This window comes from Natronospira bacteriovora, from assembly GCF_030848495.1.
Taxonomy (GTDB): Bacteria; Pseudomonadota; Gammaproteobacteria; order Natronospirales; family Natronospiraceae; genus Natronospira; species Natronospira bacteriovora.
Map to the genome: position 1 here is coordinate 171,523 of NZ_JAVDDT010000001.1, position 227,192 is coordinate 398,714.

Below are 227,192 nucleotides of genomic sequence, written 5' to 3' on the forward strand. Positions count from 1 at the left end.
GCGTAGCCGGTCGGAAGCTGGGGACTCTCATCGAAATGCTGCAGCGCCTGATAGGGGGTAATGGAGTGGGCGTGATGATGGGAGTGGCGCTGCAGATTGAAAAGAATGAAATTCGTCAGGCGCTCACTGGCATTCCAGGAGTGATGAATGCGAACCTTTTCATACCGCCCCGTCCCGGTGCGGCGACGCTCCAGACCATAGTGCTCGATGTAATTAACCACTTCCAGCAAGGTGAAGGCAATGACCGCTTGCACGGCAAAGGTCGCGGCGCCGACAGAGCCGGCCAGGCCGTAGGCCGCCATCAGGAGAAACAAAGGGCCGGCAATCGCCCAGATCATCTGGTTGCGCAGGCTCCAGAATCCACAGCCTTCCTTCTGCATGCGTTCCACCTCCAGATCCCAGGCACTGCGCCAGCTTCCCAGCAGCGTGCGCGGAAGGAAACGATAGAAGGATTCGCCGAATCGAGCCGTGGCCGGATCGTCCGGTGTCGCCACCCGGCTATGATGGCCCCGGTTGTGTTCAACCAGGAAATGCAGATAGGCAACGCTGATCAACAACAGCCGGGCAAGGGTCTTCTCGAACAGTCCGCGCCGGTGACCCAACTCATGGGCCACGGTAATCCCGATGCCACCGGTGATGACGCCGGTGGAGACCATCAAGCCCGCCAGGGCAATACCATCCATTGCCTGCCCCGCACGCCACACCGCCCAGACCAGAACAGCAAACTGAACCGGCACCCAAAGGTAGAGAATCAGGCTGTAGAAACGGCTGTCCAGCACCTTTTGCAGAACCCGCTCATCCACATTGGCCCGGTCACGCCCGACAAGGAGGTCGGCCAGGGGAATCAGGCCGAAGACGACCACTACCGGCAGAAAGGCCCAGAATCCACCCCAGGTCACTCCCAACCATAGAAGCAAGGGCAGAATGAACGGCAGCAGAAAGCCAGGCCGAATGATTCGAGCATGAAACAGGGGGTCTTTCGTTGCCATTTTGCACCTCCGCCGGTCTTCCCGGCTCCCGGACAGTTTCAGGCCGGGATTCGAATTTGACAAGCCACTCCGCGGGCCGATTGCCGGCCCGATTCAGTCCGGCGGCGGCAGGAAATCAAAGGCGGTACGATCAACATTGCCGCCGGTGAGCACGGCCACGACCCGCTCCCCGGCTTCCACACGCCCTTGCATGAGCGCGGCAACGGCCACCACACCCGATGGTTCCAACACCATTCCACTGTGCCGCAACAACAGCTTCATGGCTCCGATGATGGCATCATCGCTGACACTCACCACCGCATGGACATGCTTGCGGATGATGGCGAGATTGCTCGTCCCGACCGTCGCCCTGAGACCGTCCGCAATGGTGGATGGCTGCACGGGCACGATCCGCCCGGCCGCGAGGGAACGAATGGTGTCATCCGCCCCTTCCGGCTCCACCCCGACAATGCGCGCGCCCGGGCAGGCCTCGGCCAGGTAAGCCGACATGCCCGAGATGAGACCACCTCCGCCCACCGGCGCAACCAGTGTGTCGCCGGGCCCCAGATCCCCCAGCTGCGCCAGAATTTCCATTGCCACGGTGCCCTGGCCGGCCATTACCCGGCCATCCTCGTACGGGTGTATGACGGTGGCGCCGGTATCGGCCACAACGGCCTCCAGTGTCGCCACCCGACTGGCCATGGTGGGCTGGCATTCGATGATCCGGGCACCCCAGCGGCGGGCCGCTTCCTGCTTGGGACGGGCTGCACCCTCGGGCATGACGACGTGGGCCGGAATGCCGCGAAGGTGGGCCGCTCTTGCCAGCGCAGCGGCATGGTTGCCAGAGGAGTGGGTCGCCACACCCCGCCTTGCAGCCGCCGGGGACAGCGAAAAAACGGCATTGCAGGCACCACGGGCCTTGAAAGCACCACCCGCCTGAAGGTTTTCACATTTCAGAAATACCCGCTGCCCCACACTCGCATCAAGGGCGGAGAAATGCCTGAGCGGCGTGCTCTCTACATGGTCTCGGATACGATCGGCGGCGGATTCCACCGATTTTCGGTCCGGCCAGGCCGTGATGTCCGTTTTTGCCATTGTTCTGCTCATCCTGGCGCCTCATTTCAAAATCGTCGAAACACGATCAGGCGATTGTTGGCCGGCATTTCGCGCACCTCGAGCAATGCGAGATCGCAGGAGCGGGCCAGGGCCTGCAGCTCATCCAGGTCACGCAGCCCCATTCCCGGGTCCTGTTGCTGAAGCTGACGGTGAAAGGCGAGGTTGCTGTCGCTGTTATGTCGCCCATGGCGGGAAAAAGGGCCGTAGAGAAGGAACAGCCCGCCGGCGGAAAGCTGTCGGCCGACTCCGGCAAACATCCTCTCCACGGCATCCCAGTGCATGATATGGGCCGTATTGGCGGAAAACACGGCATCGATCGGGATGTCGGGCCACGGATCCTGCATCAAGTCCAGACGATGCGGGCCCTTGAGGTTCGGAAGTGCTGCCTGGCTCACCCAGGCCCGGATTCCTTCCAGGTTTTCTGCCCGGTCGGATGCATGCCAGACGAGATCCGCCAGCATGGAACAGAAATGCACCCCGTGTTGACCACTGCCGCTGCCGATTTCAAGCACGGTGGCCGGCATGGGAAGCAGGGCCTGCAATTCCCGGAGAATGGGCGCCTTGTTGCGCTCACAGGCCGCCGAAAATGGACGTTCGCGCATCAAGGCTCCAAATGAGGCACATCCAGGCGCAGGAAATGTTCCCGATAATGCTTCAGTTCCTCAATGGAATCCCGGATGTCATCAAGGGCCAGGTGGCTGGATTCCTTCTGAATGCCCGCCGCCACCTGGGGAGCCCAGCGTCGGGCCAGCTCCTTCAGGGTGCTCACATCCAGATTGCGATAGTGGAACCAGGCCTCCAGTCGGGGCATTTCCCGCGCCAGAAAACGCCTGTCCTGGCATATGCTGTTGCCACACATGGGTGAAGCCTTTTCGGGCACCCACCGTTCCAGAAAGGCCAGCGTCTGCCGCTCCGCCTCGGCGACCGTGACATCGCTGCTGCGCACCCGCTCCACCAGCCCGGACTCTCCATGCTGACGGGTATTCCATTCATCCATCGCGTTCAGCACCGTTTCCGCCTGGTGAATGGCCAGAACCGGCCCTTCCGCCAGAGTGTTAAGATGCTTGTCAGTAACAATGGTGGCGATCTCGATGATATGGTCCTGCTGCGTATCCAGGCCGGTCATTTCGAGATCGATCCAGATCAGGTTATCGCGATCCGCTGCCATGACGATCCTCATATTTGATTGAGCTCAGCATTCATTCTATCAGTGAAGCACCAGTGGCTGTCCTGATCCAGCTCCGGGAGCGAAAACCAGACCATGTCGGCAAGCGAGCAATGCATTCACGGCCAGGTTCTGGCCAGCTATGGCAGCCATGCCCTGGTGGACTGCGAGGACGGCGAAAACCGGGAGTGCAGCATCAAGGGCAAGCGCCTGAGGCCGGTGGCTGGTGACCGTGTGAGCATTACTCTGGCCGACAATGGTGGCGCCGTGATCGCCCACATCCATGAGCGGGAAAGTGAACTGGCCCGTCAGAGCGGGGGTGGCCGTCATGCCCAGGTTCTGGCCGCCAACCTGGATACCCTGGTCGTCGTTATCGCCCCGGAACCCTGGCCGGAACCAGGGATTGTGGATCGCTATCTGGCCGCTGCGGAACACCTGGGCTTGCAGGCCCTGATCGTCCTTAACAAGATCGATCTCACGGCGGACGAGGAACCCGACTGGCTGTCGGAATTCGAGACGCTGGGTTATGGCGTCTTTCGTACCTCGGCCGAGCGCGGAACCGGCCTGGATGCCCTGCGCGCCCGCCTCGCGCGCCACACGGCCAGTCTGGTGGGGCAATCGGGCGTGGGCAAATCGAGTCTGCTCAACAGGCTCATGGGGGAAGCCATTGCGCGTACCGGCGAGATATCGGATCGCAGCGGCGAGGGGCGGCACACTACCACCACCGCCTTCCTTCACCGACTGCCCGGGCAGCCCGGGGGGCTGATCGACTCACCCGGCGTGCGCGATTACCACCTCCCGCCGGTGCCCCCGGAACGGGTTCCCTTCCTGTTTCGGGAAATCCGCGAAGCCGGCAGCGGCTGCCGTTTCAACAATTGCCGCCACCGCAACGAGCCAGGTTGCGCTGTCATGGATGCAGTGGATGCCGGCGCCATCGCCCAGCGCCGATATCGCAGTTTCCTGCGGCTGCTGGAACAGATGGAAACCATCGGGGAAAGAAATCCGGGCCTGTTTCCGCGCTGATCAATCCGCACAACTCAGGTGAAACCAGTGCCAGGGTTCCGGAATGATGCCCTTGCTGTTTCCACGCGGATAGGATTCACGGAAGCCGAAGTCCGCGGCATGGCGATGGAGCCATTCATATGCCCTGGTATGGCGAAAGGCCGCACCCAGCTGTGGTTGCTCCTCGCTGGCAAGGTCGACGGCACAGCCGCTGTGATGCTCGCTGTAGCCCGGCAATGCGATGGAGGCGAAAACCCGTTCCGGCGCGCGCCCTTCCTCAAGACGCCGTCGAATCAGATGTGCCTGGTACTCCGCAGATCGATAACTCGAAACCACCAGAAAGCGAACACCATCCTCTCGCGCCGCCTGATCCATGGCATGCCAGGCCTCCGCCGCTGCCGGGGCCAGGAAATGCTGTCTGCCGTAGGCATCCCTCCCAATGGACTGGAGCACATTCGCCTCGTAATGAAATCGCAGGCGTGACCGCGCCGCCGCATCCGGATGGATGCCCAGCCATTGATGCAGGGCAGAAACATGCTTGTAAAAGGCGAGACCACTTGTCCCTAGCTGTCTGTCAGGACTTACGGCCAGCAGCTCTGCAGGCAGGCAGAACAGCGCGGCCAGCACCAGCATCAACCGGGCGGCCACTTCAGACTCCGCCCCCCGAGCACATGCAGGTGGATATGAAAGACGCTCTGCCCCGCCCCTTCACCACAGTTCATTACGACTCGATAGCCCGAGGACTCAAGCCCCTCGATTCGCGCCACTTCCTTGGCGGCCAGGAACATCTCTCCAATGAGCATCCGGTCATCGGCCTCGATGTCATTGATGGTGGCAATGGGCTTGCGGGGAATGACCAGCACATGGGTCGGTGCCTGAGGGTTGATATCCCGAAAGGCGACAACCCGCGAATTCTCGTAAACGATATCCGCATCCATCTCGCCACGGGCAATCTTTCCGAATATGGTATCGTCACTCATGCTGGAACCATCCTCGATAGGCACTGGGAAGGATCAGCATAACCTTTTGAAAAGCCGCAGAAAAGCACCTGATTGGCCGATATGCCCGCAAAACTGTCAAGATCGGCTTTTTACGCTGGCGGGAAAGGACAAACCATGAGAAGCCGTCGACACATCGCCACCACCTGGATCCTGGCTTCCACCCTGGGTGCCCTGGTGACGGCCTGTGCCGGTGTCAAACCGGCACAAGAAGTGGTGTCCACCGCGCCTGCAGAGGAGGTGACCCTGCGCCCTGTCTTCAACTCGGCGCTTTTCGAACCTCTGCCTGCCGTGCCCTCGGCAGGGGAACTCACCAACCCCAGCGACCGCCAGTCCCGGGAGTTTCTTTCCTTCTACCACGCAGAGGAACGACGGAACGTAGACGGACATCGGCGTTTGCGTGATTACCTCGAACGGCGACTATCGGGATTCGACTACCGGCATGACACACTTGCCGTCAGCGAGGCACTAGAACTGGGACAGGGAAACTGCATGTCCCTGGCCGCAGTGACCTATGGCCTTACCGAGCTCGTCGGACTGGATATCGAATTCCAGCTGGTCAATACGCCCCCTGTCTTCGACCGGGACGAGCGAACGGTCGTCAGCAGCAACCATGTGCGAAGCCGGGTCTTTCAACCGGATTACGAACCAGCCAAGGGACACTTTCCGCTGCAACGCCCACACATTGTGATTGACTACTTTCCGAGCCGCCGCGGTATCGGAGGGCGTCGAATCAATCAGGATGAATTCCTGGCCATGTTTTACAGGAACCTGTCGGCCGAGGCACTGCTGAACGACGACCCATCCGCTGCCTTCGCCTTTGCCCTCGAAGCGCTGGCACACAAGGAAGCCTACCCCGATGCACTGAACCTGCTGGCCATCCTGCACCGGCGAGCGGGCGATATCCGCACCGCCGAAGCCATATACAACTACGCCGTCAATCAATCCGGCGATCGGGTTGATCTGCTCAACAACCACATCAACCTTCTGCGTGCAGAACAACGCCACCAGGAGGCGGACATCCTTGAGCGCAGGCTGGCTCAATTACCGGACGACAACCCCTTTCGGTGGATTGAACTGGGTGAGCAGGCTCGCCAGCAGGGGGCCTACGCACAGGCCCTGAAGTGGTTTTCCCTTGCAATCGAGCGGGCACCGTATCTTCACGAAGGCTATTGGCGGAAGGCGGTGGTTCTTGCGCAGATGGGGCAGTACCAGAGAAGTGCCGCGGCCCTGTCGAAGGCAAGCGAACTCGCTCATCGCCCGAATGATCAGCGCAAATACATGAGCAAAATGCAGACATTGACCGAGGCCGGAATACAGGATCGGAATCCCTCGCCCTAGGCGGAACGCCCCCGGCCTACAGTTGAATCCGTCCCTGAAAAGCGTGGGAGAGCGTGCCGCCATCCACGTACTCGAGCTCTCCCCCAATCGGAACGCCATGGGCAATGCGGCTCGTCCGAACGCCGTGCGCCCTTGCAATGTCCGTGAGATAGCTGGCGGTCGCCTCCCCCTCCACGGTGGGGTTGGTGGCCAGAATGAGCTCCTCCACCGTGCCATCTCCCAGGCGGGATTCCAGCAGATCGAGGCCCAGTTCCTCCGGGCCGATACCGTCCAGTGGCGATAGATGCCCCAGGAGCACGAAGTACAGGCCCTGATAGGCCGTCGCCTGCTCGATGGCCATGACATCGGCCGGACTTTCCACCACGCACACCAGCCCCTGCTCCCGCCGGGGATTGCGACAGATCCCGCAAATGTCGTCATCGCTGAGCATGCGGCAACGCCCGCACTGGCCGACCTTCTCCAGGGCAGCGGACAGTGACCTGACCAGCTGCTCACCGCCGCTTCGATCCCGCTCGAGAATATGGAAGGCCATGCGCTGGGCCGAACGTGGCCCCACGCCGGGCAGGGCCTTGAGCGCTTCGATCAGCGATTCCACATGGCGTGAGAACATCCGGTCGGATCCTTCAGAATGGCAGTTTCATGCCCGGTGGCATCATGCCGCCCATGCCGCCGGCCATCCCTGACATTTTCTCCTGGGTGGTTTCCTCCACCTTGCGCACGGCATCGTTGAAGGCCGCCGCCACCAGGTCCTCGAGCATCTCCCGATCATCGCCCACCAGGCTGTCATCGATACGAATGGCCCGAACCTCATGGCGCCCGGTCAGCACCACTTCCACCATGCCGCCACCGGCACTGCCGGTCACTTCTAGCTGCGCCAGCTCTTCCTGCGCTTTTTTCATCTGCTCCTGAATCTGCTGGGCCTGCTTCATCAGGCCTCCCAGTCCACCTTTCATGGTCTACCTCCACATGTCAGAAAATGGGTCTGCCAAGGGCCGGCGGCAAGGCGTCACTGGCTGTTCTCACCCGCCTGCTGGCCATTGTCGTCCTGGCGATATCGAATGGCTTTGGGCTCCGCCCCGGGGCCGAAGGCTTCCTGCAGCGCCTTCACATTCGGATCCCGCTCGATCGCCTCGCGGGCTTCCTCTTCCCGTTGTTCAGTGCGTGCAGCCTGGCGTCGCGCGGGCGTATCCTCCACCGCACGCTCGACGCGGATCTTGAGTTTGACCGGCTTGCCGCAGAAACGGCTCAGGCCCTTCTCGAGCCGCTCAAGGGCACCGGCCGTTCGCAGCTGCTCGGCGGCCTTGTCCAGGCTCAGGAGGGCCGTGTCGCCGTCCCAGCCCTCCAGACGCGTGTTATCCGCGAGCTGGCGGGCCAGACCCCGGAGACCAAGCGCATCCACCACCGCATTCCACCGCTCCGGGGCCGGCAATGGTCGGCCAGCGCCGGGTTCGGCATCGGAGGAACCGCCCGGAGCGGGCTTCGCGACCGCCGGTTTCGAATCCCCGGCCGGGCTGCCACCCGGTTCGGAGGCATCCGGAACCGGCTTCCTGCTCGCTTCCAGCGGCTTCGTTCGGGCAGGGCTCGCCCCTGCCCCACCCGTGGCCGCTGCGGCCCGGCTCCGTTGGGGCTGGCCACCCTCATGGTCACTGCCAGCCGTGGCCGGACGGAAAGCCAGCATGCGAAGCAATGTCATCTCCAGGCCGGCCCGGGTATCTGGCGCCAATGGCAGATCCCGTCGACCCTGTATGGCAATCTGGTAATACAATTGGACATCTTCCGGCGATATCCGCTCCGCCAGGGCCTGCAGACGCTCCCGTCCATCCCATTCATGGCCGGCCTCGGGCACCATCTGCAGCACGGCCATTCGCTGCAGGGCAGTGGCCAGTTCATCCAGCACGCTGAGATAGTCCGGTGCCCGGGTATCGAGCTCCTCCACTGCCCCCAGCAGGGCAGCGCCGTCCTGATCCGCCAGCGACTCAAGCAGGCGAAAAACATCGTCTCTTGCCACGGTGCCGAGCATGGCGCGGACATCCACCTCGTTCAGCGCGCCGCCGCCGAAGGCAATGGCCTGATCCAGCAGGCTCAGACCGTCCCGCATCGAACCATCCGCAGCCCGGGCCACCAGGTCCACGGCGCTTTCCTCGGCCGTCAGACCTTCCGCGGATATGACACGCAGCATCTGCTCGCGAATCACGCTCACCGGCAGACGCTTGAGATTGAACTGCAGACAGCGTGACAGGACCGTCACGGGCAGTTTCTGCGGATCCGTGGTCGCCAGCAGGAATTTCACGTGCGGCGGCGGCTCTTCCAGGGTCTTCAACAGGGCGTTGAAGGAGTGGCTGGAAAGCATGTGGACTTCGTCAATGAGATAGACCTTGTAGCGCCCGCGGGTGGGCGCGTACTGGACATTGTCCAACAGCTCACGGGTGTCGTCCACGCGGGTGCGGGAAGCCGCATCCACCTCGATCAGGTCCACGAACCGCCCTTCGCTGATCTCCCGGCAGGCACTGCACTGTCCGCAGGGCGTCGAGGAAATGCCTTCCTCGCAGTTCAGCGATTTGGCCAGAATTCGGGCGATGGTGGTCTTTCCGACGCCGCGGGTTCCCGTGAACAGAAAGGCGTGGTGCAGGCGATCATTGTCCAGTGCATTGATCAGCGCCCGCAGGACATGTTCCTGCCCCGCCAGCTCGGAAAACGTTGCGGGGCGATACTTTCTGGCCAGTACCTGATAGCTCATGGGATGGAATGCTTCCGCCTGAAACCGGGCCGATTACTCTACCACAGGGATGATGGTGCGAAGCGCCCGAAAACACCCCGGGGAAGGGCTGAATCCGATCTGGGGGTTCATGCCTCAAGAAGGGCGGCGGCCCGCACCGGCTGATCTCCGGCACCCGGCGTCACCGCTACCGCTGCTCCCTTCCGGGCCTGACGGGGTTTGCGGCTGGCCGTCGCGAAGGAGCCGATACGGACCACCATTGAACTGTATCGCGGCGGGGACGGCGAAAAAGGCCGCCAGCGCGATTGAGGGCAGCGATTCTAACATCCGGCGGGCGGATTGTCCTGCTCGGAGGGTTGCGGGGCGAGATTTTGCGGGTTTTGGGGTGGCGATTACGATTACGATTACGATTACGATTACGATTACGAACTGGGATTCAGGCTGGGGTGGATGGTTCCAGGCGAGCCATTGCCGGACCTCCCTCTCCGCCACACATAAAAAAGGTTCTTCGCGGAAAAGCGGGGAGGGCCGAGCGGTTTTGCGGGCGGCGGGTTGGCGGGGGCGTGTTCTGGGCAGGGCCACCAAGACCCGCCCCGGCAACCACACCCGAATTTCCTCCCCGCTTTTCCGCGAAGAGCCAAAAAAAAGCCACCCGATTGGGTGGCTTTTTTTTATGTGTGGCGGAGAGGGAGGGATTCGAACCCTCGGTACGCTTGAGACGTACACACACTTTCCAGGCGTGCTCCTTCGACCGCTCGGACACCTCTCCATTGAAGCGCGCTAGGATACCTGAAACAGGTAGCCCGGCTCAAGCCATTGGCTCAGGGTTCGAAGCGAGCGCTGAGGCCGATCCAGATGCGGGTGCTGTTCCCCGCATAGTCATCACCGAAATAGAACTCCGGATCTCCACCGTCATAGTGACTGAGCTTGAGATCCAGACGCAGCTCACCAAACACCTCACGACCGGCTCTTAGGCCGAACTCCTGACCGTAGCGACTGCTGCCGGCATCCAGCTTGAAGTCGTGATATCGCGCCTCGAAATCCCATTCGCCCCGCTGGGTCTCGACACCGATGTAATTGTCGATCAGGCCAAAATCGGGCGTAACCAGGAAACGGTCACTCCAGCCATTGTGGGTGTGAAGGCTGGCCAGGGGGGTCTGGAAGGCATCCTGCCGATCACCCGAGAGGTGCTCTCTACCCACAAACCAGCGCCAGTCCTCCCGGTTCTGACTGAGCCGGAAGTGGGTGTAACTCTGATCCCGTTCCGGCCCCTCCCCGCGCAATGCTTCCTGATGGGCGTACTCCGCTCGGAAATCGAGTGTCTCGGACCAGGGTAGGCGGCCATGGAAACGTAGGCCGAGGTTGCGGTGAGATTCCCGCTCATCCGTAAACCGCATGTTGTGGAAGTACAGCCCCATGGTCCGGTCACCAAAAACCTGATTGTATTCCAGGATGGTGGCTTCGGTATCGGCCTTGGCCGCAAAGCGATCCGGGTGATTGGGGCCGAGGACCCGGTTTGCACGGCTGATGAACGCGGCATCAAAGCGTACCGGTTCACCCTGCCCGATCCGCATGGTGCTGGCATTGAATGTCTGCTCCAGCTGCCGGAAGGAATCACTGCCCACAAACCGTTCGTTGTCCAAATTGATGGACTGTCGGCCAATTTTCGCCTCGAACACCCCTTCACGACTGATGTATCGGGCCCAGCCTTCGGAGACCCCTGTGTCGAGAGGATCCCGCACAACCGGAAAATCACCGATGCGGCCCGTGGTGTCCTCGAAACGGGGTTCACCAATCAGCTGCGTGGTCTGAAATGCCACCCCGGCATCAAAACCACGGACACGAGGGGTGGTACCGCCCAATCGCAGACGAATCGTGGAGGCTTCCGCCCGCTCGCGGAAATCGTCGTCCTCTACGATCTCAAGGCGATATCGAAGATCTGCAAAGGCCGTCCCCTCCTCCATTTCCCGATCCACCGGTGTGGGCGGGGGAATGATTCTCGGCGCCTGAGCCAGGCAGGGATTGGCCCGCGAGCGATCGGCGCGCTCTTCGCTGGGAATCCGAAAGCGCTCACTGCGGGATTCGCGCGGCGCCAGACCTTCCATATCCAGCGGCTCGCCCGTAAGGGGGTCCATGTAGGGCTCCTCCCGATCCTCATCACAACGCACGGGGCTGGCACAGCCCGTGACCACAAGCGTCAGGGCGAGAAACATCAGACTGAGTCGAATAGGCATGGATAAAGGCTGCTTTCCGAATGTTTGGAAAATTTCAGTCGAGGACACCGGCAGTTCTCAGAGCCTGGCGTACACGGTCGTGATACTGTGCTGACAACGGTACCAGCGGCAGACGGATTCCGGGCTCTATCAGCCCCATTTCCGCCAGCGCCCACTTCACCGGCACCGGATTGGATTCAATGAAGAGATCCTCATGCAGCGGCATCAGCTTCGCATTGATGGCCGCCGCCTTTTCGCGATCTCCCGCCCTGGCCGCCTCACACAGCGCTTGCATGGCGGCGGGCGCCACATTGGCGGTCACCGAGACATCACCGATGCCTCCCCGGAGCATGAACTCCATGGCCGTGGCATCGTCGCCGGTGTAGAGCTCGAGCCGGTCACCGCACCGGGCCTTGAGATCTTCCAGACGCTGCATGTCGCCCGTGGCCTCTTTGATGCCCACCACCGTCTCGAGTTCAGCCAGGCGCGCCACCGTCTCGGGCAACAGGTCACAGCTGGTGCGGCCGGGCACGTTATAGAGAATCACCGGCTTGTCCACCTGCTCCGCCACGGTACGGAAATGCTGATAAAGACCTTCCTGGCTTGGCTTGTTGTAATAAGGAACCACCAGCAGGAAGCCATCCACTCCCATTTTCTCCACCTTGCGAGTGAGGTGAAGGGTCTGGTCCGTGGAATTGGATCCCGTACCCGCGATTACCGGGATTTTTCCACCCGCAAGACGAACGGCCTCGCCGATCAGCTCGGCATGCTCATCCGTCTTCAGCGTGGGGGACTCGCCGGTGGTGCCAGCCACGATGAGCGCCTGGGTTCCCTGCTCCACATGAAAGGCGATCAAACGCTCGAGGGCGCCGAAATCCACTTCTCCCGATACTTTCATTGGCGTGACAAGCGCCACCATGCTTCCGCCGAACATGACACTCTCCCGGGAAATCTGTCCTGAACGGGTGTAGACCCGATCGCCGGAGGCCTCCGGCCAGGTACAAGCGGGGGCCAGTTTACTGCTCCCCGCCGCTTCTGAAAAGCCGCCAGTGCCGCTGCACGAGTTTTCAGGGACACGGGCAAACGGTAGACTGACTGCAAACGACTCAGTACCGGCGCTTGCAGGCCGGCCAACCGGCTCCGGACGACCATCCACAATGACGCAATCACTGATCATCTGCGCGCTCGGCAGAAACCGCCCCGGACTGCTGGAGGCGCTCGCCCGCCATATCAGCCAGAGTGGCTGCTCGGTCAGTCACAGCCGGGGCTCCCTGGTGGACGGAGAGCTCCTCTTCATGGCTCGCCTGACCGGCAGCTGGGACACCCTGGCACGGGTGGAAGCCTCCGCCGAACGCCTGGAACGGGATCTGGCCGTGCAGATTCAGCTGCGACGGGTGGAGAATCATTCACCGGCCGGGGAACAGCTGCCCTACACCGTGGACATCGTGGCCCGGGATCGTGCGGGCACGCTGGCCGAACTGCTCGCCTTCTTCGGTCGCCATCAGATCCAGGTGGCCGAAGTGGTCACCCAGAGTTACGTTTCCGATCACACGGACACACCCATGGCCACGATCCAGATGACGGTGCATGTTCCGGATCAGCAGCCTCTGAGCATCATCCGGGACAATTTCATGGAAATGTGTGATCGACTCAACCTTGACGGCTTGATGGAGCCCATCAAGCACTGATTCAGCAGACAGGTGCAGGAGGAGCGCTCGATGAGCAAGGTCAGCATTGGCAAGAAGGTGGATGATTTCAGGCTGCCGGCCACCGGCAACCAGGAAATTGCCCTTTCCGATCTGCGCGGGAAGAATGTGGTGATTTATTTCTACCCCAAGGACAGCACCCCCGGCTGCACCCAGGAAGGCAAGGACTTTCGCGACCACTACGATGCCTTCCAGAAAGCCAACACCGAAATCCTGGGTGTATCCCGGGACGGGCTCAAGGCACACGAGAACTTTCGAAGCAAACAGGGATTTCCCTTCCATCTGCTATCCGACGGGGAGGAAGCGCTTTGTCGCCAGTTTGATGTCATCAGGGAGAAAACCATGTTCGGCAAGAAGAGCCTGGGCATCGAGCGCAGTACGTTTCTGATTGACAGCGAAGGTGTCTTGCGTCAGGAATGGCGCAAGGTGAAGGTGAAAGGCCACGTGGAGGAAGTACTGCAAGCCGCTCGGGCCCTTTGAGAGCCCCACATCCATGACGATCTGACAATGAGGCGAGCATGAACAAGGGGAATCGCAAGCTCTTCGTGCTGGACACCAATGTACTGATGCACGACCCCACCGCCATATTCCGATTCGAGGAACACGACATCTTCCTTCCCATGGTGGTGCTGGAGGAGCTGGATGCCCACAAGAAAGGGATGTCCGAATCCGCCCGCAACGTTCGTCAGATCAGTCGCTTTCTGGATGATCTCATGCTGGAAGGCAAGGGTGAGCCCGTGGCCTCCGGCCTGCCCCTTCCCAGCAGCGGCCGCTCGGTTGGAGCCACGGCCAGCCCCACCGGCCGCCTGTATTTCCAGACCGAGCCCCTGCCGGCCGAACTGCCCGATTCCCTGCCGGGCAACAAGCCCGACAACACCATTCTGGCCACCACCCTCGGTCTTCAGCACCGGCACCAGGACCAGCAGGTCATTCTGGTCACCAAGGACATCAATCTGCGCATCAAGGCCGCCGTGGTCGGGGTCAAGGCCGAGGATTACTACAACGACAAGGTGCTGGAGGATGTGGATCTGCTCTTCTCCGGCTTCGAAAGCCTGCCGGTGGATTTCTGGGAAAAACACGGTCAGGCCATGGACTCCTGGACCGAGGGTGGCCGAAGCTTCTACCGTTTGACTGGCCCGAGGGCAAGCGAATGGCAGCCCAATCAGTTCGTCACGGCCGGTGAGGATTTTCAGGCGGTGGTTCGATCCGTGGAGGGCGATACCGCCGTCCTGGAGACGATTCGGGACTATCGGGGCGGCAGAAATGCCGTCTGGGGCATCAACGCCCGCAACACCGAACAGAACTTCGCACTCAATCTGCTCATGGATCCGGAAGTGGATTTCGTCACCCTGCTGGGTGCGGCCGGCACGGGCAAGACGCTGCTGACCCTGGCGGCTGCCCTGACCCAGACGCTGGAAGAGAACACCTACTCGGAGATCATCATGACCCGGGTGACCGTTCCCCTGGGCGAAGACATCGGTTTCCTGCCGGGTACCGAGGAAGAGAAGATGACGCCCTGGATGGGGGCCCTGATGGACAACCTGGAAGTGCTCACCCGCTCGGAGGAAGGCGGCGAGTGGGGGCGTGCCGCCACCAACGATCTGCTCCAGAGCCGAATCAAGATCCGCTCATTGAACTTCATGCGCGGGCGTACCTTTCTGAACCGCTTCATCATCCTCGACGAAGCCCAGAACCTCACCCCCAAGCAGATGAAGACCCTGATCACCCGGGCCGGCCCGGGCAGCAAGATCGTGTGCCTGGGCAACGTCGCCCAGATCGACACTCCCTATCTGACCGAAACCACCTCGGGCCTTACCTTCGTGGTGGATCGCTTCAAGGCCTGGGCCCACTCCGGCCATATCACGCTGATGCGGGGTGAACGTTCGCGGCTGGCCGACTACGCCTCTGACGTACTCTGATCCGCTCGACCCAGGCTGCCCTCACTGCCCCGCCTTTCACGCTGAGAGCCTGCCTCACTCGCCGGCTGCCTCGGGCTCCTCATCGGCGGTTTCCTGCTGCCGAGGCCAGGCCTTGAGTACGGCCTGGGCCAGGATGGCCAGCGGAATGGCGAAGAAAACGCCCCAGAAGCCCCAGATGCCACCAAAAAACAGCACAGCGACAATGATGGCGATGGGGTGCAGATTGATCACCTCAGAGAACAGAATCGGCACCAGGACGTTGCCGTCCAGCATCTGGATGATGCCGTAGGCCACCAGAATCCAGGCGAGCTCGGCACTCCAGCCAAACTGGAAATACGCCACCAGAGCGACCGGAAAGGTCATCACGGCCGCACCAATGTAGGGAATAAGCACGGAGATCCCCACCAGGAAACCAAGCAGCATGGCAAAGTTCAGGCCCATGAAGAGGAAGGTGATATAGGTCACCACCCAGACGATCAGGATTTCCCAGAACTTGCCGCGCACAAAATTGCCAAGCTGGGCATCCACTTCCTGCCAGACGCGGGTTGCAAGACCACGCTGACGCGGCAGGTGGCCACGGGCCCAGTTCAGGATCGCATCCTTGTCCTTGAGAAAGAAAAAGACCAGCAGGGGCATCAGGACGATGTAGACGATCAGCGTAATGACACCGACGACCGAGGACAGTGTCTGGCGCAGCATGGTATCTGTATAGCGGCCCGCCTCGCGCCGGATCTGATCCAGAAACTCCTCGATCTGGGTCTCGCTGAACAGGGCCGGGTAGCGCTCAGGCAGGGTGAGCACCAGGCGCTGCCCTTCAGTCAGCATGGCCGGCACTTCCTGCAGCAGCTGGGTTGCCTGGCGGGTCAACATCGGGAACAGCCCGAAGAGGATGGCGAGCAGCACGATGAAGAAGATGATGAAAACCAGCCCCACCGCCAGAATGCGGGGGACGCCGATCCGCTGCAGGGGCTGGATGATGCCTTCCAGCAGGTAGGCGATGATCAGGCTGGCCAGCACCGGCGCAAGGTATTGCCCGGCAAAGATGATCCCGATGAAGCCGGCCAGCAGGAGCCCGGCCAGAATGACGACCTGGGGATCCGAGAAATGGCGTTGAAACCACTCTCTGACTACTTCCATGCTGCACGCCCCTTTGTGGAGATTTCCGGGAATCTTCCCTGTTTCCGACCCTGCTTGTAAAGGAAACCGTGATCGACCGAGCCGTCCGAGCGGGTCCGACGAGCCCCAGGCAAACGACCGTTTGTTTTATTTTCCGTGGGCCTGTGCTTAAATCAGGCGCGAGGAGTTTTCCACTTCGACCGTCGAGGGAAGGAACAATGATCCACAAGAATGCCAAACGCCGCTCTGCGGCAGTCCTGCTGGGTGCGGCCATGGCCGTGCCAATGACGGCCTCGGGCGCCGGTTTTTCCCTTATTGAACAAGGGGTTCGGGGCCTGGGCAATGCCTACGCCGGCGGCGCTGCCGTAGCCGACGACGCCAGCACCATCTATTTCAACCCGGCCGGCATGACCCGGCTGGATCGCCGCGAATGGACCGGTGGCGTCAGCGTCATCGACCTGCGGGGCGATTTCACCAAGGAAAGCGCCACCGATGCCATCGGCCAGCCGCTCAGCGGCGGCGAAGGCGGCAACATCGGCCATGGCGCCTCTCCAGTGCCGAATCTGTACTACCACACCAAGATCAACGACACGACGCATTTCGGCCTGGGCATCGGCGCACCCTTCGGCCTGGCCACCGATTACGAGGAAGATTCCATCTTCCGCTATCAGGCACGGCTGTCGGAGGTCGCCATTGTCAATATCAACCCGTCCATGGCCTGGAAGGTGCATGACAACTGGTCCGTGGGTGTTGGTCTGAATATTCAGTACATGCAGGTGGAGCTGAGCAACGCCGTTGATTTCGGCGCCGTCTGTTTCAGCCAGGTGGATCCCACCACCTGCTCGGCCCTCGGTCTGACGCCGCAGAACGCCGATGGCAGCGCCGTCATCGAAGGCAGCGGCATGGGTTATGGCTTCAACATCGGTGTTCTCGGCGAACACGAAAACACCCGTGTGGGAATCCACTTCCGCAGCCAGGTCAAGCACGATCTGACCGGTGATGCCCGCTTCGAGGGGCGTCCGGCCATCTTCGCGGATCCGACCGCCGAGCATAACCCCTTCGACAACAGCCGAGTGGACGCCAGCTTCCGCGCGCCCTACTCCCTGTCCATGAGTTTTGCCCATGACATGACGGATCGTTTCACCCTTCTGGGTGATGCCACCTACATGGGCTGGAGCAGCTTCGACGAGCTGCGGGTGGAATACCGCAATCCGGCCCAGCCGGATACCGTGGAAGCCCAGAACTACAAGAATGACATGCGCTACGGCCTGGGCTTCAACTTCACGCACAGTGACCGCTGGATCCTGCGTGGTGGCATTGCCTACGACGAAAGCCCGGTTCGTACCGAGCACCGCACGGCCCGCCTCCCCGATGATGATCGCACCTGGTTCTCCCTGGGTGCGACCTATCGCCATTCGGCCAACAGCGAGTTCGACTTTGCCTTTACCCATCTGATGCTGGATGACGAGATCCCGCTGGATCACACCGGGAGCCAGGGTGACCGGATCGTCGGCACCTACGAGGTGTCTGCCAACATCGTGGGCATTCAGTGGCGCTACCTGTTCGACTGAGGGAGCACCACGTGCCGGCATGTTTCCGGTAAAACGATCAAAGCCCGGTCAGACAACTGACCGGGCTTTTTTGATTCTTTGTCCCCGACATCGGGGATTGCTAGACTCGCTGAACCGGCGACCCTAAGGACTGTCCTAGAAGACAGCTGCCGGTATTCCGGCCATTTCTCGGGGACACCATGGTAATGCGCCTGATCTACCGCCTGACCGCCATTCTGTTCGCCATGAGCCTGGGCTGGCTGGCCCTGGCAGGGCCGACTGTGGCCCAGGGTTTTGATACCAACCGCCTGCCGGATCTGGGCGATGCCAGCAGCACGGTATTCAGCCCCAGCGAGCAGGCCAGCATTGGCCGGGACATCGTTCGGCAGATCCGCGCCAGCGGGGCCATCCTGGAAGACCCGGATCTGGAGGAGTACATTCAGGGCCTCGGGCAGCACCTGGCTGCGCACAGCTCGCGCCCCGGCGATCACTTTGACTTCTTCATCATCCGCAGTCCGGCCATCAATGCCTTCGCCCTTCCGGGCGGCTACATCGGCATCAATGCCGGCCTCATTCTCGCTGCCGACAATGAATCGGAGCTGGCAGGTGTCGTGGCTCATGAAATTGCCCACGTCACACAGCGCCACATCGCCCGCCAGATCGACGCCATGCGAGGTACCGGGCTGGCAGCTCTGGGAGCCATGCTGGGTGCCATCCTCATTGCGGCGAACACCGGCCATGCGGATGCCGCAATGGCCACGGCAATTTCCGCCCAGGCCCTGACATTGCAACGGCAGATCAACTTCACCCGAGCCCATGAGTACGAAGCGGATCGAATCGGTATCAAGATGATGGCGGAAGCCGGGTTCGACCCGGAGGGCATGGCCACGTTCTTCGAGAAGCTTCAGCGAAGAACCCAGTATTCCGCGGGCCAGGGTGTGCCCGAGTATCTGAGAACCCACCCACTGACCACCGCCCGAATCACCGAGGCCAGAAACCGGGCCCGTGATCTCCGTAGCGAGGACCATGAATCCAGCCGTCGTTTCTATCTCATGCGGGAACGACTCAATGCAATGATTTCCGCCAGCGGCGGTCGGGAAGTCATCGCCCTGAACCCGGCACGATCGCCGATGGATATCGGGTTCACCGCCGACCTGGATGTCTATCGCCAGGCGGTGACCGCGCAGGTACGGGGACGCCATGAGGAAGCCGCACGGCTGTTTGGGAGCCTGCGCCGAAAATCACCAGACATCATCAGTTATTACATCGGTGAGGCCGAAAGCCTTCTGGCGAGCGGTAGAGAGACAGAAGCCCTGGAACTGTACCAGTCGGCCAGCGCCCTGTTCCCACGCAACCCAAGTCTGAGTGAGAGTCACGCACTGTCTCTGCTCGGGGCCGGGGAAGCCCAGCAAGCCCATGACAAGCTGTCGGCCATGGTCCGTCGCCAGGATGTTCCTGCCCGGTACCATCGACATCTGGCTCAGGCAGCCAGCGACCTGGGAAATGAGGCCGAGTCCCATTTCCACATGGCGGGCTTCCATCTGGTGCAGGGGGATGTCTACAGCGCGATGATTCAGATGCGTCTTGCGCTCGGATATCCGATCGCGGATTCCCGGCAACTGGCCCAGTTCAATGAACGGATGACGCGCATCAACATGAAATGGGAACGGCTGCCCCGTGACGTTCAACAGGCACAGCGACCCGGGCAATGACACCATGACGGGGGCACTTTGTTCTTGACGACGCGATTCCCGCACCGCCCCATGATTCCGGACTGCACAGCTGGCGAACGGGTCAGCACCCAGTAAAAAGCCCCGCCGGTGGCGGGGCTTTTTTCTTGCTGCAAAACGGGCTCACTGACGGCTGGTGTGGTTGATCGCGCCGCTGAAATAAAGACTGTTCAGCAGCAGACGATTGGTTCCGAACCAGAAGGCCCTGAAGCTGGTGTTGTCCACGAACAGAATCACGGCTCCCTGCCCTACTCGATCCGCCATCAGTGACAGGCTGCCGCCCATCATGGCCAGATTCTCGTCGGAAACATAACCACTCATGAGCGGTTCATCAACGTAGCGGGCCACCTGCACATAGGGATTGTCTCCCGGCTCAAGGTACCGGGTACTGTTGCGAAAGACGGGCAGGCGTTCCCGGCTGTAGCCGAAGGCAAGGGGATGCGTAAGATCCAGCTCCGTCTCGAAGATGGCGCCTCCGATCACCTGGGCGGCACGATCCGCTGCGAAGTCGTCATAAGGCAAGCGTTCGGATTCACCGCGCTCCCGCTGGCGGAACTCCAGATCATAAAGACCAGAATCGGCGACCCACTCCAGAGCATTCTTCTGAGCCACCAGTGTGCCACCCTGCCGTACCCAGTCATGAACGGCCTGTTTCTGCCCGTCGCTGAGCCGACGCCAGGGGCCATTGACCATGTAAAGGTGGGTGTAGCGGCTGAGATCGGCCGAATCCAGCTCCCCCCAGTTCAACAAGGTCACGGGAACCTCGTAACGGAAGTCCAGCAGGTGCCAGATTTCCCCGGCTTCCTGCATGTGCACACCGTCATCCACCAGAATTGCCGGGCGCACCGGCTCCACGGGGCGGAAATTGCGGCTGCCCAGGTCAACACCACTGCGAGAAAGCCCACCCTCAATGGCGGACACCGTGACCCCGTCTTCGCGGGCGTAGCGGCGGAGAATGCCCTCAATTCTCGAGGCCACGCCTTCTTCCTGGATTCCCACCGGGATCATGATGGTCCCGCGGGGGAATGAGCGGGTCTCACCACCGGCAACAGGTGACTCGAAGGGCTGTTTGGCCACACGCACGCGGGCGCCGGCTTCCAGCAGGCGCTGGGTCATGCGTGGCGCGTAGTACGGTGCCCAGTCAAAGGCCCAGGCGACCAGGCGATCACTGTCGATATCGGCACGGCCGCCGAATGATGGCACCTCACTCAGGCGCTCGCCCATGGAGGCACGGCGTAGTTCCCGGGCTGAGAGGCTCGCCATCGGCATGTTGAAGGCCAGGGGCAGCGTCCAGGTGGACACATCGTAGAACCAGGTATCGGGGAACTCGAGCTGGCGCTCCATCATGGCCAGGATGAAGCGGTACTGGGGCTGCTCAAGCGGAATCAGCCAGGCCTCACCGGGACGGAAGGTATGGCCATCCGCCTCGATCTCCGCACCCAGTTCGCGAACATCCACGTCCTGGCGGATCAGGATCTCCACCAGCTCGGCCGTCCGGGCACGATCCGTCGGGTCACCAATGACCAGGGCCTTGCGCCGATCCCGCGCGGCCTCCTCCATGGCTTCCTCATAAAAGCGCTGCTGGAAGCCCAACAGCTCATTCCTCAGATCATGGCTGGCCTGCAGGGTGGAGAAGGAAGTGAGAACCTGGTTCCGGATCGCCTCCGTGAAGCTGCGGTCGCCATGAATGGTCTCCCGCAGATGACCCCGGGCACTGGCCTGCTCGTACAGGATACCCACACTGGCATTGATGTCGGGGAAGGTGGAACCCTTGCCGAAATAGTAATCGTCAAAGACTTCCTTGGTGAAATAGGGGACACCGTACTGATCCAGCAGATCGGCGTGGTATTCGGCGATCTTTGCCGTAAGCTCGTAGTTGCGTTCCGGGGTTCTCGGATTGTTGCGATCCGGGTCACCTGGCTGGAAGAAATAGGTGCTGTTCCGGCCCATTTCATGCCAGTCACCCACTACATTCGGCTTCCATGCGTGAAACCCGGCGACACGGGCGCGCGATTCGGGGTGCTGAACGGGCAACCAGTCCCGGTTGAGATCGAACCAGTAGTGGTTGGTGCGTCCCCGCGGCCACACCTGGCGATGCTCGCGATTCTGCGGATCCCCCACCAGGGTCTGGCCACGGTGCATGTTGACCCAGCTGGCAAATCGCTGGACGCCATCCGGGTTCATGGCCGGTTCGATCAGAACAATGGTGTCTTCAAGCATTGCCAGGGTACGTTCGTCACGCGCGGCGGCCAGATGCCAGGCCACCACCATGGAGGCATTGGCGCCGCTGGCCTCGTCACCATGGATGCTGTAGCCGAACCAGTTCACGACCGGATGATCACGCAGATCCTCATCCGACCCCGGCTGCATGGCCGCCAGCCTTGCGGTACGAATCGCCTCCAGGTTCTCCTGATTTCCCGGCGAGGTGATGCGGGCGACCAGCATCGGGCGCTGCTCATAGGTGCGCTCCTTCTCCACCAGGCTGACCCGATCCGAGGCATCCGCAAGGCGTTCGAAATAGCGAATCAGCTGATCGTGACTCACATGCCACTCACCCACCTGGTAACCAAGCACTTCCTCCGGTGTCGGAATGCTCTGGTCATACTCCGCTGCCCAGGGCAGGAACCAGTCAAGCTCCATGGTATCGGCTGCCAGGGGCAGGCTGAAGAAAAAGAGAAACAGGCCTGTCAGGCCATATCGGAATTTCATCATGGCTCCTCGCTTTGCTGTCTGAGATTATGTGGATTTCCGGATGTCAACGATGCCGGCCCCTGATAACATGCTGGGCCAGACTGCTGCCAACACCGTCATACTGCGGACTGAGAGCCGAAACCGTGAGCCAGCCATTGCAGAGATACTTCAGAGGTATCGCCTCCATCCTGGTGGTCCTGTTCATTGCCACCGCCTGTACCACTACCCCCGATCCCGATCACAGGGATCCGCGGGACCCCTTCGAGGGCTTCAATCGAAGCGTCTACGCCTTCAACGACACCATCGACAGGGCAGCCGTTCGGCCTGTTGCCGTGGCCTACAGGGACAATATTCCCCAGCCGGTTCGCACCGGGGTTGGCAATTTTGTCAGCAATCTGTCCTATCCCATCGTCATTGTGAACAGTGCGCTGCAGGGAAAGTTCACTGATGCCTTTTCCGATACCGGGCGCTTTCTCATCAATACCACCATTGGCATTGCCGGCATCTTCGACCCGGCCACGCTTGTGGGCCTTGAGGCCAATAATGAGGATTTTGGTCAGACTCTGGGGGTCTGGGGCTTCGGCCCGGGCCCCTATCTGATGCTGCCCGCCCTGGGCCCGTCAACCGTGCGAGATGCATCCGGCATGGCGGTGGCTACCTATGTGGATCCAACCTATTCCGCCATCCCGACGCCGGAGCGATACGGCCTGTATCTGATCCGGGCAGTGGATCTGCGGGCCGGCCTGCTGGAAGCCGACCGTTTTCTGGAAGATGAATTCGATCCCTATGTCGCGCTCAGGGAAGCATACCTGCAGAGGCGGCGGCACCTCATCTACGACGGGGACCCGCCTCCCGAGGAGATCGACTACGACGACTGGGACGATGAGGACGATGACTGGGAATGGTGAGCGGAACGCCAACTGCTCATGCCGCCCCCAGTATGGCCTCGAGATCACTGATTCGGATGAGGCGTTGCAACTGAGCAGGCGGTGATTCCAGCACAAGGCGGTCGCCAGCCTGCTGACAGTGGCGCCAGTATTCCAGCAGTACCGCAAGGCCGGCACTGTCAATCTGTCGCAACTCCGACAGATCCATGTGGACCTTCGCCCCGTTTCCCACCAGACGATTCACCAGCGTCAGGGCGTGCGAGGCATTGCTGAAGCCCAGGCGCCCACTCAGTCGGTAGCGGCCCCCACCCAGCCCCTCAAGGTTGATGTCCGTCTCCGGCGCTGATTCATTCACCATCTTCAGACTGACCTTCCAGGGACTCTTCCAGCTCATCCGCCTTGCGACTCGCCCTCTCCTCCAGGCGCTCAATGACGGCATCCAGACCGCGCTGACGAATTTCACTGTCGAAGGAATTGCGATAATTGGTGACGTAGGAAACACCTTCAATGGTGACATCGAAGACCCGCCACTCACCGTCCCGGTACCGGAGGGTGTAATCCACCGGGATATTGCTGCCACCCGGACGAACGATCTGGGTGCGAACCCGTGTCCGATCCGGATTGAGTTCGCCACGCACCGGCTGAACCCTTATCTCGAGGTCATTGGGCGTATATTCGACCATGCCGTCGGCATAACTTCTTACCAGAAAGCGGTAGAAGGCCTCACCGAAAGCCCGGCGTTGTTCCGGACTGGCATCCCGACCATGCCGACCAAGAACCAGCCGGGTGCTGTAGGGAACATCAAAGACCGGCAGAAGAAGATCCTCCACGAATGCGTAGAGGGCCTCGGGATCATCCTTCATGGACTCACGACGTTCCTGCAGTGCCGCAATGATCTCATTGGCCGTTTCCTCCACCATCTGCGCGGGATCCGGCATCTGCTCCTCGGCCAAGGCCTGCAAGGGCAGCAGCAGAGTCAGTACCAGCCCGGCCACAAGAGACGTCAACGATTTGGAATTGCGATACCACATGGCTCAGTCTCCCTGGGAGTAGAGGAACTGTCCGATCAGGTTCTCGAGAACCAGTGCGGACTGGGTATGGATGATCTCACTGCCATCGGCCAGCGACTCCACGTCACCACCCGGGTCGAGGGCTATGAACTGCTCCCCGAGCAGTCCCGATGTGCGAATCGACGCAATGGTGTCCGCGGGAAGATTATCGTACCGCGAGCTGATGGTGATCGTCACCACCGCGTCCAGGCGGTCGTTATCGAAGCTGATGTCGCTCACACGTCCGAGCCGGACCCCGGCCATGGTGACGGGAGCGCGTACCCGCAGGCCGCCGATATCGTCAAATCGGGCGGTCACATCGTAGCCAGGTTCCGCACCGATTCCGCGCATGCCGGTGGTCTGGGTAACCAGGAAAAAAATGGCCAGAATACCGAGCAGCACGAACAGGCCCGTGCCGAAATCCATCGCCTTGTTATGACGCATTGCTCAAACCCTCGCAGACGCGTTTAGTCGCCAACAATCATGGCAGTGATGAGGAAGTTGATGGCCAGAACGGCCACCGCCGTAATCACGATGGCCCGGGTTGTCGCCCGACTGACGCCTTCCGCCGTGGGCGGGGCGTTATAGCCCTCGTAGACGGCGATCAGGCTGGCGGCAATGCCGAAGGCCACACTCTTCCAGATGCCGCTCATGACATCGGTGCCCACCTGAACCGCGTTATTCATCTGGGACCAGAAGGGGCCGGCATCCACACCCAGCAGCCCCACACCGACCACATAGCCACCGAAGATGCCCAGTGCACTGAAGATGGCCGCCAAAAACGGCATGGCAATCACACCGGCCAGAAAACGCGGCATCACCACCCGTTTGACCGGATCCACGGCCATCATTTCCATGCCCGACAGCTGATCGGTGGCCCGCATGAGACCGATTTCCGATGCCAGGGAGGTACCGGACCGCCCGGCAAACAGGATGGCCGTCAGAACCGGGCCGAGCTCACGCACCAAAGTCATCGCCACCATGACACCGAGCGATTCCGTGGCACCGAACTGATTGAGTATATGGTAGCCCTGGAGCGCCAGAACCATGCCGACGAACACGGCGGAAATGCCGATGATCAGGAGGGAGTGCGCCCCCAGCCGATAGAGTTGCTGCCAGACCAGACCGAAGCGCAACAGGGCGGCAGGGGTCTCGGCCAGCAGGCGCAGAAAGAAACGGGTAACAGCACCCAGTGTTTCCACGAACTCGCGGGAGGCCTGGCGCAGGTCCTGCCACATACTGATCACGGTTCAATCTCCATCAGGTCCTCGGCATAATCCCGAGCCGGGTAGTGGAAGGGAACCGGCCCGTCGGACATGCGATGCATGAACTGCCGGACCCAGGGGGACTCGTCCTGCTTCAGCTCATCCGGTGTGCCGCCGGACACGATTCGGCCGTCGGCAATGATCCAGGCCCAGTCCGCCACCTGGGAAACTTCCTCGATATCATGGGAAACGATGACACTGGTGAGACCAAGCGCCTGATTGATCTCGCGTATGAGGCGCACGATCACCCCCATGGAAATGGGATCCAGGCCGGCAAATGGTTCGTCGTAGAGCACCAGTTCGGGATCCATGACCACGGCACGGGCCAGCCCGACACGCCGGGCCATGCCGCCTGATAGTTCGGCGGGCATCAACCGTGCCGCCCCGCGCAGCCCCACCGAGTGCAGGCGCGTCATGACCAGATGATGGATCAGGGCTTCGGGCAAGCGGGTATGCTCGCGAAGGGGGAAGGCAACGTTCTCATAGACATCCAGGTCGGTCAGGAGTGCGCCGGCCTGAAAGAGATAACCCACCCGTTTGCGCAATTGGTAAAGGGCCGTTCGGGAAAGCCCGGAGACTTCATGGCCATCAAGCTCCACAGTGCCCCGGTCGGCGATGAGCTGCCCGGTAATCAGGCGCAGGAGCGTCGTCTTCCCGGTGCCGCTGGGGCCCATGATGGCCGTGACCTTGCCACGGGGAATGGTCAGACTGACATCCCTGAAGATGAGACGATCGCCACGACTGAAGCTGACGCCATCAAGGCGAATATGCGGATCGGGTGATTGGCCCTGCCCCATGCTCATCTCCATCACTGTTCCGGGACACAAAAAACCCCGGAGCGACGGCCCCGGGGTTTCTATTTCGATCAGGCTGCCTGGTCTTTTTCCATGGCCTCGGACCAGTCGCCGGAACGGGCGGCGCTGTTGCAGCGAGCCCGATGGTAGAAGGCCTTCTGGGCCGCTTCGGCTTGTTCTTCCTTGCCGGCCCAGGCCTTGAGGGCCGGTGCCTGAAGGGCGCGGCCATAGGAGAAGCTCAGCTCCCAGGGGTGGGGGCCCAGGCGGTTCATCAGGTTCAGGTGCTCGGTGGCCAGCTCATCACTCTGGCCACCGGAAAGGAAGACGATGCCCGGAACAGCCGCCGGCACATGCCGTTTGAGACAGCGCACGGTGGCTTCCGCCACTTCCTGGGCGGCGGCCTGGCGGTCTGCCTTCTTGCCGGCAATGACCATGTTCGGCTTGAGCAGGATACCCTCGAGCAGCACACCGTGCTCGTAGAGGGCATTGAATACCTTGTTCAGAGCCCGGGCAGTGACGGCCTCACAGACTTCGATGCTGTTGTCACCGTCCATCAGCACTTCCGGTTCCACGATGGGCACCAGACCGGCTTCCTGGCACAGGGCCGCGTAGCGGGCCAGGGCATGGGCGTTGGCGTCCAGACAGAACTCGCTCGGCATGCCGTTGGCGGTATCAATGGTGATCACCGCACGCCACTTGGCAAACTGGGCACCCAGATCCACGTATTCGCTGAGACGATCCCGCAGGCCATCAAGACCCTCGGTCACCTTCTCGCCGGGATGGCCGGCCAGTTCCTTCGCACCCGCGTCCACCTTGATGCCCGGAATCACACCCAGAGACTTGAGATGCTCCGGAAACGGCGTGCCGGAACGGGTGGACTGGCGCAGGGTCTCGTCAAACAGGATCACGCCACTGATGAATTCCTCGGCACCCGGGGTGGTGAAGAGAATCTCGCGGTAACGGCGCCGGTTCTCTTCCGTGGATTCCACACCCACGGAGTCCAGGCGCTTGGCAATGGTGCCAGTGCTTTCATCGGCCGCCAGAATCCCCTTGCCGGGCGCGACCAGCTCGCGAGCCACCTGCCGGAGCTGAGCTGCCTTGCTGTCAAACTGCGCGTTCATGCTTTCCTCCCGAAACGATAGGCCGTGCCGCGTCCGCCACGGCCGACCTTGAGTCCGGGCGAGACGCCGTTGATGGTTGATCCGGGTAGTTTATCAGAACCCTGGCCGTCGTCGGAACTGAAAAAGGCCGTGCCCGCTCAGGCCGACCGGGCACGGCCATTGGCCGCGAACTGCATCATGCGGGCAGGGATCTGCTCCAGCGAGAGTATTTCGTCCGCCGCCCCGAGACTGACTGCCGCCCCCGGCATCCCCCACACGGTGGAACTGGCCTCGTCCTGGACAATGGTCGCCGCACCGGATGCCTTCATTCTGGCCAGACCCTCGGCCCCGTCCCGGCCCATGCCGGTGAGCAACACACCTACCGCTTCGCTGCCCGCGGATTCGGCCACGGAGTCGAACATCACGTCCACACTCGGGCGATGCCGGTTCACGGTTTCAGACTGGTCGATCCGGCAGATCAGCCGGGCACCGTCCCGCTGCACCCGCAAATGCCAGTCGCCCGGCGCCACGTAGGCATGGCCCGGCATGATCGGAGCACGGTCCGTGGCCTCCTTCACCGTGAGACTCGTCACACTGTTCAGGCGCTCGGCGAAGGGGCCACTGAAACTCGCGGGAATGTGCTGACTGATGACGATGGGCGGGGAATCGGGCGGCAGGCATTCCAGCACACGCCGGATGGCCTCCGTACCACCGGTGGAGGCCCCGATGGCTACCAGCCTCTGGCGGGTACCCGCGCTACGGGCCTCGTAGGCTCCGGCCTCGCGCAGCGACTCTTTCACCCGCTCCCGAAAGGCTTCCCGCTCCGTTCCACTGAAATTGGTCAGGGGCCTGATGGTTGCCCGGGCCGCCGCCTTGACCTTGGCGACCACTTCGGCCGCATAGTCTTCCAGCTTCACGGACAGCTCCCGGGCGGGCTTGGTGACGAAATCCACGGCCCCCAGCTCCAGCGCCTGAAGCGTGACCTTGGCCCCGTCATGGGTAAGGGAGGAGACCATGACCACTGGCATGGGTCGCAGACGCATGAGGTTTTCCAGAAAGGTAATACCATCCATGCGCGGCATTTCCACATCCAGCGTGATCACATCGGGATCGAGCCGCTTGATCTGATCACGGGCCGCATAGGGGTCGGGAGCCGCACCGACCACCTCGATCCCCGGATCGGACTCCAGCATCCGGGTGAGCAGCTTGCGCACCAGGGCCGAATCATCCACGACGATGACGCGAATCTTGCCATTCGTACTCAAACCACCCTCCTCCGCACCCCGCCGGGTGTTGCTGAATCGCTGATCAGGCGGCCCGGAACCACTTTCTGGCGGGACCCCCCACGCTGAACACGAACCTGTCCGCTGGCAGTCAGGAAACGAATGACCCGATGTTCACTGCCACCGACATCGCTCGCCTGAATCGGGATACCGAGCGCCTGCAGGCACCGTTCGGCAAATTCGATGTTGTGCCTGCCCACCGGCCGCAACTGGGTCAGCATCTCCGAGCCCCCGAACAATTTGGCCACAATACGCCCCGGGCGGGCACCCATGAGCGCCATTCCGTCCACCAGGGCATGAATGGCCGGGGCCCCGTAACGGCAATCGGCCACCGATTCATCCAGTCGGACGGGGCCTTCACCGGGCAACAGGAAGTGATTCATGCCGGCGATGCCAGCCTCACTGTCCCGCAGACACACCGTGATGCAGGAGCCGAGCAAGGTACTGATGATGGTGTCGCCGTCAACGATGCAATAACCGCCTGCATGGATCCGGGTGATTTCCCGATCCAGCAGCGGATCGTGGCTGACAAAGCCATCCGATGTACCGCCAAACACTCGTCGCACCGATCGTTACCTCCTGCGCCCGGCCCCCAATCTGCTGTCCCTCATGCGAAAACCGGCATGCCCGCTGTCACCGCAGGCGATAGATGGTCTGCCCGATCAGTCGATATCGGTTGGTCAGACCGTGCAAGGACTCCGAGTGCCCCAGAAACAGGTGTCCGACCGGACGCAGGTGTTCGGAGAAACCTTCGACGACCTGGCCCTTGTGACTGCGGTCGAAATAGATGATGACATTGCGGCAGAAAATCGCATCAAAACGATTACGGACCGGCCATTTCTCGATCAGGTTCACCCGCTCGAACTGCACCAGATCCCTGAGCGTCTTGCCGACTCTCGCCTTGCCTTCATTGGGGCCACTGCCCTTGAGAAAGAAACGACGCAGACGGTCTCTCGAGACCTGTTTGAGGCGATCGATGGAGTAAACACCCTCCTCGGCCTGACGCAGAATGGCGCCGTCCACATCGGTTGCCCAGACCTCGCCTTTCCATCCCGGGTGACGATCGAGGAACTCGGCGAGCACAATGGCAATGGAATAGGGCTCCTCACCACTGGAGCAGCCGGCAGACCAGATACGGATAACCTTGTCCCTGCTGCCTTCACCGATCACCTCGGGCAGCATTCGGCTCATCAGGTATTCGAAATGGTGCGCTTCACGAAAGAACTGGGTCACGTTCGTGGTCATGGCATTGACCAGCTCGGCCAGTTCCTCTTCATCGCCCCTGCGGAGCAATGCCAGGTATTCGGCAAAGGAAGAAAGACCTCGGGCTCTCAGGCGTCGGGAAACCCGGCTATAGACCAGATCCCGTTTGCCATCTGACAATGCGATGCCGACACGGTCGCCGATGATACGGCGCAACTCATCGTATTCCTCGCCTGAGAAGCTGTATTCCTTGATCAACGGCCTGTTCATGTCCCCGAATATGCTCCTCGACCTTGGAAAAGGGCACATTGCGCCAGGCAGGTACCCGAAAACCGCCCCGAGCAGCCAGACAGACCATCCACCCTCAATGGTTGCCCTCCCCCAAACCTAGCTCACGGACCGAATAAAGCAAAAGGCAGCGGCCCCTCGAATGGAGAAACCGCTGCCTTCATCATAAGCGACATGCTGCGCAGTGCGCGCCGAACAAAGCCGGCCAAACCAACTGACCGGTATCAGAATTCCTCCCAATGGTCGTCACTGCTGCCGCGCGAAGCCGGACGCGGTTGCTCGCTTGCCGAGCGCTGGCTGTGCGGTGTCGATTCGCGGCCTGGTGTTGCCCGGCTGGCCGGCGCACCATCCGCCCTGCCCGCTTCACCACGGGACGCGGGGGCGTGTGTCTGCGCACCCTGCTGCTGCACCAACGTCCCGGTGTCACTGCCTCCATCCATGACACGATCATCATCACCCAGCTGGAAGAACGCCATGCGTTTGAGGAGTATCGCTGCCTGCTCCTGCATGGAGCGACTGGCGGCCGCGGTCTCTTCCACCAATGAGGCATTCTGCTGGGTCACTTCGTCCATCTGCATGACGGCCCGATTGACCTGGTCAATGCCAGAGGCCTGCTCATTGCTGGCCGCGGCGATCTCTGCCACGATTTCAGTCACCCGGCGGACATTCTCAACAATCCCTTCCAGGGTCTTGCCGGATTCTTCCACCAGCTCGGAACCGTTCTTGATCTTGCCCACGCTGTCGTTGATCAGGTCCTTGATCTCCTTGGCCGCCTTGGCACTGCGCTGGGCCAGATTGCGCACCTCCGTGGCCACCACGGCAAAACCCCGTCCCTGCTCACCGGCGCGTGCGGCCTCCACCGCGGCGTTGAGGGCCAGCAGATTGGTCTGGAAGGCAATCTCGTCGATCACCGAAATGATCTCGACGATCTTGCCACTGCTTTCATCAATATCCCGCATGGCGGTCACGGCACGCTTGACCACCTCACCGCCACGCTCGGCCTCCTGCCGGGTACCGGAGGCCAGCTGATTGGCCTCCTGGGCATTGTCGGCGTTGTTCTTCACCGTGGAGGTCATTTCCTCCATGCTGGACGCCGTTTCTTCGATGGACGATGCCTGTTCCTGGGTTCGCTGGGCGAGATCGTCTGTGCCCGCGGCAATCTCCTGGGCGGCACTGTCCACCGAATTGGCGGCATCACGCACCTGTTGAACGATGCTACTGAGTTTCTGGTCCATTTCGGCCAGATCCTCGATCATCAGCCCGATCTCGTCGCGGATCTCGACCTTGGTACGGTTACTGAGGTGCCCGTCGGAGATACGCTCCACCAGCTTGCTGGCCTTGTCCAGTGCCGCACGCACATTGGCCAGTGTGGTCCAGCCAATGATGACGGTAATCAGCAGACCGGCCACGATGACGAAAATGGCAATTCGGTTGAGACGCTGCATGCGAGCAGTAATGCGTTCGGTCACACGGTCGGCCCGTTCCACCTGGAACTGGACCAGATTCTCGGCCCCGCTTTCCACCATGGCGGCCGCGGGCGCCAGCTGGTTCTGTTCAAGGCGAATGGCCAGTCCCGTGTTTTCATCCCAGAGGGCATCAAAGACTGACTGAATGGCGCGTTCCTGCTGTCCGCGAGCAGCTTGCCACTCCTCGGCGAAGGCGGCCTCTTCACCGACGAGCTCGCGATCATCCAAATAGGCCTGCCAGAGCCGATCCAATTCATCGCTGCGTTCCTCGATGGCCTGCTCGGCGCGCTCGATTCCCCGCGGTGACGGGTCGATCAGCGCTTCGTAGACATCCAGGCGCTGGTCCTGTTCCAGGTTCGCGATCTGGTTGACAATGATCAGTCTTGCGGCGACTTCGTCACGGAACTCTTCCGCAGCCACGAGCCCGGCCCGGTTGCCCTGAAGACCGACGAAGCCGATGACCAGTACCATGATGGCGGCTACGGCAATCAGTATGATCAGTCTTGCCTTGATGGACAGCTTCATCTTCATTTCAAACCCCTGAGTCTGGTCATTCAGCTCGCCATTGAACTTCCGGCTCTGTCGTCATTGCTCACCCAGTGAACGCAACTCTTCCAGCTCCCAGCCGCGAAACAGTCTGGGCGCATCCAGCAGCATCAACATGCCGTCGCCCTGCGGGGCAATCCCTTCCAGGTATTCGGTATCCACGTTGCCACCCATCCGGGGGGCGTTGCGAATACCATCCTCCGGGACGCCCACCACATCGGCCACTTCGTCGACCACGATCCCCACATCCTGGGCATTCTCATCCAGCCCGAGATTGAGGATGATGATCACATTGCGATCCGTGCCTTCAGTGACGTCCAGACCAAAACGCAGTCGCATGTCGACGATGGGAATCACCGCACCGCGCAGCTTGAGCATGCCCAGAATCCAGGCCGGCGCCCCGGGAATCTTGCGCACCTCGGACCAGCCACGGATTTCCTGGATTCGGGCAATGTCGATGCCGTAATCCTCGCCACCCAGACGGAAACTCAGAAACTGCCGCCCGTCTTCTTCGAAACCGGCCAGCATGGAGTGATCCGTCTGATCCCAGCTGTCTTGCTCAGCCATCCTCTCGGCTCCTGATCCGGGGCATTCCGCGGTCGCTTCGCGAGATTCGGTGATTCTCTCGTCCCGTATCAATGCTTGACGGCAATAAACGGAAATCCTTGAGCTTTTGGCCGCCAAAAACCCGTCGATCGGGGGTGCCGCCGCCGTTTGAGAAAGAATCAGCAGGATTCATGCCAAATCACGCGGGAATGCCGGTGTCATGATGGTGTCGAATCCATTGTATCCCTTCATCGGCAGGGGGAACCATGCGCATCGGGATGAGGGGGGTAATTGTCCCGGCGAGCGGGCTGCTATGCTTCCGGGGAATCGGCGGGAACAGAAAGGTATGAGTGACATTCGCATTTCCGACCTGCTTGCGGGTCGGGCCGGGGCAGATAAACCGCATCGCGGCGTGGCAGGCCTGCGGGCTGGCCAGGTGGTTGCTGCGAGGCTGGTTCAGCAAGGAGAGCAGATCCTGCTGCAGATCGGTCGGGACCGTCTTCCCATCCAGGCGATGACCGACAGCAGTCAGGCCATCGTCCGGGCCACGGCGCCGACAGGCGGACAGATCCCCGGGGCTGCACCACTCCATCCACCGGCGGGAACGCGGCTGGTCCTGGAGGTGCTCAACACCGGGCAGACACTGGACATGCGGGTGCTTGAGGCCCGCCCGCCACTTTCTCCTGGCGCCGCCTCTCCTGCACATGAAACTTCCCCATCAAGCACCCGTGACATTGACGCACGCCTGCGACGGCTGCCGTTACTGCTGAACCAGCAATCGGACAGCCGTGCCCTGCTGAACAGTCTGCGCGCGCTGATGCGCGCACCGGCCACACCGGATCAGCGCCTGACTGCCCTGCGCGAAGCGCTGGCCCCGATGATGCAGGCGCTCAGAACACCCACCGAGCTCTCCACCCCGGCGGGCGTTTCAAGCGCTGTTGCAGACAGCGGCCTGAACACGGAAAAACGCCTGATGGCCGCCATTGCCCAGTCACGTGGTGCCCAGGGTCCGGCCTCCGACCCATTGACGAGGGACTGGAAGGCCGCGCTGGGCCGCAGCCTCATGAACCTGCACACCGCGGAAAGAGAGGGGCGCCTGCCACCACCACGGGTGAATGCCACCCGGCCTGGCAGCGAACGTCCCCAGACATCGCCACCGGGTCGGGACTGGTTCCAGGGCAATCCGTCAGCCACCACACCCCGTGGTTCGACCACATCGGCGGCGGCACAGGCCACAACGGCCGGCATGCAGGGCGCCCTGCTTCGAGACCTGCCCGAGGCCTTGCGCATCATCGTCCGCCAGATTGAAGGGGCCATGGCGCGCAGTGAACTGCACCAGCTGGCCTCCAGCAACCCGGAAAGCGAGAGCGGGCGCAGTCAACTCTGGTTCGAAATCCCGGTATCCCGTCAGAACAGTGATGACATCTGGCAGTTTCTGCTGGAAGAAAGGCGGCGCAAGGACAGCGATGAAATGGAGAGCTGGACGGTAACCGTTGGTGTGACGATCCCCGAGCTGGGCCCCTTCCATGCACGCCTGCGACTCAGGGGCGAACGCATTTCCATCCACCTCTACGCCCATCGGACCGAAACGCTGGAAACCATGCGCCAGTCACTGGATCACTTTCGCGAAAGGCTGAGAGACGCCGGCCTGACCCTGGAACGCCTTCAGCTCAGTGCCGGCAGCCCCTCCCTGCCGGACGCCCCCTTTCCCCACAGCAGCTTCAGGGGTCGCGCATGAGTCATCGCGGCAAGGACAAGAGCGCACCGGTGGCCGTGGCCCTGCATTACGATGGCAGCGAGGCACCGGAGGTGACCGCCAGCGGACAGCGCCTGCTGGCCGAGGAGATTCTCGCCATTGCCGAAAGCCACGGTGTTCCCATCCACAAGGATCCGGACCTTGTCCGATTCCTGGCAAGACTGGAGGTGGGGGAAAGAATTCCGAGAGAACTCTACGTGGCCGTGGCCGAGGTGATCGCCTTCGCCTACTGGCTATCGGGGAGAATGCCACCAGCAAGCGATGAGCCGGAGAATCAGGGACGCTCGCCGTGAATGGCAACAACCAGTTTCGCCTCGCTCTGCCCCAGACCACACTGGCGTGACAGTTCCTCCGGTGTGGCTCCCGCCTTGGCCATGCGAATGGCACTGTCGTAATCGGGCCCTGAGCGGGCCTGGGATTCCACCTGTGCCTGTCGGTCGCTCAGGTGACTCATGCGACGTTCGATGGCCCCGAGACGCTCTCCCAGTTGCAAGGCATAGGGTTGCAGCTCCGAGGTTTCGCGACGCAGCGTCTCCATGTCAGCCCGCAGTTCACGGCTCAGGGCCTCGGCAAGCCGAACCCGCCGGATTCCCACCCAGGCAAGCCCCAGCCCCAGCGCCAGGACGGCGATTACCGCGCCCCACAGCAAAACAGTAAGGTCAAAACTCATGCCAGCTTCCTTCAGGGCGCCGCTCAGACATATTCATCGATATGCGGCCCATCATCGTCCTGATCCGGCCGATCCCGAGAGCCATCGGTATCGTCCGGTTCGGGCTCCGAAGGCTCTCGCTCCGCCTTCTCGCGGCGCTGCCGTCGCTCTTCCGCGCGACGACGACGTTCTTCATCACTCAATCCGGGATGAGTGGGATGTGTCGGCGTCACCGGCCCGGTCGGGGTCACATTATCAGCAGCCATATCCAAGAAACCTCCGATAAAGCGTTCGCGCCCGCCGTTGGCACCGAAACGTCGGATACAGGGCCCATTGTGCCGCACAGTAGCCTCTGGGCCATGGTCAGGCAATGCACAAACGCGTCTGGAACGCACTTGAACTGACAGCGGCACGCGCCAGGCCCGAAAGGTAGAGGATACGGGCGGCCCGAGTGACACCGGAGCAGTCGCCCTCAGAGCGCGCCTCGCGAGAAAACTCCGGCTGGCTGCGACCACGGATGAATGAACCAGAGAGGTTCTAAACCGCCTGCTTCCTGTCCTTTTCTTCATTGGGCATGAGGCGACGTACGTCCACCAGAACCGTCAGACCGTCTTCCCGTCGCACCACACCCAGAATATGCCTCGACACCTGGTTGTTCTCGAACTGCGGCGCCGGCTCGATCTCGCTGGGCCGGATATCGATGACCTCATCCACATCATCCACCATCAGCCCCAGAACCTGATCCTCGGTTTCCAGCACGATTACCTGATGGATGCATTCCTGATCCGGCTCATCCAGCGCAAAGCGCAAACGGGTATCGATGACGGTCACGATATTGCCACGCAGATTGATCACACCCAGCACGAAATGCTCCGCGCCGGGTACAGGCGTGATGTTTCCAGCCTTGAGGATCTCCTGCACATGGGTGGCCTGAATGGCGTAGCGCTCACGCCCGAGGCGAAAGCTGACCCACTGTTCCCGGGGTTCCTGTTTGCGCTCGGCCCGCCGAGCGCTTTTCTTGCGGGCGGGAGCAGGCCTGGCTTCGGAGGCCCGGTGCTCCTGTCTGTCTTCTTCAGACATGCTCAATCTCCTTGCTGACTCTCAATCGCCGCCAGCAGGCCAGGGATATCAAGCACCACCATGCTGCGATTCATGATCGTGCCGGCCAGCCAGGGGCGGCTTCCAGGCTCCTGGCGCCAGCGTACCTCATCGGCCTCCAGACTGACGGGCAAGGGCTCGGATCCCGCAATCAGAGTGAGATCACCGTCCGCCAGGTGCACAAGCCCACTGGCCCGCTCGGAGAGCGGCGGCAAAGAGCGGCGATGCGCCTCTGGCAGAATCAGACAGGCGGGATCCACGATCACCCGCGACTCTCCCTGCAGCCGGTGACGCCCCTGAAGCAGGCGATCACTGAGCCAATCCATGCCGACGGGTATCTCGTCCGTCACGGAGCGTACCTGTTCGCCGGGCAGCACCAGAATCAGATGGGCGACACCAAAGCCCCACCAATCCACCTGCGAAGGACGATCCACCCTGGTGGACTCCGGGGCCACCGGCACCGGCGCTTCCATCATCTCCACGGTCTCGTTCACCGCGCCCTCGTCATCGGCAAGCATGTCCGCAAGATAACGGGCCAGTGGATCCTCTGGGTGGTGATCATTCACGAAGCCACCTCCCGCAATTGCTTGTCACTGCTCATCAAGTCCCGACAGAGGGCGTCGTAGGCCCTGGCGCCCCGGGCCTCCGGTGACAGCGTGGTCAGCGGCCGCCCCAGCCGGCTGGCTTCGCGGAAACGGGTATCCACCGGAATGACCTGTTCCCAGACGTGGGGCGCAAATTCATCACGCAGGGTATACAGACTCTGAAGGGAAGCGCGTGTACGGCGATCGAACTGGGTGGGAACGATGAGGTAATCGGGAACCACGCCGCGTGATCGGCCGATCATTTCCAGGGTGCGCAACATGCGCCGTAGACCATTGAGGGCGAGAAACTCCGTCTGCACGGGAATGACCAGCTGGTCACAGGCGGCCAGGGCATTGACCATGAGAATGCCCAGCATGGGCGGGCAGTCCAGGATGACATGATCCCATTCACCCTTCAGCCCCCCGAGACCCCGCTGCAAGACCACCCCCATTCCCGTTCGGGTGCCATACTTGCGATCCAGCACAGCCAGGGCCGGGCTGGCCGGCAGGATATCAATATCATCCGCGCCGGTGTGGCGAACCCGTGGCCCCCCGTTGACGGGCGCCTCCCCCACCGCCTTCAGAAACAGCGAATAGACACCGTCATCCGTCTGTTCCGGATCCAGGCCGAGATAGCTACTCAGGGACGCATGGGGATCCAGGTCCACCACCAGTACGCGCTCGCCACGCTGCCTCAGAGCCCCGGCCAGGCTGATGACGGTGGTGGTCTTGCCCACGCCACCCTTCTGATTGGCGACCGCCCAGATCGTCACTGCTCGCCTCCTTCATCCGGCTGGCCGGCTTCGATATCCTCGGGCAGGATGGACTCTTCCTCCTCGCCTTCCTCGAACAACTCGGTCATTTCCTGCAGACCATCCGCACCGTCGACACCACTGCCTTCGACGAACCAGCGCTCCTGGATGCGCGGATCAGCCAGCACCGTGAGCACCACCCGACGATTGCGGTTTCGGCCTTCCGGCGTTTCGTTCGTGGCCACCGGACGATGCTCACCCAGGCCAACCACGGCAAGACGCATGGGCTCAATGCCCGCATCCCGGAAGATGTGCACCACACTGGCTGCCCTGGCCGAAGACAACTCCCAGTTGGACGGAAAGCGCTCCGTGGAAATGGGCACATTATCCGTGTGCCCTTCCACCTGGACCGGATTGGGGAATGGCAGCAACACCTCCGCGATCCGCTGGAGAATGGGTACCGCCCCGTCCGAGAGCCGGGCAACGCCACTGGGAAAGAGGATGTCGGCCTTGATCTCCACTTCGATATAGAATTCCGAGCCGCGTATCTCGATCAGATCGTCGTCAATGAGCATGGCCATGGCCTCGCGCATTTCCTGAGCGATCTGTTCGAGGCTGGCCTGCATGGCCGAGGCCTCGTTGTAGAAATCCTGTGGCAGACCATCCGGCGGCGCCATTCCCTCCGACGCCCAGTCAATGGCACTGGTGGGCTCCTGGATCAGATCCACTTCGAAGCGAGTCTCGGATTCCGCTCGCTGATGCTCCCCGAATTGAACGGGCTGGATGGTCATGGGCTCACCCCGGAAGGCAGCCGCCAGGGACGAAGAGAGCACCCGATACTTGCCTTCATTCACCGAGGAGATGGAATACATCACCACGAAAAAGGCCAGCAGCAACACCAGCATGTCCGCATAGGGAATCGCCCAGGCTTCGTGGTTGATATGGTCTTCATGCTTTTTCTTTCGGCGAGCCATCGGCGACCTGCCTCCTGCCCCAAAAGGGCTTGATTCAATTCAGGTAGCCCTGAAGCTTGGTCTCGATATTGCGCGGGTTCTCCCCTTCGGCAATGGAAATCAGACCGTCAATGAACATCTCCCGCGTCTGAGTCTGGTCCTTGATGGCCCGATCCAGCTTGCCGGCCATGGGGAGGAACAGCAGGTTGGCAGACGCAATGCCGTAAATCGTGGCGACGAAGGCCGCGGCGATACCCGGCCCCAGCTTGTCCGGTTCCGCAAGGTTCTGCATCACGGCCATCAGGCCCATGACGGCCCCCACGATGCCCAGCGTCGGGGCATAGATCCCCAGGTTCTCGTAGACCTTGACCGCCTGCTTGTCGAACTCCTCGGTGGCATCCAGATCCACTTCGAGAATGCCCCGGATCACATCCGGTTCCCCGCCATCCACCAGCAGCTGCAGCCCCTTTCTGGTGAAGGGATCCTTTTCCTCCTCGACCACGGCTTCAAGGCCGAGCAGCCCTTCCTTTCGGGCCACCTGGCTCCAGTCGACGATCTTCTGGATCAGTTTCCGACGGTCTTCCTGGGGCGGACTGAACAGCCAGATGAAGACCTTCCCGGCACGCAGGAGTGCACGCAGGGGTGTCTGAACCATCATCGCACCGAATGTACCGATGATCACGATGACGAACGCGGCACCGTTCCAGAGATTGCCAATCTCGGCACCCTTGGCGATAACACCGCCAAATACGGCGAACAGCCCGAATAGAATGCCAAGTATGGTGAGGATATCCATCTGCTACGCCTCGGCCTCAGGATGCCTTCCGGCTTTCCATGCTCTGTGATTTGACCAGGATCGGCACGTCCAGAATCAGTGCGATGCGCCCGTCACCCGTGATGGTTGCGCCCGCGTACCCGGCCATGCCTCTCAAGTAGGCGCCCAGGGGCTTGATCACCACTTCTTCCCTCCCGAGCACATCATCCACCACCAGACCCAATTGCTGACCGCCCACTTCGACAATGACCACCTGGCGGTCGTCCTCGCGATCCGGGGCATTGCTTCCGGACAGCCACTGTCTCAGGTAGACAAGCGGAAGGGTGCGGTTTCTCACTCGAATCACCTGCCGTCCGTCCACCCGATGAGCGGTCTTCTCGTCCAGGTAGATGACCTCCCGGATATTCGACAGGGGCAGCGCGAAGATCGAGCCATCGAGCGTGACCATCAGGGTGGGCAGAATGGCCAGCGTCAGAGGCACCCGGATCTGGATTTCGGAACCCCGCCCCGGCCTTGAATCGATCTCGATGGTGCCATTGAGCTGGGCAATTCTGGTCTTGACCACATCCATGCCCACACCGCGACCGGATACGTCCGAAATCTGCTCCTTGGTGCTGAAACCCGGCCGGAAGATCAGATTGAAGGCCTCCCGATCATCCAGGCGTTCGGCCTCGTCCATTTCCATCAGGCCCTTGTCCACGGCCTTGCGGCGCAGGGCATCGGGGTTCATGCCCGCCCCGTCATCACGAATCGTCAGCAGAACCTGATCGCCTTCCTGTTCGGCCGACAGCACGACCGTTCCCGTCTCATTCTTTCCGGCCTGACGCCGGATGTCCGGTGACTCGATGCCATGATCGACGGCATTGCGAACCAGATGAACCAGGGGATCCGCCAGCGCCTCCACCAGGTTCTTGTCCAGGTCGGTGTCCTCTCCGTGCAGCTCCAGCTTCACCTGTTTCTCGAGATTGCGGGCCAGATCCCTCGCCACGCGCGGGAAACGGGAAAAGACCTTCTTCACCGGCTGCATGCGGGTATGCATCACCGCGCCCTGCAGGTCGGATGTCACCAGATCCAGCTCGCTCACCGCATTCGCGGTTGCTTCATCCTGAGCCTGGTCACCACCCAGCGTGACCAAGCGGTTGCGGATCAGCACCAGCTCGCCCACCAGATTCATGATGGAATCCAGCCGGCTGGTATCCACACGCACCGTGGTCTCCGCGGACATGGCGGCCGCTGCCGGGCTGGCCGGCTTGGCCGGCTGCCGGCTGTCCGGCTTGCTTACATCCTTCTGGCTGGCTGGCTTGTCGCTCACCGGGGAGGCCGTCGCCTCAGGGGCAGACTGAACCGCCCCCGCATCCTTCTCTTGCGGGGACTCGGGCCGGGCAGCCGCCGAAGGACCGCGGCCCTTGCCGTGAAGGTCATCCATCAGGGCCTCGAATTCATCGTCACTGATGAACGCCTCGCCCTGATTTCCCGCCGTGTCGCCTGCAGCCGCCGAAGAGGGCTTGCCGGGCGCGGCCTTGCTGCCATGCAATTCATCCAGCAGGGATTCAAACTCGTCTTCCGTGATTTCATCGCCGGACGCAGCCGCCACGCCCGGCCCGCTTCCCTGACCGTGCAGTTCGTCAAGCAGGCCCTCGAACTCCTCTTCGCTGATCTCGTCACCCCCGGCGGGAGTATCCGGCATTGACGGCGAACCGCTGTCATTTCCCGCCGACAACATGGCCTCGAATTCGTCGTCCGTCGCGTCTCTGGCAGCCTCTACCGGGGCGGGCACTGAGTCCGGCTCGATGGTTTCAGCGGCTGCGGCGACGGGCCCATCCCCGGATTCGCCATTCTGGCCGTCGATGCGGCTGCGCAGGGAGTCAATCAGTGACTGGGGAGCTTGGGACAGGGGCTTCGATTCACGCACCTCGGCAAACATGGTGTGCAGCCAATCCAGAGTGGACAGGGCATCGTCCATCAAACCCTGGGTGACGGAGATGTCACCGGCGCGCAGCACGTCAAACACGTCTTCGGCGCTGTGGCAGAGATCCACCATTTCCTTCAGGCTCAGGAAGCTGGCACCCCCCTTGATGGTGTGAAAACCACGGAAGATGGTGTTGAGCAGGTCCGTGTCATCCGGCCGCTGTTCCAGCTCGACCAGCTGTTCACCAAGCTCTTCGAGGATTTCTCCGGCTTCCACCAGGAAATCGGCCAACAGCTCCTGATCCACTTCGAAGCTCATGCTCCCCTCCATTCAAACCCGTTTCACGATGGTGAAACAGGGCGCCCGCACCGGGGGCCGCTCAGAAACCCAGGCTGGACAAAAGATCATCAACCTCATCCTGGCCCTGGGCCACATCCCCTGCCTGATCGGAGGGAGTTGCCGGGCCATGCCCGCGAGAATCGGACTTCTCCGGCTTCTTCTCTTCCTTATCGGCCACTTGCGGCTCAGACTTGAGCTGTTTTCCACCGGCGACCCGGAGCAGATCCACCATGCCCTCTTCCAGTTCCTGCACCATGCTGATCACTCGGCTGATGATCTGCCCGGTCAGGTCCTGATACTCCTGGGCCATCAGAATCTCGGTGAGCCCGCCTCGAATGCTTTCCACATCACTGTCGGCGGCCCCCAGAAAGGTCTGCAATCGGCGCGCCACCTGGCGGAACTCGTCCGCGGCCATGTTGCGAGCGAGAAAACGTTCCCAGTCGGCGGCCAGTGTCCTGGCCTCGCTGCCCATGGATTCCGCCCGTGGCAACAGGGATTCCACCGTTTCCAGGGTGGTGTGGGCGGCCTTCTCGGTCATTTCCACCACGTAGTTGAGACGATCACGCGCATCCGGCATTTCCTTCTCGGCCAGCTCCGCCAGCCGAAAATCCATGCGGAAACTCTTGAGCGCGTCGTGCAGCTCCCGGGTCAGCTTGCCGACCTCCACGAACAGCTCCTTCTCGCGGATATGGGTCAGCTCATCCAGCTCCTCGTTGAAGATGCGCTCGTCGCCGCTTTCCAGGGCCTGCGCCATGCGCTGCACCCGCTCGCGGTAGTCATCAGCCCGCTTTTGATCATCAAATGCCATGGTCATTCTGTCTCCCGTCGCGGCACGTGAAGGCGTCAGCCCTCCAGGCGTTCAAAGATCTTCTCGATCTTCTCCTTCAGCGTGGCTGCCGTGAAGGGCTTGATGATGTAGCCGTTGACGCCGGCCTGGGCCGCCTCGACGATCTGATCCCGCTTGGCTTCAGCGGTGACCATGAGTACCGGCATGGAACTCAGCTTCTCGTCGGCGCGAATCTCCTTGAGCAGATCCAGACCGGTCATGCCCGGCATGTTCCAGTCGGTGACGACGAAATCGAAATCACCGTTCTTGAGCAGTGGCAGGGCCGTCTTGCCGTCATCAGCCTCCTGGGTATTGTTGAACCCAAGATCCCGCAAGAGATTCTTGATGATTCGTCGCATGGTGGAGAAATCATCCACCACCAGAATCTTCATGTTCTTGTCCAAGCCAACCTCCCGATTCCTAGTTGCTGATCAAGTGTCATGGAACCTCTCTAAGGTTCCCAGCGCAATCACTCCAGCCAGTCCGACAACCGCGCCCGGGTTCGGGTCATGGCCTGCCCGTGGATCTGGCAAACCCGGGACTCACTGACCCCCAGAACCTCTCCGATTTCCCGGAGGTTCAGCTCCTGTTCATAGTAAAGGGACATGACCAGTTTCTCCCGCTCAGGGAGCCCTTCAATCACCGTGGCCAGTGAACGACGAAAATCCTCGGATTCCACCGCGGAATCCGGGTGTTCGGTCTCAGACTCCATGCCGGGCAAACCATCCTCCTGCCCGGGTGCGAGCTCGTCGAGACTGAAAAGACGGCAGCGCACCGCATCCTGCATCACGCGGTGATAGTCCTGCATGCTCAGTCCGACGGCTTCGGCCACATCGCGATCCCGCGCATCCCGCCCCGTCTCGTTTTCAATGCGGCGTATCGCCTCGCTGACTTCCCGGTAAGCACGGTGAACCGAACGGGGCGTCCAGTCCGACTTTCGGATCTCATCCAGCATGGCACCACGGATCCGGATTCCGGCGTAGGTTTCGAAGCTGGCACCGCGATCATCGCTGTACTGGCTGCCGGCCTCCAGAAGACCAACCATGCCGGCCTGAATCAGATCCTCCACATCCACCGTGGCGGGAAGACGCGCCGCCAGATGATAGGCAATGCGCTTGACCAGACCCGCGTGCCGGAGCACCAGGTCATCACCACCCGAATCACGAACCTGCTCGTAACGGGAGGTGGCATCCATCACGCGATGCCCCCTCCATCGGAGGCAGCGGCATTACCGCCGATCAGGCGCTCCACGAAAAACTCGAGATTGCCGCGCGGCCCATCCGGAACCGGCCAGCGCCCCACCTCTTCGGCCAGATTTCTAAAGGCCAGTGCGGCGCGGCTGCGGGGGAAGGCCTCCACCACCGCATTCTGTTTCTGCACGGCCTTGCGAAGCTGTTCATCGAAGGGAATGGCACCGATGTATTCCAGATTCACATCCAGAAAGCGCTCGGCAACGCTGGAGATCTTGCCGAACAGGGTGCGTCCGTGATGGCTGGTCTGAGTCATGTTCGCCAGTACCCGGAAATGGCGAATACCGTGCTCCCGTGACAGCACCTTGATCATGGCATAGGCATCCGTGATGGAGGCGGGCTCATCGCAGACCACGAGGATCGCGTGCTGGGCCGCCTGGGTGAAACTCACCACACCATCGGCAATCCCGGCGGCCGTATCCACGACGAGCACGTCCAGATCGTCGCCCAGATCACTGAAGGCACGAATGAGGCCGGCATTCTCGGACGGGGTCAGCTCCGCCATGCGCTTGGTGCCGGAAGAGGCCGGCACCACCTTCATTCCGGCCGGGCCATCCAGCAGAATCTCCTCCAGGCCACACTCGCCGTCAATCACATGAGAAAGATTCCTGCGCGGCTGCAGGCCCAGCACCACATCCACATTGGCCAGACCGAGATCGGCATCGAACAGCATGACTTTCTTGCCGGCCACGCCCATGGCGGCCGCCAGATTGACGGAGATATTGGTCTTGCCCACCCCGCCCTTGCCGGAGGTCACGGCAATCACCTGAACCGGCTTTGGCTTGTTCATCCGTCGCAGTCCTGCGGCCTGATCCATCAACACCACTCCCTCATGCAATGCTGTCTGCGGCCACCCCGCCAAAGCGTGCGGCCAGCTCCGATTCATCCACCCGTCGCGGACGCTGCCGCTGCAGCTGTACCGCCCGGCTTACCAGACGGTGACTGCGGGCCGGCTGAATATCCTCGGGCACCCGCTGCCCGTCGGCGATGTAGCCAATGGGCAGATTATGTCGCACAGCCACCGAGATCGCCCCGCCCAGACCGGTGGCCTCGTCCAGCTTGGTCAGGATGCAGCCATCCAGATCCTCGGGCCCGTAGGCCCGGACGATCTCTTCCAGGGTCGGCGCCGGGCTGTCAGCGGACAGCACCAGATTGATCCTGAGGGCCTCACCCTGAACTTCCCGAAGCATTCCAAGCTGGGCCGGAATGCGATTGTCACGTTGACTCATGCCGGCACAATCCACCAGCACGAGCCGCTTGTTCTCCAATTCCTGCAAGGTCTCGCGCAATTCCTGCGGACTGTCCACCGAGTAGACAGGCACCCCCAGTATACGACCGTAACTGTGAAGCTGCTCCTGTCCGCCAACCCGGTAATGATCAGTCGTGACCAGGGCCACATGGCGCTTGCCGTGACGCAGGGCGAAGCGGGCGGCCAGTTTGGCAATGGTGGTGGTCTTTCCCACTCCGGTGGGCCCCACCAGGGCAATCCGCCCCCCCTTCTCCAGAATCTCGTCACTACCCACCGGAATACGCTGGGCCAGCATGCCCAGAGGCAGACGCCAGGCCTGCTGGGGATCGCCCAGCACCGGCATGGCCTTGAGAATATCCCGCGCCAGGTCAGGCTCTATGCCCATGGCGCTCAATTCCCTCAGCACACCCGCCTTGACCGGCCGCTCGCGGGAAAGCCGATCCCAGGCCAGGCTGGAAAACTGGTTCTCCAGCATGCTGCGAACACTGCTCAGTTCCCGCCGCACCTCCATGAGGTTGGGCTCCTGGGACCAGACGATTCGGGCGTTTCCATCCAGGCCGGCATTCGGCGAAAGCGCATCGCCGACATCCCGCTCCGGGTTCCGACTCAGGCGACTTGGCCGCCGGGGCTGGTATCCCGGAAGGTCATCGTCACTCGGTCCTTCATCTTCATCAAGGGCCTCGGCCGCCGCGGCCAGACGAGCGGCGAATTCATCCTCCTCCGCGGTATCGCTATCGTCGTCGACACCTTCCAGCCAGCTGCGCTCATCTTCCATTGCTTCCGGCGATGACCCGGCATCCGCGTCCCGATAGGCGGCCAGCGGGGATTCGTCAGAATTCCGTCGCCTCGACGTTTCCTCGCGACCACGATGAACGGAATCCCGGCTCCGCCCCAGGGCCTGATTGACCAGGGCCTCGTCGTAATCCACCGCCGCGATGATCTCGATGCCACCGTTGATGGAACGATTGGAAAGGATGACCGCATCCGGTCCCTGATCCTCCCGTACCTGGCGGATCGCCGTACGCATGTCGGGTGCAACGAATCGCTTGATTTTCATCTCTTTTCCTCCCGGTCGGCCCCGGTCCGAACCGGACCCTGCCGCCGTGAAACCCGCCGTTCACCGGGGTTTTCACCCCGATCACGGCCTCACTCGCCGCTGATTGATGCCACCAGTCGAACCTTCCGACTGTCCGGTACCTCGTTGTAGGAGAGTACGCTCAGCCCCGGCACCGCCTGCCTCAGGAACCGTGCCAGCCAGCCCCGGATCGCCGGGGAGACCAGCAGGATGGCCGGCTCGCCCAGACTCTCCTGCTTGCGGGTGGCTTCCGCCAGGCCCTGCTGCAAACGCTCCGCGAGACCCGGTTCCACACTGCCGGCGCCACCCTGGCGAATGGCATCCTGCAATATCTGTTCCAACTGTGGGTCCAGGGTGATCACGGGCACTTCCTCCCGGCTGCCGGCCACTTCCTGGATGATGGTTCTGGCCAGTGCCTCGCGCACATGACCGAGCAATTCTTCCGGATCCTGGGTCTGGGTGCCGTGTTCGGCCAGGCTCTCGGCGATGCTGCGCAGATTGCGGATGGGTACCCGCTCTTCCAGCAGGCGCTGCAGCACTTTCACCACCCGGCTGAGCGGCATCACATCCGGAACCAGGCTCTCCACCAGCTTCTTGTCGGTCTGCTTGAGCATGTCCAGCAGCTTCTGGACTTCCTCGTGACCCAGCAACTCATGACCATGGCTCTGGATCACATGGCTCAGGTGGGTGGCCACCACGGTACTGGGATCCACCACCGTGTATCCCAGTGTCTGGGCGTTGTCCCTCTGCTCGGGATCAATCCAGACCGCCTCCAGGCCGAAGGCGGGATCACGGGTCTCGATGCCCTTGATCCGCCCGTGCACCTGTCCGGGGTTGATGGCCATCTCCCGATCCGGGTGAATTTCTGCCTCACCCACCGGATCCCCCATCAGGGTGATGCGGTAATGATTGGGCGGAAGTTCCAGGTTGTCCCGGATATGCACGGACTGGACGAGAAACCCCAACTCCCGCGACAGTTTCTTCCTCACCCCGCGTATCCGGGTCATGAGTTCACCGCCCTGCTTGCGATCCACCAGGGGAATCAGGCGATAACCGACTTCAAGGCCCAGCAGATCACTCTGGGTCACGTCCTCCCAGCGCAGTTCACCCAGCTCTTCGCCGCCGCCCGGTTCCACGGTTCGACCCGGCCGCGCTTCGGCCTCGCCGGCCTTGCCGGGACGACCACCAGCCGCCACCGCGGCCCCTTCTTCCTCGTCTCCGGTGAGTACCTCGCCCTCCCGGCTCACCTTCCAGGCCATGTAACCGGTGATGGCGGCCAGAGTGAGGAAGGCCATGTTCGGCATGCCCGGAATCACGCCCAGAGTGAGCAGCACGCCGGAGGCAACACCCAGCACCCGGCCATTGCCGACCAGCTGACGGATGATCTGCTCGCCCATGTCCTGGCTGCGGGACATGCGCGTCACGATAATGGCAACCGAGGTGGACAAAAGGAGGGCCGGGATCTGAGCCACCAGACCGTCACCAATGGTCAGCAGGGTGTAGTTGCGGCCGGCCTCGGCCAGGCTCAGGCTGTGCTGCACGGTGCCGATGATCAGACCGCCAACGATGTTGATGAGCATGATCAGGATGCCAGCAATGGCATCACCGCGCACGAACTTGGACGCACCATCCATGGAGCCGTAGAAATCCGCTTCTTCACGAATCTCCTGGCGCCGATCCCTTGCCTGATCATCAGTAATGAGGCCGGCATTGAGGTCGGCATCAATGGCCATCTGCTTGCCGGGCATGGCATCCAGGGTAAAGCGGGCGGTCACTTCCGACACCCGCGTGGCGCCTTTCGTGATCACGACGAAATTGATGATCACCAGAATGGTGAACACGATCAGGCCGACGGCATAATTGCCCCCGACAACGAATTCACCGAAGGCCTCGATGACACGCCCGGCCGCCGCTGTCCCGGTATGCCCTTCCAGCAGGATGACGCGGGTGGAAGCGATGTTGAGTGCCAGTCGCAGTACGGTGGCGGCCAGCAGAACGGTGGGGAAAACGCCCAGATCCAGGGGCCGCGCGATGTAGATCACCGCGAGCACCACCACCAGCGCCAACGCGATGTTGAAAGTAAAGAACATGTCCAGGGCGATCGGCGGCAGCGGCACGATTACCATGGCCAGCACCGCGATCAGCAATACCGGCACACCAAGCCCTGAGCGCATGGCGCTCCGAAAGCCGTCCAACAGCATTGCCTGTCCCGTTGCCATTGCCTAGTTCACCCTCATGAACGCCTGCGTCTGCCATCCGGGCCGGGATCCATATCCGGATCCACGTCCGGGCTCGGTGCCTTCGGGCGCGGCCCACCCCGGCTTCGCTGGCGGCGCAGCTGGAAGACCCAGCCCAGGACTTCCGCCACCGCCCGGTACAACTGCGCCGGAATCTCGTCACCCAGCTCAGTGCTTGCATGCAAGGCGCGGGCCAACGGCGGAGCCTCGAGGATGGGCACCTCGTTCTCCGTGGCAATTTCGCGGATTCTCAGAGCCACGCGATCGGTACCCTTGGCCACCACCACCGGCGCATCAGAGCGCGTGGGTTCATAGCGCAGGGCCACGGCAAAATGGCTGGGGTTGGTAACCACCACATCCGCCTTGGGCACCGCTTCCATCATCCGCTGCCGCGACATTTCCTGCTGGGTCTCGCGGATCTTGCGCTTGACCTCGGGCTTGCCCTCCGTCTCCTTCATCTCATCCTTGACTTCCTGCTTGGTCATCTTGAGTTTTTTGGTGTTGTCCCAGATCTGGTAGGGCACATCGATGGCCGCCACCACGATCAGGGCGGTGGTAAACACCAGAAAGCAGATCGCCACCAGCTGCCCGGCCTCGAACAGACCACGCGGCAGGGGCACACTGCCCAGGGCCAGAAAGCGATCCCTGAAGAGCCAGAACATGACGGCCGCGACCACGGCCACCATGCCGAACTTGCCGATGGCCTTGAGCAGTTCAATCAATGCCTTGGTGCCGAAAATCCGTTTGAAGCCGCTGACCGGGTTGAGCTTGCTGGGTTTGGGTTGAAGCGCCTGCAGACTGAAGGACCAGCCCCCGATCAATGTGGGTGCGGCCAGTGCGGCGATGAACAACACCCCCATGATGGGCAGCACCACCTTGATACCCTCCATGACCGCAAGACGGAAATACAGGGGCAGATGCTGGCTGGTCATGACTGCCTCACGGTCGTAGCTGAGCCCTTGCCGCAGGATATCCGCCACATTGCCGGCCATGATCGGACCAAAACCAATCAGAAAGATCGCCCCGGTCATCATGACCAGCATCGCGCTCAGCTCCCGGGACCGGGGAACCTGCCCCTTCTTCTTGGCGTCCTGGAGCCGTTTGGGTGTGGGCTGTTCTGTTTTTTCCTGGCTGCTGTCCTGATTCTCGGCCATGTGCTGCTACCTCTCGATCAGGCACCCGCCGCAATATTGCGAACGGTGGAAAAGGCGGACTGCAACAGGCTGGTAATGGCCGGCCGCATATAGGGCAGGGTCACCATCAGAATCAGAAAGCCAAGCGTCATGGCGGCCGGGAAGCCCACGGCGAAGAGATTCATGGTGGGCGCCGCCCGGCTCATGACCCCGAAGGCGATCAGTACGGTCTGCAGGGCGACCACGGCCGGCAATGCGATCTGGATGGCACCGCGGAACATGTCGCTGCCGAACATCACCAGACTCCAGAAATCATCCCTGACCAGACCAGCCTGCCCCACGGGCATGCTGTGAAAACTGTCCACCAGCACCTGAATCAGCATCAGATGCCCATCCATGGCCAGGTACAGCAATGTGGCCATGATGAGGAGAAACTGCCCCACGATGGGCACGGAGACACCCCGCTGGGCGTCCACCATGAAGGCGAAACCCAGGCCCATGCTCATGGCAATGGTCTGCCCGGCAATGACCACGGCATCGAAGACCATCTGAACCAGAAACCCGATCAGCACACCGATCAGGATCTGCTGAACGGTGATAAGCAGTCCCTGAAAACTGAGAATTTCCACCGCCGGAGGTGACGCCAGCATGGGCGCCACGGCAACCGTCAGTGCCACCGCCATCAGAATTCGGGCCTGAACCGGAATGAATGACGCACCGAATACGGGTGCCACCATGATCATCCCGGCGATCCGGCAGAAGGGCCAGAAATAATGGCCAATCAGGCCTCCGATCTCGGCGGCGGTGAAAGTGAGCATCGGCCCGCTCCGCCGGTCAACCGCCGCCCAGCAGCAAGGGAATACTGCGGATCAGGCTGGTGGTGAACTCCATGATGGTAGACAGCATCCAGCTGCTGAAAAAACCCAGGGACACCACCAGCACCAGCAGTTTGGGAATGAAGCTCAGGGTCATTTCGTTGATCTGGGTGGCGGCCTGGAACATGCCCACCAGTAGACCCATGGCCAGGGCGGAGACCAGCATGGGGGCGGCGATCAGTGCCGTCACCTTGAGTGCCTCCTGGCCGATTGTCACTGCCATTTCAGGACTCATCGCGACCTCCTAGACGAAAAAACTGGATGCCAGTGTCCCGATGACCAGGGACCAGCCATCCACCAGCACGAACAACATGATCTTGAACGGGAGTGACACCAGCATGGGTGAAAGCATGAGCATCCCCATGGACATCAGCGTACTGGCCACCACCAGATCAATGATCACGAAGGGGATATACAGCAGGAAACCGATGATGAACGCCGTCTTCAGCTCGCTGGTAATGAAGGCCGGAACCAGCACGGCCATGGGTACTTCTTCCGGACCGTTGAAACTTTCATAGCCACCCATGCGGGCAAACACCGCAATATCGTTCTCCCGAACCTGATTCATCATGAAGGCGCGCACTGGCTGGATAACGTTATCAATGGCATCTTCAGCCACCATTTCGCCATCCAGATAGGGGCGAACACCATCGTCATAGGCCTGATCCAGCACCGGGGCCATGACGAAGAAGGTCAAAAACAGGGCAAGACCGATCAGCACCTGATTGGGTGGTGTCTGGGGAGTGCCCATGGCCTGGCGAAGTATGGCCAGAACGATGACAATGCGCGTGAACGAGGTCATCATCAGAAGCAGCGCCGGCAGCACGGTCAGTGCCGTCATCAACACCAGAATCTGAAGAGTGACCGAATAGGTCTGGGCACCGTCGTCGCCCATCTCCACGGTCACGGCCGGCAGGCCCGGCTGGGCAAGGGAAAGGCCGGGCAAAAGCAAGAGAATCAGCAGTGACATCCACCGCCACATCACTGCTGTACCCCGCCCCGTTTCAGGCTTTCCATCAGGCGTTCACGGAAGCTTTCCCCCGTGGCGGATGATTCGGACTCCAGCGGTTCGTCCAGCACATGCAGGGTTCGGATTCCGCCCGGGCTGACACCCAGCAGCAACTGCTGCCTTCCCACTTCCACCAGCATCAGGCGCTCGCGTGTGGATAGTGGCAACTGGGCGATGACTTTCATGCCATTGCCGCGACCGCCACCGTAGCCCTGCATGCGCCGCATGGCCCAGGCCAGACCGAAGACCACCGCCAGCACGATGATCAGCGACAGCATGACATTCAGCAGCCCGGATACGCCCTGGAAATCCTCGGGGGAGGCCGTTTCCGCCAGCGCGGGCAGTACCGGCAGTGACAGTATCAGGGAAAGTGCGATCCGACGCATCGACATCATCTCAGCTTCTTGATGCGTTCGGAGGGGCTGACCACGTCGGTGAGGCGGATACCGAACTTCTCGTTCACCACCACCACTTCGCCGTGGGCTACCAATGTGCCGTTGACCAGCACATCCAGGGGCTCACCGGCAAATCGGTCCAGCTCCACCACCGACCCCTGGCTGAGCTGCAGCAGGTTGCGGATACTGATCTTGGTACGTCCCACTTCCATGGCCAGGTTCACGTTCAGATCGAGAATCATGTCGAGATTCACATCCTCGGAACCACTGCCGCCGCCCTTGCCGCCGAGATCATCGAAGCTGGCCCTTTCCACGGACTCGCCAGCCGTATCCGATTCACCCTCCTGCTGGGCCGCCTCCATTGCCTCGATCTGACGGCGCTCGTCCTCGCTCAGACCATCCTGTTTCTTGTCGTCATCACTCATGACTGCTTCCTCGCGCTCGCCTTACGCTCTTGATTACCTGACTGTTTCACGCCAGCGTTTGCTGTCGAATTCCTTTCCTGCTTGACCCAGCTCTTGAGCTGAACGGCATTGTGGCCTTCGGAAACACCGAATCGCCCGCGAAACAGGGGCAGATCCCCTTCCGCGACCACCAGCACATCCTCCGGAATATCAATCGGAATGATGTCGCCGGCCTTCAGCTTGAGCAGGCTTCGAATGTCCATTTCCGCCTCGGCCAGCGTGGCCGAAAGCTCCACCCGGGCATCCTTCACTTCATCCCGCAGGGCCTGGGTCCAGCGCTCATCCTTTTCCACCCGGTCACTCTGCACACCGGTATCCAGCAGTTCCTTGATGGGCTCGATCATGGAATAGGGCATGGTGATGTGGAACTCGCCGCTGCCCCCTTCCAGCTCCACCGTGAAGGTGCTTACCACGACCACTTCACTGGGGCTGACGATGTTGGCGAACTGTGGATTGACCTCGGACTCGAGAAAGGTGAAATCCAGGTCCATCACCGGTGACCAGGCTTCCTTGAGATCCTCGAAGGCATCGTGCAGGAGTTTCTGGATGATGCGGTTCTCGGCCGGCGTGAATTCCCGGCCCTCGATCTTGGTATAGAAGCGACCGTCACCACCGAAGAAGTTGTCCACCACCACGAAGACCAGTTTGGGATCGATGATGAACAGAGCCATCCCCCGCAATGGATCCGCCCGAACCAGGTTCAGGCTCGTGGGGACGTACAGGGAGTGGACATATTCGGAGAACTTGAGCATGTCCACCCCACCCACCGAAATCTCGGCGGAGCGGCGCAGCATGTTGAAAAGACTGATTCTCAGGTAACGGGCAAAACGCTCGTTGATCATCTCCAGAGTCGGCAGGCGACCCCGGACGATGCGATCCTCCCGGGTGAAGTCATAGGGCCGGGTTTCACCGGGATCCCTGGCCTCCTCCTCGGTATCCACATCGCCGCCCTGCACACCATGCATGAGGGCATCGATTTCTTCCTGTGAGAGTACGTCGCTCACGGCTGTCCCCGGTCACTGCATCACGAAGTTGGTGAAGAAGAGCGCTTCAATGTCGGATGGCTCCTCTTCCTCTTCAAGCAGCTCCACGATCTGGCGCAGGGCCTCGTCCTGAAGCGCTTCCCGTCCCGCGGCACTGCGGGCCTTTTCGAACTCCACGTCGCTGAACAGCATCAGCAGGCGGTTCCGAACCCTCGGCATGTGGCGCTCCACCGCATCCAGGCTGGCCTGATCCCGGGACATGAGCTCCACCTTGACCTGCAGGTAACGCACGCGGCGCTCTGCTTCCACATTCACGACGAATGCCGGCTCGATGGCGTAATAGATCGGCGGCTGACGCATTTCTTCCACCGCCGCCGGTACCGCGTTCTCGGCACCGCCATTGCCATTGCCGTCCAGGGCGCCGGCCAGGAACAGGCCGGTGCCGAGGCCGATCAACAGAACCAGCACGATGCCAATACCTCCAAGAATCCATGCCTTCATCCGCTTGTCTCCTCATGTCTGAACGGGCGGACGATCTTCTGCCAGAACCAAGGCAAGTGCCGTGCCACCCTTGAGAACAATGAAATATTTCTTTACCAACAGCATGTTACAGGATGCCGATCAATGCCGGATGCCAGTTCGCCCGGCCAGACAGACCGACTGTCGGGATTTTGGCACTCCAGGGGGGCGGCGCTGCAGGCGAATATCGCCGAAGGATAGGGCAAGGATCGGCCGGGACTAGGGCCCGGCCGGGGAAGGCACAAAGAGGGGATGCGTCAGCCTGGCGGAATCGAGGCCGACACTCAGGCGTATTCGTCCAGCAGGCCGATGCGAAGCTCCAGCACCGCTTCCCCGTCCGGGACCGTAGCCGCGTCACCGTTCAGACTTCGCTGGTTCTGGTTCAGCATGGCCTGGCGGCTCGCCTCCCCGTTCCGCTCGCGGCCATCGCTGACATCCGCCTGGGCCAGATCCAGGCCCTTTTCCTGCAGCATTTCACGCAGACGCGGAAGAGCCTGCTCCAGAGCATCCCGTGTCTGGGCATGATGGCTGCTCAGGGTCAGGGTGGCCTGATCCTGGGTCACGGTCATGCGAATTTCCAGGGGCCCAAGGTGGGGCGGGTGCAATTTGATCTCGGCACGATCCATGCCCTGACCGGCCATCATGACGACGCGCTGACCCAGGGCATGGTTCCAGTTCTGGCCACCCACGGGCATCTGCATCGGCGGCAGCCGGTTCATGCTGGAGGATTCGCCACTCTGGCTGGCAGTGGAGAACAGTGCCGCCAGCTGCTGCGGTGACGCCGGCTGAACCAGCTGGCCGCGTCCATCGGCCTGACGGAGGACGCCGTCCAGACTGGGCTGGCGTTCGCCCCCCTCCTCCGCACGCCCGACAGCCAATGCCTGATGCAGGAGATTGAGGCGCTCTGGCAGTACGATACGCTGGCTGTCGGGCGCCTCGCGGCCGCTCAGGGACAACAGCGTCTCCTGAATCGTGGCAGGCGGCGCCGACGCATTGGGGGTCAATCGGATATCACGGTTTTCCAGCGAGGCCGCACCATCGCCCCCGGGCCGCGCCAGTGCTTCGCGCATGGCCTGCAGCAGCCGCTGCCCGGCCTGACCTGTCGCCAGGCTCTGTCCGGCGGAACCATCGTTCTCGGTACCTGCCATTCCCAAGGCCGACTGCAGAACCGCCTCGACATTCTCTTCGACAAGGGGCGAACCCGCATCACCCTCGTCGGCTGCCAGCAGGCGCAACGGCTGCGATGCCTTGCCGTCCAGCGGCAAATCCTTGCCGCTTCTCAGCGCGACCAGATCCTCGGGATGGATGCGCAACCCCTGCTCGGCAAAGGCACTGTCCAGCAGATCGGCGAAATCCGACAAGGCCTTCTGCCCGTCTCCCTGGGTCAGAAAATCCGCGAGGCCGCCATTTCGGCGGTCTGAGGCCTCGGGCAAGGCGTCGAGCAGGGAAAGGATGTTCTGAATCACGGTGCAATCTCCGCGTCATCGGTGGCGAGCCGCCTGGCCCTGCCACCACTCCAGCCGGAGCCACTCTCCGGTGTTCGAAGGAAGATTTGCAGAAAGCGTGCCAGCCCCGGCGAAGCAGACCACCGGGCAAGCGGTTTCAGTCCCGGCGGCCGCGGTGCTGGCTGAGATCGTCCTGCTCCTTCTGTTCCCGTCGATCCTGGTCGCGGGATTCCACTCGCCGATAGCGATCGGCCGCCCGATCCAGGGCATTGACGCGACTGCGAGCCTCGATCCAGCCCTCCCGCTGCTGCTCATAGGCCTGCATGTTCGCCTCCACCACGGATTCCTGCTGGCGAATCACTTCGTCAAGCTTGGCGAGAAAAGCACGCTCGTCCCGCAGACGACGCGGGTCAACGGAGCGCTGTCCATCACCGTCGAACATGGCACGGTATTCCGCACGATACTGACGCAACTGCTCCAGGCGGGCTTCCTGCTCGGACAGAGCCTGCTGACTCCTGCCAAGCTCCACGGAGGCATCCTTTTCGCCGCGGTCGGCCAGCTTCTGCACCGGCTTGAGTCGCTCCGAACGCTTCTTGGCTGCCATCAACGTCCAACTCCCTGTGTTCCGATCTTCAATTATGGATTATTTTCCGGCGCAGGCCGCAACAAACACCACGTTGCCCTACTGGCCACCGGCGCCGGTATAGGCCCGTTTGGCCTGTTGTCCACTGGCCGCCGGGGCCGGCTCGGCATCACGCCGGATTCCACTCTGCCGGGTGGCGCCTTCAGCCGGCTGGCGCAACAGCCCCTGCAGCTCGCTCAGACTGCCCTCGAAGGAGACCCGTTCATTCATGCCCTGGCGCAGGAACTGCTGGATGCGGGGCCAGTAGGCAACCGCCTCGTCCAGTCGTGGGTCACTGCCGCGACGATAGGCACCGACGCTGATCAGGTCCTGGTTCTGACGGTAGAGCGAGTACAGTTGCCGGAAGCGTTTCACCAGATCCTGCTGCTCCTCATCCGTGATGCCGGTCATGGCCCTGGAGACGGATGCCTCCACGTCAATCGCCGGGAACAATCCGGACTCGGCGATCTGGCGAGACAAAACCACATGCCCGTCAAGAATGGCCCTGGCGGAGTCGGCCACCGGATCGTTCTGGTCATCGCCCTCCACCAGAACGGTGTAGAAGGCGGTAATGGAACCCTGCCCCTGATCGCCATTGCCGGCCCGCTCCACCAGCTGCGGCAGCTTGGCAAAGACCGAGGGCGGATACCCCTTGGTGGCCGGTGGCTCACCGATGGAAAGGGCCACTTCCCGCTGTGCCTGGGCGAAGCGGGTCAATGAGTCCATCAGCAGCAGCACCTTGCGGCCCTGATCTCGAAAATGCTCGGCAATGCGCGTGGACAGCCAGGCACCCTGCAGGCGCATGAGCGGCGGATTGTCCGCCGGGGTGGCAACCACCACGGCCCGGCGCATACCCTCTGCGCCCAGTGTTTCCTGGACGAACTCGTTCACCTCACGGCCACGTTCGCCGATCAGCCCCACCACGATCACATCCGCCTCGGTGAAGCGGGTCATCATGCCCAGCAGCACACTCTTGCCCACCCCGCTACCCGCGAACAGGCCCATGCGCTGGCCACGCCCCACCGTCAACAGGGAATTAATGGTCCGGATGCCCACATCCAGCGGCTCATCAATCGGCTGGCGCGCCAGCGGATTGATCAGACGACCGGTCATCGATACCTCTTCCCCGGTCTGCAGGGGGCCGGCCCCGTCCAGGGGCCGCCCGGTACCATCCAGCACACGTCCCAGCAACCCATCACCAACTGGTACGCGGGAGGTCTTGCCAGTGGGGATCACGCGCGCATTGGGTACCAGGCCAGCCAGCTCGCCAGTCGGCATGAGATAGATGGAGTCACCGGAAAATCCCACGACTTCGGCATCAATGAAGCCGCCATCGGCGGTTTCAACCCGGCAATGGGAGCCCACCGGTGCACGGCAGCCCACGGCCTCGATGGTCAGGCCGACCACGCGCCGCAACACACCCTCCACCAGCGGCTGGGATTCATGCCGATCAAGGCGCTGGCGATAACGCCCGAGACGCTCCTGCAGGCGCTCCCTACGATGTTGCTTGATGGTCTCAGGCGAGAGGCTCATCATCCTGCTCCCCAGGGGCGTCACCCCTGGTGTCGGAAGGCCCGCCATCACCGGATTCACTCCCGGTTCCGGGCGACTCCTGCTCGTTCGCGTTGCCGGCACGGGATGTCACCGCCGGGTCGTCCTGCTCCGGGCCGTGCGGTTCGCCGGCCTCCACATCCTCCGTCTCCATTTCCCCGGGAACCTCGCGCCCGTCACCGAGCATGCTGGACAGGACACGACCAATGCGATGCTCAAGACGTGCGTCCACGGTGGAATTGCGGTCGGAAACGATGCAGCCGCCCCGGCTCAGGCTGGGATCCTCGACCAGCTCCCAACGGGCATCCTGACCACCGGCGCCGGTCAGCTCGCGGATCAGCCGGGCGTCTTCCGGGTGCAACTGCACGTGGATACGGCGATCACTGCTGGGCAGCGCGTTGACGGCCTCGCGCACCACGGCAACGATCTGATCCGGGGCGGTGCGAAGCTCCCGGCGAATGAGTTTTCGGGCGATGATGCAGACCAGATCCACCATTTCCCTTTCAAGGGCGTCATCCATGGCTTGCAGGGGCTCGGCCATGGCGTCCAGCAACGCGGCCACGGCGTCGGCCTGATGGCGCGCCGCCTCGCGGCCGGCTTCAAGCCCCTCTTCGTGACCTTTCTGCCAGGCTTCCTCATAGGCCGCTTCCTGGATGGATTCAATCTCCGCCGCAGTCACCGGCGGATCATGAGGGCGGCGACTTTGCGGGCTCGCGCTCTTGCCCCTGGGTCGGGCCGTCTTGCCCCCCCTGGCGGAGGCACTGCCATCACGGCTCTTGCCCACGGTGGGCGCCTCCCAGCGGCGCCACCCTTGCCTGGGATCAGGGGCCTCAGACATATTCTTCGCCCTTGCCGCCAAGACTCAGGCGGCCGGCATCGGCCATGGCACGTGCCGTGGCCAGGATTTCCTTCTGGGCCGACTCCACGTCGCTGATCTTCACCGGCCCCATGGCCTCGATGTCCTCCTTGAGCATCTCCGCGGCCCGCCGGGACATATTGCGGAAGATCTTGTCCTGAACCCCCTGGTCGGCGCCCTTCATGGCGATGCCCAGCTGATCCGAGGCCACTTCCCGCAGCAGCTGCTGAATGCCGCGGTCGTCGATGTCCACCAGATTGTCGAACACGAACATCAGTTCCTGGATGCGATCACCCAGCACTTCATCGTGTTCACGGATAATTTCCATGATGGACTCCTCGTCGGAGGAGTCCAGGAAGTTGAGCATGTCGGCCGCCACCTTGGCGCCGCCCACGTCGGAGGACTTGATGTTGGAATTGCCGGAGAACTGTTTCTCCATGATGGCGTCCAGCTCCTTGATGGCCGAGGGCTGGATGCCGTCCAGGCTGGCAATGCGCATGATGACGTCGGGCCGGATGCGGTCGGAAAGCTGCCCCAGCACTTCGGCGGCCTGATCGCTGTCGAGGTGGGAAAGGACGATGGCGATGATCTGCGGGTGTTCGAGGCGGATGATTTCCGCCACTGCCCGGGCATCCATCCATTTGAGGGCATCCAGCCCCTGGGTGGTCCCGCCCACGACAATCCGGTCCATGAGGCTGTTGGCCTTGTCTTCACCCAGGGCATTGATCAACGTCTTGCGCAGGTACTCATCACCACCGACACCCAGCGCGGTCTGGTCACCCAGCTCCGTCATGAAATCGTCCATGACAGACTGCGCCTGTTCCATGGTGATATTGCTGAGCGTGGCCATGGCGGCGCCGACCTTCTGCACCTCGCGGGCATTCATGTGCTTCATGACCTGCGCGGCTTCCTCCTCGCCCAGGCTCATCAGCAGTATCGCCGCCCGTTCCGGGCCATCCAGTCGTGCGCTCATGTCAGACTTCATTCCTTGATCCAGTTCCGGACCACCTGGGCCACCCGTTTCGGGTCCTCGGACACCGCGGTCTTGGCCGCGGCCACCTTCTGATCATAATCCTGCGGTTTGGACAACTGGAAGGCCAGTTTGGCTTCCTGATCCACTTCCTCGCCACCCGCGCTCGCTTGATGGCGCAGCTGGCCGGCCGCATCACCCCGGGCGGCGTGAGCGTCCCGGCTACTGCGCCGGGCTGCCGCCAGACTGCGAACACCGGGCTTGATCACGCCAAAGATCACCGCCAGCACCAGTATGGCGCCCAACAACTGACGCATGAGCTCGCTGAACCAGGGTTGCTGCCAGAAACCAGGCTCTTCCAGTTCCTCGGCCTCCTCGATGATGAAGCCCTGATTGACCACGCTGAGGGAATCCCCGCGCTCATCACTGAAGCCGATGGCCTCGCGCACCAGGTTCTCGATGCGAGCGATCTCGGCTTCGGACAGGGGTTCACGGATCGGTTCACCCTCTTCCGTCACCGCATCACGGTCGTCCACAACCACGGCCACCGACAGCCGCTGGATGCGTCCCAGTGCCTGGACCGTATGGGATACGGAGCGATCCACCTCATAGTTGCGAATGATGCGACGGGCCACGGGTGCCGGAATGCCAGCCAGTTCGGCCTCCTGCGCCAGCTCTTCCTCGTCGATCAGGCCGGGGGGCTGATTGGTCAACGCCCCCGGCACGCCCTGGGCACCGCGGCCGGGCCGCGGATCTTCGCTTTCCTGCTCACTGCGCACGGCAATGGTGTCGGGGTCATAGCTTTCCCGGGTTTCCTCGAAGCGCGTGAAATCCAGATCGGCCGTCACCTGTGCACGCACCCGATTGCTGCCGATGATTGGCCGAAGAATGTCCTCGATGCGCTCCACGTAGGCCCGCTCCAGGCGCCGGGCATGATCAAACTGGGCCTGAGTGCCGGCACGATCGGAATCCCGGGCCTGATCCGACAGCAGTCGCCCGCGCTGATCCACCACGGTCACGCGCTCGGCCGGCATGTCCGGAATACTGGATGACACCATGTGAACGATGGCCGCCACCTGGGGCTCACTCAGACTGCGGCCACGATAGAGATTGAGGAATACAGAAGCCGAAGGCTGGCGGCGGTCACGAACGAACACGCTGTCTTCGGGAATGGCCAGATGCACGCGCGAGGACTGAACCGCGTCCAGGCTGTTGATGGTGCGGGAAAGCTCGGTCTGCAGAGCGCTGTGATAGCGGGCCCGCTCCATGAACTGGCTGACGCCAAAACCGCTTTCATCGTCCATCATCTCAAAACCGACCCCGGCACCACGGGGCAGGCCCTCGCTGGCCAGCTGCAGCCGTGCCGCATGCAGATCATCATGGGGCACTTCCACCGCACCGGTGGCCGGATTGATGCGATAGCGAATGCCGGCGCCATCCAGCGCCTGTACCACCTGGGCGGCATCACGGTCATCCAGGTCGCCATACAGCGTGCGGTAGCTGGGGCTCTGTGACCAGAGGAAGGCCACCACGGCAATGGCAATGGCGGCCGCCACGAGAACCACAATGCCCAGCTGCCGACCGGCCTGCCCCTGAACCAGGTCCTGGAGCTGCTGGTTGGCACTGCGCGGTGCATCCTGTTCGCGCTCCGCCGGCAGATTGCCCGTGCCTGTATCCGTTGCCTGCACTGCCATTGACTTGTTCCTCTCGCTCAGAAGCCCGACCGGCGTCGTCTACGGCGCTGCCGTCACGGCCGCAACCCGCTCGCCGTCACCCTCAGACCTGCATTCTCATGACTTCCTGATAGGCCTCGACCAGACGATTGCGTACCTCGGACATGGCCTGGAAGCTGACCCCGGCCTTCTGCACTGCCAGCATGACCTCGGTCAGCTCCACGTTCTGGTCGCCGGCGGAAAAGGCATTCGCCAGCTTGCTCGCCGCCTGCTGGGTCTCATTGACCTGATCCAGGGAGGCCTTGAGCATCTCCCCGAAATTGGGTCCGTTGCCGGCGGCCCGCTCCGGCGCCGCCGTGGCGCTGGCTTCACTGGAGAGCTGACGCATCTGCGCCAGAACACTCTGAATGTGAACATCGCTCATGTGCTCACCCTCTATTGCTCGTCAAAGGCTCGTCAGCGAGCCACCCGAAAAGAAATCAAGCAAATTTCACGCCAACATCCGATGGCAACTCGATGCCCGCCTCCCGCAGCCTGGCCAGCTTGTAGCGCAGGGTGCGGGGGCTGATGCCGAGACGGGCGGCGGCGTCCTTGCGCGAGCCACCTTCGGAGCGCAGGGCATCCACGATCAGACGGTATTCCCGATCACGCAGGGCGTCATCCAGAATCCGCTCACCCGGCACGGCTTCGGCGACCGGCGGCGTGTCCGGTTCGCTGTGATCGAAGGCGGCTGGAGAAGCGGTGGCGGATTCAAAATGCAGGGCATCCGAGCCGATCTCCTCGCCCCCCGTCAGAATCAGGGCCCGCTGCATGACGTTGTCCAGCTCACGGATATTGCCGGGCCATTCATGCCGGCGAAGACGATGCTCCGCCTCCGCCGACAGCAGCGGCACCGTGCGACGTCCCTGGCAATGCTGCTCGAGCAGATGAGCGGCCAGGGGAACGATGTCATCCGGTCGCTCACGCAACGCCGGCAGGCGCACCGGAAAGACATTCAGGCGGTAATAGAGATCCTCGCGGAAACGGCCCTCGCGCACCTGGGTCAGAAGATCCCGGTTGGTGGTGGCCACCACGCGAACATCCAGGCTGATCAGCTTGCGCCCGCCCAGTCGCTCCACTTCCCGCTCCTGCAGGACGCGCAGCAGCTTGGCCTGCAGGGCCAGGTCCATTTCCGAGATCTCGTCCAGCAGCAGGGTGCCGCCCTGGGCCTGTTCGAACTTGCCCGGGTGAGCCGCCTGGGCACCCGTGAACGCTCCCTTCTCGTAACCGAACAGCACCGCTTCGAGCATGTTTTCGGGAATGGCGGCGCAATTGATGGCAACGAAGGCCTTGTCCCGACGGGGAGACTGGGCGTGGATGAAACGGGCAAAGACCTCCTTGCCGGTACCGCTCTCGCCGCACAGCAGCACCGTCGCCTCGCTGTCCGCCACCCGGCGGGCCAGTTCCACCACTCGCAGGCTGTTGGCGTCCTCGGCCACCGGCCCGCTATCGCCTGGAGCCTTGAGGCGATGGCGATGAACCATGTCCACCAGATTCTCCGCCTCGAAGGGCTTCATCAGATAGTCGGTGGCGCCACCGCGCATGGCGTCCACGGCCTGCTCCACCGTCCCGTAGGCGGTCATCATCACCACCGGCAACTCCGGGTGATGGCTGCGGATGTGCGCCAGCAGCGCCCGGCCATCCATGGGCTGCATCTGAACATCGGTGATGACCATGCTGACGGACTGCTCCCCCATCATGCCGATGGCTGCTTCGCCATCCGCAGCCTCGATCACCGGCAGGCCATGCCCCATGAGGGTATCGACAATGGCCTCGCGCAGATCCGCGTCGTCTTCCACGACCAGAATGGGCAATTCCGACATGCGCATGCTCCCTTACTGATCCCGGCCGGACTGCCCGGAACGGCTGGAAACCGCTCTCAGGGTCACGGCGGGCAGACTGAGAATGAATTCGGCCCCGCCAACCTTTGGCGTGGCAAGAAGGAGTTCACCGTTGTGGGCTTCCGCCACCGAACGCACCACGGCCAGACCCAGGCCGGTGCCCTGGGGGCGGGTGGTGTAGAAAGGCTCGAAAATTCGCTCGCGGAGTTCGCGGGGGACACCCTTGCCGTTGTCGCGTACGCGAATCAGAACTCGATGGTCGCCAACCGCTTCCGCCCTGAGACGTACGTGGGCATCCGCCGCTTCATGAATCTGAACCGCCTCGGCGGCATTGTTGAGCAGATTGGTGATGGCACCGAGCACGGCCACGCGGCTGCCGCGAATGGCCAGGCCGCGACCGCCTTCGACCTTGAGCTGGATGTGCCGGCGCCAGCGGGTCATCACCTGCCCCGCTGCTTCCGCGAATAGTTCGTCCAGACGCAGTACCTCGTCATCCCGGCGTCCGCCACCGGCGAACATCAGCATGTCCCCGATCATTCCCTCGATCTGGCGCAGGCGCCCGGCCACCCGGGCCGCCAGCTTGGGCAGGCGTTCCTCGCTGACCTGCCCTGCCTCCAACTGCCCGGCATACAGCAGGGCCGCCGACAGGGGGGTACGAATCTGATGGGCCAGGCGGGCTGCCATCTCGCCCATGGCGGAGAGGCGCTGGTGACGATCCACCAACTCCTGCAGCGCACGGGTCTCGGAGACATCGGTGAGCAGAATGATGCGCCCCTGTTCGGCTTCCAGACTGCGCTGGGAAAGGGAAACGCGACGGCCGGTCCGCAGGGTCACCTCCCCCGTACCACCGGTGTCATCGATAAAGGCACGCCGGCGAATGTCTTCCCAGCGCTCCCCTTCCAGGGGATTGCCCAGCAGGGACACGGCACCGGGATTCGCGTCACGGATCCGCCCCTGACCGTCAATCACCATCACCCCGCCGGGCAGGGCCTCCAGCAACTGCTCCAGACGCCGCCCAATGCGTTCCTTCTCGGCCAGCTCCTGCAGGCGCGCACTGCGGGCCGCGGCCAGCTCCTGACTGAGCTGGCTGACCTGGCTTTCCAGCTCGGCGTAGGAATCGGACAGCTGGCGGGAGGTGCGGGTAAAGACCTCGAAGGCCTTCTCCAGCTCCTCCATCCGCTGCTCATCACGCTGCTCCGTGGATGATTGGCTCACTGCATTCTGCTCCGTCGGGGTTTTGACAGTCTGCTCCGATGGAGGCTACTGCAAATGCCGTGCCGGGATTGTTTATTTTCTTATTTTCAGGTGTTTACAAAATTCTTCGGCGGGAAAAAACTGGATTGTCGGAATACCGACACAGTGGATATCGAACACAGATGCGGTCCCTTCGACACGCCCCGCGCTCACCACGCCGCCGGCCAACACCCCCTGTAGGCGCGGATGAATCCGCGCCTACAGAGGGGTAGTGAGACGGATAGGGGCAGCCGGCGGATCAGGACGATTCAGGTTGCAGACCGTATTTGCGCAGTTTCTCCACCAGGGTGGTGCGGCGCATCTGCAGCAGGCGGGCAGCCTGGGCGACCACCCCGTCGGTGCGCTCCAGGGCCTGGCGGATCAGGCTCTGCTCCATGTCCGCCATGTGTTCACGCAGATCCAGACCCTGCTCCGGCAGAACCATGGGGTCGACCGTGGGCAGGGAGACGCTGGCAGGCGCCTCCGCTTGCGGCTCCTCCCATTGCAGGCTGTCCGGGTCACCGGGGTTATCGCCATAGCGACCGGGCAGGTCTTCCAGGTCCACCACCCCGCCGGGCTTGATGATGGCCAGACGCTCCATGAGATTGGCCAGTTCACGCACATTGCCAGGCCATTCGTAGGCGCACAGGGCAGCCATCGCACGCCGCGTCAGACGCACACCGGGGCGGTCCTGCTCGCGCATGCCGGCATTCATCAGGCGCACCAGTTCGGGCAGATCTTCGTGACGATCCCGCAGGGCGGGCATCTCGATGGGAAAGACATTCAGGCGGTAGAACAGGTCCTCGCGGAAATCCCCCTCCGCGATCATGCTCTCCAGGTTCCGGTGGGTGGCGGCGATGATGCGCACATTGCACTCCAGGGGGCGGTTGCTGCCCACCCGCTCGAATGTGCGCTCCTGCAGCACCCGCAGCAGCTTGACCTGCATGGGCTGGGGCATGTCCCCGATTTCGTCCAGGAACAGGGTGCCGCCCTCGGCAATCTCGAAGCGGCCCTTGCGGGCCGTGATGGCGCCGGTGAAGGCGCCCTTCTCGTGCCCGAACAGCTCGCTTTCCAGCAACTCTCCGGGAATGGCCCCGCAGTTCACCGGCACGAAAGGCTGCTCGGCCCGGCTCGAGGCATTGTGCACCTCCCGCGCCACCACTTCCTTGCCCGTGCCGGACTCGCCGAGAATCAGTACATTGGTATCGAAGGGAGCGACCTGCTCGATCAGGCCGCGAACCTGACGAATGGGTTCCGACTGGCCTGCCGGACGGCGGGCCCGCCGCCGGGTCAGGCGATCACGGAATTCGTCGATCTGGCGCAGAACCTCGGTGAGATCGGCGTGTTTGACCGGGAAACTGAGCTGGGCGCAGGCCCCTTCCGAGAGCTCCTCGGCCAGCACCCGCCCGTTTTCATCCGCGAGCGTCACCAGCGGCACCTGTTGCCCCAGACGTCGCAAGGCCTCCAGGTTCGAGCCCCCCCGGTCCGTCCCCGACGTCGCCCACGACAATGGCGTGCCAGGGCACCCCGTTCTCGGCTTCGGCCTCCGGCCACTGATCCAGCAGCTTGGGCGGATAATCCACCGCGCCCAGAACGGCTTCAAGGGCACGGGCCCGGTCGGGATTCCGTTCAAGGACCAGGATCTGCGGCTCAAGCATTATGGCTACCCCTTCTGCTGGCGCGGTCGTTATGTTGAATGAGCCAGAAGTTCGCCAACCGGCCTCTTGGCAGGCTTCGGTCAGCCGATGTGTCGAGAATATGTCACATGATGGGATTTTGCCACCCTGATCGGGCGGAAGCGAGAGTCACGGGGGGCCATTGGACGGCGAATTGGCACCGCTCACGGATTCGACAGGGGCTTGAAGGCAGGCCCGGCCGCTCAGGCTTCGCCGGAGCGGCTACCGGCAATGGCCCGACGGTGATGGCGGAACACGAATTTCTCCAGAGCGTCGGTCACGGTGTCATTGACGCCATAGAACTCGGCCAGCACGGCCTCGCCATGCTCCCAGTGGCCGCGGCCACGAATGGTGGCCGGCAAAGTCAGGGGCTGGGCCGCGTAGGCCGCCAGGGAAAGCTCGATGCGCCCCTGTTTGCAGTCCCGGGCCTGAAAGCGTTCACGCGGCCACCAGACCAGACCGGCGGCAGCCAGCTCCACGGTGACGCTGGGCGGAACCAGATCGGATGCCGCCCGAATCTGCCCCACCAGGGTGAGAATCAGATCCAGCTTGGCCTCCAGCCGCTGCACTTCCGGGAGGGGCAGCCCCTGGCTGCCTTCCTGGGATTCCACATGACGTTCTTCCAGGGCGGCCACGGCTCGCAGGAGCGCCAGATTCTGTTCATTCAGGCTGGCCAGCTGCCCGGCATCAAGCGGCTCCTCGGAGCCGGTCCATCGAAGGGGTAATTCAGAGCGGAAGCTGACCCGGTCCGCAAAAAAGGATTGGATATCCATGTCGAACTCCGGATCAGTTGACGAAAGAATCAGCCCTCGGCGTGGCGGGTGTAGGCATCCACCGCCCGCTGGCCGCGGCGCAGGCTGCCCAGTTCCACACCCAGACGATCGCGTTCCCGTGCCACCCGATCCACCAGGGCACGGTCTTCCTCGATCAGGCGACGGGTCACTTCCGCCAGGGCCTCGCCCTCTTCACCGGAGAGGCTGTCCAGGTTGCGGTAGAGCTGGTGCAGCTTGCCGGCCCGCTGGCGCTCCAATTCGCTGGTTCGAACCCAGTCGCCACCGGCGGCTGCCTCGGCAATCTCCGTCTGCAACTCGGCCACGCGTTCAAGCAGCGCCCGTCGCGGCAAGGGCAGGCGTTCCAGCCACTCCTGCTCGAATACCGCCGCCATCACTCGCCTGACTCCGTATCGGACTGGCGCCGGGCGATGGCCTCTTCCACCGCCTCGGCCGGAATGCCGTCCCAGCCGGCCTTGAGCTCCTTCATCAGGCGCAGGACTTCGTCCAGGCGGTCGACGTCATTGTGCAGATTGGCCTCCGCCAGGCGCCGCCCCATGTAGTCGTAGAGCTGCTCCAGGCGCTCGGCCAGTTCTTCCGACTGAGCCGGATCCAGGGACAGACGCAGGCCCTCGAGAATGCTGATGGCGCGACTGATCTGCTCCCCCTTGGGGCTGATCTCGCCACGGCTCATGTGGCCCTTGGCACGGGCCACCCGATCCAGCACGCCTTCCATCAGCATCTGGATCAGGCGGTGGGGATTGGCCTCGTCCAGACCACTGCGCACCCCCACTTCCTGGTAGGCATTGAGCGCGGCAGTCTTGTTCGGCATGTACATGGTCTGTCCCCTGATGTGAAAGCTTAACGGCGATTGGCGCCGGGTCGCGGCAGATTGGCCAGCTGATCGGTGAGAAAGTCCCCCTGGGCACGCAGATTGGCCACCAGGGCATCCATGGCCGAGAACTGGGAAGTGTAGCGGGCCTCGACACTCTGCATGCGCCGGTCGAGGCGCTCCTGCTGCCGCTCCAGATCACCGAGACGGTTCTGCAGGCTGCTGGTGCGTCCGTCCAGAATACCACCGAAACTGGTGTACTCCCCGGCCAGGTTGTCCATGCGCCGGGCCAGGCCGTTCTCACCGCCGAACAGGCGGCCCACCGCATCGAAATTGTTGTTGAGGGCATCGTCCAGACGGTCATCATCGATCTGCAGGGTGCCGTCCTGGCGGGTGATGATGCCGATCTCGGCCAGGGTCGAGAAGGGTCCGCCGGTGTCGGCCACCGGCGCGTTCATTTCATTGCGCAGCTGGTTGACGATGCGCCGGGTGGAGGAGTCTCCCTGCAGGGCACCGGCCTCGCCTGTTTCGGGGTTATAGGCGGTCAGCTCATTGACCGAGCGCATGAAGCTGTTGAAGCGGGCCACGAAGCTGGTCACCGCCTCTCGGGCCGCATCCTGATCCAGACTCACGTCCAGGCTTTCCAGCTGGCCGGGGTTGGCCGACTTCAGATTGATGGTCACCCCGTCAATCACGCCGGTGATGGTGTTGGTGGCGCTCTGATGCTCGAAGCCGTTGATGAAGACCTGGGCATCCTGGGCGGCCTGGGTCCGGTTCATGGCCGAACCGTCCGGATCCTCCGGGTCGAAGGTGAGCGCCTGCAGGCCGCCGTCACCACCGGTGGCGGTGATGCTGGCCGCATTCTCCTCGCCGGTCTTGCGGCTATTGATCACCAGGCGGGCGCCTTCGCTGGTATTGATGATGCTGGCGGTCACGCCCTTGCCATCCGCCGCCTCGTTGATGGCATCGCGGATGCCGGCCAGGCTGTTGTTGGCGGAGTCGATGTTGACGGAGAAGTTCACGTCTCCGGCACTGATGTTGAGGGTGCCGGTGCCCACCGTGCTGTCCGGGTTGTCAAAGGCCGAGGAGGCCAGGGACTGGGCCTTGGCCAGCTGCTCCACCTGCACGTTGTAACTGCTTTCGGCCGCCTGTCGGGTGGCGGTGGCGGTGAAACTCTCGGGATTGCTGCTGATGGCCTGGCGGCTGCGGAAGGCGGAGGCGTCCCGCAGGGAGGACATGCCGGTACGCAGCTCGGACATGACGCTCTTGAGCTTGCCCAGAGCCGAAATCTGCGCCTCGAAGCGTTCCTTGCTGCGATCGATGCGCTGCTGGGCCGGTGCCCGTTCCGCCGCCACCAGCTGGCGGACGATATCACCGATATCCAGTCCGGAACCGATACCCTGTGCGCTGATTATGGACATGCTCTGCCTCCAGGCCCCGGAAACCCGACCGCCGCTGGCGGTCAGGCGCGGGTGCGAATCAGGCTGATTTCACTCAAATCGCCATTGCTGCCCAGTTCTCGCAACAAGTGTGCCAACCTGAGTGCCTCTTCCGGCGGAATCTGCCGGATAATCTCCTCCGTCTCCGGATGATAGACCGTAATCACGGTTCTGCCCGAGACTTCGTCGACCTTGAACTCCAGTTCCGGGCGGAACAGCGACTGGGCGCTGTCCAGTTCCCGGGCGGCCCGTTCGGCCAGGGCTTCCAGCGCGCGGCTGTCCAGCTCGGCTTCACGGATCGGTTCCACGCTCTTCAGCGGCCTGCTTTCAGGCGCCGTCGAGTCCTTTGACCGGCCAGCCCTTGCCTCGTTCGACGGCAAGGCATTGCCGCCAGGCAGACTGGGTCTGATGCCATTCATCTCGTAAGACATGGCTCCCTCCAGTTGGCCCATCCCACTGGGCCCGGATCGGGCCGGAGTGGCCCATCCCCCTCTTGTCCTCTCCTGCTCCCCGCAACGGGCGAAAGCGGGCAAGGCGCCAAGGCCCTGCCCGCTTCCATCCCAGCCCTGTTGTCGGGGCCGTTCATGTCACATCCCGGTGACCGATTACTGCAGCAGACCCAGGACCGTCTGCGGGACGGCATTGGCCTGCGACAGAATCGAGGTACCAGCCTGCTGCAGGATCTGGGCCCGGGTCAGGGCAGCCGTCTCCTGGGCGAAGTCGGCGTCCTGGATCCGCGAGCGGGCGGCCTGCAGGTTCTCCGAACCCACACTCAGGTTGGAGATGGTGGCCTCGAAGCGGTTCTGGATGGCACCCAGCTCGGACCGCAGGCCGGAGACCTGCTGCAGGGCGAAGTCCATGGTCCGGATGGCGTCGTTGGCCTCGTCGCGGGTCAGCACACTGGTGCCGGCCACGGAGAAGGTCTCGGTATTGGTGCCGGAACCATCAAAGGCGGCGATCCCGAGCAGAGTGGCATCACCACCGGCCGTGGTGATGGTGTCACCAATATCCGTGGACAGTTCGATGCCGCGGAAGATGGTGTCCTCAGTCTCACCACCGAACGCCAGATCACCACTGCCAGTGATCGCGAAGGAAATATCAGCGTCGGAAGAGAAGGTGATATTGGTACCATCCTCAGTCGCAGTGACACCGGTCTGCGAGGACACCGCATTGATCGCAGCCGTTACATCGGCAATGTCATCACCTGCGCTAACGGCGATTTGCACCCCATTCAATTCCAGGGTATTTCCGTCGGTACCACCAGGTGCTGTGAATGCAAGCGCCTGTTCCACGCTATCAGCACGGGATGCCTGGACGTTGGTATCACCAAAGACATTGTTGATGGCGGCAACCACATCCGACATGCTCTCGGCGCCATCCAGATCAATGGCAATACCGTTGATGGTCAGGTCATCAGCCAGCGTGGCGAAGTTAGCACCCACCGCACTTTCCAGTACAGCGTCACCTTCACCGATCTCGGCACCCAGCTGGGAGGTGCGGGAATCCACGCCCTGAACCGTAATGGTCTGGCCGCGGTTGGCGCCCACCTGGAAGATCAGCTCTTCAAGGCTGCCGTCCAGCACGTTCTGGTCGTTGAACTGGGTGGAAGCGGCGATACGGTTCATTTCCGCAACCGCCTGCTCCACTTCCTGGTTCAGGGCGCGGCGGTCGGAAGCGGAGTTGGTGTCGTTGGCCGACTGCACCGCGAGCTCACGCACACGCTGCATCAGGTTGGACACCTCTTCCAGGGCACCTTCCGCCGTCTGGGCGAAGGAGATGCCGTCGTTGGAGTTACGCACCGCCTGGTTGAGGCCGTTGATCTGAGCGGTGAAGCGCTCGGAAATGGCCAGGCCGGCGGCGTCGTCACGGGCGCTGTTGATACGCAGGCCCGAAGACAGTCGCTCAAGGGACTGCGCCAGGGCACCCTGGGACTTGCCAAGGTTGCGCTGGGCATTGATCGACATGATGTTGGTGTTAATGACTGAACCCAAGCTCATGATGTTTCTCCTCTAGGTTTCCCGTCCTGAAGTGATCCGGGCCGGGACCCGGGCTTCAAGCCCAGCGCCGGGCCCCAGGGTTTGTGATGGACCGATTGCGGCGCTGTCAGGGGGCTTAACGGCGATGGGGAGGAGAACTTTAGGGGCTGTGGGGTGATTTTTTCGCCAGCCGACGGGCGGGGGGTTTTGGGGGATGGGCGGTGCTGGGGGTTTCGATATGGCGGCGTGCCAGGATCGGGATTGAAATCGCGGCTAAAGCCGCTCCCACGGTGCCATTCGTGAGCCTTGGGGGTTTGCTCCTTGCTCCTTGCTCCTTGCTCCTTGCTCCTTGCTCCTTGCTCCTTGCTCCTTGCTCCTTGCGTCTTGCTCCTTAATTACAGGAAATTAAACAGGCTCAGGCCCTGGACGCGGACGTAGGCCTGCTGGGCGGCCTGCAGGCCCACCTGCTGCTGGTTCAGGCGGGTGATGGCTTCGGCGTAGTCCAGATCTTCCAGCTCGGAGCGGGTGGTGGTGAGATTGAGCTTGGTGCCTTCATTCACCTCGCGCTGGTCGTCAACGGCCTTGAGGCGGGCACCGGTCTCGGCGCGCACTTCCAGCACGCGATTGAGCACCTGATCCAGGTCTTCCAGGGAACGGTTGAGTTCATTCAGCTGCAGGGCCCGGTCACGCGGGTTCTCCACGCGCATTTCCAGACCCTCGATGAGGCGGTCCAGGGTGACGAACATGCCCTGATTGCGGCTGGGCTCGATGTTGAAACTGTCACCCTCTTCCGGGTTGCCCTCGATGATGAATTCGATGCCGTTGACGCTGATGGCCTCACCGGCACGGTAATCACCCGCAGCAATGACGTTGTCATCCTCATCCAGGATTTCGTACTCGCTGTCCGCCAGGATTTCCACCCGCAACGGCTCGCCCGTCCACTGCTGCAGATCGCGAATGCTGGTGTTCTTGACCACCGCCGTGCCCTGATTGCCGGTATCGGCCTCGACGATGAACACGCCATTGCCCTGGCGAATCTGCTGAAACACCTCGGAGCCGGGATTGCCGTCGGTGACATTGCGGTTGGGGCCGATCTGCAGGGCCCGCTTGCCGTCATCGCCGCGATACTCCACACCATTCGGGGTGGTCACGAAGGGCTGACTGTTGCTCTGGAAACCGGCGAAAAGGTACTGGTCGGCGCTGTCCTGGGAGTTGGCCAGCTCCAGCAGGGAGGCACGCAGCTCCCGCAGTTCCTGGGCAATGAACTTGCGGCTGTCATTACCCTGGCTGCCATTGGCCCCCTGCACCGTCAGTTCACGGGCACGCTGCACCAGATTGCCGGCCTCCACCAACACACTCTCCTGGAGATTGAGGCGGTTCTGGGCAATATTGGCATTGCGCTGGAACTGCTCGGTCTTGTCCAGGGCCCGGCCAAGCTCCAGGGCCCGAACCGAGGAGATGGGGTCATCCGAGGGGCGCACGACCCGCTTGCCCGAGGCGATCTGTTCCTGGGTGCGCGACAGCTTGAACTGCTGCTCCTGCATCTGCAGGACCGAACTCATGTGCCACCAGGCTGTGGATACGCGCATGACGAATTACCTCTGGAAGGCGCCGATCAGTGTCTGGAAGATGGTGTCGGCCACACGCACGGCCTGGGCCGAGGCCTGAAAGGCCTGCTGGTACTTGAGCAGGTTGGCGGCCTCTTCATCCAGGTTGACCCCGGATACCGCCTCCATGGATTCCATGGCCTGGTTGCGCAGCACCTTCTGGGCATCGCGGTTGGATTCGGCCTGGGCCGTCACCGAACCCACATCGGCAATGATTTCACCCAGGGCATCCTGAAAGGAGGTGGTGCCGCCATCCAGCACCCGGGCGTCCACCAGATCGGCCAGGCGACGGGCATTGCGGTTGTCACCGGTACCACCGATGTTGGGGTCGACCGAGAAGGTATCCCCGGCCTCCACGCTGCCGGTAATGGTCACCCGCCAGCCGTTGTACTCGATGGCTTCGCCGGAGGTGTAGGCGAAGCTGTTGCCGTCGATCTCGAAGGTGTTCGCATCAATGAACTCGATGGTCACCGGCTCCATCAGATCCGGGTCATCGATATCCACCACCTCGCCCAGGGAAATGGTGGCGGTACCCAGGTTGTCGGTGCTGGCCGAACCGATGATGGGAGCGGCCGCCGCCACTTCTCGCGGATTGCTGATCACCGTGTCAAAACGGCCGATGACGTCCCGGTTGGGGCGGACAATGAACTCGTCACCGTCATCCGGCGCACCGTCCACCACCACGGACAGGCCATCGAAGACGAAGGGGTCCCCGGCGCTGCCATCCCCGCTGGGGGTGATGGCCTCGCCGGTGTCCAGGCGGTTGATGGTCCACGTGCCCCCATCAAATCGCAGGCGGTAATCGGCCTGAGTCAATGCGCCGGTATCGATCACTTCGGCACTCAGCTCGGCACCGCCGGTGTTGTTGACCCGCGGGCTGACCTGGGGATCCGGCACGGCGAAGAAATCACCACCAAAGGCGCCATTGAGATCCAGGCCTTCACGGTGGACGGCGTTGACGTTCTCGGTGATGCCACGGGCCAGCCGGCCCAGGCCGTTGCGCGTGCTGTCCAGCACCTCATCCCGGAAGGCCAGCACCCCACCCAGCTTGCCGCCGGAGATGGCGCTGCTGACATTGCCGGTGGGGGCCGAGCCGGCCACGGCCACCTCCTGGCGTGAAGGATCAAAGGGGTTCTGGCGCGCTTCCAGATTGCGTGACTCGTTACCCAGTACCAGGGTCGGCCCGTTGCCGAGGAACACATTGATGGAGCCATCGTCCTGCATCTGGGTGTCGATATTCACGATCTCGGAAAGCTGCTGGATCTTGTGATCGCGCTGGTCAAGCAGATCGTTTGGCTCGCCCCGCCCCTGGCCACGGACTCGGGAGATCTCCTCGTTCAGGCGTGCGATGGCCTCGGTCAGGCCATTGATCTGCTTGACCGAGTCCCGGATCAGGCCGTTGATCTCCGACTCGATGTCGCTCAGGCGATTGTTGAGATTGTCGAAACGGCTGGTGAGCGCCTCGGCCTCGCTCAGCAGTACCTGGCGGGCCGGAATCGACGCCGGATCGTCCGCCACTTCCTGCATGGCATTGAAGAATCGCTGCATGGAGGGGGTGAGGCCGGCATCCGAGTCCGCCATCAGATCATCCACGCGACGGGCGAGGCTGTGGAAGGTATCGAGCTTCTCGAAGGCATTGCCGGAATTGCGCAGCTGCTCGGCCAGGAAGGTGTCGTACATCCGGCGGATGTCGGTCACCTGGGTGCCCTGACCCTGGAATCCGGCCCCCGAGGCCTGTGGCGGGCGTGTACCCTGCTCGACCCGCTGGCGGTTGTAGCCATCGGTGTTGGCATTGGCGATGTTGTGCCCGGTGGTGGTCAGGCCGCGCTGGGCGGCCAGAAGACCGGAAACACTGTTGCTGAGCAGACTCATCCGTACTCACCTCGTCACGCCGAGACGTCTCGCCTCGTTATCATTCATACGGCCGATTCGGGAAATCCTTTAGGCCATTTCCACCCGCCGCATTGTCGCCGGAGGCACCGTTGCCCACCGTTCGCAGCAATGGGCTACGGGCCACTCGCTGAATCTTCTCCGCATAGGCCGGGTCGGTGGCATAACCCCCGGCCTGCAGGGCCTGCCCGAAGGCGGCCGCGTCATCGCCCTGCCCCAGGGCCTGTTGATAACGGGGCGACCGGGACAGGAATCGGGCGTAATCGTTGATGGATTCTTCCAGCGAGCCGTAGGCACGAAAACGATCCACACGGCGCACCGGCAGGCCATCCTCAAACTCCAGCGTTGGCACGCTCATTTGCTGGCCCTGCCAGCCATTGCCCGCCTTGATGCCAAACAGATTGAAACTGTTGCGACCGGACTCGTCGCGGATCATGTGCTGACCCCAGCCCGTTTCCAGCGCGGCCTGGGCCAGGATGAGCTGAGGCGCCACCCCCAGGCGATTGGCGGCCCGCCGGGCCAGTGGCAACAGCTTCTGCACGAACTCCTGCGGGCCTTCCGGGCTGAAATCGTCCCTGTCACTGTCCGCTGCCCCTGCCGTTTCGCTCGCCCTCACCGACGCGCCGTTCTCGACCACCGGCATGGCGCGGGCCCGCAGGGCCTCCAGGGTGTCCCGCATACCTGATCCACCCTGCCCCGGCCCGGCCACCGACTCGCCGCCCAGCTGGCGCACGATCAGGTCGGCCAGTCCCAGGCCCTGTCCCTGGGACATCTCCACCGCAATCTGCTGATCGAACATGTCGCGGTAGAAATCCATTTGATAACCGCCGGTGAGATCATCACCGAAACTGGCCGCCCGCATGCTCTTGAGCATCATGTGGGTGAACAGGGATTCGAAATGACGCGCCACTTCACGCAGGGCCTCGGGATCGTCCCGCCGGGCTTTTCCCCGCAGGCCCTCGAGGCTGTGAAGATCCGTGAAGACAGGCTTGTCACCGGAGATCATGGTCAGATCACCACCAACTGGGCCTGCAGGGCACCGGCCCGGTCCAGGGCCTCGAGAATGGCCACCAGGTCACCCGGCGCGGCCCCGACCTGATTCACCGCTTCCACGATCTGATCCAGGCCCACACCCGGGTCGAACAGAAACATGCGGGAATCTTCCGGTTCCTCGATCTCGATGTCGGTACGCGGCAGCACGATGGTCTCACCCGGCGCAAAGGGCGAGGGCTGAACCACGAAGGGCCGCTCGCGGATGCGCACAGTCAGCGAACCATGGCTGACCGCGGCCGCCCCCACGCGCACATTGGCGCCGATGACCACCGTGCCCGTGCGGGAATTGACGATGACCCGGGCCGGCCCCTCGCCCGGCTCCACCTTCAGGTTCTCCAGCACGGATATGAAGGCAACGCGCTGGCTGGGGTCGGCCGGAGCCTCAACCCGAACCGAGGTGGAATCCAGGGGAATGGCCGTATGCTCGCCGAAGTTGTCGTTGATGGTCTGCGTCAGACGATGGGCCGTGGTGAAATCCGAGGTATTGAGATTGAGCGTGATGAACTCTTCCTCAATGAAGGTATTGGGCACTTCGCGCTCAACCGTGGCGCCATTGGGAATTCGCCCGGCACTGGGCACATTCACGGCCACCCGGGAACCGTCCTGGCCTTCCACGCCAAAGCCGCTGACCACCACATTGCCCTGGGCCATGCCATAGACCTGGCTGTCCGCACCCAGCAGTGGCGTCATGATCAGCGTGCCGCCACGCAGACTGCTGGCATTGCCGATGGACGACACCGTGACGTCGATCTGCTGACCGGGCTTGGCGAAGGGCGGAAGATCCGCGGTCAGTGACACCGCGGCCACGTTGCGCAACTGGGGATTCACATTGCGGGGCACTTCCACCCCGTAGGTGGACAACATGTTCCGGATGCTCTGGATGGTGAACGGTGTCTGCGAGGTCTGATCCCCCGTGCCATCCAGACCCACCACCAGGCCGTAACCGGTGAGCTGGTTGGGGCGCACACCACTCACCGAGGCCAGATCCTTGATGCGGTCACCGCGCTGATTGTTCTGCATCAACTCGCCGAGCATTTCCTGTGCCGGGAGGGCAAGGCTGCTCAGCCCGAGGGTCAGACCCAGAATCCAGGCTAGTCCGTGATGGCGATTCATGATGCTCACTCCTCAGAAAGGCTGCAGGGGTGACTGGAAGAAACGGGTCAGCCAGCCAGGGCGGTTGGCATCGGCCAGGGTGCCGCGGCCGCTGTAGGTAATGCGGGCATCCGCCACACGGTTGGAGGCCACGGAATTGTCCGGAGAAATATCCTGGGGCCGGACGATGCCGGCAATGCGCACCATTTCCTCGCCCTGGTTCAGAGTCAGCCATTTCTCCCCCTGAACCATGAGATTGCCGTTGGGCAGGCGCCGCGCCACGGTGACGGTGATCTCGCCTTCCAGGCGGTTGCTCTGGCTGCTGCCACCCTCGCCTTCGAAGGAACGGCTGCTGCCCATGTCCACGTCCAGAATGGGCAGGCCGCGATGGGTCACGCCCCGTCCGAAGACGGTGGGCGGATTGATGGTGGTGTTGCTTTCACGACTGGAGTTGGTGCTGGCCGACTTGCTGGCGTCGGTCCGTTCCACCAGGCGTATGGTGAGAATGTCACCCACCCGGCGCGCCCGGCGATCCTCCACCAGAGAACCGGCGTATTCGGGCTGGAAGATGCTGCCACTGACGCGCTGGGCCTGCTGCGGCTCCAGCGGCATCACCGGCTCATAGCTGCGATCCTCGTCCCGCGGCGCGTAGCCGCCACCGCAGGCACTCAGGCCGGCGAGGATGATCAGGCTTGCCAGGGCGGCAAACAGTTGCCGCCCCTTGCCTGCCCAGTCGTTCGATGCGTTCATTTTCATGGCGCTACCCCATGTCCTCTCGGCTTACAGCGTCTGGTTGGTGAACTGCAGCATCTGGTCGGCGCTGGAGATGGCCTTGGAATTGATCTCGTAGGCCCGCTGGGTCTCGATCATGTTCACCAGCTCCTCCACCACGTTGACGTTGGAGCTTTCCAGCATCCCCTGCTGCAGCATGCCCAGGCCGTCAAAACCCGGGGTACCGGGCTGCGGCGGGCCACTGGAGGCAGACTCCAGGTAGAGATTCTCGCCGCGCGGCTGCAGGCCACCCGGGTTGATGAAACGGGTCAGCTGGATCTCGCCCAGCTGAACCACATCGGCCTGCCCGGGCAGCCTGGCACTGACGGTGCCGTCGGAACCGATGGTGACCCCCTGGGCATCCGGGGGAATCTGAATACCCGGCTCAAGGGCATAGCCACTGGAGGTCACGACCTCGCCTTCCGAGTTGAGCTGGAAAGAGCCATCCCGTGTAAAAGCCTGCGAGCCATCCGGAAGACGGATTTCAAAGAAACCATTGCCTTCGATGGCTATGTCCAGGGGATTCTCGGTCTGGATCATGTTGCCCTGGTTAAACATCTTTTCGGTGGAAACCACCTTGACGCCAGTACCCTTGCTCAAACCCGAGGGGCTCTGGGTTTCCTGGGTGGTCTGGCCGCCCACCTGACGCACGTTCTGGTACATCAGGTCCTCGAAGGCGGCACGACCGCGCTTGAAGGCCGTGGTATTGGAGTTGGCCAGGTTGTTGGACACCACATTCATGCGCGTCTGCTGCGCATCCAGTCCGGTCTTGGCGACCCACAGTGCTGAATTCATCGTTCTCTCTCCTCCGGGCGGTGACGGTGATCGGTCACCGGCGCCTCATCAATATTCGCTGCAAGATCAGTGCCAGTTCCTAGGCCTGGCTACGCAACAGCTGTGACGCCGAACGGGCATTCTCGTCGGCGTTCTGAATCATCTTGACCTGGGTCTCGTACTGCCGGGCCAGCTGGATCATGTTCACCATGGCGGTGGTGATGTTGACGTTGCTGCCCTCCAGCACTCCGCTGGCCAGCCGTACACCGGCATCCGCTTCCGCTTCCAGGCCATCGGCCATGCGGATCAGTCCGTCCATGCCCTTCTCCATTTGCTCCAGATCCGGGTTGACCAGCTTGATACGATCCACCACCGCCATGGCCTGGGCTTCCTGACCCTGGGGCACGATGCTGATGGTGCCGTCGTTGCCGATCATCATCTTGTCGTGGGGCGGCACGGCTACCGGGCCGCCGTCTCCGATGACGGGATGCCCGGTGCCGGTCACCAGGTTGCCGTTGGCGGTGAGGCGAAGATCACCCGCCCGGGTGTAGGCCTCGCCACCATCGGGCGCCTGCACGGCAATCCAGCCCTGACCCTGTACCGCGACATCCATTTCGCGGCCGGTGGTCTGCATGGTGCCGGGGGTGAAATCCACCCCCAGGCCCCGGCTCACGGCGTTGACGCGACTGGCATAGCCCGGCCCCCGCACCGGCTCCGGCGCGAAGGCATGCAGATCCGCCCGGAAACCCGCCGTATTGGCATTGGCCAGGTTGTGGCTGTTGGCGGCCTGGGCCTGCATGGTCTGCTTGGCCCCGGTCATCCCCAGATAGATCATGCGGTCCATGTCAGTACTCCTGCGTCAATGCCGCGTGGCTTAGCGGATGTTGATGATGGTCTGGGTGACGGCGTCACTGGTGGAGATCATCTGCGCGTTGGCCTGGAAGTTGCGCTGCGCGGTGATCATTTCCACCAGTTCGGCGGTGAGATCCACGTTGGCGCCCTCCAGGGCACCGGCCTGGATGCCACCAAACCCCGACATGCCGGCCTCGCCCAACTGGGCATCACCCGCCTGGAAGGTCTCGCCCCAACGGGTATCACCCAGCTTCTGCAGCCCCTGGGGGTTGTCGAAGTTGGTCAATGCCAGCTTGCCCAGAGTCTCGGCCTGACCGTTGGAAAAGCGGGCCGAAACCACACCATCGGGATCAATGTCGAAGCCGGTCAGGCGGCCGGTGGCAAAGCCGTCCTGGGACAGCTGGGTAACACCAAAATTGCCACCGTACTGAGTTGTGCCGCTGTAGTTGATGGTGATGTCCAGGTCTTCCGCGCCGTTGGCCGGATCAAAAGCCCCGTAGTCGATCAGACCATTGGCGGGATCGACCAGCTGGCCACTGGCGTTGAACTCCAGGGTGTCCGGCCCGCCCACCAACTGGTCATTGATGTAGAAATGGGTCTCCCATTCATTGGGGGTGCCCGTCTTGACGTAGTAGAAGGTGGCGTCATGACGATTGCCCAGGGAGTCATAGATGGTCACCGAGCGACTGTTGTTGAAGCTGAGCGGATCTTCCGGGTCAAAGGGCGCGTTGACCGGCTCTTCCGCGTCGGCCGGCAAATTCAGTTCAGCGCGGATTTCGCCCGTGGCCTGCGGAGCACTTTCCCCGGTAATCAGCTGCAGATCGTTGAGCTGGCCGGTATTGAAACTGCCGTCACCGGCTGGCGGATACACCTGCAGCCGCTCATTGCGGTTGTTCTGGACAAAACCATCGCGATCCACCGAGAAATTGCCGGCCCGGGTATACACCCGGCCTTCATCACCCTGCAGGGTGAAGAAGCCCTCACCGCTCAGGGCCAGATCCAGGTTGTTCTCGGTGAAATCGATGTTGCCCTGGGTGAACTGCTGGGCAACCCGCTGCATGCGAACACCGTTGCCGGTGGCCACATCACCGATGTCACCACTGCTGACGGCAAACAGGTCGGCAAACTCCGCCCGGGAACGCTTAAAGCCCGTGGTATTGACGTTGGATATGTTGTTGGCGGTCACGTTGAGGTGACCGGATGCGGCGTTAAGGCCACTCAGTGCGATACGAAAAGGCATGATTCATTCTCCTCTGCCCTGCCGATGATTCGGCGACTCTCCAGTCCGGCGTGACACCGGACCCCGCTATTTACAGAAACTCGTGAACATCACCCAGACGGAAGCCACCGGCCGCCGTGTTGAGATTCACTCCACGGCCACCCCGATCCAGGGTGACGCTTTCCACCAGATGATTGATCAGCATCTGACCGGATTCGCTTGTGCCTCCGCGAACCACACCCGCTTCGGCACTGTAGAGGCCGGGCTCAACCGCCTGCCCCTGGTCGTCCAGTCCATCCCAGTGAAAACGGGCCAGGCCTTCGCTCTGGGGCCCCAGATGCAGGCGACGAACCCGTTCGCCGTTCTGATCCAGAATGTCCACGACGACATCATTGGCGCTGTTGTCGAGCTTGACCGCGCCCGACATGCCAATCTCGCTGTGCATGAAGCCCTGCCCGGCTTCCACCAGCACCGTGCTGCCCACCAGACCGGAAGCCTGCAGGGCCTGGCTGGACTGCATGGCCCCGGCCAGATCGAAGAAGCCGTCCTTGAGTTCATTGATCCCCGAAACCGTGCTGAACTGGGCCAGCTGCCCGAGGAATTCGCCGTTCTCCATGGGATCAAAGGGATCCTGGTTCTGGAACTGGGCAATCATCAGTTTCAGAAACTGTTCCTGCCCCAGTTCATTACTGCCGGTTCCGCTCCGGGCTTCACGATCGGTGCGCAGACCGAACTGCTCGAAGGGATTGCTGCCTGTCGATGGAATCATGACCGTTTACCTCTGGCTGGAGTCTGTTTACAGCCCATCACTGACCCATCTGCAACGTGCGCTGCATCATTTCACGGGTCGTGGAGATGACTTCGATGTTGTTCTGGTATGCCCGGGAGGCCGACAACATGTTCACCATCTCCTCCACGGCATTGACGTTGGAGCCATACACATAGCCGTCGGCATCCGCTTCCGGATGCTCCGGCTGATAGCGCACCTCCACCGGTGCCCCGCTGCGAACGATGTTATCGACCCCCACGCGCACCGATTCCGGGCGGTTCCAGTCGCTCATGACGGAACGGAAATGCGGGTGGCGGGCGCGATAGGCCGTCTCCGGGTCACCGGTGACACTGTCGGCATTGGCCAGGTTGCTGGCGGTGGTGTTCAGGCGCAGTGACTGGGCACTCATGCCTGAACCGGCAATATCAAAGACGTTGAACATGGCTGATTACCTCTGCTGTCCGGTGATGGCGCTCTTGAGCGAACTGATGCGGCTGCTGGTGAACTGCAGTGCGGCCTGGTAACGGAGCACGTTCTCGGCCCAGGCGCTCATTTCCAGGTCCGGATCCACGGTGTTGCCATCCAGTGAAGGCTGGTTCGGCACCCGGTATTGGGCCTCGCCCCCGGGCAGGTCGCCGCCGCCACCGAAATGACGCGCGTGGGTTGCCTGCATGCCGGGAGCCCCGGGGCCGGACTGTTCGGCCAGAGCAGCACGGAAATCGATATCCCGCGCCTTGTAACCAGGGGTGTCGGCATTGGCCAGGTTGGACGCCAGAATCTGGTGGCGACGCTGATACACCCGCAGGGCGTCCTGCTGCATCCCGATGGCCTTGTCGAATCCGATTGGCATGTCCCGCTCCTTTGTCGCTTTGCCCCGCCACACTGGGGCACGCCCTCCTTTCTGCAACCCGCATGCCATTTCTATTTTCACTTAAATTTCATAGATTTATGAAATAACGACCCGTAAGGGGCGGCATGCTTTTTCCGCTCTTGCCGCCTCGATTGCCGGCCCTTGCCGCCTGACAGCCGCCATCGCGCTCCAGAAACGCGGATCTGGCCGATCGGCGACGCACCGTGACTGGCACGGGAATTGCTGCATGAATCCGGCGAACCCCAGGAGGTGGAAAAAGTGACGAGTTGCCGACGCATTCAAGCGCTGACCCTGATCGCAGGCCTGATGGCCGGCGTACCGGCGTGGGCGGAATGGCAGCCGCACCAGGACATTGCCGCGGCAGCGGAAGCCTTCGTCACGGGGCAGATGAGCCGCAACGCCGAAGTGACCGCCGTTGCAGGCGGCATCGACAACCGCCTGCGCCTGCGTCGATGCGAGGGCGAACTAGAGGCCTGGCTGCCCACCGGTCGCCGCCTGGAAGGCAGCTCGACCACCATTGGTGTTCGTTGCCCCGGGCCGGTGCAATGGCGGGTTTTCGTTCCGGTGTCACTGCAGGTGATGTCGGCCGTTGTGGTGGCACAGGGGCCATTGCAGCGTGGCCAGGTCATCGGGCCGGAGGATATCGGCGTGGAGACCCGCAACACCGGCGCGCTGCGACGGGAATACTTCACCCGGCCGGAAGACCTCCTGGGGATGCGCCTGCGTCGACACGTGGCGCCGGGCTCGATACTTCAGGCGAATCACGTGGAAATTCAGCAGCTTGTCCGCCGCGGCCAGCGACTGATGCTGCTCGCTTCCAATGGCCGGGTGGAGATCAGCATGGCCGGGCGGGCCCTGCAGGACGGCGCCCGCGGGCAGCGAATCCGGGTGGAAAACCTGAGTTCGGGCAAGGAACTGGAAGGCATCGTGACCGGTGAGGGCACCGTCGAAATCCGTTTTTGATGCCGGCGGGCGGGTGCAGGCCCGGCCCACCGGCGCAGAAACACAGGGAATGTTTTACAATCAGGGCGTTGCAGCCTGCGGCATTTTTTCGGGAAAAGCGGAAAAACCCCTAAAGTTCTCCGCGCGGCCGCCGTTAACCGGAGCTGAAGAGAACACTCCGGGGGAGTAGAGGCAGACATGATTGACCGAGTGAACAACCTGATTCAGGGCCAGAACCAGCTCCAGAACGACCGTCGGAGCAACGGCCCGGAGTCGGCACGCCGCGGTGGCGAGCAGGCCCCGGCCGGGCGTCCCGAGGAAGACCGGGTCAGCCTGTCCGAGTCCAGCCTGCAGATGCAGGCGCTGGAGCAGCGGGTGGCCGATTCCAGCGGTGTTGACCAGCAACGCATTGCGGAACTGCGCGAGGCCATCGAACGCGGAGACTATGAGATCAGCGCGGAAGGCATTGCCGATGCCCTGATTCGCGAGAACCGCGAACTCTGATGGAGCCTGACGCCATGAGCGGGATCGAATCCACACTGCAGCAGATTCGTGATCGGGCCGCCGCCTTCGAGGCCCTGCTCGAGCGCGAGGGCGAAACCCTGGCCAAGCGCGATACCGAAGGCATGGAGTCCCTTGTGCGCGAAAAGCTGGATGGCGCCAATGCCATTGAGCAGCTGCACGCCCAGCTGCTGAGCGAAGTTTCCACCGCCGATGGTAAACAGGATCCGGCGCAGTCACTCGCTGCCGCCCTGGCAAGGAACCCCTCTGCCGACAGACTCTGGCAGGAGGCCGAGAACACCCTGAAGCGTGTGCGGGGGCTCAATCAGAAGAACGGGCATCAACTGATGCTACAACAGCGCCAGACCGACCAGGCACTGGCCATCATTCATGGTGGCGCGGATCATTCGGGCAACGCCACCTACGGGTCCGATGGCAAGCCCCGCAGCGACCGCGTCGGCCAGCGCCATGTGGAGGTCTGACCGGCCTTCCGCCTCCCCATTACCTTTCCCGCCTTGGTCCGTTTCACTCCGGCTTTTTCAGCCTGCCCGTACGCCAACACGCAAACCGCCAGCCGGCTTCAGTCAGGCAGGGTGAACCGTGCACTTGGGGCAGAGGCGTGTATGCACTATGATAGGCACAGGCATGAGTAAACTTTTAACATAAAATAATATGGCCGTGGCGAGAGACGATAAGGAAAACCCGGAATACGAGCCTCTGTCCGAGCGACAGACGGCCCGTATTCGCCAGTTGCTCATCCGCCTGCGTGATCAGCGCTCGCTGCTCAATGCCCGCTTTCAGGGGCGCCGGGAAAAATACGGCACCCTGCTCATCGACGCCGACCTGGAGAAAGGGGAACTGTTGTTCGATGAGCTCACACCAACGGATGGTGATCGCCTGGTGCGACTGCACGGCCGCTTCCAGGTCGTCGGGCATCTGGATGGGGCGGAAATTACCTTTCCGGTCAAAGTCATTCGCCGCGAAGTTCATGATGGCCTGGGCTGTTACCGCACGACCCTGCCAGACACCATCCGCTATCACCAGCGGCGCCGGGCGTTTCGGGTGGAAGTCCCTGCCCGTCCCCCAAGCCGGATCGTTCTGGCCACTCCTGAGGGTGCCTGGTTCGAAGGCCGCCTGGCCGATATTTCCATTACCGGCGCGGGCTTCCAGATCAATACCGACAAGGCCGATGAGTTGCCGGAAGGCACCCACTGCGAGTGTCATCTGGACCTGCCCAGCGGCACGGTGGAGACTCCCGCCGAAATCCGTTTCAACAAGCCCATCACGGACAGCAATCGCAGCCGCCTCGGCCTGCAGTTCACTCGCATTCAGCCCGCCGATCGGCGACGGATCGAAAAATTCGTGGTTCAGCTGCAACGGCGCATGCTCAAGCAACAGCGGTGAATGCCCCGCTCACGCCCCGATACGCACCGCTGACACGGCCCATGGGGTAAAATCCGGTGTCGGGACGGGACAAGGGCATGCCGCCTCTGGCATGCTGTCTGACGTCGGCAGCCACTGAAAACAGGATGGCGAAATGGCAGATCAGAGTGAAGCGACCAGGGAAGGCAATCAGGATCTTTACATCGCCCGGCAGCCCATCATGGACCGGGACAAGAAGGTCTTCGGATACGAGATCCTCTTCCGCGACAGCAAGCGCAATATTGCCTCGGTGTTCGACGGTGATCGGGCCACCTCTCAGGTCATTACCGACACCTTCCTCAACATCGGCCTTCAGAAACTGGTCGGGAACAAGTACGCCTTCTTCAACCTGACTCGCAACTTCCTGATCAATGATGCCGAATTTCCCCTGTCCAGTGCCAAGGTTGGCCTGGAGATCCTGGAATCGGTGGAAGTGGATGACAAACTGATCGAGTCGGTCGAACGCCTGGCCGAGCAGGGCTTCCGCATTGCCCTGGATGATTTCGAGCTCAATGAACAGACCGAGCAACTGCTGCCCCTGGCTCACATGGTCAAGATTGATGTGCTGGACAAGGATCAGGCCACGCTCGCCGCTCAGGTTCGCCAGGTGCGTCAGTACCCGGTACAGCTGGTGGCTGAACGGGTGGAGACCCCCGAGGCATTCGACCAGGCCGAGGCCCTCGGCTTCGATTTCTTCCAGGGTTATTTCCTGTGCAAACCGGAGCTGCTGGAACGCAAGCGCCTTCCGGACAACAAGCTCAGTATCCTGCGCCTGCTGGCCAAGCTGCAGGATCCCGACGTCAGCCCGAAGGAACTGGAGAACATCATCAAGAATGATGTCACCCTCTCCTACAAGCTGCTGCGCTGCGTCAACTCCGCCTATTACGGCCTGTCACTGGAAATCAAGTCGATACACCATGCCATCGTCTATCTGGGCATGCCGGCCGTGCGCAACTGGGTTCGCCTGCTGGTGCTGGCCGGCCTGCAGGATCGCCCGCCCGAGCTCATTCGCATTGCCCTGACCCGGGCCAAGATGTGCGAAATCCTGTCGAAACATGCCCCAAACCTTTCCGAGGAAACGGCCTTCACCGTGGGTCTCTTCTCGGTTCTCGACGCCCTGCTCAATGCCCCGCTGGAAGAAATCCTGAAGCAGGTTTCCCTGACCGAGGAAATCGACCGCGCCCTGCTGCACGGCAAGGGCGCGTACGGTGTCCTGCTGGGCTTCGTCAAGGACTATGAGCAGGGCAACTGGGAAAACATCGAAGACGGCCCTTACGCGACCGAAGCGGTTCAGGCCGCCTATGTGGCAGCCCTGGAAGCCGCCGAGAAAGAACAGCCCTGATGCCTCCCGCCCCGGCGCCTCAGGCGCCGGGGTTCCCCAGAACCACCGTCCGTCACCCCACCGAAACCGCCCGAACAGGTAGCGGTTGCTGACCGCCTTCTCCTCTGGCTAAATCTTTTATGTAAAGACGACAGGTGCCCTGGCGGGCACCCCGAGAAGTCAGCGAGGATCCGGAGCGAATCTCCGGTCAGGAGCAGAGGGAACCATGAGAAGAGCGACCATCTTCATTGCGCTGTTCGCCATTCTCCCATTCGCGGGTCAGGCCTGGGCGGCTTGCTCGGTCAGCGATTTCGGCGTCGACAACCTCGAAATCAGCATCGACCAGTGCCGTGGCCGCAACTGCCCGCGCCTGAACATCACCGGCACACTGGTCAATAACTGTGGTGCGGCCTCGGGGGCGCGAATCGAGATCGAAGCCCGCAACGGCAGTGGCCGCGTGGTGGACTCGGTTGACGGCTGGCCCGGGCGAACCAGCAACCTCAGCCCCGGCGAGCGCGTGGATTTCGACCTCTCGGGCATGATGAGCTTCGAGCGTTCCATGGAAGACTTCTCCGTCAGCATTGTCGAAGTCCGGGTCTGGTGAATTGATTCCCACCGCCTGCCACTCGTCAGCAATCTTCTGAGGGCTCCTTCGGGAGCCCTTTTCTCACGCCCGAAGACCGCAACGGGCTGCACCCCGAATTGGGAGGGAAACCGGCGGAGACCATCCGCTGGTCAAAGTACGCGTCGTTCCAAGGAAACCCACGAATCAAGGAGAAATTGATGAAAGCAATCGCCATCCCCTTCACGATCCTCGCTGCCCTGCTGCTTTCGACCACCAGCTGGGCTGCCTGCTCCTCGTCCGACTTTGACATCGAGGGCCTGGAAATCAGTGTGGACAACTGCTCTGGGCGAAACTGCCCGCGTCTGGTGATCCGTGGCGAGCTGGTGAACCATTGCAGCGCACCCGCTGGTGCCCGTGTCGAAATCGAAGCCCTGGATGACAGCGGCCGAAAGGTGGACAGCGTCGACGGCTGGCCCGCCCGCACTGCCAACATCGAGGCGGGTGGCCGCGCCGAATTCGATTTCACGGCCATGATGCGCTTTCGTCGCAACATGAGTGATTTTGCCGTTTCCATTGTGGAATCGCGGAATTGGTGAGGGACAAGTTGGGAGTGAGGCATGAGGCGACCAGGATCGTTGCCGGGCCCTGTCCTTGAGCTTATGCCGTCACGTTGACTTCTGGAAGCCCGCTTGCGGACGCAAGCGGGCTTTCTTATTGCCCGGAACCCCTGCGGATGAAAAAGCTTCATGGCGGTAAGACGGGGAGGCATCTGGGTCGGGTTGCCAGGGCGGCGCACAGGGAAGTGCGCCGTGCCACCTTCGACCATTAATAATGAGGTTCGAATCCCCTAGCTAAAACGACAGAGCCCGAACGGGGCAATCCCGTCCGGGCTCTGGCACAAAACTGGTGGGTCGTGAAGGATTCGAACCTTCGACCAGCGGATTAAAAGTCCGATGCTCTACCAACTGAGCTAACGACCCGTAAAGCCGGCCATTATAGAAGTTTTTTTCGGGCGAGAAAAGGCCAAGGCCGACATCCTCTACAGTTTTTTCCGCCCGACAGGGTCAGGCCTGATAAACGGTCGGGTCTTCAACACCGGCCTGCTCGAACCCCTGACGTCGGAAGCGGCAGGCATCGCAGCGCCCGCAGGCACGGCCTTCCTGATCAGCCTGATAGCAACTGACCGTCAGGCCGTAATCAACGCCCAGAGCCAGGCCACGGCGAATGATCTCGGCCTTGGGAAGATCAATCAGGGGAGTTCTGATCTCCGGCGCCCGCCCCTCCAGGCCCTGGCGGGTAGCCACCCGGGCCAAAGCCTGGAACCGCTCGATGAAGGCGGGACGGCAATCCGGGTAGCCACTGTAATCCACGGCATTGACGCCAATATAGATGGCGCGGGCGTCCATGATCTCCGCCCATCCCATGGCCACGGACAGAAAGACCGTGTTGCGAGCCGGCACATAGGTGACCGGGATACCTTCACCCGCCTCTTCCGGCACACGGAGGCTGGCATCGGTGAGGGCTGAACCTCCCAGGCTACCGATATCCAGACGCACCAGACGGTGACTGGCAGCACCCAGGGCGGCGGCCACTCGCTCCGAGGCCCTCAGCTCAGCATCGTGGCGCTGGCCGTACTGGAAACTCAGGGCATGCGCTTCGAAACCGTCCGCCCGGGCCTGGGCGAGCACGGTGGCGGAATCCAGTCCACCGGAGAGAAGGATGACGGCCTTTTCCTGCTTCATGAAATGCCTTCAATTCACGGCTAACGCCCGGGAACGTCGCCCCAGATGTACTTGTGGAGCTGAACCTGGAAACGGACCGGGAGACGGTCTTCCAGGACCCAGTCGGCAAGAGCCGAGGGCTGCATGCGCTGGTGCTCGGGAGAAAACAGCACCTCACATCGCTCATTCAGGGCTTCCCGCTGCAGCAGTTCACGGCTCCATTCGTAGTCCGCCCGGTCGCAGATGACGAACTTGATCTGATCCTGAGGGCGCAGCAGCGTCAGGTTCTCCCAGCGGTTGCGCTCCACCTCCCCGGAACCGGGTGTCTTGATGTCCATGACCCGTACAATGCGCTCATCCAGGACACTGATGTCCATGGCACCGCTGGTCTCCACCGAGACCTCATGACCGGCATCCGCCAGGGCATGAATCAGGCGATCGGCATTGAACTGGGCGAGCGGCTCGCCCCCGGTGACGGTAACGTGCCGGGCACCATAAGCGGCCACGGTGTCGCAGACCGCGCCCAGGGAAAGCCATTCCCCACCGTGAAAGGCGTATTCCGTGTCACAGTAGACGCAGCGCAAGGGACAACCCGTCAGGCGCACGAAAACCGTGGGCAGCCCCACGGTTCTCGATTCGCCCTGAAGGGAATGGAAGATCTCGGTAATACGGACGCGGTCGGCCCGATCCGTGCGTACCGAGTCCATTCTTTCCAGCGGTACTTCCGAGGCCATCAGCGCCCTTCGTCCGCCATGCGGTTAAGGCGATTGTTGGCCAGCCGCGCCGCCGAGCTGTCCGGATGCTCACTGCGCACGGCCTCGAGTTCGGCACGTGCCTCGTCCCAGCGCTGCAGCTCATAATAGGCAAACCCGAGCTTGAGGCGCGCATCCGCCACCTTGCCGGAACCGGGATGATCATCCAGTACCCGCTGGAACTCCGCCGCGGCCTGCTCGAAATCCCGGGTCACGTAGTGAACCTCACCAAGCCAGTAACGGGCATTGGCGGACAGCTCGCTATCATGGTGGCGATCGAGGAAGGCCTCGAAGGCTTCACCGGCCGCATCGTAACGTCCTTCACGCAACAGGCCGAAGGCCTCGTCATAGGCTTCCCGCGGTTCGCCATCCACCCGTCGCGGCATGGGATCATCCTCGAGGGAAACGTCCGGTACCACATCACCACCGGGCCCGCCCACCTCGAGTCGCCTCAGGCGGCGATCCACGTCGAGATAGATTTCGCGCTGGCGTTCGCGGACACCACCCAACTCGTACTGCAGGGTCTCGATCTCGCCGCGAAGACCCCGGATCTCGGACTGGACCTCATCCAGCTGGGCGGCCAGATCCACCAGACTGTCGCTTTCGACGAGACGCTCCACCTGTTCCAGGCGGGATTCAATCCGGTCCAGACGATCCACGGTCTCGTCGTCCCGGGTCTCGAAGGCGGCGCAGCCACCGAGCATCAGAGTGGAGGCAAGCCCAATGCCCGCCAATGCTTGAATACCTTGCAGTCGCAATGCCATATCGTCACCGAATGTAATCGAGTTCAACGCGACGGTTCCTGGCCCAGGCTTCCTCGTTGCTCTCGGCAACGGCCGGGCGCTCCTCGCCATAACTCACGGTACGGATCTGACCTTCGGACACGCCATTGAGCACGAGGACGCGCTTGACGGCCTGTGCCCGTCGATCACCCAGACCAATATTGTACTCCCGTGAGCCGCGCTCGTCCGTATGACCTTCCAGACGGACGGTCAGACGTGCGTTGTTGCGCAGATAGGTCGCGTGTTCACGCAGCATCTCACGGTATTCGGATTTGACGTCGTAACGGTCGAAATCGAAATAGACGATGCGATCGGCCAGCGGACTGTCCGGATCATCCAGCTCCCGGAATTCGGCCATTTCATCGTCTCGCAGGCCGTCAATTTCGGCCCATTCATCCCGATCCCGGCGTTCGGCCTCACGGGCCTCCCGTTCGGCGGCTTCCTCGTCCGGGACTTCCTGCGTGGTGCCACAGGCCGCCAGCAGAATGGCCATGACGAGTACGGCGAGCACTGAATATATCCTGTTCATGACGATCGTTCCCCTGTGTTGAATGGTGTCAAGGTACCCCCCCGACAGAAACGGTTCGACGATTCGGGCGCCGATCAGTTCATCGCTGAACGATCCACGGCATCAAGACGCGGTGACCAGGCCGGGTCGCGCACCGTATCGGTCTCCGTCTCCAGGGCCTGCCGGACTCGCCCGTCGGTGGAAACGGCGGCCAGCACGCCCCGGAAACCACGGCGCGCCGCATAGATGATCATGGCCCCGTTGGGGGCAAAACTGGGTGATTCGTCGTTGTTGCCCTCGCCCAGTACCCGCAGGCTGCGTCGCTCCAGGTCCTGCACGGCGATGCGGAAGCCACCCTGCTGTCCACGATGAATCATCGCCATGGAGCGTCCGTCGGCGGAGATGCTGGGGCGGGCATTGTAATTGCCGTCGAAAGTCATTCGGCGAACATCGCTACCGTCTATCCGGGCGGAATAGATCTGCGGTGCCCCGCCACGATCCGAGGTAAACGCAATCCGATCACCGTCCGGAAACCAGGTCGGTTCGGTATCGATGGCCCGGCTGCGCGTCACCCGCCGCAGCTCGCCGCTGTCGAGCTCCAGGATGTGAATATCCGGCCCGCCCTCGCCCGTGGTTAGGGTCATGGCCAGGTATCGACCATCCGGGGAGAAGGACGGCGCCCCGTTGATGCCGTCGCGGGCGGAGACAGAACGGCGCTCTCCCGTACGCACGTTCTGAATGAAAATCTCCGAACGCCGGTTCTCGAAGGAGACATAGGCCAGCTGTTCGGCATCCGGCGACCAGTTCGGCGACATGATCGGTTGCGGGGAACTGAGGATACGACGCGGGTCATGGCCGTCAGAATCGGCCACTATCAGGTGGAATCGTTCGCGTCCATTGCGGCGTTCGGCCTGCACATAGGCCAGACGTGTGTTGAAGGCACCCGGCTCGCCACTGAGGCGTTCATAAATCATGTCACTAATCTGATGGGCCGCACGCCGAATCCGGTCCGGGCGCGTCGGCACGCTGTAACCGAGCAGCTGTTCTCCCCGGTGTACGTCAAAGACACGAAAACGCAGTTCCAGTCGATCCCCGCGCTCACGCATTTCGCCGACCACCAGATTATCCGCGCCGGCCTCACGCCAGGCGGCAAAATCCGGGGTGCGATCCATGTGGGGTTGCTCCGGCAGTGCCCCCCTTTCCAGGGGGCGATAGCGTCCACTCCGCTCCAGGTTGGCGGCGATGATGGCCGCCACGTCTTCCGGAGCCTCCCCCGGCCCCTGCCAGATGAAGGGCGCCACCGCGACCGGTTCGGCGGCATCCACCCCGCTGGTGATGTCCACGCGCAGAACATCCGCTCGTGCCGGCAGCGCAAGCCCGATGAGCAGAATGAGCCAGAGTAATCGAATGACAGGCGACATCAGCGTGCATCTCCCCTGAAGGTAAACTGAATGGTCTGACGGAATATCTCTTCTTCCGGCGGCGGTGGCAGTGGCGAGGCCCGGTAGACGGCTGTTTCGATGGAGCGCACCACCGAGGCCGGGGCATTGCAGTCACGAACCCGCACGTCAACCACCTCGCCACCGGGAATCTGCCGGGCAACCACCACACAGGAAAGATCATCGGGCACATCGGACGGACGAATCCAGTGGCGCTCCACATGGGCGCGAATTTCCTGGGCATAACGGGCCTCCAGGGAGGCGAGCCGGCGCTGGCGTTCGGCTTCGGCCCGCTGCCTCGCCTCTTCTTCGGCGGCGCGCTGCATGGCCTCCTCGGCCTCACGCTGCCGGCGTTCCTCCTCGGCCCGGCGCTGGCGCTCGGCTTCTTCCTGACGCCGCCGTTCGGCCTCTTCCTCGGCCCGACGGCGTTCTTCCTCCTCCGCCCGGCGACGGGCCTCTTCGGCTTCGCGGCGGCGCTGTTCCTCGGCCTCCTGGCGGCGACGTTCTTCTTCGGCGCGCTGACGCGCCTGTTCCGCCTGGCGGCGGCGCTCGGCCTCTTCGGCTTCCCGCTGGCGCTGGGCCTCGGCGGCCTGTCGGGCCTGCTCCTGCTCACGGGCCCGACGCTCGGCCTCCTGCCGCGCCTGGCGGGCTGCCGCTTCCCGCTGACGCTCCCGCTCGGCGAGGGTCTCCCGGGCCGCATCAAGCTCGGCCGCATCCACGGCCCGGGCCTGAATAACCTCTCCGGGCTCGTCGTCCACCGCGACCTCCAGGGGCCGATCCCGCTCCAGGGAAATCAGCAGGGGTACCGCCACCAACAGGTGCAGCACCAGCGACCAGGCGACGGGGCCGCGCCAGACCCGCTTCGCCTCCACGTCCATCAGCCACCTCCCCCGTCACTTCGACGTTGCGGCGGCTCGGTAATCAGGCCAACACCGGGGGCACCGGCGCTGCGCAGCATGGTCATGGCCTCCATGACGCTGCCGTAATCCACATTGCGGTCACCCCGCACGAAGACGGGGCTGTCCGGACGCTCGCCCAGGGCATCAGCGACCCGTTCCATGAGCTCGTCCGCACTGACCTCCCGGTCATCTTCCTGCCCGATGCTCAGATGAAAACGTCCATCCCGATCCACGGTCACCGTGATGGGCCGGCTCTCCTGGAGTTGATCCGGGTCGATGGGGTCGGCATCCAGCGATGGCAGATCCACGTCCACCCCCTGGATCAGCAGCGGTGCGGTCACCATGAAGATGATCAGCAGCACCAGCATGACATCAATGTAGGGCACCACATTGATCTCACCCATCATCCGGCGTTTCTTGCGCTTGCCTGTGGCCATATCGTTATCCGTCACTCGGCATGGGCATTGCGCTCGAGGATGCTGCAGAACTCCTCGACGAAGGTATCAAAGCGGGTTTCCAGCCGTTCCACCTTGTCGGCGAACCGGTTGTAGCCAATCACCGCGGGAATGGCCGCGGCAAGGCCCATGGCCGTGGCGATGAGGGCTTCGGCGATTCCCGGTGCCACCATGGACAGAGTGGCCTGCTGCACGGCTCCCAGCGCCCGGAAACTGTTCATGATGCCCCAGACCGTGCCGAACAGGCCGATGTAGGGGCTGGTGGAGCCTACCGTGGCCAGAAAGGCCAGATTGCCCTCCAGGCGATCAATCTCGCGCATGTGCACGATGCGCATGCTGCGGCGGGCACTTTCCACCGCGTCCGTGGCGGACTGGCCGGGACGACGGCGCCCCTCGGCAAACTCGGCGAAACCGGCCTCGAAGATCGCCTCCATGCCTTCCATGCCTTCCGGCTGCTCAGTGAGATCCCGATACAGCTCGCTCAGGTCCCCACCGGCCCAAAAGGCCTGTTCGAAACGACTGGCGGCCTCCTCGGCATCGCCCAGCATGCGGTGCTTGCGGATCATGACCGCCCAGGAAGCCACCGAGGCCAGCAACAGAATCAGCATGACCAGTTGCACCAGCAGACTGGCCTCGGCAATCAGGGCGATGACAGACATCTCACCGTTGTTCATTGAAACAGAATCCTTTGCATTTCCTCGGGAATGGGACGGGGACGGAAGGTTTCGGCATCGAGGCAGGCGACGCGAATCAGTCCATCGGTGAGATGCCGGTCATCGGCCGGGCGATAGACGGTCTGTTCGAAGCTCATGCGGGATCGGCCCTTGTCCGTCACCCTGGCGGTAACATGCAGCAGATCATTGAAGCGCGCCGGCGCCCGATAACGGATCTCCGCGGACGCCACGGCAAACAGCACACCCTGTTCGCGGATCAGAACATCCTGCTCGAATCCCCGGCTGCGCAACCATTCGGTTCGAGCGCGTTCCATGAACTTCAGGTAGTTGGCGTAGAAGACGACACCGCCCACATCGGTGTCCTCGTAATAGACCCGAACGGGCCACTCGAATGTATCAGTCAATGGCTTTCCCCCATTGGCTTGGCGGTTTCCCTCAGGCGACGCTGGAATGAGACAGCAAACCGCCGTGCGGATTCCCCATTGGAACAAAATCCGCGAAAAAAGCGAGGCCATTTTCCATAAAGCAGACAGGCACTTGGCGAATCAATCCTCGTCGGCGAAAAGATCTTCGCCAGGGCGGTGGCCGGGCGGCTGCAACCCGAAATGCAGCCAGGCGGAAGAGGTGGCCATGCGGCCCCGGGCCGTGCGTTTCATGAAGCCCTGCTGGATCAGGAATGGCTCAATGACGTCCTCGATGGTTCCCCGCTCCTCACCGATGGCGGCTGCCAGGCTGTCCACTCCCACCGGGCCTCCATCGAACTTCTCGATGATGGAGAGCATCAGCTTGCGATCCATGAGGTCAAAGCCGTTGGGATCGACCTTGAGCATGTCCATGGCTTTCTTCGCCACCGTCTCGGTAACGCGTCCATCCGCCCTCACCTCGGCATAGTCACGCACGCGGCGCAGCAGCCGATTGGCAATCCTCGGAGTGCCCCTTGAACGCCGCGCAATCTGATTCGCACCAGCGTCATCCACTGGCAGATTGAGAATGTCGGCCGAGCGCCGGACGATAAAGCTCAGATCCTGCTCATTGTAGAACTCCAGGCGCTGGACAATGCCGAAGCGCGCACGCAGGGGCGAGGTCAACAGGCCGGCCCGGGTCGTGGCGCCCACCAGCGTGAACGGTGGCAAATCCAGTTTGATGGAGCGAGCCGCCGGGCCCTCCCCGATGACGATATCCAGCTGAAAATCCTCCATGGCCGGATACAGCACCTCTTCCACCACCGGGCTGAGGCGGTGAATCTCGTCCACGAAGAGCACGTCACCCGGCTCGAGGTTGGTGAGAATGGCCGCCAGGTCACCCGGCCGTTCCAGTACCGGTCCGGAAGTCTGGCGCAGGTTGGCGCCCATCTCTTCTGCAATGATATTGGCGAGCGTGGTCTTGCCGAGGCCCGGTGGTCCGAAGATCAGGGTATGGTCGAGGGCATCACCACGTTTGCGCGCGGCCTCGATGAAGATTTCCATCTGTTCGCGAACCGCCGGCTGCCCGCGATAGTCGCTCAGTGTCCGTGGCCGGATGGCGCGATCGAAACGGTCGTCCTCACCCCGGTTCTCCGGACTGATCAATCGATCCTGTTCACTCATGAACGGGCCTCCGGTGCTACTGGCGTGCGGCCCCTCTCAAGGCCTGACGAATGATCTCTTCACTGTTGAGCTCACGATGATCCACGGCGGCCACCATGCGCGAGGCTTCCCTGGGCTTGTAGCCCAGCGCCACCAGTGCATCGAATGCCTCATCAGCCGGCTGTGCCGGCGTGCTTGCCTGCTGGCTGCCGGGGTGTTCCGCGGATGCGTCAACCGCCCCTTCCAGGCGATCCCGCATTTCCACCACCAACCGCTCCGCCGTTTTCTTGCCGATGCCGGGCAGCCTGGTCAGGCGCGTGGTGTCCCCTTCCCGGACGCAAACGGCAAACTCGGATGCGGATATCCCCGACAGGACGCCAAGGGCCATCTTCGCCCCCACACCACTGACCTTGATGAGATTCCTGAACAGCTTGCGCTCGGAATGGGTAAGAAAACCGAAAAGAATATGGGCATCGTCACGAACCACCAGGTGCGTGAGCAACTCCACTTCACTGCCCGTCTCGGGCAGATTGTAGAACGTGGACATGGGGGCTTCGACTTCATAACCGACACCCCCCACGTCGATCAGCAATTGCGGCGGCTGCTTCACGGCAAGACGCCCACGCAGAAATCCGATCATGCACGTCTCCCTCGACGACTTCGGGTTACCACGGTTCGCTGGGCCATGGCGATGGGTGAGGCACGGGTATGGGCATGGCAGATGGCCACGGCGAGGGCATCCGCCTGATCCGCCTGCAGAGTCTCGCGCAGGCTGAGCAACAGACCCACCATGTGCTGAACCTGTTCCTTGGCTGCCCGGCCGCTACCCACCACAGCCTGCTTGATCTCCGTGGGTGAATACTCCGACACCGGCAGTGCCGACCGCAGAGCGCCACAGATGGCGGCACCCCGTGCCTGGCCCAGCTTGATGGCCGAATCCGCATTCTGGGCCACGAATACCCGTTCAACGGCCACTTCGGCCGGTGCCAGACGATCCACCACATCGCTGATACCGTCGAAGATCAGCCGCAGACGATCCGTGAAAGCGCCGTTACCCGCGGCAATGCGGCCACTTTCCAGATGCCGGAGGCGACTGCCGAGGGCTTCGATGACAGCGTAACCGGTATTCACCGAACCCGGGTCGATACCCAGGATGCGACAGGGTTCGCCGCCAGCGGCCACTCAGCTGGCCTCGTCTTCCCGGAACAGTTCTTCCGGAAAATCGGCATTTGAATACACGGTCTGAACATCGTCCAGATCCTCAAGACGATCCAGCAGCTTGAGAACCTTCTCGCCTTCTTCCAGGGACAAGGGGATGGAAGTGGACGGCCGCATGGTCACTTCCGATTCGGCCGGCTCCAGGCCTTGGGAAACCATGGTTTCCCTGACCGCTTCATAATCTTCCGGCGTCGTCACCAGCTCGATGCTGCCATCTTCATTGTTGACGATGTCCTCGGCACCGGCTTCCAGGGCCGCTTCCATGACCTTGTCCTCGCCGGTCCCGGCGGGATAGCTCAGCACACCCTGCTTGGAAAAGAGATAGGCCACGGAACCGTCTTCCCCCAGATTCCCGCCATGCTTGGAAAAGGCATGACGCACTTCCGAGACGGTGCGATTACGGTTATCGGTCATGCAGTCCACCATCACGGCCACACCACCGGGCGCATAGCCCTCGTAGCGGATCTCGATCAACTCGTCGCCGCCATCCTCACCCGTACCCTTGGCAATGGCCTTCTCGATCTTGTCTTTGGGCATGTTGGCGGACAGTGCCTTGTCAATGGCCAGGCGCAGGCGGGGGTTGGCCGCCGGATCACCGCCCTCTCGTGCGGCAACGGTGATTTCCCGGATGAGACGGGTGAAGATCTTGGCCCGCTTGGCATCCTGTGCGCCCTTGCGGTGCTTGATGTTGGACCATTTGCTGTGACCTGCCATGAAAACTCCGGAAGTCGATCAGAAATTCAGACGCAGACCGGCGTGAAGGCCGGACTCCAGGGTAACGGCACCACCGCCGAAATCAGGACGCACCCGACGATAACCGATATAGATGTTGGCCTGGCGAAGTACCTGGTACTCGCCACGGATGGCCCACTGGGTATAGCGCTCCAGGTCACCACCGGAGACGATGGAGGGGGCATGGTAAAGCTCACCACCAATACCGAGGCGATTCATGGTGGGGATGGTGTAGCGGAAATAACCACCCACCCCGAGGGCCACGCCGTCCAGCGGCCCGGTGGGGTCGACGAACATGAGGCGGCCGCCGATACCCACGTCCAGATTGGGGCCGCCCGGATTGGCGTCATCCACCATGTGCAGCCCCACACTCACCACGTCACCATTATCCTGTTCGTGCAGCCAGTTGAATTCCGTCTGCAGCATGCCGCCTCGGCCCGTACGGGCGAACTTGAACTCGGCCGCATCATCACTCAGATTCAATCCCACGGTCAGGGCCCGAGCCTCGGGCACGGTCAGACTCAGACCGAAAGATGCAAACACGATGGCAATCAGTAACTTGGGCATTCCCGCACTCTCCTTATTCGGCGGTTTCATCATCAGGGGCGTATGATAACGGTTTTGGGCCCTGAGAGCATCGTGGAGTCTCGGAACCGAATCATGAGCCGTAGACCAGACCCTTTACCCACCCCGGCAGCCGGCAGCACCCGGCCGGCCGATTCCCCCGTTCTGGAGCAGGCGTGGAAGCTGTTGGCGGCCAGTGATGCCGACTCCGATCGTTCACGCGGCATCGCGGACATTCTCGGCGAACTGGATCTGGATCCGGAGCTGGAAGTCGCCGGAATTCTCTTTCCCGCGGTCGAATCGGGCAAGCTCTCGCTCGCCACCGTGGGCGAGGCCTTCTCCGAGACCGTTGTCACGCTGGTGGACGACATGACACGCATGCCGGGCTTTTCCGATCTCGGCCACGGGGAACAGGAGGAAGGCCTGTCCGAAAGCCAGGCCGAGGCCCTGCGCCAGATGCTGCTGGCCATGGCCCGGGACATCCGGGTGGTGGTGCTTCGCCTGGCCGACCAACTCCATGTCATGCGCCATCTACGCAAGGCGCCGGACGCCGAGCGCCGGCGTGCCGCCCTGGCCACCCGCGAACTCTACGCACCGCTGGCCAACCGCCTCGGTATCTGGCAGCTGAAGTGGGAGCTGGAAGACCTCAGCCTTCGCTTTCTGGATCCGGACAGCTATCACCAGATCGCGCGACAACTGCGTGAAACCCGCGCGGAACGCGAGCGCTACATCGCAAGCGTGGTCGACCGTATTCGCGAGGAAATGAGCAAGGCCGGCATCGAGGCGGAAGTACAGGGGCGACCCAAGCATATCTACAGCATCTGGAAGAAAATGCGGCGCAAGGGAATCTCCTTCGAGGATCTCTTCGATGTCCGTGCGGTACGCATTCTCGTGAACACCGTACCCGAATGCTATGCCGCCCTCGGGGTCGTGCACGGCCTGTGGCGTCACATCGCCCACGAGTTCGATGACTACATCGCCAACCCCAAGGAAAATGACTACCGTTCCCTGCATACGGCCGTCTTCGGCCCGGAAGACCGGCCTCTGGAAATCCAGATCCGGACCTGGGACATGCATCGGCACTCGGAACTCGGTGTGGCCGCACACTGGCGCTACAAGGAAGGCGGCGGCCGCAGCGACCCCGCGCTGGAGCAGCGCATCGCCTGGTTGCGACAGCTGCTGGAACCCGCCGAGGGCGGCGAGCGTTCCGAGGATCTGCTGGATCGTTTCCGCTCGGAGGCCTTCGAGGACCGCATCTACGCCCTCACCCCACACGGCGACATCATCGACCTGCCGGCCCACGCCACCCCGGTGGATTTTGCCTACCATGTCCACACCCAGGTCGGACACCGCTGCCGCGGAGCCAAGGTCAACGGGCGCATCGTTCCACTGGATCATCAACTGAGCAATGGCGACAGGGTCGAGATACTCACAGGCAAGAACGAACGCCCAAGTCGCGACTGGCTCGCGCCCCGTCTGGGCTACACCGTCAGCAACCGGGCCCGCAGCAAGATTCGCCTCTGGTTCCGTCAGCAGAACCAGGAGGACAGTCGCGAACAGGGAGCGCAGGTCCTCGAGCGTGAGATCCGCCGCCTGGGAATGGACAGGGCAGATCGGGAACGGCTGGTCCAGGACTTCAAGTACCAGTCACTGGATGAGCTGCTCATGGCCATCGGCCGGGGCGATCTCACCGGTGATCAGGTCAGCCGCCGGCTCAGTCGCCAGCTGGAACCCGCCGATCTGACCGTCGATCAGGTTCGCACCCGGGCCAGCCGGGCGGCCCAGGGGGGCGTCCGTGTCCTGGGTGTCGGTGAACTCGCCACCACCATGTCTCGATGCTGCCACCCGGTTCCCGGTGATCCCATTATCGGATTCATCACCCGGGGGCGAGGCGTGAGCATCCATCGCCGTGATTGCCGCAATCTGCTCAACCTGGCCGAAGACCAGAATGAACGCCTGATCGATGTCAGCTGGGACAGCGGATCCGACAAGGGCTACGCGGCCGGAATCACTGTCACCGCCTGGGATCGCCATGGCCTGCTTCGAGACATTACCACGCTGCTTGGCAATGAAGGCGTGAACATCACTGATGTGCGAACCCAGACCAATCCTCGTGAGAATCAGGCCAATGTACGGCTCACGGTGGAACTCAAGCACGTGGATCAGCTCAGTCAGGTGCTACAGAAACTCAATCAGCTCAGTAATGTCATTGATGCCAGACGTGAGGTGAACAGTTGAGTGACATTCAGAAGCTTCTCATTGCCGTCGGGGCCATATTGATCGCCATCGGGTTTCTCTGGCCCCTGATCGATCGGTTCGGACTGGGCCGCCTGCCGGGCGACATTGTCATCGAGCGCGAGAACCTTCACCTGTATTTCCCCTTGACCACCATGATTCTGATCAGCATCGTGATCAGCGTGCTGATCTGGCTGTTCCGACGCTGAAACCCTTTACCATGACAACACAAGGAATGAACATGAGCGAACACAGTACGCGGGATCGGTTCCTGCGAACGGTGCTCCCACTGACCCCCATTGCACTTGCCTTGTTCGTGATCTGGCTGCTCCCGCGCATCGCAGAGCCACCCACGCTGGTCGATGTCCGTGCCACTCCGGATCCGATCGTGGCCCATTCTCCAGAGGAACTCCAGACCCTGTTCGCGGCCCGGGATTTTCACTGGCCGCCCGAACAGACGATCCCACCCGTGTCTGTACAGCGGTTTCCGGACGGACTGGAAGACCTGCGGGTGGATGAGAGAAAGTCCCTCTTCTTCAGGACGTTACTGCCACTGGTTCTGCTCGAGAATGAGCGCATCCTGGCCAAACGTGACGTCATCCTGTCCATCCACCAGCGCCTGAGCGATGACCCGGCTGCGGAACTCGACAGCCGCGAGGAAGCACTGCTGGATCACGTCTGGGAACGCTACCGCATGGAGGGTGATTTTCGAGACGGAGCCAATCGGGAGCGGCTGTTGCGACGGCTGGATGTCATTCCACCCTCTCTTGCGCTGGCACAGGCCGCCAATGAAAGTGGCTGGGGGACTTCTCGCTTCACCCGGGAAGCGAACAACCTGTTCGGCGAATGGACGTGGGATGAAAACGTCGGCCTGTTACCCCGACAGCGCAGGGAAGGGGCGACTCATTTCGTCCGCGTCTTCCCGGACCTGCACAGCTCGGTACGCTCCTATGTGCACAACCTCAATATCGGTCACGCCTACACCCTGTTCCGGCAGATGCGCGCGGAAATTCGACAGGAAGGGCGCACCCCGGACGGTCTCACCCTGGCCGCCGGTCTGGAACGCTATTCAGAGCGGGGCCAGGACTACATCCGCGAAGTTCGTGCCATGATCCGTCAGAACGAACTGCAGGATCTGCCCGAAGAGCTGCGTCTTTCCAGTGACCAGTAAGCACCACCAGGCACTTCAGAGACGCCCCTTCACCCACTGGAAGCTGAACCAGTGAAAACCGCCCCCCTGGGCCGGAGCCGTGCAATTGTAGCGGCTTCGGCCCTCCGCCAGCGGCCCATCGGCACGCACCGAGAGAATCCGCGGTGATTCCGACACCCACGCCAGCTCCACGCCCCGGCCCGAGGCAAAACAGTTGATACGGTCCAGGGCGATTTCCGTCTCGGCAAACTCCAGCTTCAGTTCCGGCGGATTCTCCTGATCAATGGCCGTGGGATCCTTCGGAGAAACACGAACAATCGGAAACGGACGGGTATTCACGCGAAGGCGGAAATCATCCGGGTCGGCATAATTTTCTGCCATGGCAAAACGCGGCAGGGCAAGCCGATCCGAATGGTGCCCAACTGGGCCCGAGTGCTGACCAAAGGCCACATAGCCCATTTCTTCCACCAGGGATTGCAGGGCGCTGTCGTATTCGCCATAAGGATAGGCATGCAGGCGAGGGGAATCCGGAACATGATCACCCACCTCTTCCTGCAGGCGGCGCTCGGCTTTCTCGATATCCGCACGAACCCGCCGGCGCCAGTCATGCTCGTTCTCACCCTCCCGGCGAGTCACCAGATAGTCATGCGTGGCGGAGTGATTGGCAAAGCTGACGCGACTGTTCTCAGCCATCTCACGCATCTGATCCCAGCTCATGTAGCTGCCACCACTGTCGGCGCCATCCGTATTAACAAACACCAGGTAAGGCCAGTCCCGCTCCTTGAGCAAAGGATAGGCTTCTTCATAAATGGAGCGGTAGGCATCATCAATGGTGATGGCTACGGTGCGTGAAGGAAAGGTCTTCCCTTCCAGGAGGTACTCGACAACCCGTTCCACCGGCCAGACATTGAAATCATTGTCGTCCAGATACTCCAGATGAAAACGAAACTGTTCCATTCGCACGCTGGTGGACGGAAAGCGATCCTCGCCAAAACGGTGATACATCAACACCACGGCCCCGTCCTCCCCGGCCGCCGCCGGCGCCCTGCGTTCCGAGCGCTCATTGCCCGAGGCATTCGACGCCTGCTGCACTTGCTCACCATTGCCGTTACCGGCCTCACACCCCGGCATGAACAGCAGCAACGAAACGAACAGACTGATAATGACAACACGGGCATTGACGAACATCACAGCTCCTCTCAAGGGCGACATTGGCCTCTAGTCTAGTCAAAAACAATGCGCCACCCAATACAACGTGGCGGACAAGCAGACCTCTTAACGTCGGAGCCCCGGTAACCTTGGCCCGGGCGAAACCACAAAGCGATCGGCTGCCCCACAACATTAAAGAGGGTCTTGGTGGCCCTGACCAGAACCGTGGGAAACAGGGATGTTTCCGGGAATCTCTGAGGTCTGCTTGCGCACCCGCAGTTGATGCTGAGAGCCGCTGATTCAAGGCGCAGCGCGCCGCACAGTAGCCTCTGTGCTACGGGCCAGCGCTGCAACGCCGAAGCAGCGGCTCTCAGCATCAACCCTTCGGGCCAACGCGATTTTGCCTCTCGACATCGTCGCTCCTCACTTATGTAGCACAGAGGCTACACCGCGTTCGTCGCGCCTCGCGAGACACAAAATCGCGTTGGCTGCGGGCGCGCAAACAGGCCTCAGAGATTCCAAAGCCTACCGGGACGTATTCACGGCGTGTTCTGGTCAGGGCCACCAAGACCCGCCACGGCACCAAACCCCACCCAACCCACGGCACCACACAAAAAAAGGGGCGCACAAGGCGCCCCTTTCTTCTACACGATGCCCGCTGGATCAGCGATTGACGCCGTGCAGAGCCTTCTTGTCCACGGCCAGGGCGGCTTCGTGGATCACCTCACCCAGGGCCGGGTGGGCATGAATGGTCAGCTGGATGTCTTCCGCACTGGCACGGAACTCCATGGCAACCACGGCCTCGGCGATCAACTCCGACGCCATCGGACCCACGATGTGCACACCCAGAATCTCGTCGCTTTCCTTGTGAGCCAGCATCTTCACCATGCCACTGGCCTGATTCATGGCCTGAGCTCGACCGTTGGCGCCGAAGCCAAAGGTACCCACCTTGTAGGGCACCTTCTCCTCCTTGAGCTGCTCTTCGGTCTTGCCGACCCAGGCCAGCTCGGGTGCGGTGTAGATGATTGAGGGAATGGTGTCGTGATTCATTTCCGCCGTCTTGCCGGCAATCAGATCGGCGACCACCACGCCCTCTTCGGAGGCCTTGTGTGCCAGCATCGGGCCGGGGGCGCAGTCACCCACCGCCCAGACATTCTTCTGATCGGTACGGTTCTGCTTGTCGATCTTGATGAAACCACGATCATCGGTCTTCACCTGACAACCGTCACCGAACAACCCATCGGTATAAGGGCGACGACCGACGCTGATCAGCAGCTTGTCGAAGGTAGCTTCATGCTTGCCGTCCTTGTCTTCATAGACAACCTTCACATCTTTCTTGCCGGCCTTTGCATCCACCAGCTTGGCGCCCAGCTTGATATCCAGACCCTGCTTCTTGAACTGACGCTGGGCATCCTTGGCAATCTGCTGATCAGCCATGAACAGGAACTTGTCCTGGGCCTCGATCATGGTGACTTCGGAACCCAGGCGGCTCCAGACACTGCCAAGCTCCAGACCGATGACACCCGCACCAATCACACCGAAGCGCTTGGGCACCTCATCAAACTCGAGGGCATCCCAGGAATCCACGATGCGCTCCCCGTCGAACTTCGCGAAGGGCAGTTCCACCGGGGTGGAACCGGTGGCCAGGATCACGTGCTTGGCCTCCAGGGTTTCCTTCTTGCCACCATCCAGCGGCGTGACCTCCACCTTGTTGCCCTTGAGCAGTTTGCCCGTACCGGCGATGCCTTCCACCTTGTTGGCCTTGAACAACTGGGCAATGCCACCCGTGAACTGCTTCACGATACCGGCTTTGCGATCCAGCATGGCCTTGAGATCCAGCTCGGGCTTGCTCACCTTGATACCGTGCTGGTCAAATTCGTGACCGGCCCGATGGTACAGTTCCGAGGACTCCAGGACCGCCTTGGACGGAATACAGCCCGCATTCAGACAGGTGCCACCGAAGGCATGCTTGTCATCCCGGTTCGTCCAATTATCCACACAGGCGGTCTTGAGACCGTTCTGTGCTGCGCGAATGGCGGCCACATAACCACCGGGACCACCGCCGATGACTACCACGTCGAAAGACTTGCTCATGGGTACCCCTTGAAAATCCGGTTCTGAATTCAGTAAAACGCCGGGGCCGTCGATGCGACCCCGGCTCGATCAATCAGATCTGGAGCATCAGGCGCGCGGGATCTTCCAATGCGTCCTTGATGGCCACCAGGAACTGCACCGCATCCTTTCCATCAATGATGCGGTGATCATAGGTCAGAGCGATGTACATCATGGAGCGGGCCTTGATCTCACCGTCCACGACCATGGGGCGCTCCTGAATCTTGTGCATGCCCAGGATGGCGCTCTGGGGCGGATTGATGATGGGCGTGGAAATCAGGGAGCCGAAGACACCGCCATTGGTAATGGTGAATGTGCCACCCGTCAGATCATCCATGCCAAGACCACCCTTACGCGCCTTGGTGGCGTAATCCATGATGTCCTGCTCGACCTGGGCGAAACCTTTCTGATCGCAGTCGCGAACCACAGGCACCACCAGGCCCTTGTCGCTGGACACGGCAATGCCGATATCCCAGTAATCGTGGTAGACGATGTCATTGCCTTCCACGGAAGCATTGATGATCGGGTGCTTTTTGAGCGCTTCCACGGCGGCCTTGACGAAGAAGGACATGAAGCCCAGGCGAACACCGTGTTCCTTCTCGAAGGTTTCCTTGTAGCGCTTGCGCAGGGCCATGACCTCAGTCAGATCCACTTCATTGAAGGAGGTCAGCATGGCCGCATTGGACTGGGATTCCACCATGCGTTCGGCAATGCGGGCACGCATGCGGCTCATGGGCACGCGCCGGTCTTCACGGGCACCACTGACCACGGCCGGGCTGCTGCTCGGCTTGCCATTACCCGCCGCTGGCTTGCTTTCCTTCTTCTTCCCACCACCGTCAATGAAGGCCAGCACATCCGCCTTGGTCAAGCGACCACCCTTTCCGCTGCCTTCAATGTCAGCGGGCTCCAGGTCATGTTCCTCGATCAGGCGACGGACGGAAGGCGACAGCTTGTCGGCTGCCGACTTGTCGGCGGATTCATCCTGTTCACTGCCAGCATTCGCCTCATCACCCGCATCATCGGACTCCGGCTCATCCTTGCCCTCATCGGCCGGGGCCGCACCGACTTCCACGATGGCGATGACATCACCACTGGTAACAGTGCCTTCTTCGACCTTGATCTCCTTGAGAACGCCGTCAGCGGGCGCCGGCACTTCCAGCACGACCTTGTCGGTCTCAAGATCGGCCAGATTCTCATCACGCTTGATGGCGTCGCCGGCTTTCTTGTGCCAGGCAACCAGTGTAGCGTCGGAAACGGATTCCGGTAGCTGCGGTACTTTGACTTCAGTGCTCATGCTTTCTCCGAGGATTTCTTATTGCTGGATTTTTTGCGGGAAGAGGCAGCCGTGCCCTTCTTCTTGCTGGCTGCCTTCTTGCTTGTCTTTTTCTTGCCGCCACCGGCTCCGGCCCGTGCCGCATCCGAACCGGCGGAAAGTGCCGACTCGATCACTTCCTGCTGCTGTTTCAAATGAAGCTTGAAATAACCGGCGGCTGTTGAAGCAGCCGTGGCCCGGCCGACATATCGCAGGCTGTGTTTCTCGCCAAGCGGAGCCTGCAGGCGATGGCGAATGTTGTACCAGGCACCCTGATTCTTCGGCTCTTCCTGACACCAGACGATTTCGGTGGCGTTGGCGTAGGTCTTGATGATTTCCCGGTAAGCCTTCTGCGGGAAGGGATAAAGCTGTTCGATGCGAACAACCGCCACATCATCGATCTCATCCTTGCGACGAGCCTCCAGCAGATCATAGTAGACCTTACCGGAACAGAAGACGATACGCCGCACCTTCTTCGCGTCCAGTTTGTCCACTTCGGGAATGACCGTGTGGAACCTGCCCTTTTCCAGATCGCTGATCGGCGAGGTCGAGAGCTTGTGCCGAAGCAGACTCTTGGGAGTCAGCACGATCAGCGGCTTGCGGAACTTGCGCACCATCTGGCGACGAAGCATATGGAACATCTGAGCCGGCGTGGACGGTACGCAGACCTGCATGTTGTGCTGACCACAGAGCTGCAGATAGCGCTCAAGACGTGCCGAGGAGTGCTCCGGCCCCTGCCCCTCATAGCCATGAGGCAGGAACATTACCAGACCACAGTAACGCCCCCACTTGGCTTCGCCTGAACTGATGAACTGGTCAATGATGACCTGGGCACCATTGGCGAAGTCGCCGAATTGGGCCTCCCAGATCACAAGCGTATCGGGATTGGTGGTGGAATAGCCGTATTCGAAGCCGACCACACCCTGTTCAGACAGCAGGGAATCATAGACGTAGAACGGCTGCTGATCATCACTCAGGTGCTGCAAAGGAATATGCGGCGCATTGTCTTCCTGGTTGAGCAGGCGGGCATGACGATGGAAAAAGGTGCCACGGCCACTGTCCTGGCCGGCGATACGCACTGCGTAACCGTCGGTGAGCAGGCTCGCATGGGCCATGGTCTCGGCAAAACCCCAGTCCATGGGCAAATCGCCCTTGCCCATCTTGACTCGGTCATCAATGATGCGCTGAACACGGCTGTGCAGCTTGAAGTTCTCCGGCACACGGGTGATACCGTCCACCAGGGCCTTTACCCGCTCCCCGTCGATCGTGGTATCAACCGGCTCATCCCAGTCCTTGAGGTTATAGCCGCTCCAGTCAACCGTGTATTCATTGCCGATCAGGCCACGGCTTTTTGGGGCCACCATCTTGCCGGCATCCAGTCGCGAACGGTAGTCGTCCAGCATCTTCTGGGGCTCTTCCTGGGTCACCACACCGGATTCAGACAGCTGTTCCGCATAGATCTCACGGGCGCTGGGACGGGATCGAATGATGCCGTACATTTCCGGCTGGGTGACGGCCGGCTCGTCCGCCTCGTTATGGCCGTGGCGTCGATAGCAGACCAGATCGATCATCACGTCCTTGTGGAAACGCTGGCGGTATTCCAGGGCCAGGCGGGTAGCGTGGATGACGGCCTCCGGATCATCCGCATTCACGTGCAGAATCGGCGCTTCGATCATCTTGGCCACGTCGGTGGCGTAAGGAGTCGAACGGGCATCACGGGGATGACTGGTGGTGAAGCCCACCTGGTTATTAACCGTAATGTGTACCGTTCCTCCGGTATAGAAGCCCCGGGCCTGGGACATCTGCAGGGTTTCCTGAACGATGCCCTGACCGGCAAAGGAGGCATCACCGTGGATCAGTACCGGCATCACGGTCTTGCCCGCATCATCACCCCGGCGATCCTGACGGGCGCGCACCGAACCTTCCACCACCGCATTGACGAACTCCAGATGCGAAGGGTTGAAGGCCAGGGCAACGTGTACATCACCACCGGGCGTCTGCAGATCGGACGAGAAGCCCATGTGGTACTTCACATCCCCGGAACGATCCTCGATGTCATCGTCGTAAATGCCCTCGAATTCCGAGAACAGCTCCTCCGGACTCTTGCCGAGCACATTGATCAGCACGTTGATGCGGCCGCGGTGGGCCATGCCCACCACGATCTCTTCCAGCCCGTCTTCACCGCCCCGCTGGATCAGGTCATCCAGCATGGGGATGAGCGCCTCGCCCCCTTCCAGGGAGAAGCGCTTCTGCCCCACATACTTCTTGTGCAGATAGCGCTCGATCCCTTCAGCGCCCGTGAGCTGCAGCAACAGCGTCTTGCGTTCCTGGTCAGTCAGGGCCGCATTCGCCACACCGCGTTCGAAGCGCTCCTGCAGCCAGCGGCGCTCTTCCGGATCGGTAACATGCATGTACTCAAAGCCGATCGAGCCTGTGTACAGGCGCTGAAGCTGGGCGATGATGTCGCGCAGCTTCATGAAATCCTGGGCGAACAGACCGGCCGTGCTGAATTCGGTATCCAGATCGGCCTCGCCCAGACCGTGGAAGGAAAGCTGCAGCTCATCCAGCTCCGGCTTCTCGCGCAGGCCGAGCGGGTCGATATCCGCCACCCGATGACCACGGCCGCGGTAGGCCTGGATCATTCGTGCCACACCGGCCTGTTTCTCGGCCAGCGCCGGGTCAAAACCGCCACCGCCACTCGCGGCGCGACGTGGCGCCCTTGCGCGATCGGCCATTTCCTCGATGATCGGCCCGTGACGAACATCCTGGGCACCCCCCTGCCCTTCCAGGAAGCCACGGAAGTAATTCCGCCACTCTTCCGGCACGGAGTCCGGATCCTCCAGGAATTTCTCGTAAATATCCAGCAGAAAGGGGGCATTGGCCCCGAATAGGTGAGAACTGGCGTACTTCTGCTCGAGGCTTTCAGTCATCGGTTTCCGTCACTGGGTCAAGTGCGAGGAAGGGTTGCCCGGTACTGGCGAGATCAGGCGCTGCCGGGCGATGAGGATGTTGCAGGCATGGGCGACACGTTCGGGCTGGGGAAGCCCGTCCATCAACTTGCAGGGAAGCGTAATGCGCCGCATCCTGGGTGCCGCTCCAAAGTGGGTTCGCAACGGCGCCGTAGTGTAACGGATTTGGACGCGGGAAGAAACCGCCAGCGTGGCAAAATTCCTGTCGGAATCCGTAGTTGGCGCCCCGCTTCCCGCCCGTCCGAAGGGCAGGAAAATCGTCGAACGGTGTCACCGACACCGTTTCACAGCAGAACGCCGGTGGGTAGCATGATCGGTAAATGGTGCCCCGGGCAGGAGTCGACAAATCGCCCGGAGCGATTTGGCGTGGGCGGGCTCCGCCCGACCACCCGGAGGGCGGCGCACAGGGAAGTGCGCCGCGCCACCTGCGACCATCGAACAATGCGCAGGTGAGACGGGCGGTGTCCGCAATCAGACAATGTGGGCAATACCACTGAAGAACCGCCATGGGAAAATGGTGCCCCGGGCAGGAGTCGACAAATCGCCCGGAGCGATTTGGCGTGGGCGGGCTCCGCCCGACCACCCGGAGGGCGGCGCACAGGGAAGTGCGCCGCGCCACCTGCGACCATCAAACAATGCGCAGGTGAGACGGGCGGTGTCCGCAATCAGACAATGTGGGCAATACCACTGAAGAACCGCCATGGGAAAATGGTGCCCCGGGCAGGAGTCGACAAATCGCCCGGAGCGATTTGGCGTGGGCGGGCTCCGCCCGACCACCCGGAGGGCGGCGCACAGGGAAGTGCGCCGCGCCACCTGCGACCATCAAACAATGCGCAGGTGAGACGGGCGGTGTCCGCAATCAGACAATGTGGGCAATACCACTGAAGAACCGCCATGGGAAAATGGTGCCCCGGGCAGGAGTCGAACCTGCGACCTGCCGCTTAGGAGGCGGCTGCTCTATCCTGCTGAGCTACCGGGGCTTGGGGTCTGGTGTTGGGGTGGAACCGCTCCCTTCGAAACCCTCAACACCAATCCAAAAAACGATTACTGATCCGAATGCTTCGGGGGTGACCAGCGTACCCGCTCAAGGCCGCTTCAGCCCATGAATGACCGGCGCTCCTTGATCTTCGCTCGGCACATGGCCCGCCATCCACCTCGCTCCAGATCCGCGGTGCGGCGGCCATTCATGAACTGAATCAGCCTTGCCCCACCCCAACACCAGACCCACGGGCCATGGGGTGGAACCGCTCCCTTCGAAACCCTCGACACCAGAAATCCGGGGGCATTGTAGCCTGATCGAATATCCCGATCACCCCCCGGCTCAGGCGCGATCCCAGGAGAAGGTCAGCACGGACTGGATATCGGGCTGCCCAAGCGCCAGCGCAAACAGTCGATCCAGACCAAGCGCCACGCCGGCACAATCGGGCAAGCCGGCATCCAGCGCGGCCAGAAGATTTTCATCCATGGCCACGGTCGGTAAGCCCCGATCCCGGCGGCGAGCGGCTTCGGCCTCGAATCGTGCGCGTTGCTCGGCCGCATCGGCGAGCTCATGAAAGCCGTTGGCCAGTTCCACTCCGGCCAGAAAGACTTCAAAACGGGCGGCGGTGGGAGGGTCACCCGGTCTTAGCCGCGCCAGGGCTGCCTGATCCGCCGGGAAATCCGTGACCACGGTGATTCGTCCCTGCCCCAGCGCCGGAAACACGCGGGTACTGCCAAGCAGATCGAGCCAGTCGGCTCGCGACCAGTCACTGGGCCCGCCACAAGCTGTCGCCTGTATCGTCGCCTCCGCCACCGTTTCATCGCTGTCCATGGCCGGATCAACCCCCGCATGATGGCGGAAGGCATCCCGGTAAGTGAGCCACTCGGTTGCCGCCAGGTGCCGGGGCGCCGCCCCCCGCTGCATCACGGCCTGAATGAGCTCACAGACCTCCAGTGCCAGCTCACGTTCATCGAGACCCAGCCGGTACCATTCCAGCAGGGTGAACTCGGGGTTATGCCACTGGCCGACTTCGCCATCCCGGAATACTGGGCAGATCTGATAGATGTCCCCCATGCCGGCCGCCAGCAGCCGTTTCATCGGGAATTCCGGTGAGGTATGCAGCCAGGCCGGCCCGCCCAGCGTGGTTGCCGGCACACTGGGGATATTGGGATCGGGAATGCCGGCGCGTGACAGCACTGGCGTTGTGACTTCGGTCACGCCGCGCTGCAAGAAGAAGGCCCGAACCTCGCTCATCAGCGCGGCCCGGGCCTTGAGAACGTCGGGGGCGGCATCCGGCCCCCAATCATGCCGTGACTGGCTCATTCCTTGACGCGGGAGACGTACTCGGCCTTGCGGGTATCCACCCGGATCATCTCGCCCTCGTCAATGAACAGGGGCACGCGAACCACGGCACCGGTTTCCAGCGTGGCCGGCTTGCCACCCCCGCCCGAGGTATCACCACGCACACCCGGGTCCGTTTCGACGATCTTGAGTTCGGTAAAGGGCGGTGGCTCAACGGAGAGCGGTGAACCCCCGTACAGGGTCACCTTGCAGACATCCTGCTCCTTGATCCACTTGGCGGCTTCGCCCATGGCTTCCGGGGAGGCCTGATGCTGCTCGAAGGTATCAGGCACCATGAAATGGTAGAACTCGCCATCCGTGTAGAGATACTGCATGTCCATCTCGAACACGTCGGCCGCTTCCACGGTTTCACCGGACTTGAAGGTGCGATCGATCACACGGCCGGTCTTCAGGTTGCGAACCTTGACCCGGTTGAAGGCCTGGCCCTTGCCCGGCTTCACGAATTCATTCTCGACGATGTTGTAAGGGTCGCCGTCCAGCATGATCTTGAGCCCGCCACGGAACTCGTTGGTGCTGTAAGTCGCCATTTATGAACCTCGGTTTTCGGTGCAGAATGGGCGTTCCGATTTGCCGCCAGCGCGCCCGGGTACAATTCCGGGGCCCGGCCTGATGCCAAACAGGATTGCAGTCGCACATGATAACCGCTAGCAGGACCCATAGTCAGCCCGGCGAGCAGGGAAAAAACTGGCAGCGTGAGCTGGCAGAGGGCTATCGAGACCCGGCAGCCTTGCTTCGCGACCTGGGACTGTCAGCGCAGGTCATCGCCCTGGCCGGGGAAGGCAGACAGGCATTCCCCATGCGCGTACCCCGCTGTTTTGCCGCCCGAATGGAAAGGGGCAATCCGGCCGACCCCCTGCTGCGCCAGGTACTACCACTGGCCGAGGAAGACAGGCCGGCGAACGGTTTCGTCATGGATCCGGTGGGCGATATGGGCTTTCGCCGCGGCGGCGGCGTTCTGAAGAAGTATCGCGGCCGCGCCCTCCTGATCACCACCGGCGCCTGCGCCATCCATTGCCGTTACTGCTTTCGTCGCCATTTCCCCTATGCCGAGGAACACGCTGGCAAGGGCGCCTGGCAGCTCGCCCTGGATACCATCGCCCGGGACAGCGACATCCGGGAAGTGATTCTCAGTGGTGGTGACCCCTTGAGCCTGTCCGATGACAAGCTCGCCCCCCTGCTTCAGGGACTTGCGGCCATTCCGCATGTACACCGCCTCCGGATCCACACCCGCCTGCCGGTGGTGCTACCGAATCGTGTCACGAAGGCGCTTCAGGACATGCTGGCGGCATTTCCGGGGCCGGTGACGGTGGTGCTGCACGCCAATCACGGCCACGAGATTGACGACGGCGTGGGCGATGCCGTCGCTGCGCTGCGGAGCACTGGTGCCCTGCTGCTCAACCAGGCCGTGCTGCTGAAGGGTATCAACGACAGCGCAGGCGCCCAGACCGGCCTGTCCGATGCCCTCACCGCCATCGGGGTGGCGCCTTATTATCTGCATCAGCTCGACCCGGTTGCCGGTGCCGGGCATTTCCAGGTCAGTGACGAGACGGCGCGACAGCTGATGGCGGAACTGCGCGAGGCCTTGCCGGGTTACATGCTGCCGAGGCTGGTTCGGGAAATCCCCGGCGAAGCCTCCAAGACCCCCTTGCAGGACAAAGCACGGCGCGTATCGTCAAGGCCGTTGATAAACACTGGAAAATAAAGCCGGTTTCAGTTACAAGTGGCCGCTGCCGCGACCATTTTCTTCTCCACCAGGGAAGCCAAAACAGCGATGAAACGAAGCTATCTGCCCGCATTGGTTCTGACCCAGTCACAAGATGACGCGGAAGTCCTGAATCGCCTGCTGCGCAATGCGGGCCACGCCGTGCGCCCGAAATGGATCAGCCGCTTTGAGGATCTGGAAAAGGAGCTGGCGGCCGAGGAGCCGGATCTCATCGTTTCCTACACCAAGGGTGCCGGTGCCGGATTGTCCAAGGTGATCGAGCTGCGCGATCGCCACGCCCCCCTGGTGCCGGTCATTGCCATCAGCGACGAAGTCAGCGAGGAGGCCGTGGCCAAGGCCATCCAGAACGGCGCCCGTGACCTGGTGAGCCTGGACAAGACCGAACGCCTGGTGGCCGTGGTGGCGCGGGAACTGGACGTACTCGGCCAGGCCCGCTCCCTTCAGGCGGCGCGGGAGAAGCTGCGGGAGTATGAAGAACGCTTCGAGGGCATCGTCAGTGAATCCGCCGATGCCCTGGCCTATATCCAGGAAGGCATCCATGTCAGCGCCAACCCGGCCTACATCGAATTGTTCGGGTTCGAAGACGCCGACGATGTGGAAGGCATGCCGGTGATGGATTTCTTCGACAAGGCGTCCCAGGATCCGATCCGTACGGCCATCAAGAATGCCCTCAAGGGCAAGGCCATCGACGGCGAGGTCACCCTGACCGGCCGCAAGGCGGATGGGGAGACATTCGACGTCAAGGCCGAGATGCGAGCACTGGAGTATGACGGCGAACCGGCGGTTCAACTGGCCATCCGCAGCGAAGGCGGCGGTGACTCGGCGGAGTATGAGCGCCAGCTGGCCGAACTGGAACGGCGCGACAGTCTGACCGGGCTCTTCAACCGCCAATATTTCAATCAGATTCTCACCCAGCGCTTCCAGACCCGTCAGGACGACAACCGTGCCCGCTGCCTGATGCTGCTGGAACCGGACAAATTCGACTCCATTCGCGAAAAAATCGGCGCCGTGGCCTCCGACGACGTACTCAAGGGCCTCGGGGCAATGCTCCGGGATCACGTGGAAGACGGCGACATCCCCGGCCGACTGGAGAACACTACCCTGACGGTACTACTGGAACGCCCCACCCGGGAGGCGGTGACCCAGTGGGCCGACGCGTTGAACAAGAAGATTGCCGCCCATGTCTTTGAGGCAGGCGGGCAATCCACCGCCATGACTGCCACCATTGGCATCGCCGCCATGGACGAGCACGTGGAAACCGCCGATGACGTGCTCAGAAATGCCCAGGAGGCCATGGCCCAGGGCAAGAAGGCTGGCCCCGGAAGCGCCGTGTTCTACGAGCCACCGGAAACCGACGCCGAGGGGCGCCTTTCCGATCACGCCTGGAGCAAGCGCATCCGCGCCGGCGTGGAACAGGACCTGTTCCAGCTCGTCCATCAGCCCATTGCCGATCTGACCGGTGGCGACTCCGACCTGGTGGACATCCTGGTGCAGCTCAAGGATGAGGAAGGCGAGGAACATCCGGCCAATGAATTCATGCCAGCCGCCGAGCGTGCCAAACTGGTGGGCATTGTGGATCACTGGGTGATCGACAATGCGGTGAACGTCCTCAAGGAGAAAGTGGACAAGGGGCAATCCGACCGTTACTTCATCCGCATCTCCCACCAGACCCTGGCCGACCCGAAGCTGGTCAAATGGGTGCTCACCAAGGTCAAGAACTCGGGCGTCCCGGCCAAACATGTCGTCTTCGAGGTGTCGGAGAACTCAGTGGACAAGCGGCTCAAGGAGGCCAAGGCCTTTGCCACGGAAGCACGCAAGATGGGTTGCGGCTTTGCCGTGGAACACTTCGGCGTGGGACTCAACTCCATGCAGACCCTGCAACACCTGGACATGGATTTTCTGAAGATCGACGGTTCCTTCATGCAGGGCATTGACGGTGATGATGCCAAACGCGAACAGGTGGAACAGTTCATCGAGGCCGCCAAGGCCCGCAACATCGCAACCGTCGCCGAGCGGGTGGAAGACGCCAACACCATGGCCGTACTGTTCCAGCTGGGCGTGGCCTACATTCAGGGCAACTACGTGCAGGAACCGGAAGTGGTGATGGCGGATCAAGGCTAAGGCACCAATCTCTCCGCGCCAAGAGCCCTCGCAGTCGTAATCGTAGTCGTAGTCGTAATCGGCATTTGGAAGGCTGCCTGAAAACCCGATTACGATTACGACTACGATTACGAAAAAAGCCGGCATCCCTTTGGGGTCTGCCGGCTTTTTTTGCTGGGCTCGTGGCGCGATCACACAGCCTTGCGCTGCAGGGCCTCGATCCGTTCTTCCAGGGGCGGATGCGTCATGAACAGGCGCTTGATGCCCTGCCCCGGACGGCCAAAGATACCGAAGGCCGCCATCTGGTCCGGCAGTTCCTCGTTGCGGCGGCCGCCGAGACGACGCAGGGCGGAAACCATCTTGTCCTTGCCGGCCAGTCGGGCACCGCCCTCGTCCGCCCGGAACTCGCGGTAGCGCGAGAACCAGAACACGATGGTGCTGGCCAGAATCCCCAGTACCATCTGGGCGATGAAGGCGGTCACGAAAAAGCCAATGCCGTGCCCGCTCTCGTTCTTGAAGATCAGCCGATCCACCAGATGGCCGATGATCCGGGAGAAGAAGATCACAAAGGTATTGACCACGCCCTGCACCAGGGCCAGCGTCACCATGTCGCCATTGGCCACATGACTCACCTCATGGCCCAGCACGGCTTCCACTTCATCCCGGCTCATGTTGCGCAGCAGGCCGACACTCACCGCCACCAGGGCGTTGTTCTTGTTCATGCCGGTGGCGAAGGCATTCATTTCCTCGCCCGGGTAGATCGCCACTTCCGGCATCTTGATGCCGGCCTGGCGTGCCTGATTCTCCACCACCCGCAGCAGCCAGGCTTCGGTTTCATTACGCGGCTGCCCGATCACCTGGGCGCCCGTCATCTTCTTCGCCGACCATTTGGAAATGGCCAGGGAGATGAAAGAGCCACCCATGCCAAGGATGAAGGAGAAGATCAGCAGAGCCTGGAAATTGATGGCGCCGTGTTCATCCAGGTAGCGATCCACCCCGAGGATGGAGGCCACGATGAACAGCACGGCGATGATCGCCAGGTTGGTAAGAAGGAAAAGTCCAACTCGCTTCATGGTTGTTCGCTCTCCGAGCCGTCTGAACCGATCATGGATATGGGGACCCTGCCCTGAATCTCAAGGCAAGCGCCGCTGGGCCCCAGGGATTGACCGTGGCGCCGCCCCAAGGTTCGGCGCCACGGCTTCACAATCCGTCTATGACTTCGAAGGCAGGCGTGACTGGGGCACCAGGGCATCCACCTTGCGCCAGCCCTGGGGCAGCTTGTAGCCCCGGCGCCCGCGCTCACCCACATACTCGTCCAGTTCCGAGGGCGTCAGCCGCTTGTAGCGCTGGCCGCTGAAGAGCACCAGGCTGTCAGCTTCATCGAAGGCAGTGGCGGCCACCACGTTCTCCTCTCCGGTCTTGAGCTTCTTCGGCGGGATGCCCATCAGCTTGTTGCCCTTGCCACGACTCAGCTCCGGCAACTCCTCCAGAGGGAAGGTCAGGAAATGACCCTCGCTGCCGGCCACCGCAATCCAGTCACTGGTCGGGTCCACCACCGGAGTGGGCGGCAACACACGGGCGCCTTTGGGCACGGTCAGTACCGCCTTGCCCTTGCGATTACGGCTGTACATATCACCCAGACGGCAGACGAAACCATGCCCCTGGTCGGTTACCAGCAGCCAGCGGTCGTCCTCACCGCCAATCATGACGCCGGCAAAGGTGGCGCCGTCCGGCGGATTGACGCGAGCGGACAGAGGTTCGCCCTGGCCCCGGGCGGAAGGCAGGGTATGCGCGGGAATGGTGTAAGTACGTCCCGTGGAATCAAGAAAGACCGCCAGCTGGTTGCTGCGGCCCTGGGCGGAGGCAAGGTAACCATCCCCCGACTTGTAGTTGAGGCTGACCGGATCCACCTCGTGCCCCTTGGCCGCGCGGGCCAGGCCACGCTTGGACAGCACGACGGTGACCGGCTCGGAAGGCACCAGTTCGGTCTCGTCCAGGGGCCTCGCCGCACTGCGACTGACGATGGGCGAGCGACGCTCGTCGCCGAAGCGCTCGGCATCCGCCAGAATCTCCTTCTTGATCAGGGTCTTGAGGCGCTGCTGTGAACCCAGGGTCTTTTCCAGCTGCTGGCGCTCTTTCTCCAGTTCTTCCTGCTCACCCCGGATCTTCATCTCTTCGAGCCGGGCCAGGTGACGCAGCTTGAGTTCCAGGATGGCCTCGGCCTGGTCATCACTGAGGCCGAAGCGTTTCATCAGCACCGGCTTGGGCCTGTCTTCCTCGCGGATGATGCGGATTACCTCGTCAATGTTGAGATAGGCGATCAGCAGGCCTTCCAGCACATGCAGACGGGCCAGAACCTTGTCCAGGCGATGCTGCAAGCGGCGGGTCACCGTGGTCATGCGGTAACTCAGCCATTCGCTCAGCATGTCCTTGAGGTTGTGCACCCGCGGACGGCCATCCAGGCCGATGACATTCAGGTTCACCCGGTAATTGCGCTCCAGATCGGTGGTGGCAAACAGATGGTTCATGAGCTGTTCACAGTCCACCCGGTTGGAGCGGGGCACGATGACCAGGCGCACGGGGTTCTCGTGATCAGACTCGTCCCGCAGATCGGCCACCAGGGGCAGTTTCTTCTGGCGCATCTGCTCGGCAATCTGCTCCAGCACCTTGCTGCCGGAGGTGTGGTGCGGCAGGCCGGTGATGACGATCTCACCGTCCTCCCGCTGCCAGGCAGCACGCATGCGGATGCTGCCGTTTCCGGTCTCGTAGATGCGGCGAATCTCCTCCCGGGGGGTGATGATCTCCGCTTCCGTGGGGTAATCCGGCCCCTGGATGTGTTCGCACAGTTCGGCCAGGGGCGTGCGACTGTTTTCCAGCAGGCGCACGCAGGCCGATGCCACTTCCCGCAGGTTGTGGGGCGGAATGTCCGTGGCCATGCCCACGGCGATCCCCGTGGTGCCATTGAGCAGCACGTTGGGCAGGCGGGCCGGCAGGGTGACGGGTTCTTTCAGGGTGCCGTCGAAGTTGGCGCCCCAGTCCACCGTGCCCTGCCCCAGCTCGGACAGCAGCACACCGGCGTAGGGGGTCAGACGCGCCTCGGTATAACGCATGGCGGCGAAGGACTTGGGGTCATCCGGCGAACCCCAGTTGCCCTGCCCGTCCACCAGCGGATAACGGTAGCCGAAGGGCTGCGCCATGATGACCATGGCCTCGTAACAGGCGGAATCCCCGTGGGGATGGTATTTGCCCAGCACATCACCGATGGTGCGCGCCGATTTCTTCGGCTTGGCGGCCGCGGTGAGGCCCAGCTCGGACATGGCATAGACAATCCGGCGCTGCACCGGCTTGAGACCATCCCCCACGTGGGGCAGGGCCCGATCCAGCACCACGTACATGGAATAGTCGAGATAGGCCTTTTCGGTGAAATCCTTGAGCGCCTGTTTCTCGAACGGTTCGTACTCGCTGTTGCTGATATCCGTCATTCAGGAAATCCTTCAGAGAATCTCGGTGTCGGCCAGGTTGCCCTTCTTCTCCAACCAGCCCCGGCGGTCGGAGGAACGCTTGCGCGAGAGCAGCATGTCCATGATTCGGTAGGTGTCGTCACCATCGGCAATGGTCAGCTGCACCAGCCGGCGGGTCTCCGGCGCAATGGTGGTCTCGCGCAGCTGCACGGGTGACATCTCACCCAGGCCCTTGAAGCGGGTCACGGCCATCTTGCCCTTGAGCTTCTCGGCCTCGATGCGATCCAGCACGCCCTTCTTCTCGGCTTCGTCCAGGGCATAGAAGACTTCCTTGCCCACATCGATGCGATACAGGGGTGGCATGGCCACGAAGATATGGCCCTGGGCCACCAGGGGGCGGAAGTGGCGAAGAAAGAGCGCGCAAAGCAGGGTCGCGATGTGCAGGCCGTCCGAGTCGGCATCGGCCAGGATGCAGACCTTGCCGTAACGCAGGCCGGCCAGATCCTCCGAACCCGGATCCACGCCCAGGGCCACGGAAATGTCGTGGACTTCCTGGGAGCCGAGCACCTGGGCCGGGTCCACCTCCCAGGTGTTCATGATCTTGCCGCGCAGGGGCATCACGGCCTGGAACTCCCGCGCACGCGCCTGCTTGGCGGAACCACCGGCGGAGTCGCCCTCCACCAGGAACAGCTCGGTGCGCTTGGGATCCTGGGCCGTGCAATCCGCCAGCTTGCCCGGCAGGGCCGGCCCCTGAACCACCCGCTTGCGCACCACCTTGCGGCTGGCCTTGAGACGTTTCTGGGCATTGTTGATGGCCAGTTGCACGATGCGATCACCGGCATCGGAGTGCTGGTTCAGCCACAGGGAAAAGGCGTCCTTGACCACACCGGAAACAAACGGCGCGCATTCGCGGGAACTCAGGCGCTCCTTGGTCTGCCCGGAAAACTGCGGATCATGGAGCTTCACGGAAAGCACATAGACACAGTTCTCCCACACGTCCTCCGGGGTGATGCGCAGGCCCCGGGGCAGCAGATTGCGCAGCTCGGCGAACTCCCTCACCGCCTCGGTGAGCCCGGCGCGCAAACCGTTGACATGGGTGCCCCCCTGAATGGTGGGAATCAGGTTCACATAACTTTCCGTGACCGGCTCGCCCCTTTCCGGCAGCCAGCCGACGGCCCACTCCACTGCCTCGTTGCGGGCCTCCATGCTGCCGTCGAAAGGCTCCTCGGGGAGACTGCTCTGGCCGGAGAGACGCTCAGCCAGATAGTCGGCCACGCCGCCCTGGTAGCACCACTCCTCGGTCTCGCCCTCCGGATGATCGAAGATCACCTTCAGGCCAGGGCAAAGCACCGCCTTGGCACGCAGGGCATGGCGCAGGCGGGGAATGGAGAATTTCGGTGAATCGAAATAGCTGGCATCGGGCCAGAACCGCAGGCTGGTGCCCCGGTTCCGCTGGCCCACCTTGCCCAGCTTCTTGAGCTTCTCCACCCGCTGGCCGTTTTCGAAGGCCATTCCCCATTCATGGCCATCACGCTTGATGCGCACTTCGAGCCGTTTCGACAGGGCATTGACCACCGACACCCCCACACCGTGCAGGCCGCCGGAAAACTGGTAGTTCTTGTCGGAAAACTTGCCGCCGGCGTGCAGCCGCGTCAGGATCAGCTCGACGCCCGGCACTTTCTCCTTCGGATGGATGTCCACCGGCATGCCGCGCCCGTCATCGCGCACCTCCAGACTGCCATCCTTGTGCAGAAGGACGTGAATGGACCTGGCGTGACCGGCAATGGCCTCGTCCACGCTGTTATCGATGACTTCCTGGGCCAGGTGATTGGGGCGGGTGGTGTCGGTGTACATCCCCGGCCGTTTGCGGACGGGCTCGAGGCCGGTAAGGACCTCGATACTGGCGGCGTCGTAGGTCTGGCTCATGGAACCTCGGTCAGTCTGGGTTGGCGAATTCACGGGATTCTAAACGACTGCCCCGACAGACAACAGGCCTTGACTCGCCGACCTTTTGGCGCTTTCCCCAGCCAAGGCTGCCCCCTGCAGCCGGGATCAAAGCCTTGTTCGTCTCTCCCGCCAAAAGACAACGCCCGGGACCAAAGGCACCGGGCGTCGCTGCCAGATAATCAACAGGGGAGCCTAATCCAGAAACAAGGCCGCGAGCTGGCGCAGGTCATCCGCATCAAGCTGCCCGACGGCCCGGCGAAGACGCAGGCTGTCGATCAGGTAAGCATAGCGGACTTCGCTCAGGCGGGCCCGGGCATCCGCCAGCTCACGGCGCGCATTGAGCAGATCCACGGTGCTGCGGGTGCCGACTTCCACCCCCACTTCCGTCGCTTCCACGGCCGTCTCGCTGGAACGAACGGCCTGCCTCAGCGCGGCCACCTGTGCCACCCCGGCCCGGACACCGAGGAAGGCATCCCGGGTGCTCCGGCGCACTTCCCGGGTGGCCAGATCCACCCCGGACCAGGCCTCCCGCTCCGCGGCCCTTGCCTCGCGCACGCGGGAGTTGTTCTCGCCGCCGGTGAACAGGGGCACCGTCAGTTGCAGGCCGATCTGATCATTCACGGTGTCCTGATTCTGAAAGGGGTTATCGCCGGAACGATCCACCCAGCGCCGGGACGCCACCAGATCCACGGTGGGGTATCGACCCGCCCTCGCCTGCCGCACGCGATCGCCCGACGCTTCCGCCACGAAGCGCGCGGCATTGAGTTCGGGATTGTGCTCGAAGGCCCGTTCCACCCAGAAATCGATGTCCGCCGGCTCCGGCATGGCCGGCTCGATCTCGCCCCGCGGCCGGGACACCATCGGGAAGTGACGCCCGGTGATCTCGTAGAGGCGTTCGCGGGCGAGCTCCAGCTGACGCTCGGCTCCAATTTCGTCGGCCAGGGCGCGGTCATGGGCCGCCCGTGCTTCCTCCACATCCGTGCGGGAGGCCACGCCCACTTCACGGGAAAACTCGGCCCGCTCCAGTTCCACCTCGAAGGCCTCGCGGGTGATCACGCGGGTTTCCAGGTTCTCCGCCGCCAGCAGCAGGTCGAAATAGGCCTGGGCCACCCGAATGAGCAGATCCTGCAGGGCACCATCGTACTGGGCCTCGGCCTCGGCCACCCTGGCCTCGGCTTCGCTCAACCCCACCCAGGCATCCCATCGGAACAGGGTCTGGCGCACTTCCAGTCCGTAACTGGTGGTTTCGGTATTGGACTCAAAGTCCACCAGGCCCACTTCCTGGGTCGCCGGGTCGAAACCGATCTGCTCCCCGTCCACCCAGCTTTCGTCCATCTGGCCGGACAGGGAAACCGTCGGCAGGAGCCGTGCCCGGGCCTGGGGACGCGCCTCATTGAGGCGATCCAGACGGGCCCGTGCCTGATGGATGCGGGGGTCATTTTCCATCGCCAGCTCGTAGACGGTGAGCAGGTCCGGGGGTCGCTGCGCCGGCCCGGCAATGCTGCCGAGGCTGACGGCAAACAGAGACGTGGCTACGACAAGGAGCTTGGCACTGTGCTTGATGATCATCATATCCCCCGATCAGGCATCGCCTGCATGTGCGCCAACCGGCCGGCTTCGGGCCAGTCGATTTTCAACCAGTGAATAGGCGCTGGGAATCACCACCAGCGTCAGCAGGGTGGATGCCATCATCCCGAAGATGATGGACACCCCCAGAGCCGTATTGCCCTGCGCCCCCGGACCGGTATCCAGGGCAGCCGGCACCATGGCCAGAATCAGCGTCAGCGAGGTCATCAGAACCGGTCGCAGACGAATGGGGCAGGCCTCCTTGAGCGCATCATCGACGGACAGACCCCGTTTGTCACGATACTGGTTGGTCAGGTCGATCAGCAGAATGGAGTTCTTGGTCACCACCCCGATGAGCAGGACCATGCCGATCATGGAGAAGATATTAAGGCTCTGCCCGGTAATGAACAGGCCCACAAAGGCACCCGTAATGGCCAGCGGCATGGCCAGCATCACGATCACCGGCTGAATGAAGGAATTGAACTGACTCCCCAGCACCATGTAAACGAGAATGATGGCCACGGCAAAGACAAACAGGATGGCCGTGATGGTGCGCTGGAATTCACGCGCCTGCCCGGTGATGGCAATGCTGTAGCCCAGGGGCAGGAATTCTTCACCGAGACGCTCTACCCGATCAACGGCATCACCCAGGGGCACCTCCGGATCCACGAAGAAGGCGGCACTGTACTCCAGGTTGAAACGGCTGATCACCGCCGGACCGATGTCTTCTTCAAGGCTGGCCACCTCATCCAGGCGAACCAGTTCGCCGTTGGCGGCCCGAAGCTGAACACGCTCGATATCCTCGATGACACGGAACTGGTCTTCACGCCCCTTGAGCCGGATGTCATAGCGTTCACCGCCCCCGAAATCATCATCGTAACGGGCAACGTCAATGCCGCCGACCAGCACGTTCACGCTTCGCGCCACGTCAAAGGTTGACAGCCCCACCAGACGCGCCGCATCCCGGTCCACGTTGAGGCGAAGCTCCGGCTGATCCAGGCGCAGGTCCAGGTCCACCCGGCCCATGCCGGGCTCGTCGTTCAAGCGAACCTCGAACTCCCGGGCGAGACGAGCCACTTCATCCACGTCCGGCCCCTGCAGGAAGAACTGCAGCGGTTCACCCCGCTGCCCGCCGATCAGACTGGGCGGGGCGGCAAAGGCCCGCACCCCACTGAGTGCCTGGAAACGCTCGGACACCCGGGCCATGACCTCCTGCTGAGTGGCCTCACGATCGGCATAGTCTTTCAGGCGCACGAAGAGGATGCCCTGATTGACCTGCCCACCGCCCTGGCCCAGGCCAATGGCAGCAAAGAAGCGATCCACCTCGGGCTGCTCGGCAATGATGGCTTCGATTTCCTGCAGCTTGCGGTCGCTGTACTCGATGCTTGAACCCAGCGGCACCCGATAGCTGACCACGAACTGACCTTCGTCTTCGTCGGGGGCAAACTCGCCACCCAGGGATCCGGCCAGGTAAAAGGAAGGCAGCACCAGGGCGAGGGCAATCAGCAGCACACTGACCCGATGCCGCAGGGCCAGCGCCAGACTGGCCCGGTAGAAACCGTCCATCCGCCTGAAGGCGTTCTCAAGCACCCAGTACGTCTTGCCGTGGGCCCTGGGCACGTGCAGAAAACGGGCACAGAGCATGGGAATCAGCGTCAGTGCCACGAAGGTGGAGGCAATGATGCCGAACACCACCACCACGGCGAAGGACTCGAAGAATCGCCCGATGATGCCCTCCATGAAGATCACCGGACCAAAAATCGACACCAGGGACAGTGACGAGGCAATGATGGCAAAAAAGACCTGATTGGAACCCTCGACGGCGGCCACGACAGGATCGTCGGTTCCGGTTTCCCGGTGTCGATAGACGTTCTCCAGCACCACGATGGCATCGTCCACCACCACCCCGATCAGGAGCAGGATGGCGAGCATGGTCATGGAGTTGAGGGTGTAACCGAAGAAATAGATCACCGCCACCACGGCCAGCAGGGACACCGGAATGGAGGCCGCGATGATCAGGGTGGAGCGGATACTCTTGAGAAAGACCCACATCACCAGTGCCGCCAGGATGATGGCGATGATGAGGGTACGCTCCAGGTTGTCGATCAGGTTGTTGATGAAGATGGACTGGTCGGAGGAAACGGTCAGGCGCATCCCCGGGGGCAACTGGGGCCGGATTTCCTCATCCACCCGCTTGCGCACTTCATTGACGATCTCCACCGTATTGGTACCGGCGATCTTGACCACGCCGATACCGATGGTGGGTTCCTTGTTGAAGCGTGCCAGGCGCCGGTAATCCTCCAGGCCATCAATGATCTCGGCCACATCGTTCAGGCGCACCAGGTGCCCTTCCCGACTGGCGATGATCATTTGACCAAGCGCGTCAGGGTCATCGAACTCCATGTCGAGCTTGATCAGATGCTCACGCTGGTCACCCACCAGAAAACCACCCGGCAGCTGGAAATGTTCCGCCTGGAAGGCGTTGACCACGTCCTGGACCGTCAGGCGTTCGGCGGCCAGCGCCACTACATCCAGCTCCACCCGAATGTTGCGCTCGCGGCCACCGCCGATGATTACATCCCCCACACCCGAGATGGTTTCCAGACGCCGCCGGATGTTGTTATCGGCGTAATCCGAAAGCTGCTGCAGTGTGCGGTCACCCTGCAACGACAGCCACATCACTGGCGAGGCATCGGCCTCCACCTTCTGGATGATGGGGTCCTCGGCATCGGCAGGCAGACGGTTCACCACTTCCCGGACCTTGGCCTGCACCTCGTTGAAGGCCACGTCAATATCCGCATCCAGGTTGAAGACGATGGTGACAACCGACGTGCCGGGGGAGGACGTGGACTGGAGATCATCGATGCCGGGCACGGTATTCACCGCCCGCTCGATTTCCCGGGTCACGCTGGCATCGATAATGTCGGGATCGGCCCCCGGCATCACCGTCACCACTGAAATGATGGGAAAGTCGATGTCCGGCAGGCGGTCGGTGCCGATATCGTTGTAGCCAATGAGACCAAAGAGCACCAGCACGGCGCTCATCATGAAGGCCATCACATGGCGCTTGACGGAAAACTCGGGCAAGGTCATGTCAGTCTTCCTCCCGAATCCGTACGCGGGCTCCGTCCGACAGGAAGGCGGCGCCTTCGCTCACCACTTTTTCATCACCACTGAGTCCGGAAAGTATCTCCACCCATTCCGCGGCGCGCACACCGATTTCCACCACCTGCTCCCGCACTTCATTCTCCTCGACCACATACACCACCCGGCCTGCCGGACGCTGTACCAGACTGATGGCCGGCACACGCATGGCCTCTTCGCGCACGTCGAGGATCACGCGGGCTTCCACCGTCATGCCCGGACGCCAGTTGCCCGGATTGTCGAATTCCACGAAGACCTGCAAGGACCGTGAACCGGGATGCACGGCCGGGCGCAGCCGGGTGATCTGTCCGCGCACTTCACCCTCGCGCCCCCCGCGGGGCAGAAGGCGAACAGTCATTCCCGTCTCCAGGCGATCTCCCACCCGCTCCGGGAAGGAGATGACGGCTCTAAAGCGATCCATGGGCTGGAGACGGAAGGCCGGGTTGCCCGCGGCAATGAAGCCCCCTTCGGAGATCATGCGCTCATCCACCAGCCCGCCCACGGGGGCCACGATGTCCGTCAGGCGCAGATCCCGCTCGGCCCGGCGAAGCTGGTTGCGGGCGCTTTCCAGCTGCTGACGGGTGGCATCGAGTTCGGCGGCAACCGCGTCCATGTCCTGTTCGGTGGCGTACTCCCGTTCGGAGAGTCGCTGCAGGCGCTGAAGGTCCAGCTCCAGCTGGCGCTGACGCGCTTCAAGGCGGCCGACTTCGGCGGCGGCCACGGCGCGGCCGATCTCGAAGGGCTCGCGATCGATGCGGGCCAGCACATCACCTTCACTGACCTCGTCACCCACATCCTTTTCGATCAGACGAACCCGCCCGGAAACTTCCGCCGCAACGACCGGCTGGGTAAAGGTTTCAACCGTGCCCACGGAGCGCTCCAGCTCTTCCACCGTCGCCCGCTCCACGGCCACCACCTGCACCGGCGTTCCGTCACTGAGTTCTTCAGCGGCCTCTTCTTCCGCGTCCTCGCCTGCACAGGCTGTCAGCAGAACGGCCAGCACCAGAACAAGGGGAAAGAGGTAGCGCCCGTTTTCCATACGCTGAAGATTATTCATTGCTGATCCTTTTGACTCGCTGGGGAAAGGGGAACACCGGCGGCTGTCGGGCCGGAACCCGGGGCACACAGACAGCCACGGCTCAAGAGCTCCGCCATTCGGTGGCTGAACACATCCGGATCGCGGAGTACTTCCAGGCCGGTAATCAGGGGCAGGACAACCTTGCCCTCATGAAAGCGCACACCGCTATCCATCAGCATCCATGCCAGTAAAGCGGTATCCACCTCGCTGGACAGCTCACCGGTACGCACCCGCTCCTCCAGGTGGGCCTGCAGCCGCTGAAAGGGGCGGCTGAAGATATCCGACATCAGCGCCGCGGCGTCCGGACCGGCCTGAAGCAGCTCCCGTCGCACCAGGCGCAGAAGCTCGTCCCCCTCTTCCAACTGGGCAATCTGCTGGCGAATGAAACCGCGCATGCAATCCACCAGCGTGCCATCCCGCCAGGACTGATCCTCCACCAACCAGATGGCCCGCTCTGCCACCTGCCAGAGTACGGCCTGATAGAGCGCGTCCTTGCTGGGAAAATGATGAAAGATGGTGGCCTTGCCCACACCCGCCTCACGGGCAATCTGGGCGATGGAAATACCATCCACGCCATGGTCCGCGAACAGGCGACTGGCCACCTCCAGGATGCGCTGGGCGCCCTGGGGCCGTTTCGATTGTTCAAGCTGCTGTGCCAACGCTTCTCACTCCACGCTTCCGACCGACCGACCGATCGGTCGGGATGGCGACGCAGTATACTCGGCCCTCGCGCAATGTCCAGCCCTGCTTCGGCGCTGTACAATGACGGACGGCAGAGCTCTTTCGAACCAGGACACAGACAACGGGGAAGTGTTACATGGCCGAAAAGAAAGGCGGAAGCCGGGACTTCGAGAAATCCCTGGCCGAACTGGAACAGATCGTCGACCGCCTCGAGGGCGGCGAACTCAGCCTGGAGGAATCCCTCAAGGCCTTCGAATCCGGCGTGGCCCTCACCCGCCAGTGCCGGGATGCCCTGGAAAAGGCCGAACAGAAGGTCAGCAAGCTGATCGGGGACGACGAACAGGGCGGCCTGGCCCCCTTCGATGCCGACGGCAATGGCGCAAACGGCTGAGGCCGCCACCGGCATGGACGCATTGCGCGAGCGGATTGAGCAACGCCTGGCCGACAGCCTGCCCCGTGATGGCGAGCCCCGGCTGGTGGAGGCCATGCGCTATGCCCTGACCGGCGGCGGCAAGCGCCTGCGCCCCCTGCTGGTCTACCACGCCGGCCAGCTGGCGGGGGCCCCGCTGGAACGCCTGGACCACGCCGCCGTGGCGGTGGAAATGATCCACGCCTACTCCCTGGTGCATGATGACCTGCCCGCCATGGACGACGACGAACTGCGTCGCGGCCACCCCACCTGCCATATCGCCTTCGATGAAGCCACCGCCATCCTGGCCGGCGATGCCCTGCAGACCCTGGCCTTCCAGCACCTGGCCGCCATGCCCCACCCGTCGCCGGCACGCCTGCTGCAGATGATCCGCACCCTGGGCACCGCCGCCGGCGCGGCCGGCATGGCCGGTGGCCAGGCCATGGACCTGGCCCTGACCGGACAGGACTGCGACCTCAATACACTGGAACGGCTGCATCGCCTGAAGACCGGCGCCCTGATCGAAGCCGCCCTGCAACTGGGCCTGCTCAGCGCCGAATCCCCACCCGACACCGTGGGCGCTGCCCTGGACACCGTCGGCCAGAACCTCGGCCTCGCCTTCCAGATCCAGGACGACGTCCTCGACGTCACCAGCGACACCCACACCCTCGGCAAGGCCCAGGGCGCCGACGCCGCCCGCAACCAGCCCACCTTCGCCTCCCTCATGGGCATCGACGCCGCCACCAAACGCTACCAGTCACAATACGACGAAGCACTGGAGCAGCTGGCGGAATTTGGCAAATCAGCTGACGGACTGAGGAAGCTAATCCTGCAGATTCGGGATCGTAAAAACTGATCACTGCCAAATTTGAACCGGCCCGGAAAGCGGCACACCGGTGATCGGTACCTTGATACAGGCGCCCGACAGGCGGATAATTTGCCCTCATTCCTCAGATTGCCGGACCGATGCCCCAGAACGCGCCCCAATTTCCGCTGCTTTCCCGAATTGACTGCCCCGCCGACCTGCGCGGGCTCGCGCGTGCCGAGCTGCCTCAGGTGGCGCGGGAGCTGCGGGAGTTCATGATCCAGACTCTGAGCGAGAGCGGGGGCCACTTTGCCGCCGGGCTGGGGACGGTGGAGCTGACCCTGGCACTCCACTATGTCTATCAGACGCCGGTTGACCGCATCGTCTGGGATGTGGGGCACCAGGCCTACCCCCACAAGATCCTGACCGGACGGCGGGAGCAACTGGCCACCATCCGCAAGGCCGGTGGTCTGGCGCCCTTCCCCAAGCGGGAGGAAAGCGAGTACGACACCTTCGGGGTGGGGCATTCCAGCACTTCGGTGAGCGCGGCCCTGGGCATGGCCCTAGCCAATCGCCGCCTGGGCGGTGACCGCCGGGTGGCGGCCGTGATCGGCGACGGGGCCATGACCGCGGGCATGGCCTTCGAGGCCCTCAATCACGCCGGCTCCACCAAGGCCGACATGCTGGTCATTCTCAATGACAATGACATGTCCATCTCGGAAAACGTGGGCGCCCTCTCCAATTACTTCTCGCGGGTGCTGTCCAGCCGCCTCTACGGGGGCTTCCGCGAGGGCAGCAAGAAGGCCCTGGAAATGGTGCCGCCGCTGCGGGAACTGGTGCGCAAGTCCGAGGAGCATTTCAAGGGCATGGTGGCGCCGGCCACCCTGTTCGAGGAGCTGGGCCTGAACTACGTGGGCCCGGTGGACGGGCACGACGTGGACACCCTGGTGGAAACCCTGGCCAATCTGCGCGAGCGCCCCGGCCCGCAGTTCCTGCACATTGTTACCCGCAAGGGCAAGGGCTATGGCCCGGCGGAGCTGGATCCCATCACCTGGCACGGCCCGGGCAAGTTCGACCCGGCGGCCGGCAAGCTGGCCCCCAAGAAGCCGGCGGGCCCCAGCTACTCCCAGGTGTTCGGCCAGTGGGCCTGCGACCTGGCCGCGCAGGACGAGCGCCTGGTCTGCATCACCCCGGCCATGCGCGAGGGCTCCGGACTGGTGGAGTTCCACAAGCGCTTCCCGGACCGCTATTACGATGTGGGCATCGCCGAACAGCACTCGGTGACCGTGGCCGCGGGCCTGGCCTGCGAGGGCATCAAGCCGGTGGTGGCGATCTACTCCACCTTCCTGCAGCGGGCCTACGACCAGGCCATCCACGATGTGGCCGTGCAGAATCTGCCCGTGCTGTTTGCCATCGACCGCGCCGGCCCGGTGGGCGGTGACGGGGCCACTCACGCCGGCAGCTTCGACATCAGCTTCCTGCGTTGCCTGCCCAATATGGCGGTACTGGCTCCGTCCGACGAAAACGAATGCCGCCAGATGCTCTACACCTCCTATCAGCACGAGGGCCCCGCCGCCGTGCGTTACCCGCGGGGCCAAGGGCCCGGCGTGAACATCGAACAGGAAATGCAGGCCCTGCCCTGGGGCAAGGCGCGGGAGGTTCGCCAGCGCAAGGCCCAGGGGGGCAAGAAGGGAATCGCCATTCTGTCCTTCGGGGCGCTGCTGGATCGGGCCCGGGAAGCCGCCGAAGAACTGGATGCGGCCCTGTGGGACATGCGATTTGTGAAACCCCTCGACCTGGACACGGTCGAAGCGGTTGCTGCCCGGCATGAAGGCATTGTCACCATTGAGGACAATACCGTGCTGGGCGGTGCGGGTAGTGGGGTACTGGAAGCCCTGTCGGAGATGAACATCACGATCCCGACCCTGGTCATTGGTCTGCCGGACCAATACCTGGGACACGGTTCGAGGGACGATGTCCTGGAGGAAGCCGGACTGACCAGCGAGGCCATCAAGGCGAGGATCGAGCGCTGGTGGAACGAGCAGGACAAGACAGGCAGTGGCAAGCGCCTGGTGTCATGAGGGCGCGGCCCTGCGGCCGTGATCGGGAACAACGAGACAATCCGATTCGAGGACGAACAGCATGAGCAGCAAGCAGACCGGACAGGCATCCGTGACCACCATTGACGACGTTCAGGGCAGCGCGGATACGCGCCGCATTCCCATCAACAAGGTGGGCATCAAGGACATCCGTCATCCCGTGCGGGTGCGTGATCGCTCGGGCGGCGAGCAGCACACCATTGCCAACTTCAACATGTATGTGGATCTGCCCCACAACTTCAAGGGTACCCACATGTCACGCTTCGTGCAGATCCTGGAGAATCAGGAACGGGAAATCTCCGTCGCCTCCTTCAAGGACATGCTGGGCGGCATGACAGAACTGCTGGAAGCGGACTCCGGGCACATCGAGATGCGCTTCCCCTATTTCGTCAACAAGAAGGCGCCGGTGTCCGGGGTCGAGAGCCTGATGGATTACGAAGTCACCTTCATCGGTGAGCGCATCAACGGCAAGAACCAGATGACGGTGGAAGTGGTGGTTCCGGTCACCAGCCTGTGCCCCTGCTCCAAGAAGATCTCGGACTATGGTGCCCACAATCAGCGCTCGCATGTCACCGTGCGCGCCCGCACTCGAGACTTTGTCTGGATCGAGGAGCTGATTGACCTGGTGGAAGCCGAGGCCTCCTGTGAGCTGTACGGTCTGCTCAAGCGGCCGGATGAGAAGTATGTCACCGAGCGCGCCTACGATAACCCCAAGTTCGTGGAAGACATCGTGCGGGACATTGCCGTGGCCCTGAACCGGGACGAGCGGATTGCGGCCTATACCGTGGCTTCCGAGAACTTCGAATCCATTCACAATCATTCGGCCTATGCCCTGATTGAGAAGGACAAGGAAGCCGAGGAAGGTTGATCCTTGCTGGATCCTGTCTTGGCAGGGTCGAAGCCGATTACGATTACGATTACGATTACGCGGATTATGGGCCGGTGGCTTCCTGGAAGTTGCCGGCCTTTTTCATTGCCGGGGACAGCTCATGTTGAAGATATCCAATTCAGTGGAGATTCCCGATGAGGAAATCGAGCTGACGGCGATCCGTTCCCGGGGTGCCGGCGGGCAGAACGTGAACAAGGTGGCCACGGCCATTCAGCTGCGATTCGATATTGCGGCGTCTTCCCTGCCGGATTTCTACAAGGAACGTCTGCTGGCCCTGAGTGACCACCGCATCACCAAGAGCGGACTTGTGGTGATCAAGGCTGACGAGACCCGCAGCCAGGAAGACAACCGCGCCGCCGCCCTCGCCCGCCTCCAGCAATTGATCCGGAGCGTGGCCGTCACGCGAAAGAAACGCGTCCCAACCCGCCCGAGCAAGCGTGCCAAGGCCAAGCGAGTGGATCAGAAGACCCAGCGGGGGAAGAACAAGCGTCTGCGGAAGCCGCCTTCGATGGAGTGAGTGAATTGGGTAGTGAAACAGGAGCTGGGTGAAAGGCTTTTTTAGCCACAGATGAACACAGATGGACACAGATGGACACAGATTGTTTTGGGGGGCGGGGGCGGTAGGCGGGCTGGATCAGGGAAGATTGAAAAGCCGATTACGATTACGATTACGATTACGAGCGGCAGTTTGGTGGTGGTGGCGGGATGGGGCAATCGAAGGCAGCGCACGCAATCCTTCGTGGCCAGGCTTTTCGCGGCTCAGCTGCTGAGGCGGGTGAGAATCATGCGCAGGAACTGGCGCATGAAACGAAGCTGACATGCGGTTGAACAGCGTTCGATGGCCGTGGCCGTGAGTCGCAGGGCCTGCACCTCTTCGTCCGCGAAAATGCTGCTGTCGCGCTGCTGCCCTTCCAGGTATCCCGCTTCACCGAAACAGCTGCCTTCCCGGAGCTTGCCCACCACCGTCTGGCCGCGCTGGATATTGACCCGGCCACTGACCAGAATGAAAAAGCTCTCATCCAGATCCCCTTCACGAACCAGTGCCTCACCTTCCCGGTAGGTCTCCCAGGAACCGGCGTTGAGCAATTCCCAGATGTCCGGGTAGGCGAAATCCCGGAAGAAATCCAGGTGCCGTAGCTGGCTGAATCGCTCCTGCTCCACCGTCTGCTGGCGCAGCCGGGCGGCCTGCTGAAAGGCCTGGGACAGGTCGGCGGCGAAATCCAGTGCGGAGCGGTATCGGCGGGCGGGCTGCTTTTCCAGTGCCCGGTTGACGATGCGCTCCAGCTCCGGGGGGACATCATCCCGCAGACGGTGAACCGGCACCGGCGAGGCGTACATGACCTGCTGCTTGAGCCGCTCCAGGCTGTCGCCATAAAAGGGGCGCTTGCCGGTGAGCAGTTCGTAAAGCACCACGCCCAGGGCATAGAGATCGGTTTCCCTGGTGGCAATGTGCTTGCCCAGCTGCTCGGGGGCCATGTAGCTGGGTGAGCCGATCAGGCCCCGCACCTTGTCCAGACCACCGATGGCCGTTCGCGCCACGCCGAAGTCCACCAGGCGCACATCGCCGCTCTCGGTGAGAAGGATATTGCCGGGCTTGATGTCACGATGAATGACCCCCTGACGATGGGCATAGGCCAGGGCCCGGGCGCACTTGAAGGCCACTTCCACGCACTTGTTCACCGGCAACAGGTGTTCGGCCTCGGTGTAGTCACTCAGGGGCCGGGCACCCGGAATGAACTCCATGACGATGTAGCGGGCATCGTCCAGCTCGCCGGCATCGAGAATGGGGAGAATATTGGGGTGATCGAGCATGCCCGCCATCTGCGCTTCATTGAAGAACAGGCGCCGGCGGACTTCCGCTTCCTCGGGGCTCAGATCCTGATCGGAATGGTAAAGCTTCACCGCCACATCGCGGCCGCGATAGGCGTCATGGCAAAGGTAGACCGTGCTGGTACTGCCACGACCCAGCTCACGCGCCACCACATACTTGCCAATGCGGCGCGGCTCGGGCCGGTTCAGAACCACCACCGGTTTTGACTTGCCTCCTGAATCCATCGTCAGCGGACCTCTTCCCCCCAAAGCCCAGGACGGGGCCGGCCAATGCTCACAACAGCCAGCCTGCCCCACTATAACCCAGGTAGAGCAACACTGCCGCCATGACACCGGCCAGCACGTCATCCATCATGATGCCGGCACCCCCATGCAGATGGCGATCCAGCCAGCTGATGGGCCAGGGCTTGAGGATGTCAAAGAGGCGAAAGAGCAGGAAACCGGCAATCAGGGTGGTCAGGGTGACCGGCACCACCAGCATGGTGATCATCCAGCCGGCGATCTCGTCCCAGACGATGCCGGGATGATCATGGCTCTGCAGCCGGCGGGCACTGATGCCGCAGATGGCAATCCCGCCCACGGTGACCAGGAGGACCAGAAGCAGCTGCGCCCACAGGGGCCAGGCGGCCGACAGCAGGATGAACGGCAGTGCGGCCAGGGTGCCGACGGTGCCGGGCGCCCGCCGGGACAGGCCGAGGCCAAAACCGAAGGCCAGGAAATGTACCGGATCACCGAACACGGTACGGGCCGGGGGCATGGGGGCATGCTTACGCATCGTGATCTCCAAAATGCCGAAAACTGCCCGGCAGCGGTTCCGGCTCCCCGGCTTCATCCAGTACGCGCAGCTCCTTGTCGTCGGTGACCCGGCCGATGCGTGTCAGACTTACCCCGGCGGCCGCGGCCGCGGCCATGAAGGCTTCCCGCTGCCCGGGGTCGACGGCACAGACGATCTCGTAATCATCCCCCCCAGCCAGTGCCAGGCGCCTGGCCTCCTCCGGGGCGTGCGCCGCGAGCGCCTCCGACAGGGGTAACTCGGCCAGTGACAGCTCGGCGCCGACACCGCTGGCCTCGAGCATGTGGGAGAGATCGGCGCAGAGTCCATCTGAGAGGTCCAGGGCGGCGTGCGCATAGCGGGGCAGCAGGGGCGCCAGGGCAAGGCGCGGCGCCGGGTAGAGATAGCGATTGAGCAGGAAGGCCTCCGCCCCGTCGGCCGGTGCACCGTCTCCCAGGGCAATGTCCAGCCCGGCCCGGGCGTCGCCCAGGGTGCCGGAGACGAGAATGTCATCCCCCACGCGGGCGCCGGCGCGGGTCACGGCCCGGCCGTGCAGCGGTCCCAGCAGGGTCACGGTGGCCGCCAGCGGCCCGCGGGTCAGATCACCGCCGGCGAGAACACAGCCGGCCTCCCCGGCCAGACGGAAGAAACCGTCACAGAAATCATCCAGCCAGGCTTCCTCGGCGACCGGCAGGGTCAGAGCCAGCAGGGCCCAGCGAGGATCGGCGCCCATGGCCACCATGTCGCTGAGATTCACCGCCAGAACCCGGTGGCCCACCACATGGGCGGGCGCGTCTTCGGGAAAGTGCACACCGCTGTTGATGGTATCCACCACCCAGGCCAGTTCCCCGGCGGCTTTGACCACGGCACCGTCGTCACCGATGCCCAGCAGCAGGTCTTCCCGCTGGCCGGCGCGGCGACGGAAGTAATCCCGAATGATGTCGAATTCGCCCCGGCTCATGAGTCGCCGCTGACTTCCCCGTCGCGGTACCAGCGGGGGTAGTGCTCCCGCACCACGGGGCCATCGGAGCGCAGGGCGTGACAGGAATCGATGTGGCGCGGCTTGCCGCGGCTCTCGACGGTGGGGTCCTTCTTCTTCAGCGGAGCAATGGTCTGGAAGGCCACGATGGCCAGATTGTCCAGCAGGGTCACCAGATGGGTGCAGCCCTGCACGCCCCCCACCCGTTCACGCATGGCCCGGCTCCAGCCCGGCTTGACCACCAGGCCTTCCACCCGGCGAAAGGCGGCAGTAATCTCGGGGCAGACCCCGAAGGGGTGATGGCTCATGACCGCTTCGACCCGGTGGATGAGGAAATCATCATCCAGGGTCATGCGCAGGCCCATGCGATGGATGTAGTCCCCGGGCTCGATCACGCCCCGGTACTGGTTTTCGAAAGGATAGGTCTTCTCGTCGGTCAGACGCCCCTCGATGTCCCAGAGACCGTCGTCCCGCTGGAACCCCTCGCAGATGATGCGCCGTTCGTGGATCTTGCGGCGCCCGACGGATTCGCTCAGCTCAGTCACGATTTTCCAGCTGCCTTGCGTTCCACGGCGCGCAGCTCCACCGAGGCCTTGTCCAGCACCGCGTTGATGAAACGGTGGCTGTCCTCGGCCCCGAAGCGATGGGCCAGGGAGACGGCCTCGTCCAGCACCACCCGCCAGGGCACATCCAGGCGCTCGCGCATCTCCCAGGTACCCACCAGCAGGATGGCCCGCTCCACCGGGTCCAGCTGGACTTCCGGGCGATCCAGGAAGGCGTCGAAGATGCCCTTCAGGGCAGCGGTATCCGCCAGGCAGCCACGGATGATGGCGTCGAAATACTCGCCCTCGGCCTTGGCCATGCCCTCGTCCTGATGGAACTGGGCCAGCAGATCGGCACTGTCGGTGTCGGATATCTGCCACTGGTAAAGGGCCTGCACCGCCAGGTGCCGGGCCTTGCTGCGGCGCTGTGCAATTTCCCGGGAATCCATCATTTGCCGTCGATCTTGCGCAGAACGTTGACCATCTCGATAGCTGCCGTGGCCGCCTCGACGCCCTTGTTGCCGGCCTTGGTGCCCGACCGTTCCACCGCCTGTTCGATGGTATCCACCGTGAGCACGCCGAAGCTCACCGGCAGGCCGCTGTCATCCGATACCCGACCCAGGCCGCGGGCACATTCACCGCAGACATAATCGAAATGGGGCGTGGCGCCACGGATCACGCAGCCCAGGGCGATGATGGCGTCATGCTTGCCCGCCCGGGCCACATGATGCGCCGCCACCGGCAGCTCCCAGGCCCCCGGCACGCGAATCACCTCGATATCCGACTCGGCGGCTCCATGACGCTTGAGGGCATCCACGGCTCCTTCCAGCAGGCGCTCCACCAGGAAGCCGTTGAAGCGGGCCACGAGTATGGCGAAGCGGGCCTTGCTGATGACCATGTCACCTTCGATGGTTTTGATGTCATTCATTGTCGTTGTTTCCAGTCAGTACGCTGTTTTCCTGTTGCCCTTAAGGATACAGGGCTGGTCGGTTTTTGCAGAACCGGCAGTCCACTCGATTCGTTGTCGTTGTCGTTGTCGTTGTCGTTGTCGTTGTCGTTGTCGTTGTCGAATTGTCACGCTTCGAAGGCGGAAGAGCAAAAGCTGATCCGCTCGGCCAGGTTCTCGGATCGTCGATTATCCGGGTGGCTGAAATTCCGACAACGACAACGACAACGACAACGAAAAAATCCGTGGGGGCGCTCTATTACTTGTCGCCCACGCCAACATACTCCACCACCTCCAGCCCGAAGCCGGAGATCCCCTGCATCCGTTTGGGGGCAGAGAGCACTTTCATCTTCTTCACGCCCAGGTCGGCGAGGATCTGGGCGCCGATGCCATAGGTTCGCAGCACGGTGGCGCCGTCCTCGCCCGGGGCTTCGTCCGGTTCCGGCATGTCGGGGCCGTGCTGAAGGCGCTCGATCAGATCCCGGGGGTTGTCCTCCGGGCGCAGGATGACCAGCACGCCGCCGTCGTCGGCGATCCGGCGCATGGCATTGCGCAGGGGCCAGCCCATGGATTTCCACTGGATGCCCACCACATCCCCCAGGGTGTCCTGGAGGTGCACACGCACCGGGGTCGGCGTGTCCGGGCGGATGTCGCCCCGGGTCAGGGCCACATGCACGGTCTTGTGCAGGTGGTCTTCATAGGCGTGCAGATCGAACTCGCCAAACTCGGTGGGTACCTTGCGGCTGTAGATTCGCTCCACCGTGTGTTCGATATCCATGCGATGGCGAATGAGATCGGCAATGGTGCCGATCTTGAGGCCGTGTTCGGCGGCGAACTTCTCCAGATCCGGCCGGCGGGCCATGGTGCCGTCTTCGTTGAGAATCTCGACAATGGTGCAGGAAGGAATGCCGCCAGCCAGGCGCCCCAGGTCACAGCCGGCCTCGGTATGACCGGCGCGGGTCAGCACGCCACCGGGCTGGGCCATGATGGGAAAGATGTGGCCGGGCTGGACCAGGTCTTCCGGGCGTGATTCCGGGTCCACAGCCACCTGTACGGTGCGGGCACGATCATGGGCGGAGATGCCCGTGGTCACGCCTTCGGCGGCCTCGATGGAGACGGTGAAGTTGGTGCCGAAGGAGGCATCGTTCTCACTCACCATCAGTGGCAGACGCAGTTGCTGGCAGCGCTCCCGGGTCATGGTCACGCAGATCAGCCCCCGGCCGTAGCGGGCCATGAAGTTGATGTCCTCGGAGCTAACCTTTTCCGAGAGCATCATCAGGTCGCCCTCGTTCTCCCGGTCTTCGTCATCCACCATGATGACCATCTTGCCGGCACGCAGATCATCAATGATCTCTTCGATGCTGTTGAAAGCCATGTCGTCTCAGCCCTTGCTGTCTTTACCGTTCCCGGCGAGCAGGTCCATGCGCAGGCCGCCGTCCGGCCCCCGCATGTCCAGGCCCATGAGGCGCTCGAGATAACGCGCCACCAGGTCGATCTCGATGTTTACCCGGCTCCCCACCTGGCAGCGATCCAGATTGGTGCGCTCCAGGGTATGGGGAATGATGTTGACCTCGAACCGCGGTCCGCTGACGGCATTCACGGTCAGGCTGATGCCATCAATGGCAATCGAGCCCTTGCGGGCCACATAACGGCTCAGCCCCTCCGGCAACTCGAAGGCGAAGCGCCAGGACCCGCCATCACGCCGACGCTCCACGCAGCGGGCCATGCCATCCACATGCCCGGTCACGAAATGCCCGCCCATGCGCGTGGACGGGGTCAGGGAGCGCTCCAGATTCACCGCGTCACCCTGACCCAGGTCGCCCAGGGTGGTCAGGGACAGGGTCTCGGCCGAGACATCCGCCTCGAAACCCGCCGGTTCGGGCCGGATCGCGGTGAGACAGACGCCGTTGATGGCGATGCTGTCACCCTCTGCCACATCGTCATAACCCAGGCCTCGGGTATCAATGGCCAGGCGGGCATCCCGACCCTGCCGCTGCAGGCGGCTGATGCAGCCCTGACCTTCGATGAGTCCGGTGAACATGCCCTCATTCTCCTTGCTGTGCGATCGGCGCCAGGCGTAGTCGCAGATCCTCGCCCAGTTGGCGGACATCCAGAAGCCGCAGGCCGAGCCGGTCCTGCATGTGCTCCAGGCCCGGCAGGCTAAACAGGCCGCGGGCCGCATCCCCCATCAGATGGGGCGCCAGATACAGGCAGATTTCGTCGACCAGCCCGGCCTGCAACAGGCTGCCGGCGAGGACCGGCCCCGCCTCCACCAGCACCTCATTGCAGTCCCGCTCGCGGGCCAGCCAGCTCAACACGGTGGCCGGATCGGGCCGTTCGCCCGGCAGGTGCAGAATCTCGGCACCGGCTCCTTCCAGAGCGGCCGCCCGGTCCGCCGGCGCGTGCTCGGCGGCCACCAGCAATACGGGTGATTCAAGCTGCAGCAGCGCCGCCGTGGGCGGTGTGCGCAACTGGCTGTCAAGGATTACCCGGCCGGGCTGGCGCTCCAGACCCGGCAGACGGGCATTGAGCTTCGGGTCATCCGCCAGCACCGTGCCGATGCCGCTCATCACCACGCTGGCGGCGGCCCGCTGGCGATGCACGTCCAGCCGGGCCGCTTCGCCACTGATCCAGCGGCTCTCGCCACTGGCCATGGCGGTGCGACCATCCAGACTGGCGGCCAGCTTCACCGTGACCCATGGCCGTCCGCGCTGCATCCGACTGACAAAGCCCCGGTTTAGTGCCCGCGCCTCGCCGGCCAGCAGACCGCTGGCCACCACGATGCCCTGTTCCCGCAAATAGGCCAGCCCGCCACCATTCACCAGGGGGTTGGAGTCATCCATGGCGGCGATCACCCGCGCCACGCCCGCCTCCGCCAGGGCCACGCAGCAGGGGCCGGTCCGGCCCTGGTGGGCGCAGGGCTCCAGGGTCACATAGGCAGTCGCCCCCCTGGCCCGATCACCGGCTGCCGCCAGGGCATGAACCTCGGCATGGGCTTCGCCCGGTCGCTCGTGCCAGCCTTCACCCACGACTTCACCGTCGCGGACAATGACGCAGCCCACCCGGGGATTGGGATCGGTACTGAATCGCCCCCGCGCCGCCAGCGACAGGGCACGACGCATGTGGCGCAGGTCATCGGCTGTAAAGACCTGATTATCAGTCACTTCTTGCGCCTTCGGCCCTTGCCGTCGGCCTCGGGCAGGAGGGTCATCTGCTGACGTTTCAACGCCGGATCCGGCGTTGAGCGCAGACGCCGGATTTCCTCGCTGAAGGCATCCACATCCTGGAAGCTGCGATAGACCGAGGCAAAGCGCACATAGGCGACTTCGTCCAGGGCGCGCAGCTCTTCCATCACCCACTCACCGATCTGGCGGGAAGCCACCTCCCGCTCACCGGTGGCCCGGATGTTCTGCATGATGCGGGCCAGGCCGGCGTCCACCGCCTCGGTGTCCACCGGGCGCTTTTCCAGTGCCCGGGTGATGCCCGCCCGCAGCTTTTCCTCGTCGAACGGCACCCGGGAGCCGTCCTGCTTGACCACCCTCGGCATGACCAGCTCGGCCGACTCGAAGGTGGTGAAGCGCTCTCCGCAGCGGGCGCATTCCCGGCGACGCCGCACCTGACTGCCCTCCCCGGCCAGGCGGGAATCGATGACCCGGGTGTCGTCGTGACTGCAGAAGGGACAGTGCATGGGACGCCCGGTCTCGGATCAGGCCCCGCCGTCGCCGTAGACGGGGAAACGGGCGCACAGCTCGGTGACTTCCTGGCGCACGGCCTCGATGCGTTTCTCGTCTTCCACATCGTCCAGGATCCGCGAAATCCAGGCGGCGAGCTGCTTCATTTCCGTCTCGCCCATGCCACGGGTGGTCACCGCCGGCGTACCGATGCGCAGGCCACTGGTCACGAAGGGCGAACGCGGATCGTTGGGCACGGTGTTCTTGTTCACCGTAATGTGGGCGCGTCCCAGCGCAGCGTCCGCGTCCTTGCCGCTGATGCCCTTGTCGATGAGGTCGAGCAGGAAGAGGTGGTTGTCCGTGCCGCCGGAGACGATCTTGTGGCCCTGCCCGGCCAGGCTGTCGGCCAGGGTGCGGGCGTTGTTCAGTACCTGCTGCTGGTAGGTTTTGAACTCTGGCTGCAGGGCCTCCAGGAAGGCCACCGCCTTGGCGGCAATCACATGCATGAAGGGCCCGCCCTGGGTGCCGGGGAAGATCAGGGACTGCAGCTTCTTGGTGATTTCCTCGTTTTCGCGCGCCAGGATGATGCCACCGCGCGGGCCGCGCAGGGTCTTGTGAGTGGTGCTGGTGACCACGTCCGCATAGGGCACGGGATTGGGGTACAGGCCGGCCGCCACGAGACCCGAGACATGGGCCATGTCCACCACCAGGTAGGCGCCCACACTGTCGGCGATGTCACGGAAACGGGCCCAGTCCATGATCCGGGAATAGGCGGAGAAGCCGGCCACGATGACCTTGGGCTTCTGCTTTTTGGCCAGCTCGGCCACCTGCTCGTAATCCACTTCACCGGTCGCGGGGTCAAGGCCGTACTGCTCCACCTGGAACAGCTTGCCGGAGAAGTTGGGCTTGGCACCGTGGGTAAGGTGGCCGCCGTGATCCAGACTCATGCCCAGCAGACCGTCCCCCGGCTTCATCAGGGCCAGATAGGCGGCGGCGTTGGCCTGGGAGCCCGAATGGGGCTGCACATTGGCGTAATCGGCGCCGAACAGCTTCTTGACCCGTTCAATGGCCAGGTTCTCGGCCACGTCCACATGCTCGCAGCCACCGTAATAGCGCTTGCCCGGATAGCCTTCGGCGTACTTGTTGGTCAGCACCGAACCCTGGGCCGCCATGACCCGCGGACTGGTGTAGTTCTCGGAGGCAATCAGCTCGATGTGTGCTTCCTGACGGCGGCGCTCGGCCTCCATCGCCTGGTGCAGCTCGGCATCGAATCCGGCAATCGTCATGTCGTTGCTGAACATGGGGCGATCCCCTGTCTGGTCTGGGCGTGAACGGAAAAGGGGCATTGTAACCGACCCACCGCCCCAGCCCCAGAGGCGGCGGGCAAATGGGCTGTTAATTCAAAGGCGCCGCGAAATGGACGCGAAATGAACGCAAAATATTCAAATAGCCACAGATGAACACAGATAAACACAGATGAATGCGAAAATGCCGGCCAGGCTGCCCTGGCGGCCCCGTGTGGCGCAGCGGGATATCCGCCATTCAATAGTGGTTGAAATCAGAGGTTTTGAAGCAAATCCTTTCCGAAGCCGCACGGCCGTCCACCAGGCACGGCCCCACATCTGTGTCCATCTGTGTTCATCTGTGGCTGATTATTTTTTATTTCGCGTGCATTTTGCGTCCATTTCGCGGCGCTTTTTTCTCATTTCACGCTGTCAATGAGGGCTTCGAGGACGGCGTTCCAGGCGAGGCCGATGTTCTTGCGGTTGTAGCCGCCGCCACCTGTGGCGAGCAGGCGGCCGTCGGCGTGGCGGTCGGCGATGCTGGCCAGGCTCAGGGTGGCTTCGCGGTGGGGCTGGTCGGAGTAGCGCAGGTGGGTGATGGGGTCACCCATGAGGGGGTCGGCACCACACTGCAGGATGATGAACTCCGGCCGGTGGCGTTCCAGGAAATCCTCGACCTCGCCCCAGACCTCGAAGAATTCCCGGTCACCGGCACCGGGCGTCAGGGGAATATTCAGCTTGGTGCCCGCGGCCGGGCCGTCACCGGTCTCCTCGGCGGCGCCGGTTCCGGGGAAGAGAAATCGGCCGTCTTCATGGATGTCGGCGAAGATCAGGCCGGGGTCATCGGCAAAACCGAAATACACGCCGTCCCCGTGATGGGCATCAATGTCCACGTAGGCCACCCGTTCCAGCCCGTACTGCCGGCGGACATGCTCGACCACCACGCCGCAGTCATTGAATACGCAGAACCCCGAGGCCGTCTCCCGTCCCGCATGGTGCAGGCCGGCAATGGGCTGGAAGGCGCGGCGGCATTCCCCGTGCATGATGGCATCGGCAGCGGCCACAGCCGTGCCCACCACCGTCAGGGCGGCCTCGTAGGTTCCGGACTCGGCGGGGGTGTCGCCCCCGTCCAGATAGCCACTGCCTTCACGGCAGCGGCTCTCCACGAACTCGACGTATTCCGGTGTATGGAAGAGACGGGCCTGGAAAGCATCCCCCATGACCGGCTCGACACAGCTCACCCGCTCGAGCAGGTCCCGCTCACGAGCGACGGACAGAAAAGCCTCCTGCCGATCCCGTCCAAAGGGGTGACCATCCGAGAAGCCGTAGCGAGCCAGGGCATCGCCAACATGGAGTTGAACCGCTTGCCGGGCTTTGGAATCCGTCATCATGCTGCTCCTGTTGAGGCCGTTGCGCTGTATGATGCCCCTGCGCGAGTGGTTCCACCGGCAGGGGCTGGCCAGTATAGTGGGGGGCTTCCGGCCCTGACCAGACAAGGGTCGCCAGGACGTGCATGCAGAATCGGGAGATTGGCCGCGTGAGTAATGATCGGGGCAATAAGAATGATCTGCTGATGGTGGGCTGGCGGGAATGGGTTGCCTTGCCGGAATTGGGGCTGAATCGCATCAAGGCCAAGGTCGATACCGGTGCCCGCACCTCCTGTCTGCATGCCTTCGACCTGTCAACGTTCGAGCGGGACGGCCGAACCTGGGTGCGATTTGGCATGCACCCCCTGCAGCAGAGCACCGATAAGGAAATCTACTGTGAAGCGATGGTGGTGGATCAGCGCCCGGTCACGGACTCCGGCGGCCATCGCGAGGATCGCTTCGTCATTCAGACGCCGATCATGCTGGGTGGCCAGATCTGGCCCGTGGAAGTGACGCTGACCGGACGGGACAACATGCGCTTTCGCATGCTGCTTGGCCGCACCGCCATGCAAGGTCGCATGACCGTCGATCCGGCCCGCTCCTTCCTGACCGGCGACATCGAGACCCGGGCCGACCCGGAAGAAGAAATCGTGGAAGAAGACTGAACCCACTCCAGACATAAAGAAGAAAGCACACTCATGAAGATAGGTCTGCTCTCACGCAATTCGAAACTGTATTCCTCGCGCCGCCTGGTGGAAGCGGCGCGTGAACGGGGACATGAAATCCGGGTCGTGGATCCACTGCGTTGCTACATGAGCATCGCTGGCCATAACCCGGAGATTCACTACAAGGGCGCCAAGCTGGATCCGGTGGACGCGGTAATTCCGCGCATCGGGGCATCCATCACCTTCTACGGCACGGCCGTGCTGCGCCAGTTCGAGATGATGGGCGTCTTCCCGCTGAATGAATCCGTCGCCATCAGCCGCTCCCGCGACAAACTGCGTTCCCTGCAACTGCTTTCTCGACGGGGCATCGGCATGCCGGTGACCGGCTTTGCCCATTCCCCGGACGATACCCAGGATCTGTTGCAGCTGGTGGGTGGCCACCCGGTGGTGATCAAGCTGACCGAAGGCACCCAGGGTGTAGGGGTGGTGCTGGCCGAAACCCGCAAGGCGGCGGAATCGGTCATTGACGCCTTCCGCGGGCTCAATGCCCACTTTTTGGTGCAGGAGTTCATCAAGGAAGCCGGCGGCGCGGACATTCGCTGCTTCGTCATCGGCAACAAGGTGGTGGCTTCCATGAAGCGCCAGGCGAAGGAAGGGGAGTTTCGTTCCAACCTGCACCGTGGTGGGCAGGCGGAACTGATCAAGATCACCCCCGAGGAACGCTCCACCGCCGTGCGGGCGGCCCGCATCATGGGCCTCAACGTGGCCGGCGTGGACCTGCTGCGTTCCAATCATGGCCCGGTGGTGATGGAAGTGAATTCCTCGCCTGGCCTGGAAGGCATCGAGCGGGCCACCGGAAAGGATATTGCCACCAAGATCATCGAGTTCATGGAAAAGACCGCCAAGGCCGGCAAGACCAAAACCCGGGGCCGGGGCTGACAGGCAAGGCGACCGCTGCAACGAGGATCAGCGCATGGCCAGAGAATCGATTCGGATCGGGGGCAAGGACGTTGCCCCCGGCCATCGCCAGACCATCAACGTGCCGCTGGGCCATCTCTATACCCACAACCCCATCACCATGCCCGTACACGTGGTACACGGCCGCCGCAGCGGCCCGGTGCTGTTCGTCAGCGCCGCCGTGCACGGTGACGAACTCAACGGCATCGAGATCATCCGCCGGGTGCTGCTGCGTAAGAACCTGCAGCGCCTGCGTGGCACCCTGATCGCCGTACCGATCGTCAACGTGATGGGCGTGCTGCACATGTCACGCTACCTGCCCGACCGGCGAGACCTGAACCGCAACTTTCCCGGCAGCACATCCGGCTCCCTGGCCGCCCGTCAGGCCCACATCTTCATGCGCGAGATTGTCTCCAAGGCCAACTACGGCATCGACCTGCACACTGCCGCCATCCATCGCTCCAACCTGCCTCAGATCCGGGCCGACCTGGACGACCCGGAGGTGCAGGAACTGGCCGAAGCTTTTGGCGCGCCGGTGATGATGAGCTCGGACCTGCGGGAAGGCTCTCTGCGTGAACAGGCATCAGCCAAGGGCATCAAGACCCTGCTCTACGAGGCCGGCGAGGCGCTGCGGTTCGATGAAGTCTGCATTCGCGCCGGCGAACGCGGCGTGATCAACGTCATGCGCAAGCTGGGCATGCTTCCCGCTTCCCGCAGCCGCAAGCCCAGGAAGGAACCCGTCATGGCACGCTCCAGCCTCTGGGTTCGCGCCCCAGCCAGTGGCATCGTGCGCATGAACGTCGCCCTGGGGGCCCACGTCAAGAAAGACCAGTATCTGGGGCGTATCGCCGACCCCTTTGGCGAAAGCGAAACGGCCATCCGCTCGCCCGCATCCGGTGTCATCATCGGACGATCGGAACTGCCGCTGGCCTATGAAGGCGAAGCCCTGTTCCACGTTGCCCGCTTCGAAAGCGCGAAGGAAGCGGCTGCCAGCGTGGAAGCCTTCCAGAACACCTGGGACCCGGACGCGAATGAGTATGGGGAACCACCGATTCGGTAGGGCCTTTTTCAGGCCCGGTGAGGCCTGAAAAGGCCAGCTACAAGCTACAAGCTACAAGCTGCAAGCTGGCCCTGCCCGTTTGGCACCTGGTGCTTATCGCTCCACTCTCAGCCAGCTCCCGGGCTGGTAAAGACAAATGGCCATAATCTGGCGCGGCCAGCTTGTGGCTTGGAGCTTGTAGCTGAATTCCTAGTCCGGGATAATCCGCATCCAATAACCATTTCCCCCACTTTTCTGGCGAGAACCATGGCTCAATACGTCTACACCATGAATCGGGTGAGCAAGATCGTTCCCCCGAAGAAAGAGATTCTGCGCGACATTTCCCTGTCCTTCTTTCCCGGCGCCAAGATCGGCGTACTGGGTCTGAACGGGGCAGGCAAATCCACTCTGCTGCGCATCATGGCCGGCATTGATACCGAGATCGAGGGTGAGGCCCGTCCCCAGCCCGGCATCAAGATCGGTTATCTGGCTCAGGAACCGGAGCTGGACGAGACCAAGGATGTGCGCGGCAACGTGGAGGAAGGCATCGCCGAGACCAAGGCCCTGGTGGATGAATTCAATGCCGTCTCCGAGCAGATGGCCGATCCGGATGCCGACTTCGAAGCCCTGATGGCCAAGCAGGCCGAATTGCAGGACAAGATCGAGGCGGCCAATGCCTGGAACCTGGAGCGCACCCTGGAACAGGCCGCCGAGGCCCTGCGCCTGCCGCCCTGGGACGCCGAGGTGAAGCACCTTTCCGGCGGCGAGAAGCGACGCGTGGCCCTGTGCCGCCTGCTGCTGTCGGCCCCGGACATGCTGCTCCTGGACGAGCCCACCAACCACCTGGATGCCGAATCCGTGGCCTGGCTGGAACGCTTCCTTGAAGAGTTCCCGGGCACCGTGGTGGCCGTGACCCATGATCGCTACTTCCTCGACAACGTGGCCGGCTGGATTCTGGAACTGGACCGTGGCCACGGCATTCCCTGGGAAGGCAACTACTCCTCCTGGCTGGAACAGAAGGAACAGCGTCTGGAGCAGGAAGAGAAACAACAGACCGCCCAGCGCAAGGCCATGCAGGCCGAGCTGGAATGGGTACGCCAGAACCCCAAGGGTCGCTCGGCCAAGTCCAAGGCCCGTCTCAAGCGCTTTGAGGAGCTTTCCTCGAAGGAATTCCAGAAGCGCAACGAGACCAAGTCACTCTACATTCCGCCGGGCCCCCGCCTGGGTGACCTGGTGGTGGAAGCCAATGGTGTCAGCAAGGCCTTCGGCGACAAGCTGCTGTTCGACAACCTCAGCTTCAATCTCCCGCCGGGTGGCATTGTCGGGGTGATCGGCCCCAACGGCGCGGGCAAGACCACCACCTTCCGCCTCATCACCGGCGAGGAGAAGCCGGACAGCGGCGAGATCCGCGTGGGCGAGACAGTGGAACTGGCCTATGTGGATCAGAGTCGGGATGCCCTGGATGATGACAAGACTGTCTGGCAGGAGATTTCCGACGGCCAGGACATCATTCAGGTGGGCACCTATGAGACCCAGTCACGGGCCTATGTGGGGCGCTTCAACTTCAAGGGCTCCGATCAGCAGAAGCGGATCGGCGAACTGTCCGGGGGCGAGCGTAACCGGGTTCATCTGGCCAAGCTGCTGAAGTCAGGCGGTAATCTGCTGCTGCTTGACGAACCCACCAACGACCTGGATGTGGAAACCCTGCGGGCCCTGGAAGAAGCCCTGCTGGACTTCCCCGGCTGTGCGGTAGTGATTTCCCATGACCGCTGGTTCCTGGATCGCATTGCCACCCACATTCTGGCCTTTGAAGGCGACAGCCACGTGGAATGGTTCGAGGGCAACTACGCGGAATACGAGCTGGACAAGAAAAAGCGGCTTGGAACTGACGCCGATCAGCCCCATCGAATCAAGTATCGCCGTCTGGCAAGCTGAACGGCGACATCCATTCTCGGAGGGAGACGGAAGCGGAGACCAGAATGATGAAGACACATCTGTCGTTTTGCGTGGCTGCCCTTCTGCTGACTGTGGCGACGCCTGCCATGGCCTTCTTTGGCGATGCTGACGGCGACCGCTATTACGTGGCCAAGGGCAGCAGTATCGAGTTGGACGCTGATGACAGCGCCAACGCCACCAGTGTCGCCTTTGCCTTTGGCCAATACCTGGGGGATCGCAAGGTGGCAGCTTCGGAGTCGGAGATCGGCATCACCGTCTCAAATGGACGAGTTCGCAGCGGCAGCTTCCTCGGTGAAAGCAATACCGACTGGGAGCTGCTGCATCTGGGCAGCTTCGTCGCCTTCCAGAACCCGGGGCCGTTCAAGATCAAGGGTAAACTGGGCTTCGCCTTCACCCAGCTGGACGTGGGTGGCCGGAGCGAACAGGACTTTGGCGCCGCCTATGGCGTGGGCGGCGTGTTCGGCCCGGTGGAAGTGGAACTGACCCAGCTGGGCAGTGACTTTACCCAGTTTTCGGTGGGCTTTCGCTTCTAGCACAAGGTCAATATCAGGCAGCGGCCTGTCTACTGCCTTTCGTAATCGTAATCGTTGTCGTTGTCGTTGTCGTTGTCGTTGTCGGCTCTTAACAGATGTCCTGGGAAAAGCCGATTACGATTACGACAACGACAACGACTACGACAACGAAAATACCTCCACGGCAACGCCTTCCCGCCTTAATTCGAGGAAATGTATTTTTCCCGCCGGATGTTCTGGACCGGGAATCCCTGTTCCTTCAGTTTCATCGCGGCCAGGTCGATCATTTCCGGGTTGCCACAGAGATAGACGATGTCCCGATCCGGGTTCGGCTTGATGCTGTCGATGTAATCCTGAACATAGCCCCGGTGCTCCCAGGGGGCGGCATCTTCGGGCAGCACACGACTGTAACAGGCATGAAAGCTGAAGCCCGGGTGGCGCTCGGCAACCGCCTGGAAATCCTCGCCATATAGCAGCTCTTCCCGCATGCGAACCCCCAGAAACAGCTCCACCTGGAAGTCCTCGAGATCAATACGCCGTTCCAGCTCGGGCAACATGGCGCGATAGGGTGTCACCCCGGTGCCGGTGCCAATCAGGACATAGCGGCAGGGGGAGTCGTCGCGAAGAATGAAACGACCGAAGGGCCCCACGGCGTCGACACCCTCCCCCGGCTCCATGGAAAACAGACGCTGGGTGGCACGACCTCCGTCCACATGGGTCACGGCGATGCTGATGGCTCCGGAATCACCATCGGGAATGGTGGCGATGCTGTAACTGCGACGCAGCACATCCCCCTCGTGGGGCATGTGTAGCGTTACGAACTGCCCGGGGATATAGTCGATGTCCTCGCCGTCCTCGCGCACGAAGGTGAGTTCACGCACCCGAGGGGTTACCATGCGGGCAGACTGAAGGATCAGCTTGAATTTTCGGATCGCCATTGCTGCGCTCCCGGCGCGATTTCTGGTGACAGACAGTGCCTCATACGGTCAATACCCCGGACAGGCACCTGAAGGCCGCTATCCTAACAAAACACCGCCATGACGGAGGAATGAATCATGACCGAGAGCCGATTTATCTGGCTGGCCACTGCCATGGCCGCCCTCCTGCTGGGCTGCGCCCCGACCCAGCCCGATCCCCGGGATCGGGAAGCCGTCCGCGATGCCATCGCCCAGGCGGCAGAGGGCGAATACCGCTCCGACGCCAACCGCGCCCGCAATCAGTACCGCAACCCGGTGGAGACCCTGGACTTCTTCGGCCTGGATCAGGACATGACCGTGGTCGAGCTTTGGCCGGGTGGCGGCTGGTATACCGAGATTCTGGCCCCGGTCATGGCCGATAACGGCAAACTGATCGCCGCCAACTTCGATCCGGACTCGGACGTGGACTACCAGGCGCGCATCGGCAAGGCCTACCTGGAACGGCTGGCGACGGAACCCGGAATCTTCGGCAAGGTGGAGACCGTTCCCTTCGATCCGCCGCGCAAGGCCCGCCTGGGTGAGCCCAACAGTGCCGACCTGGTGGTGAGCTTCCGCAGCCTGCATGGCTGGGTCAACGCCGGTGTCGCCGATGACGTCTTCCGGTCGGCCATGGAAGTCCTGCGCCCGGGTGGCCATTTCGGCATCGTCCAGCATCGGGCTCCCAGCGGCGCCGATACCGAGGAATGGGCACGACAGGGTTACGTCCCGGAGGATTACGTCGTCCGCATTGCCCGCAATGCCGGCTTCCATCTGGCCGAAAGCAGCGAGATCAATGCCAACCCGCGCGACACCCGAGACCATGAATACGGCGTATGGACCCTGCCCCCCTCTTTCCGCGCCTGCCGCGACATCCGCGACGAGGCCGAGAAACAGAGCTGCATGGATCATTACCGGGCCATTGGCGAATCCGACCGCATGACCCTGTTGTTCGTCAAACCCGAATGAGGGAAAAGCGCCGCGAGATGGACGCAAAATGAACGCAAAATAAAAGAATATTAGCCACAGATGGACACAGATGAACACGGATGTGGGGCCGTGCCGGGTTACAGGGCGGTGCTGCTGCGGGAATGCCTGGGCTTGATTGAGTGATCGGCAGAAGCCGTATTACCAGCTGTTGGCAACGAGTCAGTATCGGGCTACGCAGAAACATCAGGTTCTTCGCGCCGTCCTGCGCAACCCGACCACTCAGCTCTCTGCAATCGATTTATCTGTGTTTATCTGTGTCTAGATGTGGCTAATCAGTATTTCGCGTTCATTTTGCGTCCATCTCGCGGCGCATCTAATCAAAGACTTTTCACTACGTCCTGGATGACGGCACGGAGAATCTGGCGGGTTCGGTCGAAGCGTTCGTGGTCGGGGCCGTTGATGGGATCGGCTTCGTTCATGTAGGTACGCTGGGTCATTTCGATCTGCACGGCATCCACGTTTTCCATGGCGCCGTAATGGCGTGTGATGTAGCCGCCCTTGAAGGGATAGTTGCGCACAACCTTCAGGCCGGCCGCCTGGAATCCGGCTTCGAGACCACCAATCAGCCATTCCTCGCAGGTCTTGCCTTCCTGATCCCCCAGGTAGATGTCGTTGAGCAACTCGTCATTGATGCGGGTGGGCACCGAGGCGATGCTGTGGGCATCGATGAGTACGGCACGACCATGCCGCTCCCGAATCCGTTCCAGCATGGCCTTGAGCTGGGCATGGTAGGGCGCATGGTAGAGCTGGCGGCGGCGTTCGATTTCCTCGGCATCCGGCTCGTGGGACCAGACCGGCTCGCCGCTGAAGGTATGAGTGGGCACCAGGCCGGTCTCGAAACGGCCCGGATAGAGGGGCTGGTTTTCCGGAGCCCGATTGAGGTCGATGACGAAACGGCTGTAGACCGCGTGCAGTGTGGTGACGCCCAGTTCCGGCAGAAAATCGTAAAGCTCGTGAAGGTGCCAGTCGGTGTTGGGCAGACTGTGCATGGCCTCGCTGGCGAAGAAGCGCGAAATTCCCTCGGGCACCCGGGTTCCGGTGTGCGGAATGTTAACCAGCACCGGCAGGGCCTCACCCTGCGGGTCACGGATGACGAACGGTTCCTCGTGGCCCTGACTTTCCTGCATGTCATTCCCCTTGTCTGTCTGTGTCGTTTCCCTGGCAGCGCGGATAGCCGCTAGCGTCCGTACACGGCCCTGACCACCTCGGCAAAGGCACGGCGGCTTTCCAGGTCACCCGGCTGCTCACCGTTGCTGACGCGCTTGCGCCCGGCCACGTAGACATCCGCGATGTCGGCCCGCCCGCCGCCAATGATCAGCGCGTCCAGGACGGTTTCCACGGAATGCCCGGCCAGGGCGGGGCTGTGTTCATCCAGCACCACCATATCCGCCCAGGCGCCGGGCTGGATACCCGCGTAGTCCGGCTCCCCGAGGGCGGCGGCCCCCGCCTCCACGGCCATGGGCCACAGGGCACTGCCAAGACCGTCCTCGCCGGCCAGCAGCAGGCGACGCTCCCGGCGCAGGCGCTGACCATACTCCAGCAGCCGCAGTTCCTCCACCGCATCGATGCGGCAGTTGCTGTCCGAGCCAATGGCCAGCCCCCCCTGCATGCGGCGCCAGGCCTCGGCCGGAAACAGGCCATCTCCGAGATAGGCCTCGGTGATCGGACAGATCACGACCCGGGCGCCGGCTTCGGCCACCCGCCGCAATTCGTCGGGGGAAACGTGTGTGGCATGGACCAGATTCCAGTGCGCATCCAGTGAGACATGATCCGCCAGCACCCCCACGGGAGCCTGACCATAGCGGGATTGGCAATCCATGACCTCCTGGCGCTGCTCGGCCACATGGATGTGGATCGGGGTGGCCGGGCCCAGGCGCTCGCGCACGGCCAAAACCAGATCATTCAGCTCTTCCGGTGGCACCGCCCGCAGTGAATGGGGGGCAACACCGGGCTCCAGGTCCGCGAGGCGGTCAATCAGGCCCATGAAATCGTCCAGATCCCGGTGGATGAAGCGCCGCTGGCCTTCGCCGGGTTCACGACCGAAGCCGCCCTTGCGGTAATAGACTGGCAGCAGCCGCAGGCCGATCCCCACCGCCTCGGCCGCCTCTGCCACGGCGCGGGCCATTTCCTCCCCGGCGCTGCCATCCGGCAGATGGTGCAGATAATGGAATTCCGCCACGCGGGTGAAGCCGGCGGCCAGCATTTCCCGGAAGCCCTGCTCGGCGACCACCCGCATCTGCTCGGGGGTGAGCGCAGCGGCCAGGCGGTACATGTGCTCGCGCCAGCTCCAGAAGGAATCTTCCCCGGCCGGCTTCTCGCCGAAGCCGCTCATGGCGCGCTGAAAGACATGGCTGTGGGCATTGGGCATGCCCGGGAGGGCCAGCCAGCCGTCATAATCCAGTGGGCCACGGCTGGCATCCAGGGCATCAATGGCCTGAATTCGACCGCTTGAGCTGACGACGACGGCGCAGTCGTTTACCATCCCTTGCGGTGTCATGACATGGCGAAAGGTAAATCGCTGGGTCATATCCTTCCTTTTCGGATTGCAGGAGTGATCGTGTACGACCTGATCATCAGGAATGCGAGAGTATATCCAATGAACGGCTCGGCCCGTCAGGCCGATGTGGACAGCATTGCCGTTCAGGACGGGCGGATTGCCGCCCTTGGCGTGCCCGATGACGCTTCGGCGGTGGATACCATTGATGCCGACGGACGGGTGCTGATGCCCGGTCTGGTGGACTGTCACACCCATGTCCTCTACGCCGGCCACCGCATGGACGAACACACTCGCAAGCTGGAAGGCGCCAGTTACGAGGAAATCGCCCGCGCCGGCGGCGGCATCCTGTCCACGGTCAATTCGGTGCGCGCAGCGGACGAAGAGCAACTGGTTCAGGAAAGCCTGCCCCGGGTACGCGCCCTGCTCAAGGAAGGCGTGACCACCCTCGAGGTCAAGAGCGGCTACGGTCTGGATACGGCCAGCGAGCTCAAGATGCTGCGTGCCATCCGGCACCTGGACCGGGAAAGCCCCATTCGCATCTCCCCGACCTTCCTGGGCGCCCACTCCATCCCGAAGGATCGCGGGCGCGAGGCCTACATGGAAGAGCTGCTCAGGGAGACCCTGCCGGAGGTGGTTAAACAGGGGCTGGCCGATACCTGTGACATCTATGTGGAAAAGATTGCCTTCACCGTCGCGGACATGGAACGGCTGTTCGCGCAGGCCGCGGAGGCCGGGCTGCGCCTGCGCGCCCATACCGACCAGCTGTCCAACATGGGCGCGACGCGGCGGGCCGCCGAGCTGGGCGCCCTGTCCTGTGACCATCTCGAATACACCGAAGCCGAGGACATCCGCGCCATGGCCGAACACGGCACGGCGGCGGTGATTCTGCCGGGTGCCTTCTATTTCCTGCGTGAGACGAAAAAACCGCCCATTGCCGGTTTCCGCGAAGCCGGCATCCCCATGGCCGTGTCCACGGACATCAACCCCGGCTCCTCGCCGGTGGTGAGCCTGCAGGCCGCCATGCACATGGCCGCCATCTTCTTCGGCATGACCGCCGAGGAAATCCTGCTGGGCGTCACCCAGCATGCCGCCCGTGCCATGGGTGAAGGGGAGGAGCGCGGCAGCATTGAAATCGGCAAGTGGGCCGACCTCACCCTCTGGGACATGCCGGCCCCGGAATTCCTGATCTATCAACTGGGCGGCATTCGCCCGGACATCGTATTTGCTGGAGGACAAGCCGCGTGAGCGACGAGAAACTGATTCTGGACGGCGAAAGCCTGAGTCTGAACACCCTGGCTGGCTGGGAAGCGCAGCCGCGACCGGTGACGCTGTCGGAAGGCGCGAAGAAGCGCATGCAGACTTCGGTGGATGCCGTGGCCCGCGTCATCGACGAAGAACGGGTGAGCTACGGCATCAATACCGGCTTCGGCGCCCTGGCCCGGGAACGCATTTCCCGGGACAAGGTGGTCCAGCTGCAATACAACCTGGTGCGCAGCCATGCCTGCGGCGTGGGGGATGCCCTGTCGCCGGCCCTGACCCGCCGCCTGATGCTGCTCAAGGCCAATGCCCTGGCGGTTGGCTGCTCCGGCATTCGCGCCGAGGTGGTGGAAACCCTGCTCGCCCTGCTCAATGCCGACGTGCTGCCCATGATCCCGGAACAGGGCTCGGTGGGGGCCTCCGGCGACCTTGCCCCCCTGGCCCATCTGGCCCTGGCCCTGATCGGTGAGGGCGAAGCCCTGCACGATGGCGAGGTCCTCGAAGGCCGTGACGTGCTGGCCGCCGTGGACCGGGAACCGGTGGTGCTGCAGGCCAAGGAAGGGCTGGCTCTGCTCAACGGCACCCAACTCTCCGCGACCCTGGCCATTGACGGCCTGTTCCGCCTGGAACAGCTGTGGCGGGCCTCCATCGCCGCCGGGGCGCTTTCGGTGGAAGCCCTTGCGGGCAGTTACAGCCCCTTTGATGCCCGCGTCCACCAGGTGCGTCGCATGCCCGGCCAGATCCGTGCCGCGGAAGGGCTGCGTGCCTGGCTGACCGAAAGCGAGATTCGTGAGAACCATCGCGACTGCACGCGAGTACAGGACCCCTACGCCCTGCGCTGCATGCCCCAGGTACTGGGCGCGGTCCGCGACACCCTGGATCATGCCCGCAACATGCTTGAGCATGAACTCAATGGTGTCTCGGACAATCCGCTGATCTTCGATGATGAAATCATCTCCGGCGGTAATTTCCACGCCGAGCCCATTGCCATGATTTCCGATTTTCTCGCCATCGCCGGCGCCGAGATGGGTTCCATTTCTGAACGCCGGACCGATTGCCTGGTGCGGGGCGTCAATCCCGCCCTGCCCCTGTTCCTGACGGAGGAAGCCGGGGTGGAAAGCGGCTTCATGATCGCCCATGTCACCGCCGCTGCCCTGGCCTCGGAGAACAAAACCCTGGCCCATCCGGCCTCGGTGGATTCCATCTCCACCTCCGCCGGCCAGGAAGATCATGTCAGCATGGCGCCCTGGGCGGGCCTCAAACTGCATCGCCTGTGCGACAACCTGGCGCGAATCCTCGCCGTGGAATTGATGGCGGCATCCCGGGGTGTGGAACTGCAGGCGCCACTGAAGACCACGGCGGAACTGCAGCAGCTGTTGTCATGGATTCGCGACACGGTGCCCGCGCACAAGGGTGACCGGCGTCTTGACGGCGACATAGAAGCCCTGGCCGAGGCGCTGCGGGAACCTCTTCCCGCGGTCTGACTCACAGGGAACATGCAACGCACGAGAACAACGCTCTGGCTGGCTGGCCTGGCCCTGCTCTGTGCCCCGCCCGGCTTCGCGAACAACGAAGCGGTCAACGACAATGACACGCCTTTCGAACTGGAACCGGTGGTCACCACGACCACCGGTCAGGCGCGTCTGTTGTCACGCGAACCCGCCTCGGTCTCCCGCCTGGAGCAGGACGAGATCGAGCGGGTGGCGCACACCCACCCCAGTGAGCTGCTGTTTCGGGTACCCGGGAGCTGGATCACCCGCAACAGCGGACAGGAACACCTGACGGCCATCCGTTCGCCCGTGCTGTCCGGTCCGGGCGCCTGCGGCGCCTTTCAGTTTCTCGAGGACGGCATCCCCATCCGTGCCGCCGGGTTCTGCAACGTCAATGCCCTGTTCGAGATCAACATGGAGCAGGCGGCCGGTCTTGAAGTCGTGCGTGGCCCGGCCAATGCCCTGTATGGCTCCAATGCCCTGCACGGCACCATCAATGTCTTCAGCCGCACACCCGAGCAGTCGCCACGCCAGCAGGGCTTTCTGGAAGCCGGCCCCGATGATTATTACCGGACCGGCCTCTCGGGCTCGGACGGCGAACGCTGGCGTGTCAGCGCCCTGCTGACCGAGGACGGTGGCTGGCGCGATGACAGCGGCGTCAGTCAACAGAAGATCAATGCCCGACACCACGGCGCGCTGGCCGGTGGCGAGCTGCAATGGCTGTTCTCGGGCAGCTGGCTGGATCAGGACACCGCCGGTTACCTTCAGGGCCGCGATGCCTACCGGGACAATCCCCGGGAGAACCAGAACCCGGAGGCCTATCGCAAGGCCGAGGCCCAGCGACTGGCCGCTCGATGGGACAGGGTGCTGCCCTCGGGCAATCATCTGAGCATCACCCCCTACTTTCGTCGTCAGGAAATGGAATTCCTGCAGCACTTCCTGCCCGGACAACCACTGGAAGAGAACGGTCAGATCAGCCTGGGGCTGATCAATCGCTGGCGGGGCACCATCGGCGGCGGTGAACTGACACTGGGCGCCGACCTGGAGTTCACCGAGGCCTGGCTCAGCCAGTACCAGGACGGTGAAGTCGAGGGCGACAACGACTTTCTGCGCGAAACCCGGCCACCCGGCGGGCATTACGATTACGCAGTGGATGCCCGGCAGTTTGCCCTTTACGGCCAGCACGAACAGCCCCTGAGCGAACGCCTGGCCCTGGAAGGCGGTTTACGGATCGAATCCATCGAATACGACTACCGTACGCTTCTGCCTCCCGGCAATCTGCGCGAGGACGGTGAGCCCTGTGGCATGGGCGGCTGCCTCTACACCCGCCCGGAAGACCGGCGGGATCGTTTCACCACCACCACCGCCAACCTGGGCCTGACCCTGGCCGTGAGCGAGTGGCACAGCCTCTTCGGCCGCCTCGCCCAGGGCTACCGGGCACCTCAGGCCACCGAGCTGTATCGCCTGCAGAGCGGCCAGACCGTGGCGGATCTGGAACCCGAGGAACTGGATTCGGTGGAGATCGGCAGCCGCGGGCGCCTGGGCGAAGGCCGCTATGAGCTGGTGGCCTACTACATGGAAAAGGACAATTTCATCTACCGGGATGCCGAGGGCTTCAACATCAGCAATGGGGCCACCCGCCACCGCGGCCTGGAGCTGGACCTGAGCCACCCCCTGGGCGATCAATGGAGCATCGCTCTCAATGCCAGCCACGCCCGCCACACCTGGGCCTTCGATCGCCGGGATGGCAGCCCCATCCGGCGGGGCGATGAAGTGGATCAGGCCCCGAGAACCCTGGGTTCGGCCCGCCTGCTCTGGTCGCCCTCCCCTGGCCGCCAGCTGGAACTGGGCGCGGACTACGTGGGCAGTCATTATCTGGAAGCCGCGAATGAACACCGCTACCACGGCCACACCATCTTCGCCCTGCGCGGCCGTCAGCAACTGACCGGGCCATGGTGGCTGCATGCCCGGCTGCGGAACCTCACCGACCGGCCCTACGCCGAACGCGCCGACCACGCCTTCGGCAACTACCGCTACTTCCCGGGGCGCGGACGCAGTCTCTTCCTGATGCTCGAATACCGCCCCTGACTGCGATTCTGGCCGACTGTCAACATTGCGTGACCGCCCATCACCGAATCACTGCTTTCGCCGGTTCAATGTCAACCGGACAAACGCCTTTCCCGTTATGGCTCATACGGGGGGTTGGAATCGATACCAACCAACATGCGGAGCGTCATCATGTACAACAGCAAGCACATCGGATTCGCAGCAGTAGCTGCCGCAGGCACCCTTGCCCTGAGCGGCTGCCTGAGCAGCAGCGATGATTTCGGCAATTTCTCTCTCTCGGTCACGGATGCCCCCGTTGACGATGCCACGGCCGTGGTGGTCGAGTTCACGGGCGTCTCCATCAAGCCGGCCGATGGTCAGGCGGAAGTCTTCACTTTCGACGAGCCGCGTACCATCAACCTGCTGGATCTGCAGGGCACGGCCAGTGAAGCCCTGCTGGAAGATGAACTGGTGCCGGCTGGTGAGTACGAGTGGATTCGCCTGCATGTGAATGCGCTTAATGGCCAGATGGACTCCTACATCGAATTCGACGATGGCGGCCAGCATTCACTGTTCATACCCAGTGGCGCAGAGACCGGTCTCAAGCTGGTCAGCGGTTTCGTGGTTCCAGCCAATGGCTCCGCGGATTTCACCATTGATTTCGACCTGAGAAAGTCCATTGCCAATCCGCAGTCACCAACGGTGGACTATATCCTCAAACCGGCACTGCGCCTGGTGGACAACGCTGAAGTCGGTCACATCAGCGGAACCGTTGCCGCCGAGTGGGCAGCTGATGCGGACTGCGCTGCCGCCGTCTATGTCTATGAAGGCCACAATGCCGAAACCGGCAGCGTGGGCAGCGACAACGAGCCGGTCACTTCCGCTCTGGTCGCCCTCAACGGCGAGAGTGGCGAATACGAGTACACCGCCGGCTTCCTGCTGGAAGGTGACTACACTGCCGCCTTTACCTGCGAGGCCGACCAGGACGAGCCGGAGGAAGACAACGAAATCGACTTCCTGCAGAGCCTCAACACCAGCGTCAGCGTGGATGAGACCACCGAGCTGAACTTCGGCCCTGACGCCTGATACGCTGAACCTCAGGACGGCCACTCGGGTGGCCACTACAGCCCGGCCCTTGTGGCCGGGCTTTTTTGATTCTTCGCGAAAATGCGGGGAGCGGATTCGGGCGGGGTTGCCGTGGCGAGGCCGACCGGAACGGGGTCGAGACGAGCCGACAAGACGTTACAATAGCGGCCAGCCCGCGACTCAGACAGGAGAGATTGATGCGCCTGATGCTGCTTTCCAGCTCCCGCACCGACGGCACCGGATTCCTCGAGCACGCCCGTGAGCCCCTGCAGGACTTCCTTGCCGATGCGCCGGCCGGACCACTGCTCTTTGCGCCCTTTGCCGGCATTGCCATCGGTTACCAGAGCTACACCCGGCGTGTCGCCGACTTCATGGCGGGACTGGATCGCGACGTCATCGGCCTGGATGAACAGCCGGAACGACTGGCGGAGGCGGCTGCCATCGTGGTGGGTGGCGGCAACAGCTTTCACCTGCTCAAGGAGATGCGCGAACGCGGCCTGCTGAACCCGGTGCGTGAACAGGTGCGGGCCGGAACGGCCTACATCGGCTGGAGCGCCGGCAGCAACCTGGCCTGCCCCACCATCCGGACCACCAATGACATGCCCATTGTCGATCCTGGCGGATTCGACGCTTTGAACCTGATCGATTTCCAGATCAACCCCCACTACATCGAAGGCAACCCGCCCGGGCACCAGGGCGAGACCCGGGCGGAACGCCTCAATGAATTCCTGCTGGCCAACCCGGGCAAAGGGGTGCTGGGTCTGCCCGAGGGCTGCCGGGTGGTCCGGGAAGGCCAGGCGGTTCGCATGGAGGGCGAAAGAACGGCCTGGTGGTTTACCGAGCCCGGCGTCGCCCCCGAGTCGGTACCGCACGGGGGCAGCCTGCCCAGCGCCAACGGCTGACTGAATTGTCAATCTAGGGTAATATCCGCCCTTTTCCGCCCAGAGAGTTCGCATGTCGCATCGCACGAGCCATCTTCCCAAGCCCCGCAACGCCGTTCACGCCTTCATTCGTGAACTGCGTTACCACGAATCCTCCCGCCAGCTGCTCGCCCTGGCTTACATTCTGGTGTTGGCCATCTTCGCCGAACCGGGCGGCCTGCCGGCCCTGTACGCTGTCGGCTTTGCCATTGCTGGCCTGGGCATGCTGATCCGCCTGTGGGCATCGGGTCATGTGAAGAAGAATCAGGAACTGGCCACTGACGGGCCCTACGCCTATGTGCGCCACCCCCTCTACGTGGGCAACATCCTGATGCTGGCCGGCTTCTGCATCGCCTCGCAGCTGTGGTGGTCCATCCCGGTCATGCTGGCCTTCCTGTGGTTCTATTACCCCACGGCCATCGACTACGAGGATCTCAAGCTCAGCCGCCTGTTCGGTGAACGCTGGAAGAAGTGGGCCGAGAATACCCATGCCCTGATGCCGCGCTTCCGTGGCCGCGACTTCAAGTTCGGCGGCTGGTCCTTCCGCCAGAGCCTGATGGGCAACGGCGAACCCCTGATCCTGGTCTATGCCATCTACTGCGCCTGGCATCTGGTCGCGCTGTAATCGCGTCCGCGAGGCGGGACACCCGCGGCGAGTAGACTTCCATGAGCAGGTCGGCACTCACAGAACGGTTCAGGGAAGAGCTGGTTCACTGGGCCCGTGAAGCCGAGCGAACGGATCGCCATTACCTGTCCAAGGGCTATCAGGGGCGTGTTCTGCTCTACGAATCGGAGTCGCATCGCCTGGTCATCAAGACGCCACCCGCCTGGTGGCCCTACCGCTGGCTTTCCCGCCGCATGCTGCGCCACGAAGCCGCCGTCTACCAGCACCTTGAAGGGCTCGACGGCATCCCCGTTTGCCATGGGCTGCTGGATGACGCCTACCTGGTTCTGGATTACATCGATGGGCCCTGCCTGCGGGACACGGACATCCAGAACCGGGATGCTTTCTACCGCGCCTTCATCGGCATCATCCGGCGCATGCACGCCGCCGGTGTGGGCCATGCGGATCTCAAGCGCAAGGACAACATTCTCGTCGGCCCTGGCGAAAAGCCCTGGCTGATTGACTTTGGCGTCGCTGTCATTCGCAAGCGTGGCTTTCATCCGATCAACCACTTTCTGTTCAACACGGCGCGCCGCTTCGACCTCAACGCCTGGATCAAGCACAAGTATCGTCGAAACTTCAGAGAGGTCAGTGACAGGGATCGCCGTTTCCTGCAGCTCACCTGGATGGAGCGTGCCGGGCGGCGCATCAAGCGAAGTTACCGCAAGCTCTGGCCGAGAAAGCGTCGCCAGTCCTGATCCATCCCCTGTCATCGAGTCATTCGGCAGGACGGTGGCATGGCCGGCTACCGCTGGGGACTGGATCGCAAGGCGGCCCTGCTGGCCAGGGAGTCCGACGAGAACGAGACGACTCAGTGGAAGCGGCCGGCTCCGGCGAAGCGGGAGGCCCAGTAGCCGTTCTCCAGACTGGCCCAGGAGACCGTGCGCCCGGGAGATGGCGAATGCAGGAATCGGCCCTCACCGCCGTACAGACCCACATGGCTGATACTGATGCCATCCACCGCGAAGAAGATCACGTCCCCTTCCCTCAGTTGGCCGCGATCCACGGGCCGGGCGGATCGGAACTGGCGGGTGGTGGTGCGTGGCACATCAATCCCCGCCCGGCGATGGGCGTACTGAACCAGACCACTGCAATCGAAGGCATTGGGCCCGGCCGCACCGAGGCGGTAAGGCCGTCCCTTGACCTGCAGGGCGGCCTGCAGCACGGGCGTGGAAAAACCGCCGGCACCATTTTCCCCGCTCGGCGCATCGGATTCCGGTCCGTCAGGCCAGCTCAGGGCTCGGTTGCGGGACACCTCATGGCTGTCCACCACCGGGCCCGGCCAGTTGAGCCAGCCACCGCCGTTTCCGGACGATGACGCTCCCTCCTCCTCCGGCCAGCTGGCGCAGGCCAGTAACGCGAGCAGGCACGGCAGGAGGAGGAAGGGGCGCAACGTCATTTGCCGGCACCGTCCTTCAGCATTGGCAGATCCAGCCCGCGATCGCGGGCAACCTGGCGTGCCAGTTCATAGCCGGCATCGGCATGCCGCATGACGCCCGTGCCCGGGTCATTGACCAGAACCCGTGACAGGCAGGCCTCGGCGCGCTCCGTACCGTCGGCCACGATGACAACGCCGGAATGGATGGAATAGCCCATGCCAACGCCGCCACCGTGATGCAGGCTGACCCAGGAGGCACCACCGGCGGTGTTCAGCATGGCATTGAGCAAGGGCCAGTCGGCCACCGCGTCGCTGCCATCCCGCATGCCCTCGGTTTCACGGTTGGGCGAAGCGACCGAGCCCGAATCCAGGTGATCCCGCCCGATGACGATGGGGGCTTTCAGCTCGCCCTTGCGCACCATTTCATTGAAGGCCAGGCCCAGCTGGTCACGTTCGCGGTAACCCACCCAGCAGATGCGCGAGGGCAGACCCTGAAACTGGATGCGCTCGGCGGCGGCATCCATCCAGCGCATCAGCTCGGTGTTTTCCGGGAACAGCTCCTTGACCTTCTGGTCGGTCTTGTAGATGTCTTCCGGGTCGCCGGACAGGGCTGCCCAGCGGAAGGGCCCCACTCCTTCACAGAAGCGCGGCCGAATGTAGAGGGGGACAAAGCCCTTGAAGTCAAAGGCATTCTCCACGCCGGCATCCTGGGCCATGGCACGGATGTTGTTGCCGTAATCGAAGGTGGGAATGCCGCGCTCATGGAACCCCAGCATGGCGCGTACCTGGATGGCCATGGAGGCCTTGGATTTCGCCACATAGGCCCTGGGATCCCGTTCGCGGAGTTCGGCGGCCTGGTCCAGAGTGAAGCCGACGGGAATGTAGCCATTGAGCGGGTCATGGGCCGAGGTCTGGTCCGTGACCAGATCCGGGTGACGGTCGCCGTCCAGAATCTCGCCAAAGACGTCCGCGGCGTTGCCCAGCAGTCCGATCGAGGTGGCCTCGCCCTTTTCCAGGGCCTCGTCGAGCAGGCGGAAGGCCTCCTCCAGGCTGTCCGCACGTTTGTCCAGGTAGCCGGTCTCCAGGCGCTTCTCGATCCGACTCGGATCCACCTCCACGGAAATAGAAGCCAGACCGGCAATGGACGCCGCCAGAGGCTGGGCACCGCCCATGCCGCCGAGGCCACCCGTTAGCAGCCAACGGCCACGGGGATTGCCATTGAAATGCTGGCGCACGGCTTCGGCAAAAGTCTCGTAGGTACCCTGCACGATGCCCTGGGAGCCGATGTAGATCCAGGAGCCGGCCGTCATCTGGCCGTACATCATCAGCCCTTTCTTATCCAGCTCGTGGAAGTGGTCCCAGTTGGCCCAGTTGGGCACCAGGTTGGAATTGGCGATCAGAACCCTGGGTGCCTGCTCATGGGTGCGAAACACCCCCACCGGCTTGCCGGACTGGACCAGCAGGGTTTCATCATCTTCCAGGCGACGCAGCGTGTCGACAATGGCATCGAAGCACTCCCAGTCCCGGGCCGCACGGCCGATGCCCCCGTAAACCACGAGTTCCTTCGGGTTCTCGGCCACCGCCGGATCGAGGTTGTTGTGCAGCATGCGCAGGGCGGCCTCCTGAACCCAGCCCTTGCAGCTCTTCTCACTGCCCGTGGGCGCATGCAGCTCGATGTCACGAAAACGCTGACTCACCTTTCATCTCCCCTGTCTTGAATGTCATGGCAATGCTGAAACGGAATTGTACCAGCGCCGGAGAGCGCTCAGGCAGCAGAAGCAGGCAACTTGAACTATACTGGCCGTTGTTGGTACGATCACCTGCGTACGAACAGACTCGTAATCTGCCGAGGCTACCTTCAGGCCATGAAGAAACCATCCGCACCAACCCGTTCGGAACTCAGACTGCTCCAGCAGCTGTGGGCGCACGGCCCATCCACGGTGCGGGACGTTCATGAGCGGGTGAAAGACGAGACCGATGTCAGCTACACCACGGTTCTCAAGCAGCTGCAGATCATGCACGAGAAGGGCCTGGTGAGCCGCGAGACCAGCAGCCGGGCCCACTGCTACAAGGCGGCCGTCGAACAACAGGCCACCCGGCAGAACATGCTGGACGATTTCCTGAACCGGGTGTATCAGGGTTCGGCGGCCGAGCTGGTGGTTCAGGCGCTGGGTCTGTCACGCCCGGCCAGCCGTGAAGAGCTGGAGGAGATCGAGAAAACCATCCAGCTCATGAAGGCCCAGTCAGACTCAGGTGACAAGACGCCCCGGGAGAACTAGGGGGCGCGGACGGCAGGGAACAGGCCATGATCGAAGCGCAGGTCATCCATACCCTCGGATTCACGCTCTTGCACTTTCTGTGGCAAGGGCTGCTGCTCGGTGCCGTCTATGGCAGCGGCCGCTGGCTGCTGCGATCGGCTTCGCCGGCAAGCCGGTATGGCTGGGCCCTGGGCGCGCTGATGCTGCTCGCCCTGACGCCGATCATGACCTTCATCCATCTTTTGCCGTCGGCGTCGAATGCCCCGCTGGCCGTCCCTGATTCACTCCGGTACACGGCCGACACGGTCTCGGCCACCTCGGCGGCCGCCGGCTTTGATGTCGGGCTGCTGCTCCCCTGGGTCGTAACCGCCTGGCTGCTGGGGGTTGCCCTCATGTCCTTCCGGCTGGGGCTGGGCTGGTGGTACATCCATCAATTGCGCAGGACGGCGGATTACGCCATTCCGGAACGCTGTCAGCGCATCCTGGACGACATGCGCCATCGTCTCGGAGTGATGCAGCGGGCCGGACTGGCAATGAGCGAACGTATCCACGGCCCCATGCTGGTGGGCGTCTTCCGCCCCCTGGTTCTGATGCCGGCCAGCCTGGCAACGGGCCTGACACCCAGGCAGCTGGAAATGGTGCTGGCTCATGAACTGGCCCATCTCAAGCGCTTTGATCATGTCATCAACTTCCTGCAGACACTGACCGAAACCCTGTTTTTCTACCAGCCGGTGGTGCGCTGGGTATCCCGTGACATCCGGGTGGAACGTGAACTGGTCAGTGATCAGCTGGCCGTGGCCACCACCGGGGATCGGGTTGCCTATGCGGAGACGCTGCTGGCCCTGGAGAAACGCCGGGGTGACCGTCTGTCCCTGGCCATCAGCATGGCCGATCGGCAGATCGCGGCACGGGTCAAACGCCTGCTCATGTCCCCGCGACAGCAATCCGGCAGCGTGATTGCGAGCATGGCCACGCTGGTTCTGGTGGTGGCTTCCCTGTCCGCCGGTGTCGGCCTTCATCTCCAGGAAGAAGCCGAGCCCCAGGTCGAAACACCGGCCACGACCTCGCCCGCCACGCTGGATGACGCAGCGATTGAGGATGCCATGGTCGGCGACGACCGGATCACCGAGCTGGCCACTGAATCCCTGACGGAAGAAACGCCTGACACCGCCGTGGCCGAGCCGGTGGAGCCGGCTGGTTCTGCGCCGCTCGATGATGACGGGGTTCAGGAGGAAGAAGTGCAGCTGGCGGCATTGAGCGACGTGAGCCAGACAGACACTCTCGGCGAAAGCAGCCACCTCAGCGATGAGTCGCCGGCGCTCTCCCGTGAAGCGGTCGAGAATGCCAACACGGGCACGGAAGGCACTGAAGCAGAGAGGCCTCTGATTGACGACACGGCCGGTGACGAGGCCACGGAAGGTGTGGCAGAGCGCGAGGAAGAGGAGGCGGTGGACACGGCCGTTCCGTTGCTTGCGCTGGCCGACGTGGAGAGTGATGCCACGGCGATTCCGAACAACCGTCCCCGTCCGAGGGACGCTCGAATGACGGAAGAAGCAACTCGCGAATCAAGGCCGGAGCCCCGCATTGACGGTGGTGAGGTGATCGAACAACACGCTCCCCACTATCCCTCCATGGCCAAGCGCCAGGGTCTCGAAGGCCGTGTGGAACTCAGCCTGACCGTCGACCGGAATGGCCGGGTGAGCGAAGTCTGGATCATCGAGGAGTCTCCCCGGGGATACGGGTTCGGCCGTGAAGCGATCCGTGCGGCCCAGCAATGGCGCTTCGAACCTTTCACACGCGATGGCGAACCGGTGCCCCGCGAAATCCGCACCGGCTTCGACTTCGAGGAACCCACTGACTGCAGCCGCATGACCGGCTCGAACATCCCGCGCTGCTGAACGCCAAAAACCGGGTTGCATAAAAAGGTTCTTCGCGGAAAAGCGGAGAGGGAACTCGGGCGTGGTTGCCGGGGCGGGTCTTGGTGGCCCTGACCAGAACACGCCGTGAATACGTCCCTGTAGGCTCGAGGGAAACATCCCTGTTTCCCACGGTTCTGGTCAGGGCCACCAAGACCCTTTCCAGAGCGGTGATTCGTCGGGTTGGTGGGGGCGTGCCCGGAAGCGTAAGGGGAACCACTGCCCGCTCCCTTTGTACCCGCAGCCAACGGGATTTCTCCTCTCGCGAGGCGCGACGAACGTCGTGTAGCCACTGCGCTACATGAGTGAGGAGCAACGACGTCGAGAGGAAGAATCCCGTCGGCCCGAAGGGTTGGTGCTGAGAGCGGCTGTCTCTGCGTTGCATCGCTTGCCCGTAGCACAGAGGCTACTGTGCGGCGCAATGCGCCTTGAGTCAGCCACTCTCAGCGCCAACTGCGGGTACAAAGGGAGTGGGCAGTGGTTCCAAACAGGACGTTGATTTCGCAGCCTACAGGGACGTACTTGCGGCGGTTCCGGGCACGCCCCCACCAACCCGACGCCCCCTAACCGCCCGGCCCTCCCCGCTTTTCCGCGAAGAGCCATAAAAAAAGCCCACCCGATTCGGGTGGGCTTTCTGCGTTCACCGCGGGGCGATCAGCCCAACCAGCGTCGGGCGTTGCGGAACATGCGCAGCCAGGGGCCATCATCCCCGGGCCAGTCGGCCGGCGCCCAGGAATGGTTCACGGTACGGGTGATGCGTTCCGGGTGAGGCATCATGATGGTGGCCCGGCCATCCGGCGTGGTCAGGCCCGTGATGCCGGCCGGGGAGCCGTTGGGATTGGCCGGATATTGTTCCGCCACCTGGCCGCGGTTATCCACGTAGCGCAGGCTGACCAGGCCACCCCGTTCCACGGCCTGCTGATCCGTGGCTGACGCAAAGGCCGCCCGGCCCTCCCCGTGGGCAATCGCAATGGGCAGACGGGAACCGGCCATGCCGCCCAGGAACAGCGAAGGGCTGTCCATGACTTCCACCAGACTGTAGCGGGCCTCGAACTGCTCGGAGCGGTTGCGCAGGAAGCGAGGCCAGTTCTCCGCTCCGGGGATGATGTCGCGCAGTGTGGCCAGCATCTGGCAGCCATTGCAGACGCCCAGGGCAAAATGATTCTCGTCGGCGAAGAAGCGGGCAAAGATCTCCCGGGCCTGGTCGTTGAAGAGGATCGACTTGGCCCAGCCCTGACCGGCACCGAGTACGTCGCCATAGGAGAAGCCGCCGCAGGCCACCAGGCCCTGCATGGCCTCCAGTTTTTCGCGCCCCCCGACGATATCCTGCATATGCACATCCACCGCCTCGAAACCGGCGCGGTGGAAGCTGGCCGCCATTTCCACATGACCGTTGACGCCCTGCTCGCGCAGGATGGCCACCCGCGGGCGGGCACCGGTTCCGATCATGGGCGCGGCAATGTCCTCGGCGGGATCGAAACTCAATACCGGGCTCAGACCGGGGTCTTGCCGATCCAGGATGTCTTCCAGTGCCTCGTCCGCACAGGCCGGGTTGTCACGCAACCGCTGCATGCGGTGGCTGACCCGGCTCCAGGGGGCGAGCCAGTCGAACAGGGAAGCTGCCAGCAGGGTATCGCCGTCCCGGCTGATGCGGACACGGTCATCGGACTGCGGGCGCCCCAGCCAGTGCAGGGCCTGGTCAAGACCGGCCTCGGCGAAGGCCGCCATCACGGCTTCACGATCGGCATCCGCCACCTGAAGCACGGCGCCCAGCTCTTCGTTGAACAGCACCGCCGCCGCGTCATCGCCCAGGCCATCCAGGTTCACGTCGAAACCGCAGCGACCGGCGAAGGCCATTTCAGCCAGGGTGGCGAGCAGACCGCCATCGGAACGATCGTGGTAGGCCAGCACACGACCCTCGGCCAGCAGCGCCTGTACCGCCTGGAAGAAGCCGGACAGCAAGGCCGGCTCATCCAGGTCCGGCGCGGTATCGCCAAAGCCCTGTTCCACCTGGGCGAGAATGGAACCCGCCAGGCGGTTCTGGCCACGGCCAAGATCCACCAGCAGCAGCTCCGAATCGCCACGCGGCAGAAGCTGCGGAGTGACCGAAAGGCGGACATCGCTGACCGGCGCAAAGGCGGAAACGATCAGCGACACCGGCGAGACCACGGCCTTGTCACCGTTCTCGTCCTGCCACTGGGTCTTCATGGACAGGGAGTCCTTGCCCACCGGGATGGTCAGGCCCAACTCACTGCACAGTTCGTGGCCCACGGCCTTGACGGTGTCAAAGAGGATGGCGTCCTCGTTCCCGTGATTGGCGGCGGCCATCCAGTTGGCGGACAGGCGCACGGTTCTGAGATTGCCGATGTGGGCCGACGCGATATTGGTGATGGCCTCGCCCACCGCCATGCGCCCGGAGGCCGGGCCGTTGATGACGGCCAGCGGGGTGCGCTCGCCCATGGCCATGGCCTCGCCGGTGAAACCCTCGTAGCCGGACAGGGTCACGGCGCAATCGGCCACCGGCACCTGCCAGGGACCGACCATCTGATCGCGCACGCTCAGCCCGCCCACACTGCGATCACCGATGGTGATCAGGAAACGCTTGTCAGCGACCGTGGGGTGCGCCAGTACCTTCTCCACCGCCGACGCCAGATCCACGCCTTCCGTACTGAAAGGCCTGGGGCGGGCGACGGGCCGTCGGGTGTCACGGGACATCTTCGGCGGCTTGCCCAGCAGCACCTCCATGGGCATGTCGACCGGCTGGTTGTTGAAGTGCGGATCCACCACCGTCAGCTGCGGCTCCACGGTGGCCTCGCCCACGTCGGCGAAGGGGCAGCGCTCACGCTCGCAGATGGCCTCGAAACGGGGCAGATCCTCCGCGGCAATGGCGAGTACATAGCGTTCCTGGGCCTCGTTGCACCAGATGCCCATGGGCGACATGCCCGGTTCGGCATTGGGTATGCGGCGCAGATCGATGCGACCGCCCCGGCCGGCATCGTCAAGAATCTCGGGGATGGCATTGGAAAGGCCGCCGGCGCCCACGTCATGGATGGAGAGAATCGGGTTGCCCTCGCCCAGGGCCCAGCAGCGATCGATCACTTCCTGACAGCGACGCTCGATCTCCGGGTTCTCCCGCTGCACGGAGGCAAAATCCAGTTCCGCTTCGCTGGCACCGCTGGCCATGGACGAAGCCGCCCCGCCACCCAGACCGATCAGCATGGCCGGCCCGCCCAGCACGATGACCCGCGCACCGGCCGGCACTTCCCGCTTTTCCACATGGCCGTCGCGGATATTGCCCATGCCGCCGGCGATCATGATCGGCTTGTGATAGCCGCGTACCGGCGCATCTCCTTCCTCCGCCTGCTGTTCATAGCTGCGGAAGTAACCGGCCAGGTTGGGCCGGCCGAATTCGTTGTTGAAGGCGGCCCCGCCAATGGGGCCTTCCAGCATGATATCCAGGGCCGAGGCGATGCGATCGGGACGGCCGGTGTCGGGTTCCCAGTCGGCGGTGGCGCCGGGGATCCGCAGGGCGGACACGGAAAAACCGGTCAGGCCCGCCTTGGGCTTGGCACCAATGCCGGTGGCACCCTCGTCGCGGATCTCGCCGCCGGAGCCGGTGGCCGCTCCCGGGTAGGGTGAGATGGCGGTGGGATGATTGTGGGTCTCGACCTTCATGATGATGTTGGCCGGTTCCTGAACCATGCGATAGACCCGTTCCCCATCCGGGAAGAAACGCCCGGCGGCATGCCCCGCCACGGCGGCGGCATTGTCGCGATAGGCCGACAGCACGCCCTCACTGTTGGCCCGGTAGGTGTCACGGATCATGTCGAACAGGCTCTGGGCCTGGGCCTCGCCATCCACCGTCCAGTCGGCGTTGAAGATCTTGTGTCGGCAATGCTCGGAATTGGCCTGGGCGAACATCATCAGTTCCACGTCAGCCGGGTCGCGGCCGAGGCGCTGGAAGTTCTCCACCAGGTAATCGACTTCATCGTCCGAAAGCGCCAGGCCAAGGCGCTGATTGGCCGCATCCAGCGCCTGACGCCCCTCGCCCATCACCGGCACGGTTTCCAGCGGCGCCGGCCGGGCGTGGCTGAACAGGGCGGCTGCCTCGGCGGGTGCCTTCAGCACCGATTCGGTCATGCGGTCATGCAGGGCCGCCGCCAGAGTCCGCCACTGGCCCTCGTCCACCTCCCCGTCCAGAAAGACGCGATAGCGGATGCCGCGCTCGATTCGCTGGATGTGACTGAGACCACAGCGATGCAGGATATCCGTGGCCTTGCTCGACCAGGGGGAAATGGTGCCGATACGGGGCGTGACCCAGACATCCAGGCTGTGGTTGCTGCGCCCGTCAGCGGCCGGGGATCCATCGTCCAGCAGACGGCCCAGCAGGGCCCGCTCATCCTCCGGCAGCGCCCCCTCCAGATCCGCCAGGTAGAACCACTCGGCGGTCAGGTCCCGAACGCCGGGATGAAGGTCTCGCAACGCGAGGAGGAGTTTTTCCAACCGGAAATCGGAAAGGGCCTTGCCGCCGGGGAAGTGCTGCATGTCGGGTTCTCTGGCTTTCGGGAAACGAGGGGGAGCAGAAAGGTGGCAATTTTACCGGAGGGGGCGACTTCCGGCCAGTGGGCGAAACCGCGGAACCACCGAATACACCGAAATCACCGAAGAAATCCATGAATCGTTTTCGGTGTTTTCGGCGTCTTCGGTGGTTTCCCTGTTTTCAAACCTCATACCAGTCCGAGGCACTGTCCTGAACCGCGACTTCGACCCGGCTTGCGGTCCAGCCGATGCCGTCGGCCAGGGTATCCCGAGCCAGGGTCGCGTCATTGTTCTTTTCACTGATGTGGGCGGCAATCAGGCGCTCCAGGGTGCCGGTATCGGCCCGTTCCAGGAATTCGGCGGACTGGCGGTTGTTCAGGTGGCCGAAGTCGCCGCCGACCCGCTGCTTGAGCGACGGCGGATATGGCCCCGTGGCCAGCATGCCCAGGTCATGATTCGCTTCCAGCACCAGGGCATGGCAGGCGGAGTATTTGCGGATGACATGAGGGGTGACATGGCCGAGATCCGTGAGCAGCCCGAAACGGCGAAGCCCGTCTTCGACAATGAACTGAACCGGCTCGCGTGCATCATGGGGAACGGCCACCGGGGTGATGGCCAGGTCACCGATGGCAAAACCTTCGTGGGCGGAAATCAGGCGCCAGTCGAGACCGTTGTCGTCATTGATGGCCGCGCGGGTTCCGTGGGTGGCGTAGACGGGCAAGCCGAAACGCCGGGCCAGACGAGCCACGCCACTGGCATGGTCACTGTGTTCATGGGTGACCAGAATCCCGTCCAGGGCCTCCGGGCTACGATCCAGTGCGGCCATGCGCCGGGCGATTTCGCGGGTGGAAAAGCCACAGTCAATCAGAAGGCGCTGTCCGGCGGCTTCCAGCAACAGGGCGTTACCCTTGCTGCCACTGCCGAGAAAGGCAAAGCGCAGCCCCTTCACTTTCCGCTGCCCGGCCCCATCTGCCCGCCCGGGCCGTAGACCGGGAAGGGGGTGACATTGCTGCCATCCCGTTCGGTGATGCGGGCCGCACCGCGGCGTTCCACCTGGTCGATGCGGATCACCGAATGCATGGGGATCTGGGTAGCCTCAACGCCCTCGAATTCGTCTCGCAATTTCTCTTCGCTGGGATCCACCACCACCGAAGTGCGCTCGCCGAACAGAAAACCGGCGATCTGCACGAAACCGAACATGGGCGCGGGATCCACGAAGCGCGCATAGACCTCGTAGACCTTGTCCTGATTGTTGAAAATGATCCGGTAGATGCTCTCGGACATAGCTCGATTCCGCTTGCGGCGTGGCGCGGCATTCTATCACGGCCATCCCACTGGGATGGCAAAGCCTGATATGCTCAATCCCGGAGACAGCCCCGCCGGGGCTGAATGAAAGGAATCCTGAAAGCCGCGACGGAACGCCCGGAATTGCCGACGACGCCATTCGAGGGGGGCCATCAACGTGACAGGATTCCGCCATTCGGGTTCGAGCCCGCGGCCTGCCACCTTTCTTCTTTCCCTGATCATGCCAGCCCTGCTGTTCCCGGCAGTGGCATCGGCGCTGCCACCGGAAATCCCGCCACACCAGCTGCTGGAACAGCGATGGGCTGTCCCGGAGGGGATGCCCCAGACCACGGCACAGGTGGTCATCGAATCCCGCAGCGGTGCACTCTGGATCGGGACCCAGAACGGCCTGGCCCGCTTCGACGGCATCCGCTTTGATCGCTTCCGTGCCGAAGACCACCCGGGGCTGAGTCATGACTACATCAACGCCCTGCACGAAGATGCCTCCGGCCGCCTGTGGCTGGCCACCGAACAGGGCCTGAGCCTTTTCGAGCACGGTCGCTTTGATGCCCCCGAAGGTCACGACATGACCGGACCGATACGCAGCCTGGTCGCCACGGGAGACGGCTCCGGGGTCTGGCTGGCCAGTGAGAACGGCCTGTTCCTCGCGACGCCGGAACGCGTTGAACGCCACCCCACCATCCAGTCGCCCCTGTTCAGCGTGACTGCCAATGACGATGGCCGTGTCATCGTCGGCGGGCGCGGAGAAATCTGGGTTCTGCAGGAAGACCGATCGCGACAGTTCTCCTTCCCTGCCGCCGACCGGGATCTGGAGGTCCGCACCCTGCTCGTTCACGAGGGGCAGCTCTATCAGGGTCTGTCCAACGGACTGAGACGGGCACCGCTGGATCACCCCCTGGACTGGGAATGGAGCGCATTGACCGACCGGGAACTGGAAAGCCTGCTGGTCGATGACGCGGGCAGCCTCTGGATTGCCACCGAGTCCGGCCTGTTCCGGCAAACGCCCGCCGACCAACAGCCACGCAATGTCCGCACCCGCGACCTGACCGAGCGGGAATGGTTGCGACACCTGATGCAGGATTCACAAGGCAATCTCTGGATCGGCACCCAGGCCCGTGGCGTGGTGCGCCTTTCGACAGGCGCCTTCCGCCGGCATGGCGAGCTTGACGGATTGGTGGACGACATCATCTGGAGTCTGTTCGAGGATCCGGACGGCGCAGTCTGGGCCGGCACCAACGAGTTTGGTGCCTTTCGCATGCAGGATGGCCAATGGAGCCAGTTTGCCGACGCCGACGAACTGCCCCACGGCATGGTGATGGGGTTTCTCCTCGACCGCACGAACCGCTTCTGGATTGCCACCCGCGGCGGGCTGGCCTGGTACCACTGGCCCAGCCTCGAGCCCATGCCGACACCGGCGGATTTGCCGAGAGGTGGCGTCTTCGGCATCACGGAGGATCGTGATGGCCGCATCTGGATCGCGACCCGTGAAGGGCTGTTCTGGTGGCAGGCAGGGCACCTGGAGCGTATCCGCGATGATCAGGGCCTGACCCAGCAGCGGACACGTGATGTTCTCGAGGATCAGGAAGGGCGCATCTGGGTTGCCACCGACACCGGCATCTTCCGGGGTGGGGTGGACAGTTTCGAGGCCATGGGCAAGGGCAGTGGTCTTGATGACTACAGCGCCTCGGCCCTGTTCGAACTGAATGGCACCGTCTGGGGCATGCTGCAGGGTGCCCTGGTCCGATTCGTCAACGATGAGGCAAGGATCTATCCGGACGGGCACGGCCTGAGAGCAACGGTCAGTTCCTACATGATTCTGGATGAGGATGACTACATCTGGACAACCACCCACGAAGGCATTCAACGTCTGCCCCTGAGTCAGTTCGACGAATACGACCGGGACGAACGGGATACCTTCGAGGCCGACCTCTTCGGCCGCCTGACCGACCCGGAGCCGGCCCAGTGCAATGGTGGACACGGGCAGGCCGGACTTTTCCAGCCGTCACTGAAACTGTTCTGGTGCCCCAGTCTGAACGGTGCACTCAGCCTGAACCTGGCCGCTGCCATGTCCGTGACCGAAGCGCCCAGCCCCCGTCTGCGCACCCTTCGCTCCGGTGGCGAGATCCACGACCTTGGGCTAAGCCGTCATGGCGAAGTAACCTTGCCGCCACACGCCCGGGATCTGGAAATCGATTTCATCGGACTCCATTTCCGCTACCCCGAAGGCGTGAGCTATCGCTACCGGCTGACCGGCTTCGACAGCGACTGGCAGGCGGTGGGTGATCGCCGTACCGCCTTCTACACCAATCTGCCGCCGGGTGAATACCGTTTTGAATTGCAGGCCCTGAATGAGCGTGGCCGGGTATCGGATGAAACGGCGATTCTGGGCATTCGCATGACCCCCCGTTTCCATGAAACCGTCGGCTTTCGCCTGCTCATGGGCGTTGTCATGCTGCTCGCTGCCTACGGCGCCTGGCGTTACAGTGTGCGCCAGCTGCATCGGCGCCGGGCACTGCTGGAACAGATGGTGCGCAAGCGCACCCGCCAGCTGGACGAGCTCAACCGCCAGCTGCATCAGGCCAGTGTCACCGACCCGCTGACCGGGCTGCGAAACCGCCGCTACCTCAGCAACCAGCTACCTCATGATGTAGCCCAGGTGGAGCGGGCCTACACCCGTGCCAGTGACTTCCCCAACCGGGACATCACCTTCCTCATGGTCGACCTGGATCACTTCAAGCGCATCAATGACGTCTGCGGCCACCGGGTGGGGGATCAGGTACTGAGCCAGTTTGCGGAAATCCTCGCCAGCCAGGTGCGTGACTCGGACTACGTCATTCGCTGGGGCGGTGAGGAGTTCCTGATCGTCGCCCGCAACAGCGAGCGCGACAAGGCGTCGGCCTGTGCGGCACGCATCATCGCGGCCGTGCGGGCACACCGTTTCATGACGGACCAGGGCGAACTGGAATGCAGTTGCTCGATCGGTGTGACCTGCTACCCGGCGCTGGCTGAATACCCGGATGCCATCAACTGGGAAGAAGTGATCGAACTGGCCGATGCGGCCAACTACATTGCCAAGGACGAGGGCCGTGATCGCTGGGTGGAGATCACGGTTCTGCCCGACGTGGAGCGGCCCGGCTTCATGCAACGCTTCCGACAGCAAGGAGCCATGGCCGTCAGCGAGGCGGGAGAAATCAGCCTGCGCCGGGAAAAACCGGCGTCAGACGCCGGAAACCCGTGACAGCATCGGGCCGGGGAGCGTGCAGGCAATCGCTTCCCGGCCCGCGGGTCTTCAGCTACTCATCCTTGAGTTTTTCGTAGTCACTGACAAATCCGTCCGGCTTCACGGCCAGCACATCACATTTCACCCGGTCGAGGATGGCCTCGGCGGTACTGCCGATGACGGCCCGCTTGAGACCACTGCGGTTCACGGTGCCGAGTACCAGCAGATCCGCCCGAATGTCCTCCACGATGGATGGGATCACTACTTCCGGGGTGCCTTCTCTCTGGTGAACATGGTTGCTGTCCACCTCGCCTTCGGCACAGGCCTTCTCCAGCGCCTGTGCCTGGGTGGTGAGAAACTCCCGCCGGGCGGCTTCCACCGACTCACTCCCCTGCCCCGCGTCCTGGCTCATATGCTGGCCCAGCAGGGCCGGCAGCGGCTCCATGGCATGACCCACATGCAGTTCGGCCTGGTAGATCGCCGACACCGCCCGGGCTGCTTCCAGAATGGTACCGTCCAGGCTTTCCGGCTTGCCCCAGGCATGCATGGGATCCAGCGCTGCCAGCACACGGGTGATTCCCGGCGCCGGCCGTGGCTGCACCAGCATGAGCGGAGCCGGGCAATGGCGAAGCAGGCGCCAGTCGGCCGGAGCCCAGCCGGCACGCGGCCCCATCTCGGCATCCTTGACCACCAGATCCGGCTCAAGAGCCAGCGCCATCTTGATGACCTCCCGGGACAGGGAATCCGCCCATATGACCTCCGTGTGCACGGCAATACCCTCCGCCTTGAGGGGAGCGGCACGCTCGTTCAGCCACTCGCGCCGCTCCGCCACATGGTCGGCAATGGCCCGATCCACGGTTTCCCGGCGAAAGAAAGGATTGCGACTCATGGCCTTGTCCCAGGCGAACACGAAGAGACTGAGACGGGCGCCCGAACGCCGGGCGATGTCCGTGGCACGATCGAAGGCGCCGCCTTCGGGCAAATCATCACGAATGGCCGCGGCCACATGCCGAATACCTTGCATGAGTCAGACTCCCTGTTGGTAAATCATGACCGGCATCATGTCATTTCTGCCCGGCCCGAGAATTTCAGTCTAGCTTGGTATCATGACCAATTGAGATGATCTGAATCAAATGGCTGGATGATCCCCAGGATACGTGAGGAAACCGCAATGACGAGCCGAAGGCCGCACCCCGGCGTCGACCGAATCGCCGTCGCCCTGGACCACTCCGAGCATGCCCTGGCGGCCGCATCCATGGCGGCGTCCCTGGCCCGTGCCTGCGGCCACCCCCTGGTTCTCCTGCATGTCTTTGAAGGGCACCCGGAGGAGCTCAGCGAGCTGGACGCCCTCAGTGAGCGCTTCCAGGATCGAATACGAATGCCCACCGACGCCCTGCAGGAGGCCATGTCGGCCGGTAGCCGCAAGCTGTTCAATCGGGTACGCGAGCACCTCGACCTTGATTCTCTCGCCCCGGAAGAAGTCAGTCTGGACGGTGACCCGGCCGAGGCGCTGCTCGATTACTGCCGCCAGCACCCCGACACATTGCTCATCGTCGGCCGTCGCGGCCTCTCCCCCACCCGTTCGATCCTGATGGGCAGCGTCTCCACCCGCCTGGTCCATGAAGCGGCCTGCCCGGTGCTGGTGCATCATTGAAAACAACCCCGGGACGCATCACGACAGCCCATTCATCCGCACTTTCCTGCCATCCATTCATTGATCCATGTTAATTCCCTACTTGATTTCGGCTTTATTCAGTATGATCTAAAGCAATTAGCTGGCCGGCCGATAGGACAGGTCAGACAACGGAAACCGGGATCGTGAAACATCGCAATGGCAATAACCGAAAAGCTGCGCCTGAACGGCCACAATCTCGCTGAACGCCTGTCATTCCTCAAGCTGGGGGACGGGGAAGTCCAATTTCTGGGACGACTGGATGCCTGGATGACACGGCGCGCCCCGTTGATGGCCCGACACTTCTACGATTTCCAGTTTTCACACCCCGCTTCCCGGCGCTTCTTCGAGCACTACGCCGGGCAACGAATGATGTCGCTGGACAAGCTCCGGCTCAACCTGGAAAGCGCACAGGCGGACTATCTGCGGGACATCACCGCTCACGCGGCCGCTGGCGGCTTCGACATGGCCTACATGGAGAAACGCCTGCGAATCGGCCAGCTGCACAATGATATTGGCCTGCCCATGAAACTCTATCTGGGCTCCTACTCCCTGCACTTCGAACTGATCGATCGTCAACTGCGCCGGGATTTCTGGTATCGCCCGTTCTTCCGGCGACGTGCCAGAGCACTGCTCGAACGGGTGTTGCTGCTGGATATCCAGGCGGTCACCGACGGTTTCATGATCGATATGCTCGAGACGCTGGAGTTGAGCGACAGCATTGCCATTGACAATGCCCAGGAAGACGTCACCGACCATGTGTCGGCCTACAAGCAGGCCATGCGTGACATGCTCGGCGGCATCCGGGAAACCGCGGGGGATCTGGGTGACAACACCCGCACACTGGGAGGCATGATCGAAAGCCTTTCCAGCGCCTCGCAGCAAGAGGCCGCCGCCATCGAGGAAATGAACGCCACCCTGGAAGGCATCGAAAACATGACCCGCGACAACCTGGACCGCGCCCGTCACGCGGCCAACACCGCCACGGGGGAAAACGACGAGCGCCACAGCGCCGTGGGCGCCATGCGTGAGATCAGCCGATCCTCCCAGGAGATCACCTCCATTGTCGACATGATCAACGATATTGCCTTCCAGACCAACCTCCTCGCCCTGAACGCGGCGGTGGAAGCCGCCCGGGCCGGGCACGAGGGCCGCGGCTTTGCCGTGGTGGCGGCGGAGGTCAAACAGCTCTCCGACCGAACCACGGAATCCGCCGCACGGATTCGCCACCTCATCGATGAGTCCACGCAACTCATCGACGAAGGCAACGGTTACGTGGAGCAGGTCTCGGAACAGATCCGCGAGATCGCGCGCGCCCTGCAGGATCAAAGCACGAGCATTGGCGAGATTTCAGCCGCCGCCCGGGAAATCGACAAAACTGCCCAATCCAATGCCAGCGAATCCGAATCCCTGTCCCGCCTGGCCTCGGACCTTGGCGCTCGCGCCGAAAAACTCCGCATGATCGTCGACCGACACTGAACCCGCCTGTCACCGCGCTGTCCACAGGGGCGCCGGGACTTGATCCGTATCAATGCACCCGGAAACCGCCAGCGGCATTCTTTGCGGACAAAATGCCGGGCGTGGGCGGCGGGCGAGCCTCCGCTTGAGGTAAAATGGCGTCCCGGACAGTTCAGGCAAGGTGAAGAACGACATGACTCAGCATTCAGGACAGGCACTGCCCGAAGTGACCCCGGCGCTGCTGGAAAGCCTGCGCCCGGTGTACGAAAAGGTACGCCACGTCATTCCCGAAGTGGAATGGGCGGTGCATGCCCCCTATGTGGCCCGCATCAACGAGCTCAAGAAGGAACGCGGGGCGGTGATTCTGGCGCACAACTACCAGACACCGGACATTTTCTACGGCGTGGCCGACATCACCGGGGACTCCCTGGGCCTGGCCCGTGACGCCGCCCGGGTCGATGCCGATGTGATCGTGCAGTGCGGCGTGCACTTCATGGCCGAGACCTCCAAGATCCTGGCGCCGGAGAAGACCGTGCTGCTGCCGGACATGGACGCGGGCTGTTCCCTGGCCGAAGGCATCACCGGTGCGGATGTGCGCCTGCTCAAGGAGCGCTACCCCGGTGTACCGGTGGTGGTCTACGTCAACACCTCGGCCGAGGTGAAGGCGGAAGCCGATATCTGCTGCACCTCCTCCAATGCCGTGGAGGTGGTGGAATCCCTGGGCGTGGATCGGGTCATCTTTGCCCCGGACAAGTACCTGGGCCAGTGGGTGGCCTCCCAGACCGATGTGGAGATCATCCTCTACGAAGGTTCCTGCGAGGTGCACGAGCGCTTCACCGGCGCCGAGATCGAGACCTACCGCCGCCAGCACCCGGGGGTCTATGTCCTCGCCCATCCGGAGTGCCCGCAGGACGTGCTCAAGGCGGCGGACTATGTCGGGTCCACCGGCCACATGATCAAGCACCTGGACGAAACGCCCGCGAAACAGGTGGTGATGATCACCGAGTGCTCCATGAGCGATAACGTGGCCTCGGAACATCCGGAAAAGGAATTCATCCGCCCCTGCAATCTCTGCCCGCACATGCAGCGCATCACCCTGCCCAAGATCCTGGCCGCGCTGGAAAACATGGCCCCCGAGGTGACCGTTCCCGAAAAGGTCATCGCCGGCGCCCGGGATTCCCTGCAGCGCATGCTGGATGTGGGGCGGAAGAAGGCGGCCTAGGCGGCCAAAGGCCGCCAGGAGCAAGGAGCAAGGAGCAAAATTCCTTGGTGGCTACGAAAAAGCCCTGCCAGTTGGCAGGGCTTTTTTGATTGGCGGGTGGCGTGCCAGGGGAAGGATTGTCATCGCGGCTAAAGCCGCTCCCACGGTGCCATTCCGAAGCCCGGGGTTTTGCTCCTTGCTCCTTGCTCCTTGCTCCTTGCTCCTTGCTCCTTGCTCCTTGCTCCTTGCTCCTTGCTCCTTGCTCCTTGCTCCTGCCGCCTCCGGCGGCTAAGCCGCCTGGGTCTCCATGCTTTCGCGGATGCGGTCGGCAATGTAGCCGTTGACCTCGGTCACGCCGTGCTCCTTGACCAGGGCGAAGTACTCGCGCATGAGCACCGGATCGCTCTGGATGCGGATGAATACCTGCTGGGAAATGGGGCCGGAAAAGCGCTCCAGCAGTCGGTTGGTGAACTGGTTCAGGTTCATGCCTCACTCCTTAACCCACAGCGGATTGATCTGGGAATTATTGGGCTGACATCCCCAGAATAGCCGCAAATGGCAAAAAGTCAATAATTTCCTGAGCTTGGCCAATACTCCTAAAAAATCACTACAGACTATCTCTTATCAAAACACTCTATAAGTGACTGAAATTCCTTGATTTGATTTCCGTCGAGCGGGAGCAGCGGCTGGCGCACCTCCCCCACATCGATGCCCAGGCGAAGGCGCACGCCGAGCTTCGCCTTCTGGTTGTAACCACCCCCCTCCATGTGCCGAATGAGGGGCAGCATGGCCTGCATTTGCTCGCGCACGGCACCGAAGTCCCGCTGGCGGGCGGCATCCACCATGGCCACCTGCTCGGCGGCCAGCAGATTGGCGGAGCCGCTGATCCAGGCCTCGGCACCCCACCAGAGGTGATCCGCGGCCTGGTCGTCACAGCCGCAGATGAGCTGGAAATCGCCAAGATCCTGATCCCGCAGGGCGAGCAGGCGACTGAAATCACCGCTGCTCTCCTTGATGCCGACGATCGTGTCCACTTCAGCCAGGGCAAGGACGGTTTCCACCTCGATCTGGACACCGGCCCGCACCGGAAAGTCGTACAGCACCAAGGGCAGGGTCGTGGCCGCCGCCACGCCCTTGAAGTGGGCCAGAATCTCGTGCTGCTCCGGCAGGCTGTAGGCCGGTGGCGACATCATCAGGCCATCACAGCCCAGATCCCGGGCCTGCTCGGCTCGACGAATGCCCTCGGCGGTGTTGAGGGCATTGATGCCGGCCAGCACCGGCACCCGTCCGTCCACCTGACGAACCACCCGCCGGATGAGCTTGTCCCGCTCCGTCTCGTTCAGGGTGTAGTACTCGCCGGTGGTGCCACAGGCGATCAGGCCACCCACCCCGGCCTCGATCTGGGCCTCGATCAGGGCATCCAGGGCCGCGGTATGGAGGGCATCATCGGCGTCAAAGGGGGTCACGAGGGGGGTGAATACGCCCTTCAGTTCCATGCTGTCCTCCCGAAACGTTGCAGACGATAGGGTTCAATGGAGACCGGTGGCTCCTGATCATTGGCCAGCGCAGTCAGGATTCGGGCGGTAAAGGCGGACTGTGTCAGCCCCAGATGATGGTGCCCGAAGGCCATCAACAGACGCCCCCCAGGCCCCACGCGGTCAATTACCGGCAGGCAATCCGGCAGGGTCGGGCGAAATCCCATCCACGGCCGGGCACGCGCGTCGTCCAGTGCGGGCTGCAGCAGGGCATTGGCATGCTCGCGCAGCACCCAGGCCCGGCGCCAGTTCTCCGGCCGCTCCAGCCCGCCAAACTCCACGGTGCCCGCCAGCCGAAGGCCGCCGTCCATTGGGGTCATGATGAAACGTCGTTCGGCCGAGGCAATGGCCATGGGCAGGCGCTGTTGCTCGGCCGGCAGCATGAGGTGGTAGCCACGCTCGGTATCCAGGGGCGCCTTCACGCCCGTCGCATCACGCACCAGGGGCCGGGAGTGGGCACCACAGGCAATCAGGACCTGCCCGGCGTGAATATCGCCCTGCTCCGTGGCGACGACCACACCGTCGTCGGACACCCGAACCCGCCTGGCTTCGGCGCGGCGGAATTGCGCGCCGGCCTGGCGCGCATGGCCCCAGACGTGCTCCAGCACCTTGAGCGGATCCGCCACATGCCCCGTGGCCGTGAAATGCAGGGCCCCGACCACGCGGTCGCTGAGGGCCGGCACCCGCTCCCGAGCCTCGTCACCGCCGATGGCGGAAACGGGTACACCATGGGCCTGCATTTGTTTCATATCCCGTTCGAGGCGGCGCCCGGTGGCCGTGTGCTCGAAAACGGTGAGGGATTCCCGGCTGCGAATCAGCGACAGTCCGCCGCTGCGACCAAGAAGATCCTGCCAGGCGGCCAGGCTGCCACCACTGAGGGCGGCCAGGGCCTCGGTGGTTCGCCGCACCTGGGCGGGGCGCATGTTCCAGAGGAAACGCAGTAGCCAGGGCGTGATGCGGTGGGCATAGCGCCAGTCGATGGCCAGCGGCCCCAGGGGATCCAGCAACAGCCTTGGCACCTTCCAGAGAATACTGGCATCGGCGATGGGAAAGATCTGCTCGGTGGCAAAATGGCCGGCATTGCCCTGGGAGGCGCCGGCGCCGGGTGCATCCCGGTCGATCAGCAGCACCCGCCGACCGGCCGTCTGCAATTCGTGGGCCGCCGTTACTCCGACAATGCCGGCACCGATAATGAGAAAATCGGTGTCTGTTGTGGATTCAGTCATTGATCTTGTCGTGAATGTCCTGGGGAAGAGCGGAAGAACGGCTTGCCCGTCTCGCCGACAGCTGTAATCCTACCGCTTTCCACACCATAAACCGACCCGAGGCCATGCTAAAAGGCACCTTTTTCTGCATCGACGCCCACACCTGTGGCAACCCCGTTCGCCTGGTGACCAGTGGTTATCCAGTGCTGAACGGACAGACCATGAGCGAGAAACGACAGGATTTTCTCGCCCGCCATGACTGGATTCGCCAATCCCTCATGTACGAACCCCGCGGGCATTCAGTCATGTCCGGCTCCCTGCTGCTGCCGCCCTGCTCGGACAATGCCGACGCCTCGATTCTCTTCATCGAGACCAGTGGCTGTCTGCCCATGTGCGGTCACGGCACCATCGGCACCGTCACGGCGGCCATTGAGGCCGGACTGCTGCAACCGGGAACACCCGGTCAGGTGACATTGGATGTTCCGGCCGGTCAGGTGAAGGCCGAATACCGGATGGAGAATGGTCGCGTCAGCAGTGTGCGCATCCGCAATGTGGCCAGCTTCCTGGCCCATCGGGACGTGGCAATCGAGGTGCCGGGCCTTGGCCGGCTGAGTGTGGACATTGCCTATGGTGGCAATTTCTACGCCATCGTGGAACCACAGACGAACTGGCCCGGCATGGAGGGAATGAGCGCGGACGATATTCTCAATCTGTCACCGAAGGTGCGTCAGGCCGCCCATGAAGCGGTGGAATGCATCCATCCCGACGATTCCACGGTACGCGGCGTTTCCCACACCATGTGGACCGACATGCCCCGCAGCCGGGAGGCGCATGCCCGCAACGCCGTATTCTATGGCGAGCGCGCCATCGACCGCTCTCCCTGTGGCACCGGAACCAGTGCGCGCATGGCCCAGCTGGCCGCCCGCGGCCGCCTGGATGACGGTGAGGAGTTCGTCCACGAGAGCATCATCGGCAGCCTCTTCCGCGGCCGCATCGAGGGCCGAACCCGCGTGGGTGATCACGACGCCATCCTCCCCAGCGTGGAAGGCTGGGCCAGGGTGATCGGGCATAACACGATTTTCGTGGATGACGAGGATCCTTACTGGAACGGTTTTGAAGTGAAATAACCCCCCCCCCCAAAACCTTCGGCGCCGCCAACCCTCGTAATCGTAGTCGTAATCGGCCTTTTGCCTGCGTCTCTGAAGTTCCGATTACGATTACGACTACGAGGGGGGGGGGTACCCCCCCCGCTTTAACCCGGACGACCGTCCACGCGGGGACTGAGCAGCACCGGCAAATAACTCACTGCGAACAGCAGCCAGGCCAGGATCCAGCTCAGGGCCGAGAGGCCGAACAGCCACTGCATGGGCAGGCCGGTGGGGAAGCCAGTCAGCATGCGCAGAATGGCGGCGACCGTGACCAGAACGAAGGCCAGCACCATCCAGCCGCTGGCGCGGATTTCACGCCCGGTATGGCCAAGGGAGACCCGGGCCAGCATGCCCAGGCCCAGGGCACCCAGGGCACCCACGCTAACCGCATGGCCGGCGGTGGAATACGGCATCCAGCCAAAGCCGAGACTGCCGGCACGGAAGATCAGGGAAACCACCAGCCACAGGTAGCCGATGTGGAGAATCCACAGCATGGGTTCGCGCCAGCTGCCCCAGCTGCGCCATAGGGTCATCTGCATGCAGAGGACGACAGCGGAAACCAGCATCAGGCTCATGGCCAGCATCGGCTGCTGAAGGTGGTAAGCAAGCACAGCGAGGAGTACGCTCAGGGGCGCGGCAACCATCAATGCGCGCGACTGACGCACAGCGAGGGTGGGCAGTCGGCGGTCGGTAAAGAAGGGGATGATGCGCTGCCCCATCAGGATCATCAGCAGAAGCATGAGATCCAGGCCCACCCGGAGCAGGCCGAAGCGGATATCGGCCACCAGACCGATCTCGGCGAACACGAAAAAGGTGGCGGCTGACGCCAGTGCCGCCAAGACCGCAATGAACATGTAATTGCGCCGGTTGTCCGATTTCAAGAGTGCATAAGCGAGCGCGACCGTAGCTCCCCAGAGGGCCAGGGCATCGCAGACCTGGGCCAGCAACGGCGAGATCGGGCTGGTAAAGAAACCGGCCATACGCGCCACCAGCCAGCACAGAAACAGGGTCAGCGTCAGCAGCGGGGGAGAAACCCGCCTCCCCGTCCAGTTGGCCGAGGCGGTCAGCAGGAAGCCGATGACGATGGCCACGGCAAAACCGAAGACCATGTGATAGCCATGCCACAGGAAAGGATTACCCTCGATACCCATGCTGCCACTGGCCAGCATGCCACCCCACCAGGCCGCGTGCAGTACGGCAAACCAGGCGGCGGCCAGAAAGAACAGTCGAAACGGCTGTTGCAGAACCACGGGCCATGATGTCCCGTCCCGGTTTGCGGATTTGCCGAGGCTCATTTTGACAGCACTCATGTCAGGCTCCTTTTCGTCACTCATGCAGGTCCATCATGCAACTCACCAAACAGACCGACTTTGCCCTGCGTCTCCTGATGCTGCTCAGCGAGCATCCGGAGCAGCGAATTCCCGCCAGCGCGGCAGCCCGGGAACTCGACGTCTCCTGGCATCATCTGCGCAAGATCGTGGCGCGCCTGGTCCGACTGGGCTATGTACAAAGCAGCCGCGGCCGCCATGGCGGACTGTTGCTGGCCCGTGCCCCCGAGGCCATCATCATTGGTCAGGTGGTACGCGACCTCGAGCCCACGCTGCGCCCGGTCAACTGCCTTGAACCACGCTGCCCTCTCCTCAGGCGCTGCCGCCTGAAATCCATGCTCGGCGAAGCCATGGAGGGCTTCCTGTCGCACCTGGACGGCTTCACCCTGGCCCAGAGCCTGGACAATCCGGTCGACAGCGGCTCACCACCTGCCAGAGCGCATTCTCCGGGATAGTGACTCGGCGAAACATGACCTCGGTCAAGGTATGAGTCGGCGTGGGGTCAACCCCGACGCGGATACTGGCACGCCGACTGTCGCGACCGTGCCCACCTTAAATTGACGCGGCGGCAGGGATTGGGGAACATACGCGGCTTTGCGGGCCAATCGGCCCGACGGCCATCCGGCCGCCCTGACAGCCAGCACGAGCGAGACCCATGACAGACCGACCCAACAGCCTTGATTACGACCAGCTCATCGAGTGCGCCGAAGGCAAGATGTTCGGCCCCGGCAACGGCCGACTGCCCCTGCCCCCCATGCTCATGTTCGACCGTATCGACGAGATTCGCGACGAGGGTGGTGAATACGGCAAGGGCATCATCCGGGCCACGCTGAACATCAATCCGGACCTCTGGTTCTTCCAGTGTCATTTCAAGGATGATCCCGTGATGCCGGGCTGCCTGGGCCTGGATGCCCTGTGGCAGTTGGTGGGCTTCTACCTGGTCTGGGAAGGCAACCCGGGCCGCGGCCGCGCCCTGGGCGTGGGCGAAGTGAAGTTCACCGGCCAGGTGATGCCGGATGCCAAGGTGGTGGAATACCGCATCGACATGCGCCGGGTGATTCGCCGCGGCCTGAAAATGGCCATCGCAGACGGCCAGATGAGTGTGGATGGTGAAGTAATCTACACGGCCAAGAATCTGCGGGTTGGCCTGTTCGGCGCCGACGAAGTCTAGCCAAGACCCCGGAAACAGGAAACGCCGGGTTGATCAGTACTTCAACCCGGCGTCCTCCTCGCGGTCAATGAAAGGCCTCAGGCGCGGCCGGACGTCTTCTTTCGCGCCGTTTTCTTGCGGGCCGTCTTCTTCCGGCTCACTTTTTTCCGGGCCACTTTCTTCGCCACTTTCTTCTTGCCGGTCTTTTTCTTGCTCACCTTCCGTGTCGCCGTTTTCTTGCGCGCCTTTTTCTTTTTACCCTTCTTGCGGGCGGCCTTCTTCTTCGCCTTCTCCACGGCCTTCTCGAAGGCGGACGTGGTCTTGTCGATGGCCTTGTCGAGTTTCTCACCCAGGGTCAGGGAAATCTTCGCCTCGGCCTTCTGATCACGCAGGCGGGCCGCTTCCGCGCGCGCCAGCTTCTGCTCGCGACGCAAATCCTCGATGGCATCCTGCGCCTTCTGCAAGGCATTGCGATTGGCCACGGTATTGGCTTTATCAATTTTGCGCTTGGCCTGATCCCGCGCACGCATCTCGCGCTTGATGGCCGTCTGGCGCTTCTTCGCCTCACGGGCAAGCTTCTTGATCTCACGATCAAGCGTCTTGTACTCACGACTGACGGTCTTGACCAGGTTCTTTCTCGCCTGGTTGAAAGACTTTTCCGCCTCTTTGATCAGCTTGGTCATTATCGACTCCTTAATGGGTGACAAGAACGAGTCTAGTGCATTCATTGCAGAAGGCAAAAACTTCGCTAACGACTGGCGCGTATTCGGTCGGTGGTACGCGGGGTTTTGTCCTTGATGGCCATCAAGGATGGCATTGCCTGGAAGCCATACGCTTCGGTGAATCTTTGCGATGGAGTGAGTCATGGACCTGGTATGTCCGGCGGGCAGCCTGCCTGCACTCAAGGCTGCGGTGGATGAAGGTGCCGACGTGGTTTATCTCGGCTTGAAGGATGCCACCAATGCGCGTCACTTTGCCGGCCTCAACTTTACACCGGACCGCATACGGGAAGCCGTTCGCTACGCCCATGCCCGTAACAGCAAGGTGTATATGGCCATTAACACCTATGCCCATGCGGACGGCATCAGGCGCTGGCGCTCGGCCGTGGATCAGGCTGCCGATCTGGGTGCCGACGCCCTGATCCTGGCGGATGTGGGTGTCCTGGATTACGCCGCGAAAAAACATCCCGACCTGACTCGCCACCTGTCGGTCCAGGCATCGGCCACCACACGCGAAGCCCTGATTTTCCATCATCGCCACTTCGGCATTCGACGAGCCGTCCTTCCACGGGTGCTGGCAGTGCAGCAGGTGCGTGCTCTGGCCGAAGACAGCCCGGTGGAATTGGAGGTGTTTGCCTTCGGCAGCCTCTGCATCATGGCCGAAGGCCGCTGCCAGCTTTCTTCCTATGTTACGGGGCAATCGCCGAATACCGCCGGGGTCTGCTCACCGGCTTCCCATGTCCGTTGGGAGGACAAAGGCGAGGTGCTGGAATCACGGCTGAACGGGAAGATGATCGACCGTTTCGGCAAACAGGAAAGGGCCGGTTACCCCACTCTCTGCAAGGGGCGGTTCTTCACTGGCGCGCGCCTTCATCATGCCCTGGAAACACCCACCAGCCTGAATACGGCGGAATTGTTGCCGGAGTTGAAGGCCATGGGCATCTCGGCAGTGAAGATCGAAGGTCGCCAGAGAAGCCCCGCGTATGTGGCGGCGGTGGCTCGTGTCTGGCGCCAGCTGCTGGACTCGCTGGAACGCAATCCGGAGGGTTTCAAGCCGGAAGCCGAAGGCCAGAAGACACTGTCCCGCCTGTCGGAAGGGAGTCAGACCACTCTGGGCGCCTATGCCAGGACGTGGCAATGACAACAGTTTGCTGCCCTGTTTCGGCCATGTGACATCGACTTTGCCGGGGAGAATGTAATGCGTATCAGTCTGGGCCCGATCCTATACTTCTGGCCGCGCCAGGAGACACTGGATTTCTATCACCGGGTCAGGCACTGGCCGGTGGATCGGGTCTATCTCGGGGAGACCGTTTGTTCCAAGCGTCGGGAATTGCGGGTGGACGACTGGCTGGAGATTGGTGCTGAATTGATTGATGCCGGCAAGGAAGTACTGCTTTCCTCCCTGACCCTGATCGAAGCCCGTTCGGAAGCCGGGGCCTTGAAGCGGCTCTGTGATCGTGGCCTGCACATCGAGGCCAATGACTATTCGGCCGTTTCAGTGGCGGAGGACAAGGGCCTGCCATTCGTGGGCGGCAGCGGTCTGAACCTCTACAACCGAGCCGCAATCCAGGTACTGAGAAAAGCGGGCATGTTTGGCTGGGTGCCGCCGCTGGAGATGCCTGCCAGCCAGTTGGCTGAAATCCTCGGTGAGGATATCGGCATCGAAACGGAGGTGTTCGCCTTCGGACGCATGCCCCTGGCCTGGTCGGCCCGTTGCTTCGCGGCCCGCGCCCATGACCGGCCCAAGGACGACTGTGGTTTCGTCTGCATGGAGTACCCGGATGGCCTGGCCATGACCACCCAGGAAGATGAAGACTTTCTGGTGATCAACGGCATTCAGACCCAATCCCATCACTGCATGAACCTGATCGGCCATCTGCCGGAAATGAATCGCATGGGCGTGGACCGCGTCCGCCTCAGCCCTCAATCCCGGGACATGGACAAGATCACAAGCCGCTGGAGGCAGGCCATTGATGGCGACGCCCCCATGACACTGGAGGATGACTGGCTCATCGCCCCGTCGGCTGATGGTTACTGGCGTGGAGAACCCGGTTTGCTGGAAACGACATCAACCGCCTCCTGCCGGTGAAAATGATGAATCGGGCATCACCTTGAGGAAGCAGCAACCCAGGAAGCGCCCAGATCCACGGCACGACGCAGGGGAAGCGGGAGCTCATCAAGCTCGATGCCGTCGAGCAGATTCTTCACCAGCAGGCCAAGTTCGGTGTCACCCTCAACCGTCAACCGGCGCTCGAAGAACAGGGTATCCGGATCTTCACGACGACTGGCCAACAGCAGGAACTCGCGTACGCCTCCAGCGACAGTGACTGCCGGCTTGCCTCTCGAGATCAGGCGCAGTCGGCCTTCCTCCAGAGTGATGAACCAGTGCAGAGCGAGGTCCGTGATGGCAATCTCGATTACCTCGCCCCGAAGAAAGTCCAGATCACCGTCCGCCATGCGTTCACGAAATACCCGCTCCAGCAACGGCTCCATGGCCAATGCCTGCATACGAACCGGGGTCAGATTCAGGGGCATCTTCACGAGGCTCAGTAGCCAGGCGGTTGGCATGACGGCGTTCTCCGGGTGACATCAGACGCCAGAGCATGCACGGCAACGCCTTCGCCTTCCTTGACCGGCATCAAGTACCTCGAAAAGCCCGACGCAGTAGCATCCGGGCGTGAATCGGATCCCTTGCGAGGATCCCTTGCAAGGATCAGGGGCATGTCATGAGAGAGACGGATCTGAACCACATTCGGACACAGATCGACCGGCTTGATGAACAACTGCTCAACCTGCTGGTGGAACGCCTTGCACTCGCACGCAAGGCCCAGGCCTGCAAGCAACTGGCCGGTCTCCCCCCCCACTCACCGGAGCGGGAGTCTGAAATCCTGCAACAGCTGCTTCGGCTTGCCCGTTCCAGCGGTATCGACGGCGAGCTGATCGAAGCCATCTACCAGCCTATTCTCACAGCCGGCCGGAGTGCCGGCCAGAATGAACGGAGTACCCCATGAAGCGGAGTGCCGAACTGCAGCCCCTGTCCCGGGAGCACAATGTTGCCCTGAAACTGGCGCGGGACGCTCGGCGTGCCGCTGCCGATGGCAGCGAGAAGGATGTTTCCGAGGCCTGGCGCAAACTGTCACGGATCTGGTACACGGAAATGGCGGTACACTTCCGTGCCGAGGAGCAACTCCTGTTTCCCATACTGCGCGACAATGGCGATCATGAACTGGTCAGCGAGCTGGAGCGGGAACACCGGGCCATGCAGAAGGCACTGGAAGACCCACGGCGACAGGATCGCGCGCGACTCTCGGCCATCGGTCACGTGCTCAACGACCACATCCGCCGCGAAGAGCGGGAGGTATTCCCCCGTCTCGAACGACTGATGAACGATGCCGCACGACGGCAGGTACAGGTGGGGCTTGACCGCATGCTTGAATCCATGAAGGAACGGGAGGCCTCATGAGCCGACGTCCGGACAAGCCCATTGTCTACTCCTGCTCCGGCTGCTCCAGTGCGGCCCAGTTGGCCAATGAGCTCGCCGTTCGCCTTGACCGCCAGGATGAAGCAGAGATGTCATGCATTGCCGGTGTGGGCGGGAACGTGAAGAAACTGGTGCGAACGGCCCAATCCCGCCGGCCGATCCTCGCCCTGGACGGCTGCCAGCTGGCCTGCGTGAAGGCCTGCCTGTCAGAGCGCGGGGTGACAGCCAGCCACCATGTGGTACTCTCCGATTTCGGCGTCAAAAAGCGTTACCGGGCGGATTTTGACCCGAATGAGGCGGACGCCCTTTATGAACGCATGGCGGAAGCCGCTCGCTCCTTGTCTGCAGGTACGACCCAGGAAACCTTCAACGATGCAGGATCGTGACCATGACATGCTGAAAGGCCACGAGGTTTTCGGGCCGATTGGGGACAAGACACGCCAGGCGGTGCTCGAAGACGCCTTCGAACTGGACATGCCGGCGGGAACCACTCTGTTTCGACAGGGAGAGGATGCGAAATTCCTTCACCTGGTTCTCGAAGGTCGTGTGGCCCTGATCGGCAGTTCCGATGGCAAGGACGAGACCGTGGTGGAGTTCTTTCAGGCCGGTGATGTATTCATCATGCCGGCCGTGATCCTGCAACTGCCTTTCCTGATGTCGGCCCGCACTGTGGACGACTCCCGGATTCTCATGATTCCCGCCCAGCGTTTTCGCGAGGAGATCAGCAGCAACGGCGCCCTGAGTCTTGCCTGCAGCCGGGAATTGTCCCGTCATTGGCGGTTGCTCATTAGACAGGTCAAGGATCTCAAGCTGCGGTCGGCACCCCAGCGCCTCGGTTCCTACCTGCTCAGCCTTGCGGACACCCATAGCGACCACGCAGAGATCGAACTGGAAGAACAGCGTGGAATGCTCGCTCGTCGCCTGGGCATGACGCCGGAAAACCTGTCCCGGGCTTTCTCACGGCTGAGCGACAGTGGCGTAAAGTCGCGTGGCCGCAAGATCGAGCTCAGCGATATCCCGGCACTGCGCGCATTCTGCGCCTACGACGATCTCACCTGAATTACCGGCTCTCCTCCTCCCCGATCAGGTGACCGGCATTTCCCACCGCCGCGCCTTGTGACCGCCTTCCGCTTGATCTGGGTCAAGCGTGCTTGAATCAACGTTCGACCGATCTTCCCTGCGTAAAAATTTGATCTAGGTTAATGCTTGTAATGACCTGTATCAAAGCTTGTACATTTTTGATACAGGTCAAGGCTGGGCCTATGCGCCTTCCTTAAGCTGCACCTGTGCATGATCAACCAAGGGGAGATCCACCGATGGCCTCGGCCCGCTTCAAGCAGTATTCCGTTCTCAGCGCCAACACCATTGCCTTCACCATCTGCTTCATGGTCTGGACCATGTTCGGTGAGATAGGTGTGCCCATTGCCGATGAACTGGGCCTGAATGAAACCCAGTTCGGGATTCTCACGGCCGTGCCCATCCTGATCGGCTCTCTGGTACGCCTTCCCCTGGGCGCCTGGACGGACAGGTTTGGCGGCCGGCCGGTGTTCTTCATTCTCATGCTGACCACGGTGCCAGCCATCTGGCTGGTGCAGTTCGCCACCGAATACTGGCAGCTTCTGGTCCTTGGCGCCTTCGTGGGCCTCGCCGGTGGCTCCTTTTCAGTGGGCATCAGCTACACCGCCAAGTGGTTCCCGCGCAAGCAGCAGGGAACGGCCATGGGCATCTTCGGTGCCGGCAACGCCGGTGCGGCGGTCACCAAATACGTTGCGCCCACGGTCATCGTGGTTCTGAGCTGGCAACATGTGGCCAATATCTACGCCGCTATCATGTTGATCACGGCAATTCTCTTCTGGTTCTTCACCTACTCCAACCCGGAGCACAAGAACCCGAGTTCGGTCAGCCTCAGGGAACAATTCAAGGTTCTCAATGACCCCAAGGTCTGGAAGTACTGCCAGTACTACTCGGTGGTCTTCGGCGGCTATGTGGGCGTCTCTCTCTATCTCACCCGCTACTACATGATGGAATATGGCGTGGGCATTCAGCTGGCCGCCCTGATCGCCACCATCTTCGTGCTGCCGTCAGGCGTCATCCGCGCCTTCGGTGGCTGGCTGTCGGACAAGTTTGGCGCCCACAACGTCACCTGGTGGTGCATGTGGTCGAGCCTGATCTGTTTCTTCTTCATGTCCTATCCGCATACCGAGTATGCGATCCATACCCGGGATGGCGGTGCCATCGAATTCTCCTTCGGTCTGCCCATGTGGCTGTTCACGGTGCTGCTGTTCATTGTCGGTATCGCCTGGGGCCTGGGCAAGGCATCGGTCTTCAAGTATCTGTCCGACGATTATGACAGGAATCTCGGGCTCGTCTCCGGCATGGTGGGTCTGGCCGGCGGTATTGGCGGCTTTATGCTGCCGATCATGTTCGGTGCCCTGATCGACCTCACCGGCGTCACCACCACCATCTGGATGCTCTGCTTCGGCTTCACCGGGGTATCCGTCATCTGGATGTGGTGGACAGAGCGTCGCGTACCGATTCTTACCCGGGACCGCTACCACCAGCCGAGTGTGCGTATGACGGAACCCGAACAGTAAACCATCGATAATCGAAATGACGGCGGGTCTTGCGAGGTTCGTCGATCCACAAACGCAGGAGATGGCATTGTGAAGAACAATCAGGACATTGACCGCTGGGATCCCGAAGACACTACGCTTTGGGAGTCCGAAGGCAAGCGCATTGCCAACCGCAACCTCTGGATATCCATCCCCAATCTGCTGCTGGCTTTTGCCGTATGGATGATGTGGGGCATGATAGCGGTCCAGATGCTGAATCTGGGTTTTCCCTTCAGTGAGGCCCAGCTGTTCACGCTGGCCGCCATTGCCGGTCTGACCGGGGCCACCCTGCGGATACCCGCCTCGTTCATGATCCGGATTGCCGGCGGCCGCAACACCATCTTCTTTACCACGGCGCTAATGATCATTCCCTGCGTGGGGGCCTGGATCTCATTGCAGAATCCGGATACCCCACTATGGGTGTTTCAGCTCTACGCCTTCCTCTCGGGTATCGGCGGTGGCAACTTTGCCGCGTCCATGAGCAACATCTCCAACTTCTTTCCCAAGCGCCAGCAGGGTCTGGCCCTGGGCCTGAACGCAGGCCTGGGTAATTTCGGTGTCACCACCATGCAGATCCTGATCCCGCTGGTGATGATAGCGCCGGTCTTCTGGTTCCTGTCCGGTGATCCCATGATTCTGGAACGGGCGAGTGGAACGCTCATTGGACGAATTGAGGCCGGTACGGAGACATGGATTCAGAATGCCCCCCTGGTCTGGGCGCTGCTTCTGATTCCAGCCTGTATCTTTGCCTGGTTCGGCATGAACAACCTCAGAACGGTGACGCCAAATCCAGGCCATCCCCTGCGGGCCTTTGGCACGCTGGTCGGTCTTTATGGTGTGGGCTTTCTGACTGCCGCCATTGGCCTCTACCTCTTCCTTCCCGCACCGGTGGGTCTGGGCGTACTCAACATGTGGCTGGCCCTGCCCTTGATCATTGTGCTTACCCTGGGGTTTCTTCGCATCCTTCCAGGTGAGGTCATCCGGCCCGGTATCAAACGACAGTTCACGATCTTCAAGGACAAGCACACCTGGTCCATGACCGTGCTTTACATCCTGACCTTCGGTTCCTTCATTGGCTTCTCGGCAGCACTGCCGCTCTCCATCGAGGTCATTTTCGGCTACATGAATCAGGTTCAGGCCGATGGCTCCGTGGAGCGGGTGGCGAACCCCGATGGCCCCAGTGCCCTCACATTCGCCTGGATCGGCCCCTTCATCGGCGCATTGATCCGGCCTATCGGTGGCTGGCTTTCCGACAAGGTGGGCGGCTCCATCGTGACCCAGGTGATTTCCGTGGTCATGGTGCTTGCCTCCGTCGCCGTGGGCTATGTAATGATGCTGGCCTACGCTGCCGAAGCACCCCAGGACTACTTCCCGGCCTTCCTCATACTCTTCCTCGTGATCTTCGCCGCCTGCGGCATCGGTAACGGATCCACCTTCCGCACCATCGGCGTGGTATTCAGCCAGGAGCTGAAGGGCCCCGTGCTGGGCTGGACTTCCGCCGTGGCGGCTTATGGCGCCTTCATCGCGCCCCGCGTCATGGGAGAGCAGATACAGGCCGGCAGTCCCGAAATTGCCATGTATGCCTTCGCCGCCTTCTATGCCATCTGCCTGGTGGTGAACTGGTGGTTCTATCTACGTAAAAACGCCTACATCAAGAATCCGTAATCCGTGAATCCGGGAAACCATGAGATGAGTCAATCAATGTTGAAAACCAGAGTCGCGCCTGACGGGCAAACCGGCCTGCAAGGAGTCAAAGCATGAGTCACTTTCTCGACAATCTGACCTTTTTCAGAAGGGAAAAGGAAACCTTTTCCGAAGACCATGGCGTCAAGACCGACGAGAACCGGCGCTGGGAAGACAGCTACCGGGCCCGCTGGCAGCATGACCGCATCGTGCGCTCCACCCACGGAGTGAACTGCACCGGTTCCTGCTCCTGGAAGATCTACGTCAAGAACGGGCTGGTGACCTGGGAAACCCAGCAGACCGACTACCCACGCACCCGCCCGGGCCTGCCCAACCACGAGCCGCGCGGTTGTGCCCGTGGTGCCAGTTATTCCTGGTACATCTACAGTGCCAACCGGGTGAAGTACCCCATGATCCGCCGCCGCCTGCTGGAGCTGTGGCGGGAAGCAAAGCAGAGTCACAGTGACCCCGTGAATGCCTGGCAGTCCATCGTGGAAGACCCGGAGAAAGCGAGAAGCTACAAGTCCCGGCGCGGCCTGGGTGGTTTCCTGCGCGCCGACTGGAACGAAGTCAACGAGATCATTGCGGCGGCCAATGTCTATACCGCCAAGCAGTTCGGCCCGGACCGGATCATTGGCTTCTCCCCCATTCCCGCCATGTCCATGGTGAGCTACGCCGCCGGCACCCGTTATCTGTCTCTGATCGGCGGCACCTGCATGAGCTTTTATGACTGGTACTGCGACCTGCCGCCGGCCTCGCCCCAGACCTGGGGTGAGCAGACCGACGTGCCCGAGTCCGCCGACTGGTTCAATTCCACCTTCCTCATGATGTGGGGCTCCAACGTGCCACAGACCCGCACGCCAGATGCCCACTATATGACCGAGGCCCGCTATCGCGGCACCAAGACGGTGACGGTGACTCCGGACTACTCCGAGGCCTCCAAGTTCGGTGACATCTGGCTCAACCCGAAGCAGGGCACTGACTCCGCCCTGGCCATGGCCATGGGGCATGTGATCCTCAGGGAATGGCATGTGGACGGCAAGAGCGAGTACTTCGACGACTATGTGCGCAGGTACACCGACCTGCCCGGCCTGGTCATGCTGGACGAGCAGGACGGTCGCGTGGTGCCGGGCCGCTATCTGCGCGCCTCGGATCTCGACAGCAACATGGGTCAGGAAAACAACCCCGAGTGGAAGACACTGGTCCGCGACGAAAAGACCGGCAACATCGTGGTGCCCCGTGGCTCCATCGGCTTCCGCTGGGGTGAGGAAGACCGCCGCTGGAACCTGGAGACCCTGGATGCCGATGGCAAGGAAATTCGGCCGCAGCTGAGTGAAATCGACAGCAGGGACGAGGTGGTCACCGTGGCCTTTCCCTACTTCGGGGGTGGCGGCAACGCCCACTGGAGCCACACCGAGCATGACCCCATCCAGCTTCGCAATGTACCCGCCCGCAAGGTCAAGCTGGCTGACGGCAGCGAAGTCAGCGTGGCCACGGTCTTCGACCTGATGGTCGCCAACTACGGCATCGACCGGGGCCTCGGCGGTGGCAATGTGGCCGCCAGCTACGATGATGACATTCCCTACACCCCGGCCTGGCAGGAAGCCATTACCGGCGTGCCCCGGGAGAAAGTCATCGCCGTGGCCCAGCAATTCGCCGAGAATGCCCACAAGACCAGGGGCAAGTCCATGATCATCATTGGTGCCGCCATGAACCACTGGTACCACATGGACATGAACTACCGCGGCGTCATCAAGATGCTGATGATGTGCGGCTGCATCGGTGTCTCCGGCGGTGGCTGGGCCCATTATGTGGGGCAGGAAAAACTGCGCCCGCAGCCGGGCTGGACACCGCTGGCCTTTGCCCTGGACTGGAACCGTCCGCCACGGCACATGAACTCCACTTCCTTCTTCTACAACCACACCAGTCAGTGGCGGCATGAGAAGCTGGAGATCGGTGAAGTGCTCTCGCCGCTGGCCAAGGCGGCCGACTTCCAGGGCCACATAATTGATTTCAACGTACGCGCCGAGCGCATGGGCTGGCTGCCGTCCGCGCCCCAGCTCAGCCGCAACCCCCTGGAGATCGGCAAGGCCGCCAAGGCCGCCGGCCAGGAGCCCAAGGACTATGTGGTTGAACAATTGAAATCCGGCGATCTGGGCTTCGCCTGTGAAGACCCGGACAACCCGGCCAACTTCCCGCGCAACATGTTCGTCTGGCGTTCCAACCTGCTGGGATCTTCCGGCAAGGGCCACGAGTACTTCCTCAAGTACCTGCTGGGCACCGAGAACGGCCTGCAGAACAAGGATCTGGGCGAGGAGACGGACAAGCATCCCCAGGAAGTGAAGTGGCGCGAAGCCGCCACCGGCAAGCTGGACCTGCTGACCACCCTGGACTTCCGCATGTCCACCACCTGCATGTATTCGGACATCGTCCTGCCCACGGCCACCTGGTACGAGAAGGACGATCTCAACACCTCCGACATGCATCCCTTCATCCACCCGCTTACCGCGGCCGTGGATCCGGCCTGGGAATCGCGCTCCGACTGGGACATCTACAAGGGCATCGCCAGGCGCTTCTCGGAACTGGTTCCCGGTCACCTGGGAACCGAGACCGATGTGGTGACCCTGCCCCTGCTGCATGACTCCCCGGCCGAGCTGGCCCAGGCTCTGGACGTGAAGGACTGGAAGAAGGGTGAATGTGAGCCCATCCCGGGCAAGACCATGCCCAACATCGTGCCGGTGGAGCGGGATTACCCCGCCACCTATGAGCGATTCACGGCCCTGGGACCGCTGATGGAAAAGGCCGGCAACAACGGCAAGGGCATGCAGTGGGATACCAGTGAGGAAGTACAAGCCCTGCGCGACCTCAACGGCGTTCAGAACAAGGGCTCCGCCAAGGGGCAGCCAAAGATCGAGACAGCCGTCCACGCCGCGGAGATGATTCTCATGCTGGCCCCGGAGACCAACGGCAAGGTGGCCATGAAGTCCTGGCAGTCCCTGTCCGAAAAGACCGGGCGCGAGCACACCCACCTGGTGGCCGGTCATGCCGCCGAAAAGATCCGCTTCAACGATCTCAAGGCCCAGCCACGCAAGATCTTCACCTCGCCCACCTGGTCCGGGATCGAATCGGAGAAAGTGAGCTACAACGCCGGCTGGACCAATGTGAACGAGCTGATCCCCTGGCGCACCCTCACCGGCCGCCAACAGTTCTATCAGGATCACCTCTGGATGCGGGCCTTCGGTGAACAGCTTTGCGTGTACAAGCCACCGGTGGATCTCAAGACCACCGATGCCATGGAGGGCAAGCGCTCCAACGGCAACAAGGAAGTGGTGCTGAACTTCATCACGCCTCACCAGAAGTGGGGTATTCACAGCACCTACACCGACAACCTGCTCATGCTGACCCTGTCACGCGGCGGCCCCATCATCTGGATAAGCGAGGTGGATGCGGCCAAGGCGGACATCAAGGACAACGACTGGATCGAGGCCTTCAATATCAACGGTGCCATCACCGCCCGCGCGGTGGTGAGCCAGCGGGTACCGGAAGGCATGTCCATGATGTATCACGCGCAGGAAAAGATCGTGAATACCCCCGGGTCGGAGATCACCGGCATGCGAGGCGGCATTCACAACTCCGTTACGCGCGCGGTGCTCAAGCCCACCCACATGATCGGGGGCTACGCCCAGCAGAGTTATTTCTTCAATTACCACGGAACCGTCGGCGCCAACCGTGACGAGTTCATCATCGTCCGCAAGATGGACAAGGTGGACTGGATGGACAACGACGATGTCGGTGACGCCATGTATGTGGAGGCTGCCAAATGAGAATTCGAGCGCAAATCGGCAAGGTTCTGAATCTGGACAAGTGCATCGGTTGCCACACCTGTTCGGTAACCTGCAAGAACGTGTGGACCTCCCGTGAGGGCATGGAATACGCCTGGTTCAACAACGTGGAAACCAAGCCCGGCATCGGTTATCCCAAGGAATGGGAAAACCAGGATCGCTGGAACGGTGGCTGGGTTCGCAAATCCAATGGCAGCATCCAGCCCAAGATCGGCGGGCGCTGGCGGATTCTGGCGAACATTTTCGCCAATCCGGACATGCCGGGTATTGATGATTACTACGAGCCCTGGGACTACGACTACGGCTTCCTGCAGAACGCGCCGGATACCAAGACCATGCCCACGGCCCGGCCGCGTTCCGCCCTCACCGGCAAGCGCATGGAGAAGATCGAGTGGGGCCCCAACTGGGAGGAAATCCTGGGCACGGAGTTCGAGCACCGATCCAGGGACTACAACTTCGAGGGCGTACAGAAGGAAATCTACGGGCAGTTCGAGAACACCTTCATGATGTATCTGCCCCGTCTCTGTGAGCACTGCCTCAACCCCACCTGCGTGGCTTCCTGCCCCTCGGGTGCGATCTACAAGCGGGAAGAGGACGGCATTGTCCTGATCGACCAGGAGAAGTGCCGCGGCTGGCGCATGTGCGTCTCCGGCTGCCCCTACAAGAAGATCTACTACAACTGGAAAACCGGCAAATCCGAGAAGTGTATCTTCTGCTACCCGCGCATCGAGGTGGGCGAGCCCACCGTCTGCTCCGAAACCTGCGTTGGCCGGATCCGCTATCTGGGTGTGCTGCTCTACGATGCCGACCGCATCGAGGAAGCGGCCAGCGTGCCCAATGAACAGGATCTTTACGAAGCCCAGCTGGATGTCTTCCTGGATCCCAATGATCCGGAGATCATCGCCGAGGCCCGCAAGCAGGGAATTCCGGACAACTGGATCGAAGCGGCCCAGCAATCACCGGTCTACAAGATGGCCATGGACTGGAAGGTGGCCTTTCCCCTGCATCCGGAGTACCGCACCCTGCCCATGGTCTGGTACTGCCCGCCTCTGTCGCCCATCCAGTCGGCGGCGGATGCCGGCAAGATCGGCTTCAACGGCGAGATTCCAGATGTGGACGCCCTGCGTATTCCGGTTCGCTATCTCGCCAACATGCTCACGGCCGGCGAGGAAGAGCCGGTGGTGCTGGCCATGGAGCGCATGCTGGCCATGCGCGCCTTCATGCGGGCCCGCCACGTGGACGGCGTGGAAAAGCCGGAAGTCCTGGAGCGAGTCAGTCTGGACGTGGAGACGGTGGAGGACATGTACCGCTACATGGCCATTGCCGACTACGAGGATCGCTTCGTGATCCCCACCAACCAGCGTGAGAACTCCGAGTCCATCTACGACGGCATCAGCGAGCGGGGTGGCTGCGGCTTCAGCTTCGGTGGCGGTTGTGATGCCGGCTCCAGTGATCCGGACGTGTTCGGCGGCAAGCCGCTGGCACAGCGCAAGTTCTTCCCCATCAAGGCAGACCGGGAGAAGGCCTGATGATTACATTGCGAATCCTTTCAAGACTCATGGCCTACCCCACCGCCGAATTGGTGGAGGCCGGCGCGGACATGCGCCAGGCACTGGCGCAGGAAGGCCGCCTCTCCCCCCGGCGGAGGGAGGCGGTAACGGCCTTCATCGAGCAGCTCGAGTCCACACCACTGATGAAACTGCAGGAAGATTATGTGGCCCTGTTCGACCGCGGCCGTCATCTCTCCCTGCATCTCTTCGAGCATGTGCATGGTGAATCCCGTGACCGGGGCCAGGCCATGGTGGAGCTGATCAACTATTACCGTGAAGCCGGCCTGGAGCTGGATGCCCGGGAACTGCCGGATTACCTGCCCCTGCTGCTGGAGTTTCTCTCCACCCGGCCGGAAGAGGAAATCCACGCCATGCTCAACGACGCCATGGCGGTGATCGTCCTTCTGGGCGCTCGCCTGCGCGAGAAGGGCTCGACCCATGCCGAACTGTTCGAGGCCCTGGTGGAGATCGGAGGCGAACCCGCTGAAGCCGGCGCCATGCGCAAGCAGGCAGCCACCGAAGGCCCGGATGAAACCATCACCAGAATGGATGAGATCTGGGAAGAAGAGCAGGTGACCTTCATGGCCAACAACAACCCGGCCGAAGGTGGCGGCTGCCCGGTCAGTCAGGATACCGGGCAGAAGCAGGAGATCCCCATCCAGTGGATGGAGAAACCCGGCAAGGCATCCCACAACCCGGCCGGACGCGGCTGACAGTCGGAGGACAATCATGGAAATCTATTGGAATCAGTTGATCTTCGGCGTCTTTCCCTACATCGCCGGGTCCATCTTCATCTTTGGCTCCCTGCTGCGTTACGAGCGGGGTCAGTACACCTGGCGGGCCATGTCCAGCCAGACCCTGAACAACACCCGGGCCTTCCGCTGGGGCAGCGTGATGTTTCATGTGGGCATCCTTCTGCTCTTCTTCGGCCATCTGTTCGGGCTGCTGACACCGCCGGAGGTCTACCAGGCCATCGGCATCACCACCGCGGCCAAGCAGCAGATCGCCATCTGGGCTGGCGGCATCTTCGGCACCCTCTGCCTGTTCGGCATGACCATCCTGGTCTGGCGGCGACTGTTCAATGAACGGGTGCGTGCCAACAGCGCGCCGGCGGATACCTTCATTCTGGTGCTGCTCTACCTGCAGCTGCTGACCGGCCTGGCCACCATTGCCGTGTCCGTGGATCATCCCGATGGCTATGTCATGGTTCAGCTCGGCGCCTGGGCCCAGTCCATCGTCACCTTCCAGGCCGGTGCCTGGGAGTATGTGGTGGATGTTCACTGGATCTACAAGCTGCACATGTTCCTGGGCATGATCATGTTCACCGCCTTCCCCTTCAGTCGTCTGGTACATATCTGGAGCTGGCCGGTGGCCTATGTTCGCCGGGCCTATCAGGTCGTTCGGGCTCGCTGAGCCCGAACGACCTGCGTAGGAGCGGATTTATCCGCGATTGCCCCAGCGATGACTAATGGGAAACCGTACGGCATCGCATCGTGAATATCGCGAATGAATTCGCTCCTACGGCACGCTGAATTACCGGAGGTTTTTCCGAAATGACAATCCAAATGCATGACCCCCGCGCCGGTTCGGCGGATATTCTCGTCAATGGCCGGGTGATCAGTGAAGACAGCATCAACCGGGAAGTGCAGTACCACCCGGCGGCCAATCTGCGAACGGCGCGGCGTAACGCGGCGACGGCGCTCGTGGTGCGGGAGCTGTTGCTGGACGAGGCCGAGCGACAGGGTCTGAACGACATTACGCCGGAGGGGGGCGAGACCCGCGAGGAGGCCATGATCCGGGAACTGCTGGATCGCAACGTGGACCGGCCGGAGCCCACCGAGGCGGATTGCCGGCAGTGGTTCGAGGCCAATCGCGACAAACTGCGCACCCCTGACCAGCATGAGGTTTCCCACATCCTGCTCCCGGCACCGCCGGATGATGACGAACTGCGTGATCAGGCCAGAAAGCAGTCAAGGGAACTGATCCGTCAATTGCGGGAAGCGGATGCCAGCTTCCTGACCTTGGCCCGTGAACATTCCCGTTGCCCCTCGGCGGAAGACGGCGGGCACCTGGGCATCATCACGCGCGGCCAGACCACACCCGAGTTCGAACGCGCCCTGTCCCGCCTGCCGGTGGGCGAAGTGGCCGAGCATGCCGTGGAAAGCCGCTATGGTTTCCACATCGTGCTGATACACAAGCGCGAGGAGGGCCGCCCCCTGAGTTTCGACGAGGCGCGCCCGCAGATCGAAAGCTATCTGGTGGAGTCAGTCTACCGCCGGGGTGTGAGCCAGTACATTTCCATCCTGGCCGGCCAGGCGGAGATTCAGGGCATTGATCTGGACGCCGCCACCTCGCCACTTGTTCAGTGAACAGTTCCCAGTTCCCAGTGAACAGCAGGCCATGCCAACCGAGCGGCCTTCTGTTTCCTGATGGCTTGGTGTCACACTGAGCGCTAGGCTGTCGGGGCTTATCCGAAGCAGTACGGCGTTTATCTTCTGCACGGCCGGCTGTTCACTGGGAACTGTTCACTGTTCACTAACCCTCTGCTGGGGCTAAATATGAATAGATCACAGATTAGAGAGAGAACAATCCACGGCTTCGACGACATGATCGCCATTGCCGCCGCCGAGCCGCAGCCGCACAAGCTGCTGACGGTGCTCTTGCGGATTGATCATGCCTACGCCCAGGGTGATGATGGCAAGACACGGCCCATCGAGAATGAGGGCGAGCTGGTGCCGATTGCCATCAAGAGCTTCGATATCGATGAAAAGCTGGACTTTGCCAGCCTCAAGGAGGATGCCGATGCCGGGGCGCCGGGCTGGGGCCTGATGATGATGGCCGTCCTGCCCGGCCAGGGGCCGAATCCGCCCTCCGAAGAGGATGTGGACAATCACCTCAAGCGCATGGCACAGACCATCCTGTCTGGTGGCAGTCTGGATCGCTTCCTGTTCATCGATCGTGAAGGCAATGCGGTGAGCATGGAGTCCCAGCATGGCTGAAGCCGTCAGCTGTGACAGCAACGCCCACAAGCTGCTCTCCGTCGAGGACGCCCGTGCCCGATTGCTGGAGACCGCTGCCCCCCTGGACGGCGCAGAAACGCTGCCCCTGATTGATTGCCTGGGGCGGACACTGGCCGTCGATGTCATTGCCGAAAGCCCGACACCACCGGCGGATAACAGCGCCATGGATGGTTACGCCTTTCGTGCGAAGGAACTGCGAGAGGGTGAAGGCCTGCCCTTGAGTCAGCGCATTCCTGCCGGCCATGCGCCCTCACCGCTGAAGCCAGGCACTGCGGCGCGGATCTATACCGGTGCCGTCATTCCGGACGGCGCGGATACCGTGGTCATGCAGGAGCGCTGCCGCGAAAACGAGGGCCAGGTCTTCGTGGACGGGCCAGTCAAGGTGGGTGACAACATTCGTCGCGCAGGCGAGGACATTGCGGCCGGTGACACGGTCCTTTCGGCCGGGCAACGCCTTCGGCCACAGGATATCGGCGTTGCCGCCGGCTCCGGACGGGACGCGCTGAGCGTCCGCCGTCGCCCGGTGGTCGCCATTCTCTCCACCGGGGATGAACTGGTTCAGCCCGGCCAGCCCTTGGGCCCGGCACAGATTTACAACAGCAACGAGAGCATGCTGACCGGCCTGCTCTCATCCATGGGCTGTGAAGTCCTGCCGGCCTGGCGCGTTGAAGACACCGCCGACGCCACACGCAATGCTCTAAATGAAGCGGCCGCCCAGGCCGACCTGATCATTTCCAGCGGTGGTGTCTCCGTCGGCGATGAGGATCACGTCAAGGCCGCCGTCCAGGCCCTGGGATCCCTGGATCTCTGGCGTATTGCCGTCAAGCCGGGCAAGCCCGTGGCCTTCGGGCATGTGAACCATCAAGACCGCAAGGTGGCTTTCCTGGGCCTGCCCGGCAATCCGGTCTCCCTGTTCGTCACCTTTCTCCTGTTTGGCGCTCCCCTGTTGCGCCATCTGCAGGGCCGGGACAGGATCGTCCCGGCACCTGTCCTGCTGCCCGCAAACTTCGAACGGCCGAAACCCGGCAAGCGCGAGGAATACCTGCGGGTTCGTGTCGAAGACGGCCGACTCCAGACCTACCCCCACCAGGGTTCGGGTGTACTGAGCTCCGCCAGTTGGGCGGATGGGCTGGCGAGGGTGCCCGCCGGAGAGACGGTGGCTTTGGGGGATTCCGTGGAATATTTTGGTTTTGACAAGTTAAGTGAACAGTGAACAGTTCCCAGTGAACAGCTGGTCGTGCCAACCGAATGGCCCTCTGTTTCCTGATTGATCGGTGCCACCCTGAGTGCGAAGTTGCCCCGGTTTATCCGAAGCGGCACGGCGTCTCTCTTCAGCACGGCCTGCTGTTCACTGGGAACTGGGAACTGTTCACTCTTTTTTCCGGAGGAAAAAATGTCCCGACAAGGCTGTGCTGACAAACCGTTTCGACCGATCCGCATTGCGGTGCTGACGGTGTCCGACTCCCGGACACGGGAGAATGACACCTCCGGTGACACCCTGCAGGAGCGACTGGAATCGGCCGGGCATGAACTGGCGGAACGGATGATCGTGAAGGACGACATCTTTCAGCTGCGGGCCGTTGTTTCGCGCTGGATCGCCGATGAGAGCGTGGACTGCGTGCTGATTACCGGCGGCACGGGCATCACCGGCCGCGACAATACCCCGGAAGCCATTCGCCCCCTGCTGGTACGTGACATCCCCGGCTTCGGCGAGCTGTTCCGCCATTACAGCCTGGAAGAGATCGGCACCTCCACCGTCCAGTCCCGGGCCTTCGCCGGCACCGCCAACGCCACGCTGATCTTCGCCCTGCCCGGCTCCACCGGCGCCTGCCGCACCGCCTGGGATCGAATTCTCGGCGACCAGCTGGACAGCCGAACCGGGCCTTGCAACTTCATCTCCCTGATTCCGCGGTTGAATGAAAGTTGAAAGTGAACAGTTCCCAGTGAACAGCTGGCCGTGCCAACCGAATGGCCCTCTGTTTCCTGATTGATCGGTGCCACCCTGAGTGCGAAGTTGCCTCGCTTTATCCGAAGCGGCACGGCGTCTCTCTTCAGCACGGCCTGCTGTTCACTGGGAACTGGGAACTGTTCACTCAATTCAGGATCCAGCCTCACAGGTCTGGCGGGCGATGCGCAGGCGGCGTTTCTCGTCCAGGCTTTGCAGCAGGATGGGAATGACGATCATGGCCGAGCCCAGGTAGAACCAGAGGTCCGGAACCTCGGCGAACCACAGCCAGCCCACCACCATGGCCCAGATCAGGCCGGTGTATTCGGCACTGGTGACCTGGTTGGCAGCGCAGTGCCGATAGGCCAGCAGGATGGTGATGTTGTAGCCGAGGATGAAGAAGGATGAGCCAAAGGCCGTCGCCACCAGGCTCGGATCAAAGGGCGCCCCCTCCATCACTGCCAGCAACAGCACCGCCGGCAGCACGTAGACATGGGTCAGGATCAGGGTATGCACCATGCTCTGACCACGGGGCAACTTGCGCACCAGCAGGGCATTGATGGCCAGAGCCACGGCCAGGCCCAGCGCGCTGAGGCTTTCCCAGCTCAGGGCCACGGGGCGCAGGATCACGACAATGCCCAGAAAGCCGCTGACCACGGCAAGCAGACTAAGACCGCTCAGGCGCTCACCGAAGAACAGCACCCCCAGCACCATCACCAGCACCGGCGCCGCATAGAAAATGGCATTGGCGGTGGCCAGAGGCAGGCTGTTGAGCGCCACGATCATGCACAGCACCCCGGCCAGCCCCACATGGGCCCGAATGAGATGAATCTTCGTCCCCTCGAACAGGCGGCGGCGGTCAATCATGGCCACAAAGGGCAGCAGCATCAGCAGAGTCGCAATGACGCGCAGCAGCACGAACTGGAAGATGGCCACATCGCCACCCTGCCACTTGATGATGCTGTCCGAGATGATGGCCAGAAAATTGCCAATCACCAGGAGCATTATCGCGCTGTTCACCGTACGACCCGACATTGCGTGGAACCCTCCAACTGCCATTGAACCTGGGTGAAATTCTAAAGACCCAGACCCATGATGTATAATGATGATTATTGATGAGTCATTAGTTTTTTAGATAACGGAGTCGCGCCATGCGCCTGCCGCCGCTCAAAACCCTCCCGGTCTTCGAAGCCGTGGCCCGCCTGAGCAGCTTTTCCCTGGCCGCCCAGGAATTGCATGTCAGCCAGAGTGCGGTCAGCCACCAGATCCGTCAGCTGGAAGACTGGCTGGGGGAGCCTTTGTTCCTGCGTACCGGACGGAGCATCCGCCTGACCGAGGAAGGCAATCAGTATTACGAGCACATCGTCGCCGCCCTGGGTCAGATCCAGCGGGCCAGCGAACAGTTGCAAGGCAACGAGGACAGCCAGATTCGTCTCGCCGCCTACAGCTCCTTCGCGGTGAGCTGGCTGATTCCACGCATGCAGCAACTACAGCGCCAGCATCCGCAGCTCGACCTGGACCTGGAAATGCTCAGTGATCTGCCCCACATGTCGGATCGCGTGGGTGACTGTTTCATTGCCATCAACCCGAGACAGCGCGGTTTCAGTTCCGATCTGCTTTATTCCGAACAGATGTTCCCGGTCTGCAGCCGCAGCTACTGGCAGCAGATGTGCGACGAGCTCCTGGAGGCCGCCCTTATTGAGGGGCCGGAACCGGACTGGATCGAGACAGCGTGGATTCAGCGTTTCACCCTGCTCTCTGCCACCAGCATCTTCGAAAAGAAGAACGAGGACTGGGCCCGCTGGCTGGCCGCCGATGACCAACGCATGCAAGCAGACACCCGCGTGCAGCACTTCAGCCACATGCTGCTGGCCCATGAAGCGGCGCGCCATCACCAGGGCATCGCCCTCAGTAATGACTACATGTTCAGCCCGGATGACAGCGGCCTGGTGCGATTGCCTTGCCACAATCTGGACACCGGTGACGAGTTCCACTTCGCCTACAAGACCAGCCGTCGCAATGAACCGGCCATTCGCATTCTGCGGCAATGGCTGCTCCAGGAAGCCTCGCGCTCGGGCCTGAGAAAGGGCTGAGTCGGCATGCTAAGGTATTCTCCATCACTCCATGACAATTCATGAGGGGACGGAAATGCCCACACTTCGACGCACCCTTGCCCTGACCACTGCCGTGGCCGCCATGACCGCGGGCGCCTGTGGTGAAGAGCCAGGCCCGCTCAGTGACGAGCCCATCGTGATCGGTGCGACCCAATCCCTGACCGGCGCCTATGCCACGCAGGGCCAGGCGGCCTATAACGGCTATCGCCTGTGCGAAGCCGGCCTCAATGAGGAGGGCGGGTTGCTGGGGCGCCCCGTGGAGTTCATCATTCATGACGATGAGTCCGACAGTGAACGGGCCATGGCCCTGTATGACACCCTGATCAGCGAAACCGGGGTGGACGCCGTCCTGGGCCCTTATGGCTCGACGCTCACCGAGGCCGTGGCGCCGGTGACGGAGCGTTACCGCATGGTTCACGTCTCGCCGCTGGCGGCCACCAGCTCCATTTGGGAGCAGGGACGGGAGTACCTCTTCATGGTGTTGCCACCGGCCGAACTGTTCCTGGCCGGGCTGATCCACATGGCCGATGACCATGGCGTGGAACGCATCGCCGTGCTGGCCGAGGATCAACTGTTCCCGGGCGCCGCCGCCCAGGGTGCGGCCGAGCTGGCCCGTGAGCGCGGCATGAGCGTGGTGCTGGACAGCCGATATGAGAGCGGCCGTGAGGATTTCAGCGCCATTCTCGAGGCCATGGACGAGGCAGGGGCTGATGTACTGGCCATGGCCGCCTCCAACCTGGATGATTTCATCACCGTTACCCGACAGTTGAAGGAACTGGACATCACGCTGAAGATGTTCGGCACCTCCGGGGCCGTGGATGAATATATCGAAGCGCTGGGCGCCGATGGCGAGTTCACCTATGGCCTGTCCGCCTGGGAGCCCACTCTGCCCTACCCCGGCATCGATTCCTTCGTGGAAGCCTATGAAGCCCAGTTCGAGCGCCGGCCCAGTTTTCACGCCGCCGGCGCCTACGGCAGCTGCCAGCTCTTCGCTCTCGCCATTGAAATGGCCGGCTCGCTGGATGCCGACGCCATTCGCCATCAGCTTCTGAATCTGGAGACCACCACCATATTCGGTCCCTTCGCCGTGGACGAGCGCGGTTATCAGACGGCCAATCAGGGCGTCTTCATACAGTGGCAGGATGGCGACAAGGTCGTGGTCTGGCCGGAGGAGCAGGCGACGGCCTCACCGCGTATCCCCACACCGGCATGGGATGAGCGCTAGGCCGGCAGTGCAAGCAGCAAGGAGCAAGGAGCAAGCATGCGTATCGGATTGCTGGCCTGGTTTTCCACCACCGGCCTTCTGCTGGGCACGTTCTTCTTCGCCCTGTCCCTGACACCGTCGCTGGTGCCCCGCAGTGAGACGGTGCAAGGCCTGATCTCCGGCCTGTCATTGGCCGCCGGCTACGGCATCGGGGTGGCGGCTGACGCCTTGTGGCGCTTCATGCACCTGCCCACACCCCGCAAGCACCTCCGCTTCTATCTGCAGCTGACCGCCGGCCTGCTCTGTGGCCTCACCGCCGTCATTTTCCTGTGGCAGGCGGATCGCTGGCAGAACGCCCTGCGGGCCCTGATGGAAATGGAACCCACTTCTGGGATGCGCTCCCTGGTCATTGCCCTGATCGCGGTACTGGTTTTCCTGTTTGTTTTCCTGCTGGCTCACGGCTTCCGCCGCACTTTCCTTTTTCTCTCGCGCAAGCTGGAGCGCTTCATCTCGCCGCATTCGGCACACCTCATCGGTCTTGCCATGGCCTTTGCCCTGTTCTGGGCACTGGTGGACGGCATTCTGTTCTCGGCCGCGCTGCGCAGCGCCGACACCACTCATCAGCAGCTGGATGCCCTCATGGAGGCCGAGCACGAGGCCCCGCTTGATCCGGCCCTGGCCGGCAGCCCGGCTTCACTGCTGGCCTGGGAGGACATGGGCCGGCAGGGGCGCCGGTATCTGGCGGGCACGCCCGAACCGGCCGACATCCAGGCGGTGACCGGCGAGGACGCCCAGCGCCCGATCCGGGTCTATGTTGGCCTGAATGCCGGCGACTCCCCCGAAGAACGCGCCGAACTGGCCCTGCAGGAACTGATTCGCGTGGGTGGCTTCGACCGCTCCACCCTGTTGCTGATCACGCCCACCGGCACCGGCTGGGTGGATCCGGCTGGCGTGGAACCCGTGGAATACATGCTGGGCGGGGACGTGGCCAGTGTGGCCGCCCAGTACTCCTATCTGCCCAGCCCCATTTCCCTGATGGCCGAGGGCGCCTACGGAGCGGAAAGTGCCCGAGCCCTGTTTCAGGCCGTCTATGGCCACTGGACGGAACTGGCGCCGACAAGTCGGCCCGATCTCTATCTCTTCGGGCTCAGCCTGGGGGCACTCAATTCCGATCGCTCCTTCGACTTCTACGACATCATCAATGACCCCTTCCAGGGGGCCCTCTGGAGTGGCCCGCCCTTCCGCAGTGACACCTGGCGGGACGCCACCCGGCGGCGCCATCCGGACTCTCCGGCCTGGCTGCCCCGCTTCCGGGATGATGCCGTGATCCGTTTCGCCAACCAGCAAGGGGGTCTTGAGCAAGGCGCCCGGCCCTGGGGTAATTTCCGCATCGCCTTCCTGCAGTACGCCAGCGACCCCATTACCTTCTTCTCTCCAGATATAATGTTCCGCGAACCGGACTGGATGCAGTCTCGGCGGGGTCCGGATGTGTCGAAGGATCTTCGCTGGTTCCCGGTGGTGACCATGCTGCAACTGGCCGCCGACATGGCGGCAGGCAGCGCGCCCACCGGCTACGGCCACGAGATCGCCGCCAGGGATTATCTCGACGCCTGGATGGCGCTCATGGAGCCTGGCCATCTGAATGAGGCGCTGGCGCGTCGGCTTCGAAACCATTTCGGCGACCGCTGACCCGTTATCCAGGTTGCATTCCGCCGCCGTCCGCACACGGCGAAAACTTGACAGAATGGCTGACTGAATCAGAATCTGATGCCGAATGCATCGAGGAACCATGAACGTGAAGGAACGCTCACACAGGACACCGGAACGGGTGGACTGGGCCAATGTAGAACTTCCGGAAACCTGGGCCGACCGAATGACTCGTCACCCCCTGAGTGCCCTCATCAATATGCTGAGGCACCCCTTCAGGAAGCGACGAAAGATTGTGCTGCCGGAAGACCTGCCTGGCCGGGATCGTATCCCCAAGTACGCCCTGCTCGAGTTCCATCATCTGCCCAATGGCAACTATTCCGACCGGGTCAGTCGTGGCTATATCACTGGCTTCGAACGCAGCATGCTGGGCGCCATGCCCTGGCTTCGCGGACGCATTGCCGAGGATCTGGCTGACCACGACGTGGTACTGGACATCGGAAGTGGGGGCGGGAAAACGGTCAATCACCTGCGCTCAAAGGGGCATTCGGAAGTCTGGGGCCTGGAGCCCTCCCCCTATCTGCTTCGCCATGCCTGCCGGGATTACCCCGAGGACCGTTTCGTACAGGGCGTGATGGAAGACATCCCCTTTGGCTCCGAGTACTTCGATGCTGTCAGCGTCTCTTTCGTGCTTCATGAGATGCCACCCCATTACATTCGGAAAGGGCTGGCCGAGATCTGGCGAGTGCTGAAGCCCGGTGGTCGCCTGCTGGTGGGTGAGCCCTCCCCGGCTCACTACCGCTCCGGCTTACTTGAGGCGATCCAGCGCTGGGGGTGGCGTGGGCTCTATTTCCGCACCCTGTCGCGCAAACTGCATGAGCCCTACATCCGTGCCTGGCACGGTATGGATTTTGCGGCTGCCCTTGAGGCCCAGGGATTCAAGGTGCTGACGGTCGACGAAGGCATGCCCGTCAAATACTGGGTCATCGAGAAAACAGACGCCGCAGAAAACCCGGCGCCTTCCCCTCCGTAGCAGCCGGCGGATGGGCATCCGGAATCTCGGCACGGCTCGGATCGTCCAGCTTCACGCAGGCAAGCAACAGGCAGCCTGAATTCAAGTCAGGGGTTTCAATGCGGGGTTTTCCTGCGGAAATACTGTTCCATCAGGGAACGGACGTAGAGTTCGTCCATGTCGGCCAGGCGCATCTCGCCCAGAAACTGCAGATCCTCGGTGCCCGGGCAGCCAACGCCAATCCCCACCTTGCCTGGGATGGAATCCTTCATGATGAACATCAGGCGCTGCCTGGAGCGGGGGCACTCGACACTCACGGCATCGGAGTCGTCACCCAGGGCCCGCAGGGACTCATTCGTCACACCCAGCGCGGTAGAGGCCTCGGGGTGTTCGGCATCGTACTGCTCGTTGGCCCGGGTAATCAGGTCCACCAGGGGCTGAAGCTTCTCGCTGAACATCCATCTCTCCCTGAAAAATGCCACCATGGCTACCCATACCCTAGCCGCTTGTCGGGTTCGCGCCAAGTCTCCCGCCGCGGCCTTTGTCCTCCCGGCGCAAAATCCCTACACTGCGCGCTCCGGAGCCCCAGCCCCTATTTGATTCCTCAGGAGCCAGCCATGACCGCCTTTACCGGATCCCGACAGTACATCGCCAGTGAGGCCCTGCGCCTGGCCGTGAATGCCGCCATGACCCTGGAACGCCCCCTGCTGGTCAAGGGCGAGCCCGGCACCGGCAAGACCATGCTGGCGGAGGAAATCGCGGCCGGGATGGGCATGCCCCTGATCCAGTGGCACATCAAATCCACCACCCGGGCCCAGCAGGGGCTTTACGAATACGACGCCGTCTCCAGGCTGCGGGATTCCCAGCTGGGCGATGACCGTGTACACGACGTGGCCAACTACATTCGCCCCGGCAAGCTGTGGGAAGCCTTCAGCAGCGAGCAGCGGTCGGTACTGCTGATTGACGAGATCGACAAGGCGGACATCGAATTCCCCAACGATCTGCTGGTGGAACTGGATCGGATGGAATTCCATGTCTACGAAACCGGCGAGACCATCCGCGCCCGACACCGGCCGGTGGTGATCATCACCTCGAACAATGAAAAGGAGCTGCCGGACGCCTTTCTGCGCCGCTGCTTCTTCCATTACATCGAGTTTCCCGACGCCGACACCCTCAAGGCCATCATCGATGTGCACTTTCCCAATATCGAATCCAAGCTGGTGAGCGATGCCCTGCGAATGTTCTTCCAGGTTCGGGAGGTACCCGGCCTGAAGAAACCGCCCTCCACCTCCGAGCTGCTGGACTGGCTCAAGCTGCTGGTGAGCGATCAACTGGCGGCCAGCGCCCTCAAGGCGGGTGACATTCGTGAAGCCCTGCCGCCCCTGTATGGCGCCCTGGTCAAGAACGAGCAGGATGTGCAGCTGCTGGAGCGCCTGGCCTTCATGAGCCGCCGAAACGGCTGAAGCCGACCTGACCCCTGGCCATGCTCATTCGTTTCTTCACCACCCTGCGACAGCACGGGCTCCCGGTCACCCCCCGGGACCTGATCGCCCTGCATGAAGTGATGGCCGCCAATCTGGCCGGCTGCGACATGCAGGCCTTCTATCACCTGTCTCGCACTACCCTGGTGAAGGACGAGACCCGCTTCGACCGTTTTGACCAGGCCTTCGCCCATTTCCAGGAGGGACTGGAGGCCATGCCCGACCCCCTGGGGGGCGAACTGCCGGAAGACTGGCTGCGGCTGGAGCTGGAGCGGCATTTCAGCGAGGAGGAAAAGCGCCAGATCGAGGCCCTGGGGGGTCTGGAAGCACTGATGAAGGCGCTGGAGGAACGGCTCAATGAGCAGACCGGCCGGCACCAGGGCGGCAACCGTTGGATCGGTACCGGTGGCACCAGCCCCTTCGGCCACGGGGGCTACAACCCGGAAGGCGTGCGCATCGGCGGCCCCGGCCGTCATCGTCGGGCCGTGAAGGTCTGGGAACAGCGACGCTTCCGCAATCTGGATGATCAGGCCGAAATCGGCACGCGCAACATCCAGCTTGCTCTGCGCAAGCTTCGACGCTTTGCCCGCAGCGGTGCCCGTGAGGAACTGGACCTGGAAGGCACCATTCGAGACACGGCCCGCAATGCCGGCCTGCTGGACATCCGCACCCGGCCGGAACGACACAATGCCGTCAAGGTACTGAGTTTCTTCGACGTGGGCGGTTCAATGGATGACCACGTACAGCTTTCCGAGGCGCTGTTCACCGCCTGCCGGGCCGAATTCAAGCACCTGGAACACTACTACTTCCATAACTTCATCTACGAGCATCTCTGGCGGGACAACCAGCTGCGCCAGGACACACTCACGCCACTGGATGAGATCCTTCATACCTACGGGCCGGACTACAAGGTGATCTTCGTCGGCGACGCCTCCATGTCGCCCTACGAGATCGCCACCCCCTTCGGGGCCATCGACTTCATGAACCCCGAGCCCGGCGCGGCTTCATTCGAGAAGATCAAGCACCGATTCGAACGCCTGGTCTGGCTCAATCCGGTTCCGGAAGAACACTGGGACCGGACCTACAGCATCGGCATGGTCCGCGAGCTGGTGAATGACCGCATGTTCCCCCTCACCGTCGAGGGGCTGGAACGAGCCATCGCCTGCCTGCAGGGACGCGGGAGCATGGCCGGCGCCTAACCGGCCACCTGGGCCCGAAACAGCATCAATCGCCATCCGGCAACAGACCCAGCTGGCGTTGGAAATTAAGCTGGTCACTGATTTCCCAAAGCTCGACCATGCGCCCTTCCTCAAAGCGAAAGATCACCATCAAGGCCGTGTGAATGTCCTGACCGAGCGGCTCGGCACCGGCCCATTCGCCTTCGTGGGTACCGGTGAACGTAATTCGCACCGCGGCTCGATCCCCGTCCACGAGAATATCTTCCACTGCCATGTGAAGACCCGGGAAAGCTTCACGCCACTGCAGAACAATGTCACTCATCTGCTCCCGGGAGAGCGTGTCACTGTCCGTGCCATGAGTGAAGACGACATTCTCGGCGATGGTGTCTTCGAAAACATCCGTATTACCCTGATTCCAGCCTTCATCGAACCAGGCGACAATAATATCTTCCAGTTCCGACTCGACAGGTTTCTTTTCCGCTTCACAGGCGCCTAGCATCAACAGACAGGATAAGGCCAGAAACATTGATGGACGCATGGACTTGCTCCTTTCCGTGACGAACAGTTGCTCAATTCACGACGGTTCCATCCGGGTTGTACTGCTGCTTTTGAGTACCATCCAGAACATCAACAGGGCCGATGCGAGTACCAGCAAGGACGCGACCCCCAGAATCGGCCCCAATACCGTCTCGGCCATCATATGGCCGTAAAGCAGGAACAGGCCGAGACTCATGACAATGGCACCCAACTGGTGGAGATAGAACTGAACATTGGCCACGGCAAGAGAATGACCGTTCAGCCAGAGGCGGTGGATAATCCCGTAAAGCAATGACAAAACAAAGCCCACCAGAAGCACATGGGCATGTGTCACGTGCTGACCGTGATCCTTGGATACGGCCATGTAAATCCCCAGAATCATTCCAAGAACGATATAAACCAAAGCCCAGATAAGAAATTTTCGGTCGATAGTCACGATTCATTACTCCCCATTAGATCATGCCAGCTCACAATGGCTGGTCTTAATGTAATAGTTCATGGGAATAATAAATCAAGGCCGCTGCCCTCAAGGGCAGCGGCCAGGTTGGCTTCCAAGGGTATCAGCGCAAGGCGCTGGCAATCCGTTTACGAGCATCTTGCAGATGGATTCGCGTCATGCGATCGGCGACGCCGGTGGCCAACGCCGCTTCGATTTCCTCGTTCAACAGGGTGAGCTGGTCGCGGATCAGGGGCCGAATGTCCGACTGGCTGATGTGGAGGTCGGCATTCAGAGGTGGATCGTCATTGGAACCCACCCGCAGGTTGCCGGAGGCCGGCGGCTGCCAGTACTCGGATTCCGCCTGCTGGAGCAGATACCCGGCCTGTTCCAGGTAGGCCCGCTGCATGTTGCGCCGCCAGGTGTTGATGGCCTGGCCCTCACCCAGCTCCTGCCAGACCATGGCCCGGGTATCATCCAGCATGTCAGCGGGGCGATAGGTGTCATCACCCAGGAAGGCTTCGTGTTCGATCATGCGCGCCAGGCGGGCGTGGTTGAGCAGGCGCTGCACGGCCAGTTCCTGGTAGGCCCGGATGCGTTCCACCGCGCCGGCGTGCTCCAAACGACGCAGTGTCTCCATGTCCAGGGCCCAGTCCGGCGTACTCAGTACATGCTCGTCGATGAAGGCCATGGCCTTGCGCTGATAATCAGCCTCGATGGGCGTATAGACCGGGCCGTCCTCCCCCACCCGCTTGTGATGGGTCCAGGAGCCACCCACGGCGGCCGCCGCGTGTTCGGCGTAGCGGTTCCACTGGGTCAGGTTCTGCAGGTAATGGGTTTCCAGCTCGTAGTAATCGTCACCCGCCTGCAGCAACCACTCCCGTAGATTGCGGGTCGCCTCGCGCAGATTGCGCATACCGTACTCGGCCGCCTTGACCGGATCATCCGAAATGCCCTCGGTCATGCGGTAGGGGTCCCATTCCACATCCATGCCGAACTGTGCCAGGGCCGACCGGAACCAGGGTTTGTCGGCCCGCTCGACGATCCACTCATTGAGAGTCTCGAGCTCTTCTTCCGGTGTGGTGGCTTCCGGGATCGGGCGATAGCCCCACATGATGGCGAACTCGTCCCACAGGCCGATGCGCCGCTCCGGGGGCACATCATCACCGGGCTGGGCCACGTAGTTGTAACGGGTACGCCCGACCGATGACGCCGAATGACCCCACTCTTTCACGAAATCCGGGTCGCGCAGGCTTTCCACCGGATAGACAAAGTTCGCCCGCTGGTTGTGGGGCAGTCCCATGGCGTGGGCCATTTCGTGGGACACCACATAGCGCAGGGCCTCGCCCAGGTCCTCTTCCGTCAGTTCCGTGGTACGGAAGCGGGGATTGGCCGTGGCCACCTGGGCCACCAGCCACCAGCGCAGGCGTTCGTCCAGGCCGTGATACATGTTCATGTGGCCGCGAATCACCTCGCCGGAACGCGGGTCCACCACATCCCCCCCGGCATTGGCCGAGCGCACCGGCGTGGCCACGTAGCGAATCACGTTGTAGCGGGCATCCAGCAGGCTGAATTCCGGGTCTTCCTCCTCGGTGGGCGCAAGCCGCACATCCACCGCATTCTTGAAACCCGCCTTCTCGAAGGCCGACTCCCACTCCATGATGCCGGCCTTGAAGTAAGGCACCCACTTCTCCGGCGTGGCCGGGTCGATATACCAGACGATGGGCTTCTTCGGCACCACCAGCTCACCACGCTTGAAGGCCTCCATGTCCTTGGGCTCCAGGCGATAGCGGCGCAGGTATTCATAGGGCCGCACGCCCTGGAAGTCTCGCGAGTAATCGGTCTGCTGCTGGGTGATGTAGGTGACCCGCTCATCCGCCAGGCGCGGCATCATCGGTTCTTCCGGCAGCAGGATCATGGAATGGTTGATCTCGAAGGAGACCGTGCCGCCGCGACGATTGGAGGGTGGATTGTCCGCGTCGTAGCTGCGCACCGCGCGGATTTCGATGTTCTCCGGAAAGGCCCGGCTCCATTCCAGCCAGCTGCGCTCGCCATCAAAACCGCGAATGCCCAGGTCATCGCGCCGCTGGCGCGGGAAGGAAAAGGCCGGGTGATCGCCGAGATAGAGCTCGGTGACATCAATCACCGCACGGCCCTGGCGTTCAAGCTTAACGGGGAAGCTGGCAATCACCGGGGAAAAATTGGAATTGGCCACCGCCAGGGCAAGCGGGGTATCCGGATCAGCGGTATTGGCGTAACTCTGACTGCGCAGCACGATGCGATCCCCGCGCCGCTCCCAGTGCACCACCATGTTCTCGGTCATGCGGTCACCACCGCCACGGGCTGCCAGCCCCTCCTGGGCCTTGGCATAACGGCTCATCACCGCCATGTCACGCCCCAGCATCTCCTCGGGAATCTCAAAGAGAATTCGCTCATCCAGCTGATGCACCGTGAACAGGCCGGCGGCCGATTCGGCCTGGCGCAAATCCCGCTCGGACAGGCCCTTGGGTGAATCACCGGAAGGCCCACAGGCCATCAGGGAAAGACCAAGCACCACAATAAGAAGCGAACTAGAGGCGCGAAGGAAACAGGCTGGCAGTTTATGCATGGGTCACCACGGGGTCGGGGTTCCGGACAGAGAATCGCACCCCATCCTCCCGGAAGCAGCAAGTGACCGCAACCTGTCACGACCTGGGCTCTTACACAGAAAGGCCGTCAGCGCTCGGCCATTGCCTCCAGGCGCTCGCGGATCTCGCTCTGTGGCAGCCAGCGGCCGTTCACCATGACACCGGCCTGGGCGTCTTTCATGGCGCTGATGTCCTCCAGCGGATTGGCCTCGAGCAGAATCAGGTCGGCGCGACGGCCTTCGGCCACCGAGCCGGCCTCGTCCAACTCATCGAAATGACGGGCCACCTCCCAGGTGCCGGCGCGAATGACTTCGGCGGGGCTCATGCCCAGCTCCACCCACAGCGCCATTTCCCGATGATTGGCAAAACCCGGCACGCTGAACAACTGCGGGGAGTCTGTTCCCATGAGGAACGTTGCGCCACCCTCATGCAGGGCCTGGAAAATCTCGCACCGCAACTCCACCACGCGGCGGGCGCCGTCGGGATGGCCAATCGTCTCCCGCAGACTGGCCAGCCGCTCTTCCCAGGCCTCGACCGTCTCCGCCGGCATATAGCGAATCTCCGGCGTGGCCGCCTTGATCTCATCGACCGGCTTGCCGCCAAAGAAGACTTCCCATAGCACCAGAGTGGGCACCTGAGCCGTGTCGCTGGCCAGCGTGGCGTCGACGAGTTCGGCAATTCGATCCCTGTCGGCGTCATCCGCCACGGAAGCCACGCCCCAGAGCGCTGCGATATCCGCCCGTTTGTCTTCCGGCATCAGCGCTTCGACATAGTTATCCAGATGATCAATGGTCACCTGGCCGGCCTCCAGTACGGCCAGCAGGCCGACTTCATCCGGCACATGGCCCGCCAGTGGAAGCCCCTCGGCTTCACCGGCTTCCAGCAGAGCCTGATAGGTCTCTCGGTCCGGGCCTTCACCAATCTTGATCAGGTCGTATCCCGCCTCGCGAAACTCGCGAACTAGCTCCGGCACGTCCTCGGCCTGCGGCGTATTGCCCCAGCCCATGGCCGGGCTGCCCAGCACCAGGCGCGGCCCCAGAAGCTCACCGGCTTCAATGGCCTCACGCACGGCCAGCTGGCTGTCATGGCCCTGCATGCCGCGCACCAGGGTCACGCCATTGGCCAGATACAGAAACAGCAGATCCGCCACGGCCTGATCCGAGGGGCCACCCCGCGGCAGATGCCCGTGCATCTCCGCCATGCCCGGCATCAGGTAGCGCCCGGCGCCATCAACCACCTCGGCGCCGGCCGGAATCTCCACCGTCTCCGCCGGGCCGGCCTGCTCAATGCGGCCATCACGCACCACCACCGTACGTCCGCTGATCGCATCACCGTGCTGCATATCGATCACGGACACATTGCGAAAGGCGAACAGCGCCACCGCGTCGTCCACCGAATCAACAGCTTGCTCATGCTCACCTTCGGGCACTTCACAACCCAGTATCAGCAAGGCGACCAGCAGCAGTACACTGCTCATGCCAGGGCGGGACAATGAGGGAAATCGGAATTGGGGATTGAATCCTTGCATGACTCACCACCTGTTAGGAACGCAAGACAAACATTGCCAGCCCATACTCCCCGATCAATCTTTCACCCGCAACAGAAGGCGAGGCCGGCGCCCCACCCGTTGAGTGCAGGTTACCGGCCTCGCAGATGGTCTGATGATGAAGTGTGTTTCAGCGTTGCGTCAGCTGGTGAAGAATGCTTCGCACCTCGTCCATGGCGTCCGCCACGGCCCGCTCGATGCAAGTCGCCTTGGCCGGACGTCCGCGCGGGAACTGCTCCTGCAGGTCCTCGCAGATCTGCGAAGCTGCGCTCTGAATGCGCTGTTCCAGCTGCATGAAATGCATCGTCTGGCGAATATCCAGATCCGAGAAATCAACCGTGGCATCTTTCTCCACCGTGATTACCCGCCGCAACGGACTCTCCTCACGCACAATACGCGGCGCAACCACGACAATCCGCTCCAGCTCTCTGGCCTGTTCCCGCTGTTGCGCCACGGCACTGTCCATATTGAGTACCTGCGCCAGAAACAGCCCTGCAAAGACCGCCATTAAAGCGGCAATCATTCTGTTCATGACTCTACCTCCTGAATGACAAGCAACCCGCCGGCCCCAGACTCAATGTCGGGAGATTCCACGCTATACCTGTCGGGGAAGGCAGCCGTTGACGGCCGTCAACGATCAGGCCGCTGTGCAGATCGCTGGCCCTGTACGCTCATCATTCCCCAGAAGGCCGAGAGTCGATAGCGCTCGGTCTGGATGGACTGAAAACCGGCCGTGCCGAGAAATCCCCGCATCTCCTGCTGATTCCAGGTACGAAAATGGGCGGGATCCCGCCAATGGAGCCAGCGATCGAACAGGCGCATGGTGAGAAAGTCCCGGCACCAGTCGGTAAGCAGCAAGCGACCACCGGGCCGAAGCACCCGCGCCATTTCATTCACCGCGGCCTGTGGCTGTCGGAAATAGTGAAAGGCACTGCTGGAGACCACCACATCAAACGCCCCATCCGGGAAGGGCAGCTGCTCGGCCGGGGCCTGCGCCAGGGTGACGGCATCACCCAGTCGTTCCCGCGCTCTTGCCAGCATGCCCGGAGACGGATCAATCCCGGTGAGGCTTACGCCCGGTACTGCTACCTTAAGCCGATCCAGCAACAGGCCCGTGCCACAGCCAACATCCAACAAGGCCTCCCCCGAAAACACGGCCAATCGGCCGACGGTCGCGTCGAGGCTGCTCACGAGATAGTGGCCCCAGCGCTGGTCATACACCGGCGCCAGTCGGTCATATTCCCGAGTGGAAGGCAAATGCTCAGTCATGGCCCGATTCTCGTCGCCCGCCCTGTGGATGTCCAGTTATACAAAGGAGCAAAAGCTGAGCGTCCATGGAAGGTTCTGCTAGAGTGAAACCGCCGTTACCATGGGATTCAGCAGCATGCCGCAGATCGAACATGAAGCGAGTGTCAGTGCGCCGCCGGCCGAGGTGTTTTCCCTCATCAGCCGGGTCGAGCCCTTCGTTGATCTCTGTGAGGCAGTCCAGGATATCGAAGCCCTTGGGGATGACCGCTATCGGTGGCATGTGCGGGTGGCTGGCGTCAAACTCAGTTTCGAAGTTCAGGTCACCGACATTCAGCCACCCACCCACTTTGCCTGGGAGTCCATCACCGGGGTGCCTAACCGGGGCCGCTACACACTCACCCCCACCGCCGATGGCACCCGCCTCCATTTCCAGCTGCACTACGAATTGAAGAATCGCCTGCTGGAAAAAGCCCTATCCGGCACTACCCGCTCGATCGTGCACCGACTGAGCAATGAGATTGTGGGCAACGTGGAACGAGAACTCGGCAAGCGCTGAGTCAGTGATACACACAAGAGACCAAGCGATGGCCAAATTCGTCGAAATCGGAAGCGCAGACATCCCCGGCCAGGGCAGCCGTCCGCGCCCACCGGGGCAAGGGCGCCAAACACTGCATCTGGCTTGCCTGGTGACATGAAACGAAGCGCCCGGGCAATCTGCACGGCCCTCAATGCCATCTTGCTCGGCAGCCTGACCACCGGCTGCGCCGGCGTCATCACGGCACCACCAGCCCCGAATGACAAAGCGGCAGAAATCTACCTCCTCTACCACAGCCCCCACACCAGCCTCGCCATCCCCCGGGAATCTGGCGGCATGGTTCGCTACAAGTACTGCGACTGGCGCTGGTGTGTTCAGGGCCGGCGCCACCTGCCCTCCGGCACGGCCGCCCTGCTCTGGCCCACACAAAGCGGCCTGGGCCGTGGCGAACACCCGGAAGTGAACAGCAAGGACGATCTGGACAAGCTCGCCCCGGAGGGCATCACCCGCCTATACCCCCTGAAGGCCGATGCCGAGAAGGCCAGGGCATTGAAGCAGCGACTGGATGCCCTGTTCAGCCAGGCCGAGGCGCAAGCCACGCACAATGAAGAATTCGCCATGACATTCGTCCCCCACGCCCGCGGCTACTGGCTGGCCCACCAGTCCAACCTGCTCATCGCCCAGTGGCTGCGGGAAATGGGCTTCCAGGTGCGAAGTTACCCGCTGCTGCTGGCCTGGCGGATTGACACCGTGGAGCGCGAAACGGACGACGAGTAATCCTGTGCCCGGTGAAGTGGCAGACACGCCCAAGTAAGTCTAATATGTAAAAACAAACGCTCATCAATCCATCCGGGCCCAGGGCGGCTCTCCACTGGCCAACCAAGGAAACGGTATGACCGACGGGCCCTTCACCGACACGCTCCCCACTGAAGATTTCACCCTGAGCCTCCCCGACGGCCGGCAGCTCGCCTGGGCCGAATACGGTACTGCCGATGGATCCGCCGTGATCTATTTTCACGGTGCCCCCGGCTCCCGGCGTGAGTGTCTGCCGACGACGACGCTGGCCGCCGTTCTCGGGCTGAGGATCATCGTGCCGGATCGCCCGGGTTACGGGGGCAGCTCACCCCGTCCCGGGCGCAGCGTCGCGGACTTTGCGGATGATGTGGCGGCTCTGCTCGACCACCTGGAACTGAAACAGGCCGGTGCCGCGGGGTTCTCCGGTGGCGGCCCCCATGCACTGGCCTGCGCGCTTCGTCTGCCGGATCGCATTGACCGTCTGGGTCTGGTCAGCAGCCTGGCCCCATTCTCCGATGCCACCACACAGGGCATGCCTGAATCACTGCAAGGCTTCTGGCAGCTGGCTGCCACGGACGCCGATGCCTTCCGGGCCACCCTCAACGATGGCCTGAAAGCGACCGGTGGCCCCTATGAACTGTTGCTCGCGGGCGCGCCGCCCGAAGATCAGGCCATCTTCAGCAATGGCATGACTGAGGCCTACGCAGACAGCCTCACGGAAGGCATTCGCCCGGGCCTGGAGGGCATGGTGTCGGACGGCCAGGCACTCACCGCCGACTGGGGGTTCACACTGAAAGCACCACACTGCCCCACGCATCTCTGGCACGGCACCCAGGATCTCAATGCCCCCATCGGCATGGGGCGCTGGCTGGCCGGGCACCTGGGCGGTGCAACGCTGACTGAATGGCCTGGGATGGGCCATTTCGCCCTGCTCCAGCAATGGGACCAGATCCTGGACGCCTTTGCCGAGCCGACTACGCCGTGAAGGAGGCCGGATGACATCAACACGAGATATCGATGTCTTCTCCCGCCTAGTCGAGTCCGTCTACACGGCGGCGTCCGATCCCTCTCACTGGCAACGCTTTCTGATCGACCTTGCCGACACGCTCAATGCCAAGTCCGGCATCATCCGTGTCATCGACGAACGCAATACCGCCATCCGTGCCAACATCCATCACAATCTGGATCCGGCCCTTCAAAAGGCGCACCGCGAGCACTACGTCAAGAAAGACATCTTCATCGATGTGTTAAAGACCGTCCCCGCCGGCTTCATTGCCACTTCGGAACAGCTTTTCACCCGCCGGGAGCTCCAGCACAACGAATTTTTTGCCGATTACATGAGACCCCAGGAGAATTATCACGTCTGCGGCGGGCTGGCGGTCCGCAACGAGGACTGCGTATTCAAGTTCGCGGTGCAACGCCACCTTGCAAGCGGACCGTTCGGAAGGGAAGACGAAGCCTACATGCGCCGACTGGTGCCCCACATCCAGCGGGCCGTGAACCTGGGCCATTTACTGAGCCAGACCCGCCAGCAGGCCGATGCCGCCGAGCACACACTGAACGCCCTGTCCGTGGGCATTCTGCTGCTGGACAGCCAACACCGCATCATTCACAGCAACGACAAGGCCGGGGAGCTGCTCGCCCAACAATGTGGCTTGACCACGAGAGCCGGCCACGTCGCCGTTGCCCACGCCGGGGACCGGAAGGGCTTCCAGAACCTCCTGGATACCGTTCAGGCACGCATCAGCAGTGCGCAACCACCGGCACCGGAAGCGCTTCTTCTGAAATCGCAGCCCGGCCAGCCCCGGATTCTCCTGGTCGCCTGCCCGGCACGAAAAGGCGCCCTCGGATTCGACGGCCCCTGGCCGGATGTGGAAACGGCACTGCTGGTCAGCAACCTGGACGATGCCGGCCTGGTCAACCGGGACATTCTCATGAGCCTCTACGGCCTGACATCGGCGGAGGCACGGCTCGCCTGCGCCCTCTCGCAAGGCCACGAACTCGCCGATCTCAGCAAGCACTGGCATCTCTCACGCGAAACCCTGCGCAGCCACCTCAAAAAGGTGCTGGCCAAGACCCGCACCAAGCGCCAGTCTGAACTCATCCGCCTGCTCACAGGCAAACCGTGGAATATGACCGCCAGCCAACCCTGTTCTGGAAGCAGATCCCCCTAGCCATCCTCCCCCCCTGCAGGCAACGGAACGCGAAAGCACACTTCACCCGTTTGGGTGATGTGCCTATGCCCTTGCTTGACTAGGTTTACTAAACGCCCTCTTTTCCCCACGCACGACAAGCGGAAGGGGTTCGGGCAGTCTGTAAACACATAAGGAGTGTGACCATGTTTCCATCCATTGCGAGAACCAGCCTGTACTCCCTTGTTCTCATCCTCCCCCTCGCCGCCTGTAACAGCTCGGGTTCCGGTGACGGTGACACTGGCGCGCCTGGCGGTGATGCCGGGTTCACGGTGGGCGGCGAAGTCACCGGACTGACCGGCGATCAGCTCATATTGCGGCTCAATGACGCAGAATCATTGACCATCGAATCCAACGGGCCGTTCGAGTTTTCCACCCAGCTGGAAGACGGCGAAAGCTACAGCGTCTCGACCCAGGTGCTGCCAGAGGCCCCGGCACAGAACTGTGACCTGGAGAATATCGAAGGGACGGTCTCCGCGGCTGACGTCAGCGACATTGCCGTGTCCTGCCATGGAGCCATCCAGATGATCGGCCGTGTTGCCGGCCCAATCATCACCGATGCCGACATCGAGGCACAGGTCGGGGAAACAATCTATCAGACCAGCTCCGACGAGCAGGGCATGTACGCCTTGCGCCTCAGCATTCGTGAACCGGACGACATGGTCAGCCTGAAGGCCACCGATCCCACGGACGGTTTCATCCTGTTCCGCTCCTACCTGGGCGACATGGAGCGGGTTCAATCCCTGGCCACCAACGATGGCCTTCTCACCCGGGAACAGAATGTCGGCGTCAACATCACCAACGTCAGCACCGCCAATGCCGCGCTGATGCGCTGGCAAAACGAGGGCCAGGCGCCGGAAACGGAAGCCGAGCGTGTGGCACTGCGGGATGCATTCTCCGCCAATCTGCTGCTGCGTTCTTCAGCACTGATCCGTATTGCCGTGGAAGACCCTGACCGCACCATTGTGCCGGCAGCGGGCGGCTCCCTGCGGCAAGCGGGCCTGGCCATGGCGGACAGTGACGACACCAGCAGCCTGATTGAACAGGAGGAGACACGCATCAGTTATGAGCAGGAAGTCCTGGAGAACGATCCCGACAGCATCAACAACGCCATTGCCGAGATCGTTTCCGATCCGGATCTGGTGCAAGGGATTGACGAGGACGACACACCCAATGACTGGTTCGGCATTACCGGGCCGGAACCCAACATCATTACCGGCACCCAGTTTCGCTTTGAAGAGGATGGAACTGGCCTCTACTCCAACCACGTGGATGCCGTCACATTCCAATGGGAAGTCATTGACGGCACACTGGAACTCAACCTCGACGATGAGCTCACTACGGGCGCTTTCTGCTGGGTCGAGGACGAGGATGGTAACGACTATCAAACCGTCTGCATTACCCGTCTCGATGAGTTCGGAGCCACGCTGGTGGCGCAAGAAGATGGCATGGACATTGTCTCCATCAGCCAGACCGGGACTCGTGATTTTCCCGATGAGCCCGACAGGGAAAGCGTGGAGGTGGATTTCCGAACCGACATGTACGGTCATCATCTGAGCCAGCTCATCCCCTTCGAAGAGGCGGACATTGTCGATCAGACCTGGGCCATACCGGGCAATTTCCCGGCGCTATTGGGTGGCCTGGCCTGGTATGGCGACGAGCTGCTGACTTTCACCAATGGGGGCGTGGGTGAGGCGGTTGATTCCGGCCTCTTCAACTGGTCATTGACCGATGAGGGATGGCTCAGAATTGAGTTTGGCAGTGGGGCCGTGCATGAGATTGGCCTCAAATCCGAACAACGCCTGCCGGTCTGGCGTTCCATGGTGCTGTCGGCCACTGACGACGGCCAGGCGCGTTCCAGCCGATCCATGATCGCCCCCCAGCTGGACGATAGCGGTCTGGACGAGGCCTTTGCCAGCGATCTTTTTGTCCAGTGGGGTTACCAGACAGGCAGTGATTACGCCTTCGCCATCGACCTTACAGAAGATGGTTGGGGTGGGGTTCGCAATGTCTACAAACCCACGGACGAAATTCTGGGCATTCACTACGAGTTCGACTATCGCTTCGAGGCCGGCACTTTGCACATTGAGGCCTGGGCGCAGCCGCGAGATGATGGCCCTGTGTGGTGGGGCCGGGAGTCCATTTGCGACGACTCCCAGCAAGCCGACTGTTACCTGACCATGGTTCGAAGCTGGACATTGCTCCACGACGACGGCGACTGGGTCTCCCTGCTGGAGCGTATCGAGAACCTGGACGAGGACGGGGAGCCCATATCCATCTCGCCCCGTGTCATCCAATACCGCCGATTCTGATCCATTCATGACTTAATGAGAGGGCCGCAGCAAACTGGCTGCGGCCCTCTCACTTGCGATGGGGTCCGCACTGAGGCCAACGCTCATCCGGAGTCAGGTGCCCCGCGATCAATCGCATATCGGCAATCGTTCCAGACATCTTCTCGTTGCGGACAGCAAAGAAGGCCGCCGACTTGCAGGACCACTGCCAGTGCATGCGGAAATTGGCATTGATGCGAGCCGATGCATCCGCGCCCGCATCAAGCAGAAGCTCTACCCGCTCTTCGTCGCCCGTCATGGCTGCCAAATCAAGTGCCGTCCTGCCGTGCTTCAACCACTCCTCAACATCCGCACCCGCCTCAAGGAGCACCCGAGTGACATCCAAGTCGTTGTAGAGGATTGTGACCATCAACGCACTGGGTGATTCCATGGTGACACCCCGCCAGGGATCCCGAAACTCAACCCTGCGTCGAGGAAAAAATTGCAGACTCGGGTCCGCCCCCGCATCAATTGCCGCCGCCACTTCTTCCGCCGATCCATCCATCAGGAGATTCGCATACGCCTGATCCGATAGTGGGCGATCAACCGCAAAAGCGACGCTAGAACTCGAGAACATCAGGAAAAACAGCTTGACCCCGGATTTGCACATACCCTCCCCCCTTCTTCTTCGATACCAATGCAAGGATGCCTCTAACAGGCGGATCCGCCCCCTTGTCCCATTCTGGCTCAGAGCGTTCCTCCCTGCCAGATTCGCCTCAGACTGAAGCCACCTTGCGACGGGAATTGGAATAGACACTCAGCGCCGTCACCGTGACAAGAATGAGTGCCATGCCCAGAAGCTGCACCAGCCCCAGGCTTTCACCCAGAACCGCGACGCCGAACAGGGAGGCGGTGACCGGTTCCACCATGGCAACGATGGACGCCACGGCCGGGGCCGTATGGTTGAGGCCGATAATGTAGAAGATGAATGACAAGCCGGCACCGATCACGCCCAGGATCAGAAACAGGGGCCAACTTGAAGTGCTCAGAACGGCCACGGTCTGCTCCGGATTGCCCAAGGCAAACAGGATGACGGCCATCACCGCAAAGGCAATCACCAGAATTGCCTGGGGACTTCCGTGAGGGGCGGCGTACTTGAATCCGAAGATGAACACGGCATAAGACAAGCCCGACAACAGACCCGCCCCGGCCGCGACCAGCGTCACCTCCCCGGCACCCACATCATAAATACCGGTCAGCAGAACCACCCCAAGCAGGACCATAACAATGGCTACCCACTTGAACACGCTCGGCTGCTCAAGCCGGAGCGTGAAGGACACCAGATAGACAAAGACCGGCGCGCAATACATCAGCATGGCAGCCACCGCCACACTGCCCTCGGCAATGCTCAGAAAATAAAAGGCGAAGTTGCCCGCCACCCCGACACCGGCCAGCAGCGACCACAACCACAGCTTTTTATTGCCCAGGCCACTCCCCCGCGGCCGGAGCGCCAGCCAGGCCAGCACGAACAGAAAGCCAATGGCGCCCCGGTAAAAGGACACCACCACCGGATCCCAACCCTCACCGGTAAGAATCCCGCCAATCCCGCCCGACAGCCCCCAGCACAGGGCCGCCAGGGCCACAAAGGCCGTACTCAGGCCTGCCACACGCTCGGTCGGCAAGCTCTTCATGCGGAGATCCGGACCGGAGACATACAGGCTTAATCCATCGGGGGCAGGAACTCGGCCTGTTCAGGAGCAAGGTCCACATCATGAACCGCCAGGACAGGTTGCTTGGCGTGGCGGACCAGCCACTCGGTGGCGGAGCCATGGAGGAACTGCTGCAGGCCGCTGCGGCTGCGGGTGCCCATGGCGATCAGGCTGGCATCCCACTGGTCGGCATGCTGGCTGATCTTCTCGGCCGCGCTGCCCACTTCAATGGCCACTTCCTCGCCTTCGCGCTGCCAGGCCTTGAGCTTTTCCATGGCCGCCTGTTCGGCCTTGCTGCGCTCCTCGCGGGCGTGCAGGGGGTTGATGGCGGGGTTGGCCGTGGCCTCGGCGATATCGCTGGGGTCCAGAATCGTCAGCAGTCGAATCACGGCATTCTCGGGGCGGAAGGAGCGGGTCACCGCCAGTGCCCGGGCCGAGGCACTGGTGAAGTTCACGGGAACGAGAATGCGCTTGAGCATGGCAATCGGCCTTTAAAGGTTCGTTTTGGCTGGAGGGGCATCGCGCGGATGTCCCGCTGAATGCCCCGCAGGGTACCCCATCGGCCGCCAAGCGGCACAGCCATTCCCGAAAAAAACCGCCTTAAAACAGACCCAAATCAATTTGATATGCTGCAGCGGGCCGTTCGCCTTGAGACCCCGGGCCAATCGCCGTATCATTCCCGCCTTTCGCGACTTTGGCAATTTGGTCGCCGCGAGACAGATATCCCCTGTTTGATATCCCCCAGGAGTTGCGTACTCCGGCCACGCGGCTTATCAGCATTTTCCTGCCAGTAGTTGAATCCGGGAGCGCCCAGCGCCCTTCCCGCCACGATTCATTTTGGCGGCGGGCAGAGCATGGCGGCTTCCCGGCATGCCTGCCATGCGACCGCCCGTAACCCCTCAAGGGACATCAATGCTTTCCGAGACAATCAAGCGTAACTGGTCCGCCGTCCGCAATACCTGGTTCTTCAATGTCCGTGGAGATTTGATCTCGGGCATCGTCGTGGCCCTGGCGCTGATTCCCGAAGCCATTGCCTTTTCCATCATCGCCGGCGTGGACCCCAAGGTCGGCCTCTACGCTTCATTCTGCATCGCCGTGGTACTCGCCTTCACCGGCGGCCGCCCAGGCATGATCTCGGCCGCCACGGGTGCCATGGCCCTGCTGATGATCACCCTGGTGGCCGATCACGGGGTGGAATACCTCTTCGCCGCCACCATTCTCACGGGCATCTTCCAGTTGGTGGCCGGCTGGCTGAAGCTGGCGCGCTACATGATGTTCATCCCACGCACCGTGATGATGGGCTTCGTCAACGCCCTGGCCATTCTTATCTTCATGGCCCAGCTCGAGCATTTCATCGGCCACGGCATCCCCACCTATCTCATGGTGGCCGCGGGCCTGGTGATTCTCTACGGCTTTCCCTACATCACCAAGAAGATCCCGCCCGCCCTGGTGGCCATCGTCTCCCTGACCGCCGTGGCCTGGTTTGTTGATGTGCCTTTCAATACCGTGGGCGGCATGGGCGAGCTGCCCGATGG

The 227,192-nt window shown here is 62.5% G+C and carries 217 protein-coding genes, 3 tRNA genes, 1 other RNA gene and 1 pseudogene (2 of these 222 only partly in view); 78 read left to right on the plus strand and 144 right to left on the minus strand.

Features of this window, described 5'->3' with window-relative positions:
- The 4 genes from RBH19_RS00815 to orn all read right to left on the minus strand — a co-directional run.
- Nucleotides 1-989, minus strand: the 5' portion of a protein-coding gene (locus RBH19_RS00815; RefSeq protein ID WP_306726904.1) for an alkane 1-monooxygenase. It extends 109 nt beyond the left edge of the window; 989 of the gene's 1,098 nt are visible here — the first part of the coding sequence; the start codon lies at nucleotides 987-989; its stop codon lies beyond the left edge, outside the window.
- A gap of 93 nt (nucleotides 990-1,082) precedes the next feature.
- Nucleotides 1,083-2,063, minus strand: a complete 981-nt coding sequence (locus RBH19_RS00820; protein WP_306726905.1) for a threonine ammonia-lyase — start codon at nucleotides 2,061-2,063, stop codon at nucleotides 1,083-1,085.
- A 26-nt stretch (nucleotides 2,064-2,089) separates the two neighbouring features.
- Entirely contained in the window at nucleotides 2,090-2,689 is a 600-nt protein-coding gene (locus RBH19_RS00825; protein WP_306726906.1) for a DUF938 domain-containing protein, read from the minus strand.
- A complete protein-coding gene (orn, locus tag RBH19_RS00830) occupies nucleotides 2,686-3,252 on the minus strand; it encodes an oligoribonuclease (protein ID WP_306726907.1) in 567 nt (188 codons plus the stop codon). Before orn ends, RBH19_RS00825 begins: the two co-directional genes overlap by 4 nt.
- 93 nt (nucleotides 3,253-3,345) lie before the next feature.
- Here orn and rsgA point away from each other — a divergent pair, with 93 nt between their 5' ends.
- Nucleotides 3,346-4,272, plus strand: coding sequence for a ribosome small subunit-dependent GTPase A (gene rsgA / locus RBH19_RS00835; RefSeq protein ID WP_306726908.1), 927 nt, complete (start codon nucleotides 3,346-3,348; stop codon nucleotides 4,270-4,272).
- On the opposite strand, the gene RBH19_RS00840 is transcribed toward rsgA, so the two are convergent.
- Both RBH19_RS00840 and RBH19_RS00845 read right to left on the minus strand, forming a co-directional pair.
- A complete protein-coding gene (locus RBH19_RS00840) occupies nucleotides 4,273-4,899 on the minus strand; it encodes a M15 family metallopeptidase (RefSeq protein ID WP_306726909.1) in 627 nt (208 codons plus the stop codon).
- On the minus strand, nucleotides 4,884-5,231 hold the full coding sequence (locus RBH19_RS00845; RefSeq protein WP_306726910.1) for a histidine triad nucleotide-binding protein: 348 nt from the start codon (nucleotides 5,229-5,231) through the stop codon (nucleotides 4,884-4,886). Before RBH19_RS00845 ends, RBH19_RS00840 begins: the two co-directional genes overlap by 16 nt.
- 135 nt (nucleotides 5,232-5,366) lie before the next feature.
- Between RBH19_RS00845 and RBH19_RS00850 the strand changes: the two genes are divergently transcribed.
- On the plus strand, nucleotides 5,367-6,590 hold the full coding sequence (locus RBH19_RS00850) for a tetratricopeptide repeat protein (RefSeq protein ID WP_306726911.1): 1,224 nt from the start codon (nucleotides 5,367-5,369) through the stop codon (nucleotides 6,588-6,590).
- A 16-nt stretch (nucleotides 6,591-6,606) separates the two neighbouring features.
- Here RBH19_RS00850 and recR read toward each other — a convergent pair whose 3' ends face one another.
- From recR to dapA (RBH19_RS00885), 7 genes are all read right to left on the minus strand, one after another.
- A complete protein-coding gene (recR, locus tag RBH19_RS00855) occupies nucleotides 6,607-7,200 on the minus strand; it encodes a recombination mediator RecR (RefSeq protein WP_306726912.1) in 594 nt (197 codons plus the stop codon).
- A gap of 13 nt (nucleotides 7,201-7,213) precedes the next feature.
- Nucleotides 7,214-7,543, minus strand: a complete 330-nt coding sequence (locus RBH19_RS00860) for a YbaB/EbfC family nucleoid-associated protein (RefSeq protein ID WP_306726913.1) — start codon at nucleotides 7,541-7,543, stop codon at nucleotides 7,214-7,216.
- Between the two features lie 53 nt (nucleotides 7,544-7,596).
- Nucleotides 7,597-9,327 (minus strand): DNA polymerase III subunit gamma/tau, encoded by a 1,731-nt coding sequence (gene dnaX / locus RBH19_RS00865; RefSeq protein ID WP_306726914.1) that lies wholly within the window; start codon nucleotides 9,325-9,327, stop codon nucleotides 7,597-7,599.
- Nucleotides 9,328-9,458: 131 nt separating this feature from the next.
- Nucleotides 9,459-9,555, minus strand: an RNA gene (gene ffs, locus RBH19_RS00870) — signal recognition particle sRNA small type.
- A gap of 429 nt (nucleotides 9,556-9,984) precedes the next feature.
- Nucleotides 9,985-10,075: transfer RNA gene (locus RBH19_RS00875), tRNA-Ser, on the minus strand.
- A 52-nt stretch (nucleotides 10,076-10,127) separates the two neighbouring features.
- Nucleotides 10,128-11,540 carry an alginate export family protein gene (locus RBH19_RS00880; RefSeq protein ID WP_306726915.1) on the minus strand — a complete coding sequence of 471 codons (1,413 nt, stop codon included), beginning with the start codon at nucleotides 11,538-11,540 and terminating at the stop codon, nucleotides 10,128-10,130.
- Nucleotides 11,541-11,574: 34 nt separating this feature from the next.
- Nucleotides 11,575-12,453 (minus strand): 4-hydroxy-tetrahydrodipicolinate synthase, encoded by an 879-nt coding sequence (dapA, locus tag RBH19_RS00885; RefSeq protein WP_306726916.1) that lies wholly within the window; start codon nucleotides 12,451-12,453, stop codon nucleotides 11,575-11,577.
- Between the two features lie 223 nt (nucleotides 12,454-12,676).
- On the opposite strand from dapA (RBH19_RS00885), the gene RBH19_RS00890 reads away from it, so the two are divergent.
- The 3 genes from RBH19_RS00890 to RBH19_RS00900 are packed head-to-tail and all read left to right on the plus strand — an operon-like array spanning nucleotide 12,677 to nucleotide 15,144.
- Nucleotides 12,677-13,207: a glycine cleavage system transcriptional repressor gene (locus RBH19_RS00890; protein ID WP_306726917.1), complete on the plus strand. Its 531-nt coding sequence runs from the start codon at nucleotides 12,677-12,679 to the stop codon at nucleotides 13,205-13,207.
- A 30-nt stretch (nucleotides 13,208-13,237) separates the two neighbouring features.
- Nucleotides 13,238-13,705 carry a peroxiredoxin gene (locus RBH19_RS00895; RefSeq protein ID WP_306726918.1) on the plus strand — a complete coding sequence of 156 codons (468 nt, stop codon included), beginning with the start codon at nucleotides 13,238-13,240 and terminating at the stop codon, nucleotides 13,703-13,705.
- A gap of 38 nt (nucleotides 13,706-13,743) precedes the next feature.
- On the plus strand, nucleotides 13,744-15,144 hold the full coding sequence (locus tag RBH19_RS00900) for a PhoH family protein (RefSeq protein WP_306726919.1): 1,401 nt from the start codon (nucleotides 13,744-13,746) through the stop codon (nucleotides 15,142-15,144).
- Between the two features lie 54 nt (nucleotides 15,145-15,198).
- Here RBH19_RS00900 and RBH19_RS00905 read toward each other — a convergent pair whose 3' ends face one another.
- Nucleotides 15,199-16,281, minus strand: coding sequence for an AI-2E family transporter (locus tag RBH19_RS00905; RefSeq protein ID WP_306726920.1), 1,083 nt, complete (start codon nucleotides 16,279-16,281; stop codon nucleotides 15,199-15,201).
- Nucleotides 16,282-16,478: 197 nt separating this feature from the next.
- Between RBH19_RS00905 and RBH19_RS00910 the strand changes: the two genes are divergently transcribed.
- Together RBH19_RS00910 and RBH19_RS00915 are read left to right on the plus strand one after the other, a co-directional pair.
- A complete protein-coding gene (locus RBH19_RS00910) occupies nucleotides 16,479-17,831 on the plus strand; it encodes an OmpP1/FadL family transporter (protein ID WP_306726921.1) in 1,353 nt (450 codons plus the stop codon).
- Between the two features lie 185 nt (nucleotides 17,832-18,016).
- Nucleotides 18,017-19,522: a beta-barrel assembly-enhancing protease gene (locus RBH19_RS00915; protein ID WP_306726922.1), complete on the plus strand. Its 1,506-nt coding sequence runs from the start codon at nucleotides 18,017-18,019 to the stop codon at nucleotides 19,520-19,522.
- Between the two features lie 141 nt (nucleotides 19,523-19,663).
- Here the strand turns inward: RBH19_RS00915 and RBH19_RS00920 are convergent, their stop codons facing one another.
- Nucleotides 19,664-22,249 (minus strand): M14 family zinc carboxypeptidase, encoded by a 2,586-nt coding sequence (locus tag RBH19_RS00920; protein ID WP_306726923.1) that lies wholly within the window; start codon nucleotides 22,247-22,249, stop codon nucleotides 19,664-19,666.
- 125 nt (nucleotides 22,250-22,374) lie between these two features.
- Between RBH19_RS00920 and RBH19_RS00925 the strand changes: the two genes are divergently transcribed.
- On the plus strand, nucleotides 22,375-23,139 hold the full coding sequence (locus RBH19_RS00925) for an MlaA family lipoprotein (protein ID WP_306726924.1): 765 nt from the start codon (nucleotides 22,375-22,377) through the stop codon (nucleotides 23,137-23,139).
- 16 nt (nucleotides 23,140-23,155) lie between these two features.
- Here the strand turns inward: RBH19_RS00925 and RBH19_RS00930 are convergent, their stop codons facing one another.
- From RBH19_RS00930 to RBH19_RS00980, 11 genes are all read right to left on the minus strand, one after another.
- The gene (locus tag RBH19_RS00930) at nucleotides 23,156-23,476 is read right to left on the minus strand and encodes an STAS domain-containing protein (protein ID WP_306726925.1); all 321 of its coding nucleotides are present in this window, start codon (nucleotides 23,474-23,476) and stop codon (nucleotides 23,156-23,158) included.
- Nucleotides 23,466-24,149, minus strand: coding sequence for an MlaC/ttg2D family ABC transporter substrate-binding protein (locus RBH19_RS00935; protein WP_306726926.1), 684 nt, complete (start codon nucleotides 24,147-24,149; stop codon nucleotides 23,466-23,468). The genes RBH19_RS00930 and RBH19_RS00935 overlap by 11 nt, the downstream gene beginning before the upstream one ends.
- Nucleotides 24,150-24,152: 3 nt before the next feature.
- Nucleotides 24,153-24,611, minus strand: coding sequence for an outer membrane lipid asymmetry maintenance protein MlaD (mlaD, locus tag RBH19_RS00940; RefSeq protein WP_306726927.1), 459 nt, complete (start codon nucleotides 24,609-24,611; stop codon nucleotides 24,153-24,155).
- 23 nt (nucleotides 24,612-24,634) lie between these two features.
- Entirely contained in the window at nucleotides 24,635-25,405 is a 771-nt protein-coding gene (gene mlaE, locus RBH19_RS00945) for a lipid asymmetry maintenance ABC transporter permease subunit MlaE (RefSeq protein WP_306727286.1), read from the minus strand.
- Between the two features lie 5 nt (nucleotides 25,406-25,410).
- Nucleotides 25,411-26,229, minus strand: a complete 819-nt coding sequence (locus tag RBH19_RS00950; protein WP_306726928.1) for an ABC transporter ATP-binding protein — start codon at nucleotides 26,227-26,229, stop codon at nucleotides 25,411-25,413.
- A gap of 68 nt (nucleotides 26,230-26,297) precedes the next feature.
- Nucleotides 26,298-27,347, minus strand: a complete 1,050-nt coding sequence (locus tag RBH19_RS00955) for a class I fructose-bisphosphate aldolase (RefSeq protein WP_306726929.1) — start codon at nucleotides 27,345-27,347, stop codon at nucleotides 26,298-26,300.
- Between the two features lie 137 nt (nucleotides 27,348-27,484).
- On the minus strand, nucleotides 27,485-28,591 hold the full coding sequence (locus RBH19_RS00960; RefSeq protein ID WP_374728933.1) for a protein-glutamate methylesterase/protein-glutamine glutaminase: 1,107 nt from the start codon (nucleotides 28,589-28,591) through the stop codon (nucleotides 27,485-27,487).
- Complete coding sequence (locus tag RBH19_RS00965) at nucleotides 28,588-29,175, minus strand: chemotaxis protein CheD (protein WP_306726930.1); 588 nt, start codon at nucleotides 29,173-29,175, stop codon at nucleotides 28,588-28,590. The genes RBH19_RS00960 and RBH19_RS00965 overlap by 4 nt, the downstream gene beginning before the upstream one ends.
- 67 nt (nucleotides 29,176-29,242) lie before the next feature.
- Entirely contained in the window at nucleotides 29,243-30,082 is an 840-nt protein-coding gene (locus RBH19_RS00970; protein WP_306726931.1) for a CheR family methyltransferase, read from the minus strand.
- Nucleotides 30,083-30,324: 242 nt separating this feature from the next.
- Complete coding sequence (locus RBH19_RS00975) at nucleotides 30,325-32,097, minus strand: methyl-accepting chemotaxis protein (protein WP_306726932.1); 1,773 nt, start codon at nucleotides 32,095-32,097, stop codon at nucleotides 30,325-30,327.
- 54 nt (nucleotides 32,098-32,151) lie between these two features.
- On the minus strand, nucleotides 32,152-32,679 hold the full coding sequence (locus RBH19_RS00980; RefSeq protein WP_306726933.1) for a chemotaxis protein CheW: 528 nt from the start codon (nucleotides 32,677-32,679) through the stop codon (nucleotides 32,152-32,154).
- 325 nt (nucleotides 32,680-33,004) lie between these two features.
- Between RBH19_RS00980 and fliK the strand changes: the two genes are divergently transcribed.
- A complete protein-coding gene (fliK, locus tag RBH19_RS00985; protein ID WP_306726934.1) occupies nucleotides 33,005-34,396 on the plus strand; it encodes a flagellar hook-length control protein FliK in 1,392 nt (463 codons plus the stop codon).
- Nucleotides 34,393-34,707 carry an EscU/YscU/HrcU family type III secretion system export apparatus switch protein gene (locus RBH19_RS00990; RefSeq protein WP_306726935.1) on the plus strand — a complete coding sequence of 105 codons (315 nt, stop codon included), beginning with the start codon at nucleotides 34,393-34,395 and terminating at the stop codon, nucleotides 34,705-34,707. The genes fliK and RBH19_RS00990 overlap by 4 nt, the downstream gene beginning before the upstream one ends.
- Here RBH19_RS00990 and RBH19_RS00995 read toward each other — a convergent pair.
- The 50 genes from RBH19_RS00995 to flgB form a co-directional block, all read right to left on the minus strand.
- Entirely contained in the window at nucleotides 34,689-35,084 is a 396-nt protein-coding gene (locus RBH19_RS00995; RefSeq protein WP_306726936.1) for a DUF2802 domain-containing protein, read from the minus strand. The two genes, RBH19_RS00990 and RBH19_RS00995, sit on opposite strands and share 19 nt — an antisense overlap.
- Nucleotides 35,085-35,107: 23 nt before the next feature.
- A complete protein-coding gene (locus RBH19_RS01000) occupies nucleotides 35,108-35,329 on the minus strand; it encodes a hypothetical protein (protein ID WP_306726937.1) in 222 nt (73 codons plus the stop codon).
- 271 nt (nucleotides 35,330-35,600) lie between these two features.
- Entirely contained in the window at nucleotides 35,601-36,143 is a 543-nt protein-coding gene (locus tag RBH19_RS01005; protein WP_306726938.1) for a chemotaxis protein CheW, read from the minus strand.
- A 2-nt stretch (nucleotides 36,144-36,145) separates the two neighbouring features.
- Entirely contained in the window at nucleotides 36,146-36,727 is a 582-nt protein-coding gene (locus tag RBH19_RS01010) for a hypothetical protein (RefSeq protein ID WP_306726939.1), read from the minus strand.
- The gene (locus RBH19_RS01015) at nucleotides 36,724-37,518 is read right to left on the minus strand and encodes a ParA family protein (RefSeq protein WP_306726940.1); all 795 of its coding nucleotides are present in this window, start codon (nucleotides 37,516-37,518) and stop codon (nucleotides 36,724-36,726) included. The genes RBH19_RS01010 and RBH19_RS01015 overlap by 4 nt, the downstream gene beginning before the upstream one ends.
- Nucleotides 37,515-38,471, minus strand: a complete 957-nt coding sequence (gene motD, locus RBH19_RS01020; RefSeq protein ID WP_306726941.1) for a flagellar motor protein MotD — start codon at nucleotides 38,469-38,471, stop codon at nucleotides 37,515-37,517. The genes RBH19_RS01015 and motD overlap by 4 nt, the downstream gene beginning before the upstream one ends.
- 34 nt (nucleotides 38,472-38,505) lie before the next feature.
- Nucleotides 38,506-39,246, minus strand: a complete 741-nt coding sequence (locus tag RBH19_RS01025) for a flagellar motor protein (RefSeq protein WP_306726942.1) — start codon at nucleotides 39,244-39,246, stop codon at nucleotides 38,506-38,508.
- Between the two features lie 16 nt (nucleotides 39,247-39,262).
- Entirely contained in the window at nucleotides 39,263-41,452 is a 2,190-nt protein-coding gene (locus RBH19_RS01030; protein ID WP_306726943.1) for a chemotaxis protein CheA, read from the minus strand.
- Between the two features lie 61 nt (nucleotides 41,453-41,513).
- Nucleotides 41,514-42,281 carry a protein phosphatase CheZ gene (locus RBH19_RS01035; RefSeq protein ID WP_306727288.1) on the minus strand — a complete coding sequence of 256 codons (768 nt, stop codon included), beginning with the start codon at nucleotides 42,279-42,281 and terminating at the stop codon, nucleotides 41,514-41,516.
- A 35-nt stretch (nucleotides 42,282-42,316) separates the two neighbouring features.
- On the minus strand, nucleotides 42,317-42,703 hold the full coding sequence (gene cheY / locus RBH19_RS01040; RefSeq protein ID WP_306726944.1) for a chemotaxis response regulator CheY: 387 nt from the start codon (nucleotides 42,701-42,703) through the stop codon (nucleotides 42,317-42,319).
- 65 nt (nucleotides 42,704-42,768) lie between these two features.
- Complete coding sequence (locus tag RBH19_RS01045; protein ID WP_306727289.1) at nucleotides 42,769-43,494, minus strand: RNA polymerase sigma factor FliA; 726 nt, start codon at nucleotides 43,492-43,494, stop codon at nucleotides 42,769-42,771.
- A complete protein-coding gene (locus RBH19_RS01050; RefSeq protein WP_306726945.1) occupies nucleotides 43,494-44,339 on the minus strand; it encodes a MinD/ParA family protein in 846 nt (281 codons plus the stop codon). Before RBH19_RS01050 ends, RBH19_RS01045 begins: the two co-directional genes overlap by 1 nt.
- A 40-nt stretch (nucleotides 44,340-44,379) precedes the next feature.
- Complete coding sequence (gene flhF, locus RBH19_RS01055; RefSeq protein ID WP_306726946.1) at nucleotides 44,380-45,855, minus strand: flagellar biosynthesis GTPase FlhF; 1,476 nt, start codon at nucleotides 45,853-45,855, stop codon at nucleotides 44,380-44,382.
- Nucleotides 45,856-45,944: 89 nt separating this feature from the next.
- Nucleotides 45,945-48,092 carry a flagellar biosynthesis protein FlhA gene (flhA, locus tag RBH19_RS01060; protein WP_306726947.1) on the minus strand — a complete coding sequence of 716 codons (2,148 nt, stop codon included), beginning with the start codon at nucleotides 48,090-48,092 and terminating at the stop codon, nucleotides 45,945-45,947.
- A gap of 14 nt (nucleotides 48,093-48,106) precedes the next feature.
- Complete coding sequence (flhB, locus tag RBH19_RS01065; RefSeq protein WP_306726948.1) at nucleotides 48,107-49,264, minus strand: flagellar biosynthesis protein FlhB; 1,158 nt, start codon at nucleotides 49,262-49,264, stop codon at nucleotides 48,107-48,109.
- A 17-nt stretch (nucleotides 49,265-49,281) separates the two neighbouring features.
- Nucleotides 49,282-50,061 carry a flagellar biosynthetic protein FliR gene (fliR, locus tag RBH19_RS01070; RefSeq protein WP_306726949.1) on the minus strand — a complete coding sequence of 260 codons (780 nt, stop codon included), beginning with the start codon at nucleotides 50,059-50,061 and terminating at the stop codon, nucleotides 49,282-49,284.
- Nucleotides 50,062-50,077: 16 nt separating this feature from the next.
- The gene (fliQ, locus tag RBH19_RS01075) at nucleotides 50,078-50,353 is read right to left on the minus strand and encodes a flagellar biosynthesis protein FliQ (protein WP_306726950.1); all 276 of its coding nucleotides are present in this window, start codon (nucleotides 50,351-50,353) and stop codon (nucleotides 50,078-50,080) included.
- A gap of 9 nt (nucleotides 50,354-50,362) precedes the next feature.
- Nucleotides 50,363-51,088, minus strand: a complete 726-nt coding sequence (gene fliP, locus RBH19_RS01080; RefSeq protein WP_306726951.1) for a flagellar type III secretion system pore protein FliP — start codon at nucleotides 51,086-51,088, stop codon at nucleotides 50,363-50,365.
- Between the two features lie 11 nt (nucleotides 51,089-51,099).
- Entirely contained in the window at nucleotides 51,100-51,513 is a 414-nt protein-coding gene (gene fliO / locus RBH19_RS01085) for a flagellar biosynthetic protein FliO (protein ID WP_306726952.1), read from the minus strand.
- A gap of 5 nt (nucleotides 51,514-51,518) precedes the next feature.
- Nucleotides 51,519-51,947, minus strand: coding sequence for a flagellar motor switch protein FliN (gene fliN, locus RBH19_RS01090; protein WP_306726953.1), 429 nt, complete (start codon nucleotides 51,945-51,947; stop codon nucleotides 51,519-51,521).
- Nucleotides 51,944-52,951: a flagellar motor switch protein FliM gene (fliM, locus tag RBH19_RS01095; protein ID WP_374728943.1), complete on the minus strand. Its 1,008-nt coding sequence runs from the start codon at nucleotides 52,949-52,951 to the stop codon at nucleotides 51,944-51,946. The genes fliN and fliM overlap by 4 nt, the downstream gene beginning before the upstream one ends.
- Before the next feature lie 51 nt (nucleotides 52,952-53,002).
- Nucleotides 53,003-53,470, minus strand: coding sequence for a flagellar basal body-associated FliL family protein (locus RBH19_RS01100; protein ID WP_306726955.1), 468 nt, complete (start codon nucleotides 53,468-53,470; stop codon nucleotides 53,003-53,005).
- A gap of 302 nt (nucleotides 53,471-53,772) precedes the next feature.
- Nucleotides 53,773-54,954: a flagellar hook-length control protein FliK gene (locus RBH19_RS01105; protein ID WP_306726956.1), complete on the minus strand. Its 1,182-nt coding sequence runs from the start codon at nucleotides 54,952-54,954 to the stop codon at nucleotides 53,773-53,775.
- Between the two features lie 136 nt (nucleotides 54,955-55,090).
- The gene (fliJ, locus tag RBH19_RS01110; protein WP_306726957.1) at nucleotides 55,091-55,537 is read right to left on the minus strand and encodes a flagellar export protein FliJ; all 447 of its coding nucleotides are present in this window, start codon (nucleotides 55,535-55,537) and stop codon (nucleotides 55,091-55,093) included.
- Nucleotides 55,538-55,615: 78 nt separating this feature from the next.
- Complete coding sequence (gene fliI, locus RBH19_RS01115; RefSeq protein ID WP_306726958.1) at nucleotides 55,616-57,088, minus strand: flagellar protein export ATPase FliI; 1,473 nt, start codon at nucleotides 57,086-57,088, stop codon at nucleotides 55,616-55,618.
- Entirely contained in the window at nucleotides 57,072-57,944 is an 873-nt protein-coding gene (locus tag RBH19_RS01120; protein WP_306726959.1) for a FliH/SctL family protein, read from the minus strand. The genes fliI and RBH19_RS01120 overlap by 17 nt, the downstream gene beginning before the upstream one ends.
- Complete coding sequence (gene fliG / locus RBH19_RS01125; RefSeq protein ID WP_374728934.1) at nucleotides 57,937-58,947, minus strand: flagellar motor switch protein FliG; 1,011 nt, start codon at nucleotides 58,945-58,947, stop codon at nucleotides 57,937-57,939. Before fliG ends, RBH19_RS01120 begins: the two co-directional genes overlap by 8 nt.
- Nucleotides 58,944-60,626: a flagellar basal-body MS-ring/collar protein FliF gene (fliF, locus tag RBH19_RS01130; protein ID WP_306726961.1), complete on the minus strand. Its 1,683-nt coding sequence runs from the start codon at nucleotides 60,624-60,626 to the stop codon at nucleotides 58,944-58,946. The genes fliG and fliF overlap by 4 nt, the downstream gene beginning before the upstream one ends.
- Nucleotides 60,627-60,708: 82 nt before the next feature.
- Nucleotides 60,709-61,029, minus strand: coding sequence for a flagellar hook-basal body complex protein FliE (fliE, locus tag RBH19_RS01135; RefSeq protein ID WP_306726962.1), 321 nt, complete (start codon nucleotides 61,027-61,029; stop codon nucleotides 60,709-60,711).
- 55 nt (nucleotides 61,030-61,084) lie between these two features.
- Entirely contained in the window at nucleotides 61,085-62,467 is a 1,383-nt protein-coding gene (locus tag RBH19_RS01140) for a sigma-54-dependent transcriptional regulator (RefSeq protein ID WP_306726963.1), read from the minus strand.
- Between the two features lie 12 nt (nucleotides 62,468-62,479).
- Nucleotides 62,480-63,700 (minus strand): sensor histidine kinase, encoded by a 1,221-nt coding sequence (locus RBH19_RS01145; protein WP_306726964.1) that lies wholly within the window; start codon nucleotides 63,698-63,700, stop codon nucleotides 62,480-62,482.
- A 277-nt stretch (nucleotides 63,701-63,977) separates the two neighbouring features.
- Nucleotides 63,978-65,147: a sigma-54 interaction domain-containing protein gene (locus tag RBH19_RS01150; RefSeq protein WP_374728935.1), complete on the minus strand. Its 1,170-nt coding sequence runs from the start codon at nucleotides 65,145-65,147 to the stop codon at nucleotides 63,978-63,980.
- Entirely contained in the window at nucleotides 65,131-65,376 is a 246-nt protein-coding gene (locus RBH19_RS01155) for a hypothetical protein (protein ID WP_306726965.1), read from the minus strand. The genes RBH19_RS01150 and RBH19_RS01155 overlap by 17 nt, the downstream gene beginning before the upstream one ends.
- 221 nt (nucleotides 65,377-65,597) lie before the next feature.
- A complete protein-coding gene (locus RBH19_RS01160; protein WP_306726966.1) occupies nucleotides 65,598-66,167 on the minus strand; it encodes a PilZ domain-containing protein in 570 nt (189 codons plus the stop codon).
- A 29-nt stretch (nucleotides 66,168-66,196) separates the two neighbouring features.
- A complete protein-coding gene (locus tag RBH19_RS01165) occupies nucleotides 66,197-66,559 on the minus strand; it encodes a flagellar protein FliT (protein ID WP_306726967.1) in 363 nt (120 codons plus the stop codon).
- A complete protein-coding gene (gene fliS, locus RBH19_RS01170; protein ID WP_306726968.1) occupies nucleotides 66,559-67,002 on the minus strand; it encodes a flagellar export chaperone FliS in 444 nt (147 codons plus the stop codon). Before fliS ends, RBH19_RS01165 begins: the two co-directional genes overlap by 1 nt.
- 23 nt (nucleotides 67,003-67,025) lie before the next feature.
- Nucleotides 67,026-68,417, minus strand: a complete 1,392-nt coding sequence (gene fliD / locus RBH19_RS01175; RefSeq protein ID WP_306726969.1) for a flagellar filament capping protein FliD — start codon at nucleotides 68,415-68,417, stop codon at nucleotides 67,026-67,028.
- 41 nt (nucleotides 68,418-68,458) lie between these two features.
- Nucleotides 68,459-68,743, minus strand: a complete 285-nt coding sequence (locus tag RBH19_RS01180; RefSeq protein WP_306726970.1) for a flagellar protein FlaG — start codon at nucleotides 68,741-68,743, stop codon at nucleotides 68,459-68,461.
- A 297-nt stretch (nucleotides 68,744-69,040) separates the two neighbouring features.
- On the minus strand, nucleotides 69,041-70,426 hold the full coding sequence (locus tag RBH19_RS01185) for a flagellin N-terminal helical domain-containing protein (protein ID WP_306727290.1): 1,386 nt from the start codon (nucleotides 70,424-70,426) through the stop codon (nucleotides 69,041-69,043).
- A gap of 380 nt (nucleotides 70,427-70,806) precedes the next feature.
- On the minus strand, nucleotides 70,807-72,000 hold the full coding sequence (gene flgL / locus RBH19_RS01190; protein WP_306726971.1) for a flagellar hook-associated protein FlgL: 1,194 nt from the start codon (nucleotides 71,998-72,000) through the stop codon (nucleotides 70,807-70,809).
- A gap of 6 nt (nucleotides 72,001-72,006) precedes the next feature.
- Nucleotides 72,007-73,890, minus strand: a complete 1,884-nt coding sequence (gene flgK, locus RBH19_RS01195; RefSeq protein ID WP_306726972.1) for a flagellar hook-associated protein FlgK — start codon at nucleotides 73,888-73,890, stop codon at nucleotides 72,007-72,009.
- Nucleotides 73,891-73,930: 40 nt separating this feature from the next.
- Complete coding sequence (gene flgJ, locus RBH19_RS01200) at nucleotides 73,931-74,914, minus strand: flagellar assembly peptidoglycan hydrolase FlgJ (RefSeq protein ID WP_306726973.1); 984 nt, start codon at nucleotides 74,912-74,914, stop codon at nucleotides 73,931-73,933.
- Nucleotides 74,915-74,916: 2 nt separating this feature from the next.
- Nucleotides 74,917-76,074: a flagellar basal body P-ring protein FlgI gene (locus RBH19_RS01205; RefSeq protein WP_374728936.1), complete on the minus strand. Its 1,158-nt coding sequence runs from the start codon at nucleotides 76,072-76,074 to the stop codon at nucleotides 74,917-74,919.
- A 12-nt stretch (nucleotides 76,075-76,086) separates the two neighbouring features.
- On the minus strand, nucleotides 76,087-76,803 hold the full coding sequence (gene flgH, locus RBH19_RS01210) for a flagellar basal body L-ring protein FlgH (protein WP_374728944.1): 717 nt from the start codon (nucleotides 76,801-76,803) through the stop codon (nucleotides 76,087-76,089).
- A gap of 30 nt (nucleotides 76,804-76,833) precedes the next feature.
- Nucleotides 76,834-77,619, minus strand: coding sequence for a flagellar basal-body rod protein FlgG (gene flgG, locus RBH19_RS01215; RefSeq protein WP_306726975.1), 786 nt, complete (start codon nucleotides 77,617-77,619; stop codon nucleotides 76,834-76,836).
- Nucleotides 77,620-77,698: 79 nt separating this feature from the next.
- A complete protein-coding gene (flgF, locus tag RBH19_RS01220; protein WP_306726976.1) occupies nucleotides 77,699-78,442 on the minus strand; it encodes a flagellar basal-body rod protein FlgF in 744 nt (247 codons plus the stop codon).
- 30 nt (nucleotides 78,443-78,472) lie between these two features.
- Nucleotides 78,473-79,690, minus strand: coding sequence for a flagellar hook protein FlgE (flgE, locus tag RBH19_RS01225; protein ID WP_306726977.1), 1,218 nt, complete (start codon nucleotides 79,688-79,690; stop codon nucleotides 78,473-78,475).
- 70 nt (nucleotides 79,691-79,760) lie between these two features.
- Complete coding sequence (locus RBH19_RS01230; protein ID WP_306726978.1) at nucleotides 79,761-80,438, minus strand: flagellar hook assembly protein FlgD; 678 nt, start codon at nucleotides 80,436-80,438, stop codon at nucleotides 79,761-79,763.
- Between the two features lie 37 nt (nucleotides 80,439-80,475).
- Nucleotides 80,476-80,880 carry a flagellar basal body rod protein FlgC gene (gene flgC, locus RBH19_RS01235; protein WP_306726979.1) on the minus strand — a complete coding sequence of 135 codons (405 nt, stop codon included), beginning with the start codon at nucleotides 80,878-80,880 and terminating at the stop codon, nucleotides 80,476-80,478.
- Between the two features lie 6 nt (nucleotides 80,881-80,886).
- Nucleotides 80,887-81,288 (minus strand): flagellar basal body rod protein FlgB, encoded by a 402-nt coding sequence (flgB, locus tag RBH19_RS01240; RefSeq protein WP_306726980.1) that lies wholly within the window; start codon nucleotides 81,286-81,288, stop codon nucleotides 80,887-80,889.
- A gap of 279 nt (nucleotides 81,289-81,567) precedes the next feature.
- Here flgB and flgA point away from each other — a divergent pair, with 279 nt between their 5' ends.
- The 7 genes from flgA (at nucleotide 81,568) to RBH19_RS01275 (ending at nucleotide 86,656) form a co-directional block, all read left to right on the plus strand.
- The gene (gene flgA, locus RBH19_RS01245; protein ID WP_306726981.1) at nucleotides 81,568-82,272 is read left to right on the plus strand and encodes a flagellar basal body P-ring formation chaperone FlgA; all 705 of its coding nucleotides are present in this window, start codon (nucleotides 81,568-81,570) and stop codon (nucleotides 82,270-82,272) included.
- 177 nt (nucleotides 82,273-82,449) lie between these two features.
- A complete protein-coding gene (gene flgM, locus RBH19_RS01250) occupies nucleotides 82,450-82,755 on the plus strand; it encodes a flagellar biosynthesis anti-sigma factor FlgM (protein ID WP_306726982.1) in 306 nt (101 codons plus the stop codon).
- Between the two features lie 14 nt (nucleotides 82,756-82,769).
- Nucleotides 82,770-83,234 (plus strand): flagellar protein FlgN, encoded by a 465-nt coding sequence (locus RBH19_RS01255; RefSeq protein WP_306726983.1) that lies wholly within the window; start codon nucleotides 82,770-82,772, stop codon nucleotides 83,232-83,234.
- 196 nt (nucleotides 83,235-83,430) lie between these two features.
- A complete protein-coding gene (locus RBH19_RS01260) occupies nucleotides 83,431-84,156 on the plus strand; it encodes a flagellar brake protein (RefSeq protein WP_306726984.1) in 726 nt (241 codons plus the stop codon).
- A gap of 133 nt (nucleotides 84,157-84,289) precedes the next feature.
- Nucleotides 84,290-85,516 (plus strand): EAL and HDOD domain-containing protein, encoded by a 1,227-nt coding sequence (locus RBH19_RS01265; protein WP_306726985.1) that lies wholly within the window; start codon nucleotides 84,290-84,292, stop codon nucleotides 85,514-85,516.
- Nucleotides 85,517-85,721: 205 nt separating this feature from the next.
- Nucleotides 85,722-86,099, plus strand: a complete 378-nt coding sequence (locus RBH19_RS01270; protein WP_306726986.1) for a hypothetical protein — start codon at nucleotides 85,722-85,724, stop codon at nucleotides 86,097-86,099.
- 179 nt (nucleotides 86,100-86,278) lie between these two features.
- Nucleotides 86,279-86,656 (plus strand): hypothetical protein, encoded by a 378-nt coding sequence (locus tag RBH19_RS01275; RefSeq protein WP_306726987.1) that lies wholly within the window; start codon nucleotides 86,279-86,281, stop codon nucleotides 86,654-86,656.
- A 308-nt stretch (nucleotides 86,657-86,964) separates the two neighbouring features.
- Here the strand turns inward: RBH19_RS01275 and RBH19_RS01280 are convergent.
- The 15 genes from RBH19_RS01280 to RBH19_RS01350 form a co-directional block, all read right to left on the minus strand.
- Nucleotides 86,965-87,040: transfer RNA gene (locus tag RBH19_RS01280), tRNA-Lys, on the minus strand.
- A gap of 84 nt (nucleotides 87,041-87,124) precedes the next feature.
- Nucleotides 87,125-87,802 (minus strand): 7-cyano-7-deazaguanine synthase QueC, encoded by a 678-nt coding sequence (queC, locus tag RBH19_RS01285; protein ID WP_306726988.1) that lies wholly within the window; start codon nucleotides 87,800-87,802, stop codon nucleotides 87,125-87,127.
- Between the two features lie 20 nt (nucleotides 87,803-87,822).
- Nucleotides 87,823-88,518: a 7-carboxy-7-deazaguanine synthase QueE gene (gene queE, locus RBH19_RS01290; protein ID WP_445353956.1), complete on the minus strand. Its 696-nt coding sequence runs from the start codon at nucleotides 88,516-88,518 to the stop codon at nucleotides 87,823-87,825.
- The gene (ybgF, locus tag RBH19_RS01295; protein ID WP_306726990.1) at nucleotides 88,515-89,324 is read right to left on the minus strand and encodes a tol-pal system protein YbgF; all 810 of its coding nucleotides are present in this window, start codon (nucleotides 89,322-89,324) and stop codon (nucleotides 88,515-88,517) included. The genes queE and ybgF overlap by 4 nt, the downstream gene beginning before the upstream one ends.
- Nucleotides 89,302-89,844 carry a peptidoglycan-associated lipoprotein Pal gene (gene pal / locus RBH19_RS01300; RefSeq protein WP_306726991.1) on the minus strand — a complete coding sequence of 181 codons (543 nt, stop codon included), beginning with the start codon at nucleotides 89,842-89,844 and terminating at the stop codon, nucleotides 89,302-89,304. The genes ybgF and pal overlap by 23 nt, the downstream gene beginning before the upstream one ends.
- Before the next feature lie 74 nt (nucleotides 89,845-89,918).
- Entirely contained in the window at nucleotides 89,919-91,244 is a 1,326-nt protein-coding gene (tolB, locus tag RBH19_RS01305; RefSeq protein WP_306726992.1) for a Tol-Pal system beta propeller repeat protein TolB, read from the minus strand.
- Nucleotides 91,244-92,140, minus strand: a complete 897-nt coding sequence (tolA, locus tag RBH19_RS01310; protein WP_306726993.1) for a cell envelope integrity protein TolA — start codon at nucleotides 92,138-92,140, stop codon at nucleotides 91,244-91,246. Before tolA ends, tolB begins: the two co-directional genes overlap by 1 nt.
- The gene (gene tolR / locus RBH19_RS01315) at nucleotides 92,140-92,598 is read right to left on the minus strand and encodes a protein TolR (protein WP_306726994.1); all 459 of its coding nucleotides are present in this window, start codon (nucleotides 92,596-92,598) and stop codon (nucleotides 92,140-92,142) included. Before tolR ends, tolA begins: the two co-directional genes overlap by 1 nt.
- Nucleotides 92,599-92,609: 11 nt before the next feature.
- A complete protein-coding gene (gene tolQ, locus RBH19_RS01320; protein ID WP_306726995.1) occupies nucleotides 92,610-93,290 on the minus strand; it encodes a protein TolQ in 681 nt (226 codons plus the stop codon).
- Nucleotides 93,287-93,694: a tol-pal system-associated acyl-CoA thioesterase gene (gene ybgC / locus RBH19_RS01325; protein WP_306726996.1), complete on the minus strand. Its 408-nt coding sequence runs from the start codon at nucleotides 93,692-93,694 to the stop codon at nucleotides 93,287-93,289. The genes tolQ and ybgC overlap by 4 nt, the downstream gene beginning before the upstream one ends.
- A 141-nt stretch (nucleotides 93,695-93,835) precedes the next feature.
- Nucleotides 93,836-94,876 carry a Holliday junction branch migration DNA helicase RuvB gene (ruvB, locus tag RBH19_RS01330; protein ID WP_306726997.1) on the minus strand — a complete coding sequence of 347 codons (1,041 nt, stop codon included), beginning with the start codon at nucleotides 94,874-94,876 and terminating at the stop codon, nucleotides 93,836-93,838.
- A gap of 16 nt (nucleotides 94,877-94,892) precedes the next feature.
- A complete protein-coding gene (ruvA, locus tag RBH19_RS01335) occupies nucleotides 94,893-95,495 on the minus strand; it encodes a Holliday junction branch migration protein RuvA (RefSeq protein WP_306726998.1) in 603 nt (200 codons plus the stop codon).
- A complete protein-coding gene (gene ruvC, locus RBH19_RS01340) occupies nucleotides 95,492-96,037 on the minus strand; it encodes a crossover junction endodeoxyribonuclease RuvC (protein WP_306726999.1) in 546 nt (181 codons plus the stop codon). The genes ruvA and ruvC overlap by 4 nt, the downstream gene beginning before the upstream one ends.
- A complete protein-coding gene (locus RBH19_RS01345; RefSeq protein WP_306727000.1) occupies nucleotides 96,038-96,787 on the minus strand; it encodes a YebC/PmpR family DNA-binding transcriptional regulator in 750 nt (249 codons plus the stop codon).
- Between the two features lie 18 nt (nucleotides 96,788-96,805).
- Nucleotides 96,806-97,372, minus strand: coding sequence for a YfaZ family outer membrane protein (locus RBH19_RS01350; RefSeq protein WP_306727001.1), 567 nt, complete (start codon nucleotides 97,370-97,372; stop codon nucleotides 96,806-96,808).
- A gap of 93 nt (nucleotides 97,373-97,465) precedes the next feature.
- On the opposite strand from RBH19_RS01350, the gene relA reads away from it, so the two are divergent.
- The 3 genes from relA to RBH19_RS01365 are packed head-to-tail and all read left to right on the plus strand — an operon-like array spanning nucleotide 97,466 to nucleotide 100,775.
- Entirely contained in the window at nucleotides 97,466-99,607 is a 2,142-nt protein-coding gene (gene relA, locus RBH19_RS01355) for a GTP diphosphokinase (RefSeq protein ID WP_306727002.1), read from the plus strand.
- Entirely contained in the window at nucleotides 99,604-99,813 is a 210-nt protein-coding gene (locus tag RBH19_RS01360; RefSeq protein WP_306727003.1) for a DUF2905 domain-containing protein, read from the plus strand. The genes relA and RBH19_RS01360 overlap by 4 nt, the downstream gene beginning before the upstream one ends.
- A 32-nt stretch (nucleotides 99,814-99,845) precedes the next feature.
- Complete coding sequence (locus RBH19_RS01365) at nucleotides 99,846-100,775, plus strand: glucosaminidase domain-containing protein (protein WP_306727004.1); 930 nt, start codon at nucleotides 99,846-99,848, stop codon at nucleotides 100,773-100,775.
- A 15-nt stretch (nucleotides 100,776-100,790) separates the two neighbouring features.
- Here RBH19_RS01365 and RBH19_RS01370 read toward each other — a convergent pair whose 3' ends face one another.
- The 8 genes from RBH19_RS01370 to efp all read right to left on the minus strand — a co-directional run bounded on the left by RBH19_RS01370 (nucleotide 100,791) and on the right by efp (nucleotide 111,164).
- Nucleotides 100,791-101,942 (minus strand): polysaccharide deacetylase family protein, encoded by a 1,152-nt coding sequence (locus tag RBH19_RS01370; protein WP_306727005.1) that lies wholly within the window; start codon nucleotides 101,940-101,942, stop codon nucleotides 100,791-100,793.
- A gap of 624 nt (nucleotides 101,943-102,566) precedes the next feature.
- Complete coding sequence (gene lpdA / locus RBH19_RS01375) at nucleotides 102,567-103,997, minus strand: dihydrolipoyl dehydrogenase (protein ID WP_306727006.1); 1,431 nt, start codon at nucleotides 103,995-103,997, stop codon at nucleotides 102,567-102,569.
- A gap of 73 nt (nucleotides 103,998-104,070) precedes the next feature.
- Nucleotides 104,071-105,309 carry a 2-oxoglutarate dehydrogenase complex dihydrolipoyllysine-residue succinyltransferase gene (odhB, locus tag RBH19_RS01380; RefSeq protein WP_306727007.1) on the minus strand — a complete coding sequence of 413 codons (1,239 nt, stop codon included), beginning with the start codon at nucleotides 105,307-105,309 and terminating at the stop codon, nucleotides 104,071-104,073.
- Nucleotides 105,306-108,257 (minus strand): 2-oxoglutarate dehydrogenase E1 component, encoded by a 2,952-nt coding sequence (locus RBH19_RS01385; protein ID WP_306727008.1) that lies wholly within the window; start codon nucleotides 108,255-108,257, stop codon nucleotides 105,306-105,308. The genes odhB and RBH19_RS01385 overlap by 4 nt, the downstream gene beginning before the upstream one ends.
- A gap of 9 nt (nucleotides 108,258-108,266) precedes the next feature.
- Entirely contained in the window at nucleotides 108,267-108,410 is a 144-nt protein-coding gene (locus tag RBH19_RS01390; protein ID WP_306727009.1) for a hypothetical protein, read from the minus strand.
- A 789-nt stretch (nucleotides 108,411-109,199) separates the two neighbouring features.
- A tRNA-Arg gene (locus tag RBH19_RS01395) sits at nucleotides 109,200-109,276 on the minus strand.
- 341 nt (nucleotides 109,277-109,617) lie between these two features.
- On the minus strand, nucleotides 109,618-110,598 hold the full coding sequence (epmA, locus tag RBH19_RS01400) for an EF-P lysine aminoacylase EpmA (protein WP_306727010.1): 981 nt from the start codon (nucleotides 110,596-110,598) through the stop codon (nucleotides 109,618-109,620).
- Nucleotides 110,595-111,164 carry an elongation factor P gene (gene efp / locus RBH19_RS01405; protein ID WP_306727011.1) on the minus strand — a complete coding sequence of 190 codons (570 nt, stop codon included), beginning with the start codon at nucleotides 111,162-111,164 and terminating at the stop codon, nucleotides 110,595-110,597. The genes epmA and efp overlap by 4 nt, the downstream gene beginning before the upstream one ends.
- Before the next feature lie 107 nt (nucleotides 111,165-111,271).
- Here efp and epmB point away from each other — a divergent pair, with 107 nt between their 5' ends.
- Both epmB and RBH19_RS01415 read left to right on the plus strand, forming a co-directional pair.
- Nucleotides 111,272-112,339: an EF-P beta-lysylation protein EpmB gene (epmB, locus tag RBH19_RS01410; protein WP_306727012.1), complete on the plus strand. Its 1,068-nt coding sequence runs from the start codon at nucleotides 111,272-111,274 to the stop codon at nucleotides 112,337-112,339.
- 69 nt (nucleotides 112,340-112,408) lie between these two features.
- Nucleotides 112,409-114,481, plus strand: coding sequence for an EAL domain-containing response regulator (locus RBH19_RS01415; RefSeq protein WP_306727013.1), 2,073 nt, complete (start codon nucleotides 112,409-112,411; stop codon nucleotides 114,479-114,481).
- Nucleotides 114,482-114,651: 170 nt separating this feature from the next.
- On the opposite strand, the gene htpX is transcribed toward RBH19_RS01415, so the two are convergent.
- The 7 genes from htpX to RBH19_RS01450 form a co-directional block, all read right to left on the minus strand.
- Nucleotides 114,652-115,533, minus strand: a complete 882-nt coding sequence (htpX, locus tag RBH19_RS01420; protein WP_306727014.1) for a protease HtpX — start codon at nucleotides 115,531-115,533, stop codon at nucleotides 114,652-114,654.
- A gap of 138 nt (nucleotides 115,534-115,671) precedes the next feature.
- Entirely contained in the window at nucleotides 115,672-117,942 is a 2,271-nt protein-coding gene (parC, locus tag RBH19_RS01425) for a DNA topoisomerase IV subunit A (RefSeq protein WP_306727015.1), read from the minus strand.
- Nucleotides 117,943-117,954: 12 nt separating this feature from the next.
- Nucleotides 117,955-119,847, minus strand: a complete 1,893-nt coding sequence (gene parE / locus RBH19_RS01430) for a DNA topoisomerase IV subunit B (protein ID WP_306727016.1) — start codon at nucleotides 119,845-119,847, stop codon at nucleotides 117,955-117,957.
- 213 nt (nucleotides 119,848-120,060) lie between these two features.
- Entirely contained in the window at nucleotides 120,061-121,437 is a 1,377-nt protein-coding gene (locus tag RBH19_RS01435; RefSeq protein ID WP_306727017.1) for a TolC family outer membrane protein, read from the minus strand.
- A 12-nt stretch (nucleotides 121,438-121,449) separates the two neighbouring features.
- Nucleotides 121,450-124,527 (minus strand): efflux RND transporter permease subunit, encoded by a 3,078-nt coding sequence (locus tag RBH19_RS01440; RefSeq protein WP_306727018.1) that lies wholly within the window; start codon nucleotides 124,525-124,527, stop codon nucleotides 121,450-121,452.
- Nucleotide 124,528: 1 nt separating this feature from the next.
- Nucleotides 124,529-125,635 carry an efflux RND transporter periplasmic adaptor subunit gene (locus RBH19_RS01445; RefSeq protein ID WP_306727019.1) on the minus strand — a complete coding sequence of 369 codons (1,107 nt, stop codon included), beginning with the start codon at nucleotides 125,633-125,635 and terminating at the stop codon, nucleotides 124,529-124,531.
- Nucleotides 125,632-126,315, minus strand: coding sequence for a TetR/AcrR family transcriptional regulator (locus RBH19_RS01450; RefSeq protein ID WP_306727020.1), 684 nt, complete (start codon nucleotides 126,313-126,315; stop codon nucleotides 125,632-125,634). Before RBH19_RS01450 ends, RBH19_RS01445 begins: the two co-directional genes overlap by 4 nt.
- A 158-nt stretch (nucleotides 126,316-126,473) precedes the next feature.
- Between RBH19_RS01450 and RBH19_RS01455 the strand changes: the two genes are divergently transcribed.
- The 5 genes from RBH19_RS01455 (at nucleotide 126,474) to arfB (ending at nucleotide 131,056) form a co-directional block, all read left to right on the plus strand.
- Nucleotides 126,474-126,728: an exodeoxyribonuclease VII small subunit gene (locus RBH19_RS01455; protein WP_306727021.1), complete on the plus strand. Its 255-nt coding sequence runs from the start codon at nucleotides 126,474-126,476 to the stop codon at nucleotides 126,726-126,728.
- Entirely contained in the window at nucleotides 126,712-127,602 is an 891-nt protein-coding gene (locus tag RBH19_RS01460) for a polyprenyl synthetase family protein (RefSeq protein WP_306727022.1), read from the plus strand. Before RBH19_RS01455 ends, RBH19_RS01460 begins: the two co-directional genes overlap by 17 nt.
- Nucleotides 127,603-127,712: 110 nt before the next feature.
- Nucleotides 127,713-129,632 (plus strand): 1-deoxy-D-xylulose-5-phosphate synthase, encoded by a 1,920-nt coding sequence (dxs, locus tag RBH19_RS01465; RefSeq protein WP_306727023.1) that lies wholly within the window; start codon nucleotides 127,713-127,715, stop codon nucleotides 129,630-129,632.
- Nucleotides 129,633-129,693: 61 nt separating this feature from the next.
- The gene (folE2, locus tag RBH19_RS01470) at nucleotides 129,694-130,518 is read left to right on the plus strand and encodes a GTP cyclohydrolase FolE2 (RefSeq protein WP_306727024.1); all 825 of its coding nucleotides are present in this window, start codon (nucleotides 129,694-129,696) and stop codon (nucleotides 130,516-130,518) included.
- A gap of 121 nt (nucleotides 130,519-130,639) precedes the next feature.
- Entirely contained in the window at nucleotides 130,640-131,056 is a 417-nt protein-coding gene (gene arfB / locus RBH19_RS01475) for an alternative ribosome rescue aminoacyl-tRNA hydrolase ArfB (protein ID WP_306727025.1), read from the plus strand.
- Between the two features lie 242 nt (nucleotides 131,057-131,298).
- Here arfB and RBH19_RS01480 read toward each other — a convergent pair whose 3' ends face one another.
- From RBH19_RS01480 to RBH19_RS01535, 12 genes are all read right to left on the minus strand, one after another.
- On the minus strand, nucleotides 131,299-132,594 hold the full coding sequence (locus RBH19_RS01480; RefSeq protein ID WP_306727026.1) for a serine/threonine-protein kinase: 1,296 nt from the start codon (nucleotides 132,592-132,594) through the stop codon (nucleotides 131,299-131,301).
- 49 nt (nucleotides 132,595-132,643) lie between these two features.
- Complete coding sequence (locus RBH19_RS01485; protein WP_306727027.1) at nucleotides 132,644-133,144, minus strand: phosphatidylglycerophosphatase A family protein; 501 nt, start codon at nucleotides 133,142-133,144, stop codon at nucleotides 132,644-132,646.
- A complete protein-coding gene (thiL, locus tag RBH19_RS01490; protein WP_306727028.1) occupies nucleotides 133,137-134,102 on the minus strand; it encodes a thiamine-phosphate kinase in 966 nt (321 codons plus the stop codon). The genes RBH19_RS01485 and thiL overlap by 8 nt, the downstream gene beginning before the upstream one ends.
- Nucleotides 134,099-134,665, minus strand: coding sequence for a DUF2889 domain-containing protein (locus tag RBH19_RS01495; RefSeq protein ID WP_306727029.1), 567 nt, complete (start codon nucleotides 134,663-134,665; stop codon nucleotides 134,099-134,101). Before RBH19_RS01495 ends, thiL begins: the two co-directional genes overlap by 4 nt.
- Nucleotides 134,662-135,114: a transcription antitermination factor NusB gene (gene nusB / locus RBH19_RS01500; RefSeq protein ID WP_306727030.1), complete on the minus strand. Its 453-nt coding sequence runs from the start codon at nucleotides 135,112-135,114 to the stop codon at nucleotides 134,662-134,664. Before nusB ends, RBH19_RS01495 begins: the two co-directional genes overlap by 4 nt.
- The gene (ribH, locus tag RBH19_RS01505) at nucleotides 135,111-135,590 is read right to left on the minus strand and encodes a 6,7-dimethyl-8-ribityllumazine synthase (RefSeq protein WP_306727031.1); all 480 of its coding nucleotides are present in this window, start codon (nucleotides 135,588-135,590) and stop codon (nucleotides 135,111-135,113) included. The genes nusB and ribH overlap by 4 nt, the downstream gene beginning before the upstream one ends.
- Nucleotides 135,591-135,867: 277 nt before the next feature.
- A complete protein-coding gene (ribBA, locus tag RBH19_RS01510) occupies nucleotides 135,868-136,983 on the minus strand; it encodes a bifunctional 3,4-dihydroxy-2-butanone-4-phosphate synthase/GTP cyclohydrolase II (RefSeq protein ID WP_306727032.1) in 1,116 nt (371 codons plus the stop codon).
- Between the two features lie 6 nt (nucleotides 136,984-136,989).
- Complete coding sequence (locus tag RBH19_RS01515; RefSeq protein WP_306727033.1) at nucleotides 136,990-137,649, minus strand: riboflavin synthase; 660 nt, start codon at nucleotides 137,647-137,649, stop codon at nucleotides 136,990-136,992.
- Between the two features lie 4 nt (nucleotides 137,650-137,653).
- Nucleotides 137,654-138,772 (minus strand): bifunctional diaminohydroxyphosphoribosylaminopyrimidine deaminase/5-amino-6-(5-phosphoribosylamino)uracil reductase RibD, encoded by a 1,119-nt coding sequence (gene ribD / locus RBH19_RS01520; protein ID WP_346433168.1) that lies wholly within the window; start codon nucleotides 138,770-138,772, stop codon nucleotides 137,654-137,656.
- Nucleotides 138,769-139,296 (minus strand): transcriptional regulator NrdR, encoded by a 528-nt coding sequence (gene nrdR, locus RBH19_RS01525; protein WP_306727034.1) that lies wholly within the window; start codon nucleotides 139,294-139,296, stop codon nucleotides 138,769-138,771. Before nrdR ends, ribD begins: the two co-directional genes overlap by 4 nt.
- A gap of 18 nt (nucleotides 139,297-139,314) precedes the next feature.
- A complete protein-coding gene (gene glyA, locus RBH19_RS01530) occupies nucleotides 139,315-140,580 on the minus strand; it encodes a serine hydroxymethyltransferase (RefSeq protein WP_306727035.1) in 1,266 nt (421 codons plus the stop codon).
- 401 nt (nucleotides 140,581-140,981) lie between these two features.
- Entirely contained in the window at nucleotides 140,982-141,950 is a 969-nt protein-coding gene (locus RBH19_RS01535) for an arginase family protein (RefSeq protein ID WP_306727036.1), read from the minus strand.
- Nucleotides 141,951-142,135: 185 nt separating this feature from the next.
- Between RBH19_RS01535 and RBH19_RS01540 the strand changes: the two genes are divergently transcribed.
- The 5 genes from RBH19_RS01540 to RBH19_RS01560 all read left to right on the plus strand — a co-directional run bounded on the left by RBH19_RS01540 (nucleotide 142,136) and on the right by RBH19_RS01560 (nucleotide 147,079).
- The gene (locus RBH19_RS01540; protein ID WP_306727293.1) at nucleotides 142,136-142,594 is read left to right on the plus strand and encodes an ATP-dependent zinc protease family protein; all 459 of its coding nucleotides are present in this window, start codon (nucleotides 142,136-142,138) and stop codon (nucleotides 142,592-142,594) included.
- A 33-nt stretch (nucleotides 142,595-142,627) separates the two neighbouring features.
- Nucleotides 142,628-143,533 (plus strand): 30S ribosomal protein S6--L-glutamate ligase, encoded by a 906-nt coding sequence (rimK, locus tag RBH19_RS01545; protein WP_306727037.1) that lies wholly within the window; start codon nucleotides 142,628-142,630, stop codon nucleotides 143,531-143,533.
- A gap of 34 nt (nucleotides 143,534-143,567) precedes the next feature.
- Nucleotides 143,568-144,611 (plus strand): succinylglutamate desuccinylase/aspartoacylase family protein, encoded by a 1,044-nt coding sequence (locus tag RBH19_RS01550; protein ID WP_306727038.1) that lies wholly within the window; start codon nucleotides 143,568-143,570, stop codon nucleotides 144,609-144,611.
- A gap of 246 nt (nucleotides 144,612-144,857) precedes the next feature.
- Nucleotides 144,858-146,525 (plus strand): energy-dependent translational throttle protein EttA, encoded by a 1,668-nt coding sequence (ettA, locus tag RBH19_RS01555; RefSeq protein ID WP_306727039.1) that lies wholly within the window; start codon nucleotides 144,858-144,860, stop codon nucleotides 146,523-146,525.
- Nucleotides 146,526-146,569: 44 nt separating this feature from the next.
- On the plus strand, nucleotides 146,570-147,079 hold the full coding sequence (locus tag RBH19_RS01560; RefSeq protein ID WP_306727040.1) for a hypothetical protein: 510 nt from the start codon (nucleotides 146,570-146,572) through the stop codon (nucleotides 147,077-147,079).
- A gap of 179 nt (nucleotides 147,080-147,258) precedes the next feature.
- Here the strand turns inward: RBH19_RS01560 and RBH19_RS01565 are convergent, their stop codons facing one another.
- Nucleotides 147,259-147,996 carry an FAD-binding oxidoreductase gene (locus RBH19_RS01565; protein ID WP_306727041.1) on the minus strand — a complete coding sequence of 246 codons (738 nt, stop codon included), beginning with the start codon at nucleotides 147,994-147,996 and terminating at the stop codon, nucleotides 147,259-147,261.
- A gap of 117 nt (nucleotides 147,997-148,113) precedes the next feature.
- Between RBH19_RS01565 and RBH19_RS01570 the strand changes: the two genes are divergently transcribed.
- Nucleotides 148,114-148,980, plus strand: a complete 867-nt coding sequence (locus RBH19_RS01570) for a class I SAM-dependent methyltransferase (RefSeq protein WP_306727042.1) — start codon at nucleotides 148,114-148,116, stop codon at nucleotides 148,978-148,980.
- A 338-nt stretch (nucleotides 148,981-149,318) separates the two neighbouring features.
- On the opposite strand, the gene RBH19_RS01575 is transcribed toward RBH19_RS01570, so the two are convergent.
- Together RBH19_RS01575 and hutF are read right to left on the minus strand one after the other, a co-directional pair.
- On the minus strand, nucleotides 149,319-150,128 hold the full coding sequence (locus RBH19_RS01575) for an N-formylglutamate amidohydrolase (RefSeq protein ID WP_306727043.1): 810 nt from the start codon (nucleotides 150,126-150,128) through the stop codon (nucleotides 149,319-149,321).
- Between the two features lie 50 nt (nucleotides 150,129-150,178).
- On the minus strand, nucleotides 150,179-151,528 hold the full coding sequence (gene hutF / locus RBH19_RS01580; protein ID WP_306727044.1) for a formimidoylglutamate deiminase: 1,350 nt from the start codon (nucleotides 151,526-151,528) through the stop codon (nucleotides 150,179-150,181).
- On the opposite strand from hutF, the pseudogene hutI reads away from it, so the two are divergent.
- The 8 genes and pseudogenes from hutI to RBH19_RS01620 form a co-directional block, all read left to right on the plus strand.
- Nucleotides 151,502-152,736: pseudogene (hutI, locus tag RBH19_RS01585) on the plus strand (imidazolonepropionase); the annotation flags it as partial. The gene hutF and the pseudogene hutI sit on opposite strands and share 27 nt — an antisense overlap.
- 3 nt (nucleotides 152,737-152,739) lie before the next feature.
- Complete coding sequence (gene hutH / locus RBH19_RS01590; RefSeq protein WP_306727046.1) at nucleotides 152,740-154,239, plus strand: histidine ammonia-lyase; 1,500 nt, start codon at nucleotides 152,740-152,742, stop codon at nucleotides 154,237-154,239.
- Between the two features lie 12 nt (nucleotides 154,240-154,251).
- Entirely contained in the window at nucleotides 154,252-156,333 is a 2,082-nt protein-coding gene (locus RBH19_RS01595; RefSeq protein WP_306727047.1) for a TonB-dependent receptor, read from the plus strand.
- 150 nt (nucleotides 156,334-156,483) lie between these two features.
- The gene (locus RBH19_RS01600; RefSeq protein WP_306727048.1) at nucleotides 156,484-157,377 is read left to right on the plus strand and encodes a DUF4382 domain-containing protein; all 894 of its coding nucleotides are present in this window, start codon (nucleotides 156,484-156,486) and stop codon (nucleotides 157,375-157,377) included.
- Between the two features lie 197 nt (nucleotides 157,378-157,574).
- Nucleotides 157,575-158,279, plus strand: a complete 705-nt coding sequence (gene pepE / locus RBH19_RS01605; RefSeq protein ID WP_306727049.1) for a dipeptidase PepE — start codon at nucleotides 157,575-157,577, stop codon at nucleotides 158,277-158,279.
- 52 nt (nucleotides 158,280-158,331) lie between these two features.
- Nucleotides 158,332-158,922 (plus strand): methyltransferase family protein, encoded by a 591-nt coding sequence (locus RBH19_RS01610; RefSeq protein WP_306727050.1) that lies wholly within the window; start codon nucleotides 158,332-158,334, stop codon nucleotides 158,920-158,922.
- A gap of 41 nt (nucleotides 158,923-158,963) precedes the next feature.
- On the plus strand, nucleotides 158,964-159,659 hold the full coding sequence (locus RBH19_RS01615) for a lipopolysaccharide kinase InaA family protein (protein ID WP_306727051.1): 696 nt from the start codon (nucleotides 158,964-158,966) through the stop codon (nucleotides 159,657-159,659).
- A gap of 3 nt (nucleotides 159,660-159,662) precedes the next feature.
- Nucleotides 159,663-159,815, plus strand: a complete 153-nt coding sequence (locus RBH19_RS01620; protein ID WP_306727294.1) for an MGMT family protein — start codon at nucleotides 159,663-159,665, stop codon at nucleotides 159,813-159,815.
- Here RBH19_RS01620 and RBH19_RS01625 read toward each other — a convergent pair.
- Nucleotides 159,773-160,360 (minus strand): C40 family peptidase, encoded by a 588-nt coding sequence (locus RBH19_RS01625; RefSeq protein ID WP_306727052.1) that lies wholly within the window; start codon nucleotides 160,358-160,360, stop codon nucleotides 159,773-159,775. The genes RBH19_RS01620 and RBH19_RS01625 overlap by 43 nt on opposite strands.
- Nucleotides 160,357-162,036, minus strand: coding sequence for a urocanate hydratase (gene hutU, locus RBH19_RS01630; protein WP_306727053.1), 1,680 nt, complete (start codon nucleotides 162,034-162,036; stop codon nucleotides 160,357-160,359). Before hutU ends, RBH19_RS01625 begins: the two co-directional genes overlap by 4 nt.
- A 168-nt stretch (nucleotides 162,037-162,204) precedes the next feature.
- On the opposite strand from hutU, the gene RBH19_RS01635 reads away from it, so the two are divergent.
- Nucleotides 162,205-162,618: a BlaI/MecI/CopY family transcriptional regulator gene (locus RBH19_RS01635; protein WP_306727054.1), complete on the plus strand. Its 414-nt coding sequence runs from the start codon at nucleotides 162,205-162,207 to the stop codon at nucleotides 162,616-162,618.
- 26 nt (nucleotides 162,619-162,644) lie between these two features.
- Nucleotides 162,645-164,495: a M56 family metallopeptidase gene (locus RBH19_RS01640; RefSeq protein ID WP_306727055.1), complete on the plus strand. Its 1,851-nt coding sequence runs from the start codon at nucleotides 162,645-162,647 to the stop codon at nucleotides 164,493-164,495.
- Nucleotides 164,496-165,167: 672 nt separating this feature from the next.
- Here the strand turns inward: RBH19_RS01640 and purL are convergent.
- The 3 genes from purL to RBH19_RS01655 form a co-directional block, all read right to left on the minus strand.
- Nucleotides 165,168-169,058 carry a phosphoribosylformylglycinamidine synthase gene (gene purL, locus RBH19_RS01645; RefSeq protein ID WP_306727056.1) on the minus strand — a complete coding sequence of 1,297 codons (3,891 nt, stop codon included), beginning with the start codon at nucleotides 169,056-169,058 and terminating at the stop codon, nucleotides 165,168-165,170.
- Between the two features lie 175 nt (nucleotides 169,059-169,233).
- Nucleotides 169,234-170,001: an MBL fold metallo-hydrolase gene (locus RBH19_RS01650; RefSeq protein WP_306727057.1), complete on the minus strand. Its 768-nt coding sequence runs from the start codon at nucleotides 169,999-170,001 to the stop codon at nucleotides 169,234-169,236.
- Nucleotides 169,998-170,336, minus strand: a complete 339-nt coding sequence (locus RBH19_RS01655) for a DUF1820 family protein (protein ID WP_306727058.1) — start codon at nucleotides 170,334-170,336, stop codon at nucleotides 169,998-170,000. Before RBH19_RS01655 ends, RBH19_RS01650 begins: the two co-directional genes overlap by 4 nt.
- A gap of 178 nt (nucleotides 170,337-170,514) precedes the next feature.
- Here RBH19_RS01655 and RBH19_RS01660 point away from each other — a divergent pair, with 178 nt between their 5' ends.
- Nucleotides 170,515-173,595: a ligand-binding sensor domain-containing diguanylate cyclase gene (locus RBH19_RS01660; protein ID WP_306727059.1), complete on the plus strand. Its 3,081-nt coding sequence runs from the start codon at nucleotides 170,515-170,517 to the stop codon at nucleotides 173,593-173,595.
- A gap of 55 nt (nucleotides 173,596-173,650) precedes the next feature.
- Here the strand turns inward: RBH19_RS01660 and RBH19_RS01665 are convergent, their stop codons facing one another.
- Nucleotides 173,651-174,601 carry a universal stress protein gene (locus RBH19_RS01665; RefSeq protein ID WP_306727060.1) on the minus strand — a complete coding sequence of 317 codons (951 nt, stop codon included), beginning with the start codon at nucleotides 174,599-174,601 and terminating at the stop codon, nucleotides 173,651-173,653.
- Nucleotides 174,602-174,748: 147 nt separating this feature from the next.
- On the opposite strand from RBH19_RS01665, the gene RBH19_RS01670 reads away from it, so the two are divergent.
- The 3 genes from RBH19_RS01670 to nadA all read left to right on the plus strand — a co-directional run bounded on the left by RBH19_RS01670 (nucleotide 174,749) and on the right by nadA (nucleotide 177,929).
- Nucleotides 174,749-175,231: a universal stress protein gene (locus tag RBH19_RS01670; RefSeq protein ID WP_306727061.1), complete on the plus strand. Its 483-nt coding sequence runs from the start codon at nucleotides 174,749-174,751 to the stop codon at nucleotides 175,229-175,231.
- 177 nt (nucleotides 175,232-175,408) lie between these two features.
- Nucleotides 175,409-176,728: a globin-coupled sensor protein gene (locus tag RBH19_RS01675; protein ID WP_306727062.1), complete on the plus strand. Its 1,320-nt coding sequence runs from the start codon at nucleotides 175,409-175,411 to the stop codon at nucleotides 176,726-176,728.
- 172 nt (nucleotides 176,729-176,900) lie between these two features.
- On the plus strand, nucleotides 176,901-177,929 hold the full coding sequence (nadA, locus tag RBH19_RS01680; protein WP_306727063.1) for a quinolinate synthase NadA: 1,029 nt from the start codon (nucleotides 176,901-176,903) through the stop codon (nucleotides 177,927-177,929).
- Nucleotides 177,930-178,196: 267 nt separating this feature from the next.
- Here nadA and RBH19_RS01685 read toward each other — a convergent pair whose 3' ends face one another.
- The 3 genes from RBH19_RS01685 to RBH19_RS01695 all read right to left on the minus strand — a co-directional run bounded on the left by RBH19_RS01685 (nucleotide 178,197) and on the right by RBH19_RS01695 (nucleotide 180,669).
- On the minus strand, nucleotides 178,197-178,394 hold the full coding sequence (locus RBH19_RS01685) for a hypothetical protein (protein ID WP_306727064.1): 198 nt from the start codon (nucleotides 178,392-178,394) through the stop codon (nucleotides 178,197-178,199).
- A 128-nt stretch (nucleotides 178,395-178,522) separates the two neighbouring features.
- Nucleotides 178,523-179,404, minus strand: a complete 882-nt coding sequence (gene dapA / locus RBH19_RS01690) for a 4-hydroxy-tetrahydrodipicolinate synthase (RefSeq protein ID WP_306727065.1) — start codon at nucleotides 179,402-179,404, stop codon at nucleotides 178,523-178,525.
- A complete protein-coding gene (locus RBH19_RS01695; protein WP_306727066.1) occupies nucleotides 179,395-180,669 on the minus strand; it encodes an NAD(P)/FAD-dependent oxidoreductase in 1,275 nt (424 codons plus the stop codon). The genes dapA (RBH19_RS01690) and RBH19_RS01695 overlap by 10 nt, the downstream gene beginning before the upstream one ends.
- A gap of 104 nt (nucleotides 180,670-180,773) precedes the next feature.
- Between RBH19_RS01695 and RBH19_RS01700 the strand changes: the two genes are divergently transcribed.
- The gene (locus RBH19_RS01700) at nucleotides 180,774-181,775 is read left to right on the plus strand and encodes a 4-hydroxyproline epimerase (RefSeq protein WP_306727067.1); all 1,002 of its coding nucleotides are present in this window, start codon (nucleotides 180,774-180,776) and stop codon (nucleotides 181,773-181,775) included.
- Between the two features lie 125 nt (nucleotides 181,776-181,900).
- Here RBH19_RS01700 and RBH19_RS01705 read toward each other — a convergent pair whose 3' ends face one another.
- Nucleotides 181,901-183,106, minus strand: coding sequence for an NnrS family protein (locus RBH19_RS01705; protein ID WP_306727068.1), 1,206 nt, complete (start codon nucleotides 183,104-183,106; stop codon nucleotides 181,901-181,903).
- 35 nt (nucleotides 183,107-183,141) lie between these two features.
- Between RBH19_RS01705 and RBH19_RS01710 the strand changes: the two genes are divergently transcribed.
- On the plus strand, nucleotides 183,142-183,579 hold the full coding sequence (locus tag RBH19_RS01710) for an RrF2 family transcriptional regulator (protein ID WP_306727069.1): 438 nt from the start codon (nucleotides 183,142-183,144) through the stop codon (nucleotides 183,577-183,579).
- A gap of 200 nt (nucleotides 183,580-183,779) precedes the next feature.
- A complete protein-coding gene (gene fabA, locus RBH19_RS01715; protein ID WP_306727070.1) occupies nucleotides 183,780-184,295 on the plus strand; it encodes a bifunctional 3-hydroxydecanoyl-ACP dehydratase/trans-2-decenoyl-ACP isomerase in 516 nt (171 codons plus the stop codon).
- A gap of 77 nt (nucleotides 184,296-184,372) precedes the next feature.
- Here fabA and RBH19_RS01720 read toward each other — a convergent pair whose 3' ends face one another.
- Nucleotides 184,373-184,957, minus strand: a complete 585-nt coding sequence (locus tag RBH19_RS01720; RefSeq protein WP_306727071.1) for a hypothetical protein — start codon at nucleotides 184,955-184,957, stop codon at nucleotides 184,373-184,375.
- A gap of 181 nt (nucleotides 184,958-185,138) precedes the next feature.
- Between RBH19_RS01720 and ubiU the strand changes: the two genes are divergently transcribed.
- Both ubiU and RBH19_RS01730 read left to right on the plus strand, forming a co-directional pair.
- Nucleotides 185,139-186,134 (plus strand): ubiquinone anaerobic biosynthesis protein UbiU, encoded by a 996-nt coding sequence (gene ubiU / locus RBH19_RS01725; protein ID WP_306727072.1) that lies wholly within the window; start codon nucleotides 185,139-185,141, stop codon nucleotides 186,132-186,134.
- A gap of 57 nt (nucleotides 186,135-186,191) precedes the next feature.
- On the plus strand, nucleotides 186,192-187,082 hold the full coding sequence (locus tag RBH19_RS01730) for a U32 family peptidase (RefSeq protein WP_306727073.1): 891 nt from the start codon (nucleotides 186,192-186,194) through the stop codon (nucleotides 187,080-187,082).
- A gap of 17 nt (nucleotides 187,083-187,099) precedes the next feature.
- On the opposite strand, the gene ubiT is transcribed toward RBH19_RS01730, so the two are convergent.
- Nucleotides 187,100-187,561: a ubiquinone anaerobic biosynthesis accessory factor UbiT gene (gene ubiT, locus RBH19_RS01735; RefSeq protein WP_306727074.1), complete on the minus strand. Its 462-nt coding sequence runs from the start codon at nucleotides 187,559-187,561 to the stop codon at nucleotides 187,100-187,102.
- Between the two features lie 158 nt (nucleotides 187,562-187,719).
- Here ubiT and RBH19_RS01740 point away from each other — a divergent pair, with 158 nt between their 5' ends.
- The 14 genes from RBH19_RS01740 to moaB all read left to right on the plus strand — a co-directional run bounded on the left by RBH19_RS01740 (nucleotide 187,720) and on the right by moaB (nucleotide 203,108).
- Nucleotides 187,720-188,004 (plus strand): chorismate mutase, encoded by a 285-nt coding sequence (locus RBH19_RS01740; RefSeq protein ID WP_306727075.1) that lies wholly within the window; start codon nucleotides 187,720-187,722, stop codon nucleotides 188,002-188,004.
- Nucleotides 188,001-188,456: a hemerythrin domain-containing protein gene (locus RBH19_RS01745; protein WP_306727076.1), complete on the plus strand. Its 456-nt coding sequence runs from the start codon at nucleotides 188,001-188,003 to the stop codon at nucleotides 188,454-188,456. Before RBH19_RS01740 ends, RBH19_RS01745 begins: the two co-directional genes overlap by 4 nt.
- Entirely contained in the window at nucleotides 188,453-188,860 is a 408-nt protein-coding gene (locus tag RBH19_RS01750) for a putative zinc-binding protein (protein WP_306727077.1), read from the plus strand. The genes RBH19_RS01745 and RBH19_RS01750 overlap by 4 nt, the downstream gene beginning before the upstream one ends.
- Nucleotides 188,847-189,533 carry a cyclic nucleotide-binding domain-containing protein gene (locus RBH19_RS01755; RefSeq protein ID WP_306727078.1) on the plus strand — a complete coding sequence of 229 codons (687 nt, stop codon included), beginning with the start codon at nucleotides 188,847-188,849 and terminating at the stop codon, nucleotides 189,531-189,533. Before RBH19_RS01750 ends, RBH19_RS01755 begins: the two co-directional genes overlap by 14 nt.
- 257 nt (nucleotides 189,534-189,790) lie before the next feature.
- Complete coding sequence (locus RBH19_RS01760) at nucleotides 189,791-191,068, plus strand: MFS transporter (protein WP_306727079.1); 1,278 nt, start codon at nucleotides 189,791-189,793, stop codon at nucleotides 191,066-191,068.
- Nucleotides 191,069-191,134: 66 nt separating this feature from the next.
- Nucleotides 191,135-192,751: an MFS transporter gene (locus RBH19_RS01765; RefSeq protein ID WP_445353957.1), complete on the plus strand. Its 1,617-nt coding sequence runs from the start codon at nucleotides 191,135-191,137 to the stop codon at nucleotides 192,749-192,751.
- 92 nt (nucleotides 192,752-192,843) lie between these two features.
- Nucleotides 192,844-196,593 carry a nitrate reductase subunit alpha gene (locus RBH19_RS01770; protein WP_306727081.1) on the plus strand — a complete coding sequence of 1,250 codons (3,750 nt, stop codon included), beginning with the start codon at nucleotides 192,844-192,846 and terminating at the stop codon, nucleotides 196,591-196,593.
- Nucleotides 196,590-198,140: a nitrate reductase subunit beta gene (narH, locus tag RBH19_RS01775; protein WP_306727082.1), complete on the plus strand. Its 1,551-nt coding sequence runs from the start codon at nucleotides 196,590-196,592 to the stop codon at nucleotides 198,138-198,140. Before RBH19_RS01770 ends, narH begins: the two co-directional genes overlap by 4 nt.
- A complete protein-coding gene (narJ, locus tag RBH19_RS01780; protein ID WP_306727083.1) occupies nucleotides 198,140-198,874 on the plus strand; it encodes a nitrate reductase molybdenum cofactor assembly chaperone in 735 nt (244 codons plus the stop codon). Before narH ends, narJ begins: the two co-directional genes overlap by 1 nt.
- A 16-nt stretch (nucleotides 198,875-198,890) precedes the next feature.
- The gene (gene narI / locus RBH19_RS01785) at nucleotides 198,891-199,574 is read left to right on the plus strand and encodes a respiratory nitrate reductase subunit gamma (protein WP_306727084.1); all 684 of its coding nucleotides are present in this window, start codon (nucleotides 198,891-198,893) and stop codon (nucleotides 199,572-199,574) included.
- Between the two features lie 140 nt (nucleotides 199,575-199,714).
- Nucleotides 199,715-200,530: a peptidylprolyl isomerase gene (locus RBH19_RS01790; protein WP_306727085.1), complete on the plus strand. Its 816-nt coding sequence runs from the start codon at nucleotides 199,715-199,717 to the stop codon at nucleotides 200,528-200,530.
- Nucleotides 200,531-200,719: 189 nt separating this feature from the next.
- Entirely contained in the window at nucleotides 200,720-201,160 is a 441-nt protein-coding gene (locus RBH19_RS01795) for a hypothetical protein (protein WP_306727086.1), read from the plus strand.
- Complete coding sequence (locus RBH19_RS01800) at nucleotides 201,153-202,394, plus strand: molybdopterin molybdotransferase MoeA (RefSeq protein WP_306727087.1); 1,242 nt, start codon at nucleotides 201,153-201,155, stop codon at nucleotides 202,392-202,394. The genes RBH19_RS01795 and RBH19_RS01800 overlap by 8 nt, the downstream gene beginning before the upstream one ends.
- Nucleotides 202,395-202,574: 180 nt before the next feature.
- Nucleotides 202,575-203,108: a molybdenum cofactor biosynthesis protein B gene (gene moaB / locus RBH19_RS01805; RefSeq protein ID WP_306727088.1), complete on the plus strand. Its 534-nt coding sequence runs from the start codon at nucleotides 202,575-202,577 to the stop codon at nucleotides 203,106-203,108.
- Nucleotides 203,109-203,279: 171 nt separating this feature from the next.
- Here moaB and RBH19_RS01810 read toward each other — a convergent pair whose 3' ends face one another.
- Nucleotides 203,280-204,161, minus strand: coding sequence for a DMT family transporter (locus RBH19_RS01810; RefSeq protein WP_306727089.1), 882 nt, complete (start codon nucleotides 204,159-204,161; stop codon nucleotides 203,280-203,282).
- A gap of 116 nt (nucleotides 204,162-204,277) precedes the next feature.
- Between RBH19_RS01810 and RBH19_RS01815 the strand changes: the two genes are divergently transcribed.
- The 4 genes from RBH19_RS01815 (at nucleotide 204,278) to RBH19_RS01830 (ending at nucleotide 209,124) form a co-directional block, all read left to right on the plus strand.
- Nucleotides 204,278-205,219, plus strand: coding sequence for a LysR family transcriptional regulator (locus RBH19_RS01815; protein WP_306727090.1), 942 nt, complete (start codon nucleotides 204,278-204,280; stop codon nucleotides 205,217-205,219).
- Between the two features lie 55 nt (nucleotides 205,220-205,274).
- Entirely contained in the window at nucleotides 205,275-206,465 is a 1,191-nt protein-coding gene (locus tag RBH19_RS01820) for an amino acid ABC transporter substrate-binding protein (RefSeq protein WP_306727091.1), read from the plus strand.
- A 36-nt stretch (nucleotides 206,466-206,501) separates the two neighbouring features.
- On the plus strand, nucleotides 206,502-208,133 hold the full coding sequence (locus RBH19_RS01825) for an alpha/beta hydrolase (protein ID WP_306727092.1): 1,632 nt from the start codon (nucleotides 206,502-206,504) through the stop codon (nucleotides 208,131-208,133).
- A gap of 106 nt (nucleotides 208,134-208,239) precedes the next feature.
- Nucleotides 208,240-209,124 carry a class I SAM-dependent methyltransferase gene (locus RBH19_RS01830; RefSeq protein WP_306727093.1) on the plus strand — a complete coding sequence of 295 codons (885 nt, stop codon included), beginning with the start codon at nucleotides 208,240-208,242 and terminating at the stop codon, nucleotides 209,122-209,124.
- Between the two features lie 95 nt (nucleotides 209,125-209,219).
- On the opposite strand, the gene RBH19_RS01835 is transcribed toward RBH19_RS01830, so the two are convergent.
- A complete protein-coding gene (locus tag RBH19_RS01835; protein WP_306727094.1) occupies nucleotides 209,220-209,561 on the minus strand; it encodes a hypothetical protein in 342 nt (113 codons plus the stop codon).
- 159 nt (nucleotides 209,562-209,720) lie between these two features.
- On the opposite strand from RBH19_RS01835, the gene RBH19_RS01840 reads away from it, so the two are divergent.
- Entirely contained in the window at nucleotides 209,721-210,566 is an 846-nt protein-coding gene (locus RBH19_RS01840; protein WP_306727095.1) for an AAA family ATPase, read from the plus strand.
- Nucleotides 210,567-210,586: 20 nt separating this feature from the next.
- On the plus strand, nucleotides 210,587-211,783 hold the full coding sequence (locus RBH19_RS01845; protein ID WP_306727096.1) for a vWA domain-containing protein: 1,197 nt from the start codon (nucleotides 210,587-210,589) through the stop codon (nucleotides 211,781-211,783).
- A 25-nt stretch (nucleotides 211,784-211,808) separates the two neighbouring features.
- On the opposite strand, the gene RBH19_RS01850 is transcribed toward RBH19_RS01845, so the two are convergent.
- The 6 genes from RBH19_RS01850 to RBH19_RS01875 form a co-directional block, all read right to left on the minus strand.
- Nucleotides 211,809-212,300 (minus strand): ester cyclase, encoded by a 492-nt coding sequence (locus tag RBH19_RS01850; RefSeq protein WP_306727097.1) that lies wholly within the window; start codon nucleotides 212,298-212,300, stop codon nucleotides 211,809-211,811.
- A gap of 36 nt (nucleotides 212,301-212,336) precedes the next feature.
- Nucleotides 212,337-212,735 (minus strand): TonB-dependent receptor, encoded by a 399-nt coding sequence (locus RBH19_RS01855; RefSeq protein ID WP_306727098.1) that lies wholly within the window; start codon nucleotides 212,733-212,735, stop codon nucleotides 212,337-212,339.
- 124 nt (nucleotides 212,736-212,859) lie between these two features.
- Complete coding sequence (locus tag RBH19_RS01860) at nucleotides 212,860-215,343, minus strand: zinc-dependent metalloprotease (protein WP_306727099.1); 2,484 nt, start codon at nucleotides 215,341-215,343, stop codon at nucleotides 212,860-212,862.
- 107 nt (nucleotides 215,344-215,450) lie between these two features.
- Entirely contained in the window at nucleotides 215,451-216,890 is a 1,440-nt protein-coding gene (locus tag RBH19_RS01865) for an amidohydrolase family protein (RefSeq protein WP_306727100.1), read from the minus strand.
- A 148-nt stretch (nucleotides 216,891-217,038) separates the two neighbouring features.
- Nucleotides 217,039-217,440, minus strand: a complete 402-nt coding sequence (locus RBH19_RS01870; RefSeq protein WP_306727101.1) for a UrcA family protein — start codon at nucleotides 217,438-217,440, stop codon at nucleotides 217,039-217,041.
- Nucleotides 217,441-217,538: 98 nt separating this feature from the next.
- Nucleotides 217,539-218,177 (minus strand): class I SAM-dependent methyltransferase, encoded by a 639-nt coding sequence (locus RBH19_RS01875; RefSeq protein WP_306727102.1) that lies wholly within the window; start codon nucleotides 218,175-218,177, stop codon nucleotides 217,539-217,541.
- A 115-nt stretch (nucleotides 218,178-218,292) separates the two neighbouring features.
- Here RBH19_RS01875 and RBH19_RS01880 point away from each other — a divergent pair, with 115 nt between their 5' ends.
- The 5 genes from RBH19_RS01880 to RBH19_RS01900 all read left to right on the plus strand — a co-directional run bounded on the left by RBH19_RS01880 (nucleotide 218,293) and on the right by RBH19_RS01900 (nucleotide 223,990).
- Nucleotides 218,293-218,712: an SRPBCC family protein gene (locus RBH19_RS01880; RefSeq protein WP_306727103.1), complete on the plus strand. Its 420-nt coding sequence runs from the start codon at nucleotides 218,293-218,295 to the stop codon at nucleotides 218,710-218,712.
- Between the two features lie 135 nt (nucleotides 218,713-218,847).
- Entirely contained in the window at nucleotides 218,848-219,468 is a 621-nt protein-coding gene (locus tag RBH19_RS01885) for a hypothetical protein (RefSeq protein ID WP_306727104.1), read from the plus strand.
- 115 nt (nucleotides 219,469-219,583) lie between these two features.
- Complete coding sequence (locus RBH19_RS01890) at nucleotides 219,584-220,471, plus strand: alpha/beta fold hydrolase (protein ID WP_306727105.1); 888 nt, start codon at nucleotides 219,584-219,586, stop codon at nucleotides 220,469-220,471.
- Between the two features lie 10 nt (nucleotides 220,472-220,481).
- Nucleotides 220,482-221,660: a helix-turn-helix transcriptional regulator gene (locus RBH19_RS01895; RefSeq protein ID WP_306727106.1), complete on the plus strand. Its 1,179-nt coding sequence runs from the start codon at nucleotides 220,482-220,484 to the stop codon at nucleotides 221,658-221,660.
- Nucleotides 221,661-221,824: 164 nt separating this feature from the next.
- On the plus strand, nucleotides 221,825-223,990 hold the full coding sequence (locus tag RBH19_RS01900; protein ID WP_306727107.1) for a hypothetical protein: 2,166 nt from the start codon (nucleotides 221,825-221,827) through the stop codon (nucleotides 223,988-223,990).
- A 49-nt stretch (nucleotides 223,991-224,039) separates the two neighbouring features.
- Here RBH19_RS01900 and RBH19_RS01905 read toward each other — a convergent pair whose 3' ends face one another.
- From RBH19_RS01905 to RBH19_RS01915, 3 genes are all read right to left on the minus strand, one after another.
- Nucleotides 224,040-224,618 (minus strand): ankyrin repeat domain-containing protein, encoded by a 579-nt coding sequence (locus tag RBH19_RS01905; protein WP_306727108.1) that lies wholly within the window; start codon nucleotides 224,616-224,618, stop codon nucleotides 224,040-224,042.
- Nucleotides 224,619-224,724: 106 nt separating this feature from the next.
- Complete coding sequence (locus RBH19_RS01910; RefSeq protein ID WP_306727109.1) at nucleotides 224,725-225,639, minus strand: DMT family transporter; 915 nt, start codon at nucleotides 225,637-225,639, stop codon at nucleotides 224,725-224,727.
- Nucleotides 225,640-225,668: 29 nt separating this feature from the next.
- Entirely contained in the window at nucleotides 225,669-226,136 is a 468-nt protein-coding gene (locus RBH19_RS01915) for a universal stress protein (RefSeq protein ID WP_306727110.1), read from the minus strand.
- Between the two features lie 433 nt (nucleotides 226,137-226,569).
- Between RBH19_RS01915 and RBH19_RS01920 the strand changes: the two genes are divergently transcribed.
- A protein-coding gene (locus RBH19_RS01920; RefSeq protein WP_306727111.1) for a SulP family inorganic anion transporter crosses the window boundary here: on the plus strand, nucleotides 226,570-227,192 show its 5' portion. Its footprint extends 871 nt past the window's final position; the window shows 623 of its 1,494 coding nt (coding positions 1-623); it begins with the start codon at nucleotides 226,570-226,572; the stop codon falls past the right edge of the window.

What these genes read in the sequence shown, in the direction of transcription:
- RBH19_RS00820 (WP_306726905.1), bottom strand. Translation starts at nt 2,063, where the DNA reads ATGGCAAAAACGGACATCACGGCCTGGCCGGACCGAAAATCGGTGGAA.
- orn (WP_306726907.1), bottom strand. Translation starts at nt 3,252, where the DNA reads ATGGCAGCGGATCGCGATAACCTGATCTGGATCGATCTCGAAATGACC.
- rsgA (WP_306726908.1), top strand. Translation starts at nt 3,346, where the DNA reads ATGTCGGCAAGCGAGCAATGCATTCACGGCCAGGTTCTGGCCAGCTAT.
- RBH19_RS00845 (WP_306726910.1), bottom strand. Translation starts at nt 5,231, where the DNA reads ATGAGTGACGATACCATATTCGGAAAGATTGCCCGTGGCGAGATGGAT.
- RBH19_RS00850 (WP_306726911.1), top strand. Translation starts at nt 5,367, where the DNA reads ATGAGAAGCCGTCGACACATCGCCACCACCTGGATCCTGGCTTCCACC.
- recR (WP_306726912.1), bottom strand. Translation starts at nt 7,200, where the DNA reads ATGTTCTCACGCCATGTGGAATCGCTGATCGAAGCGCTCAAGGCCCTG.
- RBH19_RS00860 (WP_306726913.1), bottom strand. Translation starts at nt 7,543, where the DNA reads ATGAAAGGTGGACTGGGAGGCCTGATGAAGCAGGCCCAGCAGATTCAG.
- dnaX (WP_306726914.1), bottom strand. Translation starts at nt 9,327, where the DNA reads ATGAGCTATCAGGTACTGGCCAGAAAGTATCGCCCCGCAACGTTTTCC.
- RBH19_RS00880 (WP_306726915.1), bottom strand. Translation starts at nt 11,540, where the DNA reads ATGCCTATTCGACTCAGTCTGATGTTTCTCGCCCTGACGCTTGTGGTC.
- dapA (WP_306726916.1), bottom strand. Translation starts at nt 12,453, where the DNA reads ATGTTCGGCGGAAGCATGGTGGCGCTTGTCACGCCAATGAAAGTATCG.
- RBH19_RS00890 (WP_306726917.1), top strand. Translation starts at nt 12,677, where the DNA reads ATGACGCAATCACTGATCATCTGCGCGCTCGGCAGAAACCGCCCCGGA.
- RBH19_RS00895 (WP_306726918.1), top strand. Translation starts at nt 13,238, where the DNA reads ATGAGCAAGGTCAGCATTGGCAAGAAGGTGGATGATTTCAGGCTGCCG.
- RBH19_RS00900 (WP_306726919.1), top strand. Translation starts at nt 13,744, where the DNA reads ATGAACAAGGGGAATCGCAAGCTCTTCGTGCTGGACACCAATGTACTG.
- RBH19_RS00905 (WP_306726920.1), bottom strand. Translation starts at nt 16,281, where the DNA reads ATGGAAGTAGTCAGAGAGTGGTTTCAACGCCATTTCTCGGATCCCCAG.
- RBH19_RS00910 (WP_306726921.1), top strand. Translation starts at nt 16,479, where the DNA reads ATGATCCACAAGAATGCCAAACGCCGCTCTGCGGCAGTCCTGCTGGGT.
- RBH19_RS00915 (WP_306726922.1), top strand. Translation starts at nt 18,017, where the DNA reads ATGCGCCTGATCTACCGCCTGACCGCCATTCTGTTCGCCATGAGCCTG.
- RBH19_RS00920 (WP_306726923.1), bottom strand. Translation starts at nt 22,249, where the DNA reads ATGAAATTCCGATATGGCCTGACAGGCCTGTTTCTCTTTTTCTTCAGC.
- RBH19_RS00930 (WP_306726925.1), bottom strand. Translation starts at nt 23,476, where the DNA reads ATGGTGAATGAATCAGCGCCGGAGACGGACATCAACCTTGAGGGGCTG.
- RBH19_RS00935 (WP_306726926.1), bottom strand. Translation starts at nt 24,149, where the DNA reads ATGTGGTATCGCAATTCCAAATCGTTGACGTCTCTTGTGGCCGGGCTG.
- mlaD (WP_306726927.1), bottom strand. Translation starts at nt 24,611, where the DNA reads ATGCGTCATAACAAGGCGATGGATTTCGGCACGGGCCTGTTCGTGCTG.
- mlaE (WP_306727286.1), bottom strand. Translation starts at nt 25,405, where the DNA reads ATGTGGCAGGACCTGCGCCAGGCCTCCCGCGAGTTCGTGGAAACACTG.
- RBH19_RS00950 (WP_306726928.1), bottom strand. Translation starts at nt 26,229, where the DNA reads ATGGGGCAGGGCCAATCACCCGATCCGCATATTCGCCTTGATGGCGTC.
- RBH19_RS00955 (WP_306726929.1), bottom strand. Translation starts at nt 27,347, where the DNA reads ATGAACGCGCAGTTTGACAGCAAGGCAGCTCAGCTCCGGCAGGTGGCT.
- RBH19_RS00970 (WP_306726931.1), bottom strand. Translation starts at nt 30,082, where the DNA reads ATGAACAGGCCGTTGATCAAGGAATACAGCTTCTCAGGCGAGGAATAC.
- RBH19_RS00975 (WP_306726932.1), bottom strand. Translation starts at nt 32,097, where the DNA reads ATGAAGATGAAGCTGTCCATCAAGGCAAGACTGATCATACTGATTGCC.
- RBH19_RS00980 (WP_306726933.1), bottom strand. Translation starts at nt 32,679, where the DNA reads ATGGCTGAGCAAGACAGCTGGGATCAGACGGATCACTCCATGCTGGCC.
- fliK (WP_306726934.1), top strand. Translation starts at nt 33,005, where the DNA reads ATGAGTGACATTCGCATTTCCGACCTGCTTGCGGGTCGGGCCGGGGCA.
- RBH19_RS00990 (WP_306726935.1), top strand. Translation starts at nt 34,393, where the DNA reads ATGAGTCATCGCGGCAAGGACAAGAGCGCACCGGTGGCCGTGGCCCTG.
- RBH19_RS00995 (WP_306726936.1), bottom strand. Translation starts at nt 35,084, where the DNA reads ATGAGTTTTGACCTTACTGTTTTGCTGTGGGGCGCGGTAATCGCCGTC.
- RBH19_RS01000 (WP_306726937.1), bottom strand. Translation starts at nt 35,329, where the DNA reads ATGGCTGCTGATAATGTGACCCCGACCGGGCCGGTGACGCCGACACAT.
- RBH19_RS01005 (WP_306726938.1), bottom strand. Translation starts at nt 36,143, where the DNA reads ATGTCTGAAGAAGACAGACAGGAGCACCGGGCCTCCGAAGCCAGGCCT.
- motD (WP_306726941.1), bottom strand. Translation starts at nt 38,471, where the DNA reads ATGGCTCGCCGAAAGAAAAAGCATGAAGACCATATCAACCACGAAGCC.
- RBH19_RS01025 (WP_306726942.1), bottom strand. Translation starts at nt 39,246, where the DNA reads ATGGATATCCTCACCATACTTGGCATTCTATTCGGGCTGTTCGCCGTA.
- RBH19_RS01030 (WP_306726943.1), bottom strand. Translation starts at nt 41,452, where the DNA reads ATGAGCTTCGAAGTGGATCAGGAGCTGTTGGCCGATTTCCTGGTGGAA.
- RBH19_RS01035 (WP_306727288.1), bottom strand. Translation starts at nt 42,281, where the DNA reads ATGGCATTTGATGATCAAAAGCGGGCTGATGACTACCGCGAGCGGGTG.
- RBH19_RS01045 (WP_306727289.1), bottom strand. Translation starts at nt 43,494, where the DNA reads ATGGATGCCACCTCCCGTTACGAGCAGGTTCGTGATTCGGGTGGTGAT.
- RBH19_RS01050 (WP_306726945.1), bottom strand. Translation starts at nt 44,339, where the DNA reads ATGAACAAGCCAAAGCCGGTTCAGGTGATTGCCGTGACCTCCGGCAAG.
- flhF (WP_306726946.1), bottom strand. Translation starts at nt 45,855, where the DNA reads ATGAAAATCAAGCGATTCGTTGCACCCGACATGCGTACGGCGATCCGC.
- flhA (WP_306726947.1), bottom strand. Translation starts at nt 48,092, where the DNA reads ATGGCAACGGGACAGGCAATGCTGTTGGACGGCTTTCGGAGCGCCATG.
- flhB (WP_306726948.1), bottom strand. Translation starts at nt 49,264, where the DNA reads ATGGCCGAGAATCAGGACAGCAGCCAGGAAAAAACAGAACAGCCCACA.
- fliR (WP_306726949.1), bottom strand. Translation starts at nt 50,061, where the DNA reads ATGCTCACTTTCACCGCCGCCGAGATCGGAGGCCTGATTGGCCATTAT.
- fliQ (WP_306726950.1), bottom strand. Translation starts at nt 50,353, where the DNA reads ATGAGTCCTGAAATGGCAGTGACAATCGGCCAGGAGGCACTCAAGGTG.
- fliP (WP_306726951.1), bottom strand. Translation starts at nt 51,088, where the DNA reads ATGTCACTGCTGATTCTCTTGCTTTTGCCCGGCCTTTCCCTTGCCCAG.
- fliO (WP_306726952.1), bottom strand. Translation starts at nt 51,513, where the DNA reads ATGCGTCGGATCGCACTTTCCCTGATACTGTCACTGCCGGTACTGCCC.
- fliN (WP_306726953.1), bottom strand. Translation starts at nt 51,947, where the DNA reads ATGAGTGATGACGACAAGAAACAGGATGGTCTGAGCGAGGACGAGCGC.
- fliM (WP_374728943.1), bottom strand. Translation starts at nt 52,951, where the DNA reads ATGCATGGTGTGCAGGGCGGCGATGTGGATACCGAGGAGGAGGCCAGG.
- RBH19_RS01100 (WP_306726955.1), bottom strand. Translation starts at nt 53,470, where the DNA reads ATGAAGGCATGGATTCTTGGAGGTATTGGCATCGTGCTGGTTCTGTTG.
- fliJ (WP_306726957.1), bottom strand. Translation starts at nt 55,537, where the DNA reads ATGGCAGCCAAGAAGCGTTCGGAGCGACTCAAGCCGGTGCAGAAGCTG.
- fliI (WP_306726958.1), bottom strand. Translation starts at nt 57,088, where the DNA reads ATGAGCCTCTCGCCTGAGACCATCAAGCAACATCGTAGGGAGCGCCTG.
- RBH19_RS01120 (WP_306726959.1), bottom strand. Translation starts at nt 57,944, where the DNA reads ATGTCTGAGGCCCCTGATCCCAGGCAAGGGTGGCGCCGCTGGGAGGCG.
- fliG (WP_374728934.1), bottom strand. Translation starts at nt 58,947, where the DNA reads ATGAAGTCTGACATGAGCGCACGACTGGATGGCCCGGAACGGGCGGCG.
- fliF (WP_306726961.1), bottom strand. Translation starts at nt 60,626, where the DNA reads ATGGCAGTGCAGGCAACGGATACAGGCACGGGCAATCTGCCGGCGGAG.
- fliE (WP_306726962.1), bottom strand. Translation starts at nt 61,029, where the DNA reads ATGAGCGATGTTCACATTCAGAGTGTTCTGGCGCAGATGCGTCAGCTC.
- RBH19_RS01140 (WP_306726963.1), bottom strand. Translation starts at nt 62,467, where the DNA reads ATGTCGGAATTGCCCATTCTGGTCGTGGAAGACGACGCGGATCTGCGC.
- RBH19_RS01155 (WP_306726965.1), bottom strand. Translation starts at nt 65,376, where the DNA reads ATGCTTGAGCCGCAGATCCTGGTCCTTGAACGGAATCCCGACCGGGCC.
- RBH19_RS01160 (WP_306726966.1), bottom strand. Translation starts at nt 66,167, where the DNA reads ATGGATATCCAATCCTTTTTTGCGGACCGGGTCAGCTTCCGCTCTGAA.
- RBH19_RS01165 (WP_306726967.1), bottom strand. Translation starts at nt 66,559, where the DNA reads ATGGCGGCGGTATTCGAGCAGGAGTGGCTGGAACGCCTGCCCTTGCCG.
- fliS (WP_306726968.1), bottom strand. Translation starts at nt 67,002, where the DNA reads ATGTACATGCCGAACAAGACTGCCGCGCTCAATGCCTACCAGGAAGTG.
- fliD (WP_306726969.1), bottom strand. Translation starts at nt 68,417, where the DNA reads ATGTCCATAATCAGCGCACAGGGTATCGGTTCCGGACTGGATATCGGT.
- flgL (WP_306726971.1), bottom strand. Translation starts at nt 72,000, where the DNA reads ATGCGCGTATCCACAGCCTGGTGGCACATGAGTTCGGTCCTGCAGATG.
- flgK (WP_306726972.1), bottom strand. Translation starts at nt 73,890, where the DNA reads ATGAGTCTGCTCAGCAACAGTGTTTCCGGTCTTCTGGCCGCCCAGCGC.
- flgJ (WP_306726973.1), bottom strand. Translation starts at nt 74,914, where the DNA reads ATGATCTCCGGTGACAAGCCTGTCTTCACGGATCTTCACAGCCTCGAG.
- RBH19_RS01205 (WP_374728936.1), bottom strand. Translation starts at nt 76,074, where the DNA reads ATGAATCGCCATCACGGACTAGCCTGGATTCTGGGTCTGACCCTCGGG.
- flgH (WP_374728944.1), bottom strand. Translation starts at nt 76,803, where the DNA reads ATGAACGCATCGAACGACTGGGCAGGCAAGGGGCGGCAACTGTTTGCC.
- flgG (WP_306726975.1), bottom strand. Translation starts at nt 77,619, where the DNA reads ATGAATTCAGCACTGTGGGTCGCCAAGACCGGACTGGATGCGCAGCAG.
- flgF (WP_306726976.1), bottom strand. Translation starts at nt 78,442, where the DNA reads ATGGACCGCATGATCTATCTGGGGATGACCGGGGCCAAGCAGACCATG.
- flgE (WP_306726977.1), bottom strand. Translation starts at nt 79,690, where the DNA reads ATGCCTTTTCGTATCGCACTGAGTGGCCTTAACGCCGCATCCGGTCAC.
- RBH19_RS01230 (WP_306726978.1), bottom strand. Translation starts at nt 80,438, where the DNA reads ATGATTCCATCGACAGGCAGCAATCCCTTCGAGCAGTTCGGTCTGCGC.
- flgC (WP_306726979.1), bottom strand. Translation starts at nt 80,880, where the DNA reads ATGTTCAACGTCTTTGATATTGCCGGTTCAGGCATGAGTGCCCAGTCA.
- flgB (WP_306726980.1), bottom strand. Translation starts at nt 81,288, where the DNA reads ATGCCAATCGGATTCGACAAGGCCATCGGGATGCAGCAGGACGCCCTG.
- flgM (WP_306726982.1), top strand. Translation starts at nt 82,450, where the DNA reads ATGATTGACCGAGTGAACAACCTGATTCAGGGCCAGAACCAGCTCCAG.
- RBH19_RS01255 (WP_306726983.1), top strand. Translation starts at nt 82,770, where the DNA reads ATGAGCGGGATCGAATCCACACTGCAGCAGATTCGTGATCGGGCCGCC.
- RBH19_RS01265 (WP_306726985.1), top strand. Translation starts at nt 84,290, where the DNA reads ATGGCAGATCAGAGTGAAGCGACCAGGGAAGGCAATCAGGATCTTTAC.
- RBH19_RS01270 (WP_306726986.1), top strand. Translation starts at nt 85,722, where the DNA reads ATGAGAAGAGCGACCATCTTCATTGCGCTGTTCGCCATTCTCCCATTC.
- RBH19_RS01275 (WP_306726987.1), top strand. Translation starts at nt 86,279, where the DNA reads ATGAAAGCAATCGCCATCCCCTTCACGATCCTCGCTGCCCTGCTGCTT.
- queC (WP_306726988.1), bottom strand. Translation starts at nt 87,802, where the DNA reads ATGAAGCAGGAAAAGGCCGTCATCCTTCTCTCCGGTGGACTGGATTCC.
- pal (WP_306726991.1), bottom strand. Translation starts at nt 89,844, where the DNA reads ATGAACAGGATATATTCAGTGCTCGCCGTACTCGTCATGGCCATTCTG.
- tolB (WP_306726992.1), bottom strand. Translation starts at nt 91,244, where the DNA reads ATGTCGCCTGTCATTCGATTACTCTGGCTCATTCTGCTCATCGGGCTT.
- tolA (WP_306726993.1), bottom strand. Translation starts at nt 92,140, where the DNA reads ATGGACGTGGAGGCGAAGCGGGTCTGGCGCGGCCCCGTCGCCTGGTCG.
- tolR (WP_306726994.1), bottom strand. Translation starts at nt 92,598, where the DNA reads ATGGCCACAGGCAAGCGCAAGAAACGCCGGATGATGGGTGAGATCAAT.
- tolQ (WP_306726995.1), bottom strand. Translation starts at nt 93,290, where the DNA reads ATGAACAACGGTGAGATGTCTGTCATCGCCCTGATTGCCGAGGCCAGT.
- ruvB (WP_306726997.1), bottom strand. Translation starts at nt 94,876, where the DNA reads ATGAGTGAACAGGATCGATTGATCAGTCCGGAGAACCGGGGTGAGGAC.
- ruvA (WP_306726998.1), bottom strand. Translation starts at nt 95,495, where the DNA reads ATGATCGGATTTCTGCGTGGGCGTCTTGCCGTGAAGCAGCCGCCGCAA.
- RBH19_RS01345 (WP_306727000.1), bottom strand. Translation starts at nt 96,787, where the DNA reads ATGGCAGGTCACAGCAAATGGTCCAACATCAAGCACCGCAAGGGCGCA.
- RBH19_RS01350 (WP_306727001.1), bottom strand. Translation starts at nt 97,372, where the DNA reads ATGCCCAAGTTACTGATTGCCATCGTGTTTGCATCTTTCGGTCTGAGT.
- relA (WP_306727002.1), top strand. Translation starts at nt 97,466, where the DNA reads ATGAGCCGTAGACCAGACCCTTTACCCACCCCGGCAGCCGGCAGCACC.
- RBH19_RS01365 (WP_306727004.1), top strand. Translation starts at nt 99,846, where the DNA reads ATGAGCGAACACAGTACGCGGGATCGGTTCCTGCGAACGGTGCTCCCA.
- RBH19_RS01370 (WP_306727005.1), bottom strand. Translation starts at nt 101,942, where the DNA reads ATGTTCGTCAATGCCCGTGTTGTCATTATCAGTCTGTTCGTTTCGTTG.
- lpdA (WP_306727006.1), bottom strand. Translation starts at nt 103,997, where the DNA reads ATGAGCAAGTCTTTCGACGTGGTAGTCATCGGCGGTGGTCCCGGTGGT.
- odhB (WP_306727007.1), bottom strand. Translation starts at nt 105,309, where the DNA reads ATGAGCACTGAAGTCAAAGTACCGCAGCTACCGGAATCCGTTTCCGAC.
- RBH19_RS01385 (WP_306727008.1), bottom strand. Translation starts at nt 108,257, where the DNA reads ATGACTGAAAGCCTCGAGCAGAAGTACGCCAGTTCTCACCTATTCGGG.
- RBH19_RS01390 (WP_306727009.1), bottom strand. Translation starts at nt 108,410, where the DNA reads ATGCGGCGCATTACGCTTCCCTGCAAGTTGATGGACGGGCTTCCCCAG.
- epmA (WP_306727010.1), bottom strand. Translation starts at nt 110,598, where the DNA reads ATGAGCCAGTCACGGCATGATTGGGGGCCGGATGCCGCCCCCGACGTT.
- efp (WP_306727011.1), bottom strand. Translation starts at nt 111,164, where the DNA reads ATGGCGACTTACAGCACCAACGAGTTCCGTGGCGGGCTCAAGATCATG.
- epmB (WP_306727012.1), top strand. Translation starts at nt 111,272, where the DNA reads ATGATAACCGCTAGCAGGACCCATAGTCAGCCCGGCGAGCAGGGAAAA.
- RBH19_RS01415 (WP_306727013.1), top strand. Translation starts at nt 112,409, where the DNA reads ATGAAACGAAGCTATCTGCCCGCATTGGTTCTGACCCAGTCACAAGAT.
- htpX (WP_306727014.1), bottom strand. Translation starts at nt 115,533, where the DNA reads ATGAAGCGAGTTGGACTTTTCCTTCTTACCAACCTGGCGATCATCGCC.
- parC (WP_306727015.1), bottom strand. Translation starts at nt 117,942, where the DNA reads ATGACGGATATCAGCAACAGCGAGTACGAACCGTTCGAGAAACAGGCG.
- parE (WP_306727016.1), bottom strand. Translation starts at nt 119,847, where the DNA reads ATGAGCCAGACCTACGACGCCGCCAGTATCGAGGTCCTTACCGGCCTC.
- RBH19_RS01435 (WP_306727017.1), bottom strand. Translation starts at nt 121,437, where the DNA reads ATGATCATCAAGCACAGTGCCAAGCTCCTTGTCGTAGCCACGTCTCTG.
- RBH19_RS01440 (WP_306727018.1), bottom strand. Translation starts at nt 124,527, where the DNA reads ATGACCTTGCCCGAGTTTTCCGTCAAGCGCCATGTGATGGCCTTCATG.
- RBH19_RS01445 (WP_306727019.1), bottom strand. Translation starts at nt 125,635, where the DNA reads ATGAATAATCTTCAGCGTATGGAAAACGGGCGCTACCTCTTTCCCCTT.
- RBH19_RS01455 (WP_306727021.1), top strand. Translation starts at nt 126,474, where the DNA reads ATGGCCGAAAAGAAAGGCGGAAGCCGGGACTTCGAGAAATCCCTGGCC.
- RBH19_RS01460 (WP_306727022.1), top strand. Translation starts at nt 126,712, where the DNA reads ATGGCGCAAACGGCTGAGGCCGCCACCGGCATGGACGCATTGCGCGAG.
- dxs (WP_306727023.1), top strand. Translation starts at nt 127,713, where the DNA reads ATGCCCCAGAACGCGCCCCAATTTCCGCTGCTTTCCCGAATTGACTGC.
- folE2 (WP_306727024.1), top strand. Translation starts at nt 129,694, where the DNA reads ATGAGCAGCAAGCAGACCGGACAGGCATCCGTGACCACCATTGACGAC.
- arfB (WP_306727025.1), top strand. Translation starts at nt 130,640, where the DNA reads ATGTTGAAGATATCCAATTCAGTGGAGATTCCCGATGAGGAAATCGAG.
- RBH19_RS01480 (WP_306727026.1), bottom strand. Translation starts at nt 132,594, where the DNA reads ATGGATTCAGGAGGCAAGTCAAAACCGGTGGTGGTTCTGAACCGGCCC.
- RBH19_RS01485 (WP_306727027.1), bottom strand. Translation starts at nt 133,144, where the DNA reads ATGCGTAAGCATGCCCCCATGCCCCCGGCCCGTACCGTGTTCGGTGAT.
- thiL (WP_306727028.1), bottom strand. Translation starts at nt 134,102, where the DNA reads ATGAGCCGGGGCGAATTCGACATCATTCGGGATTACTTCCGTCGCCGC.
- nusB (WP_306727030.1), bottom strand. Translation starts at nt 135,114, where the DNA reads ATGATGGATTCCCGGGAAATTGCACAGCGCCGCAGCAAGGCCCGGCAC.
- ribH (WP_306727031.1), bottom strand. Translation starts at nt 135,590, where the DNA reads ATGAATGACATCAAAACCATCGAAGGTGACATGGTCATCAGCAAGGCC.
- ribBA (WP_306727032.1), bottom strand. Translation starts at nt 136,983, where the DNA reads ATGGCTTTCAACAGCATCGAAGAGATCATTGATGATCTGCGTGCCGGC.
- RBH19_RS01515 (WP_306727033.1), bottom strand. Translation starts at nt 137,649, where the DNA reads ATGTTCACCGGACTCATCGAAGGTCAGGGCTGCATCAGCCGCCTGCAG.
- nrdR (WP_306727034.1), bottom strand. Translation starts at nt 139,296, where the DNA reads ATGCACTGTCCCTTCTGCAGTCACGACGACACCCGGGTCATCGATTCC.
- glyA (WP_306727035.1), bottom strand. Translation starts at nt 140,580, where the DNA reads ATGTTCAGCAACGACATGACGATTGCCGGATTCGATGCCGAGCTGCAC.
- RBH19_RS01535 (WP_306727036.1), bottom strand. Translation starts at nt 141,950, where the DNA reads ATGACGGATTCCAAAGCCCGGCAAGCGGTTCAACTCCATGTTGGCGAT.
- RBH19_RS01540 (WP_306727293.1), top strand. Translation starts at nt 142,136, where the DNA reads ATGGTGGGCTGGCGGGAATGGGTTGCCTTGCCGGAATTGGGGCTGAAT.
- rimK (WP_306727037.1), top strand. Translation starts at nt 142,628, where the DNA reads ATGAAGATAGGTCTGCTCTCACGCAATTCGAAACTGTATTCCTCGCGC.
- RBH19_RS01550 (WP_306727038.1), top strand. Translation starts at nt 143,568, where the DNA reads ATGGCCAGAGAATCGATTCGGATCGGGGGCAAGGACGTTGCCCCCGGC.
- ettA (WP_306727039.1), top strand. Translation starts at nt 144,858, where the DNA reads ATGGCTCAATACGTCTACACCATGAATCGGGTGAGCAAGATCGTTCCC.
- RBH19_RS01560 (WP_306727040.1), top strand. Translation starts at nt 146,570, where the DNA reads ATGATGAAGACACATCTGTCGTTTTGCGTGGCTGCCCTTCTGCTGACT.
- RBH19_RS01565 (WP_306727041.1), bottom strand. Translation starts at nt 147,996, where the DNA reads ATGGCGATCCGAAAATTCAAGCTGATCCTTCAGTCTGCCCGCATGGTA.
- RBH19_RS01570 (WP_306727042.1), top strand. Translation starts at nt 148,114, where the DNA reads ATGACCGAGAGCCGATTTATCTGGCTGGCCACTGCCATGGCCGCCCTC.
- RBH19_RS01575 (WP_306727043.1), bottom strand. Translation starts at nt 150,128, where the DNA reads ATGCAGGAAAGTCAGGGCCACGAGGAACCGTTCGTCATCCGTGACCCG.
- hutF (WP_306727044.1), bottom strand. Translation starts at nt 151,528, where the DNA reads ATGACCCAGCGATTTACCTTTCGCCATGTCATGACACCGCAAGGGATG.
- RBH19_RS01595 (WP_306727047.1), top strand. Translation starts at nt 154,252, where the DNA reads ATGCAACGCACGAGAACAACGCTCTGGCTGGCTGGCCTGGCCCTGCTC.
- RBH19_RS01600 (WP_306727048.1), top strand. Translation starts at nt 156,484, where the DNA reads ATGTACAACAGCAAGCACATCGGATTCGCAGCAGTAGCTGCCGCAGGC.
- pepE (WP_306727049.1), top strand. Translation starts at nt 157,575, where the DNA reads ATGCGCCTGATGCTGCTTTCCAGCTCCCGCACCGACGGCACCGGATTC.
- RBH19_RS01610 (WP_306727050.1), top strand. Translation starts at nt 158,332, where the DNA reads ATGTCGCATCGCACGAGCCATCTTCCCAAGCCCCGCAACGCCGTTCAC.
- RBH19_RS01615 (WP_306727051.1), top strand. Translation starts at nt 158,964, where the DNA reads ATGAGCAGGTCGGCACTCACAGAACGGTTCAGGGAAGAGCTGGTTCAC.
- RBH19_RS01625 (WP_306727052.1), bottom strand. Translation starts at nt 160,360, where the DNA reads ATGACGTTGCGCCCCTTCCTCCTCCTGCCGTGCCTGCTCGCGTTACTG.
- RBH19_RS01635 (WP_306727054.1), top strand. Translation starts at nt 162,205, where the DNA reads ATGAAGAAACCATCCGCACCAACCCGTTCGGAACTCAGACTGCTCCAG.
- RBH19_RS01640 (WP_306727055.1), top strand. Translation starts at nt 162,645, where the DNA reads ATGATCGAAGCGCAGGTCATCCATACCCTCGGATTCACGCTCTTGCAC.
- purL (WP_306727056.1), bottom strand. Translation starts at nt 169,058, where the DNA reads ATGCAGCACTTCCCCGGCGGCAAGGCCCTTTCCGATTTCCGGTTGGAA.
- RBH19_RS01655 (WP_306727058.1), bottom strand. Translation starts at nt 170,336, where the DNA reads ATGTCCGAGAGCATCTACCGGATCATTTTCAACAATCAGGACAAGGTC.
- RBH19_RS01665 (WP_306727060.1), bottom strand. Translation starts at nt 174,601, where the DNA reads ATGCAAGGTATTCGGCATGTGGCCGCGGCCATTCGTGATGATTTGCCC.
- RBH19_RS01670 (WP_306727061.1), top strand. Translation starts at nt 174,749, where the DNA reads ATGACGAGCCGAAGGCCGCACCCCGGCGTCGACCGAATCGCCGTCGCC.
- RBH19_RS01675 (WP_306727062.1), top strand. Translation starts at nt 175,409, where the DNA reads ATGGCAATAACCGAAAAGCTGCGCCTGAACGGCCACAATCTCGCTGAA.
- nadA (WP_306727063.1), top strand. Translation starts at nt 176,901, where the DNA reads ATGACTCAGCATTCAGGACAGGCACTGCCCGAAGTGACCCCGGCGCTG.
- RBH19_RS01685 (WP_306727064.1), bottom strand. Translation starts at nt 178,394, where the DNA reads ATGAACCTGAACCAGTTCACCAACCGACTGCTGGAGCGCTTTTCCGGC.
- dapA (WP_306727065.1), bottom strand. Translation starts at nt 179,404, where the DNA reads ATGGAACTGAAGGGCGTATTCACCCCCCTCGTGACCCCCTTTGACGCC.
- RBH19_RS01695 (WP_306727066.1), bottom strand. Translation starts at nt 180,669, where the DNA reads ATGACTGAATCCACAACAGACACCGATTTTCTCATTATCGGTGCCGGC.
- RBH19_RS01700 (WP_306727067.1), top strand. Translation starts at nt 180,774, where the DNA reads ATGCTAAAAGGCACCTTTTTCTGCATCGACGCCCACACCTGTGGCAAC.
- RBH19_RS01705 (WP_306727068.1), bottom strand. Translation starts at nt 183,106, where the DNA reads ATGAGTGCTGTCAAAATGAGCCTCGGCAAATCCGCAAACCGGGACGGG.
- RBH19_RS01710 (WP_306727069.1), top strand. Translation starts at nt 183,142, where the DNA reads ATGCAACTCACCAAACAGACCGACTTTGCCCTGCGTCTCCTGATGCTG.
- fabA (WP_306727070.1), top strand. Translation starts at nt 183,780, where the DNA reads ATGACAGACCGACCCAACAGCCTTGATTACGACCAGCTCATCGAGTGC.
- RBH19_RS01720 (WP_306727071.1), bottom strand. Translation starts at nt 184,957, where the DNA reads ATGACCAAGCTGATCAAAGAGGCGGAAAAGTCTTTCAACCAGGCGAGA.
- ubiU (WP_306727072.1), top strand. Translation starts at nt 185,139, where the DNA reads ATGGACCTGGTATGTCCGGCGGGCAGCCTGCCTGCACTCAAGGCTGCG.
- RBH19_RS01730 (WP_306727073.1), top strand. Translation starts at nt 186,192, where the DNA reads ATGCGTATCAGTCTGGGCCCGATCCTATACTTCTGGCCGCGCCAGGAG.
- ubiT (WP_306727074.1), bottom strand. Translation starts at nt 187,561, where the DNA reads ATGCCAACCGCCTGGCTACTGAGCCTCGTGAAGATGCCCCTGAATCTG.
- RBH19_RS01740 (WP_306727075.1), top strand. Translation starts at nt 187,720, where the DNA reads ATGAGAGAGACGGATCTGAACCACATTCGGACACAGATCGACCGGCTT.
- RBH19_RS01745 (WP_306727076.1), top strand. Translation starts at nt 188,001, where the DNA reads ATGAAGCGGAGTGCCGAACTGCAGCCCCTGTCCCGGGAGCACAATGTT.
- RBH19_RS01750 (WP_306727077.1), top strand. Translation starts at nt 188,453, where the DNA reads ATGAGCCGACGTCCGGACAAGCCCATTGTCTACTCCTGCTCCGGCTGC.
- RBH19_RS01755 (WP_306727078.1), top strand. Translation starts at nt 188,847, where the DNA reads ATGCAGGATCGTGACCATGACATGCTGAAAGGCCACGAGGTTTTCGGG.
- RBH19_RS01760 (WP_306727079.1), top strand. Translation starts at nt 189,791, where the DNA reads ATGGCCTCGGCCCGCTTCAAGCAGTATTCCGTTCTCAGCGCCAACACC.
- RBH19_RS01770 (WP_306727081.1), top strand. Translation starts at nt 192,844, where the DNA reads ATGAGTCACTTTCTCGACAATCTGACCTTTTTCAGAAGGGAAAAGGAA.
- narH (WP_306727082.1), top strand. Translation starts at nt 196,590, where the DNA reads ATGAGAATTCGAGCGCAAATCGGCAAGGTTCTGAATCTGGACAAGTGC.
- narJ (WP_306727083.1), top strand. Translation starts at nt 198,140, where the DNA reads ATGATTACATTGCGAATCCTTTCAAGACTCATGGCCTACCCCACCGCC.
- narI (WP_306727084.1), top strand. Translation starts at nt 198,891, where the DNA reads ATGGAAATCTATTGGAATCAGTTGATCTTCGGCGTCTTTCCCTACATC.
- RBH19_RS01790 (WP_306727085.1), top strand. Translation starts at nt 199,715, where the DNA reads ATGACAATCCAAATGCATGACCCCCGCGCCGGTTCGGCGGATATTCTC.
- RBH19_RS01795 (WP_306727086.1), top strand. Translation starts at nt 200,720, where the DNA reads ATGAATAGATCACAGATTAGAGAGAGAACAATCCACGGCTTCGACGAC.
- RBH19_RS01800 (WP_306727087.1), top strand. Translation starts at nt 201,153, where the DNA reads ATGGCTGAAGCCGTCAGCTGTGACAGCAACGCCCACAAGCTGCTCTCC.
- moaB (WP_306727088.1), top strand. Translation starts at nt 202,575, where the DNA reads ATGTCCCGACAAGGCTGTGCTGACAAACCGTTTCGACCGATCCGCATT.
- RBH19_RS01810 (WP_306727089.1), bottom strand. Translation starts at nt 204,161, where the DNA reads ATGTCGGGTCGTACGGTGAACAGCGCGATAATGCTCCTGGTGATTGGC.
- RBH19_RS01815 (WP_306727090.1), top strand. Translation starts at nt 204,278, where the DNA reads ATGCGCCTGCCGCCGCTCAAAACCCTCCCGGTCTTCGAAGCCGTGGCC.
- RBH19_RS01820 (WP_306727091.1), top strand. Translation starts at nt 205,275, where the DNA reads ATGCCCACACTTCGACGCACCCTTGCCCTGACCACTGCCGTGGCCGCC.
- RBH19_RS01825 (WP_306727092.1), top strand. Translation starts at nt 206,502, where the DNA reads ATGCGTATCGGATTGCTGGCCTGGTTTTCCACCACCGGCCTTCTGCTG.
- RBH19_RS01835 (WP_306727094.1), bottom strand. Translation starts at nt 209,561, where the DNA reads ATGTTCAGCGAGAAGCTTCAGCCCCTGGTGGACCTGATTACCCGGGCC.
- RBH19_RS01840 (WP_306727095.1), top strand. Translation starts at nt 209,721, where the DNA reads ATGACCGCCTTTACCGGATCCCGACAGTACATCGCCAGTGAGGCCCTG.
- RBH19_RS01845 (WP_306727096.1), top strand. Translation starts at nt 210,587, where the DNA reads ATGCTCATTCGTTTCTTCACCACCCTGCGACAGCACGGGCTCCCGGTC.
- RBH19_RS01850 (WP_306727097.1), bottom strand. Translation starts at nt 212,300, where the DNA reads ATGCGTCCATCAATGTTTCTGGCCTTATCCTGTCTGTTGATGCTAGGC.
- RBH19_RS01860 (WP_306727099.1), bottom strand. Translation starts at nt 215,343, where the DNA reads ATGCATAAACTGCCAGCCTGTTTCCTTCGCGCCTCTAGTTCGCTTCTT.
- RBH19_RS01865 (WP_306727100.1), bottom strand. Translation starts at nt 216,890, where the DNA reads ATGCAAGGATTCAATCCCCAATTCCGATTTCCCTCATTGTCCCGCCCT.
- RBH19_RS01870 (WP_306727101.1), bottom strand. Translation starts at nt 217,440, where the DNA reads ATGAACAGAATGATTGCCGCTTTAATGGCGGTCTTTGCAGGGCTGTTT.
- RBH19_RS01875 (WP_306727102.1), bottom strand. Translation starts at nt 218,177, where the DNA reads ATGACTGAGCATTTGCCTTCCACTCGGGAATATGACCGACTGGCGCCG.
- RBH19_RS01880 (WP_306727103.1), top strand. Translation starts at nt 218,293, where the DNA reads ATGCCGCAGATCGAACATGAAGCGAGTGTCAGTGCGCCGCCGGCCGAG.
- RBH19_RS01885 (WP_306727104.1), top strand. Translation starts at nt 218,848, where the DNA reads ATGAAACGAAGCGCCCGGGCAATCTGCACGGCCCTCAATGCCATCTTG.
- RBH19_RS01890 (WP_306727105.1), top strand. Translation starts at nt 219,584, where the DNA reads ATGACCGACGGGCCCTTCACCGACACGCTCCCCACTGAAGATTTCACC.
- RBH19_RS01895 (WP_306727106.1), top strand. Translation starts at nt 220,482, where the DNA reads ATGACATCAACACGAGATATCGATGTCTTCTCCCGCCTAGTCGAGTCC.
- RBH19_RS01900 (WP_306727107.1), top strand. Translation starts at nt 221,825, where the DNA reads ATGTTTCCATCCATTGCGAGAACCAGCCTGTACTCCCTTGTTCTCATC.
- RBH19_RS01905 (WP_306727108.1), bottom strand. Translation starts at nt 224,618, where the DNA reads ATGTGCAAATCCGGGGTCAAGCTGTTTTTCCTGATGTTCTCGAGTTCT.
- RBH19_RS01910 (WP_306727109.1), bottom strand. Translation starts at nt 225,639, where the DNA reads ATGAAGAGCTTGCCGACCGAGCGTGTGGCAGGCCTGAGTACGGCCTTT.
- RBH19_RS01915 (WP_306727110.1), bottom strand. Translation starts at nt 226,136, where the DNA reads ATGCTCAAGCGCATTCTCGTTCCCGTGAACTTCACCAGTGCCTCGGCC.